The following is a 227,795-nucleotide window of genomic DNA, read 5'->3' as shown; positions in this document are numbered from 1 at the left end:
GTGGGCAGGGTCGAAAGACGCAGCTCCACTTCGATATCCGTGGGTGTCTTGGTCTTGATCCGGCCATCCTGGGGTTTGCGCTTCTCGGCGACATTCATCCGCCCGAGGCTTTTCAGGCGGCTGACCACGGCGGTCGTGACCTGTGGCGGAAACTGATAGACATCGTGCAGCAACCCATCGATGCGCAAGCGCATGCGGCCCTGGTCGCCGCCGGGCTCGATATGGATATCGCTGGCGCGCTGGCCGAAGGCAAATTGCAGCAGCCAGTCGACAATGTTGACGATGTGCGCGTCGTTGGCATCGGGCTCCTGGTCGCCAGCGCCAAGGTTGAGCAACTGCTCGACAGGGGACGCCATGGGGTTGGTCTGGTCGGCCCCGCTGACCGACCTGGCTAGCCGGAAGAACTCCTGGGTACAACGGCGGATCACCTGGGGGTTGGCCACCACGCGCTTGATCGAACGCTTCAAGACATGACCCAGGCCCGTTTCCCACTCACGCAGGTACGGTTCGGCACAGGCCACCGTCACGCTGTCGCGATCGAGGGCGACCGCCAGGATGCTGTGCCGCTGGGCGAAGGCGTGGGACATCAGTGGCACCACGCTCGCCACATCGATTTTCAGTGGGTCGATGCGCAGATAGGGCTGTTCGACGTGAATGGCGAGCCATTGTGTCAGTGCTTCCAGAGACAGCGACATGCCCGGCCGCGCAGGGTCGGGCAGTGACTGGTCGGCGAGAAACTCCAGCGGATGCAAGTCGTTGGTCGGGGTGCGCCGCAAGCGTTCGGCAAGGGCTTCGTCGAGCAGGCCGTGGGCGGTGAGGGCGGGCAGCAGTTCGTCGAGGCAGAGCCTGCGATCCTGAAGTTCTGGCACTGCGGGCATGGCGGTTTCCTGGGCGATTTCAAGCAGTAGCGCCAAGGCTAGTCCCACCCTGATTGCTGTCGCCCAGTGGGTTATTACCGGTTTTTACTGAGCCGCCGCCGATACCGCTTGCAGCCTTGTGGATTCAACAGGTTGCAGCTCCAGCGAGCACACGCTGATCAGGTTACGAAGTTTTTCACCGATCACCTGGGCGCGGTGCCAGCTCAGGCCGTCCATCACCACCTCGACGTTCAGCAGGTCTTCGTCGCGGGTCACGTTTACCTGTTGCGGCACCAGGAACTGCAAGGCGAAGTAATTGAGGATCCGGCACAGCACATCGGGTTCAGCCTCGGCGAGGATCTGGTAGTGCACCTGGCAATGGCTGTTGCTGACTGCCCAGGCATCGTGGCGGGTCGCGGGGCTGGTGGGGACTGAATGCATGGCCGTTCTCCAAATCTGACTGGAGAAATTTTTACATGGCGTGTCGGGTATTTCTTATCTATGTTTGAGCGATATGCCTTATAAATGACTTATACGATTCGTAGGTAATGGTTTGTAAGGTATTTTTATGCACAGTGAGTTGGATGTCTACGACCGCCGGATCCTGGCGTTGCTCCAGGAAGACGCGTCGCTCTCCAGCGCGCAGATTGCCGAACAAGTCGGGCTATCGCAGTCGCCCTGCTGGCGGCGGATCCAGCGGCTCAAGGAAGAGGGGGTGATTCGCGCGCAGGTGACGTTGCTCGACCGTAAGAAGATCGGCCTCAACACGCAGATCTTTGCCGAGGTCAAACTCAACGCCCACGGGCGGTCCAACTTCACGGAGTTCACTGAGGCGATTCGTGGATTCCCGGAAGTACTGGAGTGTTATGTGCTGATGGGGGCGGTGGATTTTCTGTTGCGCATTGTCACCTCGGATATCGAGGCGTATGAGCGTTTCTTCTTCGAGAAACTGTCGATGGTGCCGGGGATACAGGAGGTCAACTCGATTGTGGCGCTGTCGGAGATCAAGTCCACTACCAGTCTGCCAGTGTTGCGGTGAGAGTGCGGACGTCATCGCCGGCAAGCCCTAATGCCAGTCAGTTAAGGCTTTTTTGTAGGCGCGAGCTTGCTCGCGAAGAACGTGAGAGCGCCGCGTTTACCTAGCAAACACGCGTTATCGTTGACGTCCTTCGCGAGCAAGCTCGCTCCTACACGCGATAGCAATCTTACAGACGCAGCAAAGTCTTCCAGGCCCGGTTCTGGTACACCGCAATCACCTGATGCATCCGCGCATCCAGCGACTCATCAGTGATCGGCAGGTTGGCCAGCGCGGCCAACTTGTTCAGCTCACCGTACAAACGATCCAGCTCCGCAATTTCCAGCAGGTGGCGGGCATGGTGCAGCCACGCCTGCAGGCGCTCGATGCGCGGCAGTTGCTCGGCGAGGTCTTCCGGCTGTTGTTGGTAGCGCGGCAGGCGCAGGGCGACGGCTTCGTCGGCCAGCAGGCGCGGCAGCCAGTTGGCGACCTGGGCGGCGCCCTGGCGGTTGCCGCGCACGTTGCGGTCCAGGGTCCAGGTGCGGGCCAGCAGCCAGCGCGAAGTGTTCAGTGAGAACAGGCCCCAGCGCACGTCGTCCAATTCTTCGATGAACTGCTCTGGCGCGGCCTTGCGCACGTCTTCATCGTCTTCACCGGCCTGGACCAGTGGGCGCCAGTCTTCCAGCAGGGCGTCGAGGGCACTGCGCAGTTCGCTGGTGGATTGACGTGGCGCGGCCTGGCCGAGGCTGCCGATCAGGGCGCGCATTTCGGCGAGGTTTTCCACCCAGTCTTGCAGCAGGCGCCAGTGGCCGTTGAAACGGTACTGCTCGGCCAGGCGCTGGCTGCTGCCCAGCAGATGCCACATCAGCGCGGCGAAAACGTCATCCAGAGGCATTTCCGGTTGCAGTTGTGGGGCAGGCAGGCTCAGGGAGTAGCTGCTGGCGTCGAACAGGCGGTAGCCGCGTTCGGCCTTGCTGATATCGCACGGCATCAGCGCCAGGGTCTGGGCCAACTCGGCAGCCAGTTCCAGCAGGGCGGCGGGTTCGCCTTCGCGCAGTTCCAGTTCCAGCTCGCAGATTTCTTCCTTCTGCTTGCCGGCGATCACGTGGCCCAGGTCCAGGGCTGCTTCGATCACTACTTTGGCTTTGCCACGGCCCCAGGCGATCTCGGCACGCTCACGGACGAAATCGGTGGTGAAGATCGGCTTGAGGGTCTTTTTGTCCAGTTCAGCCAACTGCTCGGGCCAGCATTCTCCGTCGAGTTTTTTCACGTCGAGCTTGGCCTTGGGCAGTTCCCAGTTGTACTCGTTACGTTCCGACAAACCGGCGACGCTCTGGCCACGGGTCTTGAGGGTCTGGATCACGTCGTCGCCGTCCTTGCGCAGGCGCAGGGCAACCTTGGCCTGGGCCAGGTCGCGCTCGGGGGTGTCGAAGTACTGGTTCATCAACTCACGGCGTTCCCAGCCACTTTTATTGCGTTTTTTCAGGAGCGGGTGCTCGCGCAGCGCGGCGAGGGTCTCGCGGCTGACGCGAAGCTTGATTTCGGTTTCTTTTTGCATGGCCGGAACATCCAGGATCGGGAGTGCAGCCGGGGGAAAAGGTGGCTGCCAAGGTCGTGCAGTGTACAGGACTGAGCCCGGCAACGTGCCGCAACGGGTTTATTGTGTAACGCAGATGGTTCTATGATGGGTTTCATCTGTGGAAGTTGAGAGACCGCGCATGCCTTTACCGTCCATGAAAGAACAATTTGCCGCACTGATTGCCGCGCCATCGGTCAGTTGCACCCAAGCGTCTCTCGACCAGACCAACCGCCCGGTGATCGACCTGCTCGCAAGCTGGTTGGGCGACCTGGGTTTCGCCTGCGATATCCAGCAGGTCAGCCCCGGCAAATTCAATCTATTGGCCAGCTTCGGCAGCGGCCCCGGTGGCCTGGTACTGGCGGGGCATAGCGATACCGTGCCTTACGATGAGGCGCTGTGGCAGACCGATCCTTTGAAGTTGACGGAAGTGGATGGCCGTTGGGTAGGACTGGGTAGCTGCGACATGAAGGGTTTTTTCGCCCTGGCTATCGAAGCGGTCCTGCCGCTGCTGGACCAACCGTTCAAGCAACCGCTGTTGATCCTCGCGACCTGTGATGAAGAAAGCTCCATGGCCGGCGCTCGCGCCCTGGCTGCGGCGGGCCGCCCCCTGGGGCGCGCGGCGGTAATTGGCGAGCCCACGGGCCTCAAGCCGATCCGCCTGCACAAGGGGGTGATGATGGAGCGCATCGATATCCTCGGGCGCAGCGGTCATTCGTCGGACCCGAGCCTGGGCCACAGCGCCCTTGAAGCCATGCATGACGCCATGGGCGAACTGCGCGGCCTGCGCCTGGCCTGGCAACGGGAATACCGCAACCCACAATTCACGGTGCCCCAGCCGACCTTGAATTTTGGCTGTATCCACGGCGGCGATAACCCCAACCGGATTTGCGGCCAGTGCTCCCTGGAGTTCGACCTGCGGCCCTTGCCCGGCATGGACCCCCAGGTGTTGCGCGACGCGATCCGCCTGAAACTGCAGCCCATCGCCGAACGCCATCAAGTAAAGATCGACTACGCGCCGCTGTTCCCCGAAGTGCCACCCTTCGAGCAGCCTGAAGACGCCGAACTGGTGCGTGTCGCGGAACATTTGACCGGCCATCGTGCCGAAGCAGTAGCGTTCGGTACTGAAGCGCCTTATCTTCAGCGCCTTGGTTGCGAAACCCTGGTGCTCGGCCCTGGGGACATTGCCTGCGCCCACCAACCGGGCGAGTACCTTGAAATGTCACGCTTGACGCCTACAGTGCGTCTATTGCGGGAACTGATTGAACATTACTGTCTCAAGCCTGCATAAATTAACCCCATTGCACCCCGTACATAGAAGGAGAGCGAGCGTGTCGCCAAGCCTGTTCCGACGATAACCATCAGCCCGCTGTGCGTTTAGCGATTCATCCTTTTTTGGCTGCTTTTTATTACAGGCCCAGGTTTTATGCCCGAATACGTCAATTGGCTTCGTCACGCTTCGCCCTACATCAATGCCCACCGTGACTGCACCTTTGTGGTCATGCTGCCGGGCGATGGTGTGGATCACCCGAACTTCGGCAATATCGTCCACGACCTGGTGCTGCTGCACAGCCTCGGCGTGCGCCTGGTGCTGGTGCATGGCTCGCGCCCGCAAATCGAAACCCGCCTCGCTGCCCGCGGCCTGACCCCGCATTACCACGATGGGATGCGCATCACCGATGCAGCGACCCTGGAGTGTGTGATCGACGCAGTGGGCCACCTGCGCATCGCCATTGAAGCGCGTTTGTCCATGGACATGGCGTCCTCGCCGATGCAGGGCTCGCGCCTGCGGGTGGCCAGTGGCAACCTGGTGACCGCGCGGCCGATCGGTGTGCTCGACGGCATCGACTACCACCACACCGGCGAAGTGCGCCGGGTCGACCGCAAGGGCATCAACCGTCTGCTGGATGAGCGCTCCATCGTCGTCCTGTCGCCACTGGGCTATTCGCCGACCGGGGAGATTTTCAACCTGGCCTGTGAAGACGTGGCCACCCGCGCCGCCATCGACCTGGGCGCCGACAAGCTGCTGCTGTTTGGCGCCGACCTGGGCCTGATCGACGAAAATGGCCGGTTGGTGCGCGAACTGCGCCCGCAACAAGTGCCGGCGCACCTGCAACGCCTGGGCAACAACTACCAGGCCGAACTGCTCGATGCGGCGGCCGAGGCCTGTCGTGGGGGCGTGGGGCGCAGCCATATCGTCAGTTATGTCGAGGACGGTGCGCTCTTGACCGAACTGTTTACCCGGGACGGCGGCGGTACGCTGGTGGCCCAGGAACAGTTCGAACTGGTGCGCGAGGCGGCGATTGAAGACGTCGGCGGCTTGCTGGACCTGATCAGCCCGCTGGAAGAGCAGGGGATCCTGGTGCGTCGTTCACGGGAAGTGCTGGAGCGGGAAATCGAGCAGTTCAGCGTGGTGGAGCGCGAAGGCATGATCATCGCGTGTGCCGCGTTGTACCCGATTGCCGATTCCGACGCGGGTGAGCTGGCGTGCCTGGCGGTCAATCCGGAATATCGCCATGGCGGTCGCGGTGATGAGCTGCTGGAGCGCATCGAAACCCGTGCCCGCACCCAAGGCTTGAAGACGCTGTTCGTGCTGACGACCCGCACCGCCCACTGGTTCCGCGAGCGCGGGTTTGTGCCGAGCAGCGTGGATCGCCTACCGTCGGCACGGGCGTCGCTGTACAACTTCCAGCGTAATTCGAAGATCTTCGAGAAGACCTTATAAACACGGTATTCGGTACACCCAATACCTAAATGTGGGAGCGAGCAAGCCCGCTCCCACATTTTTTGTCCGTGTTTATTCCTGGATAAATTTGTCTGTCACAAACGCCGAATAGTCCGGCAGCACAGTTTCCACCTTGCCTTGTTCCTTCAGGAATTTGGCGGTCTCCCCAATGGCCTTGGCCGTTGCGCCATTAAGCAAGGCGTCGGTTTGCTGCGCCCGGGCATCGGGGAAGGTGCTGCCTTCCAGCAGTTCAGGGATATCTGCGGCGTTTGCGCCGGTCAGCCTGGCGATCTTCTGCACCGGCGACGAATCCACCGTCCACTTGGCTTTATTGGCTGCGTAGTCGGCAAACGAGTCCAGGGTGACCTTGGCAAACTTGGCCACGATCTCTGGATGCTTCTCGGCAAAATCCTTGCGTGCTACCCACACCTCAAACGTCGGCGCGCCCCATTGGCCCACCTGAGCCGCGTCGGTCAGGGTCTTGCCGGTCTTGCGGATTTCCCCCAGGGCGGGTGACCAGACAAATGCACCGTCGATATCCCCGCGTTTCCAGGCTGCGGCAATTTCGCCTGGTTGCAGGTTCACCACTTTGACCTGCTTTGTGTCCAGGCCCCAGTGTTTCAAGGCCGCGAGCAGGCTGTAGTGGGATGTGGAGACAAACGGCGTGGCGATGGTTTTGCCGATCAGGTCCTTGGGTGCGTCAATATGGCTGCCGTTACGCACTACCAAAGCTTCAGAACTATTGATCTGGGCCGATACGATGAACGCTACGATGGGTAGGTTACGGGATGCGGCGGCCGCCAACGGGCTGGAGCCGAGGTTGCCGATCTGCACATCGCCGGAGGCAATCGCGGTGACCACCTCCGGGCCGCTGTTGAAGCGGCGCCAGTCGATTTTCTCGCCAATGGCCTGCTCATAAAGGCCGTCGGCCTGGGGCACTTTGCTCGGATCGATACCGGTTTGATAGCCGACGGTGAGGTTGGCCGCCTGCACCCCAAAAGAAATTGTAAGGGATAGTAAAACTGTAACAAATTGACTAGAGGATGCGCGTTTGGCCATGATGGCGTCGCCTTTTTGATCGTGAGTGACGTGTGCAGGATTCTGTTCACACTAAACGATCTAAAAAATGGCTAACAAATACCCTTTAGGAATTAGCTTATGGAACGATACCCCACTGCGGGCTGGTCGCCCCATGGAAAGTGTTATTCCTGAATAGTATGAAAAAGGACGAAATAATTCTTTTTGGGTGTATGAAAAACTCATTACCCTGCAGGGACCAAATCAACTGCGATTAGACGAAGGTAGTAGACACACAAGGTTACGATTGACTTGTCAGTCACGATCTGGCGCTAATCGCGCATCTGTGGATCGAGGGCGTCAGACCCGAGACCAAAGAACTACAAAAATTAGAAACGAGAGGAGCGGTACATGAAGAAGTCCACATTGGCGTTCGCCGTCGCGGCTGGGGTTTTGGCTCAGCAAGCTGGCGCCGCTGGTTTTGTTGAAGACAGCAAGGCCACACTGGGTCTGCGTAACTTTTACATCAACTCCGACAACCGTGAAGGCGCCGGCGCGAACAAGAACGAAGAGTGGGGCCAAGGCTTCGATCTGCGTTTCACCTCTGGTTACACACAGGGTACTGTTGGCTTCGGTGTTGATGCTATCGGCCTGTTGGGGATCCGCCTGGATTCGGGCGGCGGCACCAACGGCAACAGTGGCTCCGCTTACGGTGGCACTATCTTCCCAAGCGAGTCCAACGGCAAAGCTGTTGACAACTATTCGAGCCTGGGTCTGACAGCCAAAGCCAAGATCTCCCAAACCGAGCTGAAACTGGGGACTTTGCAACCCAAGCTGCCGGTTATCGTCACCAACGATGGTCGTCTGCTGCCGCAGACTTTCCAAGGTGGTCAGATCACCACTAACGAAATCACAGACTTGACGCTGGTTGGCGGTCAGATCGAAAAAGCCAAGGGCCGTAACTCCAGCAACAACGAAAACCTGTCCATCTCCGGCGCGAACAGCCGTGGTGTCAACTGGCGCGACAGCAACAAATTCATCTACGCCGGTGGTGACTACAAGCTCACGAAGGACCTGACTGCCCAGTACTACTACGGCAACCTGGAAGATTTCTACAAGCAACACTTCCTGGGCCTGACCCACAACTGGGCCATCGGTCCAGGCGTACTGAAGTCTGACCTGCGCTACTTCAACAGTTCCGATGATGGTAACAACGGTAACCAGTCTGCCTACTTCTCGTCGGGCAACTACAGCGGTGTCAACTCCGGTCGCGGCAAGGTTGATAACAACCTCTATAGCGGCTTGTTCTTGTACTCCGTTGCCGGCCACACCTTCGGTGGTGGTTATCAGGTCAGCAATGGCAGCAGCGACTTCCCTTGGTTGAACCAGGGTGACGGTTCGTCGGCTTACCTGACTACCGACATGCAAATCCAGAAGTTCGCCCGCGCTGGCGAACGTACTTGGCAGGCTCGCTACTCCTACGATTTCGCCAAGGTGGGCCTGGCTGGCTTGACCGCTGGTGTGATCTACCTGAAGGGTGACGATATCGACACCGTTTCGAGCACTCGTGGCGAGTTCACCGGCCAATCCGAGTGGGAGCGTGACATCACTGTTGCATACGTAGTGCAAGAAGGTCCGCTGAAAAACCTCGGCGTGACCTGGAAAAATGCCATGTGGCGCAGCGACATCGCAAGCACCCGTAACCAGGACGAAAACCGTCTGATCCTGAGCTACTCGCTGCCGCTGTTGTAAGACACGGTAAAAACCTTGCCCGGCGCAATGCCGGGCAAGGTGCTATTGCTTTCAAGTCGGGCTCAACCCCCGCAAGCCCTTCCTGAACCCCTCTGTTTACAGCGTCTCAAGGCCTTCTCGAACCTTGGGCAGCATGTTGGCCTGCACCTTTCTGACGGTCCAGTGAACAGATTTTTAATATTCCTATATCGTCTAAATAAATCGATATTTATTCTTTTTAAAATCTCATCAGCGCAGGCACAGTGGGCTCCATAAGCACTCATCAGGAGCCACACCATGAGCCTCAGACTGGGCGATATCGCCCCCGACTTTGAACAGGATTCCAGCGCCGGCAAGATTCGCTTCCACGAGTGGCTGGGCGATAGCTGGGGCGTGTTGTTTTCCCACCCGGCGGACTTCACCCCGGTGTGCACCACCGAGCTGGGTTTCACCGCCAAGCTCAAGGACGAATTCGCCCAGCGTGGGGTCAAGGCCATTGCCCTGTCGGTAGACCCGGTGGACTCCCACCACAAGTGGATCGAGGACATCAACGAAACCCAGGCCACTGTCGTCAATTTCCCGATCCTGGCCGATGCCGACCGCAAGGTTTCGGACCTCTACGACCTGATCCACCCCAATGCCAACGACACGCTCACCGTGCGTTCGCTGTTCGTGATTGACCCGAACAAAAAGATTCGCCTGACCATCACCTACCCGGCCAGCACCGGGCGCAACTTCCACGAAATCCTGCGGGTCATCGACTCGTTGCAACTAACCGACAACTACAAAGTCGCCACTCCGGCCAACTGGCAGGACGGTGATGAAGTGGTGATCGTGCCGTCGCTCAAGGATGAGGACGAGATCAAGCAACGCTTTCCCAAGGGCTATCGCGCGGTGAAGCCGTATCTGCGGCTCACGCCACAGCCCAACCGTTAACCCGAATCCAATGTGGGAGCAAGCCTGCTCCCACAGGTTGATCGCATTTCAGTGCTCACATAGCAGGGGTTTTCAGGCCGTTTCGACGGCCTTTTTTTCGCCTGGCGAATGATTTCTCGCATATGCAATTTAAGAATAAACAAATGAATAAATAAGATTTATAGATATATAAATCTGCTGATAAGGTCTGTTCCATCTTGGCGCCATCGCCGCACCGCGAACCGCCGACACTTGCTCAAGGAAACTCCCAGATGCTGGTCGTAACACTTGGTGGCAGTCCCAGCCAACGCTCCCGCTCAGGGGTGCTGCTGGATCATTCGCGGCGCTGGTTGCAGCAGCAAGGCGTGGAAGTGGTGAGTTATCAGATACGGGACTTCCCCGCCGAAGATTTGCTGTACGCACGCTTCGACAGCCCCAAGGTCCTCGACTTGCTGGCCCAGGTAGCCAATGCCGATGGCTTGTTGATCGCCACGCCGGTGTACAAGGCGTCGTTTTCCGGCGCGTTGAAAACCATCCTCGATCTGCTGCCGGAACGCGCCCTGGCCCACAAAGTGGTATTGCCCATGGCCACCGGCGGCAGTATTGCCCACATGCTGGCGGTGGATTACGCCTTGAAGCCCGTGCTGTCGGCGCTCAAGGCCCAGGAGTTGCTGCATGGGATTTTCGCCGAAGACAGCCAGATCGCCTACGGCGAAGGCAGTGCCCAGGCGCAGTTGGTGCCAATCCTTGAACAACGCTTGAGCGAAGCCCTGGAGCAGTTCTACAGCGCCATGGCCCGCCGCCCGCAACCGCTGGACCCCCATGTGTTGAATGAACGTTTGTTGAGTGCTCGCTGGAGCATCTAAGCCTCACCCGGATGTAAGCCACACCCTAATGTAAGAAACCCTCACCTTACTCAGCCGCCATCGGCCAAGCAGGTGCAGCCACAACCCTCATCGTCAATTTGGAGAGCGCCATGCGCACTGTCATCTTGCGTCGGGGCCTGGTCGCACTGTTTGCTGCGGCTGTGTCCTTCGGCGCCATTGTTCAAGCTCAAGCGGCCGAAACCCTGCGGATCGGTTATCAGAAGTACGGCACCCTGGTGCTGCTCAAAGCCAAGGGCACCCTGGAAAAGCGCCTGGCTGAGCAGGGCGTGAACGTGCAGTGGACCGAATTTCCCGGTGGCCCGCAGTTGCTCGAAGGGCTGAATGTCGGCTCCATCGACTTTGGTGTGACTGGCGAAACCCCGCCGGTATTCGCCCAGGCCGCCGGTGCCGATCTGCTCTACGTTGCCTACGAACCGCCAGCGCCGACCAGCGAGGCCATCCTGGTGCCCAAGGACTCGCCGATCAAGTCGGTGGCTGAGCTCAAGGGCAAGAAAGTCGTGCTCAACAAAGGCTCCAACGTGCATTACCTGCTGGTGCGCGCCCTGGAAGACGCCGGCCTGAAATACACCGACGTACAGACCGTGTTCCTGCCGCCCGCCGACGCCCGTGCCGCCTTCGAACGTGGCAGTGTCGATGCCTGGGTGATCTGGGACCCGTACCAGGCTGCCGCCGAGAAACAACTGCAAGCGCGCACCCTGCGTGACGCCACCGGCATTGCCGATAACCACCAGTTCTACCTGGCCACCAAGCCTTACACCGAAAAACATCCGGACGTGATCAGGGCGCTGGTGGAAGAGGTGCGTGCCGTGGGCGAATGGTCCAAGGCCAACCCCCAGGAAGTCACCGAACAAGTCGCCCCACTGCTTGGCCTGCCGGCTGACATCACCCTGACCTCGGTGAAACGCCAGGGTTACGGCGCGCTGTTCCTGACCCCGGAAGTGGTCGCCGCCCAGCAGAAAATCGCCGACACCTTCTACCAGCTCAAATTGATTCCCAAGCCCTTGAGCATCAAGGACGTGATCTGGACGCCACCTGCGACCGTGGCCAAAGCGCCGTAATCCGATTTCTTCAGGAGACAACTCCATGAGCCTCACTATTTTCTGGTTCCTGCCTACCCACGGCGACGGCCATTACCTTGGCACCGCCGAAGGCGCGCGCGCCGTGGATCACGGTTATCTGCAACAGGTCGCCCAGGCCGCAGATCGCCTGGGCTTTGGCGGGGTACTGATCCCCACCGGACGTTCCTGCGAAGACTCGTGGCTGGTGGCCGCCTCGCTGATCCCGGTGACCCAGCGTCTGAAGTTTCTGGTCGCACTGCGCCCCGGGATCATCTCGCCGACGGTGGCCGCGCGTCAGGCCGCGACCCTGGACCGATTGTCCGGTGGGCGGGCGCTGTTCAACCTGGTGACCGGCGGTGATCCAGAGGAGCTGGCCGGCGACGGTCTGTTCCTCAGCCATGAGGAGCGCTACCAGGCCTCGGTGGAATTCACTCGCATCTGGCGCCGCGTGCTGGAAGGTGAAACCGTGGACTACGACGGCCAGCACATTAGCGTCAAAGGCGCCAAATTGCTGTACCCACCGATCCAGCAGCCACGTCCGCCGCTGTATTTCGGCGGATCTTCCGAAGCGGCCCAGGACCTGGCAGCCGAACAAGTGGAAATGGTCCTGACCTGGGGCGAACCACCGGCGGCAGTGGCGGAAAAAATCCAGCAGGTGCGGGCCAAGGCAGCCAAGCTTGGGCGTACCGTGCGCTTTGGTATTCGCTTGCATGTGATCGTGCGTGAAACCAACGATGAAGCCTGGAAAGCCGCCGACAAACTGATCTCCCATCTGGACGACGACACCATCGCCCGTGCCCAGGCCTCGCTGGCGCGCTTTGATTCGGTGGGCCAGCAACGCATGGCCGCCTTGCATGGTGGCAGTCGCGACAACCTCGAAGTCAGCCCCAACCTGTGGGCCGGCGTCGGCCTGGTGCGCGGCGGCGCCGGCACTGCACTGGTAGGCGATGGGCCGACCGTGGCGGCGCGGGTCAAGGAGTACGCAGAGCTGGGCATCGATACCTTCATCTTCTCCGGTTATCCCCACTTGGAAGAGTCGTACCGGGTTGCGGAGTTGCTGTTCCCGCACCTGGATATCGAACGTCCCGAGCTGCCGAAAAGCGCCGGTTACGTGAGCCCGTTTGGCGAGATGGTGGCCAACGATATTCTTCCCAAAGCCGCGTCGCAGAGCTGAGGCGCCGTCATGAATAGTCAACGGATTCTGCATCGACTGGCGCCCTGGGCGCTGCCGATCCTGTTGCTGGCAGTGTGGCAGTTGTCGGTGTCGGCGGGCTGGTTGTCGACACGTATTCTGCCGGCGCCCAGCGCAGTGATTGCAGCTGGGGTACACCTGGTCAGCAGTGGTGAAATCTGGACCCACCTGGCCATCAGCGGCTGGCGCGCGGGCCTGGGTTTTGTGATCGGTGGCGGCATCGGCCTGGCCCTGGGCTTTATCACCGGCCTGTCGACATGGGGTGAACGCCTGTTGGACAGCTCGGTGCAGATGATTCGCAACGTGCCGCACCTGGCGCTGATCCCGCTGGTGATTTTGTGGTTCGGCATTGATGAGACGGCGAAGATTTTCCTGGTCGCCCTCGGCACGCTGTTTCCGATCTACCTCAATACGTATCACGGCATCCGCAACGTCGATCCGGCGCTGGTGGAGATGGCTCGCAGTTATGGCTTGTCCGGCTTCAGTCTGTTTCGTCAGGTGATCCTGCCGGGCGCGTTGCCGTCGATCCTGGTGGGTGTGCGCTTTGCCCTGGGCTTTATGTGGCTGACGCTGATCGTTGCAGAAACCATCTCTGCCAGCTCCGGCATCGGCTACCTGGCGATGAATGCCCGGGAGTTCCTGCAAACCGACGTGGTGGTGCTGGCGATTGTGCTGTACGCGGTGCTCGGCAAATTGGCAGACCTGGCGGCGCGTGGCCTGGAGCGTGTGTGGCTGCGCTGGCATCCGGCCTATCAAGTGCAAAAAGGAGGTGCGGCATGACCGCTCAACAACCTCCACGCCTGCTGCGGGGTATCCCGTTGGCGGTGCGCAAGCTGCGCAAGGCGTTTGGCGCGCGGGAAGTCTTGCGCGAGATCGACCTGCACATTCCGGCGGGGCAGTTCGTGGCTGTTGTCGGCCGCAGTGGCTGTGGCAAAAGTACCTTGCTGCGCTTGCTGGCCGGCCTTGATAGCGCCAGCAGTGGCGAATTGCTCGCAGGCTCTGCACCGCTGAGCGAAGCGCTCGAAGACACGCGGCTGATGTTCCAGGAAGCACGCCTGCTGCCGTGGAAAAAGATCATCGATAACGTCGGCCTGGGCCTTAAAGGCAACTGGCGGCCCCAGGCGCTTGAGGCGCTGGAGGCGGTCGGCCTGGCCGAGCGTGCCGATGAATGGCCGGCGGCGTTGTCCGGTGGCCAGAAACAACGGGTGGCCCTGGCCCGCGCGTTGATTCACCAGCCGCGCCTGTTACTGCTGGATGAACCCCTGGGTGCGCTGGATGCCCTGACCCGCATCGAGATGCAGCAACTGATCGAAAACCTGTGGCGCAAGCACGGTTTCACCGTGTTGCTGGTGACCCATGACGTCAGCGAAGCCGTGGCCATTGCCGATCGGGTAATCCTGATCGAAGACGGCGAAATCGGCCTCGACCTGCATGTGGAACTGCCACGCCCGCGGGTCCGCGGCTCCCATCGCCTGGCGGCCCTGGAAACTGAAGTGCTCAACCGTGTGCTGTCACTGCCCGGCACGCCGCCGGAGCCGGAACCTGTTTCACCGTTGCCTACGCAATTGCGGTGGGCGCAATAACTCACTTGTCCCTTAAGGAGTAACACCATGACTATCAAAGCGATCAACGTGCGTAACCAGTTCAAAGGCACCATCAAGGAAATCGTCGAAGGCGACGTGCTGTCGGAAATCGACGTGCAGACTGCGTCCGGCATCGTCACTTCGGTAATCACTACCCGCTCGGTGAAAGAGCTGGAGTTGGTGATTGGCAGTGAAGTGATTGCGTTTGTGAAGTCTACCGAGGTGTCGATCGCCAAGCTGTGATCGGCTTCCGACCGCTATCGCGAGCAAGCCCGCGCCCACATTTTTGAATGTATTCACAAATCAAAATGTGGGAGCGGGCTTGCTCGCGAAGAGGCCGACCCAGTCACCACAACACTTATCGCTTAGGTAAAAACACCGGCAAATAAAGCCCCACATACGCATCAAACACCCGCATCCCTTCCTCCGCCATGCGCGGGGTGATCTGCCCATGCTGATGCACCGAGCGCGCGTAAACGCGGTCGCTCAACTCCAGCGCCAGGGCAAACACGTCCACGTCCGCCGGCAGCACCGGTACTTCAAAGTGGCGGTTGAACACTTGCAGCATCAAGTCCCCCAACTCCAGGTCGTGCTGGCGGTCGGCCTGGGTGACTTCGGTGAGGCCGTGCTGGGCGAGGATCAATTGCCGGGCGGCGGCGTCGTTGCTGTAGATGGTCAGCATGCGCAACTCCACTACGCGCGACAGGTCGCGCCAAGTGTGCAGTTGATCGTGGTCGATGGGCGCTTGCAGCGCGGCGCGAAACGCGGCGTGCACGTCAGCTGTCAGCGCTTCGAGCAAGGCCGGTACGCTGGCGAAAAAGTGATACACCGACGACGGCGGAATCTGCGCCCGTTCGGCCACGCTGTAGATCGACAGGCTGGCCACGCCTTCGGCGGCCAGCAAGGTGCGGGCGGCGTCGAGGATCGCGTCGATCCGGGCCTGGCTGCGGGCGCGGGGTTTGCGAGGGGCGGCGGGGCGGGTCATGGAAGTCTCCTACAGGGCAGCGGGCATTGTATGAGCAGCCGTCTGTGTTGTCTGCCAGGACGCCTTCGCGAGCAAGCCCGCTCCCACATTCGACCGTATTCCACCGTTGAAATGAGGTCGAATGTGGGAGCGGGCTTGCTCGCGAAGAGGCCAACCAGGTCTCCCTGAAGAATCCCAAAAAAAACGCCACAGACTAAAGGCCTGTGGCGTTTTTTCAATGCAACCACCGCTTACACGGTATGCAGGTACCAGTTGTACTCAAGGTCGGAGATGGAGTGTTCGAACTCCTCCAGCTCACTTTCCTTGCAGGCGACGAAGATATCGATGTATTTCGGATCGATGTACTTGGCCATCACCTCGCTGTCGTCCAACTCGCGCAGGGCATCACGCAGGTTGTTCGGCAGGCTTTGCTCGTTCTGCTCGTAGCTGTTGCCTTCCACCGGTGCGCCAGGTTCGATCTTGTTGGTCAGACCGTGGTGCACGCCTGCCAGGACCGAAGCCATCAGCAGGTAAGGGTTGGCGTCGGCGCCGGCCACACGGTGTTCGATACGTACCGCGTCGGACGAGCCGGTCGGTACGCGAATCGCCACGGTGCGGTTGTCCAGGCCCCAGCACGGCGAGTTCGGCACGTAGAACTGTGCGCCGAAACGACGGTAGGAGTTGACGTTGGGGCACAGGAAAGCCATTTGTGCAGGCAGGGTCTCCAGCACACCGCCGATCGCGTGACGCAATGCGGCGTTCTGCTCGGGATCCTCGCTGGCAAAGATGTTCTTGCCGTCTTTGTCCAGGATCGAAATATGCACGTGCAAACCGTTGCCTGCCTGGCCCGGGTAAGGCTTGGCCATGAAGGTGGTATCCATCTCATGGTCGTAGGCAATGTTCTTGATCAAACGCTTGAGCAGTACCGCGTAGTCGCATGCCTTGATCGGGTCGGCGACGTGGTGCAGGTTCACTTCGAACTGCGCCGGGGCACTTTCCTTGACGATGGCGTCAGCTGGGATGCCTTGCTCTTTGGCACCTTCCAGAATGTCCTGGAGGCAGTCGACGTATTCGTCGAGGTCGTCGATCAGGTAGACCTGTGTCGAGTGCGGGCGTTTGCCGGAGATCGGCGAGCGGGGGGGTTGTGGCCGGCCGTTCACGTTCTCCTGGTCGATCAGGTAGAACTCAAGCTCGAAGGCAGCGCAGATGGTCAGGCCTAGATCGTCAAACTTGGTTACAACTTGGCGGAGCACTTCGCGCGGATCGGCGAAGAAAGGTTCACCTTCAAGTTCGTGCATGGTCATCAGCAGTTGCGCGGTAGGGCGCTTTTGCCAGGGCTCATTGCACAGGGTATCGGGGATTGGATAACAGATTCGGTCAGCATCACCGATGTCCAGACCCAGGCCGGTGCTTTCCACCGTCGAGCCATTGATATCCAGGGCAAATAAAGAGGCAGGCAGGTTAATGCCCTTCTCGTAAACCTTGTGGAGGCTGGTGCGTTCGATGCGCTTACCGCGCACCACACCATTCATATCCGCAATTAGAAGGTCTACGTACAGAACCTCAGGATGATCCTTAAGGAACGCGTTCGCTTCGTTAAGCTGAACGGCACGCGGGGGTACCGACATGATGCAACACCTTTGTTGTTAAAAATATCAATCATTGATCTTTTCTGGTTTCAGTCAACCCGAACGGCATGCCGAAGTCAAGCGAGGCCTTTTTTGCCCTAAAAAAGCGCCTTGGGGGCTTTTTTGCGGCTTTTTTGGGCAGTTTTGCCAGTTTGACCGGCTTGGGACTAGCAGGCTTGAGCGGGCCGTGTTGTATTTTTTACGGGGGTGTTGTGTAAAAAAATGAACAAGGCTAAGCTCGATTCAAACCCATAACAGCAATAATACCGGGGTGCTTCATGTCTGGCCTGCCGTTAATCGGCGTCACCGCCTGCTCCAAACAGGTTGGTCTGCATGCTTATCACATCAGTGGCGACAAATACGTCCGCGCCGTGGCAATCGCTGCCAAGGGCTTGCCATTGATTATTCCGTCCCTGGCGGATCTGTTCGATCCGGCCAATATTCTTGACGGCCTGGACGGCATTCTCTTTACCGGTTCCCCCTCCAATATCGAACCCTTTCACTACGACGGCCCGGCCAGTGCGCCAGGAACCGCCCATGATCCTGCACGGGACCAAAACACCCTGCCGCTGATTCGCGCCGCGATTGCCGCAGGCGTACCGGTGCTGGGGATTTGCCGAGGCTTCCAGGAAATGAACGTGGCCCTGGGCGGCAGCCTGCACCAGAAGGTTCATGAACTGCCGGGCATGATGGATCACCGCGAAGACGACACCCAGCCGCTGGAAGTCCAGTACGGCCCGGCGCACGCCGTGGCGATCAGCCCGGGCGGTGTATTGGCGAGCCTGGGCTTGCCGGACACGATCCAGGTCAACTCGATCCACAGCCAGGGCGTTGACCGCCTGGCGCCCGGCCTGCAGGTCGAAGCGCGCGCGCCGGATGGCCTGGTCGAAGCTTTTTCGCTCAAACAGGGCAAGGCTTTTGCAGACGCTTTTGCATTAGGAGTGCAATGGCACCCTGAATGGCAGGTAAGCTCCAATCCGTACTACCTCGCGATCTTCAAGGCATTTGGCGATGCCTGCCGAAAGCGGGCGAAACAAAGAGACGCGCACGCGTCAAACAACGCCTGACCTTTAATGGATGTCAGGAAACCCAGCCCAGAGGCATTTATGAGTAACAACCTCGACCAGCTCACCGATTGGTTGAAAGACCACAAGATCACAGAAGTCGAATGCATGATTGGCGACCTCACCGGGATCACCCGGGGCAAGATCTCGCCGACCAACAAGTTCATTGCCGAAAAAGGCATGCGCCTGCCCGAGAGCGTTCTGTTGCAGACCGTGACCGGCGACTATGTCGAAGACGACATCTATTACGAACTGCTCGACCCGGCCGACATCGACATGATCTGCCGCCCCGACCAGAACGCCGTGTTCCTCGTGCCCTGGGCCATCGAACCCACCGCCCAGGTGATCCACGACACCTACGACAAGCAAGGCAACCCGATCGAGCTGTCGCCGCGCAACGTGCTCAAGAAAGTCCTCAAGCTCTACGCCGACAAAGGCTGGCAGCCCATCGTGGCGCCGGAGATGGAGTTCTACCTGACCAAGCGTTGCGAGGACCCGGACTTCCCGCTGCAACCGCCGATTGGCCGTTCCGGCCGCCCGGAAACCGGTCGCCAGTCCTTCTCTATAGAAGCGGCCAACGAATTCGACCCCTTGTTCGAAGACGTCTACGACTGGTGCGAGCTGCAAGAGCTGGACCTCGACACGCTGATCCACGAGGACGGCACGGCGCAGATGGAAATCAACTTCCGTCATGGCGATGCCCTGTCCCTGGCCGACCAGATCCTGGTGTTCAAGCGCACCATGCGTGAAGCCGCGCTCAAGCACAACGTGGCTGCCACCTTCATGGCCAAGCCCATGACCGGCGAGCCCGGCAGTGCCATGCACTTGCACCAGAGCATCATCGACATCGCTACTGGCAAGAACGTGTTCTCCAATGAGGACGGTTCCAAGAGCGAGCTGTTCCTGCACCACATTGGCGGCCTGCAGAAGTTCATTCCCGAGCTGTTGCCGCTGTTCGCCCCCAACGTCAACTCGTTCCGCCGCTTCCTGCCCGACACCTCGGCGCCGGTGAACGTGGAGTGGGGCGAAGAGAACCGCACCGTCGGCCTGCGCGTACCGGATGCCGGCCCGCAGAACCGTCGCGTGGAAAACCGCCTGCCGGGCGCCGATGCCAACCCGTACCTGGCGATCGCCGCCAGCTTGCTGTGCGGCTATATCGGCATGGTCGAAGGCATCAGCCCGAGTGCGCCGGTGGTCGGTCGTGGTTACGAACGGCGCAACCTGCGCCTGCCGTTGACTATCGAAGACGCGCTGGAGCGCATGGAAAACAGCAAGACCATCGAGAAATACCTGGGTCACAAATTCATCACTGGCTACGTCGCGGTCAAGCGGGCCGAGCATGAAAACTTCAAGCGCGTGATCAGTTCGTGGGAGCGGGAATTCCTGCTCTTCGCCGTCTGATGCGCCGGGTGCGGCCGGGATGCGCCGCACCCTCACCTGCTACTTTTGGAGATTGGTATGTCCAGCAACAACCCGCAAACCCGTGAATGGCAAGCCCTGAGCAACGATCACCACCTGGCGCCGTTCAGCGACTTCAAGCAATTGAAAGAAAAAGGCCCGCGCATCATCACCAACGCCAAGGGCGTTTACCTGTGGGACAGTGAAGGCAACAAGATCCTCGACGGCATGGCCGGCCTGTGGTGCGTGGCCATCGGTTACGGTCGCGATGAACTGGCCGACGCCGCCGCCAAGCAGATGAAACAACTGCCTTACTACAACCTGTTCTTCCAGACCGCCCACCCGCCGGTGCTGGAGCTGGCCAAGGCCATCGCCGATATCGCCCCGGCCGGCATGAACCATGTGTTCTTCACTGGCTCCGGCTCCGAAGGCAACGACACGATGTTGCGCATGGTTCGCCACTACTGGGCGATCAAGGGCCAGCCGAACAAGAAAACCATCATCAGCCGCAAGAACGGCTACCACGGCTCCACCGTGGCCGGCGCGAGCCTGGGCGGCATGACGTATATGCACGAGCAAGGCGACTTGCCGATCCCGGGTATCGTGCATATCGCGCAGCCGTACTGGTTCGGTGAAGGCGGCGACATGAGCCCTGAAGAGTTCGGGGTCTGGGCTGCCAATCAACTGGAAGAGAAAATTCTGGAAGTCGGCGTGGACAACGTCGGTGCCTTTATTGCCGAGCCGATCCAGGGTGCCGGTGGCGTGATCGTGCCGCCAGCGACCTACTGGCCGCGCATCAAGGAAATCCTCGCCAAGTACGACATCCTGTTTGTCGCCGACGAAGTGATCTGTGGCTTTGGCCGTACCGGTGAGTGGTTCGGTAGCGATTTCTACGATCTGACGCCAGACATGATGACCATCGCCAAGGGCCTGACCTCGGGCTACATCCCCATGGGCGGCCTGATCGTGCGCGACGAAGTGGTGGCGGTGCTCAACGAAGGGGGCGATTTCAACCACGGTTTCACCTACTCCGGGCACCCGGTGGCGGCTGCGGTGGCGCTGGAAAACATCCGCATCCTGCGCGATGAAAAAATTGTCAGCCGCGTCCATGACGAAACGGCACCGTATTTGCAAAAGCGTCTACGCGAGCTGGCGGATCATCCGTTGGTGGGCGAAGTACGTGGTGTCGGCATGTTGGGTGCGATCGAGCTGGTGCAGGACAAGGCCACGCGCAAGCGTTATGAAGGCAAAGGCGTGGGGATGATCTGCCGCACCTTCTGCTTCGAGAATGGCCTGATCATGCGCGCCGTGGGCGACACCATGATCATTTCGCCGCCGCTGGTGATCAGCAAGGCCGAGATTGACGAGCTGGTGACCAAGGCTCGCCAGTGCCTGGACCTGACTTTGGCGGCATTGCAGGGCTAAGTGCTAGGCTCAGAATGCAGCGGCTTGCGGCTGTTGCATTCGGGCAATGATAAATGCGGGGCTTTGGTTGAAAGCCGGCCCCTGAACTTGCCAGACTGTCGCCCTGTTTTGTCGCCCTTCGACGGGCCATGAAACGTAGAAAGATGTGGCCCAAAAAAGAAAAATTGGAGCATGACCGAATGAAGGCATTAGGTTTGAAGAACGCTGGCAAGACCCTCCTGGCCTTGTCCCTGATGGGCGCAATGGCCGGCACGGCCCAGGCTGCCGACAAAGTGCTGCACGTCTACAACTGGTCCGACTACATTGCACCGGACACCGTCGCCAACTTTGAGAAAGAGTCTGGCATCAAGGTGGTGTACGACGTTTTCGACAGCAACGAAACCCTGGAAGCCAAGCTGTTGGCGGGCAAGTCCGGCTACGACATCGTCGTACCGTCGAACAACTTCCTGGCCAAGCAGATCAAGGCCGGTGTGTACCAGGAGCTGGACAAGTCCAAGCTGCCAAACTGGAAAAACCTCGATACCGACCTGCTCAAGGCCGTGGGCGATGCCAGTGACAAAGGCAACAAATATGCATTCCCCTACATGTGGGGCACCATCGGCATCGGCTACAACCCGGACAAGGTCAAGGCCGCGCTGGGCGTCGACAAGATCGACTCGTGGGACGTGCTGTTCAAGCCCGAGAACATCGAAAAACTCAAAAGCTGTGGCGTGAGCTTCCTCGACTCGCCGACCGAAATGATCCCGGTGGCCCTGCATTACCTGGGTTACCCGACCGACAGCCAGGACAAGAAACAGCTGGCTGAAGCCGAAGCGCTGTTCCTCAAGATCCGTCCTTCGGTGGGCTACTTCCACTCCTCCAAGTACATTTCCGACCTTGCCAACGGCAACATCTGCGTGGCCGTGGGTTACTCGGGTGACCTGGAACAATCCAAGTCCCGCGCGGCTGAAGCCGGTGGCAAGGTCAAGGTTTCCTACGCCATTCCCAAGGAAGGTGCAGGCAGCTTCTATGACATGGTCGCCATCCCTAAAGATGCCGAGAACCTGGACGCCGCCTACCAGTTCATGAACTACCTGATGAAGCCTGAAGTCATGGCCGCCATCACCAACAGCGTACGTTTCCCGAACGGTAACAAGGCTGCCACGCCGCTGGTGAACAAGGATATCTCGGGCGATCCGAGTATCTATCCGTCGGATGATGTGAAGGCCAAGCTGTATGCAATCAGCGATCTGCCAGCCGCGACCCAGCGTCTGCTGACGCGCAGCTGGACCAAGATCAAATCGGGTAAATAAGCACGAACCTGTAGGAGCGAGCTTGCTCGCGAAAAACTCAAATGCGCCGCGGGGTGCCTGATGCCCCGCGTTATCGTTGACGACCTTCGCGAGCAAGCTCGCTCCTACAAAAAATTAAATGACAGAAAGTTTTGCCGGATCGGTTTATCGAGGGTAAGTTGCGCGCCGGTTTTGTTGCCGGGCAACAACTTCGGGCCCAACTATTTAAGAGGACCTCCACTTGCCAATTTCTTTATTTCGCAAAGCCTTGCTGGTTGGGGCAGGCCTCACGTTGGCAGTCAGCGTGCAGGCAGCTTCCACCGTGCATGTTTATAACTGGTCGGACTATATCGGCCCCGACACCCTGGCCAACTTTGAAAAGGCCACTGGCATCAAGCCCGTCTACGACGTGTTCGACTCCAACGAAACCCTGGAAGGCAAGTTGCTGGCCGGGCGCACCGGGTATGACGTGGTGGTGCCGTCCAACCACTTCCTGGGCAAGCAGATCAAGGCCGGTGCGTTCCAGAAGATCGACAAGTCGTTGCTGAGCAACTACGCCAATCTCGACCCGGCGCTGCTCAAGCGCCTGGAAAAGAACGATCCGGGCAACCAATACGCCGTGCCTTACCTGTGGGGCACCAACGGCATCGGCTACAACGTCGATAAAGTGAAGGAAGTGCTGGGCGTCGACAAGATCGACTCCTGGGCCGTGCTGTTCGAGCCGGAAAACATGAAGAAGCTGGCCAGTTGCGGCGTGTCCTTCATGGACTCGGCCGATGAAATGCTGCCGGCGGTACTCAACTACATGGGCCTGGACCCTAACAGCACCAACCCGGCGGACTACAAGAAAGCCGAGGAAAAACTGCTGAAAGTGCGTCCCTACGTGACCTACTTCCACTCATCCAAATACATCTCGGACCTGGCCAACGGCAATATCTGCGTGGCCGCCGGGTTCTCCGGCGATGTGTTCCAGGCCAAGGCCCGCGCGGCCGAGGCCGGCAAAGGCGTGAACATCGCCTACGCGATTCCGAAAGAAGGCGGCAACCTGTGGTTTGACGTACTGGCGATCCCCAAGGACTCGACCAACGTCAAAGAGGCCCATGCCTTCATCAATTATTTACTGCAACCTGAAGTGATCGCTCAGGTCAGTGATTACGTCGGCTACGCCAACCCTAACCCAGGGGCGGACACGCTGATGGAGCAATCGATACGCACCGACGAAGCGGTTTATCCACCGCAGGCGGTTCTCGACCGGACGTTTGTCAACTTCGAGCTACCCCCGAAAGTGCAACGCTTGATGACCCGTAGCTGGACCAAGGTCAAGACGGGCAAGTAAGGCTCAAATTATCCAAGGTTCGTCCGTATTGGACGTTCTGCACTCTTTTTTTTGGGAGTTTCGTAAATGGCAGTTGCCTCCGGCGCCTATAAGAAAGCCCTCGAGGGCGACCAGACACCGAAAAAGGTGTTGGTCAAAATCGACCGGGTCACGAAGAAGTTCGACGAGACGATTGCCGTGGACGATGTGTCCCTGGAAATCAAGAAAGGCGAGATCTTTGCCTTGCTCGGCGGTTCGGGTTCGGGCAAGTCCACCTTGCTGCGTATGCTCGCAGGTTTCGAGCGCCCGACCGAAGGGCGGATTTTCCTCGACGGTGTGGATATCACCGACATGCCGCCCTACGAGCGGCCGATCAACATGATGTTCCAGTCCTACGCCTTGTTCCCACACATGACGGTGGCGCAGAACATCGCCTTCGGCCTGCAACAGGACAAGATTCCCAAGGCCGAGGTCGAGGCCCGTGTGGCCGAGATGCTCAAGCTGGTGCAGATGAGCCAGTACGCCAAGCGCAAGCCGCACCAGCTGTCTGGCGGCCAGCGTCAGCGCGTGGCATTGGCCCGTTCCCTGGCCAAGCGCCCGAAACTGCTGCTGCTCGATGAGCCGATGGGCGCCCTGGACAAGAAGCTGCGCTCGCAGATGCAACTGGAGCTGGTGGAAATCATCGAGCGCGTCGGCGTGACCTGTGTGATGGTGACCCACGATCAGGAAGAGGCCATGACCATGGCCGAGCGCATCGCAATCATGCACCTGGGCTGGATCGCGCAGATCGGCAGCCCGATCGACATCTACGAAACCCCCACCAGCCGCCTGGTGTGCGAGTTCATCGGCAACGTCAACATCTTCGACACCGTGGTGGTGGATGACGCCGAAGGCCATGCGGTGCTCAAGTGCGCCGACCTGGACCGCGATATCTACGTGGGTTATGGCATCGCCACTTCGGTGGAAGACAAGTCGGTGACCTACGCCATCCGCCCGGAAAAGCTGCTGGTCACCACCGAAATGCCGACCTGCGAGCACAACTGGTCCAGCGGCAAGGTGCATGACATTGCCTACCTGGGCGGCCACTCTGTGTTCTACGTCGAACTGCCGAGCGGCAAGCTGGTGCAGTCCTTCGTCGCCAACGCCGAACGTCGTGGCGCGCGGCCGACCTGGGGTGACCAGGTCTACGTGTGGTGGGAAGACGACAGCGGCGTGGTACTTCGCTCATGAACATGAAGAAATTCAAACGGCGACTGCACCGAATAATTCCCAGCGGCAAACAGGTGGTCATCGGGATTCCATTCCTGTGGCTGTTCATGTTCTTCATGCTGCCGTTCTTCATCGTCCTGAAGATCAGCTTTGCTGAAGCAGACGTGGCGATCCCGCCCTACACCGAGATCTATACCTACATCGAGCAGAAGCTGGAGGTGGTGCTCAACCTGGCCAACTACAGCCTGCTGGCCGGCGACGAGTTGTACATCGCCGCCTACCTGGGCTCGCTGAAGATGGCGTTTTTCAGCACGGCGCTCTGCCTGCTGATCGGCTACCCGATGGCCTACGCCATCGCCAGTGCGCGCAAAGAGATGCAGACCGTGCTGGTGCTGCTGATCATGATGCCGACCTGGACCGCGATCCTGATCCGCGTGTATGCGTGGATGGGCATTCTCAGCAACAACGGCTTGCTCAATGGCTTCCTGATGTCCATGGGGTTGATCAACGAACCGTTGCAGATCCTCAACACCAACATCGCGGTGTATATCGGCGTGGTCTATTCGTACCTGCCGTTCATGATCCTGCCGCTGTACGCCAACCTGGTCAAACATGACCAGAGCCTGCTGGAAGCGGCCTCGGACCTGGGTTCGAGCACCTTCAACAGCTTCTGGAAAATCACCGTGCCGCTGTCCAAGAACGGCATCATCGCCGGCTGCATGCTGGTGTTCATCCCGGTGGTGGGCGAGTTCGTGATCCCGGAACTGCTGGGCGGCCCGGAAACCCTGATGATCGGTAAAGTGTTGTGGCAAGAGTTCTTCAACAACCGCGACTGGCCGGTGGCTTCCGCCCTGGCGGTGGTGATGCTGGCGATCCTGATCGTGCCAATCATTCTGTTTAACCGCAGCCAAGCCAAAGAGATGGAGGGCAAGGTATGAAGCGCTTCAGTTTCTCCAGCTTCATGCTGGTCGTAGGGCTGCTGTTTATCTACCTGCCGATGCTGATCCTGGTGATCTATTCGTTCAACGAATCGAAACTGGTGACGGTGTGGGGTGGTTGGTCGATCAAGTGGTACGTGGGCCTGCTGGACAACACCCAGTTGATGGGCTCGGTGGCCCGCTCCCTGGAAATCGCCTGCTACACGGCGGTGGCTGCGGTGGCGTTGGGTACGTTGGCGGCGTTTGTGCTGACCCGTATCAGCCAGTTCAAGGGCCGCACGCTGTTCGGCGGCTTGGTGACGGCGCCGCTGGTGATGCCGGAAGTGATCACCGGTCTGTCGCTGTTGCTGCTGTTCGTGGCCATGGCGCAGATGATCGGTTGGCCCCAGGAGCGTGGCATTGTCACCATCTGGATCGCCCACACCACGTTCTGTGCGGCGTACGTGGCGGTGGTAGTGTCGGCACGCCTGCGTGAGCTGGACCTGTCGATCGAAGAAGCGGCCATGGACCTGGGTGCGCGGCCGTGGAAGGTGTTCTTCCTGATCACCATCCCGATGATCGCGCCGTCGTTGGCGGCGGGTGGCATGATGTCGTTCGCGTTGTCGCTGGATGATTTGGTTCTGGCCAGCTTCGTCTCGGGCCCGGGTTCGACTACCTTGCCGATGGAAGTGTTCTCGGCGGTGCGCCTTGGGGTCAAACCCGAGATCAACGCCGTGGCCAGCCTGATTCTGCTGGCGGTGTCGCTGGTGACGTTCCTGGTGTGGTACTTCAGCCGTCGCGCGGAAGAGCGGCGCAAGAAGGCGATCCAGCAAGCCATCGAAGAAGCGGCAGCGGATGGCTGGAAACAGCCGGACGTGCGCCGCGCGCCCGCACCGGTCTAAAAATGTGGGAGCGGGCTTGCCTGCGATAGCTGAGTGTCAGTCACTGAAGAGGTGACTGAACCACCGCTATCGCAGGCAAGCCAGCTCCCACATTTGATTGCATTTCAAGTTGATTAGGCAGTCCACGGCGACTGGCGAATCACCTCGACAAAGTTCATCGGCTTGAACCCCGGTTCCTGATCCACCAACACATCGGTCTTCACGTTGCCAAACGTGGTCTGCGGGCGATGGCGCAAGCCGTCGGCAAACGCGCAGATGATGCACTCCTTGAACCCTTCGCCCCGTGGATGCGCATGCACCACCGCTTCGCGCTGCACGTGGCTAAAGGCGGCGTAGTCCATGCCCAGCACATCCATCTCCACACCGGCCGTGACCAGCGCGACAGTGGGGCGCAGGTGCTGGGGCACGCCAGGGGTGGTGTGCAGGGCGATGGACAGCCACACCTGCTCGATATCGTCATCGCTTAAACCATAGGGCTTGAGAAAGTCGGCGGCAGCGTTGGCGCCGTCCACTTCAAAGCGTTCGTTGTCGCTGCGATGGCCTGCCACCAGGCCCAGGTCGTGGAACATCGCGCCGACGTAGAGCAGCTCCGGGTTGTAGGCCAGTTGCTTGCGTTCACCGCTGAGCGCGCCGAACAGGAACACTCGGCGGGAGTGGTGGTAGAGCAGGTCGGATTCAATGTCGCGGATGTACTCGGTGGTAGCCTTGGCCAGGGCGCTGTCGGGGATTTTGATACCGGCGATGGTGGTGCTCATGGTCATGATCCTCAAGAAGGCGCCGGGTTGGCGCTGATGAGTCCAGTTTGGATGCGCCTGTGCGCGAGGGCCATCGCGGTGAGGATGCGATCCCGGCCAATGTGCGGTCACATCGTGCCACGTGAAATCGGCTAGGGTGTAGCAGGCACTGCTATCGCTTGAAGCCTGCAACAATCCAAATGTTTCTTCGTTTATTCCGATAGAAAGGTGTGCCATCCATGCACAAAACCGTCGCCATCCTGATCTTCCCCGGCGTCCAGTCACTGGATGTGACCGGTCCCATGGACGTGTTCTGCGAGGCCAATCGCTTCCTGGCGCCTGCGGATCATTACCAGCTCGAAGTCATCGGCCAGGTCCAGGGCAACATTGCCTGCTCCAACGGTCTGTCATTGCAGGCCCATATCCATTACAGCGATGCGCTGCAAGCCTATGACCTGTTGTTGGTAGCCGGTGGCCCGCAGTTGCCCTTCGAGGATTTCGGCCCGGCGTTCAATCAGTGGTTGCAAGGCGCCAGCGCCAGGGCTCGGCGTTTCGGCTCGATTTGCAATGGCGCGTTCATGCTCGCGCGCGCCGGTTTGCTGGAGGGGCGCACGGTCACCACGCACTGGGGTGACGCGGCGGATCTGGCGCGCCTGTGCCCCTCGACCCAGGTCGACGCCGACCGCCTGTACGTGCAAGACGCCAACCTCTACACCTCGGCCGGGGTCACGGCGGGCATCGATCTGTCGTTGTACCTGCTGGCCCAGGACCACGGCCCGGAAGTGGCCTTGAGCGTGGCCAAGCGCCTGGTGGTGTTTACCCAGCGTAGCGGCGGGCAGTCACAGTTCAGTCCGTTCCTGACACCCCATGCCGAATCTTCCTCGGCCGTGGCGCAGGTGCAGTTGTACGTGCTGGCGAACCTGACCGGCGACCTGGGCATTGCCGACCTGGCCCGCGCAGCCAACATGAGTGCGCGCAACTTCTCGCGGGTATTTGCCCGTGAGGCGCGAATCACCCCGGCAGAATTTGTCGAGCGGGCGCGGGTGGATGCGGCGCGGGTGATGCTCGAAAGCAGCAGCGCGCCGCTCAAGACCGTGGCCTATCAATGCGGCTTTCGTGATGCCCAGCACCTGCGCAGTGTGTTCAACCGCCGGCTGGGCGTGACGCCGCAGCAGTTTCGGCTCAACTTTGCGGCGCCGGTTTAAGCGTGTCGTAGGCTTCCAGCGCGCGCAGCGAGTAGATGTAGGCGGCGCCGGCATTCAGTGAGATGGCAGTGGCCAAGGTTGCGGCGACTTCTTCGCGGGTGGCGCCGGCCTTGATCGCGGCGTCGGCATGCACGCCGATGCAACCGTCGCAGCGAGTGGTGATCGCCACTGCAATCGAGATCAGTTCGCGGGTCTTGGCATCCAGGACGTTGTTTTCCTCGGCGGCTTCGCCAAGCGCCATGTAGGCTTTGACCATCTTCGGGTTGCTCTTGCCCAGTGTGCCAAAGGCTTTCTTCACGGTAGGCAGCAAGTCGGACCAGTTATTGAACATTGCGATAACTCCTGAACGGGTTGGGTGTGAAGCCAGTGTGTTCCGTCCGGGTTTGGCGGTATTGTTCGATCCGCTCAACTTTTTGACCGATATTCGCAAATGAACGCTATCGACACCCTGATCACCATGGCCAACCTGCGCGGCAGCCTCGATGTACGTTGCCAGTTCCAGGGCGACTGGGCCCTGGACCATGCGCCCGAATCACTGGGCGTGGCGCCGTATCACATTGTGCTCAGTGGCACCTGCCACGCCGAGCTTTCGGGCGGGCAACGAGTGACCCTGGAAGAGGGCGACATCCTGCTGCTGCCCGGCGGTGCGACTCACCTGTTGCGCAGCCAGGGCGCGACGGTGCCAGCGATGTTACCCAGGGTGATCGACGACGGTGTCCTCAAGGTGCATCGCCTGGGTGGCGATCAGCCGGAGGTGGAGATGCTCTGTGGCAGCTTTCACTACAACCGCCAGTCGTTGCTGTTCGCGGCCTTGCCGGCGTATCTGGTGGTGTCCAGCCGGCAATGGCAGGCCGATGGGCAACTGGCGGCCCTGATTGCGCTGATGCGCAGCGAAGCGGATGGCGAGCGGCTCGGTGCGCGGTCGTTCATCGATGCGCTGTCGGTGGCCCTGTTCACTTTGCTGGTGCGCACCTGGCTGGCACAACAAGCGCCGTTGGCGGGGACGTTTGCCTTGCTCACCGACAAACGCCTGGGCCGCGCCTGGCAGGCGATGCTGGCCGAGCCCGGGCATGACTGGACCATCGACAGCCTGGCCGGCGCAGCGTCGATGTCCCGGGCCACGTTCATGCGCGCGTTTGTCAAAGTGGCGGGCGTATCGCCGTGGGTGTTGCTGACCCAGTTGCGCATGGAACTGGCGTTCAACCTGTTGCAGCAGTCGCGGTTGAGCCTGACGGATATCGCGGCCCGGGTGGGTTATCAATCCCAGGCGGCGTTCAGCAAGAAGTTCAAGGAGGCGTATGGCCAGGCACCCGGTCGAATGCGCAACGCAGATTAAAACTGTGGGAGCGAGCAAGTCGAATCGTCGCACCGCCGCTCCCACATTTATGATGGTGTTTCGTCAGGGCTGTTGTGGGGGGCGGGCCGGCAACAGCTTGAGGGTGCCGCGAGTATTGGCCTGGACCTCTTCTTCATCAAAATGCGCTTGCTCGTACCCGCCCTCGATGTAGGTCTCGGCCTGGTCGGCATAGTGCTTGTCGAACGGCACGCCGCTTTGCCCGACCGGGTTGATGGTCAGTGCGTGGGCGGCGTCGGCGAAGTCGACCAGGCGCCGGGTAGACGGACCATAAGTCACCGGCCATGGCGCCGGGCCAATGATTGCGGACAGGTTGTTCGGCACTTCGTGGCTGCCCGGTGAGGCAAACGGGCCGACATTGACGATCTGGTCCAACGGCTTCTTGATACCCAGTGGATGGCCGTGGGTCAGGGTGTGCGCCTTGCCCCACTGCCATTGGGTCGGGTCATCGCCGAAGGTGGTTTTCAGATGGGCCAGGCTCTTGTCCCAGGCGCGCTTGACGGTCTCGGTGCGCTGCCCGTTCCACCACGGCGAGTCCGCGGCGGCGGCCAGGCGTGGCAGGGCGGCGTCGATCACGCGAGTGGTGATCAGGGTCTTGAACATGTCGTCACCCAACTTGGGGCGAAAGGCCGCGTCTGTCAGGTCATACAGCAACTGGTTGAACACGGTGGCCGGGATCGACTCCACCGGGTAGTCACCTTTCCACGTGGCCAGTTGCTCCACCAGTTTGAGCTCGGACGGATCCTTGACCACCTCACGCAGCACCGGCAACAGCGGCGCCAGCAGGCGGGGCCCGTAGGCGGTGGTGGTGCCCAGTTGCAGGGCCTGGCTGTTGTCCAGGTCCCATTTGACCTGGTTGTCGCTCAACTGCGCGTTTAGCTGCTGGCCACGATCCGCCAGGTTGTAATAGCCGGGGATCTGCATGCCGGTGGGCGATACCGGCTGGGCATTGGCCGAGACCACATAACCACGCGCCGGGTTTTCTTCCTGGGGGTTGGCGCTGAACGGGTAGAAGCCCAGCTTGTCAGCCTGAGGCGTGCTGCCGTCGAGGATAAACCCGGCATTGGCACCCGCCGGGCGGATCGGCAACTGCGCGGCTGCCCACCAGCCGATATCGCCCTTGGCATTGGCCCACACGATGTTGAGCCCCGGCGCATGCACCTTGGCGGCCGCCGTGCGCGCCTTGGCCAGCGTGTCGGCGCGGTTGAGTTGGTAGAACCCGTCGAGGATCGGGTTTTCGGTGTCGAGGAACGCCCACCACATGGCAATCGGTGTCTTGCCGGCGTTGGCTCCGAGTACGTCGTTGATGATCGGGCCGTGGGGCGAGCGGCGCAGGGTCAACGTCACCGGGGCCTGGCCCTTGACGGCGATATGCTGTTCGCTGCTGGTCATATCGACCCACTGGCCGCGGTACCACACCTGGTTGGGATTATCCGGGTTGACCTTCTCGGCGATCAGGTCGAGGTCGTCGTTCTGGAACATCGTCAGGCTCCAGCCAAACGCTTTGTTGTGCCCCAGGAACGCCACCGGTACCAGAGCGTTGTGATAACCGTAGAGTTCGAAACCGGGCGCCGACAGGTGCGCCTCGTACCACACCGACGGCACCGAGAAACGGATATGCGGGTCGCCCGCCAGCAACGGCTTGCCGCTCTTGGTGCGATTGCCGCTGATGGCCCAGGCGTTGCTGCCTTCGAACTGCGGCAGGCCGTTGTCGGCCAGGGCCTGCTCACTGAGGCGGGCGATGGCGTCGAGGTCTTGCCAGTCACCGGCGGTCAGGCCGAGGTCGCCCTTGGCTTTCCAGTCGAGGTCAAACACCTTCAGGTAGTCGCTGCCCAGTTGGTCTCGCACATAAGTCAGCAACGGTTCTGTGCGAAAGGCTGCAGCAAAGCTGTAGGCCAGGTAGCCGGCGATGCTGATGGTGTCTTCGGCGGTGAACGGCCGCTTGGGGATGCCCAGTACGTCAAACTCCATGGGGCTGGCGTGGTTGTCCTGATATTGGTTGATCCCGTCCAGATAGGCTTGCAGGGCCTTCCAGTGCGGTGACTGGCGGTCCATCTGCGCCGCGTAGGTGGCGGCGCGCTCGCGGATGCGCAGGGTGCGGAACAGTTTGTCGGTGTCCAGCAACTTGGCGCCCAGCACTTCGGCCAGCTCGCCCTGGGCCAGGCGCCGCATGATTTCCATCTGGAACAGGCGGTCCTGGGCGTGTACATAACCCAGGGCACGATACAGGTCAGCCTCGTTCTCGGCGCGGATATGCGGCACGCCACGGTCGTCGTAACGCACCGTGACCGAACCTTGCAGGTTGGCCAGCTCCACGGTGCCCTGGCGGGTGGGTTGCTTGCTGTAGACATACCAGCCGGCGCCGAGGGCGATCAGCACCAGCAGGGCCGCGAGACCCGACACGACGCGCTTCATGAACAATCCTTATTATTAGACGTGGGGCTACTTTAGAAGAGCTACGAACCTTCTGGCCAGGAACAATAGCAGCCAACCGCCAGGGTGTGGGTCGCGTTCACCGTGCGCCCGCCCTGGAGTGCCTGCAGGATCGGTTCGATAAAACTGTTGCTTGAATTACAGGTCAGCCCTTCGCTGTACGGCCCGAAATACGCCAGTTTACCGTTGCGATCCCAGATGCCGACCGCCGGGCTGGCGGGCACCTGATTGGCGCCGGGCAGGGCATTGAGGACTTTCATGGCGCCAAGGGTGGTGGGCAATTGGCCGTGGCTGCCGGCTTTTTGCAGGGCATAGAATTCCACGCCCAGGGGCGCGTATTGCTCGATCAGTTCACTGAGGTGTTGTTGATTGCCGACATTGCACGGGCAGGCCGGGTCCCAGAAGTGCACCAGGCGGATCGGGCCGGGGCCTGCGAGCTCGTCGGGCAGGCGCAATGGGTCGCCGGAAAACACCGCCGTGTGTGCGCTGAATGCCCGCAGGTAGCGGCCCTGGAACCAGTCATACGCGGCCCACAGAACGGCGGCGCAGATCAGCATGATCAGGCTGGCGAGCAGGGCGGTGCGGTAGGGTTTTCGCATTCAGAGCAATCCTCGAAGGTCGCGTAGCTTGCCATGCTTGCCCTGACAGATGAATATCGCGACTCGATATTCATCTGTCAGGGCTGTGAAGCCCTAGTCTGGAAGTTCTTATGCCCGTTACCTTTGACCCCGATCATTTGCGCGAAAGCTTGCGGCCCCTGGTGGACGCGCAGCCGCTTTCGGCCGAAGCCAGGGTCTACCAGCGCTTCTATGGGCTGGACCTGGCCGCGCGCAAAGAGCCTGCGGTCAGTCGCCTGGGGCGCTTCGAGGTGGATGGGTTCGAGGTGGTCAGCCAGGTCTGGTGGCCGGCGAAACCGGTGGCCACACTGTTTATGTTCCACGGTTTCTACGACCACATGGGACTGTACCGCAGCGTGGTGGAGTGGGGCCTGGACCAGGGTTTCGTAGTGATTGCCTGCGACTTGCCGGGCCATGGCCTGTCCAGCGGCGTGCGTGCCAGCATCGATGATTTTGCGGTGTACCAGCGGGTGGTGAGCGGCTTGTTCGAACAGGCCGACGCGCTGCAACTGCCCAAGCCCTGGCATCTGTTCGGGCAAAGCACCGGCGGGGCGATTGTGGTGGATCATCTGCTCAACCATGGCGCAGGCAGCCCGGCGCAAGGCCAGACTTTCCTGTTGTCGCCGCTGGTGCGGCCGCGGGCCTGGGGCTGGTCGCAGCTCAGTTATTACCTGCTCAAGCCGTTCGTCAAAGGCATCGCCCGGCGTTTCAGCGATAACAGCAATGACCCGGCGTTCCGCCCGTTCCTCGAAGCTGACCCCTTGCAGCCCCGGCAACTGCCCACCGCCTGGGTGGGCGCGTTGGCGCGCTGGATCAAACGCATCGAAGCTGCGCCACGCAGCACACGACGGCCACTGATCGTGCAGGGCGAGGAGGATATGACCGTGGATTGGCAGCACAACTTGCAGGTGCTGCGCGGCAAGTTCGATCAGCCGCAGATCCTGATGTTGCCGCGTGGGCGGCATCACTTGGCAAATGAATTGCCTGAAATCCGCGAGCAATACTTCAAGTTTCTCACCGACCACCTGAAATAAGCCTGCACCCCTGTAGGAGCGAGCTTGCTCGCGAAGAACGTCAACGATAACGCGCGCTGCCTGGTTAGACGCGGTGTCCTTGAGTTTTTCGCGAGCAAGCTCGCTCCTACAGAGGGAGGGGCGTCAGGGGGCCAGGCTGGAGGTGCTTTGGCCGACCGCCAGGCCGGCACGGATCGCTGCCAGCGCCGCTTGGTAATACGCCTTGCCTTGCGGTGACTCGGCAAACGTGGCGAACTCTTCCAGCTCCGGGTCTGACAAGTCCCGATACACATACAACAAGGTGTTGTTCAGATCATTGCCGATCTGCTGCATCAAGCGCTCGCGCTGACCGTTCAACATACTCTGCGCCTGACCGCCGCCCAACAGACCGGGGATCATCTGGCTCAGGCTGTCTGCTGCCACGCCAGCAATCGCCAGGCTGACCTCGGCCCCGGCTTCGCGGGCGGGCAGGGCCTGGGCCAGGTGGCCGATGATCAGGCTGCGGGTGGCGTCGGCCTGGATCTGTGGCAAGCCCTGGGCATTCTTGGCCAACTGGTCACGGCGGGTCGCCAGCAATTCGGCGGCGACAATCTTGCGCCCCAGAGGCGACTGGAAAAACGCCAGCGCGGGTTTTGGATCGGCCAGGTTCTGGCGCAACTGGGCTTCAGCCCGCTGATCCATGGCCTTGGGGGCGAAGCGTTTATTGCTGTTGTCCACCAGCGCCTGGTACACCGCCGGCGGCAAGCTGTTGCGGTAGCGCTGCTGGGCGGCACTCAAGGCGTCACTGAAATGCGCACGTTGTTGCGGCCAGCCGGCGACCGTGTACAACTGGTCATGGCTGTCTGCCCAGGCGGGCAACACGCAGAACATCAGCAAGGATAAAAACAAACGACGCATATGGACTCCTGTCAGTCGGCCACTATTGTCCGTGTCGGGCGTAGGATTTGTCGAGAAGTCCTATCAGTTGCCTGACTAAAGTGTATCTAGGTGCTCGGCGGCGCTGTCGGTTTTCCAGGCGTATGGATACTATGCGCGCCATGCAAATATCCCCTGATGACCCGCTGCTGCTACGCATCGTCGACGACCTGGCCGTGAAAGGTTGGTCGCAGCAGAACATCTTCCTGCCAGAGGCTCTGACCCTGGAACTGGCGGCTGAGTGCCATAAACGTGCCGTTGAAGGTGAATTGGCACCGGCCGCTGTCGGACGCGGGCCGGCCCAGGAGATTCGCGAGGGGATCCGTGGCGACCATATCCAATGGCTGGAGCCCGGCCAGGCGCCTATTTGCGATCGCTATCTGCTGTTGATGGACAGCCTGCGACTGGCAATGAACCGAGGGCTGTTCCTGGGCCTGGAAGAGTTTGAATGCCACTTCGCGATGTACCCGCCGGGGGCGTTCTACCTCAAGCACCTCGACCGTTTTCGCGACGATGACCGGCGCATGGTCTCGGCGGTGGTCTACCTGAACCAGGATTGGCTGCCCGAACATGGCGGCCAGTTACGCATGTACCTCAAGGATGGCGTCGAACACGACGTGGACCCCACCGGCGGGTGCCTGGTGGTGTTCCTGTCGGGGGAAGTACCCCACGAAGTCCTGCCTGCCCATCGCGAGCGCCTGTCCCTGACCGGCTGGTTTCGCCGGCGGGGCAACGAGCCGTTTTGAGCATGCAAAAGATTCTGGTCAGCCGCTGCCTGCTGGGGCATCGCGTACGTTATGACGGCGGGGCCAGCGGGCCGTTCGACCAACTGGCCGCCTGGCAGGCCGAAGGCCGGGTGGTTGCGGTGTGCCCGGAAGTCGCTGGCGGCCTGCCTACGCCACGCCCTTCTGCCGAGATTCCGGGCGGGCAGGGGATGGGTGTGTGGGAAGGTCGTGCGCAAGTGCTGACTGCCGATGGCGAGGACTTCAGCGAAGCCTTTCTCGATGGGGCGCGGCAGGCCCTGGCCCTGGTGCAGCGCCATGGCATCCGCATCGCCGTGCTCAAGGCCAACAGCCCCTCATGCGGCAATCTGCTGACTTATGACGGCACGTTCAGTGGGGTGAAAGTCACGGGCGAAGGGGTGACGGCAGCGTTGCTCAAGCGCCATGGGGTGCAGGTGTTCAGCGAGTTGGAGTTGGCCGAGGCGGTGGTAGCCCTGGACCAGCTCCCAAACCCCACCTAAATCCAATCTAGGACCAGGCTTTTTGTGGGAGCGAGCAAGCCCGCTCCCACAAAAGCCCACTCACAAGCCTATTTGGTGGGTTTGCTGGTGTCGGCCTCCAGCCACTTTTGTGACAGCGCCGCCAGCCGTCCATCGGCCTTGATGCGCTCCAGCGCCTTGTCCAGGCTCGACTTGAACGCCGGGTTGCCCTTATGGAACGGGATGGCCAGGGTCAACGTGGCCTTGGCATCGACACGGTTGCGCAGGTCCACACCCTCGGTGGGCTTGGCGGCAAATTGGCTGCTGGTGAGGGTGTCGAGGTTGCCCAGCAGACGCTTTTGTTGCTTTTTCGCAAGCATCTGGGCATTGGCATAGCTATACGGCACGCTGAAATCGAAACGATCCTGCAGTTGCGCAGTCACAGCGATATGGTTAATCGCCACGTCGTACTTGCCGCTCTCTACACCGGGCAGCAAGTCGCTGTCGTCGGTGGTGATAAAGGAGGCACGTACGTCCATTTCCCGCGCCAGCAACTCACCCAGCTCCACTTCAAAACCGGTGAGTTTGTCGCCTTCCTTGAAGTTGAAGGGTGGCGTATCGGCTTCGAGGGCAATGCGCAGTTCCCCACGGTCAAACACGTCGTCGAACAGTTCGGCGTGAGCCAAGGGGCTCAGAAGAGGCAGCAAAAGTAACAGGCCAGGCAAAAAGCGCATGGTCACTCCTAAAGAATTCGAAGGTGCGAGACGCGGTTCAGGCTCGCTTTGCTATGGTGTCGAGTGCCTTGGACAACGTTTCGTCACTAAGTTGTCATAACCCTACAGATTTCACAGAAAAACTGGAGAAGTTAATGAAAGCCATTTTGTCTCGTGCAACCCTGGCCAGTCTTTTGCTGGGAGCTTCCATGCTGGCGTCAGCCGCCGATATCCCACGTACACCTGCGCCCAAGGGGGCTGAGGTGTTTATTGTCTCGCCTAAGGATGGCGCTACCGTCGACAAGACCTTCACCGTTGAGTTTGGCATCAAGGGCATGGACCTTGAGCCTATCGACAAACAAGTCCCAGGTGCCGGCCATCACCACTTGCTGGTTGATCAGAAGGCATTGCCTGACCCAAGCCAGCCGATTCCAGCCACCGATACCGTGATCCACTTCGGCAAGGCACAAACCAAGACCGAACTGACCCTGGCCCCGGGCAAGCACACCCTGCAACTGGTGGCGGGCGATAACGTTCACCGTCAGTTTGAACCTACTGTAGCCTCAAAAGTGATCACCGTTACCGTCAAGTAAGATTTGTTCAGACGAAAAAAAGGGAGCCCTCAGGGCTCCCTTCTTCGTGGTGCGTCTGAAACCTTAGAACAACACGCGGCTACGGATAGTACCGCTGATGTGCTGCAGCTTCTCTTGCGCCAGGTCCGAGTACTCGGCGTCGACGTCGATCACCACGTAGCCAACCTTCTCGTTGGTCTGCAGGAATTGACCGGAAATGTTGATGCCGTTTTCCGCGAATACCTTGTTGATCTCCATCATCACACCCGGGATGTTCTGGTGGATGTGCAGCAGGCGGTGCTTGCCAGGGTGAGCCGGCAGGGCTACCTCCGGGAAGTTGACCGAGGACACCGACGTACCGTTGTCGCTGTACTTGACCAGCTTTTCCGCCACTTCCAGGCCGATGTTGGCCTGGGCTTCAGCGGTGGAGCCGCCGATGTGCGGGGTCAGGATCACGTTGTCCAGGCCACGCAGCGGGCTTTCGAAGATGTCATCGTTGGAGCGTGGCTCCACCGGGAACACGTCGATGGCGGCGCCGATCAGGTGCTTGTCCTTGATCGCGTCGGCCAGGGCATCCAGTTCGACCACGGTGCCGCGTGCGGCGTTGATCAGGATCCCGCCTTTCTTGATGGCGCGGATTTCCTTCTCGCCGATCATCCACTGGGTCTCAGCGGTTTCCGGAACGTGCAGGGTCACGATATCGGACATGCCCAGCAGCTCGGTCAGGCTCGACACCTGGGTGGCGTTGCCCAGCGGCAGCTTGGTCAGGGTGTCATAGAAGAACACCTGCATCCCCAGGCCTTCGGCCAGTACCGACAATTGCGTGCCGATCGAACCGTAACCAACGATACCCAGCTTCTTGCCGCGGATTTCGAAGGAGTTGGCCGCGCTCTTGATCCAGCCGCCACGGTGGCAGGAAGCGTTCTTCTCGGGGATGCCGCGCAGCAACAGGATGGCCTCGGCCAATACCAGCTCCGCCACGGAACGGGTGTTGGAGTACGGGGCGTTGAACACTGCGATACCGCGCTCGCGCGCTGCATTGAGGTCCACCTGGTTGGTGCCGATGCAGAAACAGCCGACAGCCACCAGCTTCTTGGCGTGGTCGAAGATCTCTTCGGTCAGCTGGGTGCGGGAGCGAATGCCGATAAAGTGCGCGTCGGCGATCTTTTCCTTGAGCTGGGATTCCGGCAGAGAACTGGTGATGTACTCAATGCTGGTGTACCCGGCGGCCTTTAGGACGTCGACGGCCGATGGGTGGACGCCTTCCAGAAGAAGGAACTTGATCTTGCTCTTATCGAGAGAAGTCTTGCTCATCTGCGTAAACCTGTATCCCGGAGAAAAATGGCAGGGAATCGAGCAGCGCAAGCTGACCCGGACGGCAGGAAAGCCGTCACCGCAGAAACGCCCTTGGGCTCTGTCCTGCGGGGGCGGTATGCTAGCATACGCGCCCCGCTAAACACTCATTCCTGCGACGTGAAGCGTTCTCAGGATGACCATGAATTGTTCGAGAGTTCTGTCGATGACCCATCCTGCCCTGATTGATGAGCTAAAGACCCTGGTTGAGCCCGGCAAAGTGCTGACCGATGCAGACTCCCTGGAGGCTTACGGCAAGGATTGGACCAAGCACTTCGCCCCCGCGCCGACCGCCATCGTCTTCCCCAAGACCATTGAGCAGGTGCAGGCCATTGTCCGTTGGGCCAATGAACACAAGGTGGCGCTGGTGCCATCCGGTGGGCGTACCGGTCTGTCGGCTGCTGCCGTTGCCGCCAATGGCGAAGTGGTGGTGTCGTTCGACTACATGAACCAGATTCTCGACGTGAACCTCACCGACCGCACCGCCGTGTGCCAGCCGGGCGTGGTCACCAAGCAATTGCAGAACACCGCCGAAGAAAACGGCCTGTACTACCCGGTGGACTTCGCTTCGTCCGGCTCCAGCCAGATTGGCGGCAATATCGGCACCAATGCCGGCGGGATCAAGGTCATTCGCTACGGCATGACCCGCAACTGGGTGGCCGGCATGAAGGTTGTCACCGGCAAGGGCGATGTACTGGAGCTCAACCGCAACCTGATCAAGAACGCCACCGGCTACGACATGCGCCAGCTGTTTATCGGCGCCGAAGGCACCCTGGGTTTTGTGGTCGAAGCCACCATGCGCCTGGACCGTGCGCCGAAGAACCTGACCGCCATGGTCCTCGGTACGACTGATTTCGACTCGATCATGCCGGTGTTGCATGCGTTCCAGAGCAAGCTGGATCTGACGGCGTTCGAGTTCTTCTCCGACAAGGCCCTGGCCAAAGTCCTCGGCCGTGGCGACGTGCCGGCGCCGTTCGAGACCGATTGCCCGTTCTATGCCCTGCTGGAATTCGAAGCCACCACCGAAGAAGTTGCCAACCACGCCCTGGAAACCTTTGAGCACTGTGTCGAACAGGGCTGGGTGTTGGATGGCGTGATGAGCCAGAGCGAAACCCAGTTGCACAACCTGTGGAAACTGCGTGAGTACATCTCCGAGACCATCTCGCACTGGACGCCGTACAAGAACGACATCTCGGTCACCGTGTCGAAAGTGCCGGCGTTCTTGAAGGAAATCGATGCGATCGTCGGCGAACATTACCCAGACTTCGAAATTGTCTGGTTCGGCCACATTGGCGACGGCAACCTGCACTTGAACATCCTCAAGCCACAAAACCTGTCCAAGGATGAGTTCTTCGCCAAGTGCGCCACCGTCAACAAGTGGGTGTTTGAAACCGTCGAGAAGTACAACGGTTCGATCTCCGCCGAACATGGCGTGGGCATGACCAAGCGTGATTACCTGACCTACAGCCGCTCCCCGGTTGAAATCGAATATATGAAGGCGGTGAAGGCCGTGTTCGACCCGAACGGGATCATGAACCCGGGCAAGATCTTCGCTGTTTAATCATCACGAAAGAGGAAGTGGTCCATGAGCTATCAGCATAAGTACGTCGACGGCACCAACATCCACTTTCCACTGGGCAAAGTGGTTTGCATCGGGCGCAACTACGCCGAACACGCCAAGGAGCTGGATAACCCGGTGCCGACCGAGCCGCTGCTGTTTATCAAGCCGGGCAGTTGCGTGGTGCCATTGGAAGGCGGTTTTGCCATTCCGGCCGAGCGCGGTTCGGTGCATTACGAAGCGGAAATCGCGGTGTTGATCGGCAAGCCCCTGTCGAAAACCCCGAGCCGTGAAGAAGTGCTGGATGCCATCTCCGGCTTCGCCCCGGCCCTGGACCTGACCCTGCGCGACAAGCAGGCCGAGCTCAAGGCCAAGGGGTTGCCGTGGGAAATCGCCAAGTCCTTCGATGGTGCGGCAGTGATCGCGCCCTTTGTGGTCGGCAGCACGTTCCCGGACCTGGCCGATATCGGCATTCGCCTGACCATCAATGGCCAGGTGCGCCAGGACGGCAACAGTTCGCATATGCTCAACCCGATCGTACCGATGATCCAGCACATGGCCGGCTGCTTCTCGTTGCAGGCCGGTGATGTGATCCTCACCGGTACGCCAGCCGGTGTCGGCCCGCTGAATGTGGGCGATGAGTTGGTGCTGGAACTGCCGGGCGTGAGCCGCTTCGAAAGCAGCGTGCGCTAAACGAATGTGGGAGCGGGCTTGCTCGCGATAACGGACTGTCAGTTAACGAATATGTCGACTGATAGACCGTTATCGCGAGCAAGCCCGCCCCCACGATTTATTGGTGTGTATCCGCAAGTCGGGGTTTTGCATTTTTTTCACACGTTATCCGGATAATCCCCAGTCATAAGGCACGCGGGCGTATATCGCCTGGGCTTCCCCCTACAGCTGAATATCTGGAAAGCCTCCATGGCCGTGCCGCTCCCTTCTGTGAAACCCACTCCTCGTCCGCGCTTGAAGATGCGCTGGTACTCCTGGCTGTTCCTGGTCGGGGCGCTCATGTACGGGGTCTCCTGGTTGATGCACTGGGATGACCGTGGCGCGTTATGGGTGCTGGAACGTTTCGAAACCCCGGTTGAACGCCAGGAAAGTGTCTGGCTTCCGGACTACCAGGCCGTGATCGACGCCAAACCGTTGCCCGGCATGGAAAAGGACGAGGCTTCGGACTTGGCCTACAACCCCCAGACCAAAACCTTGTTCGCAGTCATGGGGCGCAACCCATTCCTGGTGGAGCTCAGCCTGCAGGGTGATGTGCTGCGCAAAATGCCTCTGGTCGGCTGGAGCAACCCTGAAGGCGTGACGGTGATGGAAAATGGCGTGCTCGGTATTGTTGATGAGCGCCGGCACTCCCTGACCCTGGTCAAGGTGGATGCCGACACACGCCAATTGGCTTTCGCGGACTTCCCGACCTATGACCTGGGCCCTTCCGAGAATCAGAACAAGGCGTTTGAAGGCGCAGCCTGGGATAAACGCAATCAACAACTGATCCTGGGCAAAGAGCGGCCAGCACAGTTGTTCACCTGGAAAAGCAACGGCGGTCAGGCCCTGACGGGCGACAAGCAGGTATTGCCCAGTACCGAGTTGGATATACGCAACCTTTCCGCCTTGAGCATCGATCCGCGTACCGGACACCTGTTGGTGCTGTCCGCCGATTCCAATCTGCTGCTGGAGCTGGACGAAAAGGGTGAGCAAGTCAGCTTCATGACCGTGCTCGGCGGTTTCAACGGTCTGAAAGACACCATCCCACGCGCCGAAGGCGTGGCCATGGACGAGAACGGTACGCTGTACATGGTTAGTGAGCCAAACCTGTTCTATCGTTTCGAGAAGCAGAAATAGTCGACTGATTACGTCGGATTTTTCCCTATGAGCGGCATTCGCCAGACAGTGAGGGGCGTTTAAGTTTAAATTCAGACTGCTGTGATATTCATTTGCCAGTTTTGACTTTGAGCCAGCCCCCATGCGCCGATTTGCCCGCCCCAAACCTGCACTTCTTATCCTGTTGTTGATCGCTCTGATCGGCGGTGGAGTGGTTGCGCAGAATTTCCGTTTATTCGAGCGTGCCTGGTTCAATTGGCAGTCCTGGCGTCAGCCGGCGGATGAGCGATCCATTGGCCTGGCGGATTATCAGGTGGTGCTGGAGGCGCAGGTCATCGACGGCCTCGACGATGATGTCTCGGCACTGACCTTTGATCCGGTGCGCAAGAGCCTGTTTACCGTGACCAATCAAAACGCCGAACTGGTCGAGTTGTCCCTGGACGGCAAGATCCTGCGGCGGATTAATCTGGTGGGTTTTGGCGATGCCGAAGCGGTGGAGTTCATCAGCGAGAACACCTATGTGGTCAGCGATGAACGCCAGCAGCGCCTGATCAAGATTCACCTGGAGGACGACACACAGTTTCTCGACGCGGCCGACGCCGAGCAGATGACCCTGGGTGTGCACCTCAAGGGCAATAAAGGGTTTGAAGGGCTGGCCTATGACTCGGTGGGCAAGCGCCTGTTTGTCGCCAAGGAACGGGACCCGATGCTGATCTACGAAGTACACGGCTTTCCCCATTTCAAACCGGAAAAAACCTACTCGGTCCATGTCGTCAACAACCCCCGGCGCGATGCCGGGCTGTTTGTACGCGACCTGTCCAGCCTGCAATACGACGAACGCAGCGGCCACCTGCTGGCGCTGTCCGATGAGTCGTATTTGGTGTTGGAGCTGGATATCGACGGTCGCCCCTTGAGCAGTCTGTCGCTGCTCAAGGGGCGCCATGGCTTGAAAAAGCGCGTGCCTCAGGCCGAGGGCATTGCCATGGATGACGATGGCACGCTGTATCTGGTCAGCGAGCCGAACCTGTTCTACGTCTTCAAGAAAACACCCGATTCACTGTAGGAGCGAGCTTGCTCGCGAAAAACTCAAGAACACCGCGTTTAACCAGACTGAACGCGTTGGCGTTGACGTTCTTCGCGAGCAAGCTCGCTCCTACAAGGATCGTATGGGGCTCAGAACATCCACTGCACGCCCAGGGAATAGCCGGTCTGGCTGCCTTCGGCATGGCCCAGGCGGCCGTTCACTTCGGCGTACACCCCAAGCTGCGGGGTGATTGCCAACTGGCTGCCGACCTGTGCGCGGCCAAAACTCTTGTCCACTGAACCCAGGCGCGCAGTGCGCACCTGGCCATCCGCCCGTGCAGTCAGGTCCAGGTCGTCCAGGCGGCCGTCGGCCAATTCCTTGACCCAGGCGATGTCGCCGTAGGGCATCAGGCTCAAGCCGTAAGGCAGGGCCACAGCACCGCGTACGCGCCAACCGAGGCTGGCTTCCAGGGAGTCGAAGGACTGTTCTTCATATTCAAGGGCGGTGCGCAGGTTCTGCTTCTCGTGGAACTTGTCGATGCGGTAGTGGCTGTAGTCCAGCCCGGCAAACGGCCCGGTCTTGAGGGTGCCCAGGTCGAAGTCATAACCACCGAGCACCCGAGCGCCGAGGGACAAGGCATCGGTCTCGCCAGTCAGTTGCTGGTTAAGCAGCACGGGGCCGCCATTGGCCTGGATCACCAGGTTACGTTTTGAGTCGAAGCTGCTGTGGCCCACGCTCAGGTCGCCGGCCAGCCAGGTTGGGCCGCCATCGTTCAACAAGGCATAGACTGCGGCTTGCCAGGTGTCGCTTTGCAGCTTGCCACGGTGCTCCAGTTTGTCGCGACCGTTAAGGTAGCTGAGGCTGGCGCCGATGTTCAGGTTGCTGCTCAGTTGATAGTCGCCCAGGGCATGCAGGCCCAGGCGCCGGGCTTCGGGGTTAGGGGCGGTGTCGAAGCCGCTGTCCGGGCTGTACTCGCCGTCCACGCCGATCTCGCCATCAAAGCTGCCCACTTCACGGCTGGCCGATTGCAACGTCAGCCAGCGGCGATCGTGCAAACGCACCATGGCCTGGTGCTGGCGCTGCAGGTTGTCCTGCATATTGCGCGCAACCGCACCGCCCGAGGTGGTGGAGGCCATCAAGTCGGCATTGGTCAGCTCCAGCACCAGGCGGCTGAGCAGGCGCGAATAGTCGCGCAGACGCTGGTCGATGCGTTCCTGGCCGAAAGCATTGGTCAGGACCGTCTTGTTGTCTTCGTTGGGGTCGTGCCAGGTCGAACCGCCGGGGATCGCCGGGTTGTCGGTCTGGGTGTAGCCGTCCAGGTCGCCCAGTTCCCAGTTGGTGGCTTCGATATACAGGATGGGAATGTTCAGCGGCTCGAAGGCTTCGCCGTCGCTGCAGCAACCGGTGCCTGCGGGGTATTTCGGGTCCAGGCCGGGGTTGGTGAACAGGTTGATGTTCAATTCCTTGGCGATCTGCATCGTGTGCTCACGCAGCGACGCCAGGGCTGGGTTGGCGGTGCTGTTCTGGCCGGCGTGGGCGTACATCATGTCGCCGGTGATCAGGCTGTCGAGGTTGATCATGGCCAGCATATTGGCGCGCTGACTGGCGCTCAGCGAGTCGACAAATGCCCGGGAGCCGCGCAGGCCTTCCTCTTCGGCGCCGAAGCCGACGATCTGCAAGCCGTTTTCCAGTTGCAGGCCGCCGAGGTTCTTCGCCACTTCGGTCAGCACGCTGGCACCGGAACCGTTGTCGTCCAGGCCTTGCAAGGCCGGGCGGCCAAAAAAGGTATCGAAGTGCGCGCCAATCACCACGTACTGCGCCTTGGTGCCGGCAGCGTAGGCCGCCACGTTCTGTGAGGCGCGGCTGCCGGCGTTCCAGGTGAAGTCCTGGCGACTGATGGCGTAGGCATTGCCCATCTGGCTCTGCATCCAGTCGGCAGCGCCGGCAAAATTGGCCGTGCCGCGATAACGGCCAGGGTAGTCGGTGATCAGTTTTTCCAGGGTGACATTGGCGTGTTCGCCATAGTCGTAGGCGTTGGATTGTGTCGAAAGCAGGGCACAGGCAACGCTGACAGCGAGAGCTAGGGGCTTGATCACAAGATCTTCCTTGAAGGGGTTGAGGGAGTTGCTCGGCGGGACCGATTGCACAATGCGCGCCTCATTCCATGGGGCGGTCGCGGATTGGCGCGTTGTTGGAAGTGGGGGTCGCCTGGCTATAAGTTGTAACGGATTTGATACCAGATGCGGCGGGGGATGCCGTGACCTGGCGCACAAATTGGGGCGGGCGGGGGAGAGGTTGCTGCGAAAAGTAGCGTTTTTGTTACATATCCATCGGGTACAACTCGGTCAGATGTGGGAGCAGGCTTGCCTGCGATAGCATCAACTCGGTATTGCTGACAGACCGAGTCGCCTGCATCGCAGGCAAGCCAGCTCCCACATAAAGCAACATCAGGTGTGTCAGGCCTTGAGGGTCTTCACGCCTTCGCTAGTGCCCAGCAGCAGCACATCGGCAGGGCGCGCGGCAAACAACCCATTGGTGACCACGCCAACGATGGCATTGATCTGGGTCTCCAGCTCCACCGGGTTGGTGATCTGCATGTTGAACACATCGAGGATGATGTTGCCGTTATCGGTCAGCACGCCTTCGCGGTACACCGGGTCGCCGCCCAGCTTTACCAGCTCGCGGGCCACGTGGCTGCGAGCCATGGGGATCACTTCCACCGGCAGCGGGAAGTTGCCCAGCACCGGGACCAGCTTGCTGGCGTCGGCGATGCAGATAAAGGTCTTGGCCACGGCCGCGACGATCTTCTCGCGGGTCAGGGCTGCGCCGCCGCCCTTGATCAGGTTCAGGTGCTCGTCGCTTTCGTCAGCGCCGTCGATGTAGAACTCCAGGTCGCTCACGGTATTGAGCTCGTACACCGGAATGCCATGGCCCTTGAGGCGTGCGGCGGTGGCTTCGGAACTGGCTACGGCGCCGTCGAACGCGCCCTTGTGCAGGGCCAGCGCGTCGATAAAGCAATTGGCGGTGGAGCCGGTGCCAACACCGACGATGCTTTTATCGTCGAGTTTAGGAAGGATTAAATCGACGGCGGCCTGGGCCACTGCCTGTTTGAGTTGATCCTGGGTCATGCGGGCTCCGGAACGGGCGGGGAGTAAAGAGGGGCGCGAGTATAACCCAACAAAACCTCTGGATTCGTGTGGTCGTCCGGCCAAGAGGCGGGTTAGACTCCTCGGCCCTGCCCAACCCGCCCAGTGATGCTTTCCGATGCTCGAACAGTACGTCAAGAAGATCCTCACCTCGCGCGTTTACGACGTTGCCGTGGAAACCCCGTTGCAGACCGCCCGCCAGCTCTCCGAGCGCCTGGGTAACAAGGTCTGGCTCAAGCGTGAAGACTTGCAGCCGGTGTTCTCCTTCAAGATTCGCGGCGCTTACAACAAGCTGACCCAACTGACGGCCCAGGAACGCGCGCGTGGCGTGGTCACCGCCTCGGCCGGCAACCATGCCCAGGGCCTGGCCCTCGCGGCCAAGGTGCTGGGGGTCAAGGCCACGATCGTGATGCCCAAGACCACCCCGGAGATCAAGGTCGAAGGCGTGCGTTCCCGTGGTGGCAAAGTAGTGCTGCACGGTGATTCCTTCCCGGAAGCGCTGGCGTATTCGTTGAAGCTGGTCGACGAAAAAGGCTACGTCTACATTCACCCCTACGATGATCCGCACACCATTGCCGGGCAGGGCACGGTGGCGATGGAGATCCTGCGCCAGCATCCAGGGCCGCTGGACGCGATTTTCGTCCCGGTGGGCGGTGGCGGCCTGATTGCCGGTATCGCGGCCTATGTGAAATACCTGCGCCCCGAGATCAAGATCATCGGTGTCGAACCCGACGACTCCAACTGCCTGCAAGCCGCCATGGCCGCTGGCGAGCGCGTGGTGTTACCGACCGTTGGGCTGTTTGCCGACGGCGTGGCAGTGGCGCAGATCGGCCAGCACACCTTTGATATCTGCAAAGACTATGTAGACGAAGTGATCACCGTCAGCACCGATGAAATCTGTGCGGCGATCAAGGACATCTACGACGACACCCGCTCCATCACCGAGCCGGCGGGTGCATTGGGTGTGGCCGGGATCAAGAAGTATGTGGAGACCCGTGGCGTCAGCGGCCAGACCTTTGTTGCCATCGACTCCGGGGCCAACGTCAACTTCGACCGTCTGCGTCATGTGGCTGAGCGCGCCGAGTTGGGCGAAGGTCGTGAAGCGATCATTGCCGTGACCATCCCCGAGCGTCCGGGCAGCTTCAAGGCTTTCTGCGAGGCCGTGGGCAAGCGCCAGATCACCGAATTCAACTACCGCTACCACTCCGGCAGCGAAGCACACATTTTCGTCGGAGTGCAGACCCACCCGGAAAACGACCCGCGCAGCGCGCTGATCGCCAGCCTGACCGAGCAGGGCTTCCCGGTGCTGGACCTGACGGAGAACGAACTGGCCAAGCTGCACATCCGCCATATGGTCGGCGGGCATGCGGCGCACGTGAGCAATGAAGTGGTGTTCCGCTTCGAGTTCCCGGAGCGTCCGGGGGCGTTGTTCAACTTTCTTAACAAATTGGGCGGACGCTGGAACATCTCGATGTTCCATTATCGCAACCACGGTGCGGCGGACGGCCGTGTGGTCGCCGGGCTGCAAGTGCCGGCCAATGAGCGTCACCTGGTGCCGGCGGCGCTGGAGGCAATTGGTTACCCGTATTGGGATGAAAGCGACAACCCGGCTTATCAGCTGTTCCTCGGTTGAGCGACTACGCTGACTGGGCGGCCATTAAGGAATCGAAAACATGGAATACCTGACGACCCTCAAGACTCTCCACATGGTGGCGACGGTGCTGTTGCTGGCCAGTGGCCTGGCACTGGCCGTGCTGACCTGGCGCAAGCGTAGCGCGGGCCCGGCGATTACCTTGCAACGGCCATGGCTGTTTGTCTGGCTGTTGATGGGCGTAAGCCTGGTGAGCATGCCATTTACCGGTTGGTGGCTGGTGCACCTGATCGGCTGGCCCTTGGGGCAGACCTGGATCCTGGGCTCCAGTGTGATCTACACCGTGGCGGCGCTGGCCTGGTTCTGGCTGGTGGTGCGCCTCAATCGCCTGCGCCTGGGTGGTACGGGCAGCGCGAAATTCACCCTGGCCCTGGCGGTTGTGAGCCTGGTGGGGTTTGTGGCGATTGCCGGGTTGATGGGTGCCAAGCCGGTCTAGCGTTCGTCGAACCATTGTAGGAGCGAGCTTGCTCGCGAAAAACGTCAACGATAACGCGTACCCACTGATTAAACGTGTCGCGCTCAGGTTTTTCGCGAGCAAGCTCGCTCCTACAGGGATTCGGGTTATCAGCCGCGCAGGCTGATCACCGGCCACCCACGCTTCTGGGCCTCCGCCCGCAAATTCGCATCCGGATCCACCGCCACCGCATGAGTCACCTGCTCCAGCAGCGGCAGGTCATTCATCGAGTCGCTATAGAAATAGCTGTCCTCCAGGCTATACCCGGTCTCTTCCAGCCACCGATTCAAACGTGTCACCTTGCCCTCACGGAAGCACGGCACATCCGTACTGCGTCCGGTGTAGCGGCCATCAGCCATCTCGCATTCGGTGGCGATCAGGGTTTCAACCCCCAAACGTGCGGCAATCGGCGCGGTGACAAAGCGGTTGGTGGCGGTGATGATCACCAGCGTGTCACCGGCAGCACGGTGCTTGGCCAGCAGTTCAACCGCCTTGGGCAGCATCAGCGGCTCGATGCAATCGCGCATGAAGTCGCGGTGCCATTCATCCAGTTGGGCCATGTCGGTGCGGCCGAGGATTTCCAGGCTGAAGTTCAGGTACGCGGCGTTGTCCAGCTTGCCGGCCAGGTAATCCTGGTAGAACTCATCGTTACGGGTCTTGTAGGCAATGGCATCAAGAATGCCGCGCTCACACAGGTAATCACCCCAGGCGTGGTCACTGTCGCCGCCCAAAAGTGTGTTGTCCAAGTCGAATAAAGCCAGGCGCATTGCGGTTACTCGCTGAAAAGTCTGTAAAAAGGCGTCCAGAATACGGTCTTTTCACAAGAGTGCACATAAGGTAAGCAGCCTCGTTGCCGCTGCAACAAGCTTTGTGGAACAATGCGGCGACATGCGTTTGCGAGGTTGTTGCCGTGATCGACCCCGATGGTTTCCGTCCAAATGTCGGGATTATTCTTACGAATGATGCCGGACAGGTGCTATGGGCTCGCCGTATCAACCAAGATGCCTGGCAGTTTCCCCAGGGCGGGATCAACCCCGACGAAACCCCTGAAGACGCCCTGTACCGCGAGTTGAACGAAGAAGTAGGCCTGGAACGTGAAGATGTGCAAATTCTCGCCTGTACTCGAGGCTGGTTGCGCTATCGTTTGCCGCAACGCCTGGTGCGTACCCACAGCCAACCGCTGTGCATCGGCCAGAAGCAAAAGTGGTTTCTCCTGCGCCTGGTCTCCAATGAGCAGCGGGTGCGGATGGATTTGACCGGTAAACCGGAGTTCGATGGCTGGCGCTGGGTCAGTTATTGGTATCCGTTGGGCCAGGTGGTGACATTCAAGCGCGAGGTTTATCGTCGCGCTCTCAAAGAGCTTGCCCCGCGCCTTTTAGCGCGCGACTGACGACGGAGTTCGACCCCGAGCCATGCTCAATACGCTGCGCAAGATCGTCCAGGAAGTTAACTCCGCCAAGGATCTCAAGGCGGCGTTGGGGATTATTGTGTTGCGCGTCAAGGAAGCCATGGGCAGCCAGGTCTGCTCGGTTTACCTGCTGGACCCCGAGACCAACCGTTTTGTGCTGATGGCCACGGAGGGCTTGAATAAGCGCTCCATCGGCAAGGTCAGCATGGCGCCCAATGAAGGTCTGGTGGGCCTGGTGGGGACGCGTGAAGAACCCCTGAACCTTGAGAACGCGGCCGATCACCCGCGCTATCGCTACTTTGCCGAAACCGGCGAAGAACGCTACGCCTCCTTCCTCGGTGCCCCGATCATCCACCACCGCCGTGTTGTCGGCGTGTTGGTCATCCAGCAGAAAGAACGCCGCCAGTTCGACGAAGGTGAAGAAGCCTTCCTCGTGACCATGAGCGCGCAGTTGGCCGGGGTTATCGCCCATGCCGAAGCCACCGGCTCGATTCGCGGCCTGGGTCGCCAGGGCAAGGGTATCCAGGAGGCCAAGTTCGTCGGCGTGCCGGGTTCGCCGGGCGCGGCGGTCGGTACCGCGGTGGTCATGCTGCCACCGGCCGACCTCGATGTGGTGCCGGACAAGACCGTCGACGACATCGACGCTGAAATCAAACTGTTCAAGACCGCCCTGGAAGGCGTGCGCACCGATATGCGCAACCTGTCGACCAAGCTGGCCACCCAGTTGCGCCCCGAGGAACGGGCGCTGTTCGACGTTTACCAGATGATGCTGGATGACGCGTCCCTGGGGAATGAAGTCAAGACGGTGATCAAGACCGGCCAGTGGGCCCAGGGCGCACTGCGCCAGGTGGTCACCGACCACGTCAACCGCTTTGAACTGATGGACGACGCGTACCTGCGCGAGCGCGCCTCGGATGTACGTGACCTCGGTCGCCGCCTGCTGGCCTACCTGCAGGAAGATCGCAGCACCAACCTGGTCTACCCCGACAACACCATCCTGATCAGTGAAGAACTGACCGCCACCATGCTCGGCGAAGTGCCGGAAGGCAAACTGGTGGGCCTGGTCTCGGTATTGGGCTCGGGCAACTCCCACGTGGCGATCCTGGCCCGTGCCATGGGCATCCCGACGGTGATGGGCCTGGTGGACCTGCCGTATGCCAAGGTCGACGGCATCTCGATGATCGTCGACGGGCACCGTGGCGAGGTCTTCACCAACCCCAGCGACGTGCTGCGCAAGCAGTACGCCGAAATTGTAGAAGAGGAGCGCCAGCTGTCCCAGGGCCTTGATGCCCTGCGCGAACTGCCCTGCGTGACCCTCGACGGCCACCGTGTGCCGCTGCTGGTCAATACTGGCCTGCTGGCGGATGTCGCGCGTGCCCAACAACGTGGCGCTGAAGGGGTGGGGCTGTACCGCACCGAAGTGCCGTTCATGATCAACCAACGTTTCCCTAGCGAGAAGGAGCAACTGGCGATTTATCGCGAGCAACTGTCCGCCTTCCACCCGCTACCGGTGACGATGCGCAGCCTGGACATCGGCGGCGACAAGTCACTGTCTTATTTCCCCATCAAGGAAGACAACCCCTTCCTTGGCTGGCGCGGCATCCGCGTTACCCTCGACCACCCCGAAATCTTCCTCGTCCAGACCCGCGCCATGCTCAAGGCCAGCGAAGGCCTGAACAACCTGCGCATTCTCCTGCCGATGATCTCCGGCACCCACGAACTGGAAGAAGCCCTGCACCTGATCCACCGTGCCTGGGGCGAAGTGCGCGACGAAGGTGCCGATGTACCGATGCCGCCAATTGGCGTGATGATCGAAATCCCGGCAGCGGTGTACCAGGCCAAGGAACTGGCGCGGCAGGTGGACTTCCTGTCGGTGGGCTCCAACGACCTGACCCAATACCTGCTGGCCGTGGACCGCAACAACCCACGGGTGGCCGACCTCTACGACTACCTGCACCCGGCAGTGTTGCAAGCCCTGCAACATGTAGTGCGCGATGCCCATGCCGAAGGCAAGCCGGTGAGTATCTGCGGGGAAATGGCCGGTGATCCGGCGGCGGCGGTGCTGTTGATGGCCATGGGCTTTGACAGCCTGTCGATGAACGCCACCAACTTGCCGAAGGTCAAGTGGATGCTGCGCCAGATTAACCTGAGCAAGGCCAAGGAACTGCTGGCGGAGTTGATGACCATCGACAACCCGCAAGTTATCCACAGCTCGCTGCAACTGGCCCTGAAAAGCCTGGGGTTGGCGCGGATGATCAATCCGACCGCGACGAAAACCCTGTAGGCGCGAGCAAGCTCGCGCCTACAGGTTGATGTCTACCTCGCCGAGTCGCCCACCATGGGGCCCGAAGCTACGTTCCACCATCCGCCGCGTCCCATCGGCATGCACAATCAGCGCGGTACTCGCTCGCGTCCCATAACTGGGGCTGGCGATAAACACACTCGACAACAGGCTCTCCGTCGCCAGCCCCACCCCGGTATCCGGCAGATCGGCAAAGGGGGCGGTCTGCGGGTCGCTCAAAATTCCCAGCAAGGCTTCAGGCTGCGGATCGTCCAACACTTCGGCCAGCGCGGCCTTGGCCTTGAGCAGTTTCGGCCACGGCGTATCCAGCCCGGCATTGGATAACCCATAGACCCCGGCCATCAGTTGCGTGGGCGTCGACTCATTGGCGTTGTAATGCCACAACGCGTCCCGCGTCCCGATTAACAGGTTGAACCCGGCATATTCAATTGATCTGCCGTTAACATCGGCTAAATAGTCGTCAATTGGCAGTGACCCGTTGAGAAAGCGCGCTACCAGCTCGCCACGGGACTTGCGCGCCGGTGGCTGGTGCGGGTTGCGGATATTGGTCAGCGCGGCGAACCGTCCATCGGCGCCGACCCCCAGCCAGGTCCCGCCCGCTTCCTGGTCGCGGCCGGCATAAACCTGCGGTGCATCCGGCCACTGGGCCAGGGGCAGGCTGGGCCGGGCGTAGAACTCATCACGGTTGGCCGCGACGATCAGCGGCTGGGCATGGCCCGGCCGCCAGGCGAAAACAATCAGGCACATAAGGTATTACCTCTGTGTTTTTGCCCACTCTACCCATAGAGCCGCCGGCTATCCATCGTATCGAAGTTGGGCCAGATGCCTCCCATCCGTTAACATGCCAGGCTGCTTGGCGTGGGGGCGAACTTCTTCATTTGATCGAACTGCTGTAACGCAGGCTTAATCGCCCACCGGCATGGTCCGTGCGCACTAACGAATGATTTAACGAGGAGTCGCAATGCTGCCTTACCCGCAGATCGACCCGGTGGCCCTGGCCATCGGTCCGCTGAAAATCCACTGGTACGGCTTGATGTACCTGATCGGCATCGGCGGTGCCTGGCTGCTGGCTTCCCGGCGCCTGAACCGCTTCGACCCGACCTGGACCAAGGAAAAGCTCTCCGACATGGTGTTCTGGATGTCCATGGGCGTGATCGTTGGCGGACGCCTGGGCTATGTGCTGTTCTACGACCTCAGCGCGTACCTGGCCAACCCGACCCTGATTTTCGAGGTGTGGAAGGGCGGCATGGCGTTCCACGGCGGCTTTATCGGCGTGATGCTCGCGGCCTGGTGGTTTGGCCGGCGCAACGGCAAGTCATTCTTCCAGTTGATGGACTTCGTCGCGCCAATGGTGCCGATTGGCCTGGGTGCCGGGCGTATCGGTAACTTTATCAACGCCGAATTGTGGGGCAAGCCGACCGACGTGCCGTGGGCCATGGTGTTCCCGCCGTTCAGCGATCCGGCGCAATTGCCGCGTCATCCGTCGCAGTTGTATCAGTTCGCCCTTGAGGGCGTGGCGCTGTTCCTGATCCTCTACATCTTCTCGCGCAAACCACGGCCAACCATGGCGGTGTCGGGGATGTTTGCCCTGTTCTACGGGATCTTCCGTTTCATCGTCGAGTTTGTGCGGGTGCCGGATGCGCAGTTGGGTTACCTGGCGTTCGGTTGGCTGACCATGGGTCAGGTTCTCAGTATTCCGATGATTCTGGCAGGCCTGGGCATGCTCTGGTGGGCTTACAATCGCCCGCAGGCGATCAAGAACACCGCGCTATAAATTCGAACGCCGAGGCTCATGGGCCTCGGCTTCACCGATACAGGTAATGACATGAAGCAATATCTAGAGCTGGTTTCCCACGTCATCAACAATGGCACCAAGCAGGCCAACCGCACTGGCGTGAACACCATCAGCTTCCCCGGTGCGATGTTGCGCTTTGACCTGCAGGAAGGTTTCCCGGCCATCACCACCCGCAAAATGGCCTTCAAGTCGGCGATCGGCGAGATGTGCGGCTTTTTGCGCGGGGTGAACAATGCTGCCGAGTTTCGCGCCCTGGGCTGCAAGGTGTGGGACCAGAACGCCAACGAAAACGCACAGTGGCTGGCCAACCCGTTCCGCCAGGGCGATGACGACCTGGGTGAAATCTACGGTGTGCAATGGCGCAAGTGGCCGGCGTACAAGCAGATCCCGCTGAGCAACCAGGCCGCTATCGAGCAGACCCTGGCCCAAGGCTATCGCCAGATCGCCGAAGGCGAGGAAGACGGCCAGGCCTACGTGGTGCTGTACAAGGCCATCGACCAGATCCGCCAGTGTGTCGACACCATCATCAAGGACCCGGGCAGCCGCCGCATCCTGTTCCACGGCTGGAACTGCGCCCAACTCGATGAAATGGCCCTGCCGCCGTGCCACTTGTTGTACCAGTTCCACCCGAATGTCGAGACCCGGGAGATTTCCCTGACCCTCTACATCCGCTCCAACGACCTGGGCCTGGGCACGCCGTTCAACCTGACCGAAGGTGCTGCGCTGCTGAGCCTGATCGGCCGCCTGACCGGCTACACGCCGCACTGGTTCACCTATTTCATCGGTGATGCCCACGTCTACGAAAACCATCTGGACATGCTCAACGAGCAGCTCAAGCGCGAGCCATTCGCTGCGCCCAAGCTGGTGATCAGCGACCGCGTGCCGGAGTTTGCCAAGACCGGCGTATACCAGCCGGAGTGGCTGGAGTTGATCGAGCCGGGCGACTTCTCGCTGGAAGGCTATGAGCACCATGCGCCGATGACGGCGCCGATGGCGGTCTGATCTAAACGCGGTCAAAAAATGTGGGAGCGGGCTTGCCCGCGATAGCGGTGTATCAGTCGACATCTTAATTGACTGGTCCACCGCTATCGCGGGCAAGCCCGCTCCCACATTTGGTTGGCGTTCACATTAGTTAATGGCCATGACTGCGGCCGACATGTGAATGCTCCGCCTCACTGGTCGCCACACTCCCGCTGACTTCCAGCCGCTGCAAAATCCCACACTGATCAATCTCCGGCCCTTCGCCACAGCGCTGGCGCAGGTCGAGCAGTTGCGTCTGCAACGCCAACAACCCATCGATCCGCGCCTTGACGTGATGGATATGCTCGTCGATCAGGGCATTGACGCTTTCGCACTGGTCCTGGGGGCTGTCGCGCAGGCCCAGCAGGCTGCGGATCTCTTCCAGGGTCATGTCCAGGCTGCGGCAGTTGCGGATAAAGGTCAGCCGCTCGGTGTGGGCCTGGGTGTACAGGCGGTAGTTGCCCTCACTGCGCGCAGGCGGCGGCAACAGGCCTTCCTTCTCGTAATAACGGATGGTTTCTACCGGGCAGTCGGTCAGTTTTGCCAGTTCGCCGATCTTCATCGCAGCAATCTCCAAAAGGGTGCTTGACCCTATAGTGGCTACAGGGTCTTTACTTGGCAACAGGCACCTTCACGGACGCGACACAATGAGCGATTCCATTCACACCCCGCATAAGCATGACCACGACCACGATCATGATCACGGCGAAAAACTGCAGCCTGTGCAAAAGCACGATCATGGCGGCTCCTGCTGTTCCGGCGCGGCTGCGCCATCCCTGGTGACGTTGACCGAAGCGCCTAGCGCCAACGCGCGGCTGAGCACCTTCCGCATCGAAGCCATGGACTGTCCCACCGAGCAAACGCTGATCCAGAACAAACTGGGCAAGATGGCCGGTGTGCAGCAGCTGGAATTCAACCTGATCAACCGCATCCTCGGCGTGACCCACGACCTGCCGAGCACCGCGCCGATCATCGAAGCCATCAAGTCTTTGGGTATGCAGGCCGATCCGATCGAAGAGGGTGTGCCTGCCGCCGAACCTGCGGCCAAGAAGCCCTGGTGGCCGCTGGCCCTGTCCGGTGTCGGCGCGCTGGCAGCGGAGGTGATCCATTTCACCAACGCCGCGCCGACTTGGGTGGTGGCTCTGGTGGCGCTGGTGTCGATCCTCAGTGGCGGCCTCACGACCTACAAAAAGGGTTGGATTGCCCTGAAAAACCTCAATCTGAACATCAACGCGCTGATGAGCATCGCTGTTACCGGTGCGGTGCTGATCGGCCAGTGGCCAGAAGCGGCCATGGTGATGTTCCTGTTCACCGTGGCCGAGTTGATCGAAGCCAAGTCCCTGGACCGTGCGCGTAATGCCATCAGCGGCTTGATGCAGATGACACCGGAGCGGGCCACGGTGCGCTTGGCTGACGGTAGCTGGGTCGAACAGGAGGTCAAAGTCATTGAACTGGGCGCCATCGTGCGGGTACGCCCCGGTGAGCGCATTGGCCTGGACGGGGAAGTCACCGCCGGCCAATCCACCATCGACCAGGCACCGATCACCGGGGAAAGCCTGCCGATTGAAAAGACCGTGGGCGACAAAGTGTTCGCCGGCACCATCAACCAAGCCGGTTCCCTGGAATACCGGGTGACCGCCGCCGCCAACAACTCCACCCTGGCGCGCATCATCCATGCGGTGGAGCAGGCCCAGGGCTCGCGGGCGCCGACCCAGCGCTTTGTCGACAGTTTTTCGAAAATCTACACCCCGGCGGTGTTCCTGTTTGCCTTGGGCGTGGCTGTTATTCCGCCGCTGTTCATGGGCGGGGTGTGGTTCGACTGGATCTACCGTGCGCTGGTGCTGCTGGTGGTTGCCTGCCCATGCGCCCTGGTGATTTCCACCCCGGTGACCATCGTCAGCGGCCTGGCCGCGGCGGCGCGCAAAGGCATCCTGATCAAGGGCGGTGTGTACCTGGAGGCTGGCTACAAGCTCGACTATCTGGCCCTGGACAAGACCGGGACCATCACCCATGGCAAGCCGGTCCAGACCGACTACCTGGCGCTGTCCGCCAATGACAATGCCCCGGCCTTGGCCGCCAGCCTTGCCGGGCGCTCCGATCACCCGGTATCGCTGGCCATCGCCAACGCGGCTGAGGATAAAAAACTGGCGCTGCTCGCTGTGGATAACTTCGAGGCCCTGGCCGGGCGCGGGGTCCGTGGCGAAATCAACGGCGAGGTTTATCACCTGGGCAACCACCGCCTGGTGGAAGAGCTGGGCCTGTGCTCGCCAGCCCTTGAAGAAAAACTCTTCGCCCTGGAGAAACAAGGCAAGTCCGTGGTGTTGCTGTTGGACAAGTCCGGCCCAATGGCGTTGTTCGCCGTGGCCGACACGGTCAAGGACAGCAGCCGCGAAGCCATCCAGCAGTTGCACGAGTTGGGCATCAAGACCCTGATGCTCACTGGCGACAACACCCACACTGCCCAGGCAATTGCCGCCCAGGTGGGGATCGACCAGGCCCAGGGCGATTTGCTGCCCACCGACAAGCTCAAGGCCATCGAGGATCTGTACGGCAAAAACCACCGGGTCGGCATGGTCGGCGATGGCATCAACGACGCCCCGGCCCTGGCCCGCGCCGAGATTGGCTTTGCCATGGCCGCCGCTGGCACTGACACCGCCATCGAGACCGCCGACGTGGCGCTGATGGACGACGATTTGCGCAAGATTCCGGCATTCATACGCTTGTCGCGACAAACGTCGAGTATCCTCAAGCAGAACATCGCCCTGGCGCTGGTGATCAAGGCGATCTTCCTTGCGGTCACCTTCCTGGGCATGGCCACTATGTGGATGGCAGTCTTCGCCGACATGGGCGTGAGCCTGCTGGTGGTTTTCAATGGTCTGCGCCTGTTGCGCAAATAGTCGATGAGAGGGTGGTGTGCTGAGTGCCGAGCTGAAGGCGTTTTACATGGTCGCCCGCCTGGGCAGCATTACCCAGGCGGCGAAAAAACTCGGCCTGAGCCAGCCCACGGTGACCACCCAGATTCGCCATCTGGAAAGCCAGTACTCGGTTGAGCTGTTCTATCGCGGTGGCCGCCGCCTCACCGTCAGCGACGAGGGCGCGCGGCTGTTACCGATGGTCAAGGCGTTGTTGCAGCAGGAAGCGGATATCGAGTTTTTCCTGCGCAACAGCGGCCAGGTCCAGGGCACCCTGAGAATTGCCGCCACCGCGCCTTATTACATCCTCGATCTGGTCAAGACCTTCCGCGAGCGGCTGCCGCAGGTGGAAGTCTCAGTGGAAATCGGCAACTCCCAGCAAGTGCTTGAAGCCCTGGATGACTACCGGGTGGACGTCGCGGCCTCATCGCAACTGCTGGAAGATCCTCGCCTGATCCGCCGGGTGCTGGGTACCGACCCGCTGGTGCTGGCGGTGCATCGCAATCATCCGTTGGCGGTGTTGGAGCATGTGCCACTCAGTGCATTGGCCGGGCATACGTTGTTGATGCGTGAGGCAGGCTCTACCACGCGGCGCCTGACTGAAGAAATGCTCGCTGGCGCGGGCGTGAGTTATGGGCCGTTGCTGGAAATCGGCAGCCGTGAGTCGATCCGCGAGGCGGTGTTGCGCAATATCGGCATCAGCATCATTGCCCGCCAGGAAGTGCCCCATGATCCACAGTTGCGGGTGCTGACCATCGAGAGTGCGCCGCAGATTCCGGAGTACCTGTATTGCCTCAAGGAGCGCAAAGGTGCGCGGCTGCCGGCGGCGTTTCTGGGGTTGGCGCAGGAAATGTCGCCACTCTGAGGGTGTTGGTGGCTTTGAAATCGCCATCGCGGGCTTGCCCGCGATAACGCCAGGCCAGTCACCACAACTCCGCAACCCTACCCAAATCCACCAATACCACTATCACCCGCTTTTGCCTTCCTGCCACAACAGGGACGCATTTGCTCCCTAGCATGGCCTTCATCCGTTCGATGAGGTGCCACCATGAACACAGCCCAGCTCAACCCCGGCGCGCCGATGAAGGTGCGTGGTATCCAGAAGCGCTTTGGCGCCTTTACCGCCCTGGACCATGTGTCCCTGGATGTCGACGCCGGTGAACTGGTGTGCCTGCTCGGCCCCTCGGGCTGTGGCAAGACCACTCTGCTGCGCTGCATCGCCGGCCTGGAACGCCAGGACAGCGGCGAGTTGTACCTGGGTGATCGCGATGTTTCCCTACTGGCACCGCAGGCGCGGGACTACGGCATCCTGTTCCAGTCCTACGCGCTGTTTCCCAACCTCAGCGTCGAGGCCAACATCGGCTATGGCCTGACCGGCAGCGGCCGCGATGAAGTGCGCAAACGCGTGGCGCAGATGCTGGAGCTGGTCGGCCTGACCGGCAGCGAAAAGAAATACCCCGGCCAACTGTCCGGTGGCCAGCAACAACGGGTCGCCCTGGCCCGCGCCCTGGCGCCGGCCCCGTCGCTGTTGCTGCTGGATGAACCGATGTCGGCCCTCGACGCCCGGGTGCGCGAGCACCTGTGTACCGAACTGCGCCAACTGCAACGCCGCCTGGGCATCACCACCTTGATGGTCACCCACAACCAGGACGAAGCCATGCTGATGGCCGACCGCATCGCTGTGATGAACAACGGCAAGGTCGAGCAGTACGCCACTCCTCAAGAGATTTACGACCGCCCGGCCACCCCATTCGTGGCCGAGTTTGTCGGCCAGGGCAACTGGCTGCCGTTCAGCCGCAACAGCGCCAGCCACGCCCAGGTCGGTGGGATGAATGTGCGCCTGGCCGATGACTGCGGTAAAGCCGCGTCGGGCCGCCTGTTCTGTCGGCCGGAAGCGATCAGCGTCAACCCGCCGGTGCATGAAGAAAACCTGTTCCCGGCCAAGGTCCGCGAGATCACCTTCCTCGGCAACCGTTGCCGCATGAGTTTCGAGCTGGACCAGTTGCCCGGTCACCCCATGCTCGCCGAACTGGCGCCGGAAGCCATGCCGCGCCTGGGCGCCCAAGATATCTGGGTCGCGCTGCCACCGCGCAGCCTGCAGGTGTTTGCCTGAGATGGCCGCTGACATGACCCTGCCGATACCCGACCGCGTGGCTCGCCAGGTTTCCCGTGCCGAAATCGGCGACCGCATCTTTGTAGTGGGCGGCAAGTTGCTGCTGCTGTGCCTGTTGGGCATCGCCGTGTTGTTGCCGTTGCTGGCGATCTTCTGGCGCGGTTTCAGTGCCGAAGACGGGCAGGGCGGCGGGCTGGTGGCGGCGCGCGAACTGCTGACCAGCGCCAACTTCCACTGGCTGCTGGGCAATAGCCTCAAGGTTTCCCTCAGCGTAGCGGCCATCGTCGTACCGCTGGCCTATCTGTTTGCCTACGCGCTGCAACGCACGCTGATCCCCGGCAAGACGCTCTGGCGTGGTCTGTCATTGCTGCCGCTGATGGCGCCCTCGATGTTGCCGGGGATTGCCCTGGTGTATCTGTTCGGCAACCAGGGCATGTTGCGCGGCCTGCTGTCAGACAACATCTACGGCTTCTGGGGCATTGTCCTCGGTGAAGTGATCTACACCTTTCCCCATGCGCTGATGATCCTGCTGTCGGCGCTGTCCCTGGCGGATGCGCGGCTGTTCGATGCCGCGTCGAGCATGGGCGCCAGCCCGGCCCGGGCGTTTCGCAGCATCACCTGGCCGGCGACGTGTCAGGCCGTGTTCGCCGCGTTCTGCCTGGTATTCACCCTGACCATCACCGACTTCGGCGTGCCCGTGGTGGTGGGCGGCGACTATCAAGTGCTGGCGCTGGAAGCCTACAAGGCGGTGGTTGGCCAGCAGCAGTTCGGTCGCGGCGCCCTGATCGGCATGGTGTTGCTGCTGCCGGCGCTGCTCAGTTTCGCAGTGGATACCTGGCTGCGCCGGCGCCACGGCGACTCCATGAGTGGCCGCGCCCAAGTGTTCCAGCCGGCGCCGTCGCGCCTGCGGGATGGTTGCTACCTGGCGATTGTGCTGCTGATCTGCGCGGTGTTGCTGCTGGTATTCGGCATGGCGGTGTATTCGTCGCTGGTGAAGTTCTGGCCGTACAACCTGTCGCTGTCGCTCAACCACTACCAGTTCAACGACACCGCCGGCGGCGGCTGGCTGGCCTATCGCAACAGTTTGACCATGGCGATCTGCACCGCACTGATCGGCAGTGTGCTGATCTTCACCGGCGCTTACCTGATGGAAAAGACTAAGGGGCAAAAAGGCCTCAACCTGGCGCTGCGCATGCTCAGTTTTGTGCCGATGGCGGTACCGGGCTTGGTGCTGGGCCTGGGCTATGTGTTCTTTTTCAACCTCAATGGCAACCCGCTGCATGTGCTCTACGGGAGCATGACGCTGTTGGTGGTATGCACCATTGCTCACTATTTGACCACTGCGCAAATGACCGCCACGACCGCCCTGCGCCAACTCGACGCCGAGTTCGAAGCCGCTGCGCTGTCGCTCAAGGCGCCGTTGTACCGCCACTATCTGCGGGTCACCGTGCCGATCTGCCTGCCGGCGCTGTTGGACATCCTGCGCTACCTGTTTGTCTCGGCGATGACCACCGTCTCGGCGGCGATCTTTCTCTACAGCCCCGACACCATCCTCGCCGCAGTCGCCGTGTTGAACATGGACGACGCCGGCAATGTTGGCGGCGCGGCGGCCATGTCGACCTTGATTCTGTTCACTTCAGCCGGCGTCTCGCTGCTGCTGGCGTGGGCCTCACGCGGCTTGTTGCGCCGCTCCCAGGCCTGGCGCCAAACCGCGCCCGGTCAATAACTCTGCCCCATACAAGGAAACGCACCATGTTCAAGCCCCTGGCCCTCGCCGCTGCTGTGCTCACCGCGTTCAGCCTGAATGCCTTTGCCGCAAAAACCGAGTTGACCGTGTACACGGCCCTCGAAGCCGAGCAGTTGAAGACCTACAAAAAAGCCTTCGAAGCGGCCAACCCGGACGTCGAGATCAAGTGGGTGCGTGACTCCACCGGGATCATCACTGCCAAGCTGCTGGCGGAAAAAGCCCGCCCGCAAGCCGACGCGGTATGGGGCCTGGCGGCGTCCAGCCTGGCGATCCTCGATCAGCAAGGCATGCTGCAAAGCTACGCGCCCAAGGATCTGGACAAGATCGGCAAGAACTACCGCGACGCCGCCAACCCGCCGGCCTGGGTCGGCATGGACGTGTGGGCCGCGACTATCTGCTTCAACACCGTCGAAGCCGAAAAGCAGGGCCTGAGCAAGCCGATCAGTTGGCAGGACCTGACCAAGCCCGAGTACAAGGGCAAGATCGTCATGCCGAACCCGGCATCGTCCGGCACCGGTTTCCTCGACGTCAGCGCCTGGTTGCAGACCTTCGGCGAGAAGCAGGGCTGGCAGTACATGGATGATCTGCACCAGAACATCGGCCAGTACGTGCACTCCGGCTCCAAGCCGTGCAAGTTGGCGGCCTCCGGTGAGTTCCCGATCGGGATTTCCTTTGAATACCCAGCGGTGCAGTTGAAGCGCCAGGGCGCGCCGCTGGATATCGTTTTGCCCAAGGAAGGCCTGGGCTGGGACATTGAAGCCACCGCCGTGATCAAAGGCACCGCGCATCAGGAAGCGGCGCAGAAACTCGCCGACTTCTCTGCAAGCCCTGCTGCGATGGAGCTGTACAAGGAAAACTTCGCGGTCCTGGCCCAGCCGGGTATTGCCAAGCCGCAGACCGAGCTGCCGGCGGACTACGAGCAACGGCTGATCAAGAACGACTTTGCCTGGGCCTCGAAAAACCGCGATAACATCCTGACTGAGTGGCGCAAGCGCTATGACGGCAAGTCGGAAAAACAATAACTTCAACCGTTGCTAACACTGTAGGAGCGAGCTTGCTCGCGAAGAACGTGAACGATAACGCGGGCAGTCAGAATGCACGCTGCGCCCTCAGGTTTTTCGCGAGCAAGCTCGCTCCTACAGGGGGCGAACACCATGACACACCACACTGACCTACTGATCATCGGCGCCGGCATCCTCGGCCTGTCCCACGCTTACGCCGCCGCCAAGCGCGGCCTCAAGGTCAAGGTCTTCGAACGCACGGCCACGCCCCTGGGCGCCTCGGTGCGTAACTTCGGCCAGGCGCTGGTCACCGGCCAACCACCAGGCCCGATGCTCGACCTGGCCCGGCAAAGCCGTGATATCTGGGGGCAATGGGCGCAACTGGCGAACCTGCAACTCAAGCGCAATGGCTCCTACCTGTTTGCCCGCACCGAAGCCGAAGAACACTTGCTGGAAGCGTTTTGCGCCGGGCGCGCCGAGGAATACGGCTATCGCGTCAACCTGCTGCAAGGCGCTGCGATGAATGATCTGTATGGCGGCCAGTTTCGCCATCATCGCGCAGCCTTGCACGGCCTGGACGATCAGCAGCTGTATTCACGCGAAGCACTCCCTGCGCTGATCAACTACCTGTGCCGCGAACTCAAGGTGGAGTTCCACTTCTCCACCCTGGTACGTGACATCGAGCCCGGCCAACTGCACAGCACCGCCGGGAGTTTTCGCGGCGAGCAGATCATTGTCTGCTCCGGCCACGACTACCAGACCCTGTTGGCCGAGCAGATCGCCGAACTCAACCCGCAGATCTGCCACCTGCAAATGCTCCGTGCCCGGCCCAAGGTCGACCTGAACCTGCAACATGCGTTGCTGACAGGCCTGAGTTGCGTGCACTACGGCGCTTTTGCCGACTTGCCGGAAGCGGCGCCAGTGCAGGCGCAGATCCTGCGGGATGTGCCGCACCTGCATGAACACGGCATCCACCTGCTGATCAGCCCGACACCGTATGGCGAGTTGATCATCGGCGACTCCCACCATTACGGCAGCGATCCGTCACCGTTCAATGCCGAACAGGTGGACAACTGGATGATCGAGCTGGCAGAACAGACCCTGGGTTGCCAGATTCAGGTCGTGGAACGCTGGCAGGGCGTCTATGGTTCCCGTGGGCCGGGGCCGTTTTCGTTCCTGCGCGCTGCAGATGGCGTGAGCGTGGCCTTGATGCATACGGGCGTAGGCATGAGCGTGGGGCCGGCGATGGCCGAGCGCAATATCACTGAGCTGTGGGGGGAAGTGTGATGCAAGCTGAACACGTTATCGCGCAAGTCTTTGCCTTGTACGAACGGCATGGCGCAGCCGACTACATTGGCGAGCCGGTGTCGCAGATCGAGCATATGTCCCAGGCCGCGCAATTGGCCATGGCCGAGGGCTTCGACGACGAAGTGGTGCTGGCGGCGTTCTTCCACGATATCGGGCATATCTGCGGCCAGGGTGGCGAGAACATGGGCGGCTACGGCGTAGTCAGCCATGAACGCCTGGGCGCCGACTATCTGCGGCGCGCCGGCTTCAGTGAGCGCCTGGCAAAATTGGTGGAATATCACGTACAGGCCAAGCGCTACCTGACCTTCAGCCAGCCGGACTATTACGACCGTTTGAGCGAGGCCAGCCGCCGTACCCTGGGTTACCAGGGCGGGGTGATGACGGCCGATGAGGCCCGAGCGTTCGAGCAGGATCCGCTGTGCGCGGTGAGCCTGCGCATGCGCCACTGGGATGAACAGGCCAAGGACATGCACGTGCCGGTGCTGGACCTTGAGGTGCTGAAGGCCAAGGCCCGGCAACTGCTGGCGGCTTAAGCCTCGTCCAGGCGCTGGGCCAGGGCTTCGATCTGTTCCTGGCGTTCGGCCTGGCTCAACCTTGGGTGAGGGTTGAGCGACGACCATTGCGGATGGGCGCGCGCCTTGTGCAGGGCGTCGGGCAGCTTGCCTTCACGCCAGGTCTTGTCCTGCGGGGTATCGACCTTGATGCTGTGCATCGCCGCATGCCCACGCAGGTTCAAGGCCTTGAGCAACTGCCGTTGGCGCAGGGCCAGCAGGCGCAACACGCTGTCATCCACGGTCAGCTCGCGCTGGCCCTTGATCTTGCCCAGCAGACGGCTGCCGTAGCTGCGCGCGGTTTGCAGCGCGCCGCCGGCAATCGCCCCGGCCAGGGCGGCGGCGCCCAGGGTCAGGCCGCCGACCAGCAAGTCCACACCGGCGCCGGCCGCGGCTCCTGCTGCAATCCCACCGCCGACTCGCACCCCTAGTTGCTTGAGGGTTTCGGGGTTGAACAAATCATCGCCCCAACGCCCGTCCAGCAGCGGCAGGTCGCTGGCCGCAGCGTCTTGCGGGCGGAAACCGAACAACTTGAGCAGGGCTTCGACGCAACGTTGTTCGCGCTGGCGCACGGCTTTGCGCAGATCGCCGATGGCTTGTTGTTCATCCTCGGTGACCACACTGCGCCGGCACGCGGCGCAGTCGATCAGCAGCTCGGCGATCAGGCGGGCAGCGCTTTGCTGGCGCGCCTGGCGTTGAGCCTCTTGATCAAGGATCAGCCGTTCCAGCTGTGGGCGTGAGCTTTCCAGCAACAGGGCCAGGCTTTCATACAGCCGTCGCTCGCCATCTTCGGGGGGCGCCACACTGTCAAACCGCACCAGCGCATGCAGGCCCAGGCGCGCCAGGGCTTCGCGCCAGTCCGGCTCGCGGTGGTCGCTGCTGCTGACAAAGTTGAGCACCGGCAGCAGTGGCTTGCCGCAACTGGCCAGCACTTGCAGCTCGTCGCGGTATTTGGCCAGTACCGGTTCCCGGGCGTCGATCACATACAGGCCGGCATCGGACGCGAGCAGTTGACGCAACACCTTGGCTTCCTGCTCGAAGCGTTGGCGGGCTTCGCTACCTTCCAGGAAGCGGGCGAGGCGGGCCGGGCCGTCGAGGCGTTCGCCCGGTCGGTCGAGGCGTTCGAGGTAATCGAGCAGGGCGATGGCATCTTCCAGGCCCGGCGTGTCGTACAGCTCCAGCAAAGCTTCACCGTCGACCGACAAGCGCGCACCCTCGACATGCCGGGTGGTACTGGGGCGGTGGGACACTTCGCCAAAGCCCACGTCACGGGTCAGGGTGCGTAGCAGCGAGGTCTTGCCGACGTTGGTGTGGCCGACCACCGCCAGTTTCAGGGGTTTAGTCATGACCAGTCTCCAGCCAGGTAAGCGGTGCGCAATCAGCGAAGGGCAAACCCAGTTGCTGCAAGGCCGTGTGCCAATCACCGAGGCGCTCGGCATCCAGTGCCTGGCCCGGTGGTGCTTGCAGCAGCCAGACACGGGTGGCGCTGGCGCAGCGGGCCAGTTCGCCGATCAACGCCAGGCTGCCGCGATCCGGCGAGCGGCGTGGGTCACAGGCGATCACCAGGCGGGCGGGCGGGAAGCGGGTCAATTGTTCCAACAATTTGTTGCGCGACTCGCGGCTGTCGAGGATGCCGGCGTTCTTGACCGTGGCCGGCAGTTTGGGCGGCCAGGGGTGCTGGTCGTCGAGTTCGATGGCCACCAGCAGGGCGCCATCGCTTTGCAACTCGCTGGCCCCGCCGCTGACTGGGTGCAACTGTTCTGGAGCCGCATCGTTCACACCGAGGCGTTCGCTGCTGGGCATCAAGGCTTCACGCAACGCGCTGTAGCCGGGCAGGTTGAGGTCCAGGCGCAAGGCGGCACGCCCACGTTGCCAGCGCCATAGGCAGAGCAGGGCGAGGATCAGCCGGGGCAGCAGGCCATAGACCAGCAATACGCCCACCAGCCAGGCAGCCCAGGCCTGGCGGGCGCTTTCGATATTGAGTGCAGAGTCGCCGCTGGCGCGGATCATTTCCACCGTCGGCACGCTGAAACCGAGCAGGGCGGGCAGGCTGCCCAGGGCCTGGGTCACGCTGACAAAGGTGTCGGCGCCGAGAATGGTGGTTTCCCAGACAAAGCCGTAGCGCCGGGTGGCCATCAAGGTCAGCAGGATCACCAGCGCGCTGCACAGCGCCAGCAGCCACAGGCCATTGACCAGCACGCCGACCGCCCAACGGTTGAGCTTGTGGCGTTGCAGCAGCAACAACAACGCCGGCGCCAGTTGCGCGGCCTTGGCATCGCGGGCGAGTTTTTCGCTGAGCCACAACCACAGGCGGCCGAGGCTGGCGCTGTGCTCGCCGGCAAACAGCAGGCCCAGGGCCCAGCTCAGCAGCAGGATCAGGTTCAAGCCCAGCAGGCTGCCCAGGGCCCAGAACACATTGACCGGGGTCAGGCCGTTGCCCAGTGCGGCGAAGGCCAGGCCGGCGCCGCTGACGACGGCCAGCACCATCAGCACGATCAGCGCCAGGCGCGCACCTTGCAGCCAATGGTGCAGGGCGGCGCTCAGGCCGTCGCGCTCGGCCAGCCATAGGGCACGGTTTTGAATGCGTGTCGGCAGGTCGCCGCCGCTACTGCGGGCCAGGCGATTGGCTTCCTGGTCCTCCAGGGCGCCTGCGTGTTCTTCACGCAGGCGCACGGTTTCCGTCAGCCAGAGTTTTTGCAGGGGGTTCAGTGCAGTCACGCGCCGTCCTGTTGTGTCAGTGAGCCTGGAGCATAACCCCTGGCCCGCGCCTCTGGTATTCTCGTCGTCATGAAAAAAACTCTCCCTTTAAGCCTGATCGCAGCCCTCGGTGAAAACCGCGTGATCGGCGTCGACAACAGCATGCCCTGGCATTTGCCGGGGGATTTCAAATATTTCAAGGCCACCACCCTGGGCAAGCCGATCATCATGGGGCGCAAGACCTGGGATTCCCTGGGGCGACCGTTGCCGGGCCGCTTGAACATTGTGGTCAGTCGTCAGACCGATCTGATGCTCGAAGGTGCGGAAGTTTTTCCTTCACTGGATGCAGCCGTTGCGCGGGCCGAGGCCTGGGCGTTGGAGCAGGGCGTGGATGAGCTGATGCTGATCGGCGGCGCGCAATTGTATGCGCAAGGGCTGGAGCAGGCGGATCGCCTGTATCTGACGCGGGTTGCGTTGAGCCCGGAGGGGGATGCGTGGTTTCCGGCGTTTGACTTGAACCAGTGGAAGCTGGTGTCGAATGTGCGGAATCCGGCAGAAGGCGACAAGCCGGCCTACAACTTCGAAGTCTGGGAAAAAGCCTAACTGTAGGAGCGAGCTTGCTCGCGAAGAACCTGAGAGCGACACGGCCATTCAGTATGCCCGCGTCATCGTTAACAGTCTTCGCGAGCAAGCTCGCTCCTACAGAGTTATGCCTGTGCTAGTTCCGGATGCTCATCGGCATTGAGCAATTCTTTATCCGTCTGCTGCATGATCTGGCTGGTAATCGCCCCCGCCGTCATCGAGCCATTGACGTTCAACGCCGTACGGCCCATGTCGATCAGCGGCTCTACGGAAATCAGCAACGCCACCAACGCCACCGGCAAGCCCATCGCTGGCAGCACGATCAGCGCGGCAAACGTCGCACCGCCGCCCACGCCTGCCACACCGGCCGAGCTCAAGGTCACAATCGCCACCAATGTTGCGATCCACAATGGGTCGAGCGGGTTGATGCCCACGGTCGGCGCCACCATCACCGCCAACATCGCCGGATACAGACCGGCGCAACCGTTCTGGCCAATCGTCGCGCCAAACGAAGCAGCAAAGCTGGCGATGGACTGCGGGATGCCCAGGCGACGGGTTTGCGCTTCGATGCTCAATGGGATGCTTGCTGCGCTGGAGCGACTGGTAAACGCGAAGGTCAGCACCGGCCACACCTTGCGGAAGAAGCGCAGCGGGTTGATCCCGGCCAGCGACAGCAACAGGCCGTGGACTACAAACATCAGCCCTAGCGCCAGGTAGGACACCAGCACGAAGCTGCCGAGCTTGATGATGTCTTGCAGGTTGGAGCTGGCGACCACTTTGGTCATCAACGCCAGCACGCCGTAGGGGGTCAGCTTCATGACCAGGCGCACCAGGCGCATCACCCAGGCTTGCAGGGTATCGATGGCGTTCAGCACTTTCTGGCCTTTTTCCACGTCATCCTTGAGCAGTTGCAACGCGGCAACGCCCAGGAACGCGGCGAAGATCACCACACTGATAATCGATGTCGGCTTGGCCCGGGCCAGGTCGGCAAACGGGTTCTGCGGGATGAACGACAGCAGCAACTGCGGGATATTCAGGTCGGCGACCTTGCCCGCGTAGTCACTCTGGATCACTTGCAGGCGCGCCAGTTCCTGGGTGCCGGCCACCAGGCCTTCGGCGGTAAGGCCGAACAGGTTGGTCAGGCCGATACCGATCAGCGCCGCAATGGCGGTGGTGAACAGCAGCGTGCCGATGGTCAGGAAGCTGATCTTGCCCAGGGACGCGGCGTTGTGCAGGCGGGCCACGGCGCTGAGGATCGAGGCGAACACCAGCGGGATCACGATCATCTGCAACAGTTGCACATAACCATTGCCGACCAGGTCGAACCAGCCGATCGAGGCCTTGAGTACCGGGTGGCCAGCGCCGTAGATCGTGTGCAGGGCCACGCCGAAGGCAACGCCCAGGACCAAGGCGAACAACACCTTCTTGGCCAGGCTCCAGTGAGTACGTCGGGTTTGTGCCAGGCCCAGCAATAATGCGAGGAACACCAGCAGGTTGAGAATCAGCGGCAGATTCATTGAAGCTCCAGGTAAAGGACTGCCAATCGCATGAGCGTGCGACTGCGAACCGGAAATCCTAACAGCTTGAAATATATTGATTTAATACCGTTATGGAATGGCGACTGTCGTTTTTGGAATAAGGCGTTGACGTTCCTGTGTACGTGGGTGGCGGGATCAGGACGCCGTCGGTCGTGCGTGTAGCGGGCGTTGTCATACAGATTTGTTAGCGTTTATGCCTTTCACTCAGGGAGAAAACGCACATGAAGCTCGCGCCGAGACTGTTTGCCGCCGCGCTATGCCTGGGGCTTGCCAGCCAGGTCATGGCCGCCACCGAGTTGAAACACTGGCCCGCACCCGCCGCCAAGCAACTGAATGAGATGATCGCCGCCAACGCCAACAAGGGTAACTACGCGGTGTTCGACATGGACAACACCAGCTACCGCTTCGACCTCGAAGAATCGCTGCTGCCGTACATGGAGAACAAGGGCCTGATCACGCGTGACAGTCTCGACCCGTCGCTCAAGCTTATGCCGTTCAAAGACACCGCCGATCATAAGGAAAGTCTGTTCAGTTACTACTATCGCCTGTGTGAAGTGGACGACATGGTCTGCTATCCGTGGGTCGCCCAGGTGTTCGCTGGCTTCACCCTCAAGGAGCTCAAGGGCTACGTCGATGAGCTGATGGCCTCCGGCAAGCCGGTACCGGTCACCTACTTCGAAGGCGATGTGGTGAAGAACATGGAGGTGCAGCCACCGAAAATCTTCACCGGCCAGACCGAGCTGTACAACAAGCTGATGGAAAACGGCATCGACGTGTACGTGATGACGGCGGCCTCTGAAGAGCTGGTGCGCATGGTCGCGTCCGATCCCAAGTACGGCTACAACGTGAAACCGCAGAACGTGATTGGCGTCAGCCTGCTGCTCAAGGACCGCAAGACTGGCGAGCTGACCACCGCACGCAAGCAAGTCACGGCCGGCAAGTATGACGAAAAGGCCAACCTCGGCCTGGAACTGACCCCGTACCTGTGGACCCCGGCGACCTGGATGGCCGGCAAGCACGCGGCGATCCTCACCTACATCGATGAATGGAAAAAGCCGGTACTGGTTGGCGGCGACACCCCTACCAGCGACGGCTACATGCTGTTTCACGATGTGGACGTGGCCAAGGGCGGCATTCACTTGTGGATCAACCGCAAGGACAAGTACATGACGCAAATGAACGGCATGATCGCCAAACACGCTGCGGCCCAGGCCAAGGAAGGCTTGCCGGTGACGGCGGACAAGAACTGGGTGATCGTCAAGCCCGACGAAATCCAATAACCCTGTAGGAGCTGGCTTGCCAGCGATGGCATCGACGCGGTGTATCAGGTACGCCGTGGTGTCCGCATCGCAGGCAAGCCAGCTCCCACATTTGATCTCCTGTGGCTTGGCGATTCAGGCAGGCAAAAAAATGCCCCGCACCTGGCGGGGCATTTTTATGGGCGGGACTTACAGACCGTCGAGCATGGCCTTGTTACGTACCGCACCCTTGTCGGCACTGGTGGCCAGCAGCGCGTAAGCCTTCAGCGCGGTGGTGACTTTGCGCGGACGCTTCTCCACCGGTTTCCAGCCTTTCTTGTCCTGCTCGACCCGGCGTGCGGCCAGTTCTTCATCGCTGACCAACAGGTTGATCGAACGGTTTGGAATGTCGATCAGCACCTTGTCGCCATCTTGCACCAGGCCAATCGCGCCGCCGGCAGCGGCTTCTGGCGAAGCGTGGCCGATGGACAGGCCCGAAGTACCGCCGGAGAAGCGACCGTCGGTCAGCAGCGCACAGGCTTTGCCCAGGCCCTTGGACTTGAGGTACGACGTCGGGTAGAGCATTTCCTGCATACCCGGGCCGCCTTTCGGGCCTTCGTAGCGGATGATCACGATGTCGCCTTCTTTCACTTCGTCGGCGAGGATGCCGCGTACCGAGCTGTCCTGGCTTTCGTAGATCTTGGCGCGACCTTCGAACACATGGATCGACTCGTCCACGCCGGCGGTTTTCACCACGCAGCCGTCGAGGGCGATGTTGCCGTACAGCACGGCCAGGCCGCCTTCTTGCGAGTAGGCATGCTCGACGCTACGGATGCAGCCGTTTTCACGGTCGTCATCCAGGGTTTCCCAACGGGTCGACTGGCTGAACGCCGTCTGGGTCGGGATCCCGGCAGGGCCGGCCTTGAAGAAGGTGTGCACGGCTTCGTCGTCAGTCTGGGTGATGTCCCATTTGGCGATGCCTTCGGCCAGGGACTTGCTGTGCACGGTCGGCAGGTCGGTGTGCAGCAGGCCGCCACGGGCCAGGGAACCTAAGATCGAGAAGATCCCGCCGGCACGGTGCACGTCTTCCATGTGGTACTTCTGGATGTTCGGCGCGACTTTGCACAGCTGGGGTACATGCCGGGACAGGCGGTCGATATCGCGCAGGTCGAAATCGATCTCGGCTTCTTGCGCTGCGGCCAGCAAGTGCAGGATGGTGTTGGTGGAACCGCCCATGGCGATATCCAGGGTCATGGCGTTTTCGAACGCCTTGAAGTTGGCGATATTGCGCGGCAATACCGACTCATCGTTCTCGGTGTAGTAACGCTTGCACAACTCGACGATGGTGCGACCGGCCTGCAGGAATAATTGCTCGCGGTCGCTGTGGGTCGCCAGTGTAGAACCGTTGCCCGGCAACGCCAGGCCCAGGGCTTCCACCAGGCAGTTCATCGAGTTGGCGGTGAACATGCCGGAGCACGAACCGCAGGTTGGGCAAGCGCTGCGCTCGTATTCCGCGACCTTCTCGTCAGAAGCGCTGGAATCGGCGGCGATGACCATGGCGTCCACCAGGTCGAGGCCGTGGGAGGCGAGTTTGGTCTTGCCGGCTTCCATCGGGCCGCCAGAGACGAAGATCACCGGGATGTTCAGGCGCAGGGAGGCCATCAGCATGCCGGGGGTGATCTTGTCGCAGTTGGAGATGCACACGATGGCGTCGGCGCAGTGGGCGTTGACCATGTACTCCACGGAGTCGGCGATGATCTCGCGGCTCGGCAGGGAATACAGCATGCCGTCATGGCCCATGGCGATGCCGTCGTCCACGGCAATGGTGTTGAATTCCTTGGCCACGCCGCCAGCACGTTCGATCTCGCGGGCGACCAGTTGGCCCAGGTCCTTGAGGTGGACGTGGCCCGGTACGAACTGGGTAAACGAGTTGGCAATCGCGATGATCGGCTTCTTGAAGTCGTCATCTTTCATCCCCGTGGCACGCCACAGTGCGCGCGCGCCGGCCATGTTGCGGCCGTGGGTGGATGTTTTCGAGCGGTAATCTGGCATGGAGCACTCCGGGCGGCTAATCAGGAATCAAAAGGGGAGTGAGCTTCTATTGACGTCTGGAACACCCGAAAAATGGCACTGGTGTCCGGAAGTTGCCGCAAACGTGACGGGATCGCCGTGCGCATTGGCCTTGAGCTCATAAACCCGCCGGGGGATGACTGGCGATGAATAGGGTCGATTCTACACCGTCTTCCTGTAGGAGCGAGCTTGCTCGCGAAAAACCCATCGGCGACGCAGATTGCCTGGGGGCGCTGCGTTATCGTTGGCGTTCTTCGCGAGCAAGCTCGCTCCTACACAGTCAAGACATATTCAGAACCACTGTTTAAAGGCCTTTAGATGTTGTGCCTCCTACCGTTGATCTTCCAATCACAGAAGAGAACGACGGAATGTCCACGCAACAAAATGCCCATCGGCTACGCATCGGGCGCTATTCAGAATCGGGCCGCGTGTACCTGATCACGGCTGTTACCTACCAACGACAAATAATTTTTCAGGACTGGCGCACGGGTCGCCTGCTCGTCAGCGAATTCAGGAAAGCTCAGGAAGACGGTGAGGCGACCTCGCTGGCCTGGGTCGTCATGCCTGACCATTTTCACTGGCTGGTCGAATTGCACAATGGCGACTTGCCAAGGTTGATGCGAATCACCAAGTCGCGAAGTGCTCGCGCGATCAACAGTGCGAGGAGTTCCTACGGGACGCTTTGGCAAAAAGGCTATTTCGATCGGGCATTGCGTCGTGAGGAGGACTTGAAAGCTATGGCCCGCTATATCGTCGCGAATCCTTTGCGTGCTGGTTTGGTCGAGCACATTGGTCAGTACCCGCTATGGGATGCGATCTGGATATGACGCACTTTTACTTGTAGGAGCGAGCTTGCTCGCGAAGAACGTCAACGATGACGCAGCGCTATCAGGTAGCCCGCGTCGTCTATGCGTTTTTCGCGAGCAAGCTCGCTCCTACAGGGGTGGGTGAAGCCTTAGCTATTGGGCAACAACCGGCAGGTGATGCTCTTGATGTAACGCGTCTCGACAATCGCCGGGTGCACCGGGTGGTCCGGGCCCTGGCCGCCACGCTCCAGCATCTGGATGTTGCGGTCCAGGTGGCGGGCGCTGGTCAGCAGGATGTTTTGCAGGTCGTCTTCCGGCAGGTGCATGGAGCACGAGGCGCTGACGAGGATGCCGTCCTTGCTGAGCAGGCGCATGGCTTGCTCGTTGAGGCGGCGGTAGGCGCCTTCTCCGTTCTTCATGTCTTTTTTACGTTTGATGAAGGCCGGTGGGTCGGCGACGATCACGTCGAAGCGTTCTTCGCTGGCTTTCAGTTCTTTCAACGCTTCAAAGACGTCGCCTTCGATGCAGGTCATCTTCTCCGCGACGCCGTTCAGCGCGGCGTTGCGCTCGACGCCGTCGAGGGCGAAGGCCGAGGCGTCGACGCAGAACACTTCACTGGCGCCGAACGTTGCAGCTTGCACGCCCCAACCGCCGATGTAGCTGTACAGGTCGAGGACGCGTTTGCCTTTGGCATACGGGGCCAGGCGTGCGCGGTTCATGCGGTGGTCGTAGAACCAGCCGGTCTTCTGGCCCTGGATCACCGGGGCTTCGAACTTCACGCCGTTTTCTTCGAGAGCGACCCACTCCGGCACCAGGCCGAACACGGTTTCGACGTAGCGGTTGAGGCCTTCGGCATCACGCGCGGCGGAGTCGTTCTTGAACAGGATGCCGCTGGGCTTGAGCACTTGGGTCAGTGCGGCGATCACGTCTTCTTTATGGGCTTCCATGGTCGCCGAAGCGATCTGCACCACCAGGATGTCGCCGAAACGGTCGACTACCAGGCCTGGCAACAGGTCGGAATCGCCGTAGACCAGGCGGTAGAACGGCTTGTCGAACAGGCGGTCGCGCAGGGACAGGGCGACGTTCAGGCGGTGCACCAGCAGCGACTTGTCCAAAGGCAGCTTGATGTCGCGCGACAGCAGGCGCGCGCAGATCAGGTTGTTCGGGCTCATGGCCACGATGCCCAGGGTCTTGCCGCCAGCCGCTTCCAGAATAGCCTGGTCGCCTGCCTGGAAGCCGTGGAGTGGGGTGGCGGCCACGTCGATTTCGTTGCTGTAGACCCACAGGTGGCCGTTGCGCAAACGGCGATCGGCGTTGGCTTTGAGGCGCAGGCTTGGCAGGGACATGACGTCGCTCCGGAAAAAAGAGCGGGAGTATACCCTTTGCGCATCCGTTCATGTGGGAGCTGGCTTGCCTGCGATGCAGACGGCGCGGTGTATCTGACGTACGGCGTTGATGCTATCGCAGGCAAGCCAGCTCCCACAAAAGACCGAGATAGAGGTTAGAATCGCCGCCTAGCCCAGAGTGTGTACTTATGTCCCAAGAGCTTTCCGCCGAACAGATCCAACAGGCCCTGCAAGGCATCAGCGTGCCGCCTCAACCGCAAATCATGGTGGATTTGCAGATGGAGCAATACATGCCCGATCCGGACCTGGAAGTGATCGCTCGGTTGATCTCCCAGGACCCCGGCCTGTCCGGTTCGTTGCTGAAAATCGTCAATTCGCCGTATTACGGCCTGAGCAACAAGATTGCCTCGATCCAGCGGGCGGTCAACCTGCTGGGCAGCCGTTCCATCGTCAACCTGATCAATGCCCAGTCGATCAAGGGCGAGATGAGTGACGACACCATCGTCACCCTCAACCGGTTCTGGGACACCGCCCAGGATGTGGCAATGACCTGCCTGACCCTGGCCAAGCGCACCGGCTCCCAGGCGGTGGATGAAGCCTACGCCCTGGGCCTGTTCCACGATTGTGGCGTGCCGCTGATGCTCAAGCGCTTCCCGGACTATATGAACGTGCTGGAAGAGTCCTACGCCAAAGCGGGCCCCGACTGCCGGGTGGTCGATACCGAGAACCGCGCGTTCCACACCAACCATGCGGTGGTGGGCTACTACACCGCCAAGTCCTGGCGCCTGCCGGAGCATGTGACCAACGCCATCGCCAACCACCACAATGCCCTGGCGATTTTCAGCGATGAGTCGGCGCGCAACAGCCCACTGAAAAACCTGCTGGCGATCCTGAAGATGGCCGAGCATATCTGCGCGTCCTATCGGGTTCTGGGCAACCAGACGGTGGACCATGAATGGGAGAGCGTCGGCCATCTGGTGCTGGATTACGTGGGCCTGTCGGATTACGACTTCGAGAACCTGAAGTTGTCGATCCGCGAATTGGGCGCGCACTAACCTTTCTATCGCGAGACGAATATGCCTGAGCTGCCAGAAGTCGAAACCACCCGGCGCGGGATCGCGCCGCACCTGGAAGGCCAGCGGGTCAGCCGGGTGATCGTGCGTGAGCGCCGCCTGCGTTGGCCGATTCCCGAGGACCTGGACGTACGCCTGTCCGGGCAGCGCATCGTGCTGGTGGAGCGTCGCGCCAAGTATCTGCTGATCAATGCCGAAGTCGGCACCTTGATCAGCCACTTGGGCATGTCGGGCAACCTGCGCCTGGTGGAAGTCGGCCTGCCGGCGGCCAAGCATGAACATGTGGACATCGAACTGGAGTCAGGCCTGGCCCTGCGCTACACCGACCCACGGCGCTTTGGCGCGATGCTCTGGAGCCAGGATCCGCATAACCACGCACTGCTGCTGCGCCTGGGGCCAGAGCCGTTGACTGACCTGTTTGATGGCGAGCGCCTGTTCCAGCTGTCCCGTGGGCGCTCCATGGCGGTCAAGCCGTTCATCATGGACAACGCGGTGGTGGTGGGCGTGGGCAATATCTACGCGACCGAGGCGTTGTTTGCCGCCGGGATCGACCCGCGCCGGGAGGCCAAGGGCATTTCTCGTGGGCGATATTTGAAGCTGGCGATTGAGATCAAACGCATTCTTGCGGCTGCCATCGAGCGTGGCGGTACAACCTTGCGTGATTTTATTGGCGGCGACGGGCAGCCGGGGTATTTCCAGCAGGAGTTGTTTGTCTACGGGCGCGGGGCCGAGGCGTGCAAGGTCTGCGGGAGTGAGTTGCGTAATGTGATGCTGGGGCAGCGGGCGAGTGTGTTTTGCCCAAAATGCCAGAGCTGACTTTGTGTGAGGGCGGTTGCCGTCATCGCGGGCAAGCCCGCTCCCACATTTTGATGTGTGAATACCTTCAAATGGGAGCTGGCTTGCCTGCGATAAGGCCCGCCCAGCCACCACAAGGTTTCAGGCCTTGCCGGTAATCAAGCGGTACTTCTCCATCAACTGCTCTTCTGTTTCCGGACGGGCTTCATCCAGCGGAATGCAATCGACCGGGCACACTTGCTGGCACTGGGGCTCGTCATAGTGGCCGACACACTGGGTGCACAGGTTGGGGTCGATCACGTAGATCTCTTCACCCTGGGAAATGGCAGCGTTCGGGCACTCGGGTTCGCAGACGTCGCAGTTGATGCAATCGTCGGTGATGATCAGGGACATGGAAACTCCTGCCAGGGCACTTGAGCCAAGGCATCTGAAAACTAATGCGCGCAATTGTGCCGCATTGGCGCCCGCAGTGCGAGCAGGCGCCGATCAAGCGGTCTTACTTCTTGAAGCGTAGGGTCAGGGCGTCGGCGACCGCAGGGTGCACAAACTTGGTGATATCACCGCCCAATGCCGCAATTTCCCGGACCAATGTCGAGGAAATGAACGAATAACGCTCCGACGGTGTGAGAAACAGGCTCTCGACGTCCGGTGCCAGTTGGCGGTTCATATTGGCCAGTTGGAATTCGTATTCGAAGTCCGACACTGCGCGCAGGCCGCGCAGGAACACATTGGCGTTCTGTTCCTTGGCGAAGTGCGCCAGCAGTGTCGAAAAGCCCACTACTTCAACGTTCGGCAGGTGCTTGGTGACCTCGCGCGCCAGTTCCACGCGCTGTTCCAGGGGAAACAGCGGGTTTTTCTTGGGGCTGGCAGCGACCGCGATGATCACATGGTCGAACAAGCGCGAGGCGCGTTCGACCAGATCGCCATGGCCTTTGGTAATCGGGTCGAAGGTACCTGGGTACAACACTCGGTTCATCGCGTCGTCCTGGCGGAGTCCGTTGGGGAACCGGATGGTATCGCAGCCATCCCGGTCGGCCAAGTCAACTTATTCAGAAGAAAGCACTATAGACACCGCGAATACCCCTATGAACCCCCTGTAGGCGCGAGCTTGCTCGCGAAGAACGTCAACGATAACGCAGCGCTATCAGATAGCCCGCGGTGCCTATGGGTTCTTCGCGAGCAAGCTCGCTCCTACAGGGGGCCATCATCGGTTTTTCATGCTGTTTTCAGGCGTTCGGCCAGTGCCGTCGCCAGTTGCGCGGTCAGGCCATACACCGACAGTTGTGGGTTGGCGCCGATGCTGGTGGGGAACAATGAACCATCGTGGATCGACAGGTTACGCAACTGGTGATGCCTTCCGAGGCTGTCGGTCACGGCGTTTTTCGCCTCTTCACCCATGGCGCAACCGCCCATCACGTGGGCGCTGCCCAGGCAAGTGCGGTGCAGTTCCAGGTTCAGGCCGTCAATCAGGCTGCGGGCTTCGGCCAGTGTGCTGACGTACCGTGCGTCATGGTGCAGCGGCTTGACCGACTTGGCACCGGCGGCAAACTGGATTTCGGCCATGCTGTGGAAGGCCCGGCGCAGGCCATCCCAGGCATAGGGCGAGACCTCATAGTCGAGTACCGGCGTGCCATCGCCCCGCAGGCCGACGCTGCCGCCCTGGCTATCAGGGTGGAACCCGTCCCGCAGCAACGCGAGCATCGCATGGGTCTTGGGCAACTGGCTCATGTCCAGAGCGTTCTGCGTGCCATAACCACCGAACAACGTACTGGCCAGGGCCGGGTGCAAGGGCGGCGCTTCAAGCTTGTAGGACATTTTACCGGTGGTGCCGTCCTGCCATTGGAAGTGGTCGGAGTAAATCGACTGTGGCGCGCCATAGAACGGGTTGATCACCTCGTCGAACAGCCCTGCGGAAAAATTCACCAGATGCAGGAAGGTGCGCTTACCCAGGCGTGCATGCGGGTCGGGCGCGTCGGAGCGCATCAGCAGCGCCGGGCTGTTGATACCGCCGCCGGCCAGCACGTAATGCTTGGCCTTGACCGTGATCTTGCGGCCGGTAGGCGCTACGCAGCGTGCGTCCATGGCCACGCATTCGAGGCTGGTGATGGTGTCGCCGCTGAATTTCAGGCGCTCGGCGCGGGCCAGGTACAGCAGCTCGCCGCCTTGCTCCAGGGTCGAGGGAATGGTGGTCACCAGCATCGATTGCTTGGCGTTGACCGGGCAGCCCATGCCGCAATAGCCCAGGTTGAAGCAGCCGCGCACGTTGCGTGGGATCACGTGCCAGCTGTAGCCGAGCTTTTCGCAGCCTTTGCGGATCACATCATTGTTGGGGTTGGGTGGCAGGGCCCAGGGTGCGATGCCCAGGCGTTGCTCCATCTTTTCAAACCACGGCGCCATCTCGGCGCTGCTGTGACCCGCGACCGCGTACTCGCTGGCCCAGTGGGACAACGTCGGGTCGGGTGTGCGAAAACTCGACGTCCAGTTGATCAGCGTGGTGCCACCCACCGCGCGGCCCTGCAGGATGGTGATGGCGCCGTCCTTGCTCATGCGCCCGATGCCTTCCTGATACAGGCTGGCGTAGGCCTCGTCTTCCAGCAGCTTGAAGTCGCTGCTGGTCTTGAGCGGGCCTTCTTCGATCAGCAGCACCTTGTAGCCCGCTGCGCTGAGGATTTCGGCGGTGGTGCCACCGCCCGCGCCGCTGCCGATGATTGCGACATCGGCCTCCAGGGTCAGGTCCTGGTCAAGGGCGGCGCCATTGTGGGTTTTCCAGCCGCGGGCCATGCCATCGCGGAACACATCAGGTACGGGCATCAGCTTGTTCTCTTATTTTTATCAGCGGTCATGACGTGTAGGAGCTATCACGGTCAGATCTTCGGCGGCCCGGGGTACCCGCAATGGGCCCAGGACCCAGGCCGGAAATACCAGGCCATGATCACCAACTTGAGCAGCGAGCCGTGGCCCATGCGCAGCAGGTTGAGGAAGCTGTTTTCCCAGCGATGCAGGAAGTTGCGAATCTGCTCGCTGCTGGCGTTTTCCCAACTGCCCCAGACGCCGGTGAGCGGGCCACGGGTAACCGCCATGCCCAGCACGTCGAACAACTGCTGGGTCAGCTTGAACATCTCCGGCGACAGGTGTTGCAGGCTGTAATCGAGTTTTTTCAGCGTGTCTTCAATCCCTGCGGTCACGACCTCAGCGCTGGCCGCCCCTTCCAGCAACACCGGGATTACCGCGCGCAGAAACGGCAGGTCGCTGTTGCGCAACATGGCAAAGCCGCTGGCGGGGGTGCTGCTGGAGCAGCCGCTGAGGCTGGCGCCAAGGCCGGCGGTCGCCAGGAAAGCGCTGGCGCACAGGCCGATTTTCAAGACGCCGCGCCGCGACAGCGCGGGTGATTCAGTCAGGCTAGGGTTCATTTTTATTGTTGTCCCGGTGATAACGGTTTTAGCGCACGAACAGCTTCTGGATCAGTTTCTGGATGGCTTTGCCATACGGCGGGTAAATCAGCTTCGCCGCGTTCAGGCGCTGCTTGATCAGTACGCCCTTGGCCTTGCTGAAGGTGAGGAAGCCTTCATGGCCATGGTAGTGGCCCATGCCCGACGGGCCGATGCCGCCGAACGGCAGGTCGTCCTGGGCCACATGCAGCAGGGTGTCGTTCAAGCACACGCCGCCGGAATGGGTTTCGTGGAGTACGCGATTCTGTTCGGCCTTGTTGTAGCCGAAGTAATACAGCGCCAGTGGGCGAGGGCGTTGGTTGATGTAGGCAAAGGCCTGGTCGATCCCGCGATAGGGCACGACGGGCAGCACCGGGCCGAAAATCTCGTCCTGCATCACGGTCATCTCATCGCTGACATTCAGCAGCAGGCTATGGGCCATGCGCCGGGCTTGGCCCTGGTCGTAGAGCGGCACCAGGGTCGCGCCCTTGTCGGTGGCGTCCTTGACGTAGGCATTGAGCCGGGCGAGTTGTCGCTCGTTGATGATGGCGGTGTAGTCCGGGTTATCGGTCAGTGTCGGATAAAACCCACGTACCGCCTGGGTGTAGGCTTCGACGAAGCCCTCTACCCGGTCCTCTGGAACCAGCACGTAGTCCGGCGCCACACAGGTTTGTCCGGCATTCAGTGCCTTGCCGAACGCGATTCGTTCGGCGGCGTCCTTGAGCGGTACATCCGCCGAGACAATGGCCGGGGATTTGCCGCCCAGTTCCAGGGTGACCGGGGTCAGGTTCTCGGCGGCGGCGCGCATCACATGCTTGCCGATGCTGGTAGCGCCAGTGAACAGCAGGTGGTCGAAAGGCAGTTTGGAAAACGCCATGCCCACTTCCGCTTCGCCGAGCACCACGCATACCAGGTCTTCGGGGAAGATTTTCGCCAGCAGGGTCTTGAGCAATTGACCGGTGGCCGGGGTGGACTCGCTGAGCTTGAGCATCACCCGGTTGCCCGCCGCCAACGCACCGACCAACGGGCCGATGGCCAGATACAACGGGTAGTTCCAGGGCACGATCACCCCGATGACCCCCAGCGGTTGATAGATAACTTTGGCAGACGCCGGCTGGAAGGCTATACCTACAGCGCGGCGCGACGGTTTCATCCAGCCCTTGAGGTGTTTGCTGGCGTAGTGAATGCCGTGCAGGCTGGGCATCAGTTCGGCGAACAGGGTTTCATCGGCGCTGCGATGGCTGAAGTCACTGCTGATGGCCTCGATCAGCGCCTGGCGCTCGTCGCTGAGCAGGTCACGCAAGGCCTTGAGCCACTGCTGGCGCTGCGCCGCCGACGGCATCGGGTTACCTGCGTAGGCGCGCCGTTGGGCGTCAAACAGGTCCTGGAGTTGGTCCAGCGCCTGGGAATCTTGCAGGTAGGCAACGTTGGCAGGCATGGCGCAGTTCCTGATTGTTATTGGTATAACTGCGTTTTTAGAGTCATTACTCTATTTTGTCAAATGCCTTCGCAGCAACATGCAGTTTTATCCTGGCAGGGATAGACCGTAAGATGTTTGCATCAGGATTCAAGAAGCCGATACCCCATGGCACCACGAGTAAAAACCAGCGAACGCATTGTGCAAACCAGCCTGGAGCTGTTCAACCAGCAGGGCGAGCGCAGCATCAGCACCAATCACATTGCCGCCCACATGGAAATATCCCCGGGCAACCTGTACTACCACTTCCCGAACAAGCAGGCGATTATCGCGGTGCTGTTTCGCGAGTACGAAGCCTTGGTGGACAGCTTCCTGCGCCCGCCACAGGGGCGTGCAATGGTGGTCGAAGACAAGCGCTTCTATCTGCAGGCGGTGCTGGCCGGTATGTGGCGCTATCGCTTTTTACATCGTGACCTTGAGCATTTGCTGGAGAGCGACCCGGAACTGGCTACGGGCTACCGGCGTTTCTCCCAGCGCTGCCTAATTCAGGGCGGCGCGATTTACCGGGGGTTTGTCGAGGCCGGAATCCTGAATATGGACCCGGTGCAGACCGAAGCCCTGACCCTCAATGCCTGGATCATCCTGACCTCCTGGGTACGTTTTTTGTGTACCACCAATGAAAACTCCACGCACCTGAGTGCCGAGGCGATCAAGCGCGGGGTGTATCAGGTGCTGGTGCTGGAGGCCGGGTTTATCACGCCGCAGGCTAAAGAGGCCGTGGACGGGTTGTTCAAGGAGTTTTACGTGCCGTTGAATCAGGCACTGGAAGAAGTGAAGTAAGCCCTTTCCTAAACGTATTTCCAGGAGTCCGTCATGCCGCTTGCGCAACTGATCAGCCCGCCACAACTGGCCGAACGCCAGAAGCATGCAGGCTTAGTCATCCTCGATTGCCGTTTTGCCCTGGAAGACCCGGACTACGGGCGTTGCAGCTATGCCGAAGGGCATATCGAAGGTGCGCAGTATGCTGACTTGGAACGCCACCTCAGCGGGCCGGTGACCAAGGGCGTGACCGGGCGCCATCCACTGCCGACGCCCCAGGCACTGATCCGGCAGTTGCAGGCCTGGGGCATCCATGCCGACAGCGAGATCGTGCTGTATGACGACGGCCCAGGCGCGTATGCCGCCCGTGCCTGGTGGCTGCTGGCGTGGTTGGGCAAGCGCGACGGCGTGTCGATCCTTGATGGCGGGCTGAAGGCCTGGCACAACGCAGGTTTCCCCTTGAGCCTGGATGCCCCGAAGATCGAGCCTGGAACCTTCGTCGGCAGCCCGGACAACCACCTGTTGCTGGATGCCGAACACCTGCAAAAACGCCTGGGCCAGCCAGGCCTGACCCTGATCGATGCCCGCGCCTTGCCGCGTTTTCGCGGCGAGGTGGAGCCGATTGATCCGATTGCCGGGCACATTCCCGGGGCGCAATGTGCGGCGTTCAACGAGAACCTGGGCAGTGATGGGCGTTTCTTGCCGGTGGAGCAGCTCAAGCAGCGGTTTGCCCAGAAGCTGCAAGACCGTTCGCCGGATGAGTTGGTGGCGTATTGCGGCTCGGGTGTGACGGCGTGCCACAACCTGTTTGCCCTGAGCCTGGCGGGTTATCCGTTGGGTAAGCTGTATGCGGGGTCGTGGAGTGAGTGGATCAATGATCCGCAGCGACAAATCGCAACCGGCGACTGAGTTGCCGGGCCTGTAAACCCAATCCAATGTAGGAGCTGGCAAGCCAGCTCCTACATTATTGACCGAGTTGCGACAGCAGCCATTGCGGGATCCGCCGCTCCAGGTAGTAGCCAGGCTGTTTCAGCGAACCGTCGACAAACCCCACATGCCCGCCCTTGGCCTGTAGTTCAAACTCGGTGCAGTCCGACAGCTCGCTGGCCTGGGGCAGGCTGTGGGCAAACACAAAAGGATCGTCCGCCGCCTGGATGATCAGCGTCGGTGTGCGAATCGCGCCTAGAAAGTAGCGACTCGACGCGCGCCGGTAATAGTCCTCGGCGCTCAGGTAGCCATGCAGCGGCGCGGTGACGCGCCCGTCAAAGTCCCAGAACGTACGCATCTTCTCCAGCGAGCCCAGGTCGGCCAGGGTCTTGAGCGCGTCTTCGCGTCCGTCCTGCTGGAATTGGCGTTGCTTGGCCCGGATATAGCCGAGCATCTCGCGCATGAAATGCTTCTGATAGACCCGTGAAAAGCCCAGGCCGATGCGGTCGGCGCACTGGTCCAGGCGAAACGGCACCGATACCGCCGCCGCCCCTTGCAGGCCAGAGCTGTCGCCGGTTTCGCCCAAGTGCTTGAGCAGTACATTGCCGCCCAGGGAGTAGCCCACGGCATACAGCGGCGCCAACGGCCGCTTGGCCCGCAGGTGCGCGATGCTGGCCGCCAGGTCTTCGCTGGCACCGGAATGGTAACTGCGGGCCAGCCGATTGGGTTCGCCGGAGCAGCCGCGCCAATTCAGCGCAACGCTGGCCCAGCCCTGACCGGCCAGGGCTTTTTGCAGGCCTGCGACGTAGGGCGAATTCGACGAGCCGGTCAGCCCGTGCAGCACCAGCACCAGCGGCGCATGGGGGTCATGCGGGCCATGCCAGTCGAGGTCGAGAAAGTCGCCATCCTCCAGCCACAGGCGTTCGCGCTGGCGATCGAGATGGGTGGTAGCGCGCCAGAGCGGGCCCCACAGCGTTTGCAGATGGGGGTTGCCAAGGCCGAAGGCGGGGCTGAAGCGGTTGGATGAAGGCGTCATACACACCGATCATTGTAGGAGCGAGCTTGCTCGCGAAGAACCAACAAGCGACGCACCTCTATCAGATGCGCTGCGTTATCGTTGGCGGCCTTCGTCGGAACGCCGCCCGCAGACACGCTCGCTCCTACGCCGTACGTTGCCACAGCGCGTAATACACCCGCCCGGATTTCTGCTCGCGGTGCAGGCGCCAGTTGCCCGGCAGGCCAAGGGTCGAAGGCGCAGCTTCACTTTCGGTGTAGACCCAGGCGTCATCGGCCAACCATTGGCGCTCTTCCAGCAGCGCGCAGACCGTCGGCAACAGGTTCTGGTTGAACGGTGGGTCGAGGAACACTACGTCGAATGCACTGGCCGGCTGGGTTTCCAGATAGCGCAGGGCATCGGCGGTCTGTACATGACCGGTGGTGCAGCGCAGGGTGCCCAGGTGTTCGCGCAGGCTGGACACTGCCACGTTGCTTGCGTCCAGGGCCTGGCCCAGGGCCGCGCCACGGGACAGGGACTCCAGGAACAACGCCCCGCTGCCGGCGAACGGGTCAAGCACCTTGGCCCCTTCGATGTACGGCGCGAGCCAGTTGAACAAGGTCTCACGGACCCGATCCGGTGTAGGACGCAGGCCCACCACATCGGGGAAACTCAGCTTGCGGCTGCGCCATTGGCCGCCAATGATGCGCAGTTGGCCCACACCGTTGTGAACGTTATGGACAGGTTTTTTAGGGCGCGATGGACTGGCCATTAATGCTCCGGAACCCCGAGCGGTTGCTCGGCAGGTTTATCAGTGGGGGGCGGTAGTGGCTTTTGCGCGGTGGTTGGACCTGCGGTCACAATCACCATTTTATCGCTACTCAAGTGTTTGTTCATGGCGGCCTTGACCTGATCGACGGTCAGGGCCTGGGATTGCTGCATGAAGTCTTCCAGGTAATTGAGCGGCAGGTTGTAGAAACCCATGGCGCCCAGTTGCCCGACGATATCGGCGTTGCTCGCGGTAGACAGCGGGAAGCTGCCGGCCAGCTCGCGCTTGGCGTCATCCAGTTCTTTTTGCGTCGGCCCGGTCTTGAGGTAGTCGGCCAGCACTTGCTCCACCAGGCGCAAGGTGCCGCCGCTCATTTCGGCGCGGGTCTGCAGGTTGATCATGAACGGGCCGCGTACCTGCATCGGCGAGAAGCCCGAATACACGCCGTAAGTCAGGCCGCGCTTCTCACGCACTTCGCTCATCAGGCGGGTGCCAAAACCACCGCCACCCAGGATCTGGTTGCCCAGGGACAGGGCCGCGTAGTCCGGGTCGGCACGGTTGATGCCCAGTTGTGCGAACAACAGATGCGTCTGCTTGGATGGAAACTCGATATGCCCCAGGCCGGCCTTGGGCTCGGTCGGTTCGGCGATCTTCGCCAGCGCCGGGCCCTTGGGCAGGGATGCGGACACCTTGGCCGCCATAGCCTCGGCGTCGGCGCGGGACAGGTCGCCGACCATCGCGATCACCGCGTTGCCAGCAGCGTAGGCCTTGGCGTGGAATGCTTGCAGCTGCGCCTGGGTAATCGCCGGAACGCTCGCAGGCGTGCCTTCGCTCGGGTGCGCATAGGGATGATCGCCGTACAGGCGCTTGAACAGCTCGATGCTCGCCAACTTGCCCGGGTTCTGCTTCTGGTACTCGAAGCCGGCCAGCAACTGGTTCTTGATCCGTGCCAGGGAGTCGGCAGGGAAGGTCGGCTGGCCGATCACCTGGTCAAACAGCGTGAGGGCGGCGTCGCGCTTGTCGGCGGCACTGAGGCTGCGCAGCGAGACCAGCGCCATGTCGCGGTAGGCACCGTTGCTGAAATCGGCGCCCAGGCCTTCAAAACCGGCGGCAATCTGCCCCACATCCTTGCCCGGCACGCCTTCGTTGAGCATGGCGTTGGTCAGCAGGGCCAGGCCTGGGGTGTTGCCGTCCTGGCTGCTGCCAGCGGCGAACAGGATGCGCATGTCGAACATCGGCAGTTCGTGGGCCTCGACGAACAACACCTTGGCGCCTTCGGCGGTGTTCCAGGTCTGCACGTTGAGCTTGCGGTTGGTCGGGTTCTTGCCGTCCAGTTCTGCCAGCGATTGCAGGGTCTTGCTGGACTTGGCCTGTTCCAGCGCCGGGCTGGCCACGGAGTCGTCCGGGCGACCGATATACACCGCGACCGCTGCCACCAGGGTCACGACGATCAGGCCGGGCAGCACCAGGCGGTTGTTTTTGCGATTACTCATGAGTGGTCTCCTCTGGCAGGACATGGGCGACACTCAGGCGTTCGCGGGTGAAATACGTGCGTGCGGCCTTCTGGATGTCCTCGGGCGTCACGCTCTGCAATTCGGCAAGTTCGGTATCCATGAGTTTCCACGACAGGCCGACGGTTTCCAGGGAGCCGATGGCCGTGGCCTGGCTGGTGATGGAGTCGCGCTCGTAGACCACGCCGGCAATGACCTGGGCGCGGATACGCTCCAGCTCCTCGGCAGTCGGTGGCTTGGCCTTGAGTTCGTCCAGCAGGCGCCAGAGCCCGGCTTCGGCCTGGGCGACGGTTTTCTTTTTCTGCTGGTTGGGCGTGGCGCTCAGGGTGAACAGGCTGTCGCCACGGGTGTAGGCGTCGTAGTTGGTCGAAGCCCCGGACACCAGTTCTTCACCGCGTTCCAACTGGCTTGGGATGCGCGCGCTGTAGCCGCCATCGAGCAGGGCCGAGATCAGGCGCAGGGCATTGACCGAGCGCTTGTCTTCGGCGGTGGCCAGGCCCGGGACGTTGAAGCCCAGGATGACGCTCGGCAATTGAGTCTGCACGTGCAGGGTCAGCAGGCGCTCGCCCGGCTCGGCCAACTCCAGCGGTTTTTTCGCCGGTGGCACGTCACGCTTGGGGATCGGGCCGAAGTAACGCTGGGCCAGGGTTTTCACCTCGTCCGGAGTCACGTCGCCGACCACCACCAGGGTGGCGTTGTTCGGCACGTACCAGGATTGGTACCAGTGGCGCAGTTCCTCGACCTTCATGCGGTCCAGGTCAGCCATCCAGCCGATGGTCGGCGTGTGGTAGCCACTGGCCGGATAGGCCATCGCCTTGAAGCGCTCGAAGGCCTTGGACATCGGGTTGTCATCGGTGCGCAGGCGGCGCTCTTCCTTGATCACTTCGATCTCGCGGCTGAACTCGTCGGCCGGCAGGCGCAGGGTGGCCATGCGATCAGCCTCCAGCTCCAGGGCGACGCCCAGGCGGTCACGGGCCAGTACTTGGTAGTAGGCCGTGTAGTCATCGCTGGTGAAGGCGTTTTCCTCGGCACCCAGGTCGCGCAGGATCAACGAGGCTTCGCCGGGGCCGGTCTTGGAGCTGCCCTTGAACATCATGTGTTCCAGGGCGTGGGACAAGCCGGTCTGGCCTGGGGTTTCGTAGCTGGAGCCGACCTTGTACCAGACCTGCGATACCACCACCGGGGCGCGATGGTCTTCGCGCACGACGACCTTGAGGCCGTTGTCCAGAGTGAATTCGTGGGTGGGTTGAGGATCGGCAGCCAAAGCTGAAAGGGGCAGACAAACTGTGCTGAGCAGCAGGCCTGCGGCGCGGCGGGCTAGAGCATTCATTCGTTTTTAAACCTGTTGGGCTGCCCGCTTGGTCTTAGCGTCGGCGGGCGAGGAGGTGCTAGGATACTGATCCGTATTAGCGACGGCCACTGCGGCGGTCATATCGTTTCGGATCCAGTCGTCGTAAAGATGGAGTTATCGGTGGGTTTCCCCGGTTTTCATCCGCTTTTCGCCGATTTTGTCGCTTCAGTCCTATATTGAATCGATTTGTTGAGGCTGTATTCACGCCTCACAAAATACTGCGCATGAACAAGCTGGCTAAAAAACAGTCTGTTGCGCATTGAATATTATTTACCGGGGCGCCACCTTGGCGCGTCGCTACCTTGAGATAGCCGTCCTCCATGTTTGGTTCCAACGACGACAAGAAGAACCCAGCTGCGGCTGGCGAGAAAAAAGGCCTGTTTGGATGGCTGCGCAAAAAGCCGCAGGAAACCGTCGTCGAACAGCCGCAAGTCCAACCTGAGCCTGCTCCGCAGCCGCTCCTGCAAAGTGAGCCGGTGATTGAGCGGGTGGCCGAGCCCGTCGTCGAGGCGCCGGCGCCGGTCGTGTTGCCTATCGCCGAGTCGGTTTTGCAGCCGGTGGTGGAAGCTGCGCCAGAGCCAGAGCCAGAGCCAGAGCCAGAGCACAAGCCATGGCCGACATTGCCGGTGGCTGAAGAGCCTGTGGCGTTGGTCGAGGATGTACAGGCCGAGCATGTGGCGCCGCCGATTCCTGCCATTGCCGAGCCTGTCGAGCCTGTCGAGCCGCTACCCGTCGTCGCTGAACCGGCCCCGCTGGTAGTCGAGCCCGCTCCGGTGGTGATCGCTGCACCCGCAGTCATCGAGGCTGCCTTGGTACCTGCACCTGTCGAAGCGCCTGCCGAAACCAGCAAGACCGGCTTCTTCGCCCGCCTCAAGCAAGGCCTGAGCAAGACCAGCGCCAGCATCGGCGAAGGCATGGCCAGCCTGTTCCTGGGCAAGAAGATCATTGATGACGAACTGCTCGAAGATATCGAGACCCGTCTGCTGACCGCTGACGTGGGCGTCGAAGCCACCGCCGTCATTATCCAAAGCTTGACCCAGAAGGTTGCGCGCAAGCAGCTCACTGATGCCGATGCACTTTATAAGTCATTGCAGGCCGAGTTGGCCGCCATGCTCAAGCCGGTGGAAGCACCGCTGGTCATCACCGAGAACAAGCCGTTCGTGATCCTGGTCGTAGGCGTCAACGGCGCCGGCAAGACCACCACTATCGGCAAGTTGGCGAAGAAGCTGCAACTGGAAGGCAAGAAAGTCATGCTCGCCGCCGGTGACACCTTCCGCGCCGCTGCCGTGGAGCAATTGCAGGTATGGGGCGAGCGCAACAAGATCCCGGTCATCGCCCAGCACACCGGCGCCGATTCCGCCTCGGTGATCTTCGATGCCGTGCAGGCCGCCAAGGCCCGTAACATCGACGTACTAATTGCCGATACCGCCGGTCGCCTGCACACCAAAGACAACCTGATGGAAGAATTGAAGAAAGTGCGCCGGGTCATCGGCAAGCTCGACGCCGATGCGCCGCACGAGGTGTTGTTGGTGCTGGATGCCGGCACCGGGCAGAACGCGATCAGCCAGGCCAAGCAATTCAACCAGACGGTGCAACTGACTGGCCTGGCGTTGACTAAGCTCGATGGCACGGCCAAGGGTGGGGTGATTTTCGCCCTGGCCAAACAATTCGGGCTGCCGATTCGTTATATCGGTGTCGGCGAAGGTATTGATGACCTGCGCACGTTTGAAGCCGAACCCTTTGTCCAGGCACTGTTTGCCGAGCGGGAGCGTTCATGATTCGATTCGAACAGGTCGGTAAGCGCTATGCCAATGGGCATGTGGGCTTGCATGAGCTGAGTTTCCGGGTACGCCGTGGCGAGTTCTTGTTTGTCACCGGTCATTCCGGCGCCGGCAAAAGTACCTTGCTGCGCCTACTGCTGGCCATGGAGCGTCCCACCACCGGCAAGTTGCTGCTGGCGGGCCAGGATCTGGCCACTATCAGTAATGCGCAGATTCCATTTCTACGCCGGCAGATCGGCGTCGTGTTCCAGAACCACCAGTTGCTGTTCGATCGCACGGTGTTCAACAACATCGCCCTGCCATTGCAGATTCTCGGGCTGTCCAAGGCCGAGATCGTCAAGCGTGTGGATTCGGCCCTGGAACGTGTGGCGCTGTCGGACAAGACCGACCTGTACCCCGGCGACCTGTCCACCGGCCAGCAACAGCGTGTCGGCATTGCCCGCGCCATCGTTCATCGCCCGGCCTTGCTGCTGGCGGATGAACCGACCGGTAACCTCGATCCGCGCCTGGCTGCAGAAATCATGGGGGTTTTTGAAGACATCAATCGCCTGGGCACCAGCGTGCTGATTGCCAGCCACGACCTGGCATTGATCGCGCGCATGCGCCATCGCATGCTGACCTTGCAACGCGGTCGCCTGATTGGTGATGGGGAGGCTGGCGTATGAGTGCCACACGTAGCCCTAAAGTCTCCGAGCGCGTGGCGCCGAAACCGGCCGACCCGCAGCCGCAGAAAAAGAAACGCGACGAAGACGACGGTCCGGACTTCAGCACCCTGCTGCACGCCTGGATCGAAAGCCATCGCGCCAGCCTGGTGGACAGCCTGCGCCGCCTGGGCAAGCAGCCGATTGGCAGCTTCTTTACCTGCCTGGTGATGGCCGTGGCCTTGAGCCTGCCGATGGGTTTGTCATTGCTGCTTAATAATGTCGAGCGCCTCGGCGGTTCCTGGCAGCGCGCGGCGCAGATTTCCCTGTACCTGCAACTGGACGCCAGCGCCAATGAAGGCGAGGCCCTGCGCGAGCAGATCAAGAACATCCCAGGCGTGGCGGATGCCGAGTACATCAGTCGTGAACAGGCCCTGGAAGAATTCCAGCAGCAATCGGGCCTGGGCGAGGCGCTCAAGGAGCTGCCGCAGAACCCGCTGCCGGGCGTAGTACTGGTCACGCCGAATGAGGTCGACAAGACCGCCCTTGAAGCATTAAGACAAAAACTGGCTGAACTGCCCAAGGTACAACAAGCGCAGCTTGATTTAGTCTGGGTCGAGCGTCTGGCGGCGATTCTCAAGCTGGGCGACCGGTTTGTCTTCGGCCTGACGGTGTTGCTGGTTTCTGCATTACTTTTGGTGATAGGCAATACCATTCGTCTTCATATTGAAAACCGCCGCACCGAGATAGAAGTGATTAAACTGGTCGGCGGCACAGACAGCTATGTGCGTCGTCCTTTTCTGTACATGGGCGCGCTTTATGGCTTCGGTGCCGGGATTCTGTCCTGGGGCGTATTGGCGTTTGGCCTGGATTGGCTGAACGACGCGGTAATCGGCCTGGCCGGTTTGTATGGCAGTGATTTTGCCTTGGCTGGCGTACCCGCTGCCGATGGTCTATCACTCTTGCTTGGCGCGGTGTTGTTGGGTTATATCGGTGCATGGATCGCAGTCGCACGCCATCTCAGGGAGTTGGCGCCGAAATAGTGTCTTTTTGCTTGTATTGACCTTTCAGCGTTTATAGGGAACTTGTCCTACGGTTTCCGGTCAATTTTCGCAGTGCTGAACTGCACGAGTTATGTGAGTCGGAGGTTTTTTCGTATGACCACTTCTTTGCAACCTGCTTATGCTCTGGTCCCAGGCGCGAACCTGGAAGCCTATGTGCACACGGTCAACAGCATTCCTTTGCTGACGCCCGAGCAGGAGCGTGAACTGGCCGAGAGTCTCTATTATGAGCAGGATTTGGGGGCGGCTCGGCAGATGGTGCTCGCCCACCTGCGTTTTGTCGTACATATCGCCCGTAGCTATAGCGGCTACGGCCTGGCCCAGGCTGACCTGATCCAGGAAGGCAACGTCGGCCTGATGAAGGCTGTAAAGCGCTTCAACCCGGAAATGGGCGTGCGTCTGGTGTCGTTCGCCGTGCACTGGATCAAGGCGGAGATTCACGAGTTCATCCTGCGCAACTGGCGCATTGTGAAAGTCGCGACCACCAAGGCCCAGCGCAAACTGTTCTTCAACCTGCGCAGCCAGAAAAAACGCCTGGCGTGGCTGAACAACGAGGAAGTCCACCGTGTGGCGGAAAGCCTCGGCGTGGAGCCGCGGGAAGTGCGCGAGATGGAAAGTCGCCTGACCGGCCATGACATGGCCTTCGACCCGGCCGCCGAAGCGGACGACGACAGTGCTTTCCAATCGCCGGCCAACTATCTGGAAGACCACCGGTACGACCCGGCGCGTCAACTGGAAGATGCCGACTGGAGCGACAACTCCAACCACAACCTGCACGAAGCGCTGGAAGTGCTGGACGACCGCAGTCGTGACATTCTCTACCAGCGCTGGCTGGCAGAAGAAAAAGCCACGCTGCATGACCTGGCCCAGAAGTACAACGTGTCGGCCGAGCGGATTCGTCAGCTTGAGAAAAGCGCGATGAACAAGCTGAAACTGTCGATCGCCGCCTAACACGCAGCGAATGGCCAAAAAAATGCCCCGATCGAAAGATCGGGGCATTTTTGTTTGCAGTCGACAACCTCAAATATAGCGCGGTCACAAAAATGTGAGAGCGGGCTTACTTCCACATTTGGTTTTGTGTGGTGTCAGTTTGACCACGGCGCCTGGCGTGTTTTGTTCAGCTCATTCAAATAGCCTGTACCGCCCAACTGCCCCATCTGCTGACGAATCCACGCCGCCCGCCGCGCCACATATGCCGTCGGGTGGCTGGCACTCCACACCCGCGGGTTAGGCAGCACCGCCGCCAGATAGCTGGCCTGCTGCCGCGAAAGCCCCTTGGCACTCACCCCAAAGTGGTGCCGAGCCGCCGCTTCTGCGCCAAACACCCCTTCATCCCATTCCACGCTATTGAGGTACACCTCAAGAATCCGCTGCTTGGGCCACAGGATTTCGATCAGTCCGGTAAACCAGGCTTCCAGGCCCTTGCGCAAATAACTGCGGCCGGCCCATAAGAAAAGGTTTTTCGACACCTGCTGGCTCAGCGTGCTGGCGCCGCGAATCGAGCCGCCGCGCTCGTTATGCAGCAGGGCGGCCTGGATCGCGCCGAAATCAAAGCCCCAGTGCTGGGGGAAGCGCTGGTCTTCGCCGGCCATGACCGCCACTTTCAGGTCGTCGGAGATCTCATCCCACGGCACCCAGGTGCGTTGCAGGTCGATGGGCTCGCCGTCGACCCAGGATTCGATCTTGCGTTCGATCATCAGCGCAGTGAACGGCGGCGGTACTACACGAAACAGCAGCACCAGCAAAATACTGCCGATGACAAACCATTTCACGACTTTGAGAAAACGACTGAAGAGGACACGCAGCATAGAGATGGCTTGGCCGAACCCGTTGAGCGGGCCATTATACAGACCCTGTCCAATGAGTCTGACTGGAGTTCCTCATGCTGCGTGGCTTTCTGATGTTGGCGGCTTTTTTCGGTTTTACCGGTGTTGCCCTCGGCGCATTTGCCGCCCACGGCCTGAAAAAAAGCCTGAGTGCTGAATACCTGGCGATTTTCCACACTGGCGTGACCTATCAGTTGGTACACGCCCTGGCCTTGTTTGGCGTGGCCTTGCTGGCCGCGCACCTGCCCGGGCGCCTGGTGATGTGGGCCGGGGTGTCGTTTACCATCGGTATCCTGCTGTTCTCCGGCAGCCTGTATCTGCTGACCACCATCGGCATCGGCAAGCTGGGGATCATCACCCCGTTCGGCGGCCTGGCGTTCCTGATCGGCTGGCTATGCCTTGGCCTGGCCGCCTGGCGCCTGCAATGACCGCTTGACGCTTGTAGCTGACCTTCAGGTCATGATCAGGCTAGAATGCTGGCCCCTAAAAACGATGGCGGCCCTGGCATGCGCATTCAGTTGAACGGCGAACCCTATGAACTGCCCGACGGTGAAACCGTCGCGGCCCTGCTGGCCCTTCTGGAACTGACCGGACGTCGCGTCGCAGTGGAGCTCAACCAGGATATCGTCCCGCGTAGCCAGCACCCCGACACTGCCCTCGCCGAAGGCGACCAGGTCGAAGTGGTCCACGCCATCGGCGGCGGCTAGCCTGCCGGCACGTATCCGGATTCTGCAGAACCTCAACCCATTGCGAGGATTTCCCATGAGCATCGTTCGTAGCGACAAGCCCTTCGTCCTGGCCGGTCGTACCTACCAGTCGCGTTTGCTGGTAGGCACCGGCAAGTACCGTGACATGGAAGAAACCCGCCTGGCTATCGAAGCCTCGGGCGCCGAGATCGTGACGGTAGCCGTGCGCCGCACCAACATCGGCCAGAACCCGGGCGAACCGAACCTGCTGGATATCCTGCCGCCGGACCGCTACACCATCCTGCCGAACACCGCCGGTTGCTACGACGCCATCGAAGCCGTGCGCACCTGCCGCCTGGCCCGTGAGCTGCTCGACGGTCACAACCTGGTGAAGCTGGAAGTGCTGGCGGATCAGAAAACCCTGTTCCCCAACGTGATCGAAACCCTCAAGGCCGCCGAAACCCTGGTCAAGGAAGGTTTCGACGTGATGGTCTACACCAGCGATGACCCGATCATCGCCCGCCAACTGGCCGAGATCGGCTGCATCGCGGTCATGCCGCTGGCCGGTCTGATCGGTACTGGCCTGGGGATCTGCAACCCGTACAACCTGCAGATCATCCTCGAAGAAGCCAAGATCCCGGTGTTGGTGGACGCGGGTGTCGGTACCGCGTCCGACGCTACCATTGCCATGGAGCTGGGCTGCGAAGCGGTGCTGATGAATTCGGCCATCGCCAACGCGCAACAGCCGATCATGATGGCCGAAGCCATGAAACACGCGATTGTCGCCGGCCGCCTGGCGTACCTCGCCGGTCGCATGCCGAAAAAACTTTACGCCAGCGCCTCCTCGCCGCTGGATGGTCTGATCAAGTAAGAGCCATTGATGACTGAATCAAACGAAACGCCGAACCCCGTGGAAGAAGGCGACGAGTCCAAGCACCGCCGCATCAAGAGTTTTGTGATGCGTGCCGGGCGCATGACTGAAGGCCAGCAAAAGGGCCTGGAACAAGGCACGCCGCTGTTCGTCCTGCCCCTGGCCGATGCGCCGGTGGACTTTGACCAGGTGTTTGGCCGCTCGGCCCCGCGCTCCCTGGAAATCGGCTTCGGCATGGGCCATTCCCTGCTGGAAATGGCCGCAGCTGCGCCCGAGCAAGACTTTATCGGTGTCGAAGTGCACCGTCCGGGCGTGGGCGCATTGCTTAACGGCGTGCTGACCCAAGGCTTGAAAAACCTGCGGGTCTACGACTGCGACGCGATTGAAGTGCTCAACCGCTGCATCGCCGACAACAGCCTCGACCGCCTGATGCTGTTTTTCCCGGATCCGTGGCACAAGAGCCGTCACCACAAGCGCCGTATCGTCCAGGCCTCCTTCGCGGAACTGGTGCGCAGCAAGCTGAAAGTGGGCGGCATCCTGCACATGGCCACCGACTGGGAACCCTACGCGGAGTACATGCTGGAAGTGATGAACGTCGCCCCTGGCTACCGCAACCTGGCCGAAGACGGCCAATGTGTGCCACGCCCGGCCGAGCGCCCGATCACCAAGTTCGAGCGTCGTGGCGAGCGGTTGGGGCATGGGGTTTGGGATTTGAAGTTCGAAAAGCTGGCTTGATCAGCTAGAAGACTGAAATGCGATCAACTGTAGGAGCGAGCTTGCTCGCGAAAAACGGACAGGCGACGCGGGCTACCTGATAGCTCTGCGTTATCGTTAACGTTCTTCGCGAGCAATCTCGCTCCTACAGTTTTTTGGTGTTGGGCTTTTGGTCAGCGGCGGTCGGCAACCACGCCAATCAGCACCAGCACCACCAACAACACCGGCGCCAAACTGTAGTTATTAAACTGGCTCAACCCCCGCACAATCCACGGCGTGGCGTAGATCAGCGCAGCACCGCTGCCGATCATGCACAGCAGCGCCATCAACGGTACGCGCAAGGCGCCGGCGATGTTGCCCAGGCGTGCTTCGACCCAGCCCTTGATGTCGGCGCCGAACAGCACCAGCAGGCAGCCGACGAGCGCCAGGGATATTTCTGACAGGTTACTGCGGCTCCAGCGGGATACGGTGGCAAGCAGGTCGAGTACCAGATCCATGGGATTTCCTTAGAGCGATCAGCTCAAAAACTTCTGCAGCAGGTCATTGAGAAAGAGTTGCCCACGGTCGGTGGCCGCCAGGCGTGACGGTTCGACCTGCAATAAGCCACTTTGTTCTGCCTCGCGCCGGGACTCATCCAGGCTGGCCAGGTCCAGGCCGGTGCGTTCGGCGTAAAGCCTGGCTTCAACGCCGTCGGTAAGGCGCAGGGCGTTCATCAGGAACTCGAAGGGCAACTCTTCGTTGGTCAGCTCTTTCATGCCTGCCTGAAAGCTTTTGGCCGGGTTGAGGTAGTCCTTCGGTGCGCGAGTCTTCCATGTGCGCACGATGCGCCCGTCTGGATGGCTGAGCTTGCCGTGGGCACCGGCACCGATGCCGATAAAGTCGCCAAAGCTCCAGTAGTTGAGGTTATGCCGCGCGGGCCGGCCCGGCTGGGCGTAGGCCGAGACTTCATATTGGGCGTAACCGTGTTCGGCGAGCAGGGCCTGGCCGGCTTCCTGGATATCCCACAGGGTGTCGTCTTCCGGCAGCGTCGGCGGCTGGTTCCAGAACACTGTGTTGGGTTCCAGGGTCAGTTGGTACCACGACAGATGGGTCGGCTTGAGGGCGATGGCCTGGCGCAGGTCGCCCAGCGCATCGTCCAGGGACTGATCGGGCAAGCCGTGCATCAGGTCCAGGTTGAAGTTGTCGAAACCGGCCTGGCGCGCCATGCCGGCGGCTCTTACGGCCTCATCGCCATTGTGGATGCGGCCCAGGGCCTTGAGTTTTTCCTGCTGGAAGCTCTGGATACCGATGGACAGGCGATTGATCCCCAGCTTGCGATAAGCCACGAACTTCTCTTGTTCGAAGGTGCCGGGATTGGCTTCCAGGGTGATTTCGATATCGCTGGTAAACGGGATACGTTGTTCGACGCCCTTGAGCAGCCGGCCCAATGCCGCGGCGCTGAACAAGCTTGGCGTACCGCCACCAAAGAAAATCGAGCTCAACTCACGGCCATATACCGCGTGCAGATCCTGGTCGAGGTCCGCCAACAGTGCGTCGACGTACTCTTCTTCCGGCAACACCGGGCTGGCGGTGTGGGAGTTGAAGTCGCAATAAGGGCATTTGCGCACGCACCACGGGATGTGGATGTACAGCGCCAGGGGCGGCAACACTGGCAGGGCCGCCCGAGGTGTTTGCGCGCCGCCGTGGATCAGCGGCAGCGCCGGGGTGTCGTGGGTCATTTCAAGCCCAGGCGCTGGCGCAGCAAATCCATTGCACGGGCGCGGTGGCTGATCTGGTTCTTGTCGGCGGGGCTCAGTTCGGCGCTGGAGACTTTGCGCTCCGGCACCCAGAATAGCGGGTCATAGCCAAACCCATGCTCGCCACTGGCCGCATGCAGGATGCGCCCGTGCCACAAGCCTTCGCAGAGGATCGGCAGCGGGTCGTCGGCATGCCGCACAAGGGCCAGCACGCAGACGAACTGCGCGCCACGCATCGCCTCTGGTACATCCTTGAGAGCGTCCAGCAACTTGGCATTGTTCGCCGCATCGCCTTTGCCGTCGGCATAACGCGCCGAGTAGATGCCGGGCGCGCCGCCAAGAAAGTCCACGGCCAGGCCAGAATCGTCGGCCAATGCCGGCAGGCCGGAAATGCGCGCGGCATTGCGGGCCTTGAGGATGGCGTTTTCAACGAACGACAGGCCGGTTTCTTCCGGTTCCACCTGGCTGAACTCGCCAATCGAGCGCAATTGCACCGACTCGCCGAGCATGGCCTGGAGTTCCTTGAGTTTGCCGGCGTTATGGCTGGCCAGTACGAGTTGTGTCAGGTTCATTATTCGGCCGGGAACAGTTCTTGGGTGAAACTGAAACCGTGGGCCTTGCCGCCGGTTTCAACATTGATGGTAAAGGTGCGGAATTCCTGCTGCGGCACCGAGTAGGGGGCGAGGTAGTAGATCGCGCCTTTTTCAGTGATTTGCTTGAAGGTCAGCATTTCACTCTTGCCGGTCAAGTCCTTGATCGTGCCGGTCACTTGCGCCGCCACGGGCTCGACACCCTTGATCACCGATACGTTGATCATGCCCTTGTTCTTGCTGCGCACCACGCCTACAGCCTGGGCCGTCTCGGGTTGCAGGAAGCTGGAGGTGAAGGTGCTGTAGTGCACGGTGATATCACCAAACGCCTTCTGCCGGTTACTGTCGATAGGGCCGGCGGCCATGGCACTGGCGCCCAGGCAGGCGGTGAGTAGAAAAATAGCCAGGCGACTCATGATCGTCCTCCTCGAAAATGGTTAGACGGCAATCTGATGGTCGGTCAGGCCGGGACTGCTGACCCGATAAATCCCGATCTCACCTAAAAGATTAGGCCATAGCTTACTCGCCCAGCCGTGGCGGTGCTGTTGATCGACGGCAAGGCGGTTGATCACTTTGGCTTCGCGCCCGCTGCACAGTGCTTCGAAATCCTCGAAGGTGCAGAAGTGAATGTTCGGTGTGTTGTACCAGGTGTATGGCAGGAAGTCCGACACTGGCATCCGGCCCTTGGTGGCCAGGTACCAGCGGCAGCGCCAGTGGCCGAAGTTAGGGAAGGTAATGATGCACTGGCGGCCGACACGCAACATTTCGTCGAGGATCCGATCCGGGTAGTGCACGGCCTGCAGGGCCTGGGTCATCACCACGATATCGAAGCTGTTGCTGGCAAAGTTGCCCAGGCCCTTGTCCAGGTCTTGCTCGATCACGTTGATGCCCTTGGCCACGCACTGGGCGATGTTGTCCGGGTCGTTTTCCAGGCCATAGCCGGTGACTTGCTTGTTGTCGCGCAGCCAGCTCAGCAGTTCGCCATCGCCGCAACCGAGGTCGAGCACGCGGCTGCCGGCGGGGATCCAGTCTTGGATGATTTCCAGGTCGGCTCTCATGGCGTTCTCACAAAGTAATGCGGTTCATGTAGTTGCTGAAAGCCTGCAAATAACGTGGGATCGGGATCAGGAAGGCATCGTGGCCTTGCGGTGCATCGATCTCCAGGTAGCAGACGTCTTTGCGCGCGGCCATCAGCGCATCCACCAGTTCCCGCGAACGGGCCGGGGAGAAGCGCCAGTCGGTGGTAAACGACATCACGCAGAACTTGGCGCTGGCACCCTCGAAGGTTTTCGCCAGGTCGTCATCAAAGTTTGCCGCCGGGTCGAAGTAGTCCAGGGCCTTGGTCATCAGCAGGTAGGTGTTGGCGTCGAAACGCCCGGAGAACTCCTCGCCCTGATAGCGCAGGTAGCTTTCGACCTGGAACTCGACGCTGTGGAAGTCGTAGTTGAGCTTCTCGCTCTTGAGCCCACGGCCGAATTTCTCGCCCATGGAGTCATCCGACAGGTAGGTGATGTGCCCGACCATCCGCGCCAGCATCAGCCCGCGCTTGGGGATCACGCCCGCTTCCTGGAACGAACCGCCGTGGAACTCCGGGTCGGTGAGGATCGCCTGGCGCGCCACTTCGTTGAAGGCGATGTTCTGTGCCGACAACTTGGGGGCCGAGGCGATGGCCAGGCAATGGCGCACACGGTCGGGGTAAGTGATGGTCCATTGCAGCGCCTGCATGCCGCCCAGGCTGCCGCCGATCACCGCCGCCCATTGGCGTACACCGAGCAGGTCGGCCAGGCGTGCCTGGCTGTGCACCCAGTCTTCCACGGTCAACACCGGGAAGTCGGCGCCAAACGGCTTGCCGGTCTCCGGGTTGAGGCTGCTGGGGCCGGTGGACCCGTTGCAGCCGCCGAGGTTGTTCAGGCTGACCACAAAGAACTTGTTGGTGTCGATGGGCTTGCCGGGGCCGATGCAGCTGTCCCACCAGCCGGGCTTGCGCTCGTCGGCGCTGTGGTAGCCCGCCGCGTGATGATGGCCAGACAGGGCGTGGCAGATCAGCACGGCATTGCTGGCCGTGGCGTTCAGCGCGCCGTAGGTTTCATAGATCAGGTCATAGGCCGGCAGCGATCGACCGCAGGCCAGGGCCAGGGGTTCGCTGAAGTGCGCCACTTGGGGCACGACCAGTCCAACAGAATCGGGGGGGAAGGCAGCTGGCATCGACCCTGCTCTCGTTTAAATGAGGCGTAAGTCTAAAGAGCGGGGGGGCTAGCGGCAAGCGAACCTTGTCCGGGCTGATGACGGCTTGTTTCTGTAGGAGCCGGCTTGTCGGCGATGGCGTTTTCGCGGGTGCCATCGCCGGCAAGCCGGCTCCTACAAGGGTCAGATCAGCAGGCGAAGAATGTCCGGCATCATGGTCATCGCCGCCAGGTTGTTGATCACCAGCATATCCAGGAGCTTGAGCACCATGAACGCGAGGATCGGCGAGATATCCAGGCCGCCGAGGTTCGGCAGGATCTTGCGGAACGGCGCCAGGGCGGGCTCGCAGATCTGGTTGACCAGTTCGGCGCCAGGGTTATGGCTGCCCGGTGCGACCCAGGACAGGATCACGCTGATGATCAGGGCAAAGAAGAAAATCTTCAGGAACAGTGCGGTCACGCCGATCAGGGCCCACACCATCAGTTGCAGGAAGTTGCCGGTGGTGCCGTAGGTCAGCAACAGCGTCAGGGCCATCAGCGCCAGTTGGACCAGGATCGCCAGTACCAGCGATGACATGTCCAGGCCGAACAGGCTCGGGATCACCCGGCGCAACGGCTTGAGCAACGGCTGGGTGGCCTTCACGGCGAACTGGCACAGAGGGTTGTAGAAGTTGGCGCGTACCAGTTGCAACACAAAACGCAACAGCACGATCAGCAGATACAGACTGCCGAGGGTTTGCAGCACGTAGACGGCTGCGGTGTTCAAACCAATCATATTGGCTCCTTATTGACCTAGTTGTTCGGCCAGTTCGGCCGAGCGGTGCGCGGCGGCACCCAGTGCTTTTTCGACCAGGGCTTCAAAGCCCCCGGCCTGGAACGATTCGATGGCAGCCTGTGTGGTGCCATTGGGCGATGTCACGCGACGGCGCAACTCGGCTGCATCCACATCGCTGGACACCACCATATGCGCGGCGCCGAGGGCGGTTTGCTGAGTCAGTTGCTCGGCGATGTCCCGTGGCAGGCCCAGCTTCACGCCAGCCTCGGTCATGGCTTCGACCAGCAGGAAGAAATACGCCGGGCCACTGCCGGACACGGCGGTGACGGCATCCAGTTGCTGTTCTTCTTCCAGCCACAGGGCCATGCCCACGGCCGACAGCAGTTCCTGGGCCTGCTCACGCTGAGCGGTGCTGACTTGTGCCGTCGCGTACAAGCCGCTCACGCCCTGGCGCAACAGCGATGGCGTGTTGGGCATGCAGCGTACGATGGGCTGGGCGCCGAGCCAGGTGTTCATGCTGGCGCAGTTGATGCCGGCGGCAATCGACACCACCAGTTGTTGCGGCGCCAGGCTTGGGCGCAGGGCTTCGCACACGGCCTTCATGGCCTGTGGCTTGACCGCCAGCACAATCACGTCGACACCCTGGATGGCCTCGGCGTTGTCGGCAAAGGTCTGGATACCGTGCTCGGCACTCACCCGTGCGCGGGTCTCTGCGCCCGGATCGCTGGCGCGAATCTGCGCAGCTTCCAGGCCCTTGGCCCGCAGGCCGCCGATCAGGCTGGCCGCCATGTTGCCGGCGCCGATAAAGGCTATACGCGTGTTGCTCATGACAGGTCCTTACTCAGATGGAAGTCAGCCATTTTCATGGCTGGCCGTAGTCGCGGGCGCCAAACAGGGCGGTACCGATCCGCACCCAGGTGGCCCCTTGGGCAATGGCCGACTCAAGGTCATGGCTCATGCCCATGGAAAGTGTGTCGAGCCCAAGGTTCAGGCTCGCTTGCAAGTCACGCACGGCTGCGAACGCGGCATCTTGCGCGGCACGGTCCTCGGTAGGCTCGGGAATCGCCATCAGGCCCCTTAGCTTCAAACGCGGCAGGGCGCTGATCGCCTCGGCCAGCGCTGGCAAATCGGCGGGTGTACAGCCGGATTTGCTGGCTTCGCCACTGACATTGACCTGAATGCAGATATTGAGTGCTGGCAGGTCGGCCGGGCGTTGCTCGGACAGGCGTTGGGCGATTTTCAGGCGGTCCACAGAGTGCACCCAAGCGAAGTTCTCGGCGATAGCGCGCGTCTTGTTCGATTGAATGGGGCCGATGAAGTGCCAACTCAAGGGCAGGTCGGTTAATTCGGCTTGTTTGCCGAGGGCTTCCTGCAAGTAGTTCTCGCCGAAGTCGCGCATCCCGGCGGCATAGGCTTCGCGCACGGCTTGCGCGGGCTTGGTCTTGCTGACCGCCAGCAAATGCACGCTGGATTCATCGCGTTGCACGGCCTGGGCCGCAGCACGGATCCGCTGACTAACCAGGCCAATATTGTCTGCTATGGTCGACATTCAAGTTGCGCCCGTGGATATGGAGTCCGCGGCATTCTACTGGAAATGGATAGCCCTATGGACATCACTGAACTGCTGGCCGCAAGCGTCAGCCGGGGCGCCTCCGACCTGCATCTGTCGGCAGGGCTGGCGCCGAGGATGCGAATTGACGGTGAGGTGGTGCCACTCGATTGGCCATCATTGAGTGCTACGCAAGTTGCGGACTTGCTCAGCCCGATCCTCAATAAGCATCAACAAAAGGATTTCGAAACATCTCTTGAAACGGATTTTTCCTTCGAGTTACCTGGCGTTGCGCGCTTTCGCGCCAACGTGTTCCGCCAGCACCGGGGGATAGGCGCGGTGTTTCGCACGATTCCCTCCCAGGTCCAGAGCCTCGAAACCCTGGGGCTGGGCGATATATTCCGGCGCATTGCCGAGTTGCCCAGGGGGTTGGTACTGGTGACCGGTGCGACGGGCTCGGGCAAGTCCACTACCCTGGCGGCGATGGTCGATTACCTCAACAACACCCGCCATCAGCACATCCTCACCCTTGAAGACCCCATCGAATTTGTCCATGAACCGCGCAAGGCACTGATCAACCAGCGCCAGGTACATCGCGACACCCACAGCTTTTCCACGGCCCTGCGCTCTGCGTTGCGCGAAGACCCGGACGTGATCCTGGTGGGTGAGTTGCGCGACCTGGAAACCATCCGCCTGGCCCTGACGGCGGCTGAAACCGGGCACCTGGTGCTTGGCACCCTGCACACCAGTTCGGCGGCAAAGACCGTGGACCGGCTGGTGGACGTATTCCCGGCAGGGGAAAAGGCCATGGTCCGTTCGATGCTCTCGGAGTCGCTGCAGGCGGTGGTGTCCCAGGTGCTGTTGAAAAAGGTCGGCGGCGGGCGCGTGGCGGCCCATGAAATCATGCTCGGTACACCGGCGATCCGTAACCTGATCCGTGAGGACAAGGTGGCGCAGTTGTACTCGGCGATCCAGACGGGTGGGGCGTTGGGGATGAAGACGTTGGATATGAGCTTGAAGGGGCTGGTCAGTCAGGGGCTGGTCAGCCGCGAAGAGGCCCGGGAGCAGGCGCGGGTGCCCGCAGAGTTATGACCTGTGGGAGCTGGCTTGCCTGCGATACAGGCAGCGCGGTGTGTCATTCACACTGAGGTGATGCAATCGCAGGCAAGCCAGCTCCCACACAAGCCAGCTCCCATGCCAGCCTGCATTCCCATTCAATGTCAGCGTTGCACGATCCGCAGGTTGTTCTGCTCTTTAGGCAGCACACGCTTGGCAATCACGTAGTTCTTGTTCCAGAACGGCTTTTTCAGGGTGTCGATGCTGACCGACTTGCCACGCCGCGGTGCGTGAATGAAGCGGTCGTTGCCCAGGTAGATGGCAACATGGTTGACTTGGCGGCTCTTGAGCTTGAAGAACAGCAGGTCGCCAGGCTTCAAATCCTTGCGATCGACTTTCTGCCCGTGGCCGCTGGCCATGGCATTGGAGGTGCGTGGTAAATCCACCGCAGCTACATCATTGAAGGCGTATTTCACCAGGCCGCTGCAATCAAAGCCTTTACTTGGGCTGCTGCCGCCCCAACGATAAGGCGTACCGAGCACGTTGACCGCACGGCTGAGGACTTTGCTGCTTTGCTGGTTATTGTTCGCAACCAGGCCGGAAACTGCTTTACCGTGGGCCTTGCTCACTTGAGTCGGGCGCTTGACGGTGAGTTTTACCGATTTGGCGGAGCTGGTAGTGGCGTGGACTTTAGGGGTGAAACCATTGACGTTCGGAAGTCGTTGCTCACGATTGGTGGCGTGGGCGGCCAGTGGCATTAATAGGCAAATGGTTAGCCATGTCTTTAAAAATGGTCGCATAAGGCAGGCTCTTGTTGGTTTGCGCGCAACTTTATAACAGCTTTTAGTGTCTTTCTCAGGCCGTTTGTCGACTGAACCTTGACGTCAAAATCAGGAAAACCGCGACGAACCGTCGCAATTGTCCTACACAAGTCAGGCGGTACAAGGCTTTGAGGGAAGCGACGATATCATTTGCCGTACGTCGGGTGCCTGTAAAAAAGTCACAAAGAAACCAGAAATATTTATCTATCGAGGCAAAAGAGGTCATTCATGAACACCTATCGACAGGCTGTTTCGCAACAGGACACTCACAGCAAGATGATCGGTTACCTGCTCTGGATCTTCGGATTCACCGGCGCGCACCGTTTCTATTACGGCAAGCCGGTGACCGGGACGATCTGGTTCTTCACCTTTGGTTTGCTGGGGATTGGCTGGCTGATCGACCTGTTCCTGATCCCAGCGATGGACCGCGAAGCCGACCTGCGCTTTACCGCAGGGCCGATCGAATACAACGTGGCCTGGATTCTATTGGCGTTCCTGGGGGTGTTTGGCTTGCACCGTATGTATCAGGGCAAATGGCTTACCGGCCTGTTGTACCTGGTGACCGGCGGCTTGTTCCTGCTGGGTGTGCTGTATGACTTCTGGACGCTGAATACGCAGATTTCGGTGCGCAATGCCGAGCGGCTGGGCGGTCGATAAGCGCAGATCCTGAACTGTAGGAGCTGGCTTGCCTGCGATACAGTCACCTCGGTGTGTCAGTGACACTGAGGTGATGCAATCGCAGGCAAGCCAGCTCCCACATTGGAGCGGTGTGGATCAAGCCTGGTAGCTGATCCGTCCGTCCACCAGGGTGTAGCGCACATTCGCCGGCAAGCTATGGCCGATGAATGGGCAGTTTTCCCCCCTGGACAGCCACTGCTCGCCAGCCACGGTGGAACTGGCCGGATCAAACAGCACCAGATCTGCCGCCGAACCCACCGCCAACTTGCCCGCCGGCAGGCGCAACGCCTGGGCCGGGCCTGAACTCAGGCGTGCGAGCAGCGTTGGCAGGTCCAGCAAACCATCTTCCACCAGGGTCATCGCCAATGGCAGCAGCAACTCGACGCTGCTGATCCCAGGCTCTGTCGCGCCAAACGGTGCCAGCTTGGCATCCCGTTCGTGGGGCTGGTGATGGCTGGAGATCGCCGAAACTACCCCAGACTTCACCGCCGCGCGCAAACCATCACGGTCGGCGCGGGTGCGCAGTGGCGGTTGCACGTGGTACAGGCTGGAGAAGTCGATCAACGCCTCATCCGTCAGGATCAACTGGTACAACGCCACATCGGCGGTCACCGGCAAGCCACGGGCCTGCGCTTGGGCGATCAGGGCCACGCCCCGGGCGCTGGTCAGTTGGCTGAAGTGCGCGCGTACGCCGCTTTGCTCCACCAACAGCAGGTCACGGGCCAGGGCCACGGTTTCTGCGGTTTCCGGGATGCCCGCAAGGCCGAGGAAACTGGCGGTGGCGCCTTCATGGGCCAGGCCACCTTCGGCCAGGTCGCGGTCCTGGGAGTGGAAGATCACCGTCAGGTCGAAGGTGGCCGCATATTCCAGCGCACGGCACAGGGTGCGGGTGCTGCGGAAACTCTCCAGGCCATTGCCGAAGGCTACGCAGCCGGCGTCACGCAGGGCAATCAGTTCGGCCAGTTGTTCGCCGTCCAGGCCTTTGCTCAGGGCGCCAATGGGGAACACTTTGCAATTGCCGGCCTCGCGGGCGCGGTCGAGGATCAGCTCGGTCACGGCCGAGGTGTCCAGTACCGGCTTGGTCTGCGGCGGGCAGCACAGGCTGGTCACGCCACCGGCGGCGGCGGCGCGGGTTTCGCTGGCGATGCTGCCTTTGCGGCTGTAGCCCGGTTCGCGCAGGGCGACGTTCAGGTCCACCAGCCCAGGCGCGGCCACCAGGCCTTTGGCGTCGATGGTTTGGGTCGGGCTGAAACCGCTGGGTGCGGCGCCGATGGCAATGATCTTGCCGGCTTCCAGGTGCAGATCGCTGACTTGATCCAGGCCACTGGCTGGATCGATGACTCGGGCGCCGAGAATGCTGAGCTTCACTGGGCGTTCTCCTGCTCGAATTGACGTTGGGCTGTTTGCCCGCTCATGGCCATGGACAGCACGGCCATGCGCACGGCGATGCCGTAGGTGACCTGGTTGAGAATCACCGAATGCGGGCCGTCGGCCACCGCCGACTCAATCTCCACCCCACGGTTGATCGGGCCAGGGTGCATGACAATCGCATCCGGCTTGGCGCCGGCCAGGCGCGCGGTGGTCAGGCCGAACAGGCGGTAGAACTCACCCTCGCTGGGCAGCAGGCCGCCGGCCATGCGCTCGCGTTGCAGGCGCAACATGATCACCACGTCGACGTCCTTCAGGCCTTCGGCCATGTCGGTGTAGACCTTCACCCCGTATTGCTCGATACCCACCGGCAGCAGGGTTTTCGGCGCAATCACGCGGATGTCTGGGCAGCCCAGGGTTTTCAGGGCCAGCATGTTCGAGCGCGCCACCCGCGAGTGCAGGATGTCGCCAACGATAGCCACCGAGAGGTTTTCAAAGCCGCCCTTGTGCCGACGGATGGTGAGCATGTCGAGCATGCCCTGGGTCGGGTGGGCGTGACGGCCATCGCCGCCGTTGATGATCGCCACCTGCGGGCACACGTGCTCGGCGATAAAGTGCGCCGCGCCCGAGTCGCTGTGGCGTACCACGAACATGTCGGCCGCCATGGCTTCCAGGTTGCGCAGGGTGTCGAGCAGGGTTTCGCCCTTGCTCGCCGACGAGGTGGAGACGTTCAGGGTGATCACGTCGGCTGACAGGCGCTGGGCCGCCAGCTCGAAGGTGGTGCGCGTGCGCGTGGAGTTCTCGAAGAACACGTTGCAAATGGTTTTGCCGCGCAGCAGCGGGACTTTTTTCACCGCCCGGCCGCCGACTTCGAGGAACGAGTCGGCAGTGTCGAGGATTTCGGTGAGCAATTCGCGGGGCAGGCCGTCGAGGGACAGGAAGTGTTGCAGTTGGCCCTGAGCGTTGAGCTGCAGCGGGCGCTTGGCATCTAGAGGCGTCATCGCGGGGACTCTTTACAAGGCGGTTTAAAGGGCGAGGTCTTGCAGTTCGAGTTCGAGCGGCGTGGGACCGGACAATTTTACCCGCTGCTGGGCTGAAAGCGACAGGGTTGCGCCCACGACATCCGGGCTGATTGGCAGTTCGCCAGCGTCGAGGTCGAGCAGGCAGACCAGGGTGATACTGGCCGGGCGGCCGTAGTCGAACAGCTCGTTCATGGCGGCGCGGATGGTACGCCCGCTCATCAGCACGTCATCGATCAGCACCAGGTGCTGGCCCTCGATTTCAAAGGGCAGCGCAGACGGACGCACCTGCGGGTGCAGGCCGTTCTGGCTGAAGTCGTCGCGGTAGAAGGATACATCCAGGGTGCCCAGGGGCGACTCACTGCCCAATTCTTGCAGTAAGGCCTGGGCGACCCACACGCCACCGGTGCGGATGCCAATGAAGCGCGGCTCGCTGATGGCACGGTGTTGCAAGTGGGTCGTCAGGCTCGTCGCCATCTGACGGATCAGTTCGGCGGGATTGGGCAGGCTCATGGTGGCTCCTTCAGGGGCTTGGGCAGCGTGACGCTGGCAAAGTCCGGGCTCAAACGTAAGAAGACGCGGCAAGCCGCGTCAGTCAGGATTCAAATAAAGCGGTGTTTTCATCCAGCCAGCCCTGCAACAGCAAGGCGGCGGCAATGGCGTCGACCGGGTTGTCGCGGTAGCTGCCCTTTTGCCCGCCACGATCGCGACGCTCACCCTTGGCCTCGAAGGTGGTCAAGCGCTCATCGTGGGTATAGAACGGCAGGTTGTAGCGCCCATTGAGGCGGCGGGCGAATTTTTCCGCGCGCAGGCACATATCGCTGGGGGTGCCGTCCATGTTCAACGGCAGGCCAACCACCACCGCGTCGGGCTTCCACTCCTTGATCAGGGCTTCGACCTGATTCCAGTCCGGTATGCCGTTCTGCGCCTTCAAGGTACACAGCTCGCGGGCTTGGCCAGTGATGACCTGGCCCACGGCGACGCCGATCTGCTTGGTGCCGTAGTCAAACCCGAGGATCAATCGCAAGGCCATCAGGCGTGTCCCGCCTGGCTGGTCAGCAGGTTGAGGTTGACCCCCAACTGTGCCGCCGCGGCGTTAAGACGCAGCTCGCTGGCGGTATTGAACAGAATGTCGGCATCAAACGGGCAGGTCAGCCAGGCATTGTTGGCCAGCTCTTCTTCCAGTTGCCCGGCTTCCCAGCCCGCGTAGCCCAGGGTAATCAGGCTCTGCTTGGGGCCGACGCCATCGGCGATGGCAAACAGCACGTCCTGGGACGTGGACAGCGATACCCCGTCCAGATCAACCGTTGCCTGAAACGTCGGGCCCGTGGGGTGCAGCACGAAACCACGGTCGGTCTGCACCGGCCCGCCGAAATAGATCGGCACCGCCTGGCAACTGGCGGGTGGGTCGATCTCCGGGCGCAGTTGCTCAAGGATATCGGCCAGGTTCAGGTCCTGCGGGCGGTTGACCACCAACCCCATGGCGCCATTGGCCGTGTGCTCGACGATATAGGTCAAGGTGTGCGCAAAGTTCGGGTCGGCCATATGGGGCATGGCGATCAGGAATTGGTGCTTGAGGTAAGTCGGGCTGACATTTTTCATGTCCGCTAGTGTGGCGTTGGAGGGGCGAACTGACAAGCTGGGGATGTGTAGGAAATCGGTTAGCGGATTTATTTCCTGTGTAGGAGCGAGCTTGCTCGCGAAGATCGTCAACGATAACGCGGGCAGTCAGAATGCATGCGGCGCCCTCAGGTTCTTCACGAGCAAGCTCGCTCCTACACCGTTGAGGGGGCAGATCAGTTGCTGGAAAGACGATCTCCCTTGGCAAAACGCCAGGTGCGGATGATTTCCAGGCGGTCGATATCGTTCAGGTCACCGGTAAACGGGGCGAACGGTGCGGCCAGGCGCACGATGCGTTGCGCCGCCTGGTCCAGCAACGGCTGGCCGGACGACTCCAGCACCAGCACTTCATATAAGGAGCCGTCGCGGTTGATCGACACCAGCAGGCGCAGGTTGCCGTAGATCTGCTGGCGCCGGGCCTCGTCCGGGTAGTTCAGGTTGCCGATGCGCTCGACCTTCTTGCGCCATTCGTCCTTATACCAGGCGCCTTTGTCGCGCATGGTCGAGGCGGCATTGAGCCGGTAGATGCGCGGGCGCTTGGCGTACAACTGTTGCTCATTGGCCAGTTCGGCCTCCAGGCTGGAGATTTCGCTGGAAAGTTGCGAGGCGTCGAATGTGGGGGCGGGTGTGCGTGGCGCAGGCTCAGTCTTCACGGCTTCGCGCGGGGTCGCGGTTTTCTGTGGCTTTGGCGCGACAGTGGCGACAGCCGCCTTGGGCACGGCCTGCTTGACCTCGGGTTTGGCCGCAGGAGGCGGCGTGACCTTATTGATCTTGTTGTCCTGGAAGGGCGCCACTTCGGTGGTCTTGGGCACTGCCTTCTTGTCCAGGGTACCGCTGCCTTGCTGATTATCCTGCGCCAGAAAGTCAGCCTTCTCGGGCTTTTTCTCACTTTTGAAGGTGGCGAGGGTGATTTCCAGGGTTTTACTGATCTGCTGGGGTTCGACGAAGGTAAAGCCCAGCCCGAGGATCAACGCCAAGTGAATCAGCGCTGCCAGGAACAGGGTAAAGCCGAGCCGATCAGCCGGGCGCACGCGGCTGCGGCTGAATTCGGGGGGCAGGTCAGACGGGAGCGTCATAGCAGGAAAACCAACATCGCGCGTTTCACAGGTGGCGCATGATAGCGCAATGTTGGTTTACATCCGGCTGTTCTATGTCACTTGGCTTGTAGCTTGTCGGCAATCGCTGCCATGAGCATTTCGCCGATATTGGTGCCGAACGCGTTGTCTATTTCGCGAATACAGGTCGGACTGGTGACGTTGATTTCCGTCAGGTGCTCGCCAATTACGTCAAGGCCTACAAACAGCAGGCCTTTTTTCCGCAGGGTCGGGCCAACCTGGGCGGCGATCCAGCGGTCCTTGTCGCTCAGCGGGCGGGCTTCGCCACGGCCACCTGCCGCGAGGTTGCCACGGGTCTCGCCGGCCGCCGGGATACGCGCCAGGCAGTAATCCACCGGCTCGCCGTCGATCATCAGGATGCGCTTGTCGCCATCCTTGATCGCCGGTAGGTAGGCCTGGCCCATGATCTGCTGGGTGCCCAGCGCGGTCAGGGTTTCGAGGATGACCGACAGGTTCGGATCGCCTGCGCGGTGGCGGAAGATCGAGGTGCCACCCATGCCGTCCAGCGGCTTGAGGATCACATCACCGTGCTTGGCGGCAAATTCACGCAGCACGTCGGCGCGGCGGCTGACCACGGTCGGTGGCGTGCACTGTGGGAACAGCGTGGCGAACAGCTTTTCATTGCAGTCACGCAAGCTTTGCGGCTTGTTGACGATCAGCACACCCGCGCGCTCGGCCTGCTCCAGCAGGTAGGTGGAGTAGACGAACTCCATGTCGAACGGCGGATCCTTGCGCATCAGGATCACGTCCAGGTCGCTCAGGGGGCTGTCGACCTCGTCTGCCAGCTCAAACCACTTCTCAGGGTTGGCGAACACCTGCAAGGGGCGCATCCGCGCCCGCGCCTCGCCGTCACCCTGGTAAAGGTCGCGCTGTTCCATATAGAACAGGGTCCAGCCGCGGGCCTGGGCGGCCAGCAGCATGGCCAGCGAGCTATCCTTTTTATAGGAGATGCTGGCGATAGGGTCCATGACAATGCCGACGCGAACGCTCATGGGGGATTTCCTCTAGCAAATAAGGGCGCATAAAAGTGGCGTCAGAGTGGCGCTGCGGCTGTTGTGGGTCAAGGAAAAACCACCTTGCCGGTCGGCCGATAGATTGCCTCCCCAGTCTGTGCTAAAAAGGCTGCCATGGCGTGTCGGCCCTTGAACCACAAGGGTTCTGGCGCTCGTCCCTGGCAATATCCGGCAGTACACACCGAAAACCGATTCGCTGTGGCGATGGTAGAGCAGATATGGAACAGCATTCCAACGCCTTGAAAGTGATGGTGATCGACGATTCGAAAACGATTCGCCGCACCGCTGAGACGCTGTTGAAGAACGTAGGGTGCGAAGTCATCACGGCCATCGACGGTTTTGATGCCCTGGCCAGGATCGTCGACCATCACCCGCACATTATCTTTGTCGACATCATGATGCCGCGCCTGGATGGTTATCAGACCTGCGCCCTGGTCAAGAACAACCCGGCGTTCAAGGCCATCCCGGTGATCATGCTGTCATCCAGGGATGGCCTGTTCGACAAGGCCAAGGGGCGCATCGTTGGTGTCGATCAATTTTTGACCAAGCCTTTCAGCAAGGAAGAACTGCTGAGTGCGATCAAGGCCTATGTGCCGGGTTTCGCTGCAGTAGAACAAGCACATTGACCCAGCCCCCTCGGGGCTTGCGTCAACCAATGTAGTGGGGAAAACCATGGCACGCGTTCTGATCGTCGACGATTCGCCGACTGAAATGTACAAACTGACGGGCATGCTGGAAAAGCACGGCCACCAGGTCCTCAAGGCCGAGAATGGCGCCGACGGCGTGGCCCTGGCCCGCCAGGAAAAACCCGATGCGGTGTTGATGGATATCGTCATGCCGGGCCTCAATGGTTTCCAGGCCACGCGCCAGCTGTCCAAGGAGCCGGAAACCAACGGTATCCCGATCATCATCGTCACCACCAAGGACCAGGAAACCGACAAGATCTGGGGCGCACGCCAGGGGGCCAAGGCGTACCTGACCAAGCCGGTGGAAGAAGACAAGCTGATCGAAGTCCTGAACTCGGTGCTCAAGCCCTGACGGCTCGCCCCCATGACCGAGTCGCAAACCGCCTTTGAGCTGCTGCTGGACATCGACCGCCGCTGCCGCCTGCTGGCCGCTGACCTGCCGTCCCAGGAAACCCGCTCCCACAGTTGGAGCGGCATCGGTTTTCGCCTGGGGGAGCATTGGTATGTCGCGCCCATGGGCGAAGTCGCCGAGGTGTTGCATGAGCCGCGCTGCACGCTGATGCCCGGGGTCAAGCCCTGGGTCAAGGGCGTGGCCAACCTGCGCGGGCGCTTGCTGCCGGTGATCAACCTGTGCGGGTTCTTCGGCTATGAGTTATCGGCCGCGCGCAAACAGCGCCGGGTGCTGGTGATCGAGCACGAAGACACCTTTGTCGGCCTGCTGGTGGATGAAGTGGTCGGCCTGCAACATTTTGCCCAGGACCTGCTGCGCCCGGTATCGGCCAGTGTGCCCGCCGCCAGCGCTGCGTTTATCCAAGGCCAGTTCAGCGGCGACCCGCTGTGGCAGGTCTTCAGCCCCTTTGCCCTGGCCCAGGCCCCGGGCTTTCTGGATGTTGCCGCATGAGCACCGTCACTCCCGTCAAACCGCAGCCAGCTTCGCGCAGCCGTTCGCAGATCATCGTGCTGTTTATTGCGCTGATCATCTTCATCATGCTGCTGTTCGCCAACTTCGCCTACCTCAACACCCAGTCCACCTATGACAAGCAGTACATCGGCCATGCCGGCGAGCTGCGGGTACTGTCCCAGCGCATAGCCAAGAACGCCACGGAAGCAGCGGCCGGCAAGGCCGCGGCGTTCAAGCTGTTGAGCGAGGCGCGCAATGATTTTGCCCAGCGCTGGGGCTACCTGAAAAAAGGCGACCCGGCCACCGGCCTGCCTGCCGCGCCCAGCGCCGTGCGCAGCGAAATGCGCGCCGTGCAGCACGACTGGGAAGCCCTGCTGAAGAACACCGACGTGATCCTGGCCAGCGAGCAGACGGTGCTGTCGTTGCATCAAGTGGCGGCGACCCTGGCCGAAACCGTGCCGCAATTGCAGATAGAGTCGGAAAAGGTCGTCGAAATCCTGCTGCAACGCGGCGCGCCCGCCAGCCAGGTGGCGATGGCCCAGCGCCAATCGCTGTTGGCCGAGCGCATCCTGGGGGCGGTCAATACGGTGTTGGCGGGGGACGAAACTGCCGTCAAGGCCGCCGACGCCTTTGGCCGCGATGCCAACCGCTTTGGCCAGGTCCTGGCCGGCATGCTCCAGGGCAGCGCCGGCCTGAAAATCAGCGAAGTACAAGACCCCGACGCCCGCGCGCGCCTGGCGGAAATCGCCGAGCTGTTCGAGTTTGTCTCCGGCTCCGTGGATGAAATCCTCGAAACCTCGCCGCAACTGTTCCAGGTGCGCGCCTCGGCGAGCAACATCTTCAGCCTCTCGCAAACCCTGCTCGATGAAGCCTCGCACCTGGCCATCGGCTTTGAAAACCTCGCCGGCGGGCGCACCCTCGACACCATCGGTGGCTATGTCCTGGGCTTGCTGGCGTTGGCCTCGATCATCCTGATCGGCCTGGTGATGGTGCGCGAGACCAATCGCCAGTTACGCGAAACCGCCGAGAAAAACGAACGCAACCAGAACGCGATCATGCGCCTGCTGGACGAAATCGAAGACCTGGCTGACGGCGACCTCACCGTGACCGCCTCGGTGACCGAAGACTTTACCGGCACCATCGCCGACTCCATCAACTACTCGGTGGACCAGTTGCGCGACCTGGTGGCGACCATCAACCTCACCGCCGGTGAAGTCGCCGGCGCCGTGCAGGAGACCCAGGCCACGGCCATGCACCTGGCCCAGGCCTCGGAGCATCAGGCCCAGCAGATCGCCGAGGCGTCGACGGCAATCAACCAGATGGCCCAATCCATCGACCAGGTGTCGGCCAATGCCGCCGAGTCCTCGGCGGTTGCCGAACGCTCGGTGGAAATCGCCAACAAGGGCAACGAGGTGGTGCACAACACCATCCATGGCATGGACAACATCCGCGAACAGATCCAGGACACCGCCAAGCGCATCAAGCGCCTGGGGGAGTCGTCCCAGGAGATTGGCGATATCGTCAGCCTGATCGACGACATTGCCGAGCAGACCAACATCCTCGCCCTCAACGCCGCGATCCAGGCAAGCATGGCCGGTGATGCCGGGCGCGGCTTTGCGGTAGTGGCCGATGAAGTGCAGCGCCTGGCCGAACGTTCGTCAGCCGCGACCCGGCAGATCGAGAGCCTGGTGCGGGCGATCCAGACCGACACCAACGAAGCGGTGATCTCCATGGAGCAGACCACCACCGAAGTGGTTCGTGGTGCGCGGCTGGCCCAGGACGCCGGGGTGGCGCTGGAAGAAATCGAGGGCGTGTCCAAGACCCTGGCTGCCTTGATCCAGAGCATTTCCAACGCCGCGCAGCAGCAAACCTCGTCGGCAGGGCAGATCTCGCTGACCATGAACGTGATCCAGCAGATCACCAGCCAGACCTCATCCGGCTCCACGGCCACCGCCGACAGCATTGGCAACCTGGCCAAAATGGCCAGCCAACTGCGGCGCTCGGTATCGGGTTTCACCTTGCCGCCCGTGCGCAAGACCGATGAATGACATGCCCCCCCAAAACCACCGCAATCTAAATGTGGGAGCGGGCTTGCTCGCGAAAGCGGTGTATCAGCCACCTGATGTGCCGACTGATCCAGCGCTTTCGCGAGCAAGCCCGCTCCCACATGGATTCTCACGTTTCACCCATTCAGACGGGAGTCGTTATGGTTGACCGGCACGACTACGTCGCCCTCGAATGGGTCAAGGGCGAGATCGCCGACACCCTGAAGCAGGCCCGTTCGGCGCTGGACGCCTACACCGACGAGGCCAGCGATGAGGCCCTCGCGCAGTGCCTGGAGGGCATTCACCAGGTTCATGGTGCCCTGCAAATGGTCGAGTTCTACGGCGCGGCGTTGCTCGCCGAAGAAATGGAGCACCTGGCCCAGGCCCTGCAAGCCGAGCGTGTCAGCCAGCGCGAAGAAGGGATTCGCCTGCTGCAACAGGCCCTCGGGCAACTGCCGTTGTACCTGGACCGTGTCCACAGTGCCCGGCGCGACCTGCCCCTGGTGGTGTTGCCGCTGCTCAACGACCTGCGCAGTGTGCATGGCAAAAGCCTGCTCTCGGAAACCAGCCTGTTCAGCCCGCAACTGCTGGTGATCGCGCCGCTGCCCGAGGATGCACTGGCCCAACGTGCGCCGGCTGATTTTGCCGAGCAACTGCAGCAATGGCGGCAAATGCTGCAACAGGGCTTGGCCGGGCTGCTGCGTGAGGACCATGGCCCGAGCAATCTGGAAGATATGGCCCGGGTCTTCGCCCAACTGGAAGCGCTGTGTCACGGCGCGCCGTTGCTGGCGTTGTGGCAAGTCACCTCGGCGCTGACCGAAGGCATGCTCACCGGGGTCATCGCCAATAGCCCGGCGTTGCGCAGCCTGTTCAAGAGTTGTGACAAGGTGCTCAAGCGCCTGCAAATCCAGGGCATCGAAGGGATCAACACCCCGGCGCCGGACCAATTGCTCAAGAGCCTGCTGTTCTATATCGCCAAAGTCACCCGGCCGACCCCGCGCATGCAAAGCCTCAAGGAACGCTATGGCCTGGATGAGGCCTTGCCCGACAGCGCGGTGGTCGATGCCGAACGTGCGCGCCTGGCCGGACCCGACCGCAATGCCATGGGCTCGGTACTGGGTGCGTTGTGTGAAGAGCTGGTGCGGGTCAAGGAACGCCTGGACCTGTTCGTGCGCAGCGATCGCCAGCACCTCTCGGGCCTGGACAGCCTGTTGGCGCCCTTGCGACAGATTGCCGACACCCTCGCGGTATTGGGGTTTGGCCAGCCGCGCAAAGTCATCATCGACCAGTTGGCGGTGGTCCAGGGCCTGGCCCAGGGGCAGCGTGAACCCAACGATGCGGTGTTGATGGATGTGGCCGGGGCGTTGTTGTATGTCGAAGCGACGCTGGCCGGGATGGTCGGTACCGTCGAGCCGCAAAGCCGTGAAGACAGCCGCCTGCCCACCACCGACCTGACTCAGATCCACCAGTTGGTGATCAAGGAATCATGCCAGTGCCTCAAGCAGGCCCGGGAACTGGTGATCGACTGCCTTGAAGCGCACTGGGATACGCAGCGCCTGGAGTCCCTGCCCGAACTGCTGACCCAGGTGCGTGGCGCCCTGGCGATGATCCCGCTGCACCGTGCGGCGAGCCTGATGCGTGGTTTCAATGACTACGTGGATGAGCAATTGATGGTCCACGCCACTGCACCAGCGGCGGTGGACCTTGAGCATTTTGCCGATGTGCTCACCAGTCTTGAGCACTACCTGGAGCGTATGCTGCAGGACCCGGATGCGCCGGGTGAGCGCGTACTGGATATCGCCTTCGACGGGCTTGCGGCGCTCGGCTACGCGCCCGTACAGGCGCAGCAGCCCTGGCGCCAGGAGCGGGCCGTGCCGGCCGATGAGTTGCCGGTCGACTCCCAGACCCTGGCCCAGGCGCTCGCCAGCCCGACCCCGCGCCTCAACCCGCCGGCACTGCAACGCCCGGGCAGCCTGTTGCCGCCGCCTGCCGACGAAGAGTCGGTGGATGACGAACTGCGTGAGGTGTTCCTGGAAGAAACCGCAGAAGTGCTGGAAGTGTTGCAGCGCCTGGTCCCCCAGGGCGCTGCGAGCCTGGCCGACAAGACTGCCCTGAGCGACATGCGCCGAGCCTTCCATACCTTGAAAGGCAGCGGGCGCATGGTGCGGGCGTTGGTGTTGGCAGAGTTGGCCTGGGCTGTGGAAAACCTGCTCAACCGCGTGATCGAACGGGTCGTCGCGCCCGGCCCTGAAGTCCAGGCGGTATTGGACGATGTTGTGTTACTGCTGCCCGAGTTGATCGCCGAGTTCGCCTCTGACACTCAGCGCCAGCGGGACGATGCCGACCACCTTGCGGCACGCGCCCACGCCCTGGCCAATGGCGCGCCATTACCGGTTGCCGTGGAGCCGGACGACAACACGCTCGACCCGCTGCTGCTGGAGATTTTCCGCAACGAAGCGCTAAGCCACCTGGACAGCCTCAATCGGTTCTTGCACCAGGCCACCGAACAGATGCCGCTGCACGTCAGCGACGAGTTGCAACGCGCCCTGCATACCCTCAAGGGCAGTGCCTATATGGCGGGCGTCTTGCCAATCGCCGAACTGGCGCGGCCGTTGGATCACTTGACCCGTGAGTACAAGGCCCATCGCCTGGCGCTGGACCTGGATGAAGTCGAACTGTTGCTGGAGGGTGAAGCCCTGTTCCAGCGCGGTTTGCGCCAGTTGGGCAGTGATCCCCTGGTGCCTATCGAAGGCGCGCAGTCCTTGATCGAACGCACCCAGGCGCGTCTCGACAGCCAGCTCGAAGCCTTCCTCAACGCCCCGAGCACGGGCTTGCGGGTCAAGCGCGACCCGCAGTTGATCAGCAACTTCCTGGCCCAGGGCATGGATATCCTGCTGGACGCCGAAAGCCTGCTGCGGCGCTGGCAGCAACACCCCGGCGAGCGCCAGGAACTCAGCGCATTGCTGGACGAACTGACCACCCTGGGCGAAGGCGCGCACCTGGCCGACCTGCACCCGATGGACGAGTTGTGTGAAGCCTTGCTCGACCTGTACGGCGCAGTGGAAGAGAGCAGCCTGGCGGTCAGCGAGCGGTTTTTCCATGAGGCCGAGCAGGCCCATGAAGCCCTGATCAACATGCTCGACCAACTGGCCGCCGGCCAGGAAATCAGCCCGGCGCCGGCACGCATGAAGGCCTTGCGCGAGTTGCTCGATGAAGGGCTGGACCCGAGCGCCACCGGGCTGATCAAAAGCGATGGCAGTCGTACACTGAGCATTGCCGAATTGGGCGCGGCCACCACCCAGTTGCAACAGGACTGGGCGGTGGACGATGAGATCGTCGAGATCTTCCTTGAAGAGGCCGTGGATATCCTCGACAGCGCCGGGCAATCCCTCAAACGCTGGTTACTGGAGCCCGACGGCGTGGCGCCGCTCTCGTCCCTGCAACGCGACCTGCACACCCTGCGGGGCGGCGCGCGCATGGCCGAAATCGGCCCGGTGGGCGATCTGGCCCAGGAACTGGAAAGCCTTTACGAAGGCCTGGTGGACCGGCGCTATAGCTACTCCGGCGAATTGGCGCAAGTGTTGATGGACAGCCATGAACACCTGGCGTTGCAGTTGGAGCAGTTGCAAGAGCAGCAACCCTTGAGTGATTCCAGCGCCCTGATCAACCGTTTGCGCGAGGTACGCCAGAACGCCGCGCCGGTGGCGGTTCCCACACCGCTCGAGGCGCAGGTAGCCGGCAGTGATCCCGAGCTGCTGGACATCTTTCTTGAAGAAGCCGCCGACATTCTCGACAGCTCCGGCGCCGCGCTGTTGCGCTGGCAGGCCGAGCCGCAGAATCGCCAGGACGTCGAGACCCTGCTGCGCGACCTGCACACCCTCAAGGGCGGCGCACGCATGGTCGAGATCGGCCCCATCGGCGACCTGGCCCATGAGTTGGAGTTTCTCTACGAAGGCTTGTCGGCCGGCTTGCTGGCGCCTACCGCTGAGCTGTTTGCGTTGCTGCAAGGCTGCCACGACCGCCTGGCACAGATGGTCGAGGCGGTGGCGGCGGGGTTGCCGGTTGGCTCGGTAGAACGTCTGATCGAGCGGATCAAAAGCCTGGTCCAACCTGTCGAAGCCCAGGCTGCTCCGGTCGCGATGCCCGCCGCCAAACCCGAGGCGCCGGCTGCCAGTGAGCCGGGCGCGGACATGGTGAAAATCTCTGCCGAACTGCTGGATGACCTGGTCAACCTCGCCGGTGAAACTTCGATTTTCCGTGGGCGTATCGAGCAGCAGGTCAACGATGCACGCACCGCCCTTGCCGAGGTGCAAACCACCATCGAGCGCATGCGCGACCAACTGCGCCGCCTCGATACCGAGACCCAGGGGCGGATCCTCAGCCGCCAGCATGCCGAAGCCGAGCGCCTGGGCTACGAAGAATTCGACCCGCTGGAAATGGATCGCCATTCGCAGTTGCAACAACTGTCCCGTGCGTTGTCCGAGTCGGCTTCGGACCTGCTGGACCTCAAGGAAACCCTCGACCAGCGAAACCAGGATGCGCAGAACCTGTTGCAGCAACAGGCGCGCATCAACACCGAGTTGCAAGAAGGCCTGATGCGCACGCGCATGGTGCCGTTCGAGCGCATGTTGCCGCGCCTCAAGCGCATCGTGCGGCAAGTGGCCGGCGAGCTGGGCAAGGATGTGGAATTCGTGGTCGGCAATGCCGAAGGCGAGATGGACCGCAACGTGCTGGAACGCATGGCAGCGCCCCTGGAACATATGCTGCGCAACGCCGTCGACCACGGCCTGGAGTCGCGGGATGCGCGGCTGTTGGCGGGCAAGCCGGAGAAAGGTCGGATCACCCTGGACCTGAGCCACGAAGGCGGCGATATCATCTTCGACATGCGCGACGACGGCGCCGGCGTGCCGCTGGATGCGGTGCGGCGCAAGGCGATCAAGCGTGGCCTGCTGGACCCGGAGATGGAGATCAGCGACCGCGACGTGTTGCAGTTCATCTTGCAGCCGGGGTTTTCCACTGCCGAAAAAATCACCCAGATTTCCGGGCGTGGCGTGGGCATGGACGTGGTGCACGAAGAAGTGCGCCAACTGGGCGGCAGCATGTTCATTGACTCCACACCCGGCCTGGGCGTGCACTTTCGCATTCGCCTGCCGTTTACCGTGTCGGTCAACCGGGCGTTGATGGTGCAGTGTGCGGAGGACCAGTACGCGATTCCGCTGAACACCATCCAAGGCCTGGTACGGGTGTTGCCCAATGAGCTGGAAGGGCACTACCAACTGGATCCACCTGTGTATGAATACGCGGGCCAGCGCTACGAGTTGTATTACCTGGGCGAGTTGCTGCACACCGTCGCCCGGCCCAAGCTGCTGGGGCAAGGCCAGCCGTTGCCGGTGCTGTTGATGCAATGCAACGAGCGGCACATCGCGGTGCAGGTGGACGACATGGCCGGTACCCGGGAAATCGTGGTCAAGGGCCTGGGCCCGCAGTTTGCGGCAGTGCAGGGGCTGTCCGGGGCGACCATCCTCGGCGACGGCCGGGTGGTGTTGATCATCGACCTGCTGGCGCATATCCGCGCCCTAGCACCGGCGTTGCCGGCCCAGGCAATGGAGAATCCGCTGACGGTCAACGAGCCGCAGAAAAAACGGCGGTTGCTCGTGCTGGTGGTGGACGACTCGGTCACTGTGCGCAAAGTCACCAGCCGCCTGTTGGAGCGCCACGGCATGAGCGTGCTGACCGCCAAGGACGGTATCGACGCCATCGCCGTTCTGGAGGAACACACCCCCGACCTGATGTTGCTGGATATCGAGATGCCGCGCATGGACGGCTTTGAAGTGGCGATCCAGGTACGCAACGACCCACGGCTCAAGCGCCTGCCGATCATCATGATCACCTCGCGCACTGGCCAGAAACATCGCGACCGGGCCATGGCCATTGGCGTCAACGACTACCTTGGCAAGCCGTATCAAGAGTCGGTGCTGCTCGAAAGCATCGCCTACTGGAGCCCGAAACATGCTTGACCACCGCACCAGTCAACTCACCGGCCTGCTCCTGCCCTTGGCCGACCGCCACCTGCTGCTACCCAACGTAGCCGTGGCCGAGCTGATCGATTTCCAGCGCGGCGAACCGGCCAGCGACGCACCGCCGTGGTACTTGCGGCAAGTGACCTGGCGCGACCAGCAATTGCCCTTGATCAGCTTCGAGGCAGCGTGTGGCGGTGCCAGCGTGGTCAGCGAACGCGCGCGGATCGTGGTCCTCAACGCTCTGGGTGGACGGGCGACGTTGAAGTTCATCGCGCTGGTGATCCAGGGCATTCCCCGCTCGTACAAGCTCGACAGCCAGTTGAGCTACGTGGACGTGCCTCTATCGCCCCTGGAACTGGCGGCGGTACAGGTTGGCGAGCATGTGGCGAAAGTGCCGGACTTGATGGGGCTGGAGGCGCTGCTGGTCGAGGCTGGGTTGGCCTGAGCAAAATCCCTGCGACCGTTGGAGATCAAAGGTGGGCCCCGACAAGCCAGCGTCCACATTCGATTGCGTCAGGTTAACTGCGCACGAAAGCTTGAAGCAGGCTGTAATCGTTCAAATCGGCTGCGCGCAAAGCCTGGATGTAGCGCATACGGACTTCATTGGCTGCGATCAGGTTAGCGCTCCCCCAGGAGAAAGGCGCAAGTCCTTGTTGTCTCAGCAGGCAGTCGGCCATCAAGCGCGCGTGGCGACCGTTGCCATTGGGGAATGGGTGCAGCGAAACCAGTTGGTGATGAAAACGGACAGCAACCTCTTCGCACGGGAATACATGGTGTTCCAGCCAATAAGTCGTGTTGTCGAGAAGGTGACGCAGGTTGACTGAAATCTTCGTCCAGTCGCAGCCGATATTTTTGTCGGTGTTCCTGAATGTCCCGGCCCATCTCCATGTGTCACTGAACATTTTGGTGTGGAGTTGACGGCAGAAATGTTCGTTCAAGACATCAAGGTTGTTTTGGCGCCCCAGCCAACGCATTGCCTTGAGGATGTTTGCAGCTTCCCATTCATCCAACTCGCCTTGGGTGCTGATGTGCCTGGGTTTAAGCCCCGCTATCTCGTCGGGGTCCAGGGGTGTTTGGCCGGGTTTTAGCTCAAGTTCTATCGCCACAATCGAGCCCATGGGCCGCGGAGCAATTCCATACGGCGATCCGCCACCTGACGCTCGACGAACGTATCTGACGGACGTTGGTTTTCGAGGCTCATCGTATGAGCGACCCCCATGACTTCTTGCCTGGCCAGTAGCTCGGCCCGCGCCTGCACCATCTCGTGTAGCGGTTTTCTTGGCACCAGAGCGTAGACAAGCTCACAGTCCAGGCCTGCCGCCAACTTACGGAGCTGGGCGAGTGTGATGCGATCTTCAGCTTCGGCCTGCTCCGACTGCTGCAACGTAGCAAAGGCAACGCCGAGCATGGCTGCCTGGGATCTCAGTGATCGGCCCAATGATTCTCTGATCGAGCGCAGCCATCCTCCAGGCGGGGTGGATTTGCCACTTAGTGTTTCAAACGGCTCCAGCGCCCTTTCTACTTGGGCAAGGCGCAGTTCGTTGAGTGAGGAAGATGTCATGGGGCGGTACCCGTATTTTGCCTGTCAGATGTGCAGTTATTGAATGCCTATAGGCATACATTTTTACATTATATGTATGCCTATAAGCAGTCAATATTATTTATTTTGTATGCCTTTAGGCATTCGTTTTATGTCGTGCGCAGAGGGTTCCGATACAAAAGGCTAGTGAGGCGACATCCGAGCAACAACCTCAAAAATCTGTAGGAATAATCGTGCGGCATGATGCCCTCAGGTTTCCCCGCAAGTTTTCGCGCCGCCCATGAACTTGTCGCTCTGCGCCTTCGCGCCAAAACTTGATCAGTCCCAGAAAAGGACCGTTCGTTCCCTTTTTGGGACTGATGCCTGCTCGGGTAAAGCCCCACGTAAACCCGCCGATAACCCAAGGAGTCTTTCGGTGGAAGCAACAACACAATGTGGCTATTCGACGTATTTGCCCGGCTGTATAACCTCAACCCGTTTACCTTCGCTTTAATCATGTGGTTTGTGGTGCTGGTGATCACCGCCAGCGTGACGATGAAATGCCCAACCAGGCGCGGCAAGCTCGTAGGGTTTGGGATCACGTCCGTAGGCGCAGTGTTGATTCTGCGGCACCTGGAGCTGCTGACGCTCAGCGCCACGGGTAAAGAAATCAAAGGGGTCGTGACCAATTTTGTAGTCATGACCCTGGGCGGCCTGGGCTCGGGCCTGCTTGCAGTCGCTATCTCGAAAGGGCCGAACAAGGCCGAAATTGAACAGACCCGCAATTTCATCCGCGGCTGGGGCCTGAGGGGCTTTGAATACCTGTACGTGTTTATCCTCATGTGCTCACTCGCCTTGTCTGTGCTCTGCCTGCTCTTGTGGTTCTTCGGTTGGCCTGTGGTGACGGGGCATGCAGTGTCGGGCTTGTTGCTGGTATTCCTGGGCGCGGTGTTGGGCTGCGCGATCGTCTCCCGTCTGCGCCGGTTAATGAAATGGGAGCAGTGGGGCGTGGGTCTGTTGTTTGGGCTGTTGCTGTTTCTGCTGCCGGTGTATGTGCAGGCGATTGGGGGGCTGGTGAGCTGGAGCCTGGCGGCGGTGCTGGGGTTTCATACCGTGGCAGGCATAGCCATGGGCTGGACCGTGTGGCGCCAGCGTATGGAATGGCTGTAGGAGGTAGGAGCGTTACTCCAGCCGTAACGGTTCGCCGCCGAGCTTGATTGATACCCCCCTCATTCACTCCTATGGTGAGCCCCACGACAGCGAACCCGTGGAGCGATCATGACAACAACAATAACCCCCGACTCGCGCTGGACGCGGCGACGCGATGAGAAACAGCGGCGCCTGGCGCGGGTGGCCTCCCTGACTGATGGCGTGGTGTTGCCCACCGAGCGCATTGTCGAGGCCCTTGAAGCCCTGATCCTGCCCGGCGACCGGGTGGTGCTGGAAGGCAACAACCAGAAGCAGGCCGACTTTCTCTCGCGCTCCCTGGCCAAGGCCGACCCGGCCGTGCTCCATGACTTGCACATGATCATGCCCAGCGTCGGGCGCTCCGAGCACCTGGATCTGTTTGAAAAGGGCATCGCGCGCAAGCTCGACTTTTCGTTCGCCGGCACCCAATCCCTGCGCATCAGCCAGTTGCTCGAAGACGGTCTGTTGGAAGTCGGTGCGATTCACACCTACATCGAACTCTATGCACGGCTGGTGGTGGACCTGATCCCCAACGTGGTGCTGTCTGCCGGCTTCATGGCCGACCGCGCCGGCAACATCTACACCGGCCCCAGCACCGAAGACACCCCGGCGCTGATCGAGCCGGCGGCCTTCAGCGATGGCATCGTCATCGTCCAGGTCAACCAGTTGGTGGATGACGTCAGCGACTTGCCCCGGGTGGACATTCCGGCGAGCTGGGTGGATTTTGTGGTGGTGGCCGACAAGCCGTTCTACATCGAACCGCTGTTCACCCGCGACCCGCGCCACATCAAGCCGGTGCATGTGTTGATGGCGATGATGGCGATCCGTGGCATCTATGAGAAACACAACGTTCAGTCGCTGAACCACGGCATCGGCTTTAACACCGCGGCGATTGAATTGATCCTGCCGACCTACGGCGAATCCCTGGGCCTCAAAGGCAAGATCTGCCGCAACTGGACCCTCAACCCGCACCCGACGCTGATCCCCGCCATCGAAAGCGGCTGGGTCGAGAGCGTGCATTGCTTCGGCACCGAACTGGGCATGGAACACTACATCGCCGCGCGGCCGGATGTGTTCTTCACCGGTCGCGACGGCTCGCTGCGCTCCAACCGGATGTTCTGCCAACTGGCCGGCCAATACGCGGTGGATCTGTTTATCGGCGCCACCTTGCAGGTCGATGGCGATGGGCATTCCTCCACCGTGACCCGTGGTCGCCTGGCCGGGTTTGGTGGTGCGCCGAATATGGGCCACGACCCGCGCGGGCGCCGCCACGGCACCCCGGCCTGGCTCGACATGCGCCACGGCGACGCCCCCGAAGCCCTGCTGGAGCGCGGCAAAAAACTCGTCGTGCAAATGGTCGAGACCTTCCAGGAGGGCGGCAAACCCACCTTCGTCGAAACCCTCGACGCGGTGGAAGTGGCGCGCAAAAGCGGCATGCCGCTGGCGCCGATCATGATTTACGGCGACGACGTGACCCACCTGCTCACCGAAGAAGGCATCGCCTACCTGTACAAGGCGCGCTCCCTGGAAGAGCGCCAGGCGATGATCGCCGCCGTCGCCGGAGTCACGGCCATCGGCTTGCGCCATAACCCCAAGGACACTGCGCGCATGCGCCGCGAAGGCTTGATTGCCTTGCCCGAAGACCTCGGCATCCGTCGCACCGACGCCACCCGCGAACTGCTGGCGGCCAAAAGCGTGGCCGACCTGGTGGACTGGTCCGGCGGCCTGTACAACCCGCCCGCCAAGTTCAGGAGCTGGTAAATGCACGCACTCAAACTGCACACACTGACCCTGGCCGAACAACTGGCGGACCTGGCGGTCGACGCGCTGATCGACGAAGCCGACTTGTCGCCCAAACCGGCATTGGTGGATCGGCGCGGCAACGGCGCCCACAACGATCTGCACCTGGGCTTGATGCATGCCTCGGCGCTGTCCTTGTGGCCGGCGTTCAAGGAAATGGCCGAGGCGGCGATTGAGCTGGGTGAAATCGGCTTGCCGCTGCGCGAAGCCCTCGGTCGTATCGGGCGCGAAGGTGAGCAAGCGATGCTCACCACCACACAAGGCGTGAACACCCATCGTGGCGCGATCTGGGCCCTCGGCCTGCTGGTGGCTGCCGTCGCGTTGGACCCCACGTCCCGCAACGCCAGCGCCCTGAGCCTGCGCGCCGCGCGCCTGGCCCTGCTCAATGACCGCTATGCGCCGCAACCGTTGAGCCATGGCGTACAAGTCGCCCAACGCTACGGCGTGCGCGGCGCCCGGGAAGAAGCGCAATTGGGCTTCCCTGCGGTGCTGCAACGCGGCCTGCCGCAACTGCACGCAAGCCGCGTGCAACAACAGGGCGAGCAGAACGCTCGGCTCGATGCGCTGCTGGCGATCATGACCCAACTGGCCGACACCTGCGTGCTCTACCGTGCCGGCACCGAAGGCCTGCAAGCCATGCAGCAGGGCGCCCAGGCCGTGCTCGATGCAGGCGGCAGCGCCAGCCTGGGCGGGCGTCGCCGGCTCAACGAACTGGACCAACAGCTACTGGCCCTGAATGCTTCCCCCGGTGGCGCCGCCGACCTGTTGGCCGCCTGCCTGTTTATCGACCGCATCGAGTCTTGCGACGGAGCGTTTTGATGGAAACCCTATCTTTTGAATTCCCTGCCGGGCAGCCGCCCAAAGGCCGTGCGCTGGTGGGTTGCGTCGGTTCCGGCGACCTTGAAGTGCTGTTGGAGCCGGGCACTGCGGGCACCTTGAACATCCAGGTGCAAACCTCGGTCAACGGCGCCGAGCAACGCTGGCAACACCTGTTCCAGCGGCTTTTCCAGGAACAGACACCGCCGGCCTTGAACATTCAGATCCACGATTTTGGCGCCACCCCCGGCGTGGTGCGCTTGCGTCTGGAGCAAGGTTTCGAGGAGCTGGGCCATGACTGACTTACTCAACCGACACAGCTTCGTCGAGCTCGGCGCCCGTCAGCGGGCCAAGGCGTTGCTGGATGCCGGCAGCTACCGGGAACTGATCGACCCGTTCCAACGCGTAATGTCGCCTTGGCTGAGTCGCCAGGGCGTGGTCCCGCAAGCCGACGATGGGGTGGTGATCGCCAAGGGCACCCTCGACGGTTTACCCGTGGTGATCGCCGCCATCGAAGGCAACTTCCAGGGCGGCAGCCTCGGTGAAGTGGGCGGCGCGAAAATCGCCGGCGCCCTGGAGCTGGCCGCCGAGGACAACCGCAACGGCGTTCCCACACGCGCCGTGCTGCTGCTGGAAACCGGCGGCGTGCGCTTGCAGGAAGCCAACCTTGGGCTGGCGGCGATTGCCGATATTCACGCCGCGATTGTCGACCTGCGCCAGTACCAGCCGGTGATCGGCGTGGTGGCTGGGAGTGTCGGTTGTTTTGGCGGCATGTCCATCGCCGCCGGCCTGTGCAGCTACCTGCTGGTGACCCGCGAAGCCCGCCTGGGCCTGAACGGCCCGCAGGTGATCGAGCAGGAAGCCGGCCTTGAAGAGTACGACTCCCGCGACCGGCCCTTTATCTGGAGCCTGACCGGCGGCGAGCAGCGCTTCAACAGCGGCCTGGCCGACCGCTATGTGGCGGACGACGTGGCGCAGATCCGCCAGCAGATCAGTGAACTGTTGCAGCAAGGTTTGCCGGCCACTCAACGCAGTCGCCAGGCCGACTATTACCTGGCGCGCCTGGCTGAACTGGACGCCGCACCGCAGATTGAGCCGGCCACGGTTCGTGACCTGTATCAGGGAGAACGCTCATGAGAGGTTTGCAGTGGTTCAATGCATTGAGCGCTGGCGCAGCGCCGGTGGCGGGTTTGCCGGCGTCGTTGAAAGTGGCGGATGGCGTGCTCGGCGAGCAGGCCGTACGGTTTATCGCGGTGGTGCCGGATGCCGCCAACCGCTTCCCCCGCGCACGCCAGGGTGAGGTGGGTTTGCTGGAAGGCTGGGGCTTGGCCAAGGCGGTGGATGAAGCCATCGCCAGCGGCGATCAACGGCCGATCATTGCCATCGTTGATGTGCCGAGCCAGGCCTATGGCCGTCGCGAAGAAGCGCTGGGCATTCATCAAGCCTTGGCTGGCGCAGCAGACAGTTACGCCCGCGCCCGTCTGGCCGGGCATCCGGTGATCGCATTGCTGGTGGGCAAGGCTATGTCCGGTGCGTTTCTTGCCCATGGCTACCAAGCCAATCGCCTGATTGCCCTGCGCGATCCTGGGGTGATGGTGCACGCCATGGGCAAGGCCTCGGCGGCGCGGGTGACCTTGCGCAGCGTCGAAGAACTGGAAGCCCTGGCCGCCAGCGTGCCGCCCATGGCCTACGACATCGACAGCTACGCCAGCCTTGGTTTGTTGTGGGAAACCCTGACCGTCAGCCAGATTGAACAACCGACTGCCGACGACCTGGCGCGGGTCAGCGATTGCCTGGTGCAGGCGATCAAGGACATACAGAACAGCGGCGTGCGGGATTTGCGGGGGCGCCTGGGCGCCGTCAACCGTGCGGCGTCCAGCCATGTACGCGAGCTGCTGCGGGAGCAATGGTGAACGCTCACGACTTGCTTTGGGGCATGACCCCGGCGCATTTGCCTGCTGACGCACCGGCCTGGGTGCTGGACGTGATCGGCGCGGGACACCCGGTGGTGGTACGCCGGGCGCAGGCTGAACCGGGCCATGTGGCGGTGGGTGTGCGCGGGCGTTTGCGTGAGCAGCGCTTTGCCGCCGTGATGCCGCTTGCGGCAGTGCGGCGGCGGGTGGTGCCCGAGGCACTGTGCGACGTGATCTCGCCCCGCAATCTGCCGGCGCTGCGGGCACTCGCGCAACTGCGGGCGGTGCTGGCGAAGGAGATCTGGGGCGTCACTGGCAGTGCGGGTTTCGAGTTAGCTACGGGTATTGAAGCGCTGCATGCCCAGAGTGATCTGGATTTACTGCTGCGCACCCCCGAGCGTCTTGGGCGGGGCGATGCCGAAGATCTGCTGGCGATTCTGGACACGGCGCCGTGTGCCGTGGATCTGCAACTGCAAACGCCGTATGGCGCGGTGGCCTTGCGGGAATGGGCCGGCCCATCGCAGCGGGTTCTGTTGAAAAATGCCAGCGGCGCGCACCTGGTCGTCGATCCATGGCAGGCGGTGGCATGAGCAGTCTTTTGGTATTCCCGGGGCAGGGCGCCCAGCGCCCGGGCATGCTCCAACAATTACCCGCCAGCGTCCTCGACGAAGCCAGCGATGCCTTGGCGCACGATGTGCGCCAGCTCGATTCGGCGCAGGCCCTGGCCAGTACCCGCGCAGTGCAACTGTGCCTGCTGATCGCCGGCGTGGCTCATGCCCGTCAGTTGCAACACACGCCGGACTACGTGGCGGGCCTGTCCATCGGCGCTTACCCGGCGGCCGTGATCGCCGGCGCCCTGGCGTTTGCCGATGCACTCAGGCTGGTCAGCCTGCGCGGTGAACTGATGCAGCAGGCTTATCCACAGGGTTACGGCATGACCGCGCTGATCGGCCTGGAGTTATCCACCGTCGAAAGCGTGCTGGCCGAGGTCCATGGCCCTGATTCACCGGTGTACCTGGCCAATATCAACGCCGACAACCAGAGCGTGATCGCCGGCAGTGATGCGGCCATGCAGAAGGTCGCCGACCGTATCAAAGGCAAGGGCGTGGCCAAGCGGCTGGCCGTCAGCGTGCCGTCCCATTGCGCGCTGCTGGAGGTGCCTGCGCAAACACTGGCCGAAGCCTTCGCCAAGGTCACGCTCAAGGCACCGACCATCACCTACCTGAGCAGCACCCGTGCGCGGCCAATCCGTGATGTTGAACAACTGCGCGATGACCTGGCCTTCAACATGTGCCGCATCGTCGATTGGCGCGGCACCGTGCAAAGCGCCTATGAGCGCGGCGTGCGCCTGCAAATCGAACTGCCTCCCGGCGCGGTACTCACCGGCCTTGCGCGGCGGGTATTTGAACAAGGCACCGTGATTGCCTTCGACGGTGCCCGCCTGGACACCTTGCAGGCCCTGCTGGAACAGGAGGGCCGCCGCCACCGATAAAGCATGACCTTGGCTTTCGAAGCACAAAAACAACAATTTCGATCAAGCATCAAGAGGACAACCAGCATGATTATCTACGGTGTGGCGTTTCTGGCGCTGTGTACCCTGGCGGGCCTGTTTATCGGCGAGCTGTTGGGCAAATGGATGGGCATTCCGGCCAACGTCGGTGGGGTGGGGATCGCGATGTTGCTGCTGATCGGCCTGGGCAGTTACCTGGGCAAGCGTGGCCTGTTTACTGGCAAGTCGGAGCAGGGCGTGAGCTTCTGGGCGGCGGTGTATATCCCGATTGTGGTGGCCATGGCGGCCCAGCAAAACGTCTATGGCGCGATCAGCGGTGGCCCCATGGCAATCCTCGCCGGCACCTGCGCGGTGGTGGTGGCATTTGCCCTGGTACCGGTGTTGGTCCGCATCGGCAACCGTGAGCCGGATGCGGTCGTCACCACCAAGTCGGCAGGGTGAGCGCCATGTACGAATCCTTGATGAAAGTCTTCACCGGCTACGGCCTGATCAGTGGTTTTGCGGTGATCGGCCTGACCATGTGGGTGTCCTACTGGATCAGCGATACCTTCACCAAAGGCCGCCTGCATGGGTCGGCTATCGCGATCCTGCTGGGCCTGGTTCTGTCCTATGTGGGGGGTGCGTTTACCGGCGGGTCCAAGGGCGTGGTGGATATCCCGCTGCTGTCGGGCATCGGTCTGCTGGGCGGGGCGATGCTGCGCGACTTTGCCATTGTGGCCACCGCGTTTGGGGTGAGCGTCGAAGAGCTCAAGCGTGCCGGATACGTGGGGGTGCTTGCACTGTTTGTGGGCGTCGGCTCGTCATTTGTCGCAGGTGTTGGGGTGGCCATGGCGTTTGGCTACACCGATGCGGTGAGCCTGACCACCATCGGTGCCGGGGCGGTGACCTATATCGTCGGGCCCGTGACCGGGGCGGCGATTGGCGCCAGTTCCGAGGTGATGGCGCTGTCCATTGCGGCGGGGTTGATCAAGGCCATTTTGGTGATGGTGATGACGCCGTTCGTGGCGCCGCTGATTGGCCTGAACAGCCCGCGCAGTGCGGTGATCTTTGGCGGGTTGATGGGTACTTCCAGCGGCGTGGCGGGTGGGTTGGCGGCGACCGATCCGAAGCTGGTGCCCTATGGCTGCCTGACGGCGGCGTTTTATACGGCGCTGGGGTGTCTGTTGGGGCCTTCGTTGTTGTTTTTGCTGATGCGGGGGTTGGTGGGGTAGGGCGTAGATCGCTGTTAAAAGATAGGGCCCCATCGCAGGCAAGCCAGCTCCCACATTGGAATGCATTTCAAATGTGGGAGCTGCGGTGCGACGATTCGACTTGCCTGCGATGGCGGTTTCAATCCTGCCGATTGGCATACATCCGACACTCTGCCAACAACGCCAGCAAATTCGGATCGCGCTCCTTGGCCTTCAAGAACACCACGCCAATGTGCTGCTGCAGCCGGTAGCGCGCCTGCAATGGAATCAGCTTCACCCGGTTCTCATACACCGCCGCAATCCTTCCCGGCAGCAATGCATATCCCACCCCCGAGCTGACCATGCTCAGCAGGGTGAAGATGTCGTTGACCTGCATCGCCACCTTCGGCTCGAAACCCGCCTGTTTGAACACCCGTGCGCCGTCCTGGTGAGTGGCGAAGCCTTGGGTCAGGGTGATGAAGGTGGCGTCGCGCACCTGGGCCAGGTCGATTTCCTGTTCGCGGTCCAGGGGCGAGTCGGCGGGGGTAGCGAGGAAGATGTCATCGGAAAACAGCTGGATCTGCGCGCAGTCTGGCTCCATCACCTGGTCGTCGAGGGAGATCAGGATCGCGTCGACTTCCATGTTCTTGAGCTTGTACATCAGGTCGACGTTGGAGCCCAGGATCAGGTCGATATTGAGCTCGCTGCGGCGGATTTTCAGGCCCATGATCAGTTGCGGCACGGTCTTGACCGTCAGCGAATACAGGGCGCCGAGCTTGAAGCGTTCGGCGGAGAAACCAGCGGCTTCGCGGGTCAGGCGCACGCTATCGACCACGTCTTGTACCAGCTTCTGTGCGCGTTCTTCGAGCACGTAGGCGCTTTCCAGCGGGGTGAGGTTGCGGCCTTCGTGCTTGAACAACGGGCAGCGCAGGGCGTTTTCCAGGGAGTGGATGGCCCGGTGCACGCTGACATTGCTGGTCTGCAACTCGGCGGCGGCGCGGGCCAGGTTGCCGGTGCGCATGAAGGCCAGGAAGATTTCCAGTTTCTTGAGGGTGAACTCTTCATCGATCTGCATGGCGATGACTCTTATTCGAATGCGTTCGATTGTGCCCTTAAAGCGCCGCAACCGTCATAACGGTCTTGCACTCTGGCCTGTCAGGCCTGAGCCTTACGGGGTCGATGCAGCAGTTTTGGAGGTTGGCGACACATGTATCACGGAGAACGATTCAACGCCTGGAGTCATTTGCTCGGCGCCGTGGCGGCCTTTATCGGCGCGGTGTGGATGCTGGTGGTGGCGAGCATGGACGGCAGCCCGTGGAAGATCGTCAGTGTGGCGATCTATGGTTTTACCCTGCTGGTGCTGTACAGCGCCTCGACGGTGTATCACAGCGTGCGCGGGCGCAAAAAAGAAATCATGCAGAAGGTCGATCACTTTTCGATCTACCTGCTGATCGCCGGCAGCTACACCCCGTTTTGCCTGGTGACCCTGAACGGGCCATGGGGTTGGACGTTGTTCGGGATTGTCTGGGGGCTGGCGGTGATCGGGATCCTGCAGGAGATCAAGCCGCGCTCCGAGGCGCGCATTTTGTCGATTGTGATCTATGCGGTGATGGGCTGGATCGTGCTGGTGGCGGTCAAACCGTTGATTGCCGCGTTGGGTACGGACGGTTTTATCTGGCTGGCGTCGGGTGGGGTGCTGTACACGGTGGGGATTATCTTTTTTGCCCTGGAGCATCGGCTGCGGCACTCCCATGGGATCTGGCATTTGTTCGTGATCGGCGGCAGCCTGCTGCACTTTGTGGCGATCATGCGCTATGTGCTCTGACAGACCACATGGAGCTGGCTTTTGTGTGGGCGCTGGCTCCTACAGGGTTCTGCGGTGTTTTAGAGGCGGTCTAGCTGCTCCTGGGCACGGCTGCCAAAGATCTCCAGCAGGCTGGCCAACATATGCGGCGGCGGTTCATCCGCGCGGGTCAGGGCGTACAGGGTGATGGGCAGCGGCGGGGCCAGGGGACGGATGCAGGTGCTGTCGGTGGAAGCGCCCAGCGCGGTGAAGGGGTCGATCACGGCCAGGCCGGCGCCGGACTCCACCATGGCCCGGGCCAGGGAGTAGGTCTGGACTGAAATGCGCACGCGCGGCGGCGGTTCGACGGCCTCCAGGTAACTATCGAGTCGCGCCGACAGCGGGTCGGCGCTGGACAGGCCAATCAACGGTGCGCCCGCCAGGGCCATCAAGGGCAAGGGCTTGCCCAGTTCAGCCTGTGCCCAGTAACCCCGTGGTGCCAGCGCGACCAACACGCCATGGGCCAAGGCCTGGGCCTTGAGCCCTGGATGGTCTGGGGACTTGAGCGTCAGCGCCACATCCATCTCGCGCATCAACAGGTTTTGCACCAGTTCGCGGCTGTGGGCGCTGGACAGTTCGCAGGCAATGTCCGGGTAGCGTTGGGTCCACTCGCCAATCGCCGGTGGCAACAATGACAAGGCCAGGGCCGGTGTGGCGCCGATGCGCAGGCTTTGGCCGGGCGCGCGCCGCAGGTTCTGGGCCAGGCGCCGCACGCCTTGCAGGCTTTCGCTGACCTTATCGACTTCGCGCTCCAGGGCCAGGGCTTCCGGGGTGGGCTGCAGTTTGCCGCGTATGCGCAGGAACAGCGGGAAGCCCAGTTGCAGTTCGGCGTGTTGCAGCACTTTGGTCACCGCCGGTTGCGAGACGTGCAGCAACTGCGCGGCGGCGCTGACGGAGCCGGTCTGGCGGATGGCCTGGAAGATTTCGATATGACGCAAGCGCATGACGAGTCCATAACCTTTGTTTATAGGTGGTCCATCTTTATTCATTGTCCGGCGCCTGTCACCTGCCCCTAGTCTTGGACGCTCATAACAAGCATCGAGAACGCACATGGCTCAGCAGGTTTGCATCATTGGCGGTGGGGTCATCGGTCTGGCGAGCGCCTATGCCCTGGTGCGCGCCGGCATGGACGTGACGGTGGTCGAGGCCCGCGACAGCCTGGGCAGCGAGACCAGTTTTGCCAATGGCGGCCAACTGTCCTATCGCTACGTCGCGCCGCTGGCGGACAAAGGCGTGCCATTGCAAGCGATTGGCTGGATGCTGCGCGGTGACTCGCCGTTGAAGCTGCGGCCCCGCCTGGACCCGGCGCAATGGCGCTGGATGGCCTCGTTCCTCGGCGCCTGCCGGGCTTCGGTGAACAAGCGCAATGCCAGCCACTTGCTGCGCCTGGCCACCTTGAGCCAGGGCATCTTGCAGCAATGGCGCGAAGAGGATGGGCTGGACGGCTTCGACTGGCAGCGCAACGGCAAGCTGGTGACGTTTCGCAGCCATCACACCTTCGAGCATGCCCGGGGCAAAGTCATGGACCGCCTGCAACAGCAGGTGTTGTCCGCCGCCGATTGCACACGGCTGGAGCCGACCCTGGGCGCCCAGGATTTTGTCGGTGGGATCTACACGCCCAATGAAGAAGTGGCGGACTGTCATGCGTTTTGCCAACAATTAGCCGCGCGCCTGGAAGCGTCGGGCCGCTGCCGGTTTTTGCTGGGCCGCAAGGTCTCCGGTATTCGCCATGCCAACGGCACGGTGCAGGCGATTGAGTTGGGCGACGAGGTGATGCCGGTGGAGCACCTGGTGCTGGCAGCGGGGGTGCGCAGCCCCGAACTGGCCTTGCCGGGCATCGCATTGCCGTTGTACCCGCTCAAGGGCTACAGCTTGAGCGTGCCGATTGGCGAGGAGCATGCAGCGCCAAGGATCAGCATCACCGACTATGACCGCAAGATCGTGTATGCACGTATCGGCGAGCAGTTGCGGGTGGCGGCAATGGTCGACATCGTCGGTTTTGATACGGGCCTTGAGCCCAAGCGCCTGGCCCTGATCAAGCGCCAGGCCAGTGAGACCTTCCCCCTGGCCGGCGATTACAGCCAAGCCATCGAGTGGGCCGGCATGCGCCCGGCCACCCCCAGCGGCGTGCCGCTGATCGGCGCCAGTGTGTACCGCAACCTGTGGCTCAACCTCGGTCACGGCGCCCTGGGTTTCACCCTGGCTTGTGGCAGCGGCCAGGTGTTGGCGGAACTGATCGGCCAGCACAGACCTTCCATTGATATGCAGGGCCTTGCGCCCCGCGCCGCTTAGGACATAGCAATGACCATCACCCGGATCAACAGCAACAGTCGCCTGTCGGGCGCCGTGACCTTCCAGGGCCTGGTATTTCTCTCCGGCCAGGTGCCGGACGAAGGCCAGGACGTCACCACCCAGACCCGAGAGGTGCTCGCCAAGATTGATGCGCTACTGGCCGAGGCTGGCAGCGACAAGGATCATCTGCTCAACGCAACCATTTACCTGAAGAACATCCAGGATGGCTTTGCGCCGATGAACGATGTCTGGTCCGCCTGGCTCACGCCCGGCCAGGCACCGACCCGCACCACCCTGCAGGCGGAACTGGCACGCCCGAGCGTGCTGGTGGAAATCAGCGTCATTGCTGTACGTCGTCCATAACAAGAAAACCAACGGAGAATAACAATGCACAAAATCACGTTGATCGGCACTGCACTGGGGCTGCTGTTGACGGCCCAGGCCCAGGCCAATGAAGCGCCGCTGACGGGCACCCTGGCCAAGGTCGCCAATGCCAAGAGCATCACCCTGGGCTACCGTGATGCGTCGGTGCCGTTTTCCTATGTCGGTGACCACACCGGCAAGCCCATGGGTTACTCGGTGGACCTGGCGAGCAAGATCGTCGAGCGCATCCAGCAGAAGACTGGCGTGCCCCAGCTCAATGTGAAGTACAACCTGGTCACCTCCCAGACCCGCATTCCGTTGGTGATCAACGGCACCGTGGACCTTGAGTGCGGCTCCACCGGGGTCACGGCCGAGCGGCAGAAGCAGGTGGCGTTTTCCTATGGCTTTATCTACGTGAAGGGCCAGTTGCTCACCGCCAACGACAGCGGTATCCAGCGCTTCGCCGACCTGCGTGGCAAGAATGTGGTGACCACCGCCGGTACCACCAACGAACGGTTCCTCAAGAGCTACAACCACGAGCACAAGTTGGATATGTCGGTAATCAGCGCCAAGGACCATGGTGAAGCGTTCCAGATGCTGCAATCGGGCCGCGCCGTGGCGTTCTATATGGATGACGCTTTGCTCTACGGCGAGCGTGCCAAGGCCAAGGACCCGCACAAATGGGTGGTGGTAGGCGAGGAGCAGTCGCGGGAAATCTACAGCTGCATGGTGCGCAAGGACGACCCGCAGTTTCTGGCGGTGGTCAACGAGACCCTGGGCGAGCTGTACAGCTCGGGGGAAATCAATGGGATTTACCAGCGCTGGTTTGAACAGCCGATTCCGCCGAAGGGCTTGAACCTAGAGTTCCCGATGACCAGCGAGCTGAAGGCGATCATTGCCAAGCCGGTGAGTGATCCGGTGGAGTAAACACTCAATCCCCATGTGGGAGTGGGCTTGCTCGCGAAAGCGGTGTGTCAGTCAATACATCCGCAGACTGATAAAACGCTATCGCGAGCAAGCCCGCTCCCACATTTTTGATTGGGTTTACATGCAGGGTTAGAAGTCGCCCCAGAGTTGTTGAGCAACGGATAGCGCGACTACCGGTGCAGTCTCGGTGCGCAACACCCGCGGGCCCAGTCGTGCGGCGTGGAAACCTGCGTGTTGTGCGGTTTCTACTTCGCCATCGGTCAAGCCACCCTCCGGCCCGATCAAGAACGCCAGGCTCGACGGCTTGGCATGGCTCACCAGCGGTTCGGCCACCGGGTGCAGCACCAGCTTCAAATCGGCCTCGACCTGTTTCAGCCAGTCGGCCAGCAACAGCGGTGGGTGAATCACCGGCACTGTCGAGCGGCCGCATTGCTCGCAGGCGCTGATTGCGACCTGGCGCCAGTGCAGCAGGCGTTTGTCGGCACGTTCGTCCTTGAGGCGCACTTCGCAGCGTTCGCTGAAGATCGGCGTGATGGCGTTGACCCCAAGCTCGGTGGCTTTCTGGATCGCCCAGTCCATACGCTCGCCACGGGACAGCCCCTGGCCCAGGTGAATGTGCAGCGGCGATTCGACCTGGCCGGCGAAGGCTTCGGTCAGTTGCACGGTCACGCGTTTTTTCCCGACTTCCAGCAGGCTACCGCGAAACTCCTGGCCAGAGCCGTCGAACAGTTGCACGGCATCGCCTTCGTTCATGCGCAGCACGCGGCTGATGTAATGCGCCTGGGCTTCGGGCAACTCGTGGTCGCCAAGGCTCAGCGGGGTATCGGTGAAAAAGCGCGACAGTCTCATGGGTGTTCTCTGCAAATAATGTGTGTGTTGCTATACGGCGGGAGCGACGCTTTTCCTGTAGGAGCCGGCTTGCCGGCGATGGAGGTCAACGATGACGAGGGTTGCCCGGATGAACGCGGCGTCCTCACGTTTTTCGCCGGCAAGCCGGCTCCTACAGGGGAGGGTTAGCCGGGGTCGCGAAAGCCTGGGTGAAAGTCTTTCGGGACTGCCACGCTGACTTTGCTGTTGGTGGCGATATCAATGCCTTCAGTCGCCACTTCGGCCAGGAAGTCGATCTGCTCCGGGGTAATCACGTACGGCGGCAGGAAATACACCACGCTACCCAGGGGACGCAGCAAGGCCCCGCGTTCCAGGGCGTGTTCGAATACTTTCAGGCCGCGCCGTTCCTGCCACGGGTAGGCGGTCTTGGTGGCCTTGTCCTGCACCATCTCGATGGCCAGCACCATGCCGGTCTGGCGCACTTCTGACACATGGGGGTGGTCCACCAGGTGCGCGGTGGCCGTGGCCATGCGTTGGGCCAGGGCCTGGTTGTTCTCGATGACGTTGTCTTCTTCGAAGATATCCAGGGTCGCCAGGGCCGCAGCACATGCCAGCGGGTTGCCGGTATAGCTGTGGGAATGGAGGAAGGCGCGCAGGGTCGGGTAGTCGTCGTAGAAGGCGCTGTACACATCTTCGGTGGTGACCACGGCCGCCAGTGGCAGGTAGCCGCCAGTCAGGGCCTTGGACAGGCACAGGAAGTCCGGACGGATGCCCGCCTGTTCGCAGGCGAACATGCTGCCGGTACGGCCAAAGCCCACGGCGATTTCGTCATGGATCAGGTGTACGCCATACCGGTCGCAGGCTTCGCGCAGCAGCTTGAGGTACACCGGGTGGTACATGCGCATGCCACCGGCGCCCTGGATCAGCGGTTCGACGATCACGGCGGCGACGCTGTCGTGGTTGTCCGCCAGGGTCTGCTCCATGGCCTGGAACAGGTTGCGCGAGTGTTCTTCCCAGCTCATGCCTTCGGGGCGCAGGTAGCAGTCCGGGCTGGGCACCTTGATGGTGTCCAGCAGCAAGGCCTTGTAGGTCTCGGTGAACAATGGCACATCGCCTACCGACATCGCGGCGATGGTTTCGCCGTGGTAGCTGTTAGTCAGGGTGACGAAGCGCTTTTTGTTCGGCTGGCCGCGGTTGAGCCAATAGTGAAAGCTCATCTTCAGCGCGACTTCGATGCACGACGAGCCATTGTCGGCGTAGAAACACCGGGTCAGGCCTTCGGGTGTGATCTTCACCAGGCGCTCGGACAGTTCGATCACCGGCTGGTGGCTGAAACCGGCGAGGATCACGTGCTCCAGTTGGTCCACCTGATCCTTGATGCGCTGGTTGATGCGCGGGTTGGCGTGGCCGAATACGTTGACCCACCAGGAACTGACGGCATCGAGGTAGCGTTTGCCTTCGAAGTCTTCCAGCCATACGCCTTCACCGCGCTTGATCGGCACCAGCGGCAGTTGCTGGTGGTCTTTCATCTGGGTGCAGGGATGCCACAGCACCGCAAGGTCGCGCTGCATCCACTGGTTATTCAAGCCCATCTTTTAGTCTCCTCGAAGCGCTGCCACGGCCTGCGCAGGCAAAACAATCGCGCAAGCCTATGCAATGGCGGGCTGTGTCACAACCCATGAACGGTGAATTGGCAGTAAATGCAGGACGGTCTGTCACGTTTCTGCTGAATAGTCCTTAATCCCTGGTTAATTTAGTGTTCATAGGCTCAAGATCGGATTAATCGATCTTTCGAAGCAAAATTTTCCGCTTTATATCGATAGATAAATCGCTAGTCTTGGGCACAGTTCTTACGGGATTTGGGTAATGCAGCTACGAAACTCATCGACCCGCTACGGCTGGGTCAGCATTGTTATTCACTGGAGCGTGGCGCTGGTGGTGTTTGGTTTGTTCGCGTTGGGCCTGTGGATGGTCGGTCTCGACTATTACAGCGCCTGGCGTAAAGACGCACCGGATTTGCACAAGAGCATTGGCCTCACGCTGTTTGCCGTCATGTTGGTGCGTATTGTCTGGCGTCTGCTCAGCCCGCCGCCGCCAGCGTTGGCCAGTTATAGCCGCATGACGCGGATCGGCGCGGCATTTGGTCATGCGTTCCTGTATCTCGGGCTGTTTGCCGTGATGATTGCTGGCTACCTGATTTCCACCGCAGACGGTGTCGGGATCCCGGTGTTTGGTTTGTTTGAAATTCCTGCCGTGGTTTCCGGTCTACCGGACCAGGCAGACGTAGCTGGCCTGGTGCATTTGTACCTGGCCTGGGTACTGGTGGTGTTTGCCGGCCTGCATGGCGTGGCGGCCTTGAAACACCACTTTATTGATCGTGATGCGACCCTGGTGCGTATGCTGGGGCGCAAAGCCTGATGTTCAACCTCGACTCACAAGGAATAGAAAGCATGTTGAAAAAGACTCTCGCCGCTCTGGCAATCGGTTCTGCTCTGCTGTCTGCAGGTTCGGTGATGGCCGCTGACTACGTGATCGACAAGGAAGGCCAGCACGCCTTCGTCGACGTCAAGGTCAGCCACTTGGGCTACAGCTTCATCACCGGTACCTTCAAGGATCTGGACGGCAAGTTCAGCTTCGATGCGGCCAAGCCTGAAGATGCCAAGATCGAAGTGAATGTGCGCACTGCCAGCATCTTCACCAACCACGCCGAACGTGACAAGCACGTGACCAGCAAGGACTTCCTGGAGTCGGGCAAATTCCCTGACGCCAAGTTTGTCTCCACCAGCGTCAAGCCAACCGGTAAGAATGCTGATGGCAAGCTGACCGCCGATGTGACCGGTGACCTGACTTTCCACGGCGTTACCAAGCCGATCGTGGTCAAGGCTACTTTCCTGGGTGAAGGCAAGGATCCATGGGGCGGCTACCGTGCCGGCTTTGAAGGCACCGCCAGCATCAGCCGCAAAGAGTTCCATAAAGACGGCATGGACGTTGGTCCACAGTCCGACAAAGTTGAGCTGTACATCACCTTTGAAGGTGTAAAAGCGAAGTAATCCTTCGTCTGTAGGAGCGAGCTTGCTCGCGAAGAACGGATGAGCGCCGCGAGCGTTCAGGACGCCTGCGTCATCGTTGACGATCTTCGCGAGCAAGCTCGCTCCTACAGTTTGAAGGCATAAAAAAACGCCCCGTATCGCAAGATACGGGGCGTTTTTTATGCTTTTGACAACCTAGCGGTTGCGAGTCAGCAACGCAGGTTTTTCACCACGAGGACGGCCTGGCAGTTGATCCAACTGTTCAGGTGTCAGGATCCGATCACTTTTCGATTCTTTGTGAATGATCTTCGGTGCAGGGCCGCCGCGCGGGTTCTGCACAGCCGGCTCTGACAAGCGCGGCTGCTCATCACGAGCCGGGCGACGGTTGCGCGACTCTTCGCGACGGGCCTGGCCATCACGCGGTGCGCCGTTACGCGGACCACTGCGCTTGGCAGGTGGCGTACCGGTGGTGCCACCGCTGTTGTTGCGCGGACCATTCTGGCGACCCTGTGGCTGAGCACCGGTGCGCGGAGTACCGGCGCCAGCACCCGGTGCCGGGGCACCTGGACGACGACCACGGCCCTGGGCCGGCTTGGCCTGGGGCACGTAGTCAACGCGGTTACCAAAGTTATCCACATCGTCGTCGAGGAACTCGTCCGGTGCGCGGTCAGCGGCAGCACGTGGCGGCTGGCTCGGCTGGCGCTGTTCGCGGGCCGGGGTACCTTCGCGGGGCTTCTGCTCACGGGCTGGGCGTTCGCCACGGCCGTTGGTTGGCGCTTTTTCCTTGCCGCCCTTGTCCTTGCCTTTGTCGCGACGACCACCGCCACCACCGCCGCCGTTCGGGCCATCGCCCTTTGGACCGCGTGGGTTGCGTGGGTTACGCACGTCCGGACGCTCGCGCACTTCCGGTTTTTCGGCTTCCACGGTGCTGGAATCGAAGCCCATCAGGTCGCCGTCGGCGATTTTCTGCTTGGTCATGCGCTCGATGCTTTTCAGCAGTTTTTCTTCATCCGGCGCGACCAGGGAAATGGCCTCGCCCGAACGACCGGCACGGCCAGTACGGCCGATACGGTGCACGTAGTCTTCATCGACGTTTGGCAGCTCGAAGTTGACCACGTGTGGCAGTTGGTCGATATCCAGGCCGCGGGCGGCGATATCGGTGGCAACCAGGATGCGTACGGAGCCAGCCTTGAAGTCGGCCAGGGCCTTGGTCCGCGCGTTCTGGCTCTTGTTGCCGTGGATGGCGACGGCGGTCAGGCCATGCTTGTCCAGGTACTCGGCCAGGCGGTTGGCGCCGTGCTTGGTGCGGGTGAACACCAGGACCTGTTCCCAGGCGCCAGCGGTGATCAGGTGGGCCAACAGCGAGCGCTTGTGGCTGGCTGGCAGGCGGAACACCCGTTGCTCGATACGCTCGACCGTGGTGTTGGGCGGCGTGACTTCGATGCGCTCGGGGTTGTGCAGCAGCTTGCCGGCCAGGGCGGTGATGTCATTGGAGAACGTTGCCGAGAACAGCAGGTTCTGACGCTTGGCCGGCAGGCGTGCGAGGACTTTCTTCACGTCATGGACAAAGCCCATGTCGAGCATGCGGTCGGCTTCGTCCAGCACGAGGATTTCCACGTGGGACAGATCGACGCTGCCTTGGCCGCACAGGTCGAGCAAACGACCAGGGCAGGCGACCAGCACGTCAACACCACGGGACATGGCCTGGACCTGTGGGTTCATGCCGACGCCGCCGAAGATGCAGGCGCTGACGAACTTCAGGTCGCGGGCATACAGCTTGAAGCTGTCATGCACTTGGGCTGCGAGTTCGCGGGTGGGGGTCAGGACCAGTACGCGCGGTTGGCGCGGGCCGTGACGCTGGGATTTGTCCGGGTGACCGTTGGGGAACAACCGCTCCAGAATCGGGAGGGCGAAGCCACCGGTTTTACCAGTACCTGTCTGTGCCGCGACCATCAGGTCGCGACCTTGCAACACGGCGGGAATGGCCCGCTGTTGCACCGGAGTAGGCTCGGTATAGCCCGCTGCCTCGATGGCGCGGACTAAAGCCTCGGAGAGACCGAGGGAAGCAAAGGACATGAGTAATCCTGTTTTAGTTAGGGCTTGGCCCAAAGGGATAATCTTGCCGGGCGCGAATGGCGCTTAGGGGAGCGCAATCCCGTCCGGTCCTGCTGCGTCTGGCGGGCACTCCACCGGCTCGCGCGGGCTGAAAAGCTGCGCTGTAGCGGGGTTGGGTGCCTTTTTCAAGACCTCAGCGGCCGGGCGTAAGCCTGGCGGAAAGGCCGGAGTATAACAGAGCAATCACTGCGCGCTGCTTTCCTGCTGCTCAACGGTGTCGTCCAGCCGTGCTGACGGAGCTATTTGTGCGTGTGAACCGGCATATTTTGCGCTCAAGGCCGCGTAGGCGGGCTCTTGCTTGAAGCGCTTGAGTTCGGCGGCAAAGCGCTGGACCAGCAAGTCCATGCCTGCGCCACGGCGTACGGCGAGGAATTGCTTCTGGCTGCTGATCACCGGCGGCGCCTGGGTGACCTGGTTTTCCAGGCCCAACGCCTTGAGCACATGTTGGCCGACCCGGCGGTCGGTGATCACCAGGTCAATCCGACCACGGGCCAATTTACCGAAGTTGGCTTCATGGCTGGGGGCCGGCTCACGGGTGAATCCCGAGGACTCGCTGAATTCGCGGCCATACAGGTAGCCCGGCGAGGTGCCGATGGTCAGCCCCTTGAGGTCATCCAGGGTCTGGAACGGATGTGGGCGCTGATTGGCGTAGAACATCACAAACTCAACCTGGGACAGCGGTTCGCTGGGGTAAAGCAGCGCTGCGTCCCGCTCATGGCTGTGAAAGATATCCAGCGCGCCATCGGCCAGGCCCTGGTCGAGCATGGCCAGGCAACGCTTCCAGGGCAGGAACTGCCATTGCACCTCGATCCCCAGGCGCTGGAACACGATGACCGTGGTCTCGTAGTCGAGCCCGCGCATCTGGCCGTTTTCTTCGTAGACGTAAGGCGCCCAGGGTTCGGTGACAATGCGCAATTTCTCGCCGTGGGCGGTCAGGCTCAGGCAAGTAAAAAGAACGGCGGTCAACAACTGGAGAATGACGGGCATACCCTGAGGTTACGACTGTCTCAGGTTAAAGAGAAGCTCTGGATCGGGGATCTTCAGGCAGCAAACCTGAACTTTTATTGTGCTGCCGACCCGCAAGGATTCCGGGCCGGCAGTACACAGGGCAGCCTCAGCGTGGCAGCTTGAGGTTGTTCCAGATCGCCAGGCTCGGGTCAGCCTGGTTCAGGGTGTAGAAGTGCAGCCCGGGTGCGCCACCTTGCAGCAGGGTCTCGCACATTTCACTGATGACCTGCTCGCCGAAGGCCTGGATGCTTTTGACGTCATCGCCGTAGGCTTCCAGTTGTTTGCGCACCCAGCGTGGGATTTCTGCACCGCAGGCGTCAGAGAAGCGCGCCAGCTTGCTGTAGTTGGTGATCGGCATGATGCCCGGCACGATCGGGATATTCACGCCCAGGGCCTGCACGCGCTCGACGAAGTAGAAGTAGCTGTCGGCGTTGAAGAAGTACTGGGTGATCGCACTGTTGGCGCCGGCATTGGCTTTGCGTACGAAGTTGTGGAGATCGTCTTCGAAGTTGCGCGCCTGGGGGTGCATTTCCGGGTAGGCGGCCACTTCGATGTGGAAGTGGTCACCGGTCTCTTCCCGAATGAAGCTCACCAGGTCGTTGGCGTAACGCAGCTCGCCGCTGGCGATACCCATGCCGGACGGCAGGTCACCGCGCAGGGCGACGATGCGCTTGATGCCGGCAGCCTTGTATTGGGTCAGCAGGCCGCGCAGGTCGTCCTTGCTGTCGCCCACGCACGACAGGTGCGGAGCGGCAGGCACTTTGACTTCGCTTTCCAGCTGCAGCACGGTGTTGATCGTGCGATCGCGGGTCGAGCCGCCTGCGCCGTAGGTGCAGGAGAAAAAATCGGGGTTGTAGCTGGCCAACTGCTTAGCAGTCGCCATTAGTTTTTCATGCCCAGCATCGGTCTTGGTCGGGAAGAACTCGAAGCTGTAGCGACGGTCTTGGGACATGGTAATACCCTTGGAAACTCGAAGGCCTGGAAGGCATACACAATCGAAGCGGGTGCCGGGCTTTCTGTGGGAGCTGGCTTGCCTGCGATAGTGTCACCACGGTATTGCTCAAATACCGAGGTGCCTGCATCGCGGGCAAGCCAGCTCCCACAGAAGAGCCGGCGCCAGCAGGGCCGATCAGTAGCGGTAGGCGTGCGGCTTGAACGGACCTTCAACCGTCACGCCGATGTAGTCGGCCTGGGTCTTGGTCAGTTGAGTCACGACGCCGCCGAAGCCGCGGACCATTTCCAGGGCCACTTCTTCGTCGAGTTTCTTCGGCAGTACTTCCACGGTCAGGCGCTCGGCTTTCTGGGCGGGCGACAGGTCGGCGTATTTCTGGCCGAACAGGAAGATCTGCGCCAGTACCTGGTTGGCGAACGAGCCATCCATGATGCGGCTTGGGTGGCCCGTGGCGTTGCCCAGGTTCACCAGGCGGCCTTCGGCCAGCAGGATCAGGTAGTCGTCGTTCTGCGGGTCGAAATCACCGGCACCGGTACGGTGAACCTTGTGCACCTGAGGCTTCACTTCTTCCCATGCCCAGTTCTTGCGCATGAAAGCGGTGTCGATTTCGTTGTCGAAGTGACCGATGTTGCATACCACGGCGCGCTTTTTCAGGGCCTTGAGCATGTTGGCATCGCACACATTCACGTTACCGGTGGTGGTCACGATCAGGTCGATCTTGCCCAGCAGGGCCTTGTCGATGCTGGCTTCGGTGCCGTCGTTCTGGCCGTCGATGAACGGCGAAACCACTTCGAAACCGTCCATGCAGGCTTGCATGGCGCAGATCGGGTCAACTTCGGAAACCTTGACGATCATGCCTTCCTGACGCAGGGACTGGGACGAACCCTTGCCCACGTCACCGTAGCCGATCACCAGGGCTTGCTTGCCCGACAGCAGGTGGTCGGTGCCGCGCTTGATCGCATCGTTGAGGCTGTGACGGCAGCCGTACTTGTTGTCGTTCTTGCTCTTGGTCACCGAGTCGTTGACGTTGATGGCCGGGATTTTCAGCTCGCCCTTGGCCAGCATGTCCAGCAGACGGTGTACGCCGGTGGTGGTTTCTTCGGTCACGCCGTGGACGCGGTCCAGGATGGCCGGGTATTTCTTGTGCAGCAGCTCGGTCAGGTCGCCGCCGTCGTCGAGGATCATGTTGGCATCCCAAGGCGCGCCATCTTTCAGGATGGTTTGCTCCAGGCACCACTCGTACTCTTCTTCGGTCTCGCCTTTCCAGGCGAAGACCGGGATGCCGGCAGCAGCGATAGCCGCCGCGGCCTGGTCTTGAGTCGAGAAGATGTTGCAGGACGACCAACGCACTTCGGCACCCAGGGCAACCAGGGTTTCGATCAGCACGGCAGTCTGGATGGTCATGTGGATGCAGCCGAGAATCTTCGCGCCCTTGAGCGGCTGTTCAGCGGCGTACTTGCGACGCAGGCCCATCAGGGCTGGCATTTCGGATTCGGCGATAAAGGTTTCGCGACGGCCCCAGGCAGCGAGGGACATGTCGGCGACTTTGTAGTCGGTAAAACCTGCAGGCGTGTTGACAGCGCTCATGAAGAGCCTCCATTCGTAGTGTGCGAATGGGCGCCGTTGTGCGTTTAGTATCCAACCAGGACAACCCGGCTGGGCAACGCCCCATCCGAGCCTGACAGGCCGGGGCCTGCTGCAGCGCCCCTCGGACAGGTGGCGGGAGAACGGTATCAATCGCAGATGACCGTTTTGAAACGGTGGCGATTATAGCCGCCTGCGCCCGACTTCCCAAGCCTTTCTGTCGGCGCCATGAAGATCGCTCATGACACTGATAGGCAATGCCTCATAGAGCTTGGGCCGGCGCTCTGCCATGATGTTGCCCATCATTTCGCAAGACGCTTTGGAGTGAACATGAACTTCCACACCCGCAAATGGGTAAAACCCGAAGACCTCAACCCCAACGGCACCCTGTTCGGTGGCAGCCTGTTGCGCTGGATCGACGAAGAAGCGGCGATCTATGCGATTGTCCAGCTGGGCAACCAGCGGGTGGTGACCAAGTACATCTCCGAGATCAACTTTGTCAGCGCTTCGCGCCAGGGCGACATCATCGAGCTGGGCATCACCGCTACCGAGTTTGGCCGCACCTCCATCACCTTGACCTGTGAAGTGCGCAACAAGATCACGCGCAAGAGCATCCTGACCGTGGAAAAAATGGTCTTCGTCAACCTCGGCGAGGACGGCCTGCCGGCGCCCCATGGTCGTACCGAGATCAAGTACGTGAAGGATCAGTTCCAGGACGACAGCGAGTAACGATCCGCCGTGTAGCGGTGGTCATTGAACGCTCTTGAGGGCGCACTGGTCGTACCTGAAATCGCCCCCTCGTTCAGGTACGCCCATGGCCACGCAAAAAGACGGCAAGACCCCCAACCTGTCGCAGGAAGAGCAGCAGGACGTGGACAAGAACCAGCCACCCAGGGCGGCGGTGCTGCATGAAATCATTCGCACCCAGGGCGACCAGGAGCTGGAGCGCAGCGTAGCGGCGTTGTGGTGGTCGGCGCTGGCGGCCGGCTTGACCATGGGCCTGTCCTTGATGGCCATGGGGTTGCTCAACTCACGTCTGCCGGACGGCGAGGGCTTCAAGGTGATTGCCAGCCTTGGCTACTGCGCAGGCTTTCTCGCGGTGATTCTCGCGCGCCAGCAACTGTTCACCGAAAACACCCTGACCGCCGTGCTGCCGGTGATGAGCAAACCGACTCTGGGCAATGCCGGGCGCTTGTTGCGGTTGTGGACGGTGGTGCTGGTGGGCAACCTCTGCGGCACCTTGCTGGTGGCCTATGTGATGTTGCACTTGCCGATTTTTGATGCCAAGACCGACCTGGCCTTTCTCGACATCGGGCGCAAGGTCATGGAGAACGACACCGGCCAGATGTTCGCCAAAGGCATCGTCTCCGGTTGGATGATCGCCACCATGGTGTGGATGATCCCGTCCATGGAAAGCGCCAAGATGTGGATCATTATCCTGATCACCTACCTGATGGCGCTGGGCGACTTTACCCACATTGTGGTCGGCTCGGCGGAGGTGTCCTACCTGGTATTTGCCGGCGAGTTGCCGTGGAAGGACTTCTGGCTGGTATTCGCCGGCCCGACCCTGGCCGGCAATATCATCGGTGGCAGTTTTATCTTCGCGCTGATCAGCCATGCGCAGATTCGCAGCGAAAGCAGCTTGCCGGGCAAAAAGGCTGCGGATCCCAGGCATCCGCAGCCGATCGACAAGGATCAGTGACGCCAGGGTGTAGAGGGTGCGCCAGCGCGGTATTTGGTATAAATATGGGCTGACACATCACGAATCACTTATAGGAGGTTCCATTGCTTGCGACAGTCTTGGTACTGGTAGCGGCACTGTTGCATGCGACGTGGAACACCTTGATCAAATTCAGCGGCGAACGCCTGTTGGTGATCGCCTGCATGGACAGTGTTGCGCTGTTGTTTGTTCTGCTGGCGGTGGGGTTTGTGTCGCTGCCGCCCCTGGAAATCTGGCCGTGGATCATCGCTTCGGCCTTGTTCGAGTTGCTCTACCGTTACCTGTTGATCCAGGCCTATCGCGTCGGCGACCTGGGGCTGGTGTACCCGTTGATGCGTGGTTTATCACCGCTGGTGGTGCTGGCGCTGACCCTGGTGTTTGCCGGGGAAGTGCTCAGTACCCAGCAGATTGTCGGCATCCTGCTGATCCCGTTCGGCATGCTGTGCCTGTTGTGGCAGGGCGGTGGCGGGGATCGGTTGCCCTGGTCGATGTTGCCGGTGGTGGCGCTGATCGGCCTGTGCATCGGCTGCTATACCTTTCTCGACGGGCAGGCGCTGCGGCGCTGGTCGCACCCGTTGGATTACCTGGTCTGGCTGACACTGCTCAGCGCCTGGCCCTTTCCGCTGTTGGCCATGGTGCGCAAACGTGCCGCGTTCAGCCTGTTCTGGCGAACCCAGTGGCGATTGGGGCTGAGCGTGGGATTGTGCGTGTTGTTGAGCTACGCTCTGGTGCTTTGGGCCATGCAGTTGGGCTCGATTGCCGAGGCCGCCGCGCTGCGGGAAGTCAGCGTGATCCTGGTGGTGTTGTTCGGCATGCGTTACCTGAAAGAACCTTTCGGCCGCTCCCGGCTCTTAGCCTGTGGGTTGGTGTTGATCGGCATGCTCGTGATGAAACTCTAACCAGCGGATAAAACTAAAAAAGGAATGAGTGATGACTGTCGCTTTCTGGTGTGTGTTGATCGCAATTTTTCTGCCGTACCTGTGTACCGGCGTGGCCAAATTCAGTGGTGGCAAATTCGGGCCCCGGCAGAACCATGACCCCCGGGCCTTCCTGGAAACCCTGGAAGGCTTTGCCAAGCGTGCCCATAGCGCGCAGCTCAACAGCTTTGAAGTGACCCCGGCGTTTGCCGCCGCGGTGATCATTGCCCACATGGCAGGCAATGCGGAACTGGTGACCATCAACGTACTGGCGGTGCTGTTTATCACCAGCCGCCTGCTTTTCATCATCTGCTACCTGGCGGACTGGGCGATCTTGCGCTCGCTGGTGTGGTTCGTGGGCATGGCGTTGATTGCGAGCTTCTTCTTCGTCTCGATGTAAGGTCCACCGCAGATCCAGTGTGGGAGCGGGCTTGCTCGCTCCCACATTCGATCCTCAGCTTCCTGTCGGGGCGTCCGGCACTTTGGGTAGCGCTGCGCCCTTGGGCCACAGCATCCAGATCTGGCCCTGTTGCTTCATATTCCCGGCCAGTTCGCCTGCGGCATCACCCGTGCCCCAGAACAGGTCCGCACGTACCTCACCGACAATTGCACCCCCCGTGTCCTGGGCCGCTACCGGTCGTACCACCGGCGAGCCGTCGGGCCGGGTTGTCGACAGCCACAACAGGCTGCCCAGCGGGATGACCTTGCGGTCCACCGCCACGCTGTAGCCTGCGGTCAGCGGCACGTTCAGCGAGCCACGCGGGCCTTCATTGCTGTCGGGCCGGGTGCTGAAAAAGACGTAGCTGGGGTTGCTCGCTAGCAACTCGGGGATGCGTTCCGGGTGCGCCTTGGCCCAGGCACTGATTGCGCCCATGCTGACTTCTTCTTTCTTCAGCTCGCCTTGCTCCACCAGCCAGCGGCCGATAGGGCGATAGGGGAAACCGTTCTGGTCGGCGTAGCCCACGCGCAATTGGCGACCATCAGCCAGCTGGATGCGGCCAGAACCCTGGATTTGCAGGAATTGCAGGTCCATCGGGTGGGTCAGCCAGGCAATCGGCTTGGCGCTGGAGCCTTGCTGGTTGATGGTGCCAGCATCGTCATAAGGCTTGAGTACCCGGCCTTCCAGGCGCCCACGCAGGCGTTTGCCCTTGAGTTCCGGGTAGATGCTTTCCAGGTTGACGATGATCAGGTCGTCCGGCACCCCAAACACGGGGACATGGGCGGTTTTAGTTTCGGTGAGGCTGCCTGGATAGACCGGTTCGTAGTAGCCAGTGATCAGGCCATTGGGCGTATTGTCCGCCGAGCGCAGGCCGTAGACGTCCAACTGTTGCTTGAGGAAGCCGCGGATGTCGCCGGCATTGCCCGGCACATTGGCCGCTGCAGCGCAGGTGGTGCCCCACACCGGATCGTTCTTCAGGCGTTGGCAGGCACTGCGCCAGGACTCGAAACCGGCTTGCAGGTCGCTGTCCGAAACCACGGGCAGGGCTTCCCAGGTGGCGCTGACATAGGTCGCCACGGCGTGAGGTTTTTCGGGCGCAGGCTTGGGGGCCGGAGTGTTGCCGCCGTCGCATCCGGCGAGCAGCGCGATCATTGGCAGAGCCCACACCAGTCGGCGGCTCCAGGGGGTGACGAGGTTATTCATGCAAGTAATTTCCAAGGCGATTGCCCGAGCCGGTCGCGGCGCAAGCATCCATATTATTAATAGGGCTATTGGTCTTTGCGGGCGGGGCGAGGATACTGGCCGCCGTTTCCCGTGACCCAGAGCCACCATGACTTTTAAAAAACTGACTGTTGTATTGCTGGCCTGCCTGACGCTGACCGCCTGCGGTGGTGTTGACCCTAATTCGCCGTTGGGCCAGCGCAAGGCTATCTTCAAGCAGATGCTCAAGACCGGCGAAGACCTGGGTGGCATGCTGCGTGGCCGTATCCCGTTCGACGGGGCGAAATTTGCCGAGGGCGCCGTCAAGCTTGACGCCCTGTCCCATGAGCCGTGGAAGCACTTTCCAACGGTGCGCGAAGAAGATCACACCAGTGCCAAGGACGATGTATGGCAGAAACAGGCCCAGTTCCAGGAACTGGCGCGCAACCTTGAGGCGGCCGCCGGTGAATTGGTGATCGCCAGCCAGGTGCAGCCTTACAAGGCCAGTAACCTGGGGCCGGCCGTGCAGAAAGTCGAAGATGCCTGCAGCGCCTGTCATAAGCAGTTTCGCGACCATTGAGACGGATCGGCCAAGAAGGCTGTATGCGTCTTACTTGTCCAGATCGTCGAGGGCTTCCTGCAACTCTTTGCGCGACTCGGCGAGCTTATCCTTACGCTTGTTGATCTTCTCGGAATCGCCCTTTTTCATGGCCTTGTCGAGGTCGGCCTGACGGCGGCTGACTTCGTGCTTGGCATCCAGCACCTTGTTTTCGCGTTCCTTTTTCAGGGAGGCGTCGGTGCAGTGGGCGGTGACTTCGCTCAAGGCCTTTTCCAAGCCGGCTTGTTGCTCACTGTTGCCGTGGGCCTTGGCCTGTTCGATTTGCAGGCTGATGGCCTGGCGCTTGGCGGCGCAACCGGTCAGTTGCGGGGCTGTCTCGGCAGCCAGCAATGGCGTGCTCAGGACGCTGGTGATGGTCAACAGGGCAAGCGGTGCAAGAAACTTCATGGAAACTCCAAAATAAACAAGATCGTTGTCAGGTGGGCAGGATGATTTCTGCTGGCACCGGTTAATGTAGTTGGCCCGGGACTAAAAGCCGTCGATCCCGGCAGCCCGTAGCGTTTCACTCATGGCCAGCACCTGAGGGTCGTGAAAAAAGGCACTCAATTGTGCTGCACGTCCCGGACCGATTCCCGCTTCGGCCTGCCACGCTTGCGCGTCTCGGGCGGCCAGGGCCTGCCAGTCGCCTGCCAGGTTATTGCGTGCGCTAGGTGGTACACCCAGGGCCTTCAACCATTGAGCAAACGGTCGCTGGCGCGCAGTGCGCAAGCTGGCCTGTAGGCGCGCACTGCTGCGGTCGCCGAATCCGTCAATGGTAGCAAGCTCTGTCTCATCAAGGTTCAACCAATCCACTAAACCACTGATTTGGCCGGCCTGGATCAAGTTGCTCCAGGTCTCGCGGCCAATGTGTGGCAGGTCCAGGCCCTGCTTGCCACTGAGCCAGGTCAAGCGGGCGAGTAACTGTTCTTCGCAGCCTGGGGCCAGTTGCCAGCAGCTCAGGTGATGGAAATCGCTCGCGACAGGTACCGTGACATCAACACGGGGGTGGCTGCGCAGGATGACCTGGTCGAGCCTTGGGATCACCTGGCCAGCAAGGCTGATGGATACCTGGTCTCCAGGGCGGATATCCAGTGCCTGCCAGCGCTTCAGGGAGCCGACACTGACGCGCTTGATCTGTCGGTCATCAAGCAACACCGGGTCGAGTTCCAGGATCGGTGTGATACGGCCGGTGCGGCCAATCTTGAAGCGGACCTGGCGCACATGGGCCAAGGCTTTGACGGCCGGATATTTCCAGGCGACGGCCCAGTACGGTGTGCTCGGCTGCCAGCGCTGTGCCGGGGCGCGCTGGCTTTGGTGCAGCACTACGCCATCGGTGGCGAATGGCAATGGCTGACCATGCCAGAAGGCGCGCCAGTGCCGGGCTTGTTCGAAGTTCTCGATGGGCTGGCTGTAGCGCTGGCTGTCGATAAACCCCCAGCGCGTGAGGTTATCCAGTTGCTGCTTGAGGTCTGCCGGCCCTTGCGGCCAGGCCCAGACAAACAAGCCGATACCGGCGGCGTCGGCGTCACTGAGTTGTTGGCGGTTCATCAGCCCGGAGATTTTGCTGCGGGCATTCATGCCGCCCGTCTCCCCTTGTATGTGTGCGTCGAGGCGCCAATACAGTTCACCCTGCAAGAGCAGGTCGATGGCCTCGGGCAGCCGTTGCACGATACCGGGAATCCTGCGGGCCGAGGCGGTCCAGTCCTGGCCCAGCAGGCCATCACCGCGGCTGATGACCTGAGTCAGGCGGCCCGCACGATAGGCCAGGGTAACGGCCACGCCATCGATCTTGGGTTGTATCCACAGGTCGCTGCGTGTACGGATCCAGTCTTCCACGGCGCGGTCGTTGAGCAGTTTTTCAAGGCCGGTGTGCGGGACGGGATGGGCGATGGTGCCCCGCGAACTGGACAAGGGGTTGTCGGCAGGTGACGGCACCTGTGCAAAGCAACCCCGCCATTGCTCCAGGCGCATGCGGGCCTGGTCGTAGAGTTCGTCGCTGATCAGGGATTGGCCGAGCCGGTGGTAGCTGTCGTCCCACAGGCCGATTTGCCGTTGCAGGGTGTTTATTTCGTCTTTGGCCTTGTCGGCTGGCCAGTCCGGGCAGCCCTGCGCCCAAATGACGATAGGGAAGAGCATCAACAGCAGGTAGGTCAGCAGGCGTGGCGTCATCATGAGCATCCTTGCTCTGAAGGGGCGCCCAGCCTAAAGCAAGCAAACGCCCATAAAAAAGCCCCGCAGGCGCGAGGCTTTTTACCGGGTGTTTCTGCTTACTTGAACAGACCGCCCAGGGCTTTCACGGTGTCGTTGCTATCAGCCTTGGCCTGCTGCTTTTGCGAGGCTTCGTCAAGCTTGCCTTGGGACTCGCCGACTTTTTTGCAACCTTTGTTTACCTGATCCAGTGCGGCCTGCATGGCCTTCACTTTCAGGTCTTCGCCATTGGCTTTGGCGGCATCGACCTTGGCTTGCAGTTCCTGGCTCTGTTTTTCGCAGTTGCCGGACGCGCCGCCCAGTTGGGAGGTCAGGGCGCCGGTCAGGCCGCTCAGGTCAGCAGCGTGTGCTGGCAGGACGAACAGGCTGAGCAGAATGGCGGCAGGGGCGAAAGTGGCAATACGCATGAAAAACCTCAATGTTCGATTGCCTGCGCACTTGGCAATCCCGAGCAGGCGCAGTGCAGTATCCAATGTGGTTAAGGGCTCGGGAGGGGGCGGATTCTAGTGGGCCATCATTTGGCCTGCAAGGGTTGGATCCAATTAATGTGAGCTCGCTCCTACAATTAAGGCAATAAAAAGCCCTGCCGGGCGAACCGGGCAGGGCTTTGGGTGTTGCGTGCAGCGATTACAGGCCGGCGGCGGTCCGCAGGTCGTCAGCGCGGTCGGTTTTCTCCCAGGTGAACGTGGTGAAGGTGTCGTCGCCGACAGTCTTCTGTTCAGGGGTGCGGCCGAAGTGGCCGTAGGCCGCGGTTTCCTGGTACATCGGGTGCAGCAGGTCGAGCATGGTGGTGATTGCGTACGGACGCAGGTCGAAGATCTCACGCACCAGCTTGACGATCTTGTCGTCGCTGATCTTGCCGGTACCGAAGGTATTCAGCGAGATCGACGTAGGCTGGGCCACACCAATGGCGTAGGAAACCTGAATTTCGCAACGCTCGGCCAGGCCGGCCGCGACGATGTTCTTGGCCACATAACGACCCGCGTAGGCCGCCGAGCGGTCAACCTTGGAGGGATCCTTGCCGGAGAATGCGCCGCCGCCGTGACGGGCCATGCCGCCGTAGCTGTCGACGATGATCTTGCGCCCGGTCAGACCGCAGTCGCCCACTGGGCCACCAATGATGAACTGGCCGGTCGGGTTGATGTGGAACTGGGTGTCCTTGGTCAGCAGTTCGGCAGGCAGCACGTGCTTGACGATCAGCTCCATCACGCCTTCGCGCAGGTCTTTGTAGGAGACTTCCGGGTTGTGCTGGGTCGACAGCACCACGGCGTCGATACCCACCACTTTGCCGCCTTCGTAACGGCAGGTCACCTGGGACTTGGCGTCCGGGCGCAGCCAGGGCAGCAGGCCGGACTTGCGGGCTTCGGCCTGGCGCTTGACCAGTTGGTGGGAGAAGGTGATCGGCGCCGGCATCAGCACGTCGGTTTCGTTGCTGGCGTAGCCGAACATCAGGCCCTGGTCGCCAGCGCCCTGATCTTCCGGCTTGGCACGGTCGACACCCTGGTTGATGTCAGGCGACTGCTTGCCGATGATGTTCATCACGCCGCAGGTCGCGCCGTCGAAGCCGACGTCGGAGCTGGTGTAGCCGATATCGGTAATCACGTCACGGACGATCTGCTCCAGGTCGACCCAGGCCGAGGTGGTGACTTCACCGGCGATGATTGCTACGCCCGTTTTCACCAGCGTCTCGCACGCCACGCGGGCGAACTTGTCTTCAGCAATGATGGCGTCCAGCACCGCATCAGAAATCTGGTCGGCGATTTTGTCCGGATGCCCTTCAGACACGGACTCGGAGGTGAAAAGGGAATATTCGCTCATCTCGATGTTTTCCTGATATTTACCGATGGTGAGTGTCGCCAGATGGCCGCTGAAAGTGGCGGACCTGAATCTGGAAACCATTACGTAAGCCTACATAGAGGCTTTCCCCGGGAACGAGTCCCGCAGCGGTGGCCCAACGGGCCAGATCGTCCTGTTCAAACCCCAACCATAGATCACCGCAGGCCTCCCTGGCCCAACTCTGGTTGTGGCTGCATAAATCGGTGACCAACAGACTGCCGCCCGGTTGCAGCAAACCGGCCATTTGCTTGAGGGCATCGGCCGGGGCAGCGAAATGGTGCAGGACCATGTTCAGCACCACGCAATCGGCTTGCAGCCCTACATCATCCAAGGCATCGGCCAGTCGCAGGCTGACGTTGCCCAAGTGTTCGCGCTCGCAGAGCTGGCGTGCCAGTTCCAGCATGGCCGGGCTGTTGTCCAGCGCCGTGACCTGGTGAAAGCGACATGCCAGCTCCGGCAGGAACCCACCGTCGCCCGGGCCGACTTCCAGCGCCGTGGCGCCTGCGTCGAAGCCCAGTTTGTCGAGCAGCGCCAACACGCTTTCGCGGTATTGCGCCAACCCGGCAATCAGGTCCTGCTGGGCGCGAAACTTGTCCGCCACCCGTGAGAAAAAATCCTGGCTGGCAGCGGCGCGTTGCCCGTGGACCTGGGCGATGCGCGACTGCACGTCAGCCGGCAGGGCCAGGTTATCCACCTCTTCCAGCAGCGCGGCGTGCAGCTTGCCACCCAGCAACTCGGTGTGGGGCAGGGCGCGGCGATAAAAAATCGCATTGCCTTCACGGCGCGTAGCCACCAGATCGGCCTGGGCCAGCACTTTCAAGTGGTGGCTCATGCCGGATTGGCCAATGGCAAAGATCCGCGCCAGTTCCAGCACGCCAAACGAGTCGTTGGCCAGGGCGCGCAGTACATTCAGGCGCAGCGGATCACCGCCGGCCTTGCACAGGGCCGCCAGCTCATCGCAGTCGTCGGGGCGAATGGAAGGCGCAGGTAAGTTCATAAGGCCAGCAGTCTAGTGATGAGGTGAAATCCTCGCAAGGCCAATATCAAAAAGTTTTGATATTGGTCGATAATCGGTGGTTATAAGCAGGCGCTATAACCTTTAGACGAACGGCGGGAAGTGTTCTTGCCGTCAATGCAGTCCAAACCACAGGAAAAACCTACATAAGTCGGTATCTGTCATTGCCCCTGAGGCCTTGGCTGAGGGAAAATGCCGATCCTTTTTTCCGTTTCTTTTACAAACCCCAGGAGATCAGCGATGCCCAGCCGTCGTGAGCGTGCCAACGCCATTCGTGCCCTCAGCATGGATGCCGTGCAAAAAGCCAACAGCGGCCATCCCGGTGCCCCGATGGGCATGGCGGATATCGCCGAGGTACTTTGGCGTGACTACCTGAAACACAACCCGAGCAATCCATCGTTCGCCGACCGTGACCGCTTCGTGCTGTCCAACGGCCATGGCTCGATGTTGATCTATTCGTTGCTGCACCTGACGGGCTATGACGTCACCATCGACGACCTCAAGAGCTTCCGTCAGTTGCACAGCCGCACCCCGGGCCACCCGGAATTCGGCTACACCCCAGGCGTTGAGACCACCACCGGTCCCCTGGGCCAGGGCCTGGCCAACGCTGTTGGCTTCGCGCTGGCAGAAAAAGTCCTGGGCGCGCAGTTCAACCGTCCTGGCCACAACGTTGTCGACCACCACACCTACGTGTTCCTGGGTGATGGCTGCATGATGGAAGGCATTTCCCACGAAGTCGCTTCCCTGGCCGGCACCCTGGGCCTGGGCAAGCTGATTGCCTTCTACGATGACAACGGCATCTCCATCGACGGCGAAGTCGAAGGCTGGTTCACCGACGACACGCCAAAGCGTTTCGAAGCCTACAACTGGCAGGTAATCCGCAACGTCGACGGCCACGATCCGGAAGAGATCAAGACCGCCATCGACACCGCGCGTAAGAGCGAGCAGCCGACCCTGATCTGCTGCAAGACCACCATCGGCTTCGGTTCGCCGAACAAGCAAGGCAAGGAAGACTGCCACGGTGCCCCACTGGGTGACGCGGAAATCGCCCTGACCCGCGAAGCGCTGAAGTGGAACCATGGCCCGTTCGAAATCCCGGCTGATATCTACGCCGAGTGGGACGCCAAGGAAGCCGGCCGCGCGGCCGAAGCCGAGTGGGACCAGCGTTTTGCTGCCTACTCCGCCGAGTTCCCACAGCTTGCCAACGAACTGGTACGCCGCCTGGCCGGTGACCTGCCTGCCGACTTCTCGGAAAAAGCCTCGGCCTACATCGCCGAAGTCGCGGCCAAGGGCGAGACCATCGCCAGCCGTAAAGCCAGCCAGAACGCCCTGAACGCCTTTGGCCCGCTGCTGCCTGAGATCCTCGGCGGTTCGGCTGACCTGGCCGGTTCCAACCTGACCCTGTGGAAAGGTTGCAAGGGTGTCTCGGCTGAAGACGCCAGCGGCAACTACATGTACTACGGCGTGCGCGAGTTCGGCATGAGCGCCATCATGAACGGCGTTGCCCTGCACGGCGGCCTGGTGCCTTACGGCGCGACCTTCCTGATGTTCATGGAATATGCGCGCAATGCCGTGCGTATGGCTGCGCTGATGAAGAAGCGTGTGATCCATGTCTACACCCACGACTCCATCGGTCTGGGCGAAGACGGCCCGACGCACCAGCCGGTCGAGCAACTGACCAGCCTGCGTACCACGCCGAACCTGGATTGCTGGCGTCCATCGGACGCGGTCGAATCGGCCGTGGCCTGGAAGCACGCCATCGAGCGCAAGGATGGCCCTTCGGCGCTGATCTTCTCCCGTCAGAACCTGCAGCATCAGGTGCGTACCGACGCGCAGATCGCCGACATCAGCCGTGGCGGCTACGTGCTCAAGGACTGCATCGGCGAGCCGGAGCTGATCCTGATCTCCACCGGTTCCGAAGTGGGCCTGACCGTTCAGGCCTACGACAAACTGACTGCCCAAGGCCGTAACGTGCGCGTTGTGTCCATGCCGTGCACCAGCGTGTTCGAAGCCCAGGACGCCGACTACAAGCAATCGGTCCTGCCGTTGCAGGTCAGCGCGCGTATCGCCATCGAAGCGGCTCACGCCGACTACTGGTACAAGTACGTGGGCCTGGAAGGCCGTGTGATCGGCATGACCACCTACGGTGAGTCGGCGCCGGCGCCAGCGTTGTTCGAAGAGTTCGGTTTCACCCTGGAAAACATCCTGGGTCAGGCTGAAGAGCTGCTGGAAGACTAAGGCTGTAGAGTGGGGTGGTTGTACTGACGCCTTCGCGAGCAAGCCCGCTCCCACATTTGGAATGCATTTCAACTGTGGGAGCGGGCTTGCTCGCGAAGGCGGCGGTACATTCACCGCATCACCCAAGGTAATCGAGAACCCCATGCCTCAACCGCGTCCCTACAAAGTTGCACTCAACGGCTACGGCCGCATTGGTCGTTGCGTCTTGCGTGCTCTGTTCGAGCGAGGGGCGGCGGCCGGGTTTGAAATTGTTGCGATCAACGATCTGGCTGACATGGCCAGCATCGAATACCTGACACGCTTTGACTCCACCCACGGCCGGTTCCCCGGCGAAGTGCGGGTCGACGGCGATTGTCTGCATATCAATGGCAGCTGCGTGAAGGTCTTGCGCAGTGCTACCCCCGAAGGCATCGACTGGAAAGCACTGGGCATCGATCTGGTGCTGGAATGCTCCGGTGTCTATCACACCCGTGCCGATGGCCAGCGTTTCCTCGATGCCGGCGCCCCGCGCGTGCTGTTTTCCCAGCCGATGGCCAGTGAGGCGGATGTTGACGCCACCATCGTCTACGGCGTCAACCAGGACTGCCTGAGTGGTGACGAGTTGCTGGTGTCCAACGCCTCCTGCACCACCAACTGCGGTGTGCCGTTGTTGCGCCTGCTGGACCAGGCGATTGGCCTGGAATATGTGTCGATCACCACCATTCACTCGGCGATGAACGACCAGCCGGTGATCGACGCCTACCACCATGAAGACCTGCGCCGCACCCGTTCGGCATTCCAGTCCGTGATCCCGGTGTCCACCGGCCTGGCGCGGGGTATTGAACGCCTGCTGCCGGAACTTGCCGGGCGAATCCAGGCCAAAGCAGTGCGCGTGCCGACGGTGAACGTGTCGTGCCTGGATATCACGATGCAGACCGTCAGTGATACCGACGCTGGCGAGGTCAACCGGATCCTGCGCGAGGCCGCTACCAGCGGCCCGCTCAAGGGGCTGTTGGCCTACACCGAACTGCCGCACGCCAGTTGTGATTTCAACCATGACCCGCATTCGGCGATTGTCGATGCCAGCCAGACCCGCGTTTCCGGCCCCAGGCTGGTGAATATCCTGGCCTGGTTCGACAACGAATGGGGCTTTGCCAACCGCATGCTCGACGTAGCAGAGCACTATCTGCACATCGCCACTAAACAACCTCAACAGTAATTCAGGAACTGCGACCCATGACCGTGTTGAAGATGACCGACCTCGATCTGCAAGGTAAGCGCGTACTGATCCGCGAAGACCTCAACGTCCCAGTCAAGGACGGTGTTGTCACCAGCGATGCGCGAATCCTGGCCTCGCTGCCGACCATCAAGCTGGCTCTGGAAAAAGGCGCGGCCGTGATGGTCTGCTCCCACCTGGGTCGTCCGACCGAAGGTGAGTTCTCTGCCGAAAACAGCCTCAAGCCTGTAGCCGACTACCTGAGCAAGGCCCTGGGCCGCGAAGTGCCTTTGGTGGCTGATTACCTGGGCGGCGTCGAGGTCAAGGCCGGCGACATCGTGTTGTTTGAGAACGTGCGCTTCAACAAGGGCGAGAAAAAGAACAGCGACGAACTGGCCCAGCAATATGCGGCGTTGTGCGACGTGTTTGTGATGGACGCTTTCGGCACCGCTCACCGCGCCGAGGGTTCGACCCATGGCGTGGCCAAGTTCGCCAAAGTGGCCGCTGCTGGCCCGTTGCTGGCTGCCGAGTTGGACGCACTGGGCAAGGCCCTGGGCGCACCGGCCCAACCAATGGCCGCCATCGTGGCCGGCTCCAAGGTGTCGACCAAGCTGGACGTGCTCAACAGCCTGAGCCAGATCTGCAACCAACTGATCGTTGGCGGCGGCATTGCCAACACCTTCCTGGCCGCTGCTGGCCATCCGGTAGGCAAGTCCCTGTACGAGCCGGACCTGCTGGACACCGCCCGTGCCATCGCGGCCAAGGTCAGCGTGCCACTGCCAGTGGACGTGGTAGTGGCCAAGGAATTCGCCGAAAGCGCCGAAGCCACCGTCAAGCTGATCGCAGACGTGGCGGCTGACGACATGATCCTGGATATCGGCCCGCAAACTGCCGCGAACTTCGCTGAACTGCTGAAAGCCTCCCAGACCATTCTGTGGAACGGCCCGGTTGGTGTGTTTGAGTTCGACCAGTTCGGTAATGGCACCAAAGTGCTGGCCAAGGCGATTGCCGAAAGCTCGGCATTCTCGATTGCCGGCGGTGGCGACACCCTGGCGGCCATCGATAAATATGGCGTAGCTGAGCAGATCTCCTACATTTCTACCGGTGGTGGCGCGTTCCTTGAGTTTGTCGAAGGCAAGGTCCTGCCAGCCGTTGAAGTGCTGGAAAGTCGAGCCAAGGGCTGAGACCCAGGGTCTGGAAAAGGAGCATTCCCATGATCAAGCCATTCGCGCTGGTGATTGCCGCAGGCCTGTTGGCCGGCTGCGGCAGTGCGCCCAAGGCGGCGCCCGAGACACAAGGTGCTGCGCCGGACAAGGGTTGCTACCAGTCCGACTGGCAGGCCGAGACCATGCCGGTGATCAACAAGCGCATAGGGCCTGACAGGCTGGAGAAGTACGACTCCCCGCCCAAAGGTAAGGAACAGGGTTGCCCTTGATGGGTCTGATTCACTAACCGACAGCAGTGGCGGCCCCTGGCCGCCGTTCGAGGATTGGCAATGAAAGGCGTTATCGCCCTGGCAGCACTGGCTCTATTGGCCGGTTGTGCCAACCTGAACATGTTCAACAAGGCAGAGCCACAGCCAGAGACATGGACCACTTGGGTGTGCGACAGCCAGGCCCAGGTGAACTGGCGGTTTATCGGCGCGGATCGCAGCCAGGTGGATGTACGCCTTGGCGGCTCCGACCAGGTGTATCGCCTCAAGCAAGACGTGGCGGCTTCCGGCACGCTGTATAGCAATGACCAGTTGGCGTTTCACACAAAAGGTGAGGAAGGCCTGGTTTACTGGGTCGCCACTGACGATTTGATCGGCCGGGGCTGCAAGGCCCAGTAATACAGAACACTGAAGATCTCATGTAGGAGCGGGCTTGCCCGCGCAAGCGGTGGGTCAGTTGGCGAATTCGGTGTCTGGTACACCGCGATCGCAGGCAAGCCAGCTCCCACATGATTCGGTTCCAGATTGGAATTTGGGTCAGGCCCAGTAGCAATAACGATTCAGCAGGCCAAGGCCCAACCCCTTGATCTGCAATAACTTGAATAGCAGCCGCCGCTACGGCAGGCTTGCACGATTAACGACCCTCGACCGGGAGAGAGACACAATGGCACTTATCAGCATGCGTCAAATGCTGGACCACGCAGCCGAGTTCGGCTACGGCGTTCCAGCCTTTAACGTCAACAACCTTGAGCAGATGCGCGCCATCATGGAAGCCGCTGACAAGACCGACTCCCCAGTGATCGTCCAGGCTTCGGCTGGTGCCCGCAAATACGCTGGTGCACCGTTCCTGCGTCACCTGATCCTGGCTGCGATCGAAGAATTCCCGCACATCCCGGTGTGCATGCACCAGGACCACGGCACCAGCCCTGACGTGTGCCAGCGCTCCATCCAACTGGGCTTCAGCTCGGTGATGATGGACGGCTCCCTGGGCGAAGACGGCAAGACCCCGACCGACTACGACTACAACGTGCGCGTCACTCAACAAACCGTGGCCCTGGCTCACGCCTGCGGTGTTTCGGTAGAAGGCGAACTGGGCTGCCTGGGTTCGTTGGAAACCGGCATGGCCGGTGAAGAAGACGGCATCGGCGCCGAAGGCGTGCTGGATCACAGCCAGATGCTGACCGACCCGGAAGAAGCCGCTGACTTCGTCAAGCGCACCCAGGTCGATGCCCTGGCCATCGCCATCGGCACCAGCCACGGCGCCTACAAGTTCACCAAGCCACCTACTGGCGACGTGCTGGCCATCGACCGCATCAAGGAAATCCACAAGCGCATCCCCAACACCCACCTGGTGATGCACGGATCTTCCTCGGTACCGCAAGAGTGGCTGGCGATCATCAACCAGTACGGCGGCGACATCAAAGAAACCTACGGCGTCCCGGTTGAAGAAATCGTCGAAGGCATCAAGCACGGCGTGCGCAAGGTCAACATCGACACCGACCTGCGCCTGGCCTCCACCGGTGCAATGCGTCGCCTGATGGCCACCAACCCGAGCGAGTTCGACCCGCGCAAATTCTTCGGCGCCACAGTGACGGCGATGCGTGATGTGTGTATCGCACGTTACGAAGCGTTCGGCACTGCCGGCAATGCCTCGAAGATCAAGCCGGTGTCGTTGGAAGCGATGTACCAGCGGTATTTGAAAGGTGAGTTGAACGCCAAGGTGAACTAAGCCCAGGCGCTCATAAAAAACCCGCAGCGATGCGGGTTTTTTTTATGGCCGGTATTTGAGGCCACCTACAAATCAGTGTGGGAGCGGGCTTGCTCGCGATAGCGGTGGTTCAGGCAATACATATGCTGACTGACACACCGCAATCGCGAGCAAGCCCGCCCCCACCTTTGATTTGCGGTGCTTATTGATCAACCAGCACTTTAGGGTTCGAGTTGCCCCACACGGTGTAAAGGTCAGCCAACAACGCCCCATTGATATCCTCAACCTCGGCCTGGCTCGTCTGCACATTCCCCTGCTTGCCAAACAACACCACTTCATCGCCGCTCTTCACGGTCGGCACGTCGGTGACGTCGACCATCAAGGTGTTCATCGACACCTTGCCCACCACCGGCACTCGGTGCCCGTTGATCAGTACGATGCCTTTGTTGGTGAACGCTCGACGATAACCATCGGAATAACCCACGGTGATGTTCGCCAGTTTCGAATCCCGTGCCAGGGTGTAGGTGCGGTCATAGCCGACGGTGTTGCCCTTGGGGTAGCTGTTGACCGAGGCCACGTGGGACTTGAACTGCATCACGCGCTTGTATTCGGTAAACGACGGCACGGTGTCGCCGAACAGCAGGCCGCCAGGGCGCACCATGTCCAGGCGCGACTCGGGCACTTCCAGGGTGGCGAAGGAGTTGGCGGCGTGCAGGGTGATTTTGCTGCGGTCCAGTTGGGCGACGTTGATCAGCCAGTTGGCCTGCTCGTTGAAGGCCTTGAGGCCGGTGCGTACGTCGGCGGCGTCTTCGACGGCGAAGTGGGTCATGATTGCCTTCACTTCCAGGTTCGGCACTTTGGTGATGGCGACCGCATCGCGCCGGCCCTGGGCGGTGGTCATTTCCACGCCGTTACGGCTCATGCCGCTGGAGTTCAGGCCCAGGTGCACCACTAGCGGGCGGCCATGATGCTCGGCGATCAGGCTGGCGCGCACGGCGAAGTCGAGGTTGCCCACCAGCTCTTCCATGTTGTACGGCAGCGCGGCTTCCAGCTCGCTCAGCGCGGCGGTGCGTACGCGGATCAGTTGGCCCTTGAAGCCGCTTTCACGTACCACGCGTGCTTCTTCGTTGCTGGCCACGCCCACGCAAGGCACGCCCAGCTTGATCACCGATGGCATCAGCAGGCCGATACCGTGGCCGTAGGCGTCAGCCTTGAGTACGGCGCAGATTTTCGATTTGTCGGCGAGGCTGGCTTGCAGGGTGCGGATGTTGTGTTCGAAAGCGGCTTTGCTGATCTCTACCCAGGCGTTGCTGTCCTGGATGTTGACCTGGGCCACGCCGTCGGTCATCGACAACGGCGGGGCGGCGAAGGCCGGGTTTTGCAGCATGACCATGCCCATGGACAGGGCGAGTAGGGTGCGAGTGAAGGGCATTGTGAGTCTCCATGACTTTCTTATAGGGCAGCATTACGCCTGTGCGGCGCCATACTCGAATTGTCCTACAAAAAAGTCGAGACCCTGGGTCGCGGTTCTGTCCTAAAGCGTCGTGGGAATGATCAGACTGTCAGTTGTGATCGATATCCAGCCTGGCAAATGTCACTTTGCCGCCTTCCTGGCTGTCGCCACTGTTGTCTTGCACATACACCCCCGCCTTGAAGTACAGCGGCTTTTTGCCCCAGGCGGCACCGATGCGTTCGTTCCATTGCCCGCTGGCCGCTTCGACGCTCAGCAGCCCAGCCTTGTTCAGGTGGATAACGTAGGTGAAGTTTTTCTCCAGCGGCACATTCTCGGCCACGATAATCACCCGGCCCTTGCTGTCATCCGGGCGCATGCGCACCTTGGCGACGATGTTGCCGGTCTGGGTTTTTTCCTTGAACTGGTATTCGACCTTGATCAGCGGTTTCTGGCTGTCGTAGGCGTGAATCTGACCGATCACGATCTTGCCCGAGGACGGCACCTGGTTGATTGCCAGGGTGGCGCGCAGGTAGTTGTCGGCTTCGGGGTAGGTCCAGTTGCGCAGCCGGCCATCGGCATAGGTTTCACGCAGTTCGCTGCGCGGGTAGATGGCGTTTTCGGTACGGGTGCCGGTAACAGGGGTCCAGAATTGCACGCTGCTGCCTTCGGCCTGGAAGTATTTGCCGTTGAAACCACTGAGCAGTCTAGGGGTGTCGATGGTGGCTGGTGGGGAGCCGACAGGAATGCTCAGGTTCCAGGTGGACAGATCAATCATTGAGTGCGCCTTTACTGTACGAAAGAGGGGGTCAAAAGGCCTTGGCCCGCGGATTAGCGCGTTATTTATAAGCGGCTGGTCATCGTTTGTTAATAATTTTAGGTCGGTTTATTGGCGTCAATGGACTGTCAAAAAGCCATGTTTCCCGTAATACGTGGGCTGCAGGTGCTGACCGTTAGTCGGTTGTGTGGTCTTTGGCGCAATGATGGCGCTGTCGCGCCTTCTGCTTTAGAGGATCCAGGGCTAGAGTGACTCCACATTGTTTGTCCGGTTTTGTCTCAAAAATGACCGGAATGAATCCTCAAGGAAGAGATGCAGCATGGAATGCGCTCCAACCCCGTCCGATGGCTGTTCAGTGCTCCTGGTGGTCGATGACTACCCGGAAAACCTGATCAGCATGCGCGCGCTCCTGCAGCGCGAGGACTGGCTGGTGGTGACGGCGGCCTCCGGCGAGGAAGCCCTGGGGTTACTGCTCGAACGTGACGTCGACCTGGTACTGCTAGATGTCAGGATGCCGGGCATGGACGGCTTCGAAGTGGCGCGGTTGATGCGCGGCAGCCAGCGCACCCGCATGACGCCGATTATTTTCTTGAGTGCCAATGAACAATCGCCCGCCGCCGTGCTTGAAGGCTATGCCAGCGGCGCCATCGACTACCTGTTCAAACCGTTCGACCCGCATATCCTCAAGCCCAAGGTCCAGGCCTTGCTGGAGCATCAGCGCAATCGGCGCGCCTTGCAGCGTTTGAGTCATGACCTGGAACTGGCCCGGGCCTTTAATGCCTCGGTACTCGACAACGCCGCCGAGGGCATCCTGGTGGTGGCCGAAGACGGGGTGATCAGCTACGCCAACCCGGCCATTTCACGGCTACTCAATGCCACGGTGGACGAGTTGCAAGGCCAGGCGTTCCTTGGCTTTTTGCAGAAGCCCCATATGCCTGACTGGTTTGGCAGCGAGCTGTACGCCGGTTACCGCCGTGGCGAAACCTGGCGCCTGCATGATGCGATCCTGCGTACCGCCCCCGGGCAGCAACTGCCGGTGGCGATGTCCTGTGCACCGTTGCCCCAGGAGCAGAAGGCCATGGTGGTGACCGTGCAGGACATGTCGCAAGTGCGGCACCTGCATCAGCAGCTGGAGTTCCAGGCGGTCACCGACCCGCTCACCGGCTTGCTCAATCGCCGTGGCTTCTACCAGGCCGTAGAGACGGCCCTGTTGCGCAACGAGCGCAGCGAGCATGCCACGGTGTTGCTGTACATGGACCTGGACGGCTTCAAGCGGGTCAATGATTCGGTGGGGCACGATGCCGGCGACCGAGTGCTGCGCTGGGTCTCTGAGCAATTGGAACTGTGCCTGCGCAGCTGTGACATTCTCGGCCGCCTGGGGGGCGATGAGTTCGTCGCATTGCTGGAATTGGAATACCCGGAACAGGCCGCGAAGCTCGCTGAGCAGTTGATCGAGCGGGTGTCGATCTGCCAGCAAGTAGACGGCCTGGAGGTGATGCTGGGGGTCAGTATCGGCATTGCCACCTTCCCCGATTGTGGCCGCGACCTGAGCGGCCTGCTGCGTGCCGCCGATATCGCCATGTACGAAGCCAAGCGGGCGGGGCGTCAGCAATATCGCTATTACGATCAGGAAATGAACGGCCGTGCCCGCTCGCGCCTGATGCTTGAAAGCAGTGTGCGCGAGGCCATCGCCAAGAAGCAGGTCACGTTGGTGTACCAGCCCCAAGTGTCCCTGGTGGACGGGCACTTGCGCGGTGTCGAGGCCTTGTTGCGTTGGCAGCACCCGAGTGTCGGCGATGTACCGCCGGGACTGTTCCTGCCCTTGCTGGAAGAGGCACGCCTGATCAGTCAGCTCAGCAGTTGGATCTATCTGCAAGTGGCGCAGCAACGCCAGGCCTGGGCGCAGGTCATGAACGACGACTGGGTGCTGAGCGTGAGCCTGAGCAGCAGCCAGTTCAATATGCCCAACCTGGTGACTCAGTTGCAGCAGGCACTGGAACGACATGGGTTGCACGGGCGGCAACTGGAAGTGGAAATTGCTGAAGAAAGCCTGATGCACAACATTGAAGAATCCACCAAGCAGCTCAAGCAGCTGCGGCGCCTGGGGGTGCGCATAGCCCTGGATGACTTCGGCTCGGGCACCTGCTCCCTGGCGCATTTGCGCGACCTGGAGTTCGATACGCTCAAGCTCGATCCCGGCCTGGTCACCCGCGTGCTCGACTCGCCACGGGAGGCGGCGCTGGCCCGCAGTATTATCGAGTTGTGCGGGCACTTCGGGTTGCTGGTGATTGCCGAAGGGGTGGAAACCCTTGAGCAATGCCACTGGCTGCAGGCCAATGGTTGCCAGTTCATTCAGGGGCCTTTGGTTACCCTGCCGCTGATGGCCGAGGATATTTCCCAGTGGCCGCAGCCGTTTGCGCTACGCGCAGGCCCTTGCTGAATTCGCTACACTGACGGCCTCAAGCCCCTGCCGTTCGAACCCATGACTGCGCTGAAATACCTCCAGGCCTATCCCGCCGCCCTGCAAGAGCAAGTGCGCCAATTGATCGCCAAGGATCAGTTGGGCCACTACTTGAACCAGCGTTACCCCGAGCGCCATGCGGTGCAAAGCGACAAGGCGCTGTACAGCTACGCCCTGGCCTTGAAGCAGGAACACCTGCGCAACGCGCCGGCCATCGACAAGGTGCTGTTCGACAACCGCCTGGACCTGACCCACCGCGCCCTGGGCCTGCACACCACCATCTCCCGGGTGCAGGGTGGCAACCTCAAGTCCAAGAAAGAGATCCGCATCGCCGCGTTGTTCAAGGAGGCGGCGCCCGAGTTCCTGAAAATGATCGTCGTCCACGAGCTGGCGCACTTCAAGGAATCGGACCACAACAAGGCCTTCTACAAACTCTGCGAATACATGCTGCCCGGCTACCACCAGGTGGAGTTTGACCTGCGGGTGTACCTGACCTATCGGGACTTGCAGGGCAAGTCCTAATCACAAGGCGACTGATCATGGATGTGAGCAAGACCAAAAGCAGCTTCTACCGCCGTCTGTATGTGGCGTATCTGATCGACAGCCAACTGGCCAGCAGCGTCCCGGCGCTGACCGAGGCCACTGGCATGCCCCGGCGCACGGCCCAGGACACCATTGCGGCGTTGGCGGACCTGGATATCGTCTGTGAATTCGAGCAGGAAGACGGCGCCCGCAATCATGCTGGGCGCTATCGGATTCGCGACTGGGGGGCCATTGACCGGGGCTGGATCGAGCGCAACCTGGTACAGGTCAAGCAGGTGTTGGGCTATCCCTGAAATTGGGCTGGCAGGTCTGACGCCATCGCGAGCAAGCCCGCGATGGGGTCCTCAGGCGCGCCGCATACCAATATGTGGAATGTCGTCCTCAAGATAGACCTCACCCTCGACCTTGAACCCGTATCTTGTGTAGTACCCCTGCAAATGCGCCTGGGCTGAGAGAAAGATCGGCGTCTGCGGCCAGATATCGTCGATCTGCTTGAGGGTTTCCTCCAGCATCTGGTGGCCCAGGCCGGTGCCCCGTGCAACCCCGGCCACGAGCACGCGGCCGATAACCACGTCACCGCCATGCAGCTCCGGGTCGAGCAGGCGCAGGTAAGCAACCAGTTGGTCATCCTGCCAGCCCATCAGGTGGTGGGTGTCGCCCTCCAGATCCTGGCCGTCGATGTCCTGGTAGACGCATTTCTGCTCCACCACAAAAACCTCCGCCCGCAGGCATAAAATGGCGTAGAGCTGTTCCTTGCCCAGATCATTGTGGTGCTTGCAAACCCAATCGACTGTCATCGTTCCATCTCGCATAAAGACCTGACTTGGATAGTAATGCCATGACCGGCGACTGTCTCGGGCGGCGACACAAACACCCTGAAAACGACCTTTTTTGTGAGTGACGTCAATTTGCCATCATTGAGTGCTTTCGCGGCTGGGTTCTTTGTGTAATCTGCTGTACTGCGCGAGCGATAGGCTACAGTCAGAACCTGGACATACTCCCGCCAGGCGTCATCGCCCGCAAGGAACTGCCCGCTGTGCAAGGACATTAAGCATGCTGCGATTGTCTCGTGCCGTTGCTTTGATCGTGTTGCTGTTGCTGGCCCCTACGGTGGTGGCGGAACGTTTGCGCCTGGTGGGGGATGCATGGCCGCCGTTTACCGATGCGACCCTGATCAATGGTGGCCTGGCCACCGATATCGTCAGCACCGCCCTGGCGCGTGCCGGCTATGCCAGTGATTTTGAACAAGTGCCATGGGCGCGGGCCTTGATGGGGGTGGGGGACGGGCGTTATGACGTACTGGTCAATGCCTGGTACGACGAGGCGCGTACGCAGTTGGGGCAGTTTTCCGCTGAGTACCTGCTTAATCGCGTGCGTTTTATCAAGCGTCGTGACGATCCCATTGAGTACCAGAACTTGCAGCAACTGCATGACTATCCCATCGCCGTAGTGCGCGGCTACGCCTATTCGGCGGATTTCGATGCTGATCCAAAACTGCAAAAGGTCCCGGTGCATAACTTCGCCATGGCCGTGCGCATGCTGGCGGCCCAGCGGGTGCGGCTGACGGTCGAGGATGAATATGTCGCCCGCTACAACCTGGCGCGGGAGTCCTCCAGGGTGCGTAATGCGGTGGAGTTTTTGCCCAAGCCGTTGAGTGAAAACAGTCTGCACATTCTGGTCAGCCTGAAAAATCCCAAGCATGAGCAGATTGTTGCCGGGTTTGATCGGGAGATCAGCAAGATGAAGGCGGATGGCAGTTATGCGCGGTTGCTGAAACAGCATGGGATGTAGTGGTCTTTAGGGCTCCATCGCAGGCAAGCCAGCTCCTACCTTTGGAATGCATTTCAAAGGTAGGAGCTGGCTTGCCTGCGATAGGGCCCTAAGCCGCACTGGTTTCCTTGATCAAATGTGCGGCCAATGTGCGCAACGGCCCCAACTGCCGGCAAATCAACGCCAACTGCGTCTGCACCAGACGCTGCGCCTCATCGATCTCATCCGGCATCTGCTCCAACTCCAGCGCCAGCGCTTCCTCGGCATCGCTTTGCACCGCAATCGGCTGCTTGTTCGCCAGCCCCGTGGCGATTTCGTCGATGCTGGTAGCGAGGGTTTTGCCCGCGCCTTCGATCAGGTGTTCACGCACATCGGCCGGCAGTTGGGTGTCGCGGTGCGCACCCAACCCCGACAGGTAGCTGAGCAAGGTGTGGGACAGCACCAGGAAGCGGAAGCCCACGTCGGCCTCCTTACGGAAATGCCCCGGCTCCATCAGCATATTGGCCAGGGTGGTGGACAGCGCCGCATCGGCGTTGTGCGCATTGCGCCGGGCCAGGCGGTAGGCCAGGTCGTCGCTCTTGCCGGCGGCATATTGCTGCATGATCTGGCGCAGGTAGATGCTGTTGCAGGTCAGGGTGTTGGCCAGCACTTTGTTCAGGCGCCGGCCTTGCCAGTCCGGCAGGAACAGGAACACCGCCAGCCCGGCGATCAGGCTGCCAAGCAAGGTATCGAACAGGCGCGGCAGGAATAGCCCGTAGCCATCGCCCACCTGGTTGAAGCAGAACAGCACCATCAGGGTAATGGCAGCGGTCGCCAGGGTGTAGCGGGTGGTGCGGTTGATAAAGAACACCAGCCCCGCAGCGATGGCGAACATCGATTGCACCAGAGGGCTGGGGAACAGATCGAACAGCGCCCAGGCCACCGTCAGGCCGATGGCCGTGCCGACGATCCGCTGGCCGAGCTTGCGTCGCGTGGCGCCATAGTTGGGCTGGCAGACGAACAGCGTGGTGAGGATGATCCAATAGCCCTGTGACGGGTGGATCAAATGCACCATGCCGTAGCCGACACTCAGTGCCAGGGGCAGGCGCAGGGCGTGGCGGAACAGCAACGACGTCGGCGTCAACTGGGTGCGCAGGCGCGTCCACATTTCCTTGAGGTTGCGCGGTGAACGGTCCAGCAGGCTGCTGTCGGTGGCATCGGCCAGGCTGTCGGGGTTGCTGGCATCACTGAGCAGGCGGTCAAGGGTCGACAGGTTGGCCGCCAGCGCGCGCAGCGAACGCAACAGGCCGCGCCAGGCAGGGTTGCTCTGGATGCGCAGGTGTTCCAGGGACGCATTCAGGTCGCCCAGGGCCTCGGCGAAGCTGGCGTCGTAGACAAACGGCTGGCGCAACTGGATCGACTCGGCGAGGGTCTGGCAGGCTTTGCCTTGCTGGCGCAGCAGGCGCTGGCAACGGAACAGCACATCGCTGTGGAAGAAGGCTTCAGCCAGGGCGTTGTAGGGGTAGTGGGAGGAACTGGCGCGTTCATGGATGTCCTGGGCCAGGAAGTACAGCTTGAGATAGCGGCTGACCTTGGAGCCCGGCCGGCCGTTACCGACGCGGTGCAGGATGATTTCCTTGGCCGCATTGAGCGCCGCCACCACCCGGCCATTTTGCTGGGCCAGTTCCAGGCGCCGTGCTTCCACGTCCAACTGGCGAATAGGTTCGAACAGCGAAGACTTGAGCTTGAGGTAACGCCCCAGCTCGCGAAACAGCCGGGCCAGGCTCTGCTGCACCGGCTGGTTGGAAAACAGCGCCTGCCACAGCACCGACAGCACGCCATACCAGGCGGCACCGGCCACCAGCAGCAAGGGTTCATGCCAGAAATCGGTGACGGCGCCGCCGCGCTGGTCCACACCGATCATGGTGTAGACCGACAGAATCAAGGTGGCCGAGGCGATCGCCCCATAGCGCTCGCCCAGGGCGCCGAGCATGGTCAGGCAGAAACTCGCCAGGGCGATGGCGATGGCAAAGATCCACGGGTAGGGAAACAGCAACTCCACTGAGAGTGCTGCCACGCTGAAACATACCAGCGTCACCGCCAGGGCGTTGAGGCGGCCTTGCCAGCTGTCATCGGTCTCGGCCAGGGCGCTGGCGATAATCCCCAGGAACAGCGGGATCAGCAGCGACATCTCATCCTGATACCAGCACAACGCCATGCTGCCGGTGAGGGCGATAAACACCCGTACGCTGTAACTGAACTTATCCAGTGCCCAAAGGCGCCGCATGGACTGCTTGAACGAGGTCGAGGACATGAAGTCTGGGGTCTTCCGGGACGATGCCGCTAAATTGAGCCAGTAATGACGTCAGGGCAAGCGTGGCGATCACATTCATAAGCAAAAAATTTTTTGGCACACCCCAATCAAAATGTGGGAGCGGGCTTGCTCGCGAATGCGGACTGTCAGCCAACCCATCTGGCGACTGGTACACCGCATTCGCGAGCAAGCCCGCTCCCACAGGTGATCGCATTGCAGTTCAGGCGTATTGCGCCGCCGCATACCCCGACGCCCAGGCCCACTGGAAGTTGAACCCGCCCAGGTGCCCGGTCACGTCCAGCACTTCGCCGATAAAGTACAGGCCAGGGCTTTTCAGTGATTCCATGGTCTTGGACGACACTTCTCGCGTGTCCACCCCGCCCAGGGTGACTTCGGCGGTGCGGTAGCCTTCGGTACCGGCCGGGACCAACTGCCAACTGCCCAGCTTGCTGGCAATATCTGCCAGCTCGGCGTGGGTGTACTGCTTCATCGGCTTGGACACAAACCACGTCTCGGCCAGCAGGTTGGCCATCTTCTTGGTGAAGATCTCGCCGAGTAGGGTCTTGAGCTCGCTGTTGGGGCGTTCGGCCTGCTGCTGTTGCAGCCAGGCGTGGGCATCGTGGTCGGGCAACAGGTTGATCTCAACGGTGTCGCCGGGTTCCCAGTAAGAAGAAATCTGCAAAATCGCCGGCCCGCTCAGGCCGCGATGGGTAAACAGAATGTTCTCGCGAAAGCTCTGGTCGTTGCAGCTCACCAGGCAATCGACCGAGGTGCCGGACAACTCGCCGCACAAGTCCTTGAGCTGATCGGTGATGGTAAACGGCACCAGGCCCGCGCGAGTCGGCAGCAGTTCATGGCCGAACTGCTTGGCCACCTGGTAACCAAAGCCGGTGGCGCCCAGTGTCGGAATCGACAGCCCGCCGGTGGCGATCACCAGGGATTCACAGCGCAGCTCGCCCAGTGTGGTCTGCAACTGGTAGCCGCTGTCGAGCCTGGCGATCTCCTGGATCGAGGTGTCCAGGTGCAGGCTCACGCCGGTCTGGATGCACTCGTCGAGCAGCATGCCGAGGATGTCGCTGGATTTGTTATCGCAGAACAACTGGCCGAGTTTTTTCTCGTGGTACGGCACGCCGTGCTTGGCCACCAGCCCGATGAAATCCCATTGGGTATAGCGGGCCAGGGCGGATTTGCAGAAGTGCGCGTTGTGCGACAGGAAGTTGGCAGGCTCGGTGTACATGTTGGTGAAATTGCAGCGGCCACCGCCCGACATCAGGATCTTCTTGCCGGCCTTGTTCGCATGGTCGATCAGCATCACCTTGCGCCCACGCCCGGCGGCAGCCAGCGCACACATCAAGCCTGCGGCGCCAGCGCCAATGATCACAACTTCGGTCGAGCGCAAAACGGTGTCCTCACAAAAACTTGATCTGAAATGCAATCAAATGTGGGAGCTGGCTCGCCTGCGATGCAGCCGACTCGGTCTGACAGGCAGACCGGGTTGATGCTATCGCAGGCAAGCCAGCTCCCACATTGATTGGGTTTGCACAGTGCTTATGCGGTGTTCTTACAGGATGCGCACACGCAACGAACGGCCCTTGATCTTGCCATCGTTCAAACGCTGCAGCGCCTGCTTGGCGACGCCACGCTCCACGGCCACATAGGCCTGGAAGTCAAAGATCGCGATCTTGCCCACCTGGGCGCCCGGGATCCCGGCTTCGCCGGTCAGTGCACCCAGGATATCGCCGGGGCGAACCTTGTCTTTACGGCCGGCGGCAATGCACAACGTGCTCATCACCGGCAGCAACGGCGCGCCGCCCTGGGATTTGAGGTTGCTCAGTTGGTCCCAGTTCAGCGGGGCCTTTTGCAGCAGCTCGATGGCCTGGGCGCGGTGCGCTTCGGACGGTGCTACCAGGCTGACGGCGATCCCGGTCTCACCGGCACGCCCTGTACGGCCGACGCGGTGAATGTGGATTTCCGAGTCGCGGGCCAGTTCGACGTTGATCACCATGTCCAGCGCATCAATGTCCAGGCCGCGGGCGGCGACGTCGGTGGCAACCAGCACCGATGTGCTGCGGTTGGCGAACATCGCCAGTACCTGGTCACGGTCACGCTGCTCCAGGTCGCCATGCAGGCCGACCGCAGAAATGCCCTTGGAGGTCAGGTGATCCACGGTTTCCTGTACTTGCTGCTTGGTAAAGCAGAAGGCTACGCAGGAGGCCGGACGGAAGTGCGACAGCACTTTGGTCACCGCGTCCATGCGCTCGTCCGGGGAGATTTCGTAGAACCGCTGCTCGATCTGCTCGTCGGAGTGGAACGCTTCGGCCTTGACCTGCTGCGGCGCGCGCATGAATTTGGAGGCCAGTTGCTTGATGCTCACCGGGTAGGTGGCCGAGAACAGCAGGGTCTGGCGACGGGCCGGGGTCTTGCTGATGATGTCTTCGATGGCGTCGTAGAAGCCCATGTCGAGCATGCGGTCGGCTTCGTCGAGGATCAGCGTGTTCAGGCCGTCCAGCACCAGCGAACCCTTGCGCAGGTGTTGCTGGATGCGGCCCGGGGTGCCGACGATGATGTGCGCGCCGTGTTCCAGGGAGGCGATCTGCGGGCCGAGGGACACGCCACCGCACAGGGTCAGCACCTTGATATTGTCTTCGGCACGGGCCAGGCGGCGGATTTCCTTGGCCACCTGGTCCGCCAGCTCGCGGGTCGGGCACATCACCAGGGCCTGGCAACCGAAGTAGCGCGGGTTGATGGGGTTCAGCAGGCCGATGCCGAAGGCCGCGGTCTTGCCGCTGCCGGTCTTGGCCTGGGCGATCAGATCCAGCCCCTTGAGGATCACCGGCAAGCTTTGCGCCTGGATCTGCGTCATCTCGACATAACCCAGCGAGTCGAGGTTAGCCAGCATGGCGGCGGAGAGCGGCAAAGTATTAAAAGCGGTGGCGATGGTGGTCACGGGACTGGCTCTGCAAAAACAAAATGTCGCGCAGTGTACCAGCCTCGTGGGAATTTCCCTGCAAGTTCTAGACGAGACGCCGCTTAATGCTCGATGTCGTGCTCGCGGCTGACCACCCGTTTGCCGTCTTTTGGCGACAATTGCAGGAAGATCGCCGCCGCCAGCATCGCCATGATACCCACGGTGAGGAAGGTCAACTGAAACGCCCCGAGCACGGTACTGACCCCATCGTTGCCGGCTTCGGCGGTGAACCCGCCCAGCAGGGCACCGGCGCAGGCCACCCCCAGGCTCAGGGCCAGTTGCGCCACCACCGACAGTAAGCTGTTGCCGCTGCTGGCCTGGGCGTCGTCGAGGTCGATCAGGGTCACGGTGTTCATCGCGGTAAATTGCAGGGAGTTGATCGCCCCCAGCACTGCGAGCATCGCCAGTAGCAGCGGGTAGGGCGTCTGTTCGCTGACCAGGCCCATGCTCGCCAGCATCAGGCCCAGCGCCAACGTGTTACCGGTCAGCACGATGCGATAACCCAGGCGTTCGATCAGCGGCCGGGCAACCGACTTGGCGACCATGGCTGCCGCCGCCAGGGGCAGCATGCTCATGCCGGCCTGGGATGGCGAGTACCCCAAGGCGACTTGCAGCAACAACGGCACGAGGAACGGCAAGGCACCGCTGCCCAGGCGCGCGAACAGGTTGCCGAGAATGCCCACGGCAAAGGTCCGGGTCTTGAACAGCACCGGCGAGAACAGCGGATTTTCGATATGCCCGGCGCGCAGCCAGTAGGCCGCCAGGCACGCCATGCCGCCGAACAGCAGCAACATCACGCGCAAGTGTGGCAGGTGCAACTCGCCCAAGCCTTCCATGGCGATAGTGATCAGCACCATCGCCGCGCCAAACAGCAAAAAGCCCAGGCTGTCGAAGCGTGTGCGCTCACTGCCACGCAGGTCGGGGATGAATTTCCACACGGCGTAGCAGCCGATCATGCCCACCGGCAGGTTGATCAAAAAGATCCAGTGCCAGGTCAGGTACTGCACCATCCAGCCGCCCATGGTCGGGCCGAGCAAAGGGCCGAGCAGGCCGGGAATGGTGATGAAGCCCATGATCCGCACCAGCTCCGAACGCGGGTAGGCGCGCAGCACCACCAGCCTTCCCACCGGTAACATTAGCGCGCCGCCCAGGCCCTGGATCACCCGCGCGCCGATCAGCATGCTCAGGCTGCTGGACAGGGCGCACAGCAGCGAACCGATGCTGAACAGCATGATCGCGCCGAAGAAAATTTTCTTGGTGCCGAAACGGTCGGCGATCCAGCCCGAGGCCGGGATCAGCAAGGCCACGGTAAGCATGTAGGCGATGATCACGCCTTGCATGCGCAAAGGGTTCTCCGCCAGGTCATCGGCCATGGCGGGCAATGCCGTGTTGAGAATCGTCCCATCGAGTGACTGCATGAAGAAGGCAATCGCTACCACCCAGGGCAACCAGCGGGCGGTCTTGGCATCGAGCACGACACGATTCGGCATGAGAACCCTTTTATTAGCAGGCTATGTGTTGCCGATTATGCGCTATCAATAAGCGGTTTTCCCACTGGCGGTTCGTCTATATCTGACACTGCTACATCTTTGCCCACCAGGAAATCAATCAGCGCCCGATGCACTGCAAACGCCGCCTCGCGGGACTCCAGGTCGAGCAGATGGCCGGTGTGCTCGGCCGTGGCAAAGCTGCTGCGCCCCACATATTGCTTGAACAGTTGGGCTTCATCGGCCGGCGTATATTCGTCCAGCGTGCCGTTGAGAAAGTGCACCGGGCTTTCGATCTGGCGCAATTGCGGCAGGTAGTTGCCATCGCCCAGCGCCAGCACCTGATGAATATGAAAGCGCGCCTGGCGGTACTCGGTGGTGGCCATGGTCGACAGGTGCCTATGGTTATTGCGCTTGAGCCGGCTGGAGAGGAACTTGCCGACGGTTTCGTTAAGCAGGTGGCCGACGGCGGACTTGTCATCGGCCTCGATCAGCACCCGCACGCGCTCCACGTATTCGAGCATCGCCTGGTTGAGATTGGGCGCCAGGGCCATCACTACCGAGCTTTCGATGGAGGGCGGGTTGCGCGCCAGGGTCAGCAGGGTCGAGATGCCGCCCCAGGAGGCCGACACCAGATGGTTGACCTCAAAGCGCTCCACCAGCGCCCGCAGGATTTCGACTTCGTCGTCCTTGGTCACCAGGTCCAGGTCGGTGTTGTGGGGGCGTGAATAGCCAGAGAACGGCAGATCGAACATCAACACATTGAAATGCTCGGCCAGGCATTTGCTGGTGCGAGCGAATGAGCGGGTGGTGGACAGCGCGCCGTTGACCAGCAGCACGGTCTTGCGTTGTGGGTCGTTGCCCAGTCGCTCTACGTGAACGTTGTAGTGCTTGAACAACTTATCAATGACAAAACTTCCTTGGTACATGTCAACGCTCCGGCTCGCCCTATCCCGGGCGAGGTCATGCATCATTTGCGAACAAATGGGTTAAGAGTGGCGGGATGCCACTAACGTTTATATCGAGGTTTTCGGCAGGCGACAACAGCCCCGCAACCAGCGGGCTGTTGTAAAGGAAGGTTCATCAACACACAGGGCGTTCCCCTGTAGGAGCGAGCTTGCTCGCGAAAATCGCGAACGATAACGCGGGCATTCTGATCGAGCGCGCGCGTCGGAGAACATCCGGCACCTACAACGTCAGGGTCAACCGTTTTACCAGCGCGCCCGGCAACAAGTTGGACGAGGTACTGCGCTCGCTATAGGTACTGGCCGACAGCAGCAACTCGCGCTCGGCGGTCAGCGCTTCCAACTGCGAACCCAGCAGGTGGTACACGCTGTCATCAAAGCGCATGGTGCTGACCGGCGCCTTGATCTCACCGTCCTCTACCCAGAACGTGGCGAAGCGGGTCATGCCGGTCAGGCGCGCCGCCGGCTGGTCGGAGTAGTTCAGGTACCACAGGTTGCTGATATACAGGCCGGTGCCCAATTGCTTGAGGATATCGGCCTGGGCCAGGTCGCCTGCAGCCATTTCAAAGGCACTGGGGGACTCGTCGCCATCGGCACCGTTGGTGCTCAAGCCATACTCGGCAGCGCTGCGCGAGTTGACCAGGCGCCCTTCGGCGTGGCCGGCGCTGATCAGGGTCACATCGCTGCGCGGGTAGCCGTCGCGCGAGAATGCCGGGCTCAACGATGCGCTGACCTGTTCCGCCATGCTCACCAGTGGGTTCAGGGCCTGATCACCGGCATACAAACGCTGCAACGGGCTGCCTTTGCTGGCGATGGCCTGGGCGGAGAAACCACCCCAGGCGAGCATGCTGATAATTTCTTCCAGGGCCGCTGGTGCCAGGTAGGCGCGGTACTGGCCGGGCGCCAAGGTGTGCAATGGCCGGCCCAGATACTCAAGCTGCTCGCGGGCTTGCTGGAAGCGCTGGGCAAACGCCGCGCTGTCCCAGGCATCCCCGGCGTAGCTGGCTTTTACCGCTTCACCATTGGCATGGAACAGGCTGAAATCGAAGTTGAAACTATTGGCCTGATGCCAGCCAAAAGCCCCGGACGAACTGGCGAATCCACGGCTGATCGGCCCGGCGGCATAGAAGCCCACCAGGTCCACACCTTGGGCGGCCTGGCTGATTTCGGCCAGGACCTGATCCAGGTCCGGCAGTGGCCGGGCCTGTTCATTCTGGCTTTGCCAGGCGTTGTGGTTGAGCAGCAGATAAGGATCCTGCGGCAGCAATGGCAAGGTTTCACGCAGTTGTTGCAGGCCCTCGGCCAGGCGCTGGCGATCCAGCTCCGGCGCCCCGGCCAGGGTGATACCGAGGTCGGCGTGGCGACCGTCATGAATCAGCTTGAGGTTCACGCTGGCTTGTTGCACCTGCCCGGCCTGACGCACCCGGGCATGGTTCAAGCGCACGAACTCGGAAGACTCCGCCGCATAGCCCAGATGAAACTGTTCCCCGTCGGTGATGGCCTGCTTGAGCCACTCCACCAGATCCTTGAAAGCCTGCATCAGGCATCTCCCCCAAACACATCCACATCACTGAACACACACGCCGGCGACGCATGGCCAACGCGGATCACCTGGTTGGGCTCGCCCTTGCCGCAGTTCGGCGTACCCAGCACCTGGAAAGTACTGGCATCGCCCACGGCACTGAGCTTGCGCCAGAACTGCGCGGAAATCGCCCGGTAGTTGGGGTTTTTCACCACGCCCTTGAGTTCGCCATTTTCGATCAACTGGCCCCATTCGCAGCCGAACTGGAATTTGTTGCGCGCATCGTCGATGGACCAGGAACGGTTGGTCGACATCAAGATACCGTGCTCGATGCCGCCGACCAATTGCGCCAGGCTCTGGTCGCCAGCCTCGATATTGAGGTTGGCCATACGGTCGATCGGCGCGCGGTTCCAGCTGCAGGCGCGACTGTTGGCAACGCCGCCCATGCCCGCACGGTATTGCGACAACGCACCGCCCAATGGTTTGAGCAGCAGGCCTTCACGGATCAGGAACTGCTTGCTGGCGGCGGTGCCGTCATCGTCATGGCCATAGCTGGCCAGTTGCTCGGGAATGTCCGGGTCGAAGGTCACGTTCAGCAGGTTTGAGCCGTATTGCAGGTGGCCGAAGTCGCTGGCCTTGACGAAGCTGGTGCCGGCGTAATTGCGCTCGTCACCGAGGATCCGGTCCAGCTCCAGCGGGTGGCCGATGGACTCGTGGATCTGCAGGATCATCTGGTCGGGCATCAGCAGCAGGTCGCGCGGGCCGGTGGGGGTATTGGGCGCCAGCAATAGTTGCAGCGCCTGATCGGCAATCCGTGGCGCGGCGCCGACCAGGCCGAAACGGCTGATCACGTCCACACCGCCTTGCTGGCCAAAGTTGGTGCCACCCAGGGTGCGGGTCTGGCTGTCGTTGCCGTCGTAGGCCGTGACATTGACGCCGGGGAACACAAAACGCTGGGCCTGGCGCAACTCGGCGCCGGCACTGTTGAGGTAGATCTGCTCGACCAGGGTGGTGCCCAGGCTGACTTCCCAGTTCACCAGGCGCTCGTCCTTGGGCACGGCGGCCGACTCGGCACCGAGCAATTGGTAGCAGTCGCTCAGGGACGCAAAAGGTTGGTCGAGGTTTGGCGACAGGTAATCGGCGATGTCGCTGGACACCGGCTGGTCGCGCAGGTCGAGCAGCGCGTGGGGCTTGATCCGCCGGGCTTGTTGCTCAGCGCGCTCAAGGGCGGCTTGCAGGCCGGGCAGGGAAATGTCGTGGGTGGCGGCGTAGGCCTCGACACCGTTGAGGCGCACGGTGAGCATGGCACCTTCGTCGCGACTCAGGTGCGGCGGCTCGGCGACGTTCTTGCGCACCGACAGGTATTGGCCAGACTCGCGCACGTAACGCAGCGAGAAGAACTCGGCGTGGGTGCGCAGGGCGGCGAAATGTTTTTTGAGTTGCGGGTGTTTTTCGAACATGGAGCCTTCCTTGTGGGCAGCGGTGGCCGGAGGCCCTCATCACTGTAGGAGCGAGCTTGCTCGCGAAGGTCGCGAACGATGGCGCGGGCATTCTGGATAAATGCCGCGCTCTTGGGTTTTTCGCGAGCAAGCTCGCTCCTACAGGGTTAGACCGGGCAACCCTTGGCGCGCAGGATCGCGTCAAAACGATCAGGGTCCAGGGTGCCGGCTTCGATAGCCGCCAGTGTAGCCTGCTCGCGCGCCAGCAGGTCGTGGCAGCGCACCAGCAGTTCCGGCAGTTCGCTACGGGATGCGGCAACCACGCCGTCGCCATCGCCGATCATCAAGTCGCCAGGCGCGACCAGCATGCCTGCGCAAGAGATCGGCACGTTGATCTCACCGCCGCCGTCCGTACTCGGGCCACGGTGCACGCCGCCGATGGCGTAGGCCGGCAGTTCGCCGGTCTGCCATTCGTCGAGGTCGCGCAGGGCGCCGTTGATCACCACACCGACAATGCCGGCCTTGAGGGCCATGGCGCGCATGATGCCGCCGAACACGGCGCGGGTCAGGTCGGCGCTGCCGTCGATCACCAGCACATCGCCCGGGCGGGCCATTTGCATGGCCTTGAGGATCATCAGGTTGTCACCGGGGCGCACACGCACGGTCAGCGCGCTGCCGAGCATCGGCGCATTGCCGTGGAACGCCTTGAGACCCAGGCCGCCGACGTTACGGCCCAGGCAGTCGCTGACTGCAGCGGCCGGAATCTTGCTGAATTCCTTCAGCCATTTCGGGTCCAGCGGTTCAACGTTTGGATTGATCAGGAAGCCGGTAGGCCATTTGCTCGAAGAAACGACATCAAACATGAGAAAGCCTCGTGGCCAGGCAGAAGCCGGCGTGTCGGTAGGGAGGTGAAACGTTTGCGCGAGGGACTAGATTAGGCCGGCGCGGGGGGTGGGATCAAGGGTGAGGCGGTGTAGGAAGGGTTTTGTAGGAGCGAGCTTGCTCGCGAATGTCGCTAACGATAACGCGGGGCATCGGGTGCCCCGCGGTGTTCTGAGGTTTTTCGCGAGCAAGCTCGCTCTTACAGGGTAGGACCCACTTCACGCAACGGCTTGCCACGCACAGGCGCATCGCCGGCCACGTAGTAGTCCGCAGTGCTGCGCGGCAACTGGCGGCCACGGATCTTGTCGGCGATTTTCTCGGCGATCATGATCGTTGGCGCGTTGAGGTTACCGGTGGTGATGATCGGCATGATCGATGCATCGACCACTCGCAGGCCCTGCATGCCATGCACGCGACCTTCGCCATCGACCACGGCCATCTCGTCGGTGCCCATCTTGCACGAGCAGGACGGGTGGAACGCGGTTTCGGCATGCTCGCGGATGAACGTGTCCAGTTGCTCGTCGGTTTGCACCTCGATGCCCGGGCTGATTTCGCGGCCACGGTACTGGTCCAGTGCCGGCTGCTGCATGATTTCACGGGTCAGGCGGATGCCATCACGGAACTCCTGCCAGTCCTGCTCGGTGGCCATGTAGTTGAAGAGGATGCTCGGGTAGTCCCGTGGGTTCTTCGACTTCAGCTGGATGCGACCACGGCTCGGCGAACGCATGGAGCCCATGTGCGCCTGGAAGCCGTGCTCTTTCACACCGTTGCTGCCGTTGTAGTTAATCGCTACCGGCAGGAAGTGGTACTGGATGTTCGGCCATTCGAACTCTTCACGGGTACGGATAAAACCGCCCGCTTCGAACTGGTTGCTGGCGCCGATGCCGGTGCCGTTGAACAGCCACTCGGCACCAATCGCCGGCTGGTTGTACCAGAGCAGCGACGGGTACAACGAGACCGGTTGGGTGCACGCGTATTGCAGATACAGTTCCAGGTGGTCCTGCAGGTTTTCGCCGACGCCTGGCAGGTCGTGGACCACCGGGATGTCGAGGCTTTCCAGTAGTTTGGCCGGGCCTACACCGGAGCGTTGCAGCAGTTGCGGCGACGCGATGGCGCCGCTGCACACCAGCACTTCCTTGCGCGCACGGGCCTCAACACGTTCTTCGGCGGCACCGATCAGGTAACGCACGCCGACTGCACGCTTGCCTTCGAACAACACTTTGTCGGTCAGGGCATGGGTGACGATGGTCAGGGTCGAACGCTTCTTGGCAGTGTCCAGGTAGCCACGGGCAGTACTGGCGCGCCGGCCGTTCGGCGTGACGGTACGGTCCATCGGGCCGAAGCCTTCTTGCTGGTAGCCGTTCAAGTCTTCGGTACGCGGGTAGCCAGCTTGCACGCCGGCTTCAACCATGGCGTGGAACAGCGGGTTGTTGCCGGCTTTTGGCGTGGTCACGCTGACCGGGCCTTCGCCACCGTGGTAATCGTTAGGGCCGATGTCGCGGGTTTCGGCCTTGCGGAAATACGGCAGGCAGTCCAGATAGCTCCAGTTTTCCAGGCCTGGCAGTTTCGCCCAGCCGTCGTAGTCCATGGCGTTGCCACGGATGTAGCACATGCCGTTGATCAGCGACGAGCCACCCAGGCCCTTGCCGCGACCACATTCCATGCGGCGCCCATCCATGTGTGGCTCTGGATCGGTTTCGTAGGCCCAGTTGTAGCGGCGGCCTTGCAGCGGGAACGCCAGGGCGGCAGGCATCTGGGTACGGAAATCGAGACGGTAGTCCGGGCCGCCGGCTTCCAGCAGCAGGACGGTGACGCCTTCGTCTTCGGTCAGACGGGTCGCCAGGGTGTTACCGGCGGAGCCGGCACCCACAATGATGTAGTCGTATTCTTGGGACATAAATGCACCCTCTTTGGAGATGGTCAGATGAGGCGAGTGCTTCGCACTCATCGGGAGCAAGCCCCCTCCTACATTTGAAGGCGTACACAAATCAAATGTGGGAGCGGGCTTGCTCGCGAAGGCGGCGGCCTCGCGAGCAGCACATCACTCGGATTTAGAACACCGAGGCGTAGTCGCCCAGCTCAACCTGTACCGATTTGATGCGGGTGAAGTTGTTCAGCGAGCTGATCCCGTTCTCACGGCCAACACCCGACTGCTTGTAGCCGCCAACCGGCATCTTGGCGTCGGACTCGCCCCAGGCGTTGATCCAGCAGATACCCGCTTCGAGCTGATGAATCACGCGGTGGGCGCGGTTCAAGTCCTTGGTCACCAAGCCTGCAGCCAGGCCGAAGTCGGTGTCGTTGGCGCGACGGATCACTTCTTCTTCAGTCTCGTAGGTGAGGATGCTCATCACTGGGCCGAAGATTTCTTCACGCACGATGGTCATCTCATCGGTGCAGTCAGTGAACACCGTCGGTGCAACGAATGCACCCTTGGCGAAGTCGCCAGCGGTCAGGCGGTCGCCGCCGCACAGCAGGCGTGCGCCTTCTTCTTTACCTTTGGCGATATAGCCCAGCACGCTTTCCATGTGGGCGAAGCTGACCAGCGGGCCGAAGTTGGTGTTTTCGTCTTGCGGGTTGCCGACGCGGATGCGCGCAACACGTTCGACGATCTTGGCTTCAAAGGCGGCTTGCAGGTGCTTTGGAATAAACACGCGAGTGCCGTTGGTGCAGACCTGGCCGGAGCTGTAGAAGTTGGCCATCATCGCGGTGTCGGCGGCGCGATCGAGGTCGGCGTCGTCGAAAATGATCAGTGGGGATTTGCCGCCCAGCTCCATGGTTACGTCTTTGAGCGAGGAGCTCGAAGCGCTGGCCATGACCTTCTTGCCGGTGTCGGTGCCGCCGGTGAAGGAGATTTTTTCGATGCGCGGGTGCTCGGTCAGCCAGGTGCCGACTTCACGGCCGCTGCCGGTCAGGACGTTGAACACACCGTCCGGAACACCGGCTTCGGTGTAGATCTCGGCCAGTTTCAGGGTGGTCAGCGACGTCACTTCGCTTGGCTTGAAGATCATCGCGTTGCCAGCGGCCAGGGCCGGGGCGGATTTCCACAAGGCGATCTGGATCGGGTAGTTCCACGCACCGATACCGGCGACCACGCCCAGCGGCTCGCGGCGGGTGTAGACGAATGAGGTGGTGCGCAGCGGGATCTGCTCGCCTTCGATGGCAGGCACCAGGCCGGCGTAGTATTCCAGCACGTCGGCGCCGGTAACGATGTCGACGTACTTGGTTTCGGAGAAGGCTTTACCGGTGTCCAGGGTTTCCAGGGCAGCCAGTTCGTCGTTGCGCTCGCGCAGGATTTCCACGGCGCGACGCAGGATGCGCGAACGCTCCATGGCGGTCATCGCGGCCCAGATTTTCTGGCCCTTTTCGGCGCTGACCACGGCACGTTCGACGTCTTCGAAAGTGGCGCGTTGCACGTTGGCGAGAACTTCACCGTTAGCCGGGTTGATGGCTTCGAAGGTGGCATCGCTGCCAGCGTCGCTGTAGCCGCCGTCAATGTAGAGTTTTTGCAGTTCGAAACGGGCCATAAAGTCCTCGCAAGTGCATAAGTGGTTGGCGTTAACCACTGAGGGGCGCAGCCCACTCAGTAGCCGTTCAGGGGTTGAGCGTTTATGTGTGCTCTAACTCACCTGCTTGGCCAATTGGAAGTCCATGTATTCGTAAGCGATCCGTTGCGCCTGCTCCGTGTCGAAAGCGTCTCCCGACAGGGCGCCGCGCAACCACAAACCGTCGATCAGGGCCGCCAGGCCTCGGGCTGCGCTGCGTGCATCTTCCAGCGGCAGCACACGGCGGAACTGGCAGCACAGGTTGGAATACAGGCGGTGATCGTTGATCCGCTGCAACCTGTGCAAAGACGGGTGGTGCATGCTGGTAGCCCAGAAGGCCAGCCAGGTTTTCATTGCCGGGCCGTTGACCTGGCTGGCGTCGAAGTTGCCGCCAATAATCACTTGAAGGTGCGCCCGGGGGCTGTCTTCCTTCAATGCCTGCCGGCGTTCGTGGACGTTCTCGATCAGCACATTCATCAGGTACCGCATCGTTGCGGCGATCAGGCCATTCTTGTCCTGAAAATAGTGACTGATGATGCCGTTCGAGACTCCGGCCAGACGGGCGATCAGCGCAATGCTGGCATCTCCCATCCCTACCTGATCGATGGCCGTCAATGTGGCTTCGATCAACTGCTGGCGGCGTATGGGTTGCATACCGACCTTGGGCATGTAGCACCTCTCCTTAGGCCTGCCGACGGGCGTAAACGTTCGTCGGGTTGAGGGCCAGTCTATTTTGTTTTGATTGAACGTTCAATCAACAAAGAATAAGATCTGCGACAAATGGTCGCTGCCTACAGGTATTTCCTACGTGTAGGCAGACGCATCTGACATCCACAAAAACCCTTGAAACAGCCCATGACAGCGCGTCGCTGGGGTTCGAGGATTTTCGGGATGTCTTTATAACACCCGTCCGTCGACTGCCGAAAAATCGATGGCGCGGGTCAAGCGCTGCCTTGTGTCCTCTCTCGCACTGCCCGGAGCCTCTGTGCCATGAGTTCTGCCTCTCTTATAAAGACCCCACCGGAAAAGGTGCGGGTCAACGGTTGGGTGTTCTACACCTCCACCGCGTTGATCCTGTTGTTGACTGCCATTCTGATCATCGCCCCGCAAGAGGCCGGCAGAATGCTGGGAATCGCCCAGACCTGGCTCTCGAAAAGCTTTGGCTGGTACTACATGGTGGTCATCGCCGCCTACCTGGTATTCGTGGTGGGCCTGGCGTTTTCCTCCTACGGCAAATTGAAGCTGGGCAGCAAGGCCGATACCCCGGACTTCAGCTACGGCGCCTGGGCCGGCATGTTGTTCTCTTCGGGCATCGGCATTTCGTTGCTGTACTTCGGCGCGTCCGAGCCGTTGGACCACTACTTCAACCCGCCTGAAGGCGCCGCTGCCACCCAGATGGCCGCGCGCCAGGCGTTGCAGTTGACCTTCCTGCATTGGGGCCTGCATGGCTGGGCGATCTATGCGCTGGTCGGCCTGGCCGTGGCGTACTTCGCCTACCGGCATAACCAGCCGCTGGCCTTGCGTTCGGCGCTGTACCCATTGATGGGCGAGCGTTGGGTCAAAGGCGCGGCCGGTCACGCGGTGGACGGCTTCGGTATGTTCGTGACCCTGCTGGGCCTGGTGACGAACCTGGGGATTGGCTCGATGCAAGTGTCGTCCGGGTTGGAAAACCTGTTCGGCATGGAGCACAGCAACACCAACCTGCTGATCGTGATTATCGTGATGAGCACCGTTGCGACCATCGCTGCCGTGTCGGGTGTGGAGAACGGCATTCGCCGCCTGTCCAACCTCAACATTGTGTTGTTCAGCGGCCTGCTGATTTTCGTGCTGCTGTTTGGCCCGACCCTGCACCTGCTCAACGGCTTTGTGCAGAACATCGGCGACTACATGAACGGCCTGGTGCTCAAGACCTTCGACCTGTACGTGTACGAAGGCGATGGCGAGAAGTCCGAGCGCTGGATGGGCCTGTGGACCCTGTTCTACTGGGCCTGGTGGATTTCCTGGGCACCATTCGTGGGCATGTTCATCGCGCGTATTTCCCGTGGCCGTACCGTACGTGAGCTGGTGGCGGGCGTACTGCTGATCCCGCTGGGCTTTACCCTGGCGTGGCTGTCGATCTTCGGCAACTCGGCCCTGGACCTGGTGCTCAACCATGGGGCCGTGGAGCTGGGCAAGACCGCGCTGGAGCAACCCTCCATGGCGATCTACCAGTTGCTCGAATACTACCCGGCGTCGAAAGTGGTGATCGGCGTGTCGATCTTTGTCGGCTTTGTGCTGTTCCTGACACCGGCGGATTCTGGTGCGGTGATGATGGCCAACCTGTCCTGCAAGGGCGGCAATGTGGATGAGGATGCGCCGCACTGGCTGCGGATCTTCTGGTCGGCGGTGATCACCCTGGTGACCATCGGCCTGCTGTTTGCCGGTAACTTCGAAGCCATGCAAACCATGGTGGTGCTGGCGGGCTTGCCGTTCTCGGTGGTGCTGATCTTCTTTATGTTCGGTTTGCACAAGGCCATGCGCCAGGACGTGGCCATCGAACAGGAGCAGGCGCAATTGGCCGAACGCGGCCGTCGCGGTTTCAGCGAGCGCCTGACTGCCCAGGACCTGCAACCGAGCCAGGCTGTGGTGCAGCGCTTCATGGACAAGAAAGTCACCCCGGCGCTGGAAGAAGCGGCCGTGGCATTGCGCGCCCAAGGGTTGGATGTGCAGACGCTGCTGGGTAAATCCAAGCGCTGCATCGGCGTGCGGATCGAGATGGAAGGCAACCCGTTTGTCTACGAGGTGAGCCTGGATGGCTACCTGGCGGCGCCGAGTGAGTCGATCGAGGCAGAGGAGGAGCGTGCGCGCTACTACCGCGCCGAGGTTTACCTGCACAACGGCGGTCAGGAATACGACCTGATGGGCTTCACCCAGGAACAGATCACCCGGGATGTGCTCGATCAGTTTGAAAGCCATCGGCAGCTCCTTGGCCGTGTCTATAGCTGATAAAAGCCGGCGGTGTCGTCACTGACACCGCCTGTTCAAACTTGGCAATGCGGTCAAATGTAGGAGCGAGCTTGTCTCCGGGCGGCGTTCCGACGAAAAACTCACAGGCACCGGGTTCATCCAGGAACCACGCGTTATCGTTGACGTTTTTCGCGAGCAAGCTCGCTCCTACAAAAAGCCTTATTAGCCCAGGTTCTTGCCCAGCAGGGCATGGTACAGCTCGCTGTCCCCCAGAATCCCCACCACCTTGTTGTTGTCGTGCAGCACCAGCTTGTTGCCGGTCTGGTAGCGAATCTGCAACGCATCACGCATGCCGATATTCGAATCCACCAAGGTCGGCAACCGCCCCAGGTCTTCCACAGCTTGCCCCGGCGCCCAGTTCTGCAGGTTCATCACCGCGCCATTTTGCCGTGCGCCCTGGATGGTGTTGCCTTCGGCCAGGTCCAGCCACGAGTCGCCGCCCGGGTCCAGGCACACCGAACCATTGACCCGCTTGCAGTTGTCCAGCGTGCGCATCAGGCTGCGGCCGCAAAGCACGTTCAGTGGGTTGGTATGGGCGACGAAGGTGCGCACATAATCATCCGCCGGGTTCAGCACGATTTCTTCCGGCACGCTGTACTGGATGATCTTGCCGTCTTTCATGATCGCAATCCGGCTGCCCAGCTTGAGTGCCTCGTCGAGGTCGTGGCTGACGAACACGATGGTCTTGCTCAGCTTGCGTTGCAGCTCCAGCAGTTCATCCTGCAGGCCTTGGCGGATCAGCGGGTCGAGGGCCGAGAACGGTTCGTCCATCAGCAGGATGTCGGCGTCCATCGCCAGGGCGCGGGCCAGGCCGACGCGCTGTTGCATGCCGCCAGACAGCTCGTCGGGCTTCTTGTTGCGCCATTGGGTCAGGCCCACCAGCTCCAGCTTTTCGTCCACCAGTTTGCGCCGCTCCTTCTCGGGGCGACCCTGCATCTCCAGGCCAAAGCTGATGTTTTCACGTACGGTCAGCCAGGGCATCAGGGCGAACTTCTGGAACACCATGGCGATACGCTTGGTGCGCATCATTTTCAGCTCGGCCGGCGTGCATGACGCGATGTCGATCTGGCGACCTTCATGCTCCACAAACAACTGGCCACGGCTCACGGTGTTAAGGCCGTTGATACAGCGCAACAGGCTCGACTTGCCGGAGCCCGACAAACCCATCAGCACGCAGATCTCGCCTTTCTCGATATCCAGGCTGGCTTTTTCCACGCCGACAATCTGCCCGGTCTTTTTCAGGATTTCGTTGCGGTGCATCCCCTCATCCAGCAGCTTGAGGGCTTCGCGTGGGTCTTTGGAGAAGATCACATCGACATTGTCGAATCGGATAATGCTCATGCATCACCCCCTACTTTGGCGTCGGGTTGTTTGCAGATACGGTCGAGCATGATGGCCAGCAGCACAATCGCCAGGCCCGCTTCAAAGCCCAGGGCAATGTCGGCGGTGTTCAGCGCGTTGACCACAGGTTTACCGAGGCCGTCGGCGCCCACCAGGGCTGCGATCACCACCATCGACAACGACAGCATGATGCATTGGGTAATGCCGGCAGCGATGCTCGGCATGGCGTGGGGCAGTTCGATGCGCGAGAGCAACTGGCGCCGGGAGCAGCCAAAGGCCTTACCGGCGTCCATCAGTTCTTGGGGTACATCGCGGATGCCCAGGTAGGTCAGGCGGATCGGCGCGGCAATCGCGAACACCACCGTGGAGATCAGGCCGGGCACCACACCCAGCCCGAAGAGGGTCAGGGTCGGGATGAGGTAGACGAAGGTCGGCACGGTCTGCATCAGATCGAGTACCGGGCGCATCATCGTATAGAACATCGGCTTGTGCGCGGCAACAATGCCCAGCGGCACGCCGATGACCACGCAGACCAGGGTGGCGAACAGCACCTGGGCCAGGGTCTCCATGGTTTCCTGCCAGTACCCCAGGTTGAGGATCAGCAGGAAGGAGGCGATGACAAACACCGTCAGGCCCCATTTACGTTGAATGTAGTGAGCAAGCAGCGCAATCAGACCGATCAATGCCAGCGGATTGAACCAGGTCAGCGCGAACGTCACGCCGTGGATCATCGTTTCCAGTGTCGATGCGATCGCGTCGAAGTAATCGGCGCCGTTCTGCGTCAACCATTCGACGAAGGCAGCGATGTACTGGCCTAGTGGGATTTTCTGTTCAGTCAGCATGGTAGTGAATGTCCACATGCGAAAAGGGAAAACATCCCGGGCCGGCACGCCGGCCCGGGGTCAGCGATTACTTGTCGAGATAGGCTTTTACGGCGGCAAGTCCTGGTTTGCCATCAAGGGTGGTGACTCCGGCGAGCCAGGTGTCGAGCACTTGCGGGTTCTTCTTCAGCCAGGCCTTGGCGGCGGCGTCGGGTTTCATCTTGTCGTCGAGGACGTTACCCATCAGGGTGCTTTCCATGTCCAGGGTGAACACCAGGTTTTTCAGCAACTGGCCCACGTTGCTGCATTCCTCGGAGTAGCCCTTGCGGGTGTTGGTGTAGATGGTGGCCTGGCCGTAGTTGGGGCCGAATGAATCGTCACCTCCGGTCAGGTATTTCATCTTGAAGCGGGTGTTCATCGGGTGTGGTTCCCAGCCCAGGAACACAATGGCCTGCCCACGTTTGGTAGCACGTTCCACTTGCGAGAGCATCCCGGCTTCACTGGACTCGACCACCTTGAAGCCTGCGTCTTTCAAGCCGAACTGATTCTTGTCGATCACGCTCTGGATGGTGCGGTTGCCGTCGTTGCCAGGCTCGATGCCGTAGATCTTGCCACCCAGCTCATCCTTGAACTTGGCGATATCGGCGAAGTCTTTCAGGCCCTTGTCGTACAGCGCTTGTGGCACTGCCAGGGTGTACTTGGCGTTTTCCAGGTTGGCGCGCACGGTTTCCACGGTGCCGGCATCACGGTACTGCTTGATGTCGTTTTCCATGGTCGGCATCCAGTTGCCGAGGAAGATGTCCATGTTCTTGCCGTCGGCCAGGGACTTGTAGGTCACGGGTACGGAAATCATCGTGGTCCGCGGCTTGTAGCCCAGGCCCTTGAGGATTTCGCTGGTGGTGGCGGTGGTGACGGTGATATCGGTCCAGCCGACATCGGAGAAGTTGACGGTACTGCACTGCTCAGGGTCAGCAGCGTGGGCCGCAAGGGGAAGACTCAGCATGGCGGCCAACAACAACGGGGGGGAACCTTTCATGGGTTTGGACTCCTGGTGTTTTTCCGGCGGTGCTTGACCGCGCTTATAAGTGTTGCAGTTGGGGCGTGCGAGCGATGCGCAGCCTCGATGCCTTGCAAACGAGTCGAGACTGATCATGTACCAGTGAAAATCTGACGCCTACAGGGTGGGTCGTATCCAGTACAGGGATGGTCGTATCCAGTGTCGGTGACGTCGCTTACAGGTTTTTCCACGGGCAAAACTGCACTTTTTCTCGATCTGCGCCGCAAAAAACGGCGATTGCGCCCCATTGCACGAGGACGACGCTGTTGAGCATGGGTGCGTCGGTGTGAGACGCCGGACGGCGCTATAAAAGCTTGATGATGCCGCCATCTGGGCGACTTGAGCGTAGCAGCTGTATCGCGCCTGGCCTGTGCTCATCGAGGAGTTTCGCGGCAATGGCTATCAGCGTTTTCGACCTGTTCAAAATCGGCATCGGGCCGTCCAGTTCCCATACCGTGGGCCCCATGCGGGCTGCCGCGCTGTTCGTTCAAGGCCTGCGTGAGCGTGGCCTGCTGGAGCAAGTGCAACGGGTCGAAGTCCAGCTGTATGGCTCGTTGTCCGCCACCGGCATCGGCCATGGCAGCGACAACGCAGTCATCATGGGATTGATGGGCGAGTGGCCGGATGCAATCGATCCGTCGCAGATCGGCCTGCGTATCGAGACCCTGCGTGAGACCAGTACGTTGTTGCTGGACAACCGTTTGCCTGTTCCCTTTCTGTGGTCGCGGGACATGCGCCTGATCGACGAAAACCTGCCGTTCCACCCCAATGCCATGACCCTGGTGGTGTACGGCGCCCAGACCGAGTTGCACCGCGATACCTACTATTCGGTGGGTGGCGGTTTTGTGGTGGATGAGGCCCAGGCCCGCAGTGGCGTTGCGGATATGGATCGCACCGAGCTGCCTTATGATTTTTCCAGCGCGGTGGAGTTGTTGCAGTTATGCAAGACTCACAACCTGCGCGTCGCCGACCTGATGCTGGCCAACGAAAAGGTCTGGCGCCCGGAAGAAGAAATCCGCAGTGGCCTGATGAAGCTCTGGCGTGCCATGCAGGATTGCGTCGAGCAGGGCCTCAAGCACGAGGGCATCCTGCCCGGCGGCTTGAATGTGCGGCGACGGGCCGCCAAGTTGCATCGCAGCCTGCAGGAGTTGGGCAAGCCGAATGTGATCGGCTCGACCTTGAGCGCCATGGAATGGGTCAACCTGTTCGCCCTGGCCGTCAACGAAGAAAACGCCGCCGGTGGGCGCATGGTCACGGCACCGACCAACGGCGCGGCGGGGATCATCCCGGCGGTGCTGCATTACTTCATGAAGTTCAGTGAGGTCGTCACCGAGGCCAATGTGGTGGACTACTTCCTCGGCGCGGCGGCAATCGGGATCCTGTGTAAAAAGAACGCCTCGATCTCCGGCGCCGAAGTCGGATGCCAGGGCGAAGTTGGCTCGGCCTGCGCCATGGCGGCGGCGGGGCTGGCAGAGATTCTGGGTGCCAGCCCGGAGCAGGTGTGCAACGCCGCAGAAATCGGCCTGGAACACAACCTGGGCCTGACCTGCGACCCGGTGGGCGGATTGGTGCAAGTGCCCTGCATCGAGCGCAACGCGATAGCGGCGGTCAAGGCGATCAATGCGGCGCAGATGGCCTTGCGTGGCGATGGCCAGCACTTTATTTCCCTGGACCGGGTGATCCGCACCATGCGTGATACCGGGGCGGATATGCATGACAAGTACAAGGAGACATCGCGGGGTGGGTTGGCGGTGAGTGCTGTGGAGTGTTGAGTCAGTGATACCGAGTTGCCTGTATTCGCGAGCAAGCCCGCTCCCACATTTGAATGTATTCACAGATCAAAATGTGGGAGCAAGCCTGCTCGCGATGACGGTAGACAGGTCACCGCTGCTCATAAAGTGAACACCCCAACCAAAAGCGCCACCTTTTAGCGCGTCGCAAACAGATAAGTAGCTGCCAAACGATATCCCTGCCTGCCACCCGTCACCCGTGCGTGCGGTGACACACGTTTCCTACGCCCTGAAAGCGCCTTCCCACAAGTGCTACCGATCTGCTCACAGAGCATGGGCGTAGGATTTTTCCGAGTCATATCCTCACGCCGGGCGTGGGCTTGTATAGACACCTCAATAGGTCGTTTTCAGGAGTTATTGAATGCCTATTCAACTTTAGGCATGGCAATTGCTCTATCAATTCAAAGCCTCTCTCCTGATGGACGAAGAGTGCAATAACAAGAGCCTCGCCTGAGGCCATCACCCGCTTTGTGTGAGGAGATACCGCGATGACGTCGTTCAACTCCGGGGCTCAACCCCAGAACCGTGCGCCTCAATCCATCGGCTTTTTGCTGCTGGACAATTTCACGCTGATTTCCCTGGCGTCCGCAGTCGAACCGCTGCGCATGGCCAACCAGTTGTCCGGTCGCGAGCTGTATCGCTGGAGCACCTTGAGCGTCGACGGCAATCAGGTTTGGGCCAGCGATGGCCTGCAAATCACCCCCGATTGCTCCATGCACAAAGCCCCGGCCCTGGACGTTGTGATTGTCTGCGGTGGCGTGGGTATCCAGCGCACTGTGACCCGCGAGCATGTGTCGTGGCTGCAAAGCCAGGCGCGCCAGTCCCGCCGTCTTGGCGCGGTGTGTACCGGCAGTTGGGCCCTGGCTTGCGCCGGCCTGCTCGACGGGTTTGATTGCAGCGTGCACTGGGAATGCCTGGCATCGATGCAGGAAGCCTTCCCGCGGGTGTCGATGAGCACGCGCCTGTTCACCCTCGACCGCAACCGCTTCACCAGTTCGGGCGGCACCGCACCGCTGGATATGATGCTGCACCTGATCAGTCGCGACCACGGTCGTGAACTGTCGGCGGCAATCTCCGAGATGTTCGTGTACGAGCGCATCCGCAACGAACAGGATCACCAGCGCGTGCCGCTCAAGCACATGCTCGGCACCAACCAGCCGAAGCTGCAGGAAATCGTCGCGCTGATGGAAGCCAACCTGGAAGAGCCGATCGACCTCGATGAGCTGGCGGTGTACGTCGCCGTCTCGCGGCGCCAGTTGGAGCGGCTGTTCCAGAAATACCTGCACTGCTCGCCGTCGCGCTACTACCTCAAGCTGCGCCTGATTCGCGCACGGCAGTTGCTCAAGCAGACGCCGATGTCGATCATCGAAGTGGCGTCGGTGTGCGGGTTTGTGTCCACGCCGCACTTCTCCAAGTGCTACCGCGAATACTTCGGCATTCCGCCACGGGATGAGCGCGTAGGCTCCAATACCACCCAGCAAGTGGCGATGATGCCGATTCCGCAGGCGTTGGTGTTGTCACCGTTGGCCGGGCCGATGTCGGCGTTGAGCCAGGCGCGCAATGAGTCGACGTTTGCCAGTGTAAGGCTGTAGATCGAGTCGCCTGTATTCGCGAGCAAGCCCGCTCCCACATTTGAAGGTATTCACACATCAAAATGTGGGCGCGGGCTTGCTCGCGAATGCGGTGTATCAGGCGCCTGAGTTCTGTTTGAACTGCACCAGGGCCGGCAACAACTGCTTATCAATCGCCTGGCGTACCGCCGGCAGAATCGTCGCGCTGCCGGTGTACATCTGCTCGACCATGCCCTTGAGTGCCTTGGCCCGCGCCTCACTCAAACCGCGTACCGCGCACTCACAGGCCTGCTCGGCGGTGGCACCGCTGGACACCTCGAAACCCAGCGAGCGCAGTTGGCTCAGCAGGTCATCCTGATCAATCAAATCGGCGTGCATCATGATGTTCATCCTGGTTAGGGGAGACTTCGATCAGGTTCGATTCTGGTGGGCCATCAACGGGTCGGCAAGACCTGAATGCCACAATGGCAGGAACGACTATGAGCATGTCGCTTTCGGGCCAGTTACCGGCAAGCGTTGCGGGCACACTGGTTTCAAGCAAGCGGATTGAAGGTTTGGTCACCCTCGGGACGCACGCTCACACAAAGCACTCTGCCTCGATCTTGTCACGGCTTGATCGGGGCTTTTTTATGGCTGTTTTTGCCGTTCTGTAGGAGCGAGCTTGCTCGCGAAAAACTCAAGGGCGTCGCGTTCTTCCTGGTGCCCCGCGTCTTCGTTAACGATTTTCGCGAGCGAGCTCGCTCCTACAGGGTTAGCGTTGGGGCAGGCCGATGACGCGACCGAGCAGGGCGGGCCGGGGCAGGTCGGCTTGTTCAGCACTGATAACCGCCAACCGCTGTGCAACCGCCGCGCTGAACGGTGCTGACCGTGGCCCGGCGAGGTCGACGTGCAGCAGCATCTGTTCATTGCCCGCCAGTTCCCGTGCTTCGCCGACCAGATGCAGGCTGTGATAGAGGTGCAGGCGTTTGCTGTCATGGGCGATCAGTTGGGTATGCACTTCAACGTCGGCGCCCAGTTTCACTTCGTGCAGGTAGTTCAGGTGCAGTTCCAGGGTGAACAGCGAATGGCCGCTGGCTTCGCGGTTGTCGCTGTCCAGGCCCAGAGTGTCCATCAACGCATCGGTGGCGTAGCTGAAGATCAGCAGGTAGAACGCATCGCGCAGGTGGCCGTTGTAATCGACCCAGTCGGGGATGATTTTGGTGGTGTAGGTGGTCAGCGTTGGCATTTGATAAATCCCTGATCCGTACTCGGTCAACTGTAGGAGCTGGCTTGCCTGCGATGGCGATTTTGGATTCACCACCGTCATCGCAGGCAAGCCAGCTCCCACAGAAATCAACAGCCGTTATTCGGTGAAGCTCATGCCATGTTTGGCCTTGGTGGTCTTCACCGCTTCCAGCACCGCCAGCAAACAATCATCACGATAGCGCTCCAGCGCCGAAATGCTATGGCTGCCCAACTGCTCGCGGGTGCCATCGACCACGTCATCAATCAGTTTGTCCGTCAGTTCCGGCGCCGGCAGGTAGGTCCACGGCAATTGCAGTGCCGGGCCGAACTGCGCCATGAAGTGCCGCATGCCAGCATCGCCGCCGGCCAGGGTGTAGGTCAGGAACGTGCCCATGAACGACCAGCGCAAGCCGGCGCCAAAGCGGATCGCATCGTCGATCTCGCCGGTGGTCGCCACACCGTCGTTGACCAGGTGCAGCGCCTCGCGCCACAGGGCTTCAAGCAAACGGTCGGCGATAAAACCGGGGACTTCCTTGCGCACATGCAAGGGGCGCATGCCGAGGGATTCGTACACTTTTATCGCCGCCTGGATGGCCTCGGGTGCGGTATGCCGGCCGCCGACCACTTCCACCAGCGGTAGCAAGTACACCGGGTTGAACGGGTGGCCGACCACGCAGCGTTGCGGGTGGGTGGCGCTTTCGTAGAACTCGCTGGGCAACAGGCCCGAGGTGCTGGAGCCGATCAGCGCATTGGGCTTGGCGGCCGCGCTGATCTTGCTGTGCAGTTCAAGTTTCAGCTCCAGGCGTTCCGGGGCGCTTTCCTGGATGAAGTCGGCGTCTTTCACGCATTCTTCGATGGTCGCGACAAAGCGCAGGCGCTCCTGGGAGGCGCCGGGGGCCAGGCCTTGTTTCTCCAGGGCGCCCCAGGCGTTGGCGACGCGTTTGCGCAACGCGGCTTCGGCGCCGGGCGCTGGGTCCCAGGCCACCACATCCAGGCCGTGGGCGAGGGCACGGGACACCCAGCCACTGCCGATGACACCACTGCCCAAGGCGGCGAAGGTTTTTATTTCGGTGATAAAGCTCATGGTGGCGTCCTAAAGAAGTTCGGTAATTTCCAGTGCTAAAGAGGCTCATTGTGGGAGCCGGTTTCGGCAGGGGGATTAGCTGCGTTTGGTCAGGCCCATTTTTGTGCGGCCTTCAGCAGGGGTCAGAATCCGCGCCCCCAGGCGGCTGAGGATTTCCCCGGCGCGTTCCACCAGTTGCCCATTGGTCGCCAGCACGCCTTTGTCCAACCACAGATTGTCTTCCAGCCCGACCCGCACATTGCCGCCCAGCAGCACCGCTTGTGCCGCCATCGGCATTTGCATGCGGCCAATGCCAAACCCGGCCCACACAGCATCAGCAGGCAGGTTGTCGACCATGGCTTTCATGGTGGTGGTGTCGGCCGGTGCGCCCCAGGGGATGCCCAGGCACAGTTGGAACAACGGGTTGTCGAGTAGCCCTTCCTTGATCATCTGCTTGGCGAACCACAGGTGGCCGGTGTCGAAAATCTCCAACTCGGCCTTCACCCCCAGCTCCTGGATACGCTTGGCGCCCGCACGCAGTTGGGCCGGGGTAGACACGTAAATGGTGTCGCCATCGCCGAAGTTCAGGGTGCCGCAGTCCAGGGTGCAGATTTCCGGCAGCAGTTCTTCGACGTGGGCCAGGCGGGTCAACGGGCCGACCAGGTCGGTGTTGGGGCCGAACTCCATGGGATGCTCGCCGCCACCGATTTCCAGGTCGCCGCCCATGCCGGCGGTGAGGTTGACGATGATGTCGATATCCGCCTCGCGGATGCGCTCCATCACTTCACGGTACAGCGCTACGTCGCGGCTGAATTTGCCGGTGTGCGGGTCGCGCACATGGCAGTGGACTACGGTGGCGCCGGCTTTGGCAGCCTCCACCGCCGCAGCGGCGATCTGTTTTGGAGTGACCGGCACGTGTGGGCTTCTGGCGCTCGTGTCGCCAGCACCGGTGAGTGCGCAGGTGATGATGACGTCGTAGTTCATGGGGCGGGTTCCTTACAGGCGTGAGGGTGCCGTTCGCGGCCGTTGATGGCCGCGAAACGGAATTCAGGAAAAATTACTTGCGGGTCAATTGCAGATTGGCGGCAGCCGGCTTGCCATCGAAGGTGGTCACGCCTTCCAGCCAGCGCTGCTGGTCCTGGGGGTGATCCTTGAGCCATTGTTTGGCCGATTCGAATGCGTCCTTGTGATCCAGCAGCGGCTGCATCATGCGGCTCTCGTCGGCGGCGGTGAAGGTCAGGTTGGTCAGCAGCTTGTGCACGTTCGGGCATTGCTCGGCGTAGGTCGGCGCGGTGACGGTCCAGACCGTGGCCATGCCTTCATTGGGCCCCAGCGCACCTTCGCTGCCGGACAGATAGGTCATCGCGACGTTGACGTTCATCGGGTGCGGCGCCCAGCCAAAGAACACCACGGCCTCCTTGCGACGCACGGCGCGGTCTACGGCGGCGAGCATGCCGGCCTCGCTGGACTCCACCAGTTGGAACTTGCCCAGGCCGAACTGGTTCTTGGCGATCATCGCCTTGATCTGGATATTGGCGCCCGAGCCGGGTTCTATGCCGTAGATCTTGCCGCCCAGCTCTTTCTGGAACCTGGCAATGTCGGCAAAGGTTTTCAGGCCCTTGTCTGCGAGGTAGGTCGGCACGGCGAGGGTGGCGCGCGCGTCCTTGAGGCTGGGCGCGTCGAGGACTTTCACTTGCCCTGCGTCGACGAAAGGCGTGATGGTTTGGGTCATCAGCGGGTTCCAGTAGCCGAGGAACAGGTCCAGGCGCTGGTCACGAATGCCGGCGAAGATGATTTGCTGGGAAGCGCTGGTTTGTTTGGTGGTGTAGCCGAGGCCGTCGAGCAGCACCTGGGTCATGGCGCTGGTGGCGATCACGTCGGTCCAGTTCACCACGCCCATGCGCACGTTTTTACAGGAGGCGGCTTCGGCGGCCCACAGGCTGGTGCTCAAGACGGCGCTGAGTGCGAGCACACAGCGGCTGATCAGTCGGTTCATGATGGATCCCTCGGCAGGTCGTTATTGTGGGTTCCGGCGTCTTTGTGCGCCGTGTCGCCAAGTTACTCACCTTGATACCCGGCAAAACGCACGGCGGCGACCTGCTCTTGCACTGTAGCGACCCGTACTCTTGAATGGGCGATTGAACTGGCGTATCACACAACACACGCTGCCCGCCTGACGAGAGCGCTTGTATGTCCCAGGACTTTTATTTTTTGCTGATGCCCGGCTTTTCCGCCATCGGTTTTATCTCGGCGATTGAACCGCTGCGCGTGGCCAACCGTTTTCGCGGCGAGCTGTATCGCTGGCACGTATTGAGTGCCGATGGCGGCGCGGTGTTGGCGAGCAATGGCATGTCGGTGAACGCTGACGAGGGGCTTGCACCACTGAAAAAAGGCGCGACGTTGCTGGTGGTGGCCGGCTTCGAGCCGCTGGAGTTCGTCACGCCAGCCCTGGAGCACTGGCTGCGCCGCCTCGATCATGACGGTGTGACCCTCGGCGCCATCGACACCGGCAGCTTCGTCCTGGCCCAGGCCGGTCTGCTCGATGGCTACCGCCTGACCCTGCACTGGGAAGCCATTGATGCCTTCAAGGAGTCCTATCCTGCACTGGCCGTGACCCAGGAGCTGTTCGAAATCGACCGCCGGCGCATCACCTGCGCCGGCGGCACCGCCTCCATCGACCTGATGCTCGACCTGATCAGCCAGGCCCATGGCCCGGAGCTGGCGATTCAGGTTTCGGAGCAGTTCGTACTGGGCCGTATCCGCCCGCGCAAAGACCACCAGCGCATGCAGATTGCCACGCGCTACGGCATCAATAACCAGAAGTTGGTGCAAGTGATTGGCGAGATGGAGCTACATACCGAACCGCCCCTGAGCACCCTGGCGCTGGCGGAGATGATCAAGGTCACACGGCGCCAGCTGGAGCGCCTGTTCCGCCTGCATCTGAACGAAACACCGAGCACCTTCTACCTCGGCTTGCGCCTGGAAAAGGCCCGGCAACTGCTGCGCCAGAGCGGCATGAGCGTGCTGGAGGTGAGCATTGCCTGCGGGTTTGAGTCACCGTCGTATTTCACCCGAAGCTACCGGGGGCGGTTTGCCAAGTGCCCGCGGGAGGATCGGCGGCGGGAGGTGGTGTAAGCCTATTGGGCACACGCCAACCAAATGTGGGAGCGGCGGTGCGACGGTTCGACTTGCTCGCGAATGCGGTGGGTCAGTCAATTAAGATGTTGACTGATACACCGCATTCGCGAGCAAGCCCGCTCCCACATTGGATGTGTGGGGTGGCTTATTTTTTTACCAAGGCCGAGCACGCGGTTTTAAACGCCTCATGCTGGTATTTGTTCAGCGTCGCCGGCAGTTCGAAGTTGTGCTTCTTGTGCTGCGCATTGATGGTTTGCGGCGATAGCAGCGTCACCTCAACGCCGTCCAGCAACTGCAACACGCCTTCGATCTTGAAGGTGGTCGGGCCGCCGGCGAATTCGCCTTTCTTGCTGCGCTTCTTGATCGCGATGCGGGTGATGCCGTTATCGCGCACAAACGCGGCCACTTGGCTGGCGAAGGCTTTGACGTTGGCGGCCTCGTCATCGTCCTCAAGGGCGATTTTCTTGGTGGCCATGGTGACGTGGGTCAGGTCCGGGGCGGCAACGGCGATGATCGCTTCGCTGCCTTTGATTTCGATGCCGCAGAGAGTCATGGGTGGCCTTGGTTCAGAGGAAAGGATGCGCGCGATTGTCGCTTATTCCTGGCCAATCGACTCCAAAAACTCCGACCGCTCATCACTCATCCGTGCCAGGCAGTCATTCTGCGCAATGGCGTAGGCCTTGGTGCCGGTCACGGCCGGGAAGGTGTCCACCGCGCAATCGGCATCCCGCAGTTTTTCCCACTTCTGCTGGGCATCCTTCAGACGAGCGGTGATGTCCGCCAACTGTGCCTTATCGCTGGCATAGGTAGACCCCATGCGTTCCAGCAGGCCCTGGTAGTTATCCTTGAGCAGCTCTTGGGCAGTGGTTTTGTTGTAGGAGGCGCATTCCAGGGTCTGTTTGTCGTTTTCGATGCCATCACACGGGGTGCTGTCGGTGTCTTCGGCTGCGTGGACGCCGGTGGCGAGGAGTGCCAAAGCCAGGAAAATCGGTTTCATTGCGCCTTCTCATATCGGTGGATGGGTCGAATTCTGGCTCAAGCGTAGGCCAAAGAACAGATGCAGGACAGACACGTCTTAGCACCCTTTGTCGTGGATTGACGCTTTCGGCAATTCCCCTGTCGTTTTTGCACCCGGCTCCACCGGCCCCTGGGCATATGCTGGCCCCAAAGCGCCGGCAGACGATTCGGCGCATGTATCGCCAATAAGGGGACGCCTGATGAGCCCAGCCGAACTACACGCCGACAGCATCGTTATCGATGGGCTGATCATTGCCAAGTGGAACCGCGACCTGTTCGAGGACATGCGCAAGGGTGGCCTGACGGCCGCCAACTGCACGGTGTCGGTGTGGGAAGGCTTCCAGGCCACGATCAATAATATCGTGGCCAGCCAGACCCTGATCCGCGAGAACAGCGACCTGGTGATCCCGGTGAAAACCACCGCCGATATCCGCCGCGCCAAGGAGCAGGGCAAGACCGGCATCATCTTCGGCTTCCAGAATGCCCATGCCTTTGAAGACCAGCTCGGCTACGTCGAGATCTTCAAGCAGCTCGGCGTCGGCGTGGTGCAGATGTGCTACAACACCCAGAACCTGGTGGGCACCGGCTGCTATGAGCGTGACGGCGGCCTGTCGGGCTTCGGACGCGAGATCGTCGGCGAGATGAACCGCGTCGGCATCATGTGCGACCTGTCTCACGTTGGCTCCAAGACCAGCGAAGAAGTCATCCTCGAATCGAAAAAACCGGTGTGCTACTCCCACTGCCTGCCGTCCGGCCTGAAAGAGCACCCGCGCAACAAGTCCGATGCAGAACTCAAGTTCATTGCCGACCACGGTGGGTTTGTCGGCGTGACCATGTTTGCGCCGTTCCTGGCCAAAGGTATCGATTCGACCATCGACGATTACGCCGAAGCCATCGAATACACCATGAACATCGTCGGCGAAGACGCCATCGGCATCGGCACCGACTTCACCCAGGGCCATGGCCAGGATTTCTTCGAAATGCTGACCCATGACAAGGGCTACGCCCGCCGCCTGACCAGCTTTGGCAAGATCATCAACCCGCTGGGCATCCGCACCGTGGGCGAGTTCCCCAACCTGACCGAGACCCTGCTCAAGCGCGGCCACAGCGAGCGCGTGGTGCGCAAGATCATGGGCGAGAACTGGGTCAACGTGTTGAAAGACGTCTGGGGCGAATAAGCCACCGTTTTTTCTCCCCCGGCCATTCGCGCCGGGGCATTACCAAGAATTTTCTGGAGTTGAGTTTCCATGGCCAAGATCGCCCCGCAATTGCCTATTGAAGTCGACAGCGAAACCGGTGTCTGGACTTCCGACGCCTTGCCGATGCTGTACGTGCCGCGCCATTTCTTCGTCAACAACCACATGGGCATCGAAGAGGTGCTGGGCGCGGATGCCTACGCTGAAATCCTCTACAAGGCCGGCTACAAATCCGCCTGGCATTGGTGTGAAAAAGAAGCTGAATGCCACGGCCTGGAAGGTGTCGCGGTGTTCGAACACTACATGAAGCGCCTGTCGCAGCGCGGCTGGGGCCTGTTCAAGATCCAGGACATCGACCTGGATAAAGGCACCGCCAGCGTCAAGCTCGAACACTCGGCATTTGTCTACGTGTACGGCAAGGTCGGGCGCAAGGTCGACTACATGTTCACTGGCTGGTTTGCCGGCGCCATGGACCAGATTCTGCAAGCGCGCGGCAGCAACATCCGCACTGTCGCCGAACAAGTCTACGGAGGCTCCGAAGAGGGCCACGATGATGGCCTGTTCACCGTCAAGCCGTTGTAAGCCGAGGACCGTGCCATGGCTTTCGAAGCAATGTTTGCGCCGATCCAGATCGGCAAACTGACCATCCGCAACCGTGTGCTCAGTACCGCCCACGCCGAGGTGTATGCCACCGACGGCGGGATGACTACCGAGCGCTACATCAGGTATTACGAAGAGAAAGCCAAGGGCGGCATTGGCCTGGCAATCTGTGGCGGCTCCTCCGTGGTGGCGATCGACAGCCCGCAGGAATGGTGGAGTTCGGTGAACCTGTCCACCGACCGCATCATCCCGCACTTCCAGAACCTGGCTGACGCGATGCACAAGCATGGCGCCAAGATCATGATCCAGATTACCCACATGGGCCGTCGCTCGCGCTGGGACGGCTTCAACTGGCCGACCCTAATGTCGCCCTCCGGCGTACGTGAGCCGGTACACCGCGCTACGTGCAAGACCATCGAGCCGGAAGAAATCTGGCGCGTGATCGGCAACTACGCCAGCGCCGCAGGCCGGGCCAAGGCCGGTGGCCTGGACGGCGTGGAGCTATCGGCGGTGCACCAGCACATGATCGACCAGTTCTGGAGCCCGCGGGTCAACAAACGTACTGATGAGTGGGGCGGCAGTTTCGAAAACCGCATGCGTTTCGGCCTGGAAGTGCTCAAGGCTGTGCGCGCCGAAGTCGGCCCGGATTTTTGCGTGGGCATCCGTTTGTGCGGGGATGAATTCCATCCGGACGGCTTGTCCCACGAGGACATGAAACAGATCGCCAAGTACTACGACGACACCGGCATGCTCGATTTTATCGGGGTGGTCGGCTCGGGATGTGACACCCACAACACCCTGGCCAACGTGATCCCGAACATGAGTTACCCGCCGGAGCCGTTCCTGCACCTGGCGGCCGGCATCAAGGAAGTGGTCAAGTCCCCGGTGCTGCACGCGCAGAACATCAAGGACCCGAACCAGGCCACGCGCATCCTCGAAGGCGGCTATGTGGACATGGTCGGCATGACCCGCGCGCACATGGCCGACCCGCACCTGATCGCCAAGATCAAGATGGGCCAGATCGACCAGATCAAGCAGTGCGTCGGCGCCAACTATTGCATCGACCGCCAGTACCAGGGCCTGGACGTGCTGTGCATCCAGAACGCTGCGACCTCCCGGGAATACATGGGTGTGCCGCACATCATCGAGAAATCCACCGGGCCCAAACGCAAAGTGGTCGTGGTCGGTGCCGGCCCGGCCGGGATGGAGGCCGCTCGGGTCGCTGCAGAACGTGGCCACGATGTGACCCTGTTCGAGAAAAAAGACTTTATCGGTGGGCAGATCACCACCGCGTCCAAGGCACCGCAGCGCGACCAGATCGCCGGTATCACCCGCTGGTTCCAGCTGGAACTGGCACGGCTCAACGTCGACCTGCGCCTGGGCGTGGCGGCGGATGCCGCGACCATCCTCGACCTACGCCCTGATGTGGTGGTACTGGCGGTGGGCGGGCATCCGTTCCTCGAACAGAACGAACACTGGGGCGCAGCCGAAGGCCTGGTGGTCAGCAGTTGGGATGTGCTCGACGGCAAGGTGGCGCCGGGCAAGAACGTGCTGGTGTACGACACCATCTGTGAATTCACCGGCATGTCAGTGGCCGACTTTCTGGCCGACAAGGGCTGCCAGGTCGAGATCGTCACCGACGACATCAAGCCTGGCGTGGCTATCGGCGGTACGTCGTTCCCCACCTACTACCGCAGCATGTACCCCAAGGAAGTGATCATGACCGGCGACATGATGCTGGAGAAGGTCTACCGCGAGGGCGACAAGCTGATCGCAGTGCTGGAGAACGAATACACCGGGGCCAAGGAAGAGCGGGTGGTGGACCAGGTGGTGGTGGAAAACGGCGTGCGCCCGGATGAAGAGATCTATTACGCCCTCAAGCAAGGGGCGCGCAACAAGGGGCAGATGGACGTCGAGGCGCTGTTCGCGATCAAGCCGCAACCGTGCCTGAGCGAACCGGGGGAGGGGTATTTGCTGTTCCGCATCGGCGACTGTGTGGCGCAGCGCAATACCCACGCCGCGATCTATGACGCCCTGCGTTTGTGCAAGGATTTCTGACCCAACACCGAACCAATGTGGACTCGGTCAAAAATGTGGGAGCGGGCTTGCTCGCGAAAGCGGTGTGTCAGTCGATACATCCGGTGGCTGATGCACCGCCTTCGCGAGCAAGCCCGCTCCCACATTAGAGCTGTGTGGTCTGTGGGAGCTTCACCATGTTGAACACCCTTCTTCCGATTCTCCTGTTTGCAGCCCTGGGCCTCGCTGTCCTCGGCGCTTTGCGTCGGGTGAACATGTGGCGCCGTGGCCGTGCCGCCAAGGTCGACCTGCTGGGCGGCCTATTGGCCATGCCCAAACGCTACATGGTCGATCTGCACCACGTGGTCGCCCGTGACAAATACATCGCCAACACCCACGTTGCTACCGCGCTGGGCTTTGTGTTGTCGGCGTTGCTGGCGATTCTGGTGCACGGTTTCGGCCTGCAGAATCGCATCCTCGGCTACGCCTTGCTGCTGGCCTCGGTTTTGATGTTTGTCGGCGCCACTTTCGTCTATCTGCGTCGACGCAACCCACCCGCGCGCCTGTCGAAAGGCCCGTGGATGCGCCTGCCGAAAAGCCTGATGGTGTTCTCGGTCAGTTTCTTCCTGGTGACTTTGCCGGTGGCCGGGATCCTGCCCGCCGACTTCGGGGGCTGGCTGCTGGCTGCGCTGCTCGGTGTGGGCGTGCTGTGGGGCGTGTCGGAGATGTTCTTCGGCATGACCTGGGGCGGGCCGATGAAGCACGCGTTTGCCGGTGCCCTGCACCTGGCCTGGCACCGTCGCGCCGAACGTTTTGGCGGTGGCCGTTCCACGGGCCTCAAGCCGCTGGACCTGAGCGACAAAAGCGCGCCATTGGGCGTGGAAAAACCCAAGGATTTCACCTGGAATCAACTGCTCGGTTTCGACGCCTGCGTGCAGTGCGGCAAGTGCGAAGCCGCGTGCCCGGCCTTCGCTGCCGGCCAGCCGTTGAACCCGAAAAAGTTGATCCAGGACATGGTGGTCGGCCTGGCCGGTGGCACCGATGCCAAGTTCGCTGGCAGCCCGTATCCGGGCAAGGCCATTGGCGAGCACAGTGGCAACCCCCATCAACCGATCGTCAACGGCCTGGTGGACGCCGAGACCTTGTGGTCGTGCACCACCTGCCGCGCCTGCGTCGAAGAGTGCCCGATGATGATCGAGCACGTGGACGCCATCGTCGATATGCGCCGCCACTTGACCCTGGAAAAAGGCGCGACGCCGAACAAGGGTGCCGAAGTCCTGGAGAACTTGATCGCCACCGACAACCCCGGTGGATTTGCCCCGGGCGGGCGGATGAACTGGGCGGCGGATTTGAACCTGCCGTTGCTCGGCGATAAGCACACCACCGACGTACTGTTCTGGGTCGGTGACGGTGCCTTCGACATGCGTAACCAGCGGACCTTGCGCGCCTTCGTCAAAGTGCTGAAGGCGGCCAAGGTCGACTTCGCTGTGCTGGGCCTGGAGGAGCGCGACAGTGGCGACGTGGCCCGGCGCCTGGGCGATGAGGCCACCTTTCAACTGTTGGCCGCACGCAATATCCAGACCCTGGCCAAGTACAGTTTCAAGCGCATCGTGACCTGTGACCCTCACAGTTTCCACGTGCTGAAAAACGAATATGGCGCCTTCGACGGCAATTACCGGGTGCAGCACCACAGCACCTACATGGCCGAACTGATCGACGCTGGCGCGCTGAACCTGGGTCAGCACAAAGGCAACAGCGTGACCTATCACGACCCGTGCTACCTGGGCCGTTACAACGGCGAGTACGAGGCACCGCGCCAAGTGCTGCGGGCGTTGGGGATCGAGGTCAAGGAGATGCAGCGTTCGGGCTTTCGCTCCCGTTGCTGTGGCGGCGGGGGCGGCGCGCCGATCACCGATATTCCTGGCAAGCAGCGCATTCCCGACATGCGCATGGAAGACATCCGCGAGACCGGCGCCGAACTGGTGGCCGTCGGTTGTCCACAGTGCACGGCGATGCTCGAAGGGGTGGTCGAGCCACGCCCACTGATCAAAGACATTGCCGAGTTGGTGGCGGATGCCTTGCTCGAAGAGCCTGCACCGGCCAAGACCCCGAATTCGCGTGAACCTGCGGAGGTGCACTGATGAGCGACATTATCCGCCGCGACCCACGGGCCGAATGGATCGCCCGCAACCGCCTGCACCCGCTGCATGCGGCGATGCAACCGGAGCAGCACAGTTGGATGGGGCCTAACGGCATCCTCCGCAAGAATGTGCACGGCATTGGTTTTATCGGCCCCAACGGCATCAAGCGTATCGACCGCAGCGGCGCCCAGCAGGGTGGCGCCACCAAGCGCACGGCAGCCGTGCAAGTACAGTTGCCGCTGCACCAGGTGCCAGCCCCGGCGTTCTACATCAACGTGGTGCCGGATATGGTCGGCGGCCGCCTGAGCAGCCACGACCGCGACTTGCTGGGCCTGGCGCGGCAACTCGCCGGCAGCGACGGTGCAGTGCTGGCGGTGGTGTTTGGCGAGCATAAGGAAAGCGCGTTCGACACCGCCGGGGTGGACCGCCTGTTGGTGCTGGACGGCCACGAGTTTGACGGTTATTCACCGGAGCAACGGGTCCATGGCCTGCGGGCTGTGGATAACCAGTTCAACCCGCGTCATTGGCTGCTGCCCGACAGCCGCAACGGTGGCGGTGAGCTGGGACGGCGTTTTGCGGCGAGCCTCAAGGAACGCCCGGCAACCCGGGTGTGGCAGATCAAGGGCAACGAGTGCATCGGCCGTGCCGGTGCGGGCCGGGAAGACCTGGCGCGAGCGCTGCCAAGGCTGATCCTGGCGGCGGTGGAGTGTGCCGATCCGGTCAGCGATACGCGCCACGAAGTATTGCCAGTGGAGTTATCCACAACCCTGGCGCGCAGCTTGCCGCGTATCGAGGATTTGGGCGCGGTGGCGGTGGATCCCGGTGCGATTCCCATGGCCGAGGCCGAGTTTATTTTCTCCGGCGGCAACGGGGTCAAGGATTGGGAGCTGTTCCACCAGACCGCTGCCGCCCTGGGGGCTACCGAAGGTGCGTCGCGGGTGGCCGTGGACGATGGCTTCATGGCCCGTGATCGCCAGGTCGGCGCCAGTGGTATTTGGGTCACCGCACGGGTGTATGTGGCCGTGGGGATCTCCGGGGCGATCCAGCACCTGCAAGGCATCGGTGCCTGCGACAAGGTGGTGGCAATCAACCTGGACCCGGGTTGCGACATGATCAAGCGTGCCGACTTGTCGGTGATCGGTGACAGCGCTGAAATTCTCCGGGCCTTGATCGCTGCGGTCCAGGCCCACCGCAACGGCGCCAAGCGCGATGCGGCATAAGCAAAGGATATGGCCATGACGACCCATGTAATCAGCCTGGTATCCATCGGCGCCCACCCGACCTCCGGCCGGCCACGCCGCGCCGAGCAGGATGCGCGCGCCGTCGAGCTGGGGCTGCAACTGGCTGGGGATAACCTGCAAGTGCTGCATGCCGGCGACATCGCCGAACCGACCCTGCGCGCCTACCTGGGCATGGGGCTTGCGCAGTTGCATGTGCTGGAGCAACCGGCCGGCGCGGATGCCTTGCCGGTACTCGGCGACTATCTACGGGACGCTGGCGCCCAGGTGGTGCTTACCGGCAGCCAGGCGGAAACCGGCGAAGGCTCGGGCATGTTGCCCTTCCTGTTAGCCGAGCAATTGGGCTGGCCACTGATTGTCGGGCTGGCCCAGGTAGAGTCCATCGACAGCGGTGTGGCCCATGTGCTGCAAGCCTTGCCGCGTGGGCAGCGGCGGCGCCTGAAGGTGCGCCTGCCGTTCCTGGCCACGGTGGATAACGCCGGGCCCAAGCCTCGGCAAAGCGCCTATGGCCCGGCCCAGCGTGGCCTCCTACAGGAGCATGACGTGCAGGTGGTGGACGATGAGTTATTCACCGGCGCCGTGCTGCAACCGGCCAAGCCTCGACCCAAGCGTCTCAAGGTGATCAAGGCCAAGAGCGGCGCCGACCGCATGAAGGCTGCGACGGCCAAGGCCAGTGGCGGCGGTGGGCAGGTGCTCAAGGGCATCGGTCCTGAGGCGGGTGCGGACGCGATTCTCAAATTGCTGATTGAGGAAGGCGTGGTTCGATAGGGCCGAAATAATCACTCATACATGCGATTGCCGGTGATCTTGCCGGCACCATGGAGGGCGACTAAACAAAGAACTTTCAACTAAAGGAATCAGCCCTATGCCCATCCTGTTTCGTCCGGCATTACCTGCTGATGCACGTGATATTGCCCGCTTGTTTCTGATTTCTTCAGAGGGGATCGCCGCTTACATCTGGAGCCAACTGGCAGAGCCGGGCCAGGACCTTGTGGACGTTGGTACCCGTCGTTATGCACGTTCGGGGGTGGATTTCTCCTATGAGAATTGCCTGATCGCCGAATCGGAAGGCGCGGTGGTGGGCATGATGCACAGCTATGTCATGCGCCATGACCCGGATGCAGAGCCGGTTACCGATCCCGTCCTTGCGCCCTACGCGGACCTGGAAATCCCCGATACCTTATATATTTCCAGCCTGGCGCTGTACGAAGGTTGGCGTAACCAAGGCCTGGGCGTGCAATTTCTTGCCCATGCCCGAGAGCGGGCCGACCGCCTGGGGCTTATTGGCTTGAGTCTGATTGACTATGCGGCCAATACGGGGGCCCTGAGGTTTTACACGCGCCATGGTTTTCGTATTGTCGGCAGTTGTCAGATAACCCCACACCCGATGCTGGCTGTGACTGGTGAAGCCTATTTGATGCAGTATCCGTAATCTTTGATTGCGGTTACCCACAATCCTTGTTGACCCATCTGTGGATAAGGGAGACGCCCGATCCAGAGTTGCCCCCAGCCTTGCGTCACTCCCTTGCGCGACGGCTGTGATTTATTGGATGTGATCGGGCGCAGACTGCAAGCGTTGTCAGCCGGATTTCCAACCTGCGTAGTCCACTTCTGAATCCGTCATAACAGCCCCTTCCTCGTCTTACACCTGCTGTGGTGCCTACTTATAGTCGGACGCTACAGTCCGGGGAGGTGCAGGCAATGCAGGGACCTTATGCATTTATCAACGAACGACCACAACCCTATTCATTGCTCAAACTAAGCTTGTCGCTTGATCCTCATATCCATACCAAGTTCGACACCCTCAACCCACATATCCGCAACACCGTGGTATTACCTGGGCAACTGGTGATTATCGAGGACAGACGTACAGCCTCCTGCACGGCTGAAGAGGCGCAGTTGATGCAGTCGGCAGAAAATGTAAAACGTGCGCTTTTGGCTCACTCCGCGGCTGATCAATTCTTGATCGAAAACTACGATCAATTGAAAAGCATCATGGCCGATGCCTCCATTGGAATCGGCAGTGCCAGCAGTGCCTGGAGCAAGCATTTGGAGGGTATCGAAAATACCCTGAAGGATATCGACGGCTTACATAAGCAGTACTTGAGCAAGGGCACTTTGGGCGCAAAGGATGAGTTCTTGGTAAAGCGTAGAGCCTTGTTCATTCGTCTCGACAACCAACTCCGGGGAATGGCCCGTTTTGGCTCCGGGCTCAAAAATGCAGGCTCGATCAAAAGGATGTTAGGGATCTCCAGTAAAAGCTATTTGCATCAGGGAGAAATTCGCGGGTATGAGCAAACCGTTAAGCGGGTAGCCAGGGCTTCGGAGTTGTTGAAAAAAGGTACTTATATTGGCTTGGCGTTGGATGTTGGGGTGAGTGCGCTGGGCGTTAGGGAGGCGTGTTCGTTGGGGCGTGAGGAGGAGTGTACGCAGGCGAAGTATGTGGAGGGTGGGAAGCTCGTGTTTGGGGTTGCTGGTGCATACGGTGGAGGTAAAGCAGGAGCCCTAGCAGGAGTGATAGCGTGTGCAGTTGTTTTTGGTATTCCCACGGGAGGTGCTGGAGCACTAGTCTGTGCCATTGTTGGTGGCGCATCTGGAGGTTTGGCTGCGGGTGCTTTGGGAACAAGTGTTGGAGAGTTTTCAGGTACGCGACTGTATGAAGCGTCACGAGGTCCCGAATGATCCTAGAAGTTACTGGAATAATCGCAGCCATCTGCATGCTGCTAGTAATGCCTTTGGATGTGTATCTAGCACATACAAAGCTTGAAATTGCAGAGAGTTATTTTGAAAAAAGCATCTTTATTAATGACACCAAGAACATGCTTCGCAACCAACACTTTAAAGGCGCTCCTGTCCGGTTAATGGCGATAGCTGCTGTGTTATTGATGCCTCAGATGTTCTATTGGCGAAAACTTGTTCTTCCTGAAGAAGTGAAGAGCGTACCTGGGAATCTAAAACTCTGGATGGTCGCCCCTTTACTATTCACCCTGTTCACGCTAGCCATTCTGGTCATAGCGTGGTTGGGCGGAGCCTATGAACTATAAAAGTGTCGGCCGCCTCAAGGAGGAAGGTTCATATAGTCGAATCGGCTTACCCACAATCCCTGTTAACCCACCTGTGGATAACCTGTTCGCGGCTGTCCACATCCCAATAGAATCAAGCCCTACAGCCCTCTGTACGAAAAACAACCAACCTAAGCGACGGTTTTTACTGGGCTTTTTCTGTGGATAAGGAAAAACTCCGACCCAGAGTTGCCCCCAAAGTCTGTTGGTGCTTCTGTGGATAAGATGTTCGCTACCCGCTACAGGCCTTATAGATAAAGGCTTGTAGTGGTCTGGTTGAAATATGATCAATATTGCCATTTCAGCTTGAATCTTCGCGCAAAGCCTCGATTTTGCTCGGTTTCAGATGGTTTTCCACAGATAGGCCAAAGTTGCCCCCAAAGTCTGTTGGCGCTTCTGTGGATAAGGTGTTTGCGTTCTGCTGTAGGCCATGTAAAACGTGGCCTGTACGCTTATGGTTGAAATATGATCAATATAGGGTGAAACCCGCTTATTTGAATAAGTCACGGATTTTCTTGGTTTTATTTCGAGGGGAGAGAGCAGTTGCCCACAATTGCTGTGGGTGGGTTTGTGGATAAGTTGTTGGGCGATGGCTGGAGGGCAGGGTAACAGCGGGCTGGCGGCGCGATGATCAATTTCTGACCAAGTGGAGAGCCAAACTGTGGGAGCTGGCTTGCCCTAATGCCAGTCAGTTAAGCGGATTCTGCTTTCTGTAGGAGCGAGCTTGCTCGCGAAGGACGTCAACGATAACGCGTGTTTGCTAGGTAAACGCGGCGCTCTCAAGTTCTTCGCGAGCAAGAACTAGGCGTCCCCCTCGCTCCTACAAAAAGGCTTAACTGACTGGCGCTCCCACAGTTTGATGCTCGGTGGGTCAGTTACTCGTGTGCGGCAACGCCCTTGAGGTATGGCGCCGGTGCCGCTCCCAGGTTGTTGAGCATGCGTTCGCTGTACCAGTCCACAAAGTTCACCACGCCAAATTCATAGGTCTTGGAATACGGCCCTGGCTGGTAAGCGGTGGAGTTGATCCCACGCTGGTTCTCTTCGGCCAGGCGACGGTCCTGGTCATTGGTCGCGTCCCACACCTGGCGCATGCGCTCGACGTCGTAGTCCACACCTTCCACGGCGTCCTTGTGTACCAGCCACTTGGTGGTGACCATGGTTTCCTGGGCGCTGATCGGCCACACCGTGAAGACGATGATGTGATCGCCCATGCAGTGGTTCCACGAGTGGGGCAGGTGCAGGATGCGCATCGAGCCCAGGTCCGGGTTCTGGATCCGGCCCATCAATTTTTTGCAGCCCTGTTTGCCATCCAGGGTCATGGAGACGGTGCCCTTGAGCAGCGGCATGCGCACGATGCGGTTACGCAGGCCGAAGCTGGCGTGGGCGTAAGGGATTTTCTCGGCGTCCCAGGCGGCAGCAGAGGCAGCGACGTGGTCCTTGAAGGCCTGGTCGGCCCGAGGGTCGGTGACGTCGTCCCATTCCAGCAGGGTTTTCAGCAACTCGGGGTGCGAGGCGTTGCAGTGGTAGCACTCGCGGTTGTTTTCCAGCACCAGTTTCCAGTTGGCTTTTTCGAACAAGGTGGTCTGGATCGCCACCTTGGTGTTTTCCATGTCGTAGGGTTCCATGTAGTGGTTCAGCGTCGACAGAAAGTCATCGATGGCCGGCGGGTTCTCGGCCAGGCTGATAAAGATGTAGCCGCCGGCGGTCTTCACGTTCACTGGCTTGAGGCCGTATTGCTTCATGTCGAAGTCGGTGCCCATCTCGGTGCCGGCGAACAGCAGGCGCCCGTCGAGTTCGTAGGTCCACTGGTGGTAGTGGCAAACCAGCTTGGCGACCTTGCCCTTGTCGCTGGTACACAAGCGCGAACCGCGATGGCGGCAGACGTTGTGAAAGGCATGCACCACGCCTTCGGCACCACGAATCACGATGATCGGGTTTTTGCCGATCTGCAGGGTCAGGTAGTTGCCCTTGGTGGGGATTTCGCAAGTCATGCCGGCGATCAACCATTCCTTCTGGAAGATCTCCTGCATGTCGATATCGAACAGTCGCTGGTCAGAGTAAAACGGCTGCGGCAGCGAGAACGTGCGCTCGCGTTCTTGCAGCATTTGTGCGGTGGCCTTGCGTGCGGGTTCCAGCGGATCGCCCAAGCTCAGGGTTGCGGTGACGTCCATCGTGTGTGTCCTCAAGGCCATTCTGTGTGGCCGCGATAAGTGGCTAATCAGGTTTGCAGCAAGGCGTAAAGAAAGCGTCGTTGTTGGCTGCGAGTGTGGGCCCGGCGCTGCCCGCAACCTTATCCATTAACGACATGGCCCACTCTGTTCCCGACGCGCAACCCCAGTGGTATGGGGGCTGGTCGCGATAAGTATGCGAATGTCGCAGATAGGTAAATGGCAGGTAGCGGCCTTACGCAGAATCGCCAGCATCAAGCCGAACTACGGCCGTGGAGAACAGCATGTCCAACAGCTTCCTGAATCCTGTCACCACCCAGACCTGGGCCAATGGTCGACACATTGTCCGTTGCGTCAAAGTCATCCAGGAAACCTGGGACGTGCGCACCTTCTGCTTTATGGCTGACCAGCCGATCCTGTTCTTTTTCAAGCCGGGGCAGTTCGTCACCCTGGAGTTGGAAATCGAAGGTCAGCCGATCATGCGCTCCTACACCATTTCCAGTTCGCCGTCGGTGCCCTACAGCTTTTCGGTGACGATCAAGCGCGTACCGGGCGGACGGGTTTCCAACTGGCTGCACGACACCCTGCATGAGGGGCAAGAGCTGGCGGTACACGGCCCGGTGGGGTTGTTCAATGCCATCGACTTCCCGAGCCCGAAGGTGTTGTACCTGAGCGGTGGCGTGGGGATCACGCCGGTGATGTCCATGGCCCGTTGGTTCTATGACACCAACGCGAATGTCGATATGACGTTTATCCACAGCGCGCGCTCGCCCAAAGACATCATCTACCACCGTGAGCTGGAACACATGGCCTCGCGGATCGACAACTTCAGCCTGCACCTGATCTGCGAGAAGCACGGTCTGGGTGAACCCTGGGCCGGGTATCGCGGGTACCTGAACCACAAGATGCTGGAACTGATGGTGCCGGATTTTCTTGAGCGCGAAGTGTTCTGCTGCGGCCCCACGCCCTACATGAATGCGGTCAAGCGCTTGCTGGAAGTGGCCGGTTTCGACATGGCGCGTTATCACGAGGAGTCTTTCGGCGCCACGCCGCCGGAAGCCCGTGCCGACGCGGTGGAGCAAGCCGAACAAGCAGCGGACGCGCCGGAAGTTGACCAGGCGGACCTGCACCAGGTGGAGTTCATTGCGTCTGGGAAAAGCATTCGTGTGGCGCCGGGCGAAACAGTCCATGCGGCGGCGGCCAAGCTCGGCCTGCTGATCCCCAAGGCCTGCGGTATGGGGATTTGCGGGACCTGCAAGGTCATGAAGCTGGGCGGCGAAGTGGAAATGGAGCACAACGGCGGCATCACCGAGGAAGACGAAGCCGAGGGTTACATCCTGTCGTGCTGCAGCGTGCCCAAGGGGGATGTGCGCATCGAGTTCTAATCCCCCGCTGATCGTTCCCCCGCGAAGGTGGGAACGATCAGGCGGTAGGATTAACGTGCGTAGATGTGGATCGTGAATTGCTCGCCAGAAGCTGTCGGTTCGAAGACTTTTTCAGTGATTCTCAACGTCCTGCCAGGTTCCTGGATGATGTCACCGACTTGCGCCAGTTTCCTGAAGTCATCCCAGCCGACAAGGGTGGTTGATAGTTGAGTGTCATTTTGCAGGATGTTGCCGAAGTTTTGATTTTCCATGGTGTAGCCCTCTGCTGGATTTCCGTTTCCGGCCGATTGTTCGGCAGGCAGTCTGGCCCAAAAGGCGGCCTCTGCAGCGGCCTTTTCCTTGCGGGTCCCAAGAGGCTAGTCCATGAAAAACGGGTTTGTTGCTGTCAGAAATATCAAAAAACAGTCTCGGCAATCCGCCAGCATCCATGGCCGATTCAGTACAACCCTGGCCGCCGGTCTTGATGCACGTGGTTGTGCTCGCTGATGAATTTGTCCCTGGCCTGGGCCAGTGGCAGGTCAGCCACCAGACGCTGCTCTTTCTGATGTGAGACTGCACCTGCCAAAGGGTAGCCGTCAGCGTCGACAATGACGGATCCCCCCACCCAATTGACACCCCGTTCTTCGCCATGGCGGTCGCAAGCGGCGATGAACATGCGGTTGACTGCGGCGTTGGCCTGGACCCGGACGATTTCTGCCGGCCTCTCGCCGGCCGGACGCGGGCCGTCCGGCCAGTTCACGGGGGCACAGAGCAGGTCGGCCCCGGCCAGTGCCGCCAGGCGTACCCACTCGGGCAATTCCAGGTCGTAGCAGATCATCATGGCGATGCGCCCGACAGCGGTTTCGACCAGCGGTGGGGGCTCGTTGCCGGGGGTGAAGATCAATTTTTCGCGATTCCACAAGTGCGTCTTGCGGTACACCGTCAGCCTGGCGTCGGGTTCGATCAGCGCGGCGCTGTTGGCCACACGGTCTGCCGCCAGCCGCTCACAAAAACCAGCCACGACAATGATGCCCAGTTCGCTCGCCAGGGTTTTCCACAGGGTGAGTGTTGGGCCATCCAGCTCCTCGGACACCCCCAGGGCTTCCTGCCGGTCGTTGAACATATAGCCGCTTTGCATCAATTCCGGCAACACCACCACCTGCGCGCCCAGCGCTGCTGCGCCGCGAATGGCCTCAGCGCTGAGGGCGCGGTTGTAGTCGGCATCAGCGATCCGGGGTGCCAGTTGATGGCAGACGACACGTATGGGATTCATGGTGTATTGCCTCCAGTATGGCCTCGCTGGCGACAATGGCGCGGCGCTCGGCGGGGTGGTCAAGGTTGCGGTTCATGAAGCAGTAAACGCTCGCGGAAACGGCCAGGCCGATCACGAACGCGATGTCGGCCCCACCCAGCGCCACGGTGACTGGCCCCTCATAGAAGCTCAGCGACATGAACGGGATCATCGACACGATGCCCAGGCAATAGGCGACCAGGCCTGCCTTGCCCCATTGGCCATAGATGCCGGCGGGGTTGAAGATGTCGCTGATGGCGTATTGGCCTTTACGCACCAGGTAGAAGTCCGCGAGGTTGACAGCGGTCCACGGCACCAAGAAGTACAACATTAGCAGCACAAATGTGTTGAAGCTGGCCAGGTAGCTGTCAGGAATGCTCAAGGCAATCAGGAAAATGATCACCGCTACCAGGCCGATGCCGATGACACGGCTCTTGAGGCGCGGCTGGATCTTCACGAAGCCGTCGATGGCACTGATACCGGTCAGCATCGCGCCATAGCAGTTGACTGCCATGATGCCAACCAGCGCTGGCACCGCGATCAGCACGGTAAAGGTGCCGAAGCCGGGAATCACTTGGTTGCCCACGGTGCGCACGCTGCCGATGGCATCGGGCGAAGGCAGGGCCGAGGCCAGGAACGCGCCCAGGGACATCAGCCACAGGGCCGAGCCGGCAGCGCCCAGGTATGTCCAGAAAATCACCCGGCGCGACGGGGTTTGGTGAGGCAGATAGCGCGAGTAATCCGAGACATAGACGGCGTAGCTGATCTGATAACCGGCGGCGGCGCTGAGCTGGATCAGGAACGCTGACCAGGAGAAATGCGCCTCGGCCACCGCCGCATCGGCTGACAGGCTCATCAAGGCGGCGACGGTCAGCACCGCGAACACGCTGATCATCACGTAGGTCAGCCAACGTTGCACGGTGTGCAGCAAGTCATGGCCGATCACCGCAATCACCACCGCAAGGATGATCATCAGCGCATACCACGGCGCCCGGCTGCCCGGCAGGACCGTGTTGATGGCATCGGTGGCGAGAATCACGTTGAACACGTTGAAGCCGATGTACACAAAGATCACGGCAATGAACGGCACGATCGCCCCGCGCAGGCCGAACTGGGCCCGCGACTGGATCATCTGCGGCAAGCCCATGCGCGGGCCCTGGTTGGCGTGGAAGGCCATGGCGAAAGTGCCCAGGCCCACGCCGATGACAATCGCCAGGATTGCATAGACCAGGCCCAAGCCCAGCGCAGCACCGGTGAACCCGGTGACCATGGTGGTGAGGACGAAATTGCCGGTGAACCAAAAGGGACCTTGGTGCCAGACTTTGCCGTGCCGTTCGTTGCGCGGCACATAGTCAATGGAACGGGTCTCGATTTTCAGGCCGGGTGTGACGGGAGGAGCCGTCTTGTCAGATAGGGTGGTCATAGATTCACGGCTTGTTTTTATAGTGAGTGCCGCAGCATCGGATAACTGATGAGCCAATTGAATCGTGATCTATAAATAATCACTTCAGACTTTTCGTAAGTAATGGGTTTTCGTTAATGGCGATGGAGCCCCGCAGTCTTATTGCAAAGCCATATAACTGCAGCCTAGAAGATCTTCTAGGCTGATCCTCAGTCCCGTCGCAGTCACCTTTAGCCTTGTAGTAGAGGGTGGACAATCACCCAACCAACCTGCAAGGAAGCAATCATGTCTGCAATTCCCTCCCGTTCCCAAGGTGCCCAACGGCTGCTGAACAACAACGTTACGGCGCTGATTCCTGATTTCCCTTTTCATTACGCCTGGTATTTATTGCGGGCGGCCATGCTTAAGCAGCCTCTGGGTCGCGTCCCCGAGGAGCAACTGGGGGCCCAGGTGCTGATTGTCGGTGCCGGCGTATCCGGGTTGGTTGCTGCCTATGAGGCCATGCGCATGGGCCTGCATCCGATTGTGGTAGAGGCCTCTGGCCGTATCGGTGGGCGGCTCTACTCCCACGTGGTAGGTGATCGCAACGACCCCCAGAACCGGGTGATTTGTGAGTTGGGAGCCATGCGCTTTCCCAAATCCGGCAAGGCGTTGATGCACTACTTTGATAAGGTTGGGATGAGCACCAATTCGGCGGACTTTCCCAACCCTGGTTCACCTGCTGCGCCCAGTACCGTTGTCGACTATAAGAATGAGCAGACTTATTACGAGCGCGATAATCTCCCGGATAAATACAGAAGAATCGAGGACATGTTCTTCGACGATTTTCTGGCGCAGGACCCGATCCGTTTCGCTGACATGGAAGCTGCGATGAGTGAGGGGCAGGTGAATCAGGACGAAATCAAGGCCATCTGGAACACGATCCTGAGGGCGGGATGGGATGGCCTCAGTTTCTATGCCGCCATGGTCGAACAGGCCAAGTGGAGCCGTGAAGACATCGACCTGTTTGGCCAGATCGGCTTCGGCACTGGCGGCTGGAACACGGACTATCCAAACTGTTTCCTGGAAGTGCTGCGGGTGCTTTATACCGGCCTGGATACCAACCATACCTTGATGTACGACGGCTCCAGCGAACTGCCCCAGCGCTTATGGAGCGGCACGCCGGCTTCGTTCGGCGACGCTCTGGTCCATTGGCCGGCGGACACGACTGTGGAGAGTCTGACGCGTCGGGAAATCACCGATCCTCTCAACCAGGAGGTCCGGCAGATCATTCGCCTGAAAAATGGCACGTTCGATGTGTACCTGCATGACAACAAGTTGGACAGCGACACCCTGCGCAACTTTAAAAGTGTGGTCTATACGCCACACGTGCGGATACTCGACAAGTTCCGCTATATGGATGGCAAGGAACGTTTTACCTCAATGAACAATTTGCTGCCCCAGGCTACCTGGGAGGCGGTCATGTATACCCACTACATGCAGTCGGCGAAAATCTTCGCCACCACCCGCCGGCCGTTTTGGAGTGATCTCGAGGGTGGTCGCTACAAGATGAGCGTGACCTTGTCGGATCGCCTGACCCGTGGCACATACCTGTTGGACTACGGCCCAGGTAACGGGGTGAACAAGGGCAGCGGGATGTTTCTTTCATATACCTGGAACGATGACAGTCTGAAGTTTCTGGGAGACCGTAGCGCGCCGTTGCCGTCCCATGTCCAGTTGTGCACAACCTTGCTGGATACCGTGTACGCCAACACGCAACTGAACCTGGCCGCCGAGTTCGGCATGGTTGACCCCTTTGTCGAGATCAACTGGGAAGACGAGCCGTTTTACCTGTGTGCCTTCAAGATGAACCTGCCGGGGCAGTATGAGTATCAGCGACTGCTGTTTTCCCAGTTCATGAGCGGTGTGAAGGAGGGCGAGCCGGACGGTTTCATTCTGTCGGGAGATGACATCTCCTGGACCGGTGGCTGGGCCGAGGGCGCTGTGACCACAGCCTTGAATGCGGTGAACAAACTGGCGGTGACATTTGGCGGTGGGGCGTTCGAAAACAATCCCGGGCCTATTGACCAGTGGGATGCCTTGCAACCCCTCCAGTTGTAGAAATCGGCTTGCCGGCGGTGGCGGTCTTGAGGGCGCCATCGCCGACAAGTCTGAGATCAGGCGCCCATCACTTCGCGAATATCCGCCGCGAGTTCACGTACGCGCTCTTCCTCGGTATCCCACGCACACATGAAGCGCGCGCCGCCCTTGCCGATAAAGGTGTAGAAGCGCCAGCCCTTGGCTGTCAGCGCGGCAATGGCCGGCTCTGACAGTTGCAGGAACACGCCGTTGGCCTGCACCGGGAACATCAACTCCACACCGGGAATGTCCGCCACCAGGCTGCTGAGCAACTGCGCGCAGTGGTTGGCGTGACGCGCATGCTTGAGCCAGGCATCGTTTTCCAGCAGGCCGACCCACGGCGCGGAAAGGAATCGCATCTTCGACGCCAGTTGACCGGCCTGTTTGCAGCGGTAGTCGAAGTCTTCGGCCAGCTTATGGTTGAAGAACAGGATGGCTTCGCCCACCGCCATGCCGTTCTTGGTGCCGCCAAAGCACAACACGTCCACGCCGGCTTTCCAGGTCAGGTCCGCGGGTGAGCAGCCGAGGAAGGCGCAGGCGTTGGAAAAGCGTGCGCCGTCCATGTGCAGGTTCAGCCCCAGTTCCTTGCAGGTGGCGCTGATGGCGCGGATTTCATCCGGGGTGTACACGCTGCCCACTTCGGTGGCCTGGGTCAGGGTCACGACGCGGGGCTTGGGGTAGTGGATATCCTGGCGCTTGAGCGCGATCTCGCGGATCGATTCCGGGGTCAGCTTGCCGTTTTCGGTACGGGCGGTGAGCAGCTTGGAGCCGTTGGAAAAAAACTCCGGTGCGCCACATTCGTCGGTCTCGACGTGGGCGGTTTCCGAGCAAATCACGCTATGGTAGCTCTGGCACAAGGACGACAGGGCCAGTGAGTTGGCGGCGGTGCCGTTGAAGGCGAAGAACACTTCGCAGTCGGTTTCAAACAGTTTGCGGAAACCGTCGGCGGCACGGTGGGTCCATTCATCGTCGCCATAGGCGCGTTGATGGCCCTGGTTGGCGAGTTCCATGGCGGCCCAGGCTTCCGGGCAGATACCGGAATAGTTGTCGCTGGCGAATTGTTGGCTCTTGTCGGTCATGGCCCGTTCCTGTGGTCGATGTTGGTGCGCACTTTAACCAAGAATATCCGGCGGGCGCACGCACTGTTAATGCAAAGTCTCTGGGGAATTATGCACGGTACTGAAACGATTCCTGTAGGACGCGTGCGCGATGGCGCCCTCGACCTGCTCAAATGGCTGGCCCTGCTGTGCATGGTGCTCGATCACTTGCGTTATGTCGGTTTGAACCTCGACGGCCTTTACGTACCGGGGCGCCTGGCGTTCCCGTGGTTTTGCCTGGCGATTGCGGCGAACCTGCACCGGGTCAAGGATGGACCTGCGACCTTTCAATGGCGTTACCTGGGTTGGTTGCTGCTGTTCAGTGCGATCAGCGAGGTGCCGTATCGGATGTTTATCGAGGATGCCGATACATTGAATGTGCTGCCAACCCTGGCACTGGGTTTGCTGGTTGCCCGGGGATGGCTGCAGAAGGCGCTTTTTGATCGTGGATTGGCGCTGATCGCCTTGTTATTGGCGGCGGTATTTTCGTCGAGCCTGATGTTCGGTTTTTTTGGTGTATTGCTGCCGTTGGCGATGCTGCTGGTGTTCAGTCGCCCCTGGTATTTCAGCGTGGTGCCGGGGTTGGTGTGTGTGGCTGCCAATCAGTGGCAGGTTTTGTTGGATAGCGGCAACGGTGTGGCGCTGTCGGGATTGGCGATGTGCCTGATTGCGCCATTGGCCGGATTGGTCTTGTTGCGACATGCCAAAAATGCCTCGCCTGCGGCCATGCGCCGCTGGGCCTACATCCTCTATCCCTTGCATTTTCTCCTGCTATTACTCCTCCGTCAGATCATCGCCTAACCCCCTGTAGGAGCGAGCTTGCTCGCGAAAAACGTCAACGATAACGCGGGCGGCCAGATTGAACGCAGCGCCCTCAGGTTTTTCGCGAGCAAGCTCGCTCCTACAGTTTGTCGGCCTCCAGTTAGCATTTGCCCAGGCCATGTCGTAAACGCACCTTTGCGTGGCGTGCGCAGGCATTTGGTCTGTTTGCGCCGGCCCTACCATCGCATCAAAGGGCCCTGCACGGGCCTCAACAATACGAAAGGCTGGGAGAGACGCGATGTTCAGCAAACAAGACCAGATCCAGGGATATGACGACGCACTGCTGGCGGCCATGAATGCCGAGGAGCAGCGTCAGGAAGATCATATCGAGCTGATCGCGTCGGAGAACTACACCAGCAAGCGCGTAATGCAGGCCCAGGGCAGCGGCCTGACCAACAAATACGCCGAAGGCTATCCAGGCAAGCGCTACTACGGTGGCTGCGAGCATGTGGATAAAGTCGAGGCCCTGGCCATCGAGCGCGCCAAGCAGCTGTTCGGCGCCGATTATGCCAACGTGCAACCGCACTCCGGCTCGTCCGCCAACAGCGCGGTGTACCTGGCGCTGATCAATGCCGGCGACACCATCCTCGGCATGAGCCTGGCCCACGGCGGTCACCTGACCCACGGCGCCAAGGTGTCGTCCTCGGGCAAGCTGTACAACGCGGTGCAGTACGGCATCAACACCGACACCGGGCTGATCGACTACGACGAAGTCGAGCGCCTGGCCGTCGAGCACAAGCCAAAAATGGTCGTGGCCGGTTTTTCTGCCTACTCCAAGACCCTGGATTTCCCGCGCTTCCGCCAGATCGCAGACAAAGTGGGTGCGCTGCTGTTCGTCGACATGGCTCACGTCGCAGGCTTGGTTGCCGCCGGCCTGTACCCGAACCCGCTGCCTTACGCTGATGTGGTTACCACCACCACGCACAAAACCTTGCGCGGTCCACGTGGCGGTTTGATCCTGGCCAAATCCAACGAAGAGATTGAGAAAAAACTCAACTCCGCCGTGTTCCCGGGCGCACAGGGCGGCCCGCTGATGCACGTGATCGCGGGCAAGGCTGTGTGCTTCAAGGAGGCGATGGAGCCAGGCTTCAAGGCTTATCAACAGCAGGTGATCGACAACGCCCAGGCCATGGCCAGCGTGTTTATCAAGCGTGGCTACGATGTGGTGTCCGGCGGCACCGATAACCACCTGTTCCTGGTCAGCCTGATCCGCCAGGGCCTCACCGGCAAGGACGCAGACGCAGCCCTCGGTCGCGCCCACATCACCGTCAACAAGAACGCGGTGCCCAACGACCCGCAGTCGCCGTTCGTGACCTCGGGCCTGCGTATCGGTACCCCGGCGGTGACCACGCGCGGTTTCAAAGTGGCGCAGTGCGTCGAGTTGGCCGGCTGGATCTGCGACATCCTCGACAACCTCGGCGATGCCGATGTCGAGGCCAACGTGGCCAAGCACGTGTCTGCCCTGTGCGCTGATTTCCCGGTTTATCGCTGAGCGCGGTTTTGGAGTAATGACTATGCAACGCTACTCGGGCTTCGGCCTCTTCAAGCACTCCCTCAGCCATCACGAAAACTGGCAGAAGATGTGGCGCACGCCGACCCCGAAAAAGGTCTACGACGTGGTCATCGTCGGCGGCGGCGGGCATGGTCTGGCGACGGCCTACTACTTGGCCAAGGAACACGGCATCACCAATGTGGCCGTGGTCGAGAAAGGCTGGCTGGGCGGCGGTAACACCGCGCGCAACACCACCATCGTGCGGTCCAACTACCTGTGGGACGAGTCGGCCCACCTTTATGAACATGCGATGAAGTTGTGGGAAGGCCTGTCCCAGGACTTGAACTACAACGTGATGTTCTCCCAGCGCGGCGTCTACAACCTGTGCCACACCTTGCAGGACATCCGTGATTCCGAGCGTCGTGTCAGTGCCAACCGCCTCAACGGTGTGGACGGTGAGCTGCTCAACGCCAAGCAGGTCGAGGACGAAATCCCTTACCTCGACTGCTCAAAAAACACTCGATATCCGGTACTCGGCGCCACCGTGCAACGGCGCGGCGGCGTGGCCCGTCACGATGCCGTGGCCTGGGGTTTTGCCCGCGCCGCCGACGCCTTGGGCGTAGACCTGATCCAGCAGACCGAAGTCATCGGTTTCCGTAAGGAAAACGGCGTGTGCATCGGCGTGGAAACCAACAAAGGCTTTATCGGTGCCAAGCGCGTCGGTGTGGTCACGGCCGGTAACTCCGGGCATATGGCTTCGCTCGCCGGTTTTCGCCTGCCGATCGAATCCCACCCGCTGCAAGCGTTGGTGTCGGAGCCGATCAAGCCGATTATCGACAGCGTGATCATGTCCAACGCCGTACACGGTTATATCAGCCAGTCCGACAAGGGCGACCTGGTGATCGGCGCCGGTATCGACGGCTACAACGGCTACGGCCAGCGTGGTTCGTACCCGGTGATCGAACACACCATCCAGGCCATCGTCGAGATGTTCCCGGTGCTGTCGCGGGTGCGCATGAACCGCCAGTGGGGCGGCATCGTCGACACCACGCCGGACGCGTGCCCGATCATCTCCAAGACCCCGGTCCCGAACATGTTTTTCAACTGCGGTTGGGGCACTGGTGGCTTCAAGGCCACCCCCGGCTCAGGCAACGTATTTGCCGCGAGCCTGGCCAAGGGTGAAATGCACCCGTTGGCGGCACCTTTCTCCATCGACCGTTTCCACAACGGTGCGCTGATCGACGAACACGGCGCTGCGGCCGTCGCCCACTAACAGGAGAAATTCCCTATGTTGCATATCTTCTGTCCTCACTGTGGCGAACTGCGCTCCGAAGAGGAATTCCACGCCTCCGGCCAAGCGCATATCCCGCGCCCGCTGGACCCCAATGCCTGCACCGACGAAGAGTGGGGCGACTACATGTTCTTTCGCGATAACCCCCGTGGGCTGCATCACGAACTGTGGATCCATGCCGCCGGTTGCCGTCAGTACTTCAACGCCACCCGCGACACCCTGACCTACGAAATTCTTGAAACCTACAAGATCGGCGAGAAGCCGCAATTCACCGCCAAGGCCTCTGGAGAGAAGGTATGAGCCAGATCAATCGCCTGTCCAACGGTGGCCGGATCGACCGTAATAAAGCCCTGACCTTCACCTTCAACGGCCAGAGCTACAAGGGCTTTGAAGGCGATACCCTGGCCGCCGCCCTGCTGGCCAACGGTGTTGACATCATCGGCCGCAGCTTCAAGTACTCGCGCCCGCGCGGCATCTTTGCCGCCGGCGCCGAAGAACCGAACGCGGTGCTGCAGATTGGTGCCACCGAAGCCACGCAGATTCCCAACGTACGCGCCACGCAACAGGCGCTGTATCAAGGTTTGGTCGCTACCAGCACCAACGGCTGGCCGAGCGTGAACAACGACATGATGGGCATCCTCGGCAAGGTCGGCGGCAAGCTGATGCCGCCGGGCTTCTACTACAAAACCTTCATGTACCCGCAATCGTTCTGGATGACCTACGAGAAGTACATCCGCAAGGCCGCAGGCCTGGGTCGCTCGCCGACCGAGAACGATCCGGACACCTACGACAACATGAACCATCACTGCGATGTGCTGATCGTCGGTGCTGGCCCTGCGGGTCTGGCTGCGGCATTGGCCGCTGCGCGCAGCGGCGCACGGGTGATTATCGCCGATGAACAGGAAGAGTTCGGCGGCACCTTGCTCGACTCCCGTGAAAGCCTGGACGGCAAGCCAGCGGTGGAGTGGGTCGCCAGTGTGATCGCCGAGCTGCAAGCGCTGCCGGGTGTGCTGCTGTTGCCGCGCGCCACCGTCAACGGCTACCACGACCATAATTTCCTGACCATTCATGAGCGCCTTACCGACCACCTCGGCGATCGTGCGCCGATTGGCCAGGTACGCCAGCGCATGCACCGCGTTCGCGCCAAGCGCGTGGTGCTGGCGACCGGTGCTTGCGAGCGGCCGCTGGTGTACGGCAATAACGATGTGCCGGGCAATATGCTGGCTGGCGCGGTCTCCACCTATGTGCGTCGTTATGGCGTCGCACCGGGCAAGAAGTTGCTGCTGTCGACCAACAACGACCACGCTTACCGTGTTGCGCTGGACTGGTTCGATGCGGGCCTCTCAGTGGTCGCCGTGGCCGATGCGCGTCACAACCCACGCGGCGCGCTGGTTGAAGAGGCTCGCGCCAAAGGCATTCGCATCCTCACCGGCAGTGCGGTGATCGAGACCCGTGGCAGCAAGCATGTGACCGCTGCCCGCGTGGCGGCCATTGATGTGAAAGCCCATAAAGTCACCAGCCCCGGCGAGTGGCTGGACTGTGACCTGGTGGCCAGTTCAGGCGGCTACAGCCCGGTGGTGCACCTGGCTTCGCACCTGGGCGGCAAGCCGACCTGGCGTGAAGATATCCTCGGTTTCGTCCCCGGCGAAGCGCCGCAAAAACGTGTGTGCGTGGGGGGCATCAACGGTGTCTACGGCCTGGGTGACTCCCTGGCCGATGGTTTTGAAGGCGGCGTACGCGCGGCCAGCGAAGCCGGGTTTGCCCCGGTGGAAGGCACCTTGCCAAAAGCCCTGACGCGTCTGGAAGAGCCAACCCTGGCGCTGTTCCAGGTGCCCCACGAGAAAGCCACTGCACGGGCGCCGAAGCAATTTGTCGACCTGCAGAACGACGTCACCGCCGCCGCCATCGAACTGGCCACCCGCGAAGGCTTCGAGTCGGTGGAACACGTCAAGCGTTACACCGCACTGGGCTTCGGCACCGACCAGGGCAAGCTGGGCAACGTCAACGGCCTGGCGATTGCCGCCCGTTCGCTGAACGTGACCATCCCGCAGATGGGCACCACCATGTTCCGTCCCAACTACACGCCGGTCACCTTCGGCGCGGTCGCGGGCCGGCACTGTGGGCATATCTTCGAGCCGGTGCGCTACACCGCGCTGCAAGCCTGGCACGTGAAGAACGGCGCCGAGTTTGAAGATGTCGGCCAGTGGAAACGCCCTTGGTATTTCCCGCGCAACGGTGAAGACCTGCATGCCGCGGTCAAACGCGAATGCCTGGCCGTGCGCGACAGCGTGGGCCTGCTGGATGCGTCCACCCTCGGCAAGATCGACATCCAGGGCCCGGATGCCCGCGAGTTTCTCAACCGTATCTACAGCAACGCCTGGACCAAGCTCGACGTGGGCAAGGCGCGCTACGGCCTGATGTGCAAGGAAGACGGCATGGTCTTCGACGACGGCGTGACCGCCTGCCTTGCTGACAACCACTTCCTGATGACCACCACCACTGGCGGCGCGGCGCGTGTGTTGCAGTGGCTGGAAATCTACCAGCAGACCGAATGGCCGGACCTCAAGGTGTACTTCACTTCGGTCACCGACCACTGGGCGACCATGACCCTGTCCGGTCCCAACAGCCGCAAGCTGCTGGCCGAAGTCACTGATATCGACCTGGACAAGGACGGTTTCCCGTTCATGACCTGGAAAGAAGGCTTGGTCGGCGGTGTGCCGGCGCGGGTGTTCCGCATCTCGTTCACCGGCGAGCTGTCGTATGAAGTCAACGTGCAGGCCGACTACGCCATGGGCGTGCTGGAGCAGATCGTCGAGGCCGGCAAACAGTACAACCTGACCCCGTATGGCACCGAGACCATGCACGTGCTGCGGGCCGAGAAGGGCTTCATCATCGTAGGGCAAGATACCGACGGCTCGATGACCCCGGACGACCTGAACATGGGCTGGTGCGTAGGCCGTACCAAACCGTTCTCGTGGATCGGCTGGCGTGGGATGAACCGTGAAGACTGCGTGCGCGAAGAGCGCAAGCAACTGGTGGGCTTGAAGCCGATTGATCCGAAGGTGTGGCTGCCGGAAGGCGCGCAGTTGGTGTTCGATCCCAAGCAGACGATCCCGATGAAGATGGTCGGTCACGTCACCTCAAGTTATGCCCACAACTCCCTCGGCTATTCATTTGCGATGGCGGTGGTCAAGGGCGGCTTGAAGCGTATGGGTGAGCGGGTGTTCTCGCCCCAGGCCGATGGCAGCGTGATCGAGGCCGAGATTGTGTCTTCGGTGTTCTTTGATCCGAAGGGTGATCGCCAGAACATCTGATAGACCGAGTCGCCTGCATCGCAGGCAAGCCAGCTCCCACAGGGGAATGCATTCCAAATGTGGGAGCGGGCTTGCTCGCGAAGGCGCCAGTAGATCCACCACAGAATTCAAGAAAGGTGCTTTATGACCGCAGCCAATGTTTACCAACAACGCCCCACCACCAGGGCCAAGGCCGAGTCGTCGCTGCACCATGCCGACCTCGCCAGCCAGGTGGGCAAGGGTCGCAAGAACGCCGGCGTGACCGTGCGTGAAAAGAAACTGCTCGGCCACCTGACCATCCGTGGCGATGGCCATGACGCCGCGTTTGCCGCCGGCGTACACAAGGCCTTGGGCATCGAGTTGCCCGGCGCCCTGACGGTGATCGTCAAGGGTGAAGCCAGCCTGCAATGGCTCGGCCCGGATGAGTGGCTGTTGATCGTGCCAAGCGGCGAAGAATTCGCCGCCGAGCAAAGCCTGCGCACGGCCCTGGGTGAGTTGCATATCCAGGTCGTCAACGTCAGTGGCGGCCAGCAGATCCTCGAACTCAGCGGCCCGAACGTGCGCGATGTGCTGATGAAATCCACCAGCTACGACGTGCATCCCGACAACTTCCCGGTGGGCAAGGCCGTGGGCACGGTGTTCGCCAAGTCGCAACTGGTGATTCGTCATACTGGCGAAGACACCTGGGAACTGCTGATCCGTCGCAGCTTCTCGGATTACTGGTGGTTGTGGTTGCAGGATGCGGCGGCCGAATATGGCCTGAACGTCCAAGCCTGATATGACCCTGTAGGAGCGAGCTTGCTCGCGAAAAACGTCAACGATAACGCACGCATCCTGAATGAGCGCGGCGCCCTTGGATTTTTCGCGAGCAAGCTCGCTCCTACAGTAAGCCGCATCGCTGTATGAGGAGTTAACTGTAATGAGCCGCGCACCTGATACATGGATTTTGACCGCCGATTGCCCCAGCGTGCTCGGCACGGTGGACGCGGTCACCCGCTATCTGTTCGAGCAAGGCTGCTACG

The 227,795-nt window shown here is 61.1% G+C and carries 213 protein-coding genes, 4 pseudogenes and 1 riboswitch (2 of these 218 cut by a window edge); of the genes and pseudogenes, 119 read left to right on the top strand and 98 right to left on the bottom strand.

The features are described from left to right. Together H097_RS08520 and H097_RS08515 are read right to left on the bottom strand one after the other, a co-directional pair. On the bottom strand, positions 1-878 hold the 5' portion of the coding sequence (locus H097_RS08520) for a GspE/PulE family protein (protein WP_032858938.1). 874 nt of this gene lie to the left of the window's left edge; only the first 878 of its 1,752 coding nucleotides appear in the window; its start codon is at positions 876-878; its stop codon lies beyond the left edge, outside the window. Positions 879-962: 84 nt separating this feature from the next. Then, complete coding sequence (locus H097_RS08515; RefSeq protein WP_032858936.1) at positions 963-1,298, bottom strand: hypothetical protein; 336 nt, start codon at positions 1,296-1,298, stop codon at positions 963-965. Between the two features lie 127 nt (positions 1,299-1,425). Here H097_RS08515 and H097_RS08510 point away from each other — a divergent pair, with 127 nt between their 5' ends. After that, positions 1,426-1,896, top strand: a complete 471-nt coding sequence (locus tag H097_RS08510; protein ID WP_029289490.1) for an Lrp/AsnC family transcriptional regulator — start codon at positions 1,426-1,428, stop codon at positions 1,894-1,896. A gap of 166 nt (positions 1,897-2,062) precedes the next feature. Here the strand turns inward: H097_RS08510 and H097_RS08505 are convergent, their stop codons facing one another. Beyond that, positions 2,063-3,430: a CYTH domain-containing protein gene (locus H097_RS08505; protein WP_032858934.1), complete on the bottom strand. Its 1,368-nt coding sequence runs from the start codon at positions 3,428-3,430 to the stop codon at positions 2,063-2,065. A 160-nt stretch (positions 3,431-3,590) separates the two neighbouring features. Here H097_RS08505 and argE point away from each other — a divergent pair, with 160 nt between their 5' ends. Both argE and argA read left to right on the top strand, forming a co-directional pair. Then, complete coding sequence (gene argE, locus H097_RS08500) at positions 3,591-4,739, top strand: acetylornithine deacetylase (protein WP_032858931.1); 1,149 nt, start codon at positions 3,591-3,593, stop codon at positions 4,737-4,739. Positions 4,740-4,874: 135 nt separating this feature from the next. Beyond that, complete coding sequence (argA, locus tag H097_RS08495) at positions 4,875-6,173, top strand: amino-acid N-acetyltransferase (protein ID WP_032858930.1); 1,299 nt, start codon at positions 4,875-4,877, stop codon at positions 6,171-6,173. A gap of 72 nt (positions 6,174-6,245) precedes the next feature. Here the strand turns inward: argA and tauA are convergent, their stop codons facing one another. Then, positions 6,246-7,232, bottom strand: a complete 987-nt coding sequence (gene tauA, locus H097_RS08490; protein ID WP_032858927.1) for a taurine ABC transporter substrate-binding protein — start codon at positions 7,230-7,232, stop codon at positions 6,246-6,248. Positions 7,233-7,601: 369 nt separating this feature from the next. Here tauA and H097_RS08485 point away from each other — a divergent pair, with 369 nt between their 5' ends. From H097_RS08485 to H097_RS08450, 8 genes are all read left to right on the top strand, one after another. Beyond that, positions 7,602-8,942, top strand: a complete 1,341-nt coding sequence (locus H097_RS08485) for an OprD family porin (protein WP_032858924.1) — start codon at positions 7,602-7,604, stop codon at positions 8,940-8,942. 276 nt (positions 8,943-9,218) lie between these two features. Then, a complete protein-coding gene (locus tag H097_RS08480; protein WP_032858921.1) occupies positions 9,219-9,857 on the top strand; it encodes a peroxiredoxin in 639 nt (212 codons plus the stop codon). A 251-nt stretch (positions 9,858-10,108) separates the two neighbouring features. Further along, positions 10,109-10,702 (top strand): NADPH-dependent FMN reductase, encoded by a 594-nt coding sequence (gene ssuE / locus H097_RS08475; RefSeq protein WP_032858919.1) that lies wholly within the window; start codon positions 10,109-10,111, stop codon positions 10,700-10,702. A gap of 110 nt (positions 10,703-10,812) precedes the next feature. After that, entirely contained in the window at positions 10,813-11,781 is a 969-nt protein-coding gene (locus H097_RS08470; RefSeq protein ID WP_032858917.1) for a sulfonate ABC transporter substrate-binding protein, read from the top strand. 25 nt (positions 11,782-11,806) lie between these two features. Next, on the top strand, positions 11,807-12,955 hold the full coding sequence (gene ssuD, locus H097_RS08465) for an FMNH2-dependent alkanesulfonate monooxygenase (protein ID WP_032858915.1): 1,149 nt from the start codon (positions 11,807-11,809) through the stop codon (positions 12,953-12,955). Positions 12,956-12,964: 9 nt separating this feature from the next. Continuing rightward, positions 12,965-13,753 carry an aliphatic sulfonate ABC transporter permease SsuC gene (gene ssuC, locus H097_RS08460; RefSeq protein ID WP_032858913.1) on the top strand — a complete coding sequence of 263 codons (789 nt, stop codon included), beginning with the start codon at positions 12,965-12,967 and terminating at the stop codon, positions 13,751-13,753. Then, on the top strand, positions 13,750-14,556 hold the full coding sequence (gene ssuB / locus H097_RS08455) for an aliphatic sulfonates ABC transporter ATP-binding protein (protein WP_032858910.1): 807 nt from the start codon (positions 13,750-13,752) through the stop codon (positions 14,554-14,556). The genes ssuC and ssuB overlap by 4 nt, the downstream gene beginning before the upstream one ends. Positions 14,557-14,583: 27 nt before the next feature. Next, positions 14,584-14,799, top strand: a complete 216-nt coding sequence (locus H097_RS08450) for a TOBE domain-containing protein (RefSeq protein ID WP_003213899.1) — start codon at positions 14,584-14,586, stop codon at positions 14,797-14,799. Between the two features lie 115 nt (positions 14,800-14,914). Here the strand turns inward: H097_RS08450 and H097_RS08445 are convergent, their stop codons facing one another. After that, the gene (locus H097_RS08445; protein WP_032858909.1) at positions 14,915-15,541 is read right to left on the bottom strand and encodes a TetR/AcrR family transcriptional regulator; all 627 of its coding nucleotides are present in this window, start codon (positions 15,539-15,541) and stop codon (positions 14,915-14,917) included. A gap of 230 nt (positions 15,542-15,771) precedes the next feature. Continuing rightward, entirely contained in the window at positions 15,772-17,148 is a 1,377-nt protein-coding gene (locus H097_RS08440) for a glutamine synthetase family protein (RefSeq protein WP_032858908.1), read from the bottom strand. Between the two features lie 278 nt (positions 17,149-17,426). Between H097_RS08440 and H097_RS08435 the strand changes: the two genes are divergently transcribed. From H097_RS08435 to H097_RS08420, 4 genes are all read left to right on the top strand, one after another. After that, positions 17,427-18,215, top strand: coding sequence for a gamma-glutamyl-gamma-aminobutyrate hydrolase family protein (locus H097_RS08435; protein ID WP_032858905.1), 789 nt, complete (start codon positions 17,427-17,429; stop codon positions 18,213-18,215). A 39-nt stretch (positions 18,216-18,254) separates the two neighbouring features. Further along, positions 18,255-19,613 (top strand): glutamine synthetase family protein, encoded by a 1,359-nt coding sequence (locus H097_RS08430; RefSeq protein WP_029289457.1) that lies wholly within the window; start codon positions 18,255-18,257, stop codon positions 19,611-19,613. Positions 19,614-19,670: 57 nt separating this feature from the next. Next, positions 19,671-21,035, top strand: coding sequence for an aspartate aminotransferase family protein (locus H097_RS08425; RefSeq protein ID WP_032858903.1), 1,365 nt, complete (start codon positions 19,671-19,673; stop codon positions 21,033-21,035). Between the two features lie 179 nt (positions 21,036-21,214). Then, entirely contained in the window at positions 21,215-22,327 is a 1,113-nt protein-coding gene (locus tag H097_RS08420; protein ID WP_032858964.1) for a polyamine ABC transporter substrate-binding protein, read from the top strand. On the opposite strand, the pseudogene H097_RS28650 reads toward H097_RS08420, so the two are convergent. After that, a pseudogene (locus tag H097_RS28650) lies at positions 22,325-22,423 on the bottom strand (outer membrane lipoprotein carrier protein LolA); the annotation flags it as partial. The gene H097_RS08420 and the pseudogene H097_RS28650 sit on opposite strands and share 3 nt — an antisense overlap. A 124-nt stretch (positions 22,424-22,547) precedes the next feature. Here H097_RS28650 and H097_RS08415 point away from each other — a divergent pair. The 4 genes from H097_RS08415 to H097_RS08400 all read left to right on the top strand — a co-directional run bounded on the left by H097_RS08415 (position 22,548) and on the right by H097_RS08400 (position 26,649). After that, positions 22,548-23,642 carry a polyamine ABC transporter substrate-binding protein gene (locus H097_RS08415; RefSeq protein ID WP_032858901.1) on the top strand — a complete coding sequence of 365 codons (1,095 nt, stop codon included), beginning with the start codon at positions 22,548-22,550 and terminating at the stop codon, positions 23,640-23,642. 66 nt (positions 23,643-23,708) lie between these two features. After that, entirely contained in the window at positions 23,709-24,851 is a 1,143-nt protein-coding gene (gene potA / locus H097_RS08410) for a polyamine ABC transporter ATP-binding protein (protein WP_029289449.1), read from the top strand. A gap of 35 nt (positions 24,852-24,886) precedes the next feature. Beyond that, positions 24,887-25,768: an ABC transporter permease subunit gene (locus tag H097_RS08405; protein WP_169991605.1), complete on the top strand. Its 882-nt coding sequence runs from the start codon at positions 24,887-24,889 to the stop codon at positions 25,766-25,768. Further along, positions 25,765-26,649 (top strand): ABC transporter permease subunit, encoded by an 885-nt coding sequence (locus H097_RS08400; RefSeq protein ID WP_029289445.1) that lies wholly within the window; start codon positions 25,765-25,767, stop codon positions 26,647-26,649. Before H097_RS08405 ends, H097_RS08400 begins: the two co-directional genes overlap by 4 nt. Before the next feature lie 113 nt (positions 26,650-26,762). Here H097_RS08400 and H097_RS08395 read toward each other — a convergent pair whose 3' ends face one another. After that, positions 26,763-27,404, bottom strand: a complete 642-nt coding sequence (locus H097_RS08395; RefSeq protein ID WP_032858898.1) for an HD domain-containing protein — start codon at positions 27,402-27,404, stop codon at positions 26,763-26,765. Positions 27,405-27,622: 218 nt separating this feature from the next. On the opposite strand from H097_RS08395, the gene H097_RS08390 reads away from it, so the two are divergent. Continuing rightward, positions 27,623-28,588 carry a GlxA family transcriptional regulator gene (locus H097_RS08390; protein WP_032858897.1) on the top strand — a complete coding sequence of 322 codons (966 nt, stop codon included), beginning with the start codon at positions 27,623-27,625 and terminating at the stop codon, positions 28,586-28,588. Here H097_RS08390 and H097_RS08385 read toward each other — a convergent pair. Continuing rightward, positions 28,566-28,919 carry a carboxymuconolactone decarboxylase family protein gene (locus H097_RS08385; protein ID WP_028618364.1) on the bottom strand — a complete coding sequence of 118 codons (354 nt, stop codon included), beginning with the start codon at positions 28,917-28,919 and terminating at the stop codon, positions 28,566-28,568. The genes H097_RS08390 and H097_RS08385 overlap by 23 nt on opposite strands. 99 nt (positions 28,920-29,018) lie before the next feature. On the opposite strand from H097_RS08385, the gene H097_RS08380 reads away from it, so the two are divergent. Then, complete coding sequence (locus H097_RS08380; protein WP_032858893.1) at positions 29,019-29,924, top strand: AraC family transcriptional regulator; 906 nt, start codon at positions 29,019-29,021, stop codon at positions 29,922-29,924. 63 nt (positions 29,925-29,987) lie between these two features. Here the strand turns inward: H097_RS08380 and H097_RS08375 are convergent, their stop codons facing one another. Further along, a complete protein-coding gene (locus H097_RS08375) occupies positions 29,988-32,357 on the bottom strand; it encodes a penicillin acylase family protein (protein WP_032858892.1) in 2,370 nt (789 codons plus the stop codon). Between the two features lie 41 nt (positions 32,358-32,398). Continuing rightward, positions 32,399-32,974, bottom strand: coding sequence for a DUF6436 domain-containing protein (locus H097_RS08370; protein WP_032858891.1), 576 nt, complete (start codon positions 32,972-32,974; stop codon positions 32,399-32,401). 110 nt (positions 32,975-33,084) lie between these two features. Here H097_RS08370 and H097_RS08365 point away from each other — a divergent pair, with 110 nt between their 5' ends. Continuing rightward, a complete protein-coding gene (locus H097_RS08365) occupies positions 33,085-34,026 on the top strand; it encodes an alpha/beta hydrolase (RefSeq protein WP_032858890.1) in 942 nt (313 codons plus the stop codon). A 123-nt stretch (positions 34,027-34,149) separates the two neighbouring features. Here the strand turns inward: H097_RS08365 and H097_RS08360 are convergent, their stop codons facing one another. Then, complete coding sequence (locus H097_RS08360; protein WP_032858889.1) at positions 34,150-34,902, bottom strand: DUF2059 domain-containing protein; 753 nt, start codon at positions 34,900-34,902, stop codon at positions 34,150-34,152. 131 nt (positions 34,903-35,033) lie between these two features. Between H097_RS08360 and H097_RS08355 the strand changes: the two genes are divergently transcribed. Beyond that, a complete protein-coding gene (locus tag H097_RS08355) occupies positions 35,034-35,666 on the top strand; it encodes a 2OG-Fe(II) oxygenase (RefSeq protein WP_032858887.1) in 633 nt (210 codons plus the stop codon). A 2-nt stretch (positions 35,667-35,668) separates the two neighbouring features. Further along, positions 35,669-36,163: a DUF523 domain-containing protein gene (locus H097_RS08350; RefSeq protein WP_032858885.1), complete on the top strand. Its 495-nt coding sequence runs from the start codon at positions 35,669-35,671 to the stop codon at positions 36,161-36,163. A 68-nt stretch (positions 36,164-36,231) separates the two neighbouring features. Here the strand turns inward: H097_RS08350 and H097_RS08345 are convergent, their stop codons facing one another. After that, the gene (locus tag H097_RS08345) at positions 36,232-36,855 is read right to left on the bottom strand and encodes a transporter substrate-binding domain-containing protein (RefSeq protein WP_032858883.1); all 624 of its coding nucleotides are present in this window, start codon (positions 36,853-36,855) and stop codon (positions 36,232-36,234) included. Positions 36,856-36,989: 134 nt separating this feature from the next. Here H097_RS08345 and H097_RS08340 point away from each other — a divergent pair, with 134 nt between their 5' ends. Further along, a complete protein-coding gene (locus H097_RS08340; RefSeq protein ID WP_032858882.1) occupies positions 36,990-37,427 on the top strand; it encodes a DUF4399 domain-containing protein in 438 nt (145 codons plus the stop codon). A gap of 63 nt (positions 37,428-37,490) precedes the next feature. Here the strand turns inward: H097_RS08340 and serA are convergent, their stop codons facing one another. Then, positions 37,491-38,720 carry a phosphoglycerate dehydrogenase gene (gene serA, locus H097_RS08335; protein WP_029289418.1) on the bottom strand — a complete coding sequence of 410 codons (1,230 nt, stop codon included), beginning with the start codon at positions 38,718-38,720 and terminating at the stop codon, positions 37,491-37,493. A gap of 205 nt (positions 38,721-38,925) precedes the next feature. On the opposite strand from serA, the gene H097_RS08330 reads away from it, so the two are divergent. From H097_RS08330 to H097_RS08315, 4 genes are all read left to right on the top strand, one after another. Then, positions 38,926-40,320 carry an FAD-binding oxidoreductase gene (locus H097_RS08330; protein ID WP_032858881.1) on the top strand — a complete coding sequence of 465 codons (1,395 nt, stop codon included), beginning with the start codon at positions 38,926-38,928 and terminating at the stop codon, positions 40,318-40,320. A gap of 24 nt (positions 40,321-40,344) precedes the next feature. Continuing rightward, complete coding sequence (locus tag H097_RS08325) at positions 40,345-41,010, top strand: fumarylacetoacetate hydrolase family protein (RefSeq protein ID WP_032858880.1); 666 nt, start codon at positions 40,345-40,347, stop codon at positions 41,008-41,010. Between the two features lie 228 nt (positions 41,011-41,238). Continuing rightward, positions 41,239-42,165: an SdiA-regulated domain-containing protein gene (locus tag H097_RS08320; protein WP_032858877.1), complete on the top strand. Its 927-nt coding sequence runs from the start codon at positions 41,239-41,241 to the stop codon at positions 42,163-42,165. Positions 42,166-42,286: 121 nt separating this feature from the next. Beyond that, complete coding sequence (locus H097_RS08315) at positions 42,287-43,207, top strand: SdiA-regulated domain-containing protein (protein WP_032858875.1); 921 nt, start codon at positions 42,287-42,289, stop codon at positions 43,205-43,207. 110 nt (positions 43,208-43,317) lie between these two features. On the opposite strand, the gene H097_RS08310 is transcribed toward H097_RS08315, so the two are convergent. Together H097_RS08310 and rpiA are read right to left on the bottom strand one after the other, a co-directional pair. Then, positions 43,318-45,264, bottom strand: coding sequence for an autotransporter domain-containing protein (locus H097_RS08310; RefSeq protein WP_032858962.1), 1,947 nt, complete (start codon positions 45,262-45,264; stop codon positions 43,318-43,320). Positions 45,265-45,624: 360 nt separating this feature from the next. Further along, positions 45,625-46,296, bottom strand: a complete 672-nt coding sequence (gene rpiA / locus H097_RS08305) for a ribose-5-phosphate isomerase RpiA (RefSeq protein ID WP_029289406.1) — start codon at positions 46,294-46,296, stop codon at positions 45,625-45,627. Positions 46,297-46,432: 136 nt separating this feature from the next. On the opposite strand from rpiA, the gene ilvA reads away from it, so the two are divergent. Further along, positions 46,433-47,947, top strand: coding sequence for a threonine ammonia-lyase, biosynthetic (gene ilvA, locus H097_RS08300; RefSeq protein WP_032858872.1), 1,515 nt, complete (start codon positions 46,433-46,435; stop codon positions 47,945-47,947). A 40-nt stretch (positions 47,948-47,987) separates the two neighbouring features. Further along, positions 47,988-48,401: a DUF2269 family protein gene (locus tag H097_RS08295; RefSeq protein WP_032858870.1), complete on the top strand. Its 414-nt coding sequence runs from the start codon at positions 47,988-47,990 to the stop codon at positions 48,399-48,401. 128 nt (positions 48,402-48,529) lie between these two features. Here H097_RS08295 and H097_RS08290 read toward each other — a convergent pair whose 3' ends face one another. Continuing rightward, on the bottom strand, positions 48,530-49,186 hold the full coding sequence (locus H097_RS08290) for an HAD family hydrolase (protein ID WP_032858867.1): 657 nt from the start codon (positions 49,184-49,186) through the stop codon (positions 48,530-48,532). A 143-nt stretch (positions 49,187-49,329) separates the two neighbouring features. On the opposite strand from H097_RS08290, the gene H097_RS08285 reads away from it, so the two are divergent. Further along, complete coding sequence (locus H097_RS08285) at positions 49,330-49,809, top strand: RNA pyrophosphohydrolase (RefSeq protein WP_032858866.1); 480 nt, start codon at positions 49,330-49,332, stop codon at positions 49,807-49,809. A gap of 22 nt (positions 49,810-49,831) precedes the next feature. Further along, positions 49,832-52,111 (top strand): phosphoenolpyruvate--protein phosphotransferase, encoded by a 2,280-nt coding sequence (ptsP, locus tag H097_RS08280; protein ID WP_032858864.1) that lies wholly within the window; start codon positions 49,832-49,834, stop codon positions 52,109-52,111. 18 nt (positions 52,112-52,129) lie between these two features. Here the strand turns inward: ptsP and H097_RS08275 are convergent, their stop codons facing one another. Further along, positions 52,130-52,876, bottom strand: a complete 747-nt coding sequence (locus H097_RS08275; RefSeq protein WP_032858862.1) for an NRDE family protein — start codon at positions 52,874-52,876, stop codon at positions 52,130-52,132. 214 nt (positions 52,877-53,090) lie between these two features. Here H097_RS08275 and lgt point away from each other — a divergent pair, with 214 nt between their 5' ends. Both lgt and H097_RS08265 read left to right on the top strand, forming a co-directional pair. Next, positions 53,091-53,903, top strand: a complete 813-nt coding sequence (gene lgt / locus H097_RS08270) for a prolipoprotein diacylglyceryl transferase (RefSeq protein WP_032858860.1) — start codon at positions 53,091-53,093, stop codon at positions 53,901-53,903. Positions 53,904-53,954: 51 nt separating this feature from the next. Further along, positions 53,955-54,926, top strand: coding sequence for a thymidylate synthase (locus tag H097_RS08265; RefSeq protein WP_032858960.1), 972 nt, complete (start codon positions 53,955-53,957; stop codon positions 54,924-54,926). 130 nt (positions 54,927-55,056) lie between these two features. Here the strand turns inward: H097_RS08265 and cadR are convergent, their stop codons facing one another. Beyond that, on the bottom strand, positions 55,057-55,506 hold the full coding sequence (gene cadR, locus H097_RS08260; protein ID WP_032858858.1) for a Cd(II)/Pb(II)-responsive transcriptional regulator: 450 nt from the start codon (positions 55,504-55,506) through the stop codon (positions 55,057-55,059). 85 nt (positions 55,507-55,591) lie between these two features. On the opposite strand from cadR, the gene H097_RS08255 reads away from it, so the two are divergent. The 7 genes from H097_RS08255 to H097_RS08225 all read left to right on the top strand — a co-directional run bounded on the left by H097_RS08255 (position 55,592) and on the right by H097_RS08225 (position 64,558). Next, complete coding sequence (locus H097_RS08255; protein WP_032858856.1) at positions 55,592-57,841, top strand: heavy metal translocating P-type ATPase; 2,250 nt, start codon at positions 55,592-55,594, stop codon at positions 57,839-57,841. Positions 57,842-57,857: 16 nt separating this feature from the next. Then, positions 57,858-58,721, top strand: a complete 864-nt coding sequence (locus tag H097_RS08250; RefSeq protein WP_032858855.1) for a LysR family transcriptional regulator — start codon at positions 57,858-57,860, stop codon at positions 58,719-58,721. 183 nt (positions 58,722-58,904) lie between these two features. Further along, on the top strand, positions 58,905-59,969 hold the full coding sequence (locus H097_RS08245; RefSeq protein WP_032858853.1) for a putative 2-aminoethylphosphonate ABC transporter ATP-binding protein: 1,065 nt from the start codon (positions 58,905-58,907) through the stop codon (positions 59,967-59,969). Position 59,970: 1 nt separating this feature from the next. Beyond that, entirely contained in the window at positions 59,971-61,695 is a 1,725-nt protein-coding gene (locus H097_RS08240) for a putative 2-aminoethylphosphonate ABC transporter permease subunit (protein WP_032858851.1), read from the top strand. A 26-nt stretch (positions 61,696-61,721) separates the two neighbouring features. Beyond that, positions 61,722-62,738 carry a putative 2-aminoethylphosphonate ABC transporter substrate-binding protein gene (locus H097_RS08235; protein WP_029289369.1) on the top strand — a complete coding sequence of 339 codons (1,017 nt, stop codon included), beginning with the start codon at positions 61,722-61,724 and terminating at the stop codon, positions 62,736-62,738. Positions 62,739-62,870: 132 nt separating this feature from the next. Further along, positions 62,871-64,004 (top strand): TIGR03364 family FAD-dependent oxidoreductase, encoded by a 1,134-nt coding sequence (locus H097_RS08230; protein ID WP_032858850.1) that lies wholly within the window; start codon positions 62,871-62,873, stop codon positions 64,002-64,004. After that, on the top strand, positions 64,004-64,558 hold the full coding sequence (locus H097_RS08225) for a phosphonate degradation HD-domain oxygenase (RefSeq protein WP_032858849.1): 555 nt from the start codon (positions 64,004-64,006) through the stop codon (positions 64,556-64,558). Before H097_RS08230 ends, H097_RS08225 begins: the two co-directional genes overlap by 1 nt. Here H097_RS08225 and H097_RS08220 read toward each other — a convergent pair. Continuing rightward, positions 64,555-65,922, bottom strand: coding sequence for a DUF3482 domain-containing protein (locus tag H097_RS08220; protein WP_032858848.1), 1,368 nt, complete (start codon positions 65,920-65,922; stop codon positions 64,555-64,557). The two genes, H097_RS08225 and H097_RS08220, sit on opposite strands and share 4 nt — an antisense overlap. Continuing rightward, positions 65,915-67,294, bottom strand: a complete 1,380-nt coding sequence (locus H097_RS08215) for a DUF2868 domain-containing protein (protein WP_032858847.1) — start codon at positions 67,292-67,294, stop codon at positions 65,915-65,917. Before H097_RS08215 ends, H097_RS08220 begins: the two co-directional genes overlap by 8 nt. Before the next feature lie 69 nt (positions 67,295-67,363). On the opposite strand from H097_RS08215, the gene H097_RS08210 reads away from it, so the two are divergent. After that, entirely contained in the window at positions 67,364-67,876 is a 513-nt protein-coding gene (locus tag H097_RS08210; RefSeq protein ID WP_032858846.1) for a dihydrofolate reductase, read from the top strand. Here the strand turns inward: H097_RS08210 and H097_RS28645 are convergent. Together H097_RS28645 and H097_RS08205 are read right to left on the bottom strand one after the other, a co-directional pair. After that, positions 67,875-67,964: pseudogene (locus tag H097_RS28645) on the bottom strand (outer membrane lipoprotein carrier protein LolA); the annotation flags it as partial. The gene H097_RS08210 and the pseudogene H097_RS28645 sit on opposite strands and share 2 nt — an antisense overlap. 16 nt (positions 67,965-67,980) lie before the next feature. Continuing rightward, on the bottom strand, positions 67,981-69,372 hold the full coding sequence (locus H097_RS08205) for an L-cystine transporter (protein WP_032858845.1): 1,392 nt from the start codon (positions 69,370-69,372) through the stop codon (positions 67,981-67,983). A 302-nt stretch (positions 69,373-69,674) separates the two neighbouring features. Between H097_RS08205 and H097_RS08200 the strand changes: the two genes are divergently transcribed. Then, a complete protein-coding gene (locus H097_RS08200; protein WP_162237635.1) occupies positions 69,675-70,673 on the top strand; it encodes a haloacid dehalogenase-like hydrolase in 999 nt (332 codons plus the stop codon). A gap of 168 nt (positions 70,674-70,841) precedes the next feature. On the opposite strand, the gene ilvD is transcribed toward H097_RS08200, so the two are convergent. Continuing rightward, positions 70,842-72,683, bottom strand: coding sequence for a dihydroxy-acid dehydratase (gene ilvD / locus H097_RS08195; RefSeq protein ID WP_032858842.1), 1,842 nt, complete (start codon positions 72,681-72,683; stop codon positions 70,842-70,844). A 386-nt stretch (positions 72,684-73,069) separates the two neighbouring features. Between ilvD and H097_RS08190 the strand changes: the two genes are divergently transcribed. Then, complete coding sequence (locus H097_RS08190) at positions 73,070-73,528, top strand: transposase (protein WP_032858840.1); 459 nt, start codon at positions 73,070-73,072, stop codon at positions 73,526-73,528. A 128-nt stretch (positions 73,529-73,656) separates the two neighbouring features. On the opposite strand, the gene H097_RS08185 is transcribed toward H097_RS08190, so the two are convergent. Continuing rightward, positions 73,657-74,853: a class I SAM-dependent rRNA methyltransferase gene (locus tag H097_RS08185; RefSeq protein WP_032858839.1), complete on the bottom strand. Its 1,197-nt coding sequence runs from the start codon at positions 74,851-74,853 to the stop codon at positions 73,657-73,659. Between the two features lie 242 nt (positions 74,854-75,095). On the opposite strand from H097_RS08185, the gene H097_RS08180 reads away from it, so the two are divergent. Continuing rightward, on the top strand, positions 75,096-75,908 hold the full coding sequence (locus tag H097_RS08180; RefSeq protein ID WP_191982822.1) for an HDOD domain-containing protein: 813 nt from the start codon (positions 75,096-75,098) through the stop codon (positions 75,906-75,908). A 21-nt stretch (positions 75,909-75,929) separates the two neighbouring features. After that, positions 75,930-76,742, top strand: a complete 813-nt coding sequence (gene mutM / locus H097_RS08175) for a bifunctional DNA-formamidopyrimidine glycosylase/DNA-(apurinic or apyrimidinic site) lyase (RefSeq protein ID WP_032858835.1) — start codon at positions 75,930-75,932, stop codon at positions 76,740-76,742. Between the two features lie 120 nt (positions 76,743-76,862). Here mutM and H097_RS08170 read toward each other — a convergent pair whose 3' ends face one another. The 5 genes from H097_RS08170 to H097_RS08150 all read right to left on the bottom strand — a co-directional run bounded on the left by H097_RS08170 (position 76,863) and on the right by H097_RS08150 (position 81,587). Further along, entirely contained in the window at positions 76,863-77,114 is a 252-nt protein-coding gene (locus H097_RS08170; protein WP_029300613.1) for a YfhL family 4Fe-4S dicluster ferredoxin, read from the bottom strand. 103 nt (positions 77,115-77,217) lie between these two features. Next, positions 77,218-77,697 carry a pantetheine-phosphate adenylyltransferase gene (gene coaD / locus H097_RS08165; protein WP_003176711.1) on the bottom strand — a complete coding sequence of 160 codons (480 nt, stop codon included), beginning with the start codon at positions 77,695-77,697 and terminating at the stop codon, positions 77,218-77,220. 239 nt (positions 77,698-77,936) lie between these two features. Continuing rightward, positions 77,937-79,532, bottom strand: a complete 1,596-nt coding sequence (locus tag H097_RS08160) for a GMC family oxidoreductase (protein WP_032858834.1) — start codon at positions 79,530-79,532, stop codon at positions 77,937-77,939. A gap of 53 nt (positions 79,533-79,585) precedes the next feature. After that, positions 79,586-80,131 carry a twin-arginine translocation pathway signal protein gene (locus tag H097_RS08155; protein ID WP_032858833.1) on the bottom strand — a complete coding sequence of 182 codons (546 nt, stop codon included), beginning with the start codon at positions 80,129-80,131 and terminating at the stop codon, positions 79,586-79,588. 28 nt (positions 80,132-80,159) lie between these two features. Beyond that, positions 80,160-81,587, bottom strand: coding sequence for a coniferyl aldehyde dehydrogenase (locus H097_RS08150; RefSeq protein ID WP_032858831.1), 1,428 nt, complete (start codon positions 81,585-81,587; stop codon positions 80,160-80,162). A 147-nt stretch (positions 81,588-81,734) separates the two neighbouring features. Here H097_RS08150 and H097_RS08145 point away from each other — a divergent pair, with 147 nt between their 5' ends. Beyond that, complete coding sequence (locus tag H097_RS08145) at positions 81,735-82,406, top strand: TetR/AcrR family transcriptional regulator (RefSeq protein WP_032858829.1); 672 nt, start codon at positions 81,735-81,737, stop codon at positions 82,404-82,406. A 33-nt stretch (positions 82,407-82,439) separates the two neighbouring features. After that, the gene (locus H097_RS08140; protein ID WP_032858827.1) at positions 82,440-83,294 is read left to right on the top strand and encodes a sulfurtransferase; all 855 of its coding nucleotides are present in this window, start codon (positions 82,440-82,442) and stop codon (positions 83,292-83,294) included. A gap of 55 nt (positions 83,295-83,349) precedes the next feature. On the opposite strand, the gene H097_RS08135 is transcribed toward H097_RS08140, so the two are convergent. The 4 genes from H097_RS08135 to H097_RS08120 all read right to left on the bottom strand — a co-directional run bounded on the left by H097_RS08135 (position 83,350) and on the right by H097_RS08120 (position 87,916). Then, on the bottom strand, positions 83,350-84,348 hold the full coding sequence (locus H097_RS08135) for a hydrolase (RefSeq protein ID WP_032858825.1): 999 nt from the start codon (positions 84,346-84,348) through the stop codon (positions 83,350-83,352). A 124-nt stretch (positions 84,349-84,472) separates the two neighbouring features. Further along, entirely contained in the window at positions 84,473-85,078 is a 606-nt protein-coding gene (rsmD, locus tag H097_RS08130) for a 16S rRNA (guanine(966)-N(2))-methyltransferase RsmD (RefSeq protein WP_032858824.1), read from the bottom strand. Next, a complete protein-coding gene (locus H097_RS08125; RefSeq protein ID WP_032858822.1) occupies positions 85,078-86,568 on the bottom strand; it encodes a pitrilysin family protein in 1,491 nt (496 codons plus the stop codon). Before H097_RS08125 ends, rsmD begins: the two co-directional genes overlap by 1 nt. After that, entirely contained in the window at positions 86,561-87,916 is a 1,356-nt protein-coding gene (locus tag H097_RS08120; protein WP_032858820.1) for a pitrilysin family protein, read from the bottom strand. Before H097_RS08120 ends, H097_RS08125 begins: the two co-directional genes overlap by 8 nt. Positions 87,917-88,257: 341 nt before the next feature. Here H097_RS08120 and ftsY point away from each other — a divergent pair, with 341 nt between their 5' ends. The 4 genes from ftsY (at position 88,258) to rpoH (ending at position 92,371) form a co-directional block, all read left to right on the top strand. Then, on the top strand, positions 88,258-89,715 hold the full coding sequence (gene ftsY, locus H097_RS08115) for a signal recognition particle-docking protein FtsY (protein ID WP_032858818.1): 1,458 nt from the start codon (positions 88,258-88,260) through the stop codon (positions 89,713-89,715). Then, positions 89,712-90,383 carry a cell division ATP-binding protein FtsE gene (ftsE, locus tag H097_RS08110; protein WP_003213784.1) on the top strand — a complete coding sequence of 224 codons (672 nt, stop codon included), beginning with the start codon at positions 89,712-89,714 and terminating at the stop codon, positions 90,381-90,383. Before ftsY ends, ftsE begins: the two co-directional genes overlap by 4 nt. Continuing rightward, positions 90,380-91,402, top strand: a complete 1,023-nt coding sequence (ftsX, locus tag H097_RS08105; RefSeq protein WP_032858816.1) for a permease-like cell division protein FtsX — start codon at positions 90,380-90,382, stop codon at positions 91,400-91,402. The genes ftsE and ftsX overlap by 4 nt, the downstream gene beginning before the upstream one ends. A gap of 114 nt (positions 91,403-91,516) precedes the next feature. Further along, on the top strand, positions 91,517-92,371 hold the full coding sequence (rpoH, locus tag H097_RS08100; protein ID WP_003176698.1) for an RNA polymerase sigma factor RpoH: 855 nt from the start codon (positions 91,517-91,519) through the stop codon (positions 92,369-92,371). A 134-nt stretch (positions 92,372-92,505) separates the two neighbouring features. Here rpoH and mtgA read toward each other — a convergent pair whose 3' ends face one another. After that, positions 92,506-93,228: a monofunctional biosynthetic peptidoglycan transglycosylase gene (mtgA, locus tag H097_RS08095; protein ID WP_032858815.1), complete on the bottom strand. Its 723-nt coding sequence runs from the start codon at positions 93,226-93,228 to the stop codon at positions 92,506-92,508. 74 nt (positions 93,229-93,302) lie between these two features. Between mtgA and H097_RS08090 the strand changes: the two genes are divergently transcribed. From H097_RS08090 to trmB, 4 genes are all read left to right on the top strand, one after another. After that, complete coding sequence (locus H097_RS08090) at positions 93,303-93,674, top strand: DUF423 domain-containing protein (protein ID WP_032858813.1); 372 nt, start codon at positions 93,303-93,305, stop codon at positions 93,672-93,674. Between the two features lie 78 nt (positions 93,675-93,752). Further along, entirely contained in the window at positions 93,753-93,953 is a 201-nt protein-coding gene (gene thiS, locus H097_RS08085) for a sulfur carrier protein ThiS (protein WP_032858957.1), read from the top strand. Positions 93,954-94,008: 55 nt separating this feature from the next. Next, positions 94,009-94,803: a thiazole synthase gene (locus H097_RS08080; RefSeq protein ID WP_017845016.1), complete on the top strand. Its 795-nt coding sequence runs from the start codon at positions 94,009-94,011 to the stop codon at positions 94,801-94,803. Positions 94,804-94,812: 9 nt separating this feature from the next. Further along, positions 94,813-95,538 carry a tRNA (guanosine(46)-N7)-methyltransferase TrmB gene (gene trmB, locus H097_RS08075; protein ID WP_032858810.1) on the top strand — a complete coding sequence of 242 codons (726 nt, stop codon included), beginning with the start codon at positions 94,813-94,815 and terminating at the stop codon, positions 95,536-95,538. 152 nt (positions 95,539-95,690) lie between these two features. On the opposite strand, the gene H097_RS08070 is transcribed toward trmB, so the two are convergent. From H097_RS08070 to H097_RS08030, 9 genes are all read right to left on the bottom strand, one after another. Next, positions 95,691-96,014: a DUF3392 domain-containing protein gene (locus tag H097_RS08070; protein WP_029300493.1), complete on the bottom strand. Its 324-nt coding sequence runs from the start codon at positions 96,012-96,014 to the stop codon at positions 95,691-95,693. Between the two features lie 18 nt (positions 96,015-96,032). Continuing rightward, on the bottom strand, positions 96,033-97,235 hold the full coding sequence (hemW, locus tag H097_RS08065; protein ID WP_032858809.1) for a radical SAM family heme chaperone HemW: 1,203 nt from the start codon (positions 97,233-97,235) through the stop codon (positions 96,033-96,035). Further along, the gene (rdgB, locus tag H097_RS08060; RefSeq protein WP_032858808.1) at positions 97,232-97,828 is read right to left on the bottom strand and encodes an RdgB/HAM1 family non-canonical purine NTP pyrophosphatase; all 597 of its coding nucleotides are present in this window, start codon (positions 97,826-97,828) and stop codon (positions 97,232-97,234) included. The genes hemW and rdgB overlap by 4 nt, the downstream gene beginning before the upstream one ends. Beyond that, positions 97,825-98,259 (bottom strand): DUF4426 domain-containing protein, encoded by a 435-nt coding sequence (locus H097_RS08055; RefSeq protein WP_029300487.1) that lies wholly within the window; start codon positions 98,257-98,259, stop codon positions 97,825-97,827. Before H097_RS08055 ends, rdgB begins: the two co-directional genes overlap by 4 nt. A gap of 21 nt (positions 98,260-98,280) precedes the next feature. Beyond that, a complete protein-coding gene (metW, locus tag H097_RS08050; protein WP_029300485.1) occupies positions 98,281-98,901 on the bottom strand; it encodes a methionine biosynthesis protein MetW in 621 nt (206 codons plus the stop codon). A gap of 7 nt (positions 98,902-98,908) precedes the next feature. Then, the gene (locus H097_RS08045) at positions 98,909-100,048 is read right to left on the bottom strand and encodes a homoserine O-acetyltransferase (RefSeq protein ID WP_032858805.1); all 1,140 of its coding nucleotides are present in this window, start codon (positions 100,046-100,048) and stop codon (positions 98,909-98,911) included. A gap of 162 nt (positions 100,049-100,210) precedes the next feature. Beyond that, positions 100,211-100,801 (bottom strand): YggT family protein, encoded by a 591-nt coding sequence (locus H097_RS08040; protein WP_032858804.1) that lies wholly within the window; start codon positions 100,799-100,801, stop codon positions 100,211-100,213. Positions 100,802-100,810: 9 nt separating this feature from the next. Beyond that, the gene (gene proC / locus H097_RS08035) at positions 100,811-101,629 is read right to left on the bottom strand and encodes a pyrroline-5-carboxylate reductase (RefSeq protein WP_032858802.1); all 819 of its coding nucleotides are present in this window, start codon (positions 101,627-101,629) and stop codon (positions 100,811-100,813) included. A gap of 34 nt (positions 101,630-101,663) precedes the next feature. Beyond that, positions 101,664-102,350, bottom strand: a complete 687-nt coding sequence (locus H097_RS08030) for a YggS family pyridoxal phosphate-dependent enzyme (RefSeq protein WP_032858800.1) — start codon at positions 102,348-102,350, stop codon at positions 101,664-101,666. A gap of 57 nt (positions 102,351-102,407) precedes the next feature. Here H097_RS08030 and H097_RS08025 point away from each other — a divergent pair, with 57 nt between their 5' ends. Next, complete coding sequence (locus H097_RS08025) at positions 102,408-103,442, top strand: type IV pilus twitching motility protein PilT (protein ID WP_032858799.1); 1,035 nt, start codon at positions 102,408-102,410, stop codon at positions 103,440-103,442. A 128-nt stretch (positions 103,443-103,570) separates the two neighbouring features. Here H097_RS08025 and H097_RS08020 read toward each other — a convergent pair whose 3' ends face one another. Next, entirely contained in the window at positions 103,571-104,206 is a 636-nt protein-coding gene (locus H097_RS08020) for a C40 family peptidase (protein ID WP_032858798.1), read from the bottom strand. A gap of 249 nt (positions 104,207-104,455) precedes the next feature. On the opposite strand from H097_RS08020, the gene H097_RS08015 reads away from it, so the two are divergent. Then, on the top strand, positions 104,456-104,884 hold the full coding sequence (locus tag H097_RS08015) for a TM2 domain-containing protein (protein ID WP_032858797.1): 429 nt from the start codon (positions 104,456-104,458) through the stop codon (positions 104,882-104,884). A 117-nt stretch (positions 104,885-105,001) separates the two neighbouring features. Here H097_RS08015 and H097_RS08010 read toward each other — a convergent pair whose 3' ends face one another. The 7 genes from H097_RS08010 to gshB form a co-directional block, all read right to left on the bottom strand. Beyond that, positions 105,002-106,273, bottom strand: coding sequence for a dihydroorotase (locus H097_RS08010; protein WP_032858796.1), 1,272 nt, complete (start codon positions 106,271-106,273; stop codon positions 105,002-105,004). Then, entirely contained in the window at positions 106,270-107,274 is a 1,005-nt protein-coding gene (locus tag H097_RS08005) for an aspartate carbamoyltransferase catalytic subunit (RefSeq protein ID WP_032858794.1), read from the bottom strand. The genes H097_RS08010 and H097_RS08005 overlap by 4 nt, the downstream gene beginning before the upstream one ends. A gap of 24 nt (positions 107,275-107,298) precedes the next feature. Next, positions 107,299-107,805, bottom strand: a complete 507-nt coding sequence (gene pyrR, locus H097_RS08000; RefSeq protein WP_032858792.1) for a bifunctional pyr operon transcriptional regulator/uracil phosphoribosyltransferase PyrR — start codon at positions 107,803-107,805, stop codon at positions 107,299-107,301. An 82-nt stretch (positions 107,806-107,887) separates the two neighbouring features. Continuing rightward, on the bottom strand, positions 107,888-108,325 hold the full coding sequence (gene ruvX / locus H097_RS07995; RefSeq protein WP_005792259.1) for a Holliday junction resolvase RuvX: 438 nt from the start codon (positions 108,323-108,325) through the stop codon (positions 107,888-107,890). Beyond that, a complete protein-coding gene (locus H097_RS07990) occupies positions 108,325-108,894 on the bottom strand; it encodes a YqgE/AlgH family protein (protein WP_032858790.1) in 570 nt (189 codons plus the stop codon). The genes ruvX and H097_RS07990 overlap by 1 nt, the downstream gene beginning before the upstream one ends. 194 nt (positions 108,895-109,088) lie before the next feature. After that, a complete protein-coding gene (locus tag H097_RS07985) occupies positions 109,089-109,988 on the bottom strand; it encodes an energy transducer TonB (protein WP_032858789.1) in 900 nt (299 codons plus the stop codon). 77 nt (positions 109,989-110,065) lie between these two features. Continuing rightward, the gene (gene gshB, locus H097_RS07980) at positions 110,066-111,019 is read right to left on the bottom strand and encodes a glutathione synthase (protein ID WP_032858787.1); all 954 of its coding nucleotides are present in this window, start codon (positions 111,017-111,019) and stop codon (positions 110,066-110,068) included. 239 nt (positions 111,020-111,258) lie between these two features. On the opposite strand from gshB, the gene pilG reads away from it, so the two are divergent. From pilG to H097_RS07950, 6 genes are all read left to right on the top strand, one after another. Then, on the top strand, positions 111,259-111,666 hold the full coding sequence (gene pilG, locus H097_RS07975; RefSeq protein WP_032858786.1) for a twitching motility response regulator PilG: 408 nt from the start codon (positions 111,259-111,261) through the stop codon (positions 111,664-111,666). 46 nt (positions 111,667-111,712) lie between these two features. Then, the gene (gene pilH, locus H097_RS07970; RefSeq protein ID WP_029300454.1) at positions 111,713-112,078 is read left to right on the top strand and encodes a twitching motility response regulator PilH; all 366 of its coding nucleotides are present in this window, start codon (positions 111,713-111,715) and stop codon (positions 112,076-112,078) included. A 12-nt stretch (positions 112,079-112,090) separates the two neighbouring features. Next, complete coding sequence (locus tag H097_RS07965) at positions 112,091-112,627, top strand: chemotaxis protein CheW (RefSeq protein ID WP_032858785.1); 537 nt, start codon at positions 112,091-112,093, stop codon at positions 112,625-112,627. Next, positions 112,624-114,675 (top strand): methyl-accepting chemotaxis protein, encoded by a 2,052-nt coding sequence (locus tag H097_RS07960; protein WP_032858784.1) that lies wholly within the window; start codon positions 112,624-112,626, stop codon positions 114,673-114,675. Before H097_RS07965 ends, H097_RS07960 begins: the two co-directional genes overlap by 4 nt. Positions 114,676-114,833: 158 nt before the next feature. Beyond that, positions 114,834-120,689, top strand: coding sequence for an Hpt domain-containing protein (locus H097_RS07955; protein WP_032858782.1), 5,856 nt, complete (start codon positions 114,834-114,836; stop codon positions 120,687-120,689). Next, positions 120,682-121,137, top strand: coding sequence for a chemotaxis protein CheW (locus tag H097_RS07950; RefSeq protein ID WP_032858780.1), 456 nt, complete (start codon positions 120,682-120,684; stop codon positions 121,135-121,137). Before H097_RS07955 ends, H097_RS07950 begins: the two co-directional genes overlap by 8 nt. 73 nt (positions 121,138-121,210) lie before the next feature. On the opposite strand, the gene H097_RS07945 is transcribed toward H097_RS07950, so the two are convergent. Together H097_RS07945 and H097_RS07940 are read right to left on the bottom strand one after the other, a co-directional pair. Next, entirely contained in the window at positions 121,211-121,810 is a 600-nt protein-coding gene (locus H097_RS07945; RefSeq protein WP_050593315.1) for a mobile mystery protein B, read from the bottom strand. Beyond that, on the bottom strand, positions 121,789-122,253 hold the full coding sequence (locus H097_RS07940) for a transcriptional regulator (protein ID WP_032858778.1): 465 nt from the start codon (positions 122,251-122,253) through the stop codon (positions 121,789-121,791). The genes H097_RS07945 and H097_RS07940 overlap by 22 nt, the downstream gene beginning before the upstream one ends. Positions 122,254-122,664: 411 nt before the next feature. Here H097_RS07940 and H097_RS07935 point away from each other — a divergent pair, with 411 nt between their 5' ends. The 10 genes from H097_RS07935 (at position 122,665) to madM (ending at position 130,649) form a co-directional block, all read left to right on the top strand. Continuing rightward, positions 122,665-123,381 carry a hypothetical protein gene (locus tag H097_RS07935; RefSeq protein ID WP_032858777.1) on the top strand — a complete coding sequence of 239 codons (717 nt, stop codon included), beginning with the start codon at positions 122,665-122,667 and terminating at the stop codon, positions 123,379-123,381. A gap of 108 nt (positions 123,382-123,489) precedes the next feature. After that, positions 123,490-125,160, top strand: a complete 1,671-nt coding sequence (gene mdcA, locus H097_RS07930; RefSeq protein ID WP_032858775.1) for a malonate decarboxylase subunit alpha — start codon at positions 123,490-123,492, stop codon at positions 125,158-125,160. After that, positions 125,161-126,018: a triphosphoribosyl-dephospho-CoA synthase gene (locus H097_RS07925; RefSeq protein WP_032858773.1), complete on the top strand. Its 858-nt coding sequence runs from the start codon at positions 125,161-125,163 to the stop codon at positions 126,016-126,018. It abuts the gene before it with no gap. Next, positions 126,018-126,317, top strand: coding sequence for a malonate decarboxylase subunit delta (locus H097_RS07920; RefSeq protein WP_032858772.1), 300 nt, complete (start codon positions 126,018-126,020; stop codon positions 126,315-126,317). The genes H097_RS07925 and H097_RS07920 overlap by 1 nt, the downstream gene beginning before the upstream one ends. Continuing rightward, positions 126,310-127,152 (top strand): biotin-independent malonate decarboxylase subunit beta, encoded by an 843-nt coding sequence (locus tag H097_RS07915; protein ID WP_032858771.1) that lies wholly within the window; start codon positions 126,310-126,312, stop codon positions 127,150-127,152. Before H097_RS07920 ends, H097_RS07915 begins: the two co-directional genes overlap by 8 nt. Next, positions 127,149-127,928, top strand: a complete 780-nt coding sequence (mdcE, locus tag H097_RS07910; protein WP_032858769.1) for a biotin-independent malonate decarboxylase subunit gamma — start codon at positions 127,149-127,151, stop codon at positions 127,926-127,928. Before H097_RS07915 ends, mdcE begins: the two co-directional genes overlap by 4 nt. Continuing rightward, on the top strand, positions 127,922-128,518 hold the full coding sequence (locus tag H097_RS07905; RefSeq protein WP_032858767.1) for a malonate decarboxylase holo-ACP synthase: 597 nt from the start codon (positions 127,922-127,924) through the stop codon (positions 128,516-128,518). Before mdcE ends, H097_RS07905 begins: the two co-directional genes overlap by 7 nt. Then, on the top strand, positions 128,515-129,420 hold the full coding sequence (mdcH, locus tag H097_RS07900) for a malonate decarboxylase subunit epsilon (protein ID WP_032858766.1): 906 nt from the start codon (positions 128,515-128,517) through the stop codon (positions 129,418-129,420). The genes H097_RS07905 and mdcH overlap by 4 nt, the downstream gene beginning before the upstream one ends. Positions 129,421-129,486: 66 nt before the next feature. After that, positions 129,487-129,879, top strand: a complete 393-nt coding sequence (gene madL / locus H097_RS07895) for a malonate transporter subunit MadL (protein WP_032858764.1) — start codon at positions 129,487-129,489, stop codon at positions 129,877-129,879. A gap of 5 nt (positions 129,880-129,884) precedes the next feature. Further along, positions 129,885-130,649 (top strand): malonate transporter subunit MadM, encoded by a 765-nt coding sequence (gene madM / locus H097_RS07890; protein WP_032858762.1) that lies wholly within the window; start codon positions 129,885-129,887, stop codon positions 130,647-130,649. Positions 130,650-130,767: 118 nt separating this feature from the next. On the opposite strand, the gene H097_RS07885 is transcribed toward madM, so the two are convergent. Continuing rightward, entirely contained in the window at positions 130,768-131,682 is a 915-nt protein-coding gene (locus tag H097_RS07885; RefSeq protein WP_032858760.1) for a LysR substrate-binding domain-containing protein, read from the bottom strand. A 132-nt stretch (positions 131,683-131,814) separates the two neighbouring features. On the opposite strand from H097_RS07885, the gene H097_RS07880 reads away from it, so the two are divergent. Further along, the gene (locus H097_RS07880; RefSeq protein WP_032858758.1) at positions 131,815-132,432 is read left to right on the top strand and encodes a hemolysin III family protein; all 618 of its coding nucleotides are present in this window, start codon (positions 131,815-131,817) and stop codon (positions 132,430-132,432) included. A gap of 59 nt (positions 132,433-132,491) precedes the next feature. Here the strand turns inward: H097_RS07880 and H097_RS07875 are convergent, their stop codons facing one another. After that, a complete protein-coding gene (locus H097_RS07875) occupies positions 132,492-133,394 on the bottom strand; it encodes a LysR substrate-binding domain-containing protein (RefSeq protein ID WP_032858756.1) in 903 nt (300 codons plus the stop codon). A 106-nt stretch (positions 133,395-133,500) separates the two neighbouring features. On the opposite strand from H097_RS07875, the gene H097_RS07870 reads away from it, so the two are divergent. The 3 genes from H097_RS07870 to H097_RS07860 are packed head-to-tail and all read left to right on the top strand — an operon-like array spanning position 133,501 to position 136,032. Then, positions 133,501-134,742: a D-amino acid dehydrogenase gene (locus tag H097_RS07870; protein WP_032858754.1), complete on the top strand. Its 1,242-nt coding sequence runs from the start codon at positions 133,501-133,503 to the stop codon at positions 134,740-134,742. 9 nt (positions 134,743-134,751) lie between these two features. Then, complete coding sequence (locus tag H097_RS07865) at positions 134,752-135,105, top strand: RidA family protein (protein ID WP_032858752.1); 354 nt, start codon at positions 134,752-134,754, stop codon at positions 135,103-135,105. A gap of 24 nt (positions 135,106-135,129) precedes the next feature. After that, positions 135,130-136,032: a transporter substrate-binding domain-containing protein gene (locus tag H097_RS07860; RefSeq protein ID WP_032858750.1), complete on the top strand. Its 903-nt coding sequence runs from the start codon at positions 135,130-135,132 to the stop codon at positions 136,030-136,032. Positions 136,033-136,161: 129 nt separating this feature from the next. On the opposite strand, the gene H097_RS07855 is transcribed toward H097_RS07860, so the two are convergent. Both H097_RS07855 and H097_RS07850 read right to left on the bottom strand, forming a co-directional pair. Beyond that, positions 136,162-136,881 carry a 16S rRNA (uracil(1498)-N(3))-methyltransferase gene (locus H097_RS07855; protein ID WP_032858748.1) on the bottom strand — a complete coding sequence of 240 codons (720 nt, stop codon included), beginning with the start codon at positions 136,879-136,881 and terminating at the stop codon, positions 136,162-136,164. A gap of 164 nt (positions 136,882-137,045) precedes the next feature. After that, positions 137,046-138,452 carry an adenosylmethionine--8-amino-7-oxononanoate transaminase gene (locus tag H097_RS07850; protein WP_032858746.1) on the bottom strand — a complete coding sequence of 469 codons (1,407 nt, stop codon included), beginning with the start codon at positions 138,450-138,452 and terminating at the stop codon, positions 137,046-137,048. 274 nt (positions 138,453-138,726) lie between these two features. Between H097_RS07850 and H097_RS07845 the strand changes: the two genes are divergently transcribed. Next, positions 138,727-139,278: a cytochrome b gene (locus H097_RS07845; protein ID WP_032858744.1), complete on the top strand. Its 552-nt coding sequence runs from the start codon at positions 138,727-138,729 to the stop codon at positions 139,276-139,278. Between the two features lie 32 nt (positions 139,279-139,310). After that, a complete protein-coding gene (locus H097_RS07840; RefSeq protein ID WP_032858743.1) occupies positions 139,311-139,910 on the top strand; it encodes a YceI family protein in 600 nt (199 codons plus the stop codon). Between the two features lie 9 nt (positions 139,911-139,919). On the opposite strand, the pseudogene H097_RS28640 reads toward H097_RS07840, so the two are convergent. The 5 genes and pseudogenes from H097_RS28640 to ahcY all read right to left on the bottom strand — a co-directional run. Then, positions 139,920-140,006, bottom strand: a pseudogene (locus tag H097_RS28640) (outer membrane lipoprotein carrier protein LolA); the annotation flags it as partial. A gap of 78 nt (positions 140,007-140,084) precedes the next feature. After that, on the bottom strand, positions 140,085-141,965 hold the full coding sequence (locus tag H097_RS07835; protein WP_032858740.1) for a DEAD/DEAH box helicase: 1,881 nt from the start codon (positions 141,963-141,965) through the stop codon (positions 140,085-140,087). 222 nt (positions 141,966-142,187) lie between these two features. Next, positions 142,188-142,991: a transporter substrate-binding domain-containing protein gene (locus H097_RS07830; protein WP_032858739.1), complete on the bottom strand. Its 804-nt coding sequence runs from the start codon at positions 142,989-142,991 to the stop codon at positions 142,188-142,190. Positions 142,992-143,118: 127 nt separating this feature from the next. Beyond that, positions 143,119-143,964 (bottom strand): methylenetetrahydrofolate reductase [NAD(P)H], encoded by an 846-nt coding sequence (gene metF, locus H097_RS07825; RefSeq protein ID WP_032858737.1) that lies wholly within the window; start codon positions 143,962-143,964, stop codon positions 143,119-143,121. Positions 143,965-144,141: 177 nt separating this feature from the next. Further along, positions 144,142-145,551, bottom strand: coding sequence for an adenosylhomocysteinase (gene ahcY / locus H097_RS07820; protein ID WP_032858735.1), 1,410 nt, complete (start codon positions 145,549-145,551; stop codon positions 144,142-144,144). 21 nt (positions 145,552-145,572) lie between these two features. Next, positions 145,573-145,680: riboswitch (S-adenosyl-L-homocysteine riboswitch) on the bottom strand. Between the two features lie 198 nt (positions 145,681-145,878). Between ahcY and H097_RS07815 the strand changes: the two genes are divergently transcribed. The 4 genes from H097_RS07815 to H097_RS07800 all read left to right on the top strand — a co-directional run bounded on the left by H097_RS07815 (position 145,879) and on the right by H097_RS07800 (position 148,585). Then, positions 145,879-146,277: a hotdog domain-containing protein gene (locus H097_RS07815; RefSeq protein WP_029297383.1), complete on the top strand. Its 399-nt coding sequence runs from the start codon at positions 145,879-145,881 to the stop codon at positions 146,275-146,277. An 85-nt stretch (positions 146,278-146,362) separates the two neighbouring features. Continuing rightward, complete coding sequence (locus H097_RS07810; RefSeq protein WP_032858734.1) at positions 146,363-147,250, top strand: formate/nitrite transporter family protein; 888 nt, start codon at positions 146,363-146,365, stop codon at positions 147,248-147,250. A gap of 83 nt (positions 147,251-147,333) precedes the next feature. After that, entirely contained in the window at positions 147,334-148,167 is an 834-nt protein-coding gene (locus H097_RS07805) for an EamA family transporter (protein ID WP_032858733.1), read from the top strand. A 31-nt stretch (positions 148,168-148,198) separates the two neighbouring features. Beyond that, complete coding sequence (locus tag H097_RS07800) at positions 148,199-148,585, top strand: MAPEG family protein (RefSeq protein WP_032858731.1); 387 nt, start codon at positions 148,199-148,201, stop codon at positions 148,583-148,585. 54 nt (positions 148,586-148,639) lie between these two features. Here H097_RS07800 and H097_RS07795 read toward each other — a convergent pair whose 3' ends face one another. Then, positions 148,640-149,827, bottom strand: a complete 1,188-nt coding sequence (locus H097_RS07795; protein ID WP_032858730.1) for an MltA domain-containing protein — start codon at positions 149,825-149,827, stop codon at positions 148,640-148,642. Between the two features lie 127 nt (positions 149,828-149,954). On the opposite strand from H097_RS07795, the gene H097_RS07790 reads away from it, so the two are divergent. Then, the gene (locus H097_RS07790; RefSeq protein ID WP_032858728.1) at positions 149,955-150,404 is read left to right on the top strand and encodes a cytochrome c; all 450 of its coding nucleotides are present in this window, start codon (positions 149,955-149,957) and stop codon (positions 150,402-150,404) included. A gap of 30 nt (positions 150,405-150,434) precedes the next feature. Here the strand turns inward: H097_RS07790 and H097_RS07785 are convergent, their stop codons facing one another. The 5 genes from H097_RS07785 to H097_RS07765 all read right to left on the bottom strand — a co-directional run bounded on the left by H097_RS07785 (position 150,435) and on the right by H097_RS07765 (position 155,463). Continuing rightward, positions 150,435-150,830: a DUF1090 domain-containing protein gene (locus H097_RS07785; RefSeq protein WP_032858726.1), complete on the bottom strand. Its 396-nt coding sequence runs from the start codon at positions 150,828-150,830 to the stop codon at positions 150,435-150,437. Between the two features lie 81 nt (positions 150,831-150,911). Then, a complete protein-coding gene (gene ligB / locus H097_RS07780) occupies positions 150,912-152,594 on the bottom strand; it encodes an NAD-dependent DNA ligase LigB (RefSeq protein ID WP_032858725.1) in 1,683 nt (560 codons plus the stop codon). 95 nt (positions 152,595-152,689) lie between these two features. Continuing rightward, a complete protein-coding gene (locus H097_RS07775; RefSeq protein ID WP_032858724.1) occupies positions 152,690-153,037 on the bottom strand; it encodes a DUF1090 family protein in 348 nt (115 codons plus the stop codon). A 220-nt stretch (positions 153,038-153,257) separates the two neighbouring features. After that, positions 153,258-154,448, bottom strand: coding sequence for a methionine adenosyltransferase (gene metK, locus H097_RS07770; protein ID WP_029297363.1), 1,191 nt, complete (start codon positions 154,446-154,448; stop codon positions 153,258-153,260). Between the two features lie 19 nt (positions 154,449-154,467). After that, positions 154,468-155,463, bottom strand: coding sequence for a metalloregulator ArsR/SmtB family transcription factor (locus tag H097_RS07765; protein WP_032858722.1), 996 nt, complete (start codon positions 155,461-155,463; stop codon positions 154,468-154,470). 258 nt (positions 155,464-155,721) lie between these two features. Here H097_RS07765 and tkt point away from each other — a divergent pair, with 258 nt between their 5' ends. The 6 genes from tkt to fba all read left to right on the top strand — a co-directional run bounded on the left by tkt (position 155,722) and on the right by fba (position 162,075). Then, the gene (gene tkt, locus H097_RS07760) at positions 155,722-157,719 is read left to right on the top strand and encodes a transketolase (protein WP_032858720.1); all 1,998 of its coding nucleotides are present in this window, start codon (positions 155,722-155,724) and stop codon (positions 157,717-157,719) included. Between the two features lie 142 nt (positions 157,720-157,861). Then, entirely contained in the window at positions 157,862-158,917 is a 1,056-nt protein-coding gene (epd, locus tag H097_RS07755; protein ID WP_032858718.1) for an erythrose-4-phosphate dehydrogenase, read from the top strand. 17 nt (positions 158,918-158,934) lie between these two features. Further along, positions 158,935-160,098, top strand: coding sequence for a phosphoglycerate kinase (locus H097_RS07750; RefSeq protein ID WP_029297354.1), 1,164 nt, complete (start codon positions 158,935-158,937; stop codon positions 160,096-160,098). A gap of 29 nt (positions 160,099-160,127) precedes the next feature. Next, a complete protein-coding gene (locus H097_RS07745; RefSeq protein WP_032858717.1) occupies positions 160,128-160,349 on the top strand; it encodes a hypothetical protein in 222 nt (73 codons plus the stop codon). Positions 160,350-160,409: 60 nt separating this feature from the next. Continuing rightward, positions 160,410-160,745 (top strand): MliC family protein, encoded by a 336-nt coding sequence (locus H097_RS07740; protein ID WP_032858715.1) that lies wholly within the window; start codon positions 160,410-160,412, stop codon positions 160,743-160,745. Positions 160,746-161,010: 265 nt separating this feature from the next. Continuing rightward, the gene (gene fba / locus H097_RS07735) at positions 161,011-162,075 is read left to right on the top strand and encodes a class II fructose-bisphosphate aldolase (RefSeq protein WP_029297347.1); all 1,065 of its coding nucleotides are present in this window, start codon (positions 161,011-161,013) and stop codon (positions 162,073-162,075) included. Between the two features lie 181 nt (positions 162,076-162,256). On the opposite strand, the gene alr is transcribed toward fba, so the two are convergent. Together alr and H097_RS07725 are read right to left on the bottom strand one after the other, a co-directional pair. Next, entirely contained in the window at positions 162,257-163,486 is a 1,230-nt protein-coding gene (alr, locus tag H097_RS07730) for an alanine racemase (RefSeq protein ID WP_032858713.1), read from the bottom strand. A gap of 130 nt (positions 163,487-163,616) precedes the next feature. Beyond that, the gene (locus tag H097_RS07725) at positions 163,617-164,282 is read right to left on the bottom strand and encodes a polysaccharide lyase family 7 protein (RefSeq protein WP_032858712.1); all 666 of its coding nucleotides are present in this window, start codon (positions 164,280-164,282) and stop codon (positions 163,617-163,619) included. A gap of 319 nt (positions 164,283-164,601) precedes the next feature. Between H097_RS07725 and H097_RS07720 the strand changes: the two genes are divergently transcribed. From H097_RS07720 to H097_RS07710, 3 genes are read left to right on the top strand one after another with little or no spacing between them, the layout of a single operon-like run. Then, positions 164,602-166,722, top strand: coding sequence for an EAL domain-containing protein (locus H097_RS07720; RefSeq protein ID WP_032858711.1), 2,121 nt, complete (start codon positions 164,602-164,604; stop codon positions 166,720-166,722). Between the two features lie 42 nt (positions 166,723-166,764). Beyond that, positions 166,765-167,265, top strand: coding sequence for a M48 family metallopeptidase (locus tag H097_RS07715; protein ID WP_032858710.1), 501 nt, complete (start codon positions 166,765-166,767; stop codon positions 167,263-167,265). A 17-nt stretch (positions 167,266-167,282) separates the two neighbouring features. After that, positions 167,283-167,579 carry a winged helix-turn-helix domain-containing protein gene (locus tag H097_RS07710; RefSeq protein WP_032858709.1) on the top strand — a complete coding sequence of 99 codons (297 nt, stop codon included), beginning with the start codon at positions 167,283-167,285 and terminating at the stop codon, positions 167,577-167,579. Between the two features lie 51 nt (positions 167,580-167,630). On the opposite strand, the gene H097_RS07705 is transcribed toward H097_RS07710, so the two are convergent. Next, positions 167,631-168,083: a GNAT family N-acetyltransferase gene (locus tag H097_RS07705; RefSeq protein WP_032858708.1), complete on the bottom strand. Its 453-nt coding sequence runs from the start codon at positions 168,081-168,083 to the stop codon at positions 167,631-167,633. Between the two features lie 256 nt (positions 168,084-168,339). On the opposite strand from H097_RS07705, the gene H097_RS07695 reads away from it, so the two are divergent. Then, the gene (locus H097_RS07695) at positions 168,340-169,077 is read left to right on the top strand and encodes a transporter substrate-binding domain-containing protein (RefSeq protein WP_032858703.1); all 738 of its coding nucleotides are present in this window, start codon (positions 168,340-168,342) and stop codon (positions 169,075-169,077) included. Positions 169,078-169,165: 88 nt separating this feature from the next. Here H097_RS07695 and yccS read toward each other — a convergent pair whose 3' ends face one another. The 11 genes from yccS to betI form a co-directional block, all read right to left on the bottom strand. Then, complete coding sequence (gene yccS, locus H097_RS07690) at positions 169,166-171,349, bottom strand: YccS family putative transporter (protein WP_032858701.1); 2,184 nt, start codon at positions 171,347-171,349, stop codon at positions 169,166-169,168. A gap of 220 nt (positions 171,350-171,569) precedes the next feature. Further along, a complete protein-coding gene (locus H097_RS07685; protein ID WP_032858699.1) occupies positions 171,570-172,748 on the bottom strand; it encodes an NAD(P)/FAD-dependent oxidoreductase in 1,179 nt (392 codons plus the stop codon). Positions 172,749-172,910: 162 nt separating this feature from the next. After that, positions 172,911-174,248, bottom strand: coding sequence for an ATP-dependent RNA helicase DbpA (gene dbpA / locus H097_RS07680; protein WP_229689197.1), 1,338 nt, complete (start codon positions 174,246-174,248; stop codon positions 172,911-172,913). 131 nt (positions 174,249-174,379) lie between these two features. Further along, positions 174,380-175,807, bottom strand: a complete 1,428-nt coding sequence (gene mdtD / locus H097_RS07675; protein WP_032858695.1) for a multidrug transporter subunit MdtD — start codon at positions 175,805-175,807, stop codon at positions 174,380-174,382. Positions 175,808-175,842: 35 nt separating this feature from the next. Then, positions 175,843-176,733, bottom strand: a complete 891-nt coding sequence (locus H097_RS07670) for an alpha/beta hydrolase (protein WP_032858693.1) — start codon at positions 176,731-176,733, stop codon at positions 175,843-175,845. A gap of 259 nt (positions 176,734-176,992) precedes the next feature. Next, a complete protein-coding gene (locus tag H097_RS07665) occupies positions 176,993-178,309 on the bottom strand; it encodes a metallopeptidase TldD-related protein (RefSeq protein ID WP_032858690.1) in 1,317 nt (438 codons plus the stop codon). Continuing rightward, positions 178,309-179,751 (bottom strand): TldD/PmbA family protein, encoded by a 1,443-nt coding sequence (locus H097_RS07660; protein WP_032858689.1) that lies wholly within the window; start codon positions 179,749-179,751, stop codon positions 178,309-178,311. Before H097_RS07660 ends, H097_RS07665 begins: the two co-directional genes overlap by 1 nt. Before the next feature lie 146 nt (positions 179,752-179,897). Beyond that, positions 179,898-180,593 (bottom strand): RraA family protein, encoded by a 696-nt coding sequence (locus tag H097_RS07655; RefSeq protein WP_032858688.1) that lies wholly within the window; start codon positions 180,591-180,593, stop codon positions 179,898-179,900. A 218-nt stretch (positions 180,594-180,811) separates the two neighbouring features. Further along, on the bottom strand, positions 180,812-182,509 hold the full coding sequence (gene betA / locus H097_RS07650; protein WP_032858687.1) for a choline dehydrogenase: 1,698 nt from the start codon (positions 182,507-182,509) through the stop codon (positions 180,812-180,814). Positions 182,510-182,663: 154 nt separating this feature from the next. After that, positions 182,664-184,136, bottom strand: coding sequence for a betaine-aldehyde dehydrogenase (gene betB, locus H097_RS07645; protein ID WP_032858685.1), 1,473 nt, complete (start codon positions 184,134-184,136; stop codon positions 182,664-182,666). 93 nt (positions 184,137-184,229) lie between these two features. Then, on the bottom strand, positions 184,230-184,823 hold the full coding sequence (gene betI / locus H097_RS07640) for a transcriptional regulator BetI (RefSeq protein ID WP_032858683.1): 594 nt from the start codon (positions 184,821-184,823) through the stop codon (positions 184,230-184,232). Positions 184,824-185,201: 378 nt separating this feature from the next. Between betI and H097_RS07635 the strand changes: the two genes are divergently transcribed. Then, a complete protein-coding gene (locus H097_RS07635; protein ID WP_241495419.1) occupies positions 185,202-187,139 on the top strand; it encodes a BCCT family transporter in 1,938 nt (645 codons plus the stop codon). Positions 187,140-187,322: 183 nt separating this feature from the next. On the opposite strand, the gene choV is transcribed toward H097_RS07635, so the two are convergent. The 3 genes from choV to H097_RS07620 all read right to left on the bottom strand — a co-directional run bounded on the left by choV (position 187,323) and on the right by H097_RS07620 (position 190,358). Continuing rightward, positions 187,323-188,501, bottom strand: coding sequence for a choline ABC transporter ATP-binding protein (gene choV / locus H097_RS07630; RefSeq protein ID WP_032858680.1), 1,179 nt, complete (start codon positions 188,499-188,501; stop codon positions 187,323-187,325). Next, complete coding sequence (gene choW / locus H097_RS07625; RefSeq protein WP_032858679.1) at positions 188,498-189,343, bottom strand: choline ABC transporter permease subunit; 846 nt, start codon at positions 189,341-189,343, stop codon at positions 188,498-188,500. The genes choV and choW overlap by 4 nt, the downstream gene beginning before the upstream one ends. Before the next feature lie 67 nt (positions 189,344-189,410). After that, positions 189,411-190,358 (bottom strand): choline ABC transporter substrate-binding protein, encoded by a 948-nt coding sequence (locus tag H097_RS07620; protein ID WP_032858678.1) that lies wholly within the window; start codon positions 190,356-190,358, stop codon positions 189,411-189,413. Between the two features lie 416 nt (positions 190,359-190,774). On the opposite strand from H097_RS07620, the gene H097_RS07615 reads away from it, so the two are divergent. Both H097_RS07615 and H097_RS07610 read left to right on the top strand, forming a co-directional pair. After that, positions 190,775-192,151 carry an L-serine ammonia-lyase gene (locus tag H097_RS07615; protein WP_032858676.1) on the top strand — a complete coding sequence of 459 codons (1,377 nt, stop codon included), beginning with the start codon at positions 190,775-190,777 and terminating at the stop codon, positions 192,149-192,151. Between the two features lie 506 nt (positions 192,152-192,657). Continuing rightward, positions 192,658-193,761 (top strand): GlxA family transcriptional regulator, encoded by a 1,104-nt coding sequence (locus H097_RS07610; protein ID WP_032858674.1) that lies wholly within the window; start codon positions 192,658-192,660, stop codon positions 193,759-193,761. Positions 193,762-193,857: 96 nt separating this feature from the next. Here the strand turns inward: H097_RS07610 and H097_RS07605 are convergent, their stop codons facing one another. The 5 genes from H097_RS07605 to H097_RS07585 all read right to left on the bottom strand — a co-directional run bounded on the left by H097_RS07605 (position 193,858) and on the right by H097_RS07585 (position 198,023). Continuing rightward, positions 193,858-194,121 (bottom strand): hypothetical protein, encoded by a 264-nt coding sequence (locus tag H097_RS07605; RefSeq protein ID WP_029300669.1) that lies wholly within the window; start codon positions 194,119-194,121, stop codon positions 193,858-193,860. Positions 194,122-194,491: 370 nt separating this feature from the next. Then, on the bottom strand, positions 194,492-194,965 hold the full coding sequence (locus H097_RS07600; RefSeq protein WP_032858672.1) for a thioesterase family protein: 474 nt from the start codon (positions 194,963-194,965) through the stop codon (positions 194,492-194,494). Positions 194,966-195,082: 117 nt separating this feature from the next. After that, positions 195,083-196,048, bottom strand: a complete 966-nt coding sequence (locus tag H097_RS07595; RefSeq protein WP_032858670.1) for an L-carnitine dehydrogenase — start codon at positions 196,046-196,048, stop codon at positions 195,083-195,085. A 75-nt stretch (positions 196,049-196,123) separates the two neighbouring features. Beyond that, positions 196,124-197,011, bottom strand: a complete 888-nt coding sequence (locus H097_RS07590; RefSeq protein WP_032858669.1) for a 3-keto-5-aminohexanoate cleavage protein — start codon at positions 197,009-197,011, stop codon at positions 196,124-196,126. Positions 197,012-197,084: 73 nt separating this feature from the next. Further along, positions 197,085-198,023 carry a choline ABC transporter substrate-binding protein gene (locus H097_RS07585; RefSeq protein ID WP_032858667.1) on the bottom strand — a complete coding sequence of 313 codons (939 nt, stop codon included), beginning with the start codon at positions 198,021-198,023 and terminating at the stop codon, positions 197,085-197,087. Positions 198,024-198,217: 194 nt separating this feature from the next. Between H097_RS07585 and H097_RS07580 the strand changes: the two genes are divergently transcribed. Continuing rightward, the gene (locus tag H097_RS07580) at positions 198,218-199,162 is read left to right on the top strand and encodes a GlxA family transcriptional regulator (protein ID WP_032858664.1); all 945 of its coding nucleotides are present in this window, start codon (positions 198,218-198,220) and stop codon (positions 199,160-199,162) included. Positions 199,163-199,310: 148 nt separating this feature from the next. Here H097_RS07580 and H097_RS07575 read toward each other — a convergent pair whose 3' ends face one another. Next, complete coding sequence (locus H097_RS07575; protein ID WP_032858663.1) at positions 199,311-199,718, bottom strand: DUF3010 family protein; 408 nt, start codon at positions 199,716-199,718, stop codon at positions 199,311-199,313. A gap of 42 nt (positions 199,719-199,760) precedes the next feature. Next, positions 199,761-200,162, bottom strand: a complete 402-nt coding sequence (locus tag H097_RS07570; RefSeq protein ID WP_032858661.1) for a lysozyme inhibitor LprI family protein — start codon at positions 200,160-200,162, stop codon at positions 199,761-199,763. A gap of 220 nt (positions 200,163-200,382) precedes the next feature. Here H097_RS07570 and H097_RS07565 point away from each other — a divergent pair, with 220 nt between their 5' ends. The 9 genes from H097_RS07565 to H097_RS07525 all read left to right on the top strand — a co-directional run bounded on the left by H097_RS07565 (position 200,383) and on the right by H097_RS07525 (position 210,417). Further along, positions 200,383-201,360, top strand: coding sequence for a dipeptidase (locus H097_RS07565; protein ID WP_032858660.1), 978 nt, complete (start codon positions 200,383-200,385; stop codon positions 201,358-201,360). Between the two features lie 69 nt (positions 201,361-201,429). Continuing rightward, complete coding sequence (locus H097_RS07560) at positions 201,430-201,960, top strand: DUF5943 domain-containing protein (RefSeq protein ID WP_003194877.1); 531 nt, start codon at positions 201,430-201,432, stop codon at positions 201,958-201,960. Positions 201,961-201,975: 15 nt separating this feature from the next. After that, positions 201,976-204,036 carry a dimethylglycine demethylation protein DgcA gene (dgcA, locus tag H097_RS07555; RefSeq protein WP_032858658.1) on the top strand — a complete coding sequence of 687 codons (2,061 nt, stop codon included), beginning with the start codon at positions 201,976-201,978 and terminating at the stop codon, positions 204,034-204,036. A 155-nt stretch (positions 204,037-204,191) separates the two neighbouring features. Continuing rightward, entirely contained in the window at positions 204,192-206,135 is a 1,944-nt protein-coding gene (gene dgcB / locus H097_RS07550) for a dimethylglycine demethylation protein DgcB (RefSeq protein WP_032858657.1), read from the top strand. Continuing rightward, entirely contained in the window at positions 206,135-207,355 is a 1,221-nt protein-coding gene (locus tag H097_RS07545) for an electron transfer flavoprotein subunit alpha/FixB family protein (RefSeq protein ID WP_032858656.1), read from the top strand. The genes dgcB and H097_RS07545 overlap by 1 nt, the downstream gene beginning before the upstream one ends. Positions 207,356-207,370: 15 nt before the next feature. Continuing rightward, positions 207,371-208,141, top strand: coding sequence for an electron transfer flavoprotein subunit beta (locus H097_RS07540; RefSeq protein WP_032858654.1), 771 nt, complete (start codon positions 207,371-207,373; stop codon positions 208,139-208,141). 97 nt (positions 208,142-208,238) lie between these two features. Then, positions 208,239-208,805, top strand: a complete 567-nt coding sequence (locus H097_RS07535) for a GNAT family N-acetyltransferase (protein ID WP_032858653.1) — start codon at positions 208,239-208,241, stop codon at positions 208,803-208,805. 269 nt (positions 208,806-209,074) lie between these two features. Beyond that, positions 209,075-210,055 carry a hypothetical protein gene (locus H097_RS07530; protein WP_032858651.1) on the top strand — a complete coding sequence of 327 codons (981 nt, stop codon included), beginning with the start codon at positions 209,075-209,077 and terminating at the stop codon, positions 210,053-210,055. Then, complete coding sequence (locus H097_RS07525) at positions 210,052-210,417, top strand: hypothetical protein (protein WP_032858650.1); 366 nt, start codon at positions 210,052-210,054, stop codon at positions 210,415-210,417. Before H097_RS07530 ends, H097_RS07525 begins: the two co-directional genes overlap by 4 nt. Before the next feature lie 893 nt (positions 210,418-211,310). Here the strand turns inward: H097_RS07525 and gbcA are convergent. Further along, positions 211,311-212,606, bottom strand: a complete 1,296-nt coding sequence (gene gbcA / locus H097_RS07520) for a glycine-betaine demethylase subunit GbcA (protein WP_032858648.1) — start codon at positions 212,604-212,606, stop codon at positions 211,311-211,313. 281 nt (positions 212,607-212,887) lie between these two features. Here gbcA and gbcB point away from each other — a divergent pair, with 281 nt between their 5' ends. Beyond that, positions 212,888-213,988: a glycine-betaine demethylase subunit GbcB gene (gene gbcB / locus H097_RS07515; RefSeq protein WP_032858646.1), complete on the top strand. Its 1,101-nt coding sequence runs from the start codon at positions 212,888-212,890 to the stop codon at positions 213,986-213,988. A gap of 50 nt (positions 213,989-214,038) precedes the next feature. Here the strand turns inward: gbcB and H097_RS07510 are convergent, their stop codons facing one another. From H097_RS07510 to H097_RS07500, 3 genes are all read right to left on the bottom strand, one after another. Then, the gene (locus H097_RS07510) at positions 214,039-214,239 is read right to left on the bottom strand and encodes a hypothetical protein (RefSeq protein ID WP_032858644.1); all 201 of its coding nucleotides are present in this window, start codon (positions 214,237-214,239) and stop codon (positions 214,039-214,041) included. A gap of 185 nt (positions 214,240-214,424) precedes the next feature. Further along, complete coding sequence (locus tag H097_RS07505; protein ID WP_032858642.1) at positions 214,425-215,240, bottom strand: nitrilase-related carbon-nitrogen hydrolase; 816 nt, start codon at positions 215,238-215,240, stop codon at positions 214,425-214,427. Beyond that, complete coding sequence (locus tag H097_RS07500; RefSeq protein WP_050593314.1) at positions 215,191-216,681, bottom strand: cytosine permease; 1,491 nt, start codon at positions 216,679-216,681, stop codon at positions 215,191-215,193. Before H097_RS07500 ends, H097_RS07505 begins: the two co-directional genes overlap by 50 nt. Before the next feature lie 264 nt (positions 216,682-216,945). Here H097_RS07500 and H097_RS07495 point away from each other — a divergent pair, with 264 nt between their 5' ends. Continuing rightward, positions 216,946-218,760 carry an NAD(P)/FAD-dependent oxidoreductase gene (locus H097_RS07495; RefSeq protein WP_032858641.1) on the top strand — a complete coding sequence of 605 codons (1,815 nt, stop codon included), beginning with the start codon at positions 216,946-216,948 and terminating at the stop codon, positions 218,758-218,760. A gap of 56 nt (positions 218,761-218,816) precedes the next feature. Here the strand turns inward: H097_RS07495 and H097_RS07490 are convergent, their stop codons facing one another. After that, positions 218,817-219,857, bottom strand: coding sequence for a low specificity L-threonine aldolase (locus tag H097_RS07490; RefSeq protein ID WP_032858640.1), 1,041 nt, complete (start codon positions 219,855-219,857; stop codon positions 218,817-218,819). 90 nt (positions 219,858-219,947) lie between these two features. Here H097_RS07490 and H097_RS07485 point away from each other — a divergent pair, with 90 nt between their 5' ends. From H097_RS07485 to purU, 8 genes and pseudogenes are all read left to right on the top strand, one after another. Further along, entirely contained in the window at positions 219,948-220,676 is a 729-nt protein-coding gene (locus tag H097_RS07485) for a TraX family protein (protein WP_032858638.1), read from the top strand. A gap of 18 nt (positions 220,677-220,694) precedes the next feature. After that, positions 220,695-220,784, top strand: a pseudogene (locus H097_RS29095) (outer membrane lipoprotein carrier protein LolA); the annotation flags it as partial. A gap of 151 nt (positions 220,785-220,935) precedes the next feature. Then, positions 220,936-222,189 (top strand): serine hydroxymethyltransferase, encoded by a 1,254-nt coding sequence (locus H097_RS07480; RefSeq protein WP_029296971.1) that lies wholly within the window; start codon positions 220,936-220,938, stop codon positions 222,187-222,189. A 22-nt stretch (positions 222,190-222,211) separates the two neighbouring features. Continuing rightward, positions 222,212-223,462 (top strand): sarcosine oxidase subunit beta, encoded by a 1,251-nt coding sequence (locus tag H097_RS07475; protein WP_032858636.1) that lies wholly within the window; start codon positions 222,212-222,214, stop codon positions 223,460-223,462. A 15-nt stretch (positions 223,463-223,477) separates the two neighbouring features. Beyond that, on the top strand, positions 223,478-223,780 hold the full coding sequence (locus H097_RS07470; RefSeq protein WP_010207083.1) for a sarcosine oxidase subunit delta: 303 nt from the start codon (positions 223,478-223,480) through the stop codon (positions 223,778-223,780). Then, the gene (locus H097_RS07465; RefSeq protein ID WP_032858635.1) at positions 223,777-226,794 is read left to right on the top strand and encodes a sarcosine oxidase subunit alpha; all 3,018 of its coding nucleotides are present in this window, start codon (positions 223,777-223,779) and stop codon (positions 226,792-226,794) included. Before H097_RS07470 ends, H097_RS07465 begins: the two co-directional genes overlap by 4 nt. Before the next feature lie 123 nt (positions 226,795-226,917). Continuing rightward, a complete protein-coding gene (gene soxG / locus H097_RS07460; RefSeq protein ID WP_032858633.1) occupies positions 226,918-227,550 on the top strand; it encodes a sarcosine oxidase subunit gamma family protein in 633 nt (210 codons plus the stop codon). 142 nt (positions 227,551-227,692) lie between these two features. Then, positions 227,693-227,795, top strand: the 5' portion of a protein-coding gene (gene purU / locus H097_RS07455) for a formyltetrahydrofolate deformylase (RefSeq protein ID WP_029296961.1). It continues 755 nt past the right edge of the window; only the first 103 of its 858 coding nucleotides appear in the window; the start codon lies at positions 227,693-227,695; its stop codon lies beyond the right edge, outside the window.

Source organism: Pseudomonas sp. FH4 (genome assembly GCF_000510915.2).
Lineage (GTDB): Bacteria > Pseudomonadota > Gammaproteobacteria > Pseudomonadales > Pseudomonadaceae > Aquipseudomonas > Aquipseudomonas brenneri.
The sequence above is the reverse complement of the archived record's forward strand: the minus strand, read 5'-3'. Positions and strand labels throughout refer to the sequence as shown.

Coding starts and splice junctions, on each gene's coding strand:
- H097_RS08515 (WP_032858936.1), bottom strand. CDS start 1,298: ATGCATTCAGTCCCCACCAGCCCCGCGACCCGCCACGATGCCTGGGCA.
- H097_RS08510 (WP_029289490.1), top strand. CDS start 1,426: ATGCACAGTGAGTTGGATGTCTACGACCGCCGGATCCTGGCGTTGCTC.
- H097_RS08505 (WP_032858934.1), bottom strand. CDS start 3,430: ATGCAAAAAGAAACCGAAATCAAGCTTCGCGTCAGCCGCGAGACCCTC.
- argE (WP_032858931.1), top strand. CDS start 3,591: ATGCCTTTACCGTCCATGAAAGAACAATTTGCCGCACTGATTGCCGCG.
- argA (WP_032858930.1), top strand. CDS start 4,875: ATGCCCGAATACGTCAATTGGCTTCGTCACGCTTCGCCCTACATCAAT.
- tauA (WP_032858927.1), bottom strand. CDS start 7,232: ATGGCCAAACGCGCATCCTCTAGTCAATTTGTTACAGTTTTACTATCC.
- H097_RS08485 (WP_032858924.1), top strand. CDS start 7,602: ATGAAGAAGTCCACATTGGCGTTCGCCGTCGCGGCTGGGGTTTTGGCT.
- H097_RS08480 (WP_032858921.1), top strand. CDS start 9,219: ATGAGCCTCAGACTGGGCGATATCGCCCCCGACTTTGAACAGGATTCC.
- ssuE (WP_032858919.1), top strand. CDS start 10,109: ATGCTGGTCGTAACACTTGGTGGCAGTCCCAGCCAACGCTCCCGCTCA.
- H097_RS08470 (WP_032858917.1), top strand. CDS start 10,813: ATGCGCACTGTCATCTTGCGTCGGGGCCTGGTCGCACTGTTTGCTGCG.
- ssuD (WP_032858915.1), top strand. CDS start 11,807: ATGAGCCTCACTATTTTCTGGTTCCTGCCTACCCACGGCGACGGCCAT.
- ssuC (WP_032858913.1), top strand. CDS start 12,965: ATGAATAGTCAACGGATTCTGCATCGACTGGCGCCCTGGGCGCTGCCG.
- ssuB (WP_032858910.1), top strand. CDS start 13,750: ATGACCGCTCAACAACCTCCACGCCTGCTGCGGGGTATCCCGTTGGCG.
- H097_RS08450 (WP_003213899.1), top strand. CDS start 14,584: ATGACTATCAAAGCGATCAACGTGCGTAACCAGTTCAAAGGCACCATC.
- H097_RS08445 (WP_032858909.1), bottom strand. CDS start 15,541: ATGACCCGCCCCGCCGCCCCTCGCAAACCCCGCGCCCGCAGCCAGGCC.
- H097_RS08440 (WP_032858908.1), bottom strand. CDS start 17,148: ATGTCGGTACCCCCGCGTGCCGTTCAGCTTAACGAAGCGAACGCGTTC.
- H097_RS08435 (WP_032858905.1), top strand. CDS start 17,427: ATGTCTGGCCTGCCGTTAATCGGCGTCACCGCCTGCTCCAAACAGGTT.
- H097_RS08430 (WP_029289457.1), top strand. CDS start 18,255: ATGAGTAACAACCTCGACCAGCTCACCGATTGGTTGAAAGACCACAAG.
- H097_RS08425 (WP_032858903.1), top strand. CDS start 19,671: ATGTCCAGCAACAACCCGCAAACCCGTGAATGGCAAGCCCTGAGCAAC.
- H097_RS08420 (WP_032858964.1), top strand. CDS start 21,215: ATGAAGGCATTAGGTTTGAAGAACGCTGGCAAGACCCTCCTGGCCTTG.
- potA (WP_029289449.1), top strand. CDS start 23,709: ATGGCAGTTGCCTCCGGCGCCTATAAGAAAGCCCTCGAGGGCGACCAG.
- H097_RS08400 (WP_029289445.1), top strand. CDS start 25,765: ATGAAGCGCTTCAGTTTCTCCAGCTTCATGCTGGTCGTAGGGCTGCTG.
- H097_RS08395 (WP_032858898.1), bottom strand. CDS start 27,404: ATGAGCACCACCATCGCCGGTATCAAAATCCCCGACAGCGCCCTGGCC.
- H097_RS08390 (WP_032858897.1), top strand. CDS start 27,623: ATGCACAAAACCGTCGCCATCCTGATCTTCCCCGGCGTCCAGTCACTG.
- H097_RS08385 (WP_028618364.1), bottom strand. CDS start 28,919: ATGTTCAATAACTGGTCCGACTTGCTGCCTACCGTGAAGAAAGCCTTT.
- H097_RS08380 (WP_032858893.1), top strand. CDS start 29,019: ATGAACGCTATCGACACCCTGATCACCATGGCCAACCTGCGCGGCAGC.
- H097_RS08375 (WP_032858892.1), bottom strand. CDS start 32,357: ATGAAGCGCGTCGTGTCGGGTCTCGCGGCCCTGCTGGTGCTGATCGCC.
- H097_RS08370 (WP_032858891.1), bottom strand. CDS start 32,974: ATGCGAAAACCCTACCGCACCGCCCTGCTCGCCAGCCTGATCATGCTG.
- H097_RS08365 (WP_032858890.1), top strand. CDS start 33,085: ATGCCCGTTACCTTTGACCCCGATCATTTGCGCGAAAGCTTGCGGCCC.
- H097_RS08360 (WP_032858889.1), bottom strand. CDS start 34,902: ATGCGTCGTTTGTTTTTATCCTTGCTGATGTTCTGCGTGTTGCCCGCC.
- H097_RS08355 (WP_032858887.1), top strand. CDS start 35,034: ATGCGCGCCATGCAAATATCCCCTGATGACCCGCTGCTGCTACGCATC.
- H097_RS08350 (WP_032858885.1), top strand. CDS start 35,669: ATGCAAAAGATTCTGGTCAGCCGCTGCCTGCTGGGGCATCGCGTACGT.
- H097_RS08345 (WP_032858883.1), bottom strand. CDS start 36,855: ATGCGCTTTTTGCCTGGCCTGTTACTTTTGCTGCCTCTTCTGAGCCCC.
- H097_RS08340 (WP_032858882.1), top strand. CDS start 36,990: ATGAAAGCCATTTTGTCTCGTGCAACCCTGGCCAGTCTTTTGCTGGGA.
- serA (WP_029289418.1), bottom strand. CDS start 38,720: ATGAGCAAGACTTCTCTCGATAAGAGCAAGATCAAGTTCCTTCTTCTG.
- H097_RS08330 (WP_032858881.1), top strand. CDS start 38,926: ATGACCCATCCTGCCCTGATTGATGAGCTAAAGACCCTGGTTGAGCCC.
- H097_RS08325 (WP_032858880.1), top strand. CDS start 40,345: ATGAGCTATCAGCATAAGTACGTCGACGGCACCAACATCCACTTTCCA.
- H097_RS08320 (WP_032858877.1), top strand. CDS start 41,239: ATGGCCGTGCCGCTCCCTTCTGTGAAACCCACTCCTCGTCCGCGCTTG.
- H097_RS08315 (WP_032858875.1), top strand. CDS start 42,287: ATGCGCCGATTTGCCCGCCCCAAACCTGCACTTCTTATCCTGTTGTTG.
- rpiA (WP_029289406.1), bottom strand. CDS start 46,296: ATGACCCAGGATCAACTCAAACAGGCAGTGGCCCAGGCCGCCGTCGAT.
- ilvA (WP_032858872.1), top strand. CDS start 46,433: ATGCTCGAACAGTACGTCAAGAAGATCCTCACCTCGCGCGTTTACGAC.
- H097_RS08295 (WP_032858870.1), top strand. CDS start 47,988: ATGGAATACCTGACGACCCTCAAGACTCTCCACATGGTGGCGACGGTG.
- H097_RS08290 (WP_032858867.1), bottom strand. CDS start 49,186: ATGCGCCTGGCTTTATTCGACTTGGACAACACACTTTTGGGCGGCGAC.
- ptsP (WP_032858864.1), top strand. CDS start 49,832: ATGCTCAATACGCTGCGCAAGATCGTCCAGGAAGTTAACTCCGCCAAG.
- H097_RS08275 (WP_032858862.1), bottom strand. CDS start 52,876: ATGTGCCTGATTGTTTTCGCCTGGCGGCCGGGCCATGCCCAGCCGCTG.
- lgt (WP_032858860.1), top strand. CDS start 53,091: ATGCTGCCTTACCCGCAGATCGACCCGGTGGCCCTGGCCATCGGTCCG.
- H097_RS08265 (WP_032858960.1), top strand. CDS start 53,955: ATGAAGCAATATCTAGAGCTGGTTTCCCACGTCATCAACAATGGCACC.
- cadR (WP_032858858.1), bottom strand. CDS start 55,506: ATGAAGATCGGCGAACTGGCAAAACTGACCGACTGCCCGGTAGAAACC.
- H097_RS08255 (WP_032858856.1), top strand. CDS start 55,592: ATGAGCGATTCCATTCACACCCCGCATAAGCATGACCACGACCACGAT.
- H097_RS08245 (WP_032858853.1), top strand. CDS start 58,905: ATGAACACAGCCCAGCTCAACCCCGGCGCGCCGATGAAGGTGCGTGGT.
- H097_RS08240 (WP_032858851.1), top strand. CDS start 59,971: ATGGCCGCTGACATGACCCTGCCGATACCCGACCGCGTGGCTCGCCAG.
- H097_RS08235 (WP_029289369.1), top strand. CDS start 61,722: ATGTTCAAGCCCCTGGCCCTCGCCGCTGCTGTGCTCACCGCGTTCAGC.
- H097_RS08230 (WP_032858850.1), top strand. CDS start 62,871: ATGACACACCACACTGACCTACTGATCATCGGCGCCGGCATCCTCGGC.
- H097_RS08225 (WP_032858849.1), top strand. CDS start 64,004: ATGCAAGCTGAACACGTTATCGCGCAAGTCTTTGCCTTGTACGAACGG.
- H097_RS08220 (WP_032858848.1), bottom strand. CDS start 65,922: ATGACTAAACCCCTGAAACTGGCGGTGGTCGGCCACACCAACGTCGGC.
- H097_RS08210 (WP_032858846.1), top strand. CDS start 67,364: ATGAAAAAAACTCTCCCTTTAAGCCTGATCGCAGCCCTCGGTGAAAAC.
- H097_RS08205 (WP_032858845.1), bottom strand. CDS start 69,372: ATGAATCTGCCGCTGATTCTCAACCTGCTGGTGTTCCTCGCATTATTG.
- H097_RS08200 (WP_162237635.1), top strand. CDS start 69,675: ATGGCCGCCACCGAGTTGAAACACTGGCCCGCACCCGCCGCCAAGCAA.
- ilvD (WP_032858842.1), bottom strand. CDS start 72,683: ATGCCAGATTACCGCTCGAAAACATCCACCCACGGCCGCAACATGGCC.
- H097_RS08190 (WP_032858840.1), top strand. CDS start 73,070: ATGTCCACGCAACAAAATGCCCATCGGCTACGCATCGGGCGCTATTCA.
- H097_RS08185 (WP_032858839.1), bottom strand. CDS start 74,853: ATGTCCCTGCCAAGCCTGCGCCTCAAAGCCAACGCCGATCGCCGTTTG.
- mutM (WP_032858835.1), top strand. CDS start 75,930: ATGCCTGAGCTGCCAGAAGTCGAAACCACCCGGCGCGGGATCGCGCCG.
- H097_RS08170 (WP_029300613.1), bottom strand. CDS start 77,114: ATGTCCCTGATCATCACCGACGATTGCATCAACTGCGACGTCTGCGAA.
- coaD (WP_003176711.1), bottom strand. CDS start 77,697: ATGAACCGAGTGTTGTACCCAGGTACCTTCGACCCGATTACCAAAGGC.
- H097_RS08160 (WP_032858834.1), bottom strand. CDS start 79,532: ATGCCCGTACCTGATGTGTTCCGCGATGGCATGGCCCGCGGCTGGAAA.
- H097_RS08155 (WP_032858833.1), bottom strand. CDS start 80,131: ATGAACCCTAGCCTGACTGAATCACCCGCGCTGTCGCGGCGCGGCGTC.
- H097_RS08150 (WP_032858831.1), bottom strand. CDS start 81,587: ATGCCTGCCAACGTTGCCTACCTGCAAGATTCCCAGGCGCTGGACCAA.
- H097_RS08145 (WP_032858829.1), top strand. CDS start 81,735: ATGGCACCACGAGTAAAAACCAGCGAACGCATTGTGCAAACCAGCCTG.
- H097_RS08140 (WP_032858827.1), top strand. CDS start 82,440: ATGCCGCTTGCGCAACTGATCAGCCCGCCACAACTGGCCGAACGCCAG.
- H097_RS08135 (WP_032858825.1), bottom strand. CDS start 84,348: ATGACGCCTTCATCCAACCGCTTCAGCCCCGCCTTCGGCCTTGGCAAC.
- rsmD (WP_032858824.1), bottom strand. CDS start 85,078: ATGGCCAGTCCATCGCGCCCTAAAAAACCTGTCCATAACGTTCACAAC.
- H097_RS08125 (WP_032858822.1), bottom strand. CDS start 86,568: ATGAGTAATCGCAAAAACAACCGCCTGGTGCTGCCCGGCCTGATCGTC.
- H097_RS08120 (WP_032858820.1), bottom strand. CDS start 87,916: ATGAATGCTCTAGCCCGCCGCGCCGCAGGCCTGCTGCTCAGCACAGTT.
- ftsY (WP_032858818.1), top strand. CDS start 88,258: ATGTTTGGTTCCAACGACGACAAGAAGAACCCAGCTGCGGCTGGCGAG.
- ftsE (WP_003213784.1), top strand. CDS start 89,712: ATGATTCGATTCGAACAGGTCGGTAAGCGCTATGCCAATGGGCATGTG.
- ftsX (WP_032858816.1), top strand. CDS start 90,380: ATGAGTGCCACACGTAGCCCTAAAGTCTCCGAGCGCGTGGCGCCGAAA.
- rpoH (WP_003176698.1), top strand. CDS start 91,517: ATGACCACTTCTTTGCAACCTGCTTATGCTCTGGTCCCAGGCGCGAAC.
- mtgA (WP_032858815.1), bottom strand. CDS start 93,228: ATGCTGCGTGTCCTCTTCAGTCGTTTTCTCAAAGTCGTGAAATGGTTT.
- H097_RS08090 (WP_032858813.1), top strand. CDS start 93,303: ATGCTGCGTGGCTTTCTGATGTTGGCGGCTTTTTTCGGTTTTACCGGT.
- thiS (WP_032858957.1), top strand. CDS start 93,753: ATGCGCATTCAGTTGAACGGCGAACCCTATGAACTGCCCGACGGTGAA.
- H097_RS08080 (WP_017845016.1), top strand. CDS start 94,009: ATGAGCATCGTTCGTAGCGACAAGCCCTTCGTCCTGGCCGGTCGTACC.
- trmB (WP_032858810.1), top strand. CDS start 94,813: ATGACTGAATCAAACGAAACGCCGAACCCCGTGGAAGAAGGCGACGAG.
- H097_RS08070 (WP_029300493.1), bottom strand. CDS start 96,014: ATGGATCTGGTACTCGACCTGCTTGCCACCGTATCCCGCTGGAGCCGC.
- hemW (WP_032858809.1), bottom strand. CDS start 97,235: ATGACCCACGACACCCCGGCGCTGCCGCTGATCCACGGCGGCGCGCAA.
- H097_RS08055 (WP_029300487.1), bottom strand. CDS start 98,259: ATGAGTCGCCTGGCTATTTTTCTACTCACCGCCTGCCTGGGCGCCAGT.
- metW (WP_029300485.1), bottom strand. CDS start 98,901: ATGAGAGCCGACCTGGAAATCATCCAAGACTGGATCCCCGCCGGCAGC.
- H097_RS08045 (WP_032858805.1), bottom strand. CDS start 100,048: ATGCCAGCTGCCTTCCCCCCCGATTCTGTTGGACTGGTCGTGCCCCAA.
- H097_RS08040 (WP_032858804.1), bottom strand. CDS start 100,801: ATGATTGGTTTGAACACCGCAGCCGTCTACGTGCTGCAAACCCTCGGC.
- proC (WP_032858802.1), bottom strand. CDS start 101,629: ATGAGCAACACGCGTATAGCCTTTATCGGCGCCGGCAACATGGCGGCC.
- H097_RS08030 (WP_032858800.1), bottom strand. CDS start 102,350: ATGTCGACCATAGCAGACAATATTGGCCTGGTTAGTCAGCGGATCCGT.
- H097_RS08025 (WP_032858799.1), top strand. CDS start 102,408: ATGGACATCACTGAACTGCTGGCCGCAAGCGTCAGCCGGGGCGCCTCC.
- H097_RS08020 (WP_032858798.1), bottom strand. CDS start 104,206: ATGCGACCATTTTTAAAGACATGGCTAACCATTTGCCTATTAATGCCA.
- H097_RS08015 (WP_032858797.1), top strand. CDS start 104,456: ATGAACACCTATCGACAGGCTGTTTCGCAACAGGACACTCACAGCAAG.
- H097_RS08005 (WP_032858794.1), bottom strand. CDS start 107,274: ATGACGCCTCTAGATGCCAAGCGCCCGCTGCAGCTCAACGCTCAGGGC.
- pyrR (WP_032858792.1), bottom strand. CDS start 107,805: ATGAGCCTGCCCAATCCCGCCGAACTGATCCGTCAGATGGCGACGAGC.
- ruvX (WP_005792259.1), bottom strand. CDS start 108,325: ATGGCCTTGCGATTGATCCTCGGGTTTGACTACGGCACCAAGCAGATC.
- H097_RS07990 (WP_032858790.1), bottom strand. CDS start 108,894: ATGAAAAATGTCAGCCCGACTTACCTCAAGCACCAATTCCTGATCGCC.
- H097_RS07985 (WP_032858789.1), bottom strand. CDS start 109,988: ATGACGCTCCCGTCTGACCTGCCCCCCGAATTCAGCCGCAGCCGCGTG.
- gshB (WP_032858787.1), bottom strand. CDS start 111,019: ATGAGCGTTCGCGTCGGCATTGTCATGGACCCTATCGCCAGCATCTCC.
- pilG (WP_032858786.1), top strand. CDS start 111,259: ATGGAACAGCATTCCAACGCCTTGAAAGTGATGGTGATCGACGATTCG.
- pilH (WP_029300454.1), top strand. CDS start 111,713: ATGGCACGCGTTCTGATCGTCGACGATTCGCCGACTGAAATGTACAAA.
- H097_RS07965 (WP_032858785.1), top strand. CDS start 112,091: ATGACCGAGTCGCAAACCGCCTTTGAGCTGCTGCTGGACATCGACCGC.
- H097_RS07960 (WP_032858784.1), top strand. CDS start 112,624: ATGAGCACCGTCACTCCCGTCAAACCGCAGCCAGCTTCGCGCAGCCGT.
- H097_RS07955 (WP_032858782.1), top strand. CDS start 114,834: ATGGTTGACCGGCACGACTACGTCGCCCTCGAATGGGTCAAGGGCGAG.
- H097_RS07950 (WP_032858780.1), top strand. CDS start 120,682: ATGCTTGACCACCGCACCAGTCAACTCACCGGCCTGCTCCTGCCCTTG.
- H097_RS07945 (WP_050593315.1), bottom strand. CDS start 121,810: ATGGGCTCGATTGTGGCGATAGAACTTGAGCTAAAACCCGGCCAAACA.
- H097_RS07940 (WP_032858778.1), bottom strand. CDS start 122,253: ATGACATCTTCCTCACTCAACGAACTGCGCCTTGCCCAAGTAGAAAGG.
- H097_RS07935 (WP_032858777.1), top strand. CDS start 122,665: ATGTGGCTATTCGACGTATTTGCCCGGCTGTATAACCTCAACCCGTTT.
- mdcA (WP_032858775.1), top strand. CDS start 123,490: ATGACAACAACAATAACCCCCGACTCGCGCTGGACGCGGCGACGCGAT.
- H097_RS07925 (WP_032858773.1), top strand. CDS start 125,161: ATGCACGCACTCAAACTGCACACACTGACCCTGGCCGAACAACTGGCG.
- H097_RS07920 (WP_032858772.1), top strand. CDS start 126,018: ATGGAAACCCTATCTTTTGAATTCCCTGCCGGGCAGCCGCCCAAAGGC.
- H097_RS07915 (WP_032858771.1), top strand. CDS start 126,310: ATGACTGACTTACTCAACCGACACAGCTTCGTCGAGCTCGGCGCCCGT.
- mdcE (WP_032858769.1), top strand. CDS start 127,149: ATGAGAGGTTTGCAGTGGTTCAATGCATTGAGCGCTGGCGCAGCGCCG.
- H097_RS07905 (WP_032858767.1), top strand. CDS start 127,922: ATGGTGAACGCTCACGACTTGCTTTGGGGCATGACCCCGGCGCATTTG.
- mdcH (WP_032858766.1), top strand. CDS start 128,515: ATGAGCAGTCTTTTGGTATTCCCGGGGCAGGGCGCCCAGCGCCCGGGC.
- madL (WP_032858764.1), top strand. CDS start 129,487: ATGATTATCTACGGTGTGGCGTTTCTGGCGCTGTGTACCCTGGCGGGC.
- madM (WP_032858762.1), top strand. CDS start 129,885: ATGTACGAATCCTTGATGAAAGTCTTCACCGGCTACGGCCTGATCAGT.
- H097_RS07885 (WP_032858760.1), bottom strand. CDS start 131,682: ATGCAGATCGATGAAGAGTTCACCCTCAAGAAACTGGAAATCTTCCTG.
- H097_RS07880 (WP_032858758.1), top strand. CDS start 131,815: ATGTATCACGGAGAACGATTCAACGCCTGGAGTCATTTGCTCGGCGCC.
- H097_RS07875 (WP_032858756.1), bottom strand. CDS start 133,394: ATGCGCTTGCGTCATATCGAAATCTTCCAGGCCATCCGCCAGACCGGC.
- H097_RS07870 (WP_032858754.1), top strand. CDS start 133,501: ATGGCTCAGCAGGTTTGCATCATTGGCGGTGGGGTCATCGGTCTGGCG.
- H097_RS07865 (WP_032858752.1), top strand. CDS start 134,752: ATGACCATCACCCGGATCAACAGCAACAGTCGCCTGTCGGGCGCCGTG.
- H097_RS07860 (WP_032858750.1), top strand. CDS start 135,130: ATGCACAAAATCACGTTGATCGGCACTGCACTGGGGCTGCTGTTGACG.
- H097_RS07855 (WP_032858748.1), bottom strand. CDS start 136,881: ATGAGACTGTCGCGCTTTTTCACCGATACCCCGCTGAGCCTTGGCGAC.
- H097_RS07850 (WP_032858746.1), bottom strand. CDS start 138,452: ATGGGCTTGAATAACCAGTGGATGCAGCGCGACCTTGCGGTGCTGTGG.
- H097_RS07845 (WP_032858744.1), top strand. CDS start 138,727: ATGCAGCTACGAAACTCATCGACCCGCTACGGCTGGGTCAGCATTGTT.
- H097_RS07840 (WP_032858743.1), top strand. CDS start 139,311: ATGTTGAAAAAGACTCTCGCCGCTCTGGCAATCGGTTCTGCTCTGCTG.
- H097_RS07835 (WP_032858740.1), bottom strand. CDS start 141,965: ATGTCCTTTGCTTCCCTCGGTCTCTCCGAGGCTTTAGTCCGCGCCATC.
- H097_RS07830 (WP_032858739.1), bottom strand. CDS start 142,991: ATGCCCGTCATTCTCCAGTTGTTGACCGCCGTTCTTTTTACTTGCCTG.
- metF (WP_032858737.1), bottom strand. CDS start 143,964: ATGTCCCAAGACCGTCGCTACAGCTTCGAGTTCTTCCCGACCAAGACC.
- ahcY (WP_032858735.1), bottom strand. CDS start 145,551: ATGAGCGCTGTCAACACGCCTGCAGGTTTTACCGACTACAAAGTCGCC.
- H097_RS07815 (WP_029297383.1), top strand. CDS start 145,879: ATGAACTTCCACACCCGCAAATGGGTAAAACCCGAAGACCTCAACCCC.
- H097_RS07810 (WP_032858734.1), top strand. CDS start 146,363: ATGGCCACGCAAAAAGACGGCAAGACCCCCAACCTGTCGCAGGAAGAG.
- H097_RS07800 (WP_032858731.1), top strand. CDS start 148,199: ATGACTGTCGCTTTCTGGTGTGTGTTGATCGCAATTTTTCTGCCGTAC.
- H097_RS07795 (WP_032858730.1), bottom strand. CDS start 149,827: ATGAATAACCTCGTCACCCCCTGGAGCCGCCGACTGGTGTGGGCTCTG.
- H097_RS07790 (WP_032858728.1), top strand. CDS start 149,955: ATGACTTTTAAAAAACTGACTGTTGTATTGCTGGCCTGCCTGACGCTG.
- H097_RS07785 (WP_032858726.1), bottom strand. CDS start 150,830: ATGAAGTTTCTTGCACCGCTTGCCCTGTTGACCATCACCAGCGTCCTG.
- ligB (WP_032858725.1), bottom strand. CDS start 152,594: ATGATGACGCCACGCCTGCTGACCTACCTGCTGTTGATGCTCTTCCCT.
- H097_RS07775 (WP_032858724.1), bottom strand. CDS start 153,037: ATGCGTATTGCCACTTTCGCCCCTGCCGCCATTCTGCTCAGCCTGTTC.
- metK (WP_029297363.1), bottom strand. CDS start 154,448: ATGAGCGAATATTCCCTTTTCACCTCCGAGTCCGTGTCTGAAGGGCAT.
- H097_RS07765 (WP_032858722.1), bottom strand. CDS start 155,463: ATGAACTTACCTGCGCCTTCCATTCGCCCCGACGACTGCGATGAGCTG.
- tkt (WP_032858720.1), top strand. CDS start 155,722: ATGCCCAGCCGTCGTGAGCGTGCCAACGCCATTCGTGCCCTCAGCATG.
- epd (WP_032858718.1), top strand. CDS start 157,862: ATGCCTCAACCGCGTCCCTACAAAGTTGCACTCAACGGCTACGGCCGC.
- H097_RS07750 (WP_029297354.1), top strand. CDS start 158,935: ATGACCGTGTTGAAGATGACCGACCTCGATCTGCAAGGTAAGCGCGTA.
- H097_RS07745 (WP_032858717.1), top strand. CDS start 160,128: ATGATCAAGCCATTCGCGCTGGTGATTGCCGCAGGCCTGTTGGCCGGC.
- H097_RS07740 (WP_032858715.1), top strand. CDS start 160,410: ATGAAAGGCGTTATCGCCCTGGCAGCACTGGCTCTATTGGCCGGTTGT.
- fba (WP_029297347.1), top strand. CDS start 161,011: ATGGCACTTATCAGCATGCGTCAAATGCTGGACCACGCAGCCGAGTTC.
- alr (WP_032858713.1), bottom strand. CDS start 163,486: ATGCCCTTCACTCGCACCCTACTCGCCCTGTCCATGGGCATGGTCATG.
- H097_RS07725 (WP_032858712.1), bottom strand. CDS start 164,282: ATGATTGATCTGTCCACCTGGAACCTGAGCATTCCTGTCGGCTCCCCA.
- H097_RS07720 (WP_032858711.1), top strand. CDS start 164,602: ATGGAATGCGCTCCAACCCCGTCCGATGGCTGTTCAGTGCTCCTGGTG.
- H097_RS07715 (WP_032858710.1), top strand. CDS start 166,765: ATGACTGCGCTGAAATACCTCCAGGCCTATCCCGCCGCCCTGCAAGAG.
- H097_RS07710 (WP_032858709.1), top strand. CDS start 167,283: ATGGATGTGAGCAAGACCAAAAGCAGCTTCTACCGCCGTCTGTATGTG.
- H097_RS07705 (WP_032858708.1), bottom strand. CDS start 168,083: ATGACAGTCGATTGGGTTTGCAAGCACCACAATGATCTGGGCAAGGAA.
- H097_RS07695 (WP_032858703.1), top strand. CDS start 168,340: ATGCTGCGATTGTCTCGTGCCGTTGCTTTGATCGTGTTGCTGTTGCTG.
- yccS (WP_032858701.1), bottom strand. CDS start 171,349: ATGTCCTCGACCTCGTTCAAGCAGTCCATGCGGCGCCTTTGGGCACTG.
- dbpA (WP_229689197.1), bottom strand. CDS start 174,248: ATGCTGGCTAACCTCGACTCGCTGGGTTATGTCGAGATGACGCAGATC.
- mdtD (WP_032858695.1), bottom strand. CDS start 175,807: ATGCCGAATCGTGTCGTGCTCGATGCCAAGACCGCCCGCTGGTTGCCC.
- H097_RS07670 (WP_032858693.1), bottom strand. CDS start 176,733: ATGTACCAAGGAAGTTTTGTCATTGATAAGTTGTTCAAGCACTACAAC.
- H097_RS07665 (WP_032858690.1), bottom strand. CDS start 178,309: ATGCAGGCTTTCAAGGATCTGGTGGAGTGGCTCAAGCAGGCCATCACC.
- H097_RS07660 (WP_032858689.1), bottom strand. CDS start 179,751: ATGTTCGAAAAACACCCGCAACTCAAAAAACATTTCGCCGCCCTGCGC.
- H097_RS07655 (WP_032858688.1), bottom strand. CDS start 180,593: ATGTTTGATGTCGTTTCTTCGAGCAAATGGCCTACCGGCTTCCTGATC.
- betA (WP_032858687.1), bottom strand. CDS start 182,509: ATGTCCCAAGAATACGACTACATCATTGTGGGTGCCGGCTCCGCCGGT.
- betB (WP_032858685.1), bottom strand. CDS start 184,136: ATGGCCCGTTTCGAACTGCAAAAACTCTACATTGACGGCGGCTACAGC.
- betI (WP_032858683.1), bottom strand. CDS start 184,823: ATGCCCAAGGTCGGTATGCAACCCATACGCCGCCAGCAGTTGATCGAA.
- choV (WP_032858680.1), bottom strand. CDS start 188,501: ATGAGCATTATCCGATTCGACAATGTCGATGTGATCTTCTCCAAAGAC.
- choW (WP_032858679.1), bottom strand. CDS start 189,343: ATGCTGACTGAACAGAAAATCCCACTAGGCCAGTACATCGCTGCCTTC.
- H097_RS07620 (WP_032858678.1), bottom strand. CDS start 190,358: ATGAAAGGTTCCCCCCCGTTGTTGTTGGCCGCCATGCTGAGTCTTCCC.
- H097_RS07615 (WP_032858676.1), top strand. CDS start 190,775: ATGGCTATCAGCGTTTTCGACCTGTTCAAAATCGGCATCGGGCCGTCC.
- H097_RS07610 (WP_032858674.1), top strand. CDS start 192,658: ATGACGTCGTTCAACTCCGGGGCTCAACCCCAGAACCGTGCGCCTCAA.
- H097_RS07605 (WP_029300669.1), bottom strand. CDS start 194,121: ATGATGCACGCCGATTTGATTGATCAGGATGACCTGCTGAGCCAACTG.
- H097_RS07600 (WP_032858672.1), bottom strand. CDS start 194,965: ATGCCAACGCTGACCACCTACACCACCAAAATCATCCCCGACTGGGTC.
- H097_RS07595 (WP_032858670.1), bottom strand. CDS start 196,048: ATGAGCTTTATCACCGAAATAAAAACCTTCGCCGCCTTGGGCAGTGGT.
- H097_RS07590 (WP_032858669.1), bottom strand. CDS start 197,011: ATGAACTACGACGTCATCATCACCTGCGCACTCACCGGTGCTGGCGAC.
- H097_RS07585 (WP_032858667.1), bottom strand. CDS start 198,023: ATGAACCGACTGATCAGCCGCTGTGTGCTCGCACTCAGCGCCGTCTTG.
- H097_RS07580 (WP_032858664.1), top strand. CDS start 198,218: ATGTCCCAGGACTTTTATTTTTTGCTGATGCCCGGCTTTTCCGCCATC.
- H097_RS07575 (WP_032858663.1), bottom strand. CDS start 199,718: ATGACTCTCTGCGGCATCGAAATCAAAGGCAGCGAAGCGATCATCGCC.
- H097_RS07570 (WP_032858661.1), bottom strand. CDS start 200,162: ATGAAACCGATTTTCCTGGCTTTGGCACTCCTCGCCACCGGCGTCCAC.
- H097_RS07565 (WP_032858660.1), top strand. CDS start 200,383: ATGAGCCCAGCCGAACTACACGCCGACAGCATCGTTATCGATGGGCTG.
- H097_RS07560 (WP_003194877.1), top strand. CDS start 201,430: ATGGCCAAGATCGCCCCGCAATTGCCTATTGAAGTCGACAGCGAAACC.
- dgcA (WP_032858658.1), top strand. CDS start 201,976: ATGGCTTTCGAAGCAATGTTTGCGCCGATCCAGATCGGCAAACTGACC.
- dgcB (WP_032858657.1), top strand. CDS start 204,192: ATGTTGAACACCCTTCTTCCGATTCTCCTGTTTGCAGCCCTGGGCCTC.
- H097_RS07545 (WP_032858656.1), top strand. CDS start 206,135: ATGAGCGACATTATCCGCCGCGACCCACGGGCCGAATGGATCGCCCGC.
- H097_RS07540 (WP_032858654.1), top strand. CDS start 207,371: ATGACGACCCATGTAATCAGCCTGGTATCCATCGGCGCCCACCCGACC.
- H097_RS07535 (WP_032858653.1), top strand. CDS start 208,239: ATGCCCATCCTGTTTCGTCCGGCATTACCTGCTGATGCACGTGATATT.
- H097_RS07530 (WP_032858651.1), top strand. CDS start 209,075: ATGCAGGGACCTTATGCATTTATCAACGAACGACCACAACCCTATTCA.
- H097_RS07525 (WP_032858650.1), top strand. CDS start 210,052: ATGATCCTAGAAGTTACTGGAATAATCGCAGCCATCTGCATGCTGCTA.
- gbcA (WP_032858648.1), bottom strand. CDS start 212,606: ATGGACGTCACCGCAACCCTGAGCTTGGGCGATCCGCTGGAACCCGCA.
- gbcB (WP_032858646.1), top strand. CDS start 212,888: ATGTCCAACAGCTTCCTGAATCCTGTCACCACCCAGACCTGGGCCAAT.
- H097_RS07510 (WP_032858644.1), bottom strand. CDS start 214,239: ATGGAAAATCAAAACTTCGGCAACATCCTGCAAAATGACACTCAACTA.
- H097_RS07505 (WP_032858642.1), bottom strand. CDS start 215,240: ATGAATCCCATACGTGTCGTCTGCCATCAACTGGCACCCCGGATCGCT.
- H097_RS07500 (WP_050593314.1), bottom strand. CDS start 216,681: ATGACCACCCTATCTGACAAGACGGCTCCTCCCGTCACACCCGGCCTG.
- H097_RS07495 (WP_032858641.1), top strand. CDS start 216,946: ATGTCTGCAATTCCCTCCCGTTCCCAAGGTGCCCAACGGCTGCTGAAC.
- H097_RS07490 (WP_032858640.1), bottom strand. CDS start 219,857: ATGACCGACAAGAGCCAACAATTCGCCAGCGACAACTATTCCGGTATC.
- H097_RS07485 (WP_032858638.1), top strand. CDS start 219,948: ATGCACGGTACTGAAACGATTCCTGTAGGACGCGTGCGCGATGGCGCC.
- H097_RS07480 (WP_029296971.1), top strand. CDS start 220,936: ATGTTCAGCAAACAAGACCAGATCCAGGGATATGACGACGCACTGCTG.
- H097_RS07475 (WP_032858636.1), top strand. CDS start 222,212: ATGCAACGCTACTCGGGCTTCGGCCTCTTCAAGCACTCCCTCAGCCAT.
- H097_RS07470 (WP_010207083.1), top strand. CDS start 223,478: ATGTTGCATATCTTCTGTCCTCACTGTGGCGAACTGCGCTCCGAAGAG.
- H097_RS07465 (WP_032858635.1), top strand. CDS start 223,777: ATGAGCCAGATCAATCGCCTGTCCAACGGTGGCCGGATCGACCGTAAT.
- soxG (WP_032858633.1), top strand. CDS start 226,918: ATGACCGCAGCCAATGTTTACCAACAACGCCCCACCACCAGGGCCAAG.